The sequence below is a fragment of the Leptothrix discophora genome (assembly GCF_030705305.1).
In the GTDB taxonomy this organism is placed as follows: Bacteria; Pseudomonadota; Gammaproteobacteria; order Burkholderiales; family Burkholderiaceae_C; genus Sphaerotilus; species Sphaerotilus discophorus.
The window spans coordinates 1-226,616 of record NZ_JAUZEE010000001.1 but is presented as its reverse complement, the minus strand read 5'-3'; the positions used below and the strand labels follow the sequence as shown (position 1 = coordinate 226,616).

Genomic DNA, 226,616 nt, shown 5'->3' with positions numbered 1-226,616 from the left:
TCGACGAGGCTGCAGCAGCGGCGGCCACGCCGCGCCGCAAGGCCACGCCGGCCGATCCGAACAAGTTCCGGGTCGAGAACCGGCCCAGCGCGATCGACGGCACCGGCGCCTTCGCCGGCGAGGACATCCCGGCCTACAAGAAGATCGGCGAGATCCGCGGCGAGGCCATCAGCGTGCGCGAGGCCCGCCAGCGGGTGAAGGGCCAGGCCCGCATCATGATGGTGGAGATCAGCGACCGGCGCGCCATCGACGCGACGCATTCGAGCGACCCGCTGCGCTACACCAACCACGCCTGCCAGCCCAACACCGTGCTGCGCATCCGTGGCGGCCGGGTCGAGCTCTATGCGATGCGCGCGATCAAGGCCGGCGAGGAACTCACCGCCGACTACGGCGAGACCCACCACGAGGGCAAGCTGGTCTGCCGCTGCGGCTTGCCGAACTGCCGAGGCTCGCTCTGAGCCCTGCGGCAAGGCCGGAGACCGGCCTCACGTCATCGGCGAGAACGGCGTCGGTGCGCAGACCCAGGACGTCATGGTCGTCAGCGAGGCCGGTCCGCCCTTCGGTGGCCAGACGCCCTGCTTGACCGCCTCGGCGCGGACCTGCGAGCGCTGCTCCAGGCTCTCGTAGGCCCAGATGTTCAGGAAGCGCGGCTGCTCGCCGTCCAGTGCGGTGAAGGCGCCGACCAGCGGGGACATCGCGTGGCGGGCCGGCACGGCGTCCTGCCAGGCCCCGATCGTCTGGCCCAGCAGGCCCTGGCGCAGGCCGTAGGTGCGGAACTCGTACCAGCGGCCGTGCGCGCCGGGTTGCGGCTGCGGCAGGAAGGGGAACAGCGCGTAGCTCTCCGACCGCAGCGAGACCAGCGACTCGGCGCAGCCCAGCGGATCGGTCGACAGCAGCAGCTTCTGGCGCGCCGCGACCAGCGCGTTGGCATCGTCGAACTCGCGCAGGATCAGCACGCGGCTCAGTTCGCCGATGTCCGACGCGAAGGCACCGATCAGCCGGCCGCCGGCCTCGGGCAAGGCCTTTTCGAGCGCCGCGTAGACGGCCGCGTTGCTGAAGACCTTGATCTCGAGCGTGGTGACTTCATGGAGGGTCGACATGGGGAAGGTCCGATCAACAGGGGGAAAAGTCGAAGTTGGCGACGGCGGGTTCAGGCCGTCGCACGCGAGCGCGTCGCCCGCGAGGTCAGTGAGCCGAAGCCGTCGTCGTCGCGCAGGAAATGCGAGGCCGGCATGACCCGCAGGTCGGCCGCGATGCGCGGGGCGAAGTCCATCTGGTCGAGCACGTCGCGCTGCAGGTCGATGCCCGGCGCGATCTCGAACAGCTCGACCCCGCCGTCGACCAGCCGGAAGCTCGCGCGCTCGGTCAGGTAGAGCGCGGTCTGGCCGCGCTGCAGCGCCTGCGGGCCGCTGAAGGTGATCTGCTCGACCGCACGCACGAGCTTGCGGACCTGGCCCTGGCGGAGCACGCGCATCTGGCCGTCGCCGGTCTGCAGCTGCACGCCCTTGGCCGCGAAGGTGCCGCAGAACACGACCTTGCGGGCGTTCTGGGCGATGTCGATGAAGCCGCCCGGGCCGACCGCCAGGCCGCCGAGCTTGGACACGTTGACGTTGCCCAGCGCGTCGAATTCCCCGAAGCCCAGGAAGGCCAGTTGCAGGCCGCCGCCGCCGTAGAAGTCGAACTGCGTCGGCGCGTCGAGCATCGCGCTGGCATTGCGGGCATAGCCGAACAGCACGCCGTCGAGCAGGCTGCCGCCGTAGGTGCCGTGCTCGATCGTCTGGTGGATGCGGCCGAGTTCGCCGCGCCGCACCACCAGCTTGGCGACCGCGTCGGGCACGCCCACGCCGTAGTTGACGACCACGCCGTCGACCAGCTCGCAGGCGGCACGCCGGGCCACCGCGAGGCGTTCGCTGAAGGGCTCGTCGGGCAGCGACTCGGCCACCGCCGCCGCGCGGGCCGCGCCGGTCAGCTCGCCCGACAGGCTGGCGTCGAAGGGGATGTCGTAGCTGGTGCGCTGGTCCGGGTCGACCACGATCGCATCGACCCAGGACGCCGGGATGCGGACCTCGCGGGCCTTCAGCGCGCCACGCGGCAGGCGCTCGCGGACCTGCACGATGACGCGGCCGCCGCTGTTGCGCGCGGCCAGGGCAATGGCCTGCGCATCGAGGTTGGCGGCCTCGTGCTCGAAGCTGATGTGGCCGTCCTCGTCGGCGGCCGAAGCCCGCACGATCGCGACGTCGACGCGGTAGGGCTTGTAGCGCAGGTACTCGCGGCCATCGAGCGTGATGACCTCGGCCAGCTCGTCGCGGGCGGCCTCGTTCATGCGCCCGCCGCCGTGGCGCGGGTCGCAGACGGTGCCCAGGCCGACGTGCGTGATCAGGCCCGGCTGGCCGGCACCGATGGCCCGGAACAGCTGCGAGGACACGCCGCCCGGCAGGATGTAGGCCTCGATGCGGTTGTCGCGCGCGAGCTGCTGCAGTCGCGGTGACCAGACCCAGTGGCCGCCGATCACCTTGCGCACCAGCCCTTCATGGGCGAAGCAGTTCATGCCGCGCGTGGCCTTGTCGCCGATGCCCAGCGCATGCACCGCCGTCAGGCCGCGCGGCGCGCCGGTCGAGAGGAAGCGGCGCTCGATGGCCTGGAAGACGCAGGTCGCCTCCATCAGGCCGCCACCGCCGCCCATCAGCGCGACGGTCGCGCCGTCGGGGATCAGCGCGGCGGCGTCGTCCGCGCTCATGAACTTGTCGTGGGGACTCATCGTCTGGGTCTCAGCGGTGCACGTCGTACAGCGCCGCGCCCTTCTTGCCCAGGCTGCGCGCGATGACGGTGCGGTGGATCTCCGAGGTGCCGTCGAAGATGCGGTAGATGCGGGCGTCGCGGTAGTAGCGCTCGATGGGCAGCTCCTTGCAGAAGCCCATGCCGCCGAAGACCTGCACCGCCCGGTCGACCACCCGGCCCAGCGTCTCGGCCGCATGCACCTTGACCATCGCGATGTGGTCGCGGGCATCGAGGCCGGCGTCGATCATCCAGGCCGACTGCCAGACCATCAGGCGCGCAGCGTTGACCTCGATGACGCTGTCGGCCAGCATCTGCTGGATCATCTGGAAGTCGGCGATGCGCGTGCCGAACTGCTTGCGGTCCTGCGCGTAGGCGCTCATCTGTTCGAGCACATGCGTGGCCTTGCCGACCGCCCGGGCACCGACCTGCGCGAGCCGCACCACGTTGAGTGCGCCCATCGCCAGCTTGAAGCCCTGGCCCTCGGCGCCCAGCAGCGTCAGCGGTTCCAGCACCACGTTGTCGAAGAACAGCTCGACGTGCGGCGTGCCGCGCAGGCCCATCATCTTCTGGTCCTTGCCGACGGTGAAACCGGGCAGGCCCTTGTCGACCATGAACATGCTGATCTCGCGCTCGCCGGTGCGGGCCGAGACCAGGAAGAAGTCGCTCCACAGGCCGTCGCTGATGAAGTGCTTGCCGCCATTGAGCACCCAGTTGCCGTCGGCATCGCGGCGCGCCGTGGTCCTGATGCCCTGCGCATCGGAGCCCGCGCCCGGCTCGGTGATCGCGATGGCGCAGGTGCGGCGGCCTTCGACCGCCGGCTTCAGCCAGCGCTCGACCTGTTCACCGCGGCATTCGAGCAGCGGCTCGTAGACGTTGCCGAAGGCGCGCCGGATCAGCAGGTCGGAGGTGTGACCGAACTGCTCCTCGCAGAGGATGCGGTCCAGCGTCGACAGGCCACCGCCGCCCAGCTCGGCCGGCATGTTCAGCGCGTACAGGCCCAGGCTGCGCGACCTCTCGAACACGGCGGTCGCGGTCGCGTCGTCGAGCTCGCCGTCGGCCTCCAGGCGCTCTTCCAGCGGCTGCAGTTCTTCGCGGATGAATCGACGCACGGTGTCGATCATCATCTTCTGTTCGTCGTTGAGGGAGAAGTCCATCGCGGGTCCGGGAGTCTGTGGGTGGGGTGAGAGGTCGCCAGCGGGCCGTGCCCGGTCAGGCCAGGTAGAAGTCGACCATGCGGTCGCGCACGGCCTCGAACATGCCGATGCCGGTGAGGGTGGCGCAGCCGCGCGCGCGGGCCGCCTCGATCAGCGGCGGCAGGGCCGGCTGGGTGACGACGTCGCTGACGAAGGTCGTCACGGCCAGCTTCGAGACATCGACCGGCAGCGGGTCGGTGGGCTTCATGCCCAGCGGCGTGGCGTTGGTGACGAGGTCGTAGCCGGTCGGGTCGGCGCTGCCGATGCCCAGCGCCAGCGCCTGGGCGTGGCCGGCGGCATAGCGGCGCAGCTTGTCGGCCAGCGCCTCGCGCCGGGCCGCATCGGCATCCAACAGGTCCAGCGCGGCCACGCCGGCATCGACCAGCGCATGCGCGATCGCCGAGCCCGCCCCCCCGGCACCGACCAGCAGCGCACGCCGGCCGGCCAGCACCGCGCCGGCGGAACGCATGCCCGCCACATGGCCGTCGCCATCGCACATGTCGCCGGTCCAGCCACCGCTGGGCGCATGCCGGCGCAGGATGTTGACCGCGCCGATCGAGCGGGCGCGCGGCGTCAGCTCGTCGCACAGCGGCAGCACCGCGAACTTGTGCGGCACGGTGACGATGATCCCGTCGACGTTGCGCTGCAGCCGGATCGCCGCGCACCAGTCGGCCAGGTGTTCGGGCGCGACATGGGCCGGCACGCAGACCGCGTCCGCGCCCCGGGCCTGCATCAGCCTGGTCACGCCGGACGGCGACTTCACCTGCGCGATCGGATCGCCGACGATGTAGATCACGCGGGTGGCACCGCTGTAGCGGCTCAGGAAGGCGTCTTCGTTCATGGCCATGACAGGGGCCGTCGCAGCGGCCGTTTGTGTTCGTTCGGATCAGTATAAATGGACTTTCGTTCAAATGTGGAATAGCATTCCGGAAACAGGAGTGGTGATGATGAACCCGACGATGGAGCAGCCATGTCCGGCGTGATGCAGAGAACCCTGGCGATCCTGGAACGGCTCGCCACCGAGGTGCAGGGCGTGCCGCTGGCCACGCTGGCCGACGAGCTGGACATCCCGCGCAGCGCCGCCCATCGCCTGCTGATGGAACTCGGCGAGCTGGGCTGGGTGCGCCAGTCGCGCGAGCGCGGCGACTACATGCTGACCACCAAGCTGGTGTCGATGGGTCTGAACTACCTCAAGGCCTCCGGCGCGATCGACCTCTGCCAGCCCATCCTCGACCGGCTGGCCGAGGCCAGCGGCGAGCTGGTGCGGCTGGGCGTCGTCGACGTCGACCACATCACCTGGGTCTCGCTGTCGCAGGGCACCCGCTCGGGCCTGCGCTACGACCCAGACCAGGGCATCGACGTGAAGCTGTCGTGCACGGCCTCCGGCATCGCCTGGCTGTCGACGCTGCCGGAAGACGACGCGATCGCGCTGGTCAGCCGCCAGGGCCTGGGCCTGCCACCGGCCTACGGGCCGAACGCGCCCAGCTCGATGCAGGCGGTGCTCAAGCTGGTCCGGCAGGTCCGCAAGCAGGGCTATGCGGTGACCTGCGAGACCTACGCGCCCGGCCTGAACGCGATGTCGACCGCGCTGGTGCCCTCGGGCAAGGGCGCGGTCGGCGTGCTGGCGATGTCCGGTCCGGCCGTGCGGCTGACCGAGGCCAAGATGCAGCAATGGGCCCCCGAGCTGCTGGCCGCCGCCAGTGACCTGGCCGGCATCAGCGCGGCCTCGCCGCTGTTCAACCGGGCCTATGCGCCGGCCCAGCCCAGTCCCGTTGCCATCGATGCCGAGCCGGCCGCCCGCGCGACCGCCAGGCCCGCTGCCGCGACGCGTGCGGCGAGCCGATCGCGATGAACGTTCGCGATGAACGTTCGTACTGAACGATCGCGCTGAACGATCACGCTGAATCCTTGCCACGATGAGTCCTGCCACGCGATCCGGCCCGTCGGCGCCGACCGCCCTGCCCGACCGTTGCGACCTGCTGGTCGTCGGCTCCGGCGCCGGCGCCCTCTCCGCCGCCGTGACCGCCGCCCACCTCGGCCTGAAGGTCGTCGTGATCGAGAAGGAGCCGCTGTTCGGCGGCACCACCGCCTGGTCGGGCGGCTGGATGTGGGTGCCGCGCAACCCGCTGGCCCGCGCGGCCGGCATCCACGAGGACCCGGAAGCCCCGCGCCGCTACCTGCGCGAGATCCTGGGCGAGCGCTTCGACGCGGCCCGCATCGATGCCTTCCTGGCCCATGCGCCGGCGATGGTGCAGTTCCACCTCGACCACACCGCCCTGCGCTTCATCGACGGCAACCGCATCCCCGACTTCCATGGCCGCGTGCCGGGTGCGGCGGAGGGCGGGCGTTCGGTCTGTGCCGCGCCCTTCGATGCCGCGCGCCTGGGCCGCCCGCTGCTGGCCCGGCTGCGGCCGCCGCGCGACATCCTCAGCTGGCTGGGCATGAGCATCGGCAGCGACCTGCGCCACTTCATGCGCGCCAACCGGGCCTGGGACTCCTTCGTCTACGTCGCCGGTCGTCTGCTGCGGCATGCGATCGACCATCTCACGCATGGCCAGGGCCGCCTGCGCATGGGCGGGAACGCCCTCGCCGCCGCGCTGCTGGCCTCGGCCCGCGAGGCCGGCGTGACGCTGCTGCACGGGCATGCGGCGCTGGCCCTGACCCGCGCGGCGGACGGCCGCGTCACCGGTGCGCGCGTGCGCAGGCCCGATGGACACGAGCAGGTCGTCGAGGCGAACCGTGGCGTCGTGCTGGCCACCGGCGGCTTCCCGCACGACACGGCGCGCAAGGCCGCGCTGTTCCGGCATGCGCCGACCGGCCGCGAGCACGTCAGCGCCGCGCCGCCCTGCAACACCGGCGACGGCCTGCGCATGGCCGAGGCCGCCGGTGCCCACATCGACACCACCGTGGCCCACGCGGGAGCCTGGGCGCCGGTTTCGCTGCTGCCACGGTCGGACGGCCGGCTCGACGCCTTCGTTCACCTGGCCGAACGCGGCAAGCCCGGCCTGATCGCGGTCGATGCCCGCGGCCGACGTTTCGCCGACGAGGCCGGCAATTACCACAGCTTCATGCGCGGCCTGTTCGACCGCCTGGGCGAATCCAGCGCCCGGCCCGGCCAGCCGCTGCAGGCCTGGCTGATCTGCGACCACCGCTTCCAGCGCCGTTACGGCCTGGGTCATAGCAAGCCCTGGCCCTTCCCGCTCGCGCCCTGGCTGCGCAACGGCTACCTGCAGCGCGCCGACAGCCTGGCAGCACTGGCGCGTCGCTGCGGCATCGATCCGGCCGGCCTGGTCGACGAGGTGGCCGGCTACAACGTGCATGCCCGCGAAGGCCGGGACCCGGCCTGGGGCCGCGGCGAGATCGCCTACGACCGCCTGCAGGGCGACGCCGAACACGCCGGCCCCAACCCCTGCGTCGCGCCGATCGGGCACGGCCCCTGGTACGCGCTGCGCATCGTGCCGGGCAGCCTGGGCACCTTCGCCGGCCTCGCCGCCGACGCGCAGGCCCGCGTGCTCGATGCCGACGGCGCGGTCATCCCCGGCCTCTACACCGCCGGCAACGACATGGCCAGCCTGATGGGCGGTCACTACCCCAGCGGCGGCATCACGCTGGGTCCGGCGATGACCTTCGGCTACATCCTGGCGCACCACGCGGCCGGCCAGCCACTGCCGCCGCCCGCCACCTGAGACACGCCACCTGAGACACGCCCACCCCGCGCGGAAGCGCCGATGGCATCGGCCTCCCCGACGATCCACCGTCCGCTACAAGAGCCTTGCCATGTCCCGTCGCTACTCCCTCGCCCAGCTGATGGCCCTGCCGCTGAACCCGGCGCAGATGGTCCGCCTGGCCGCCGCCACCGGCTGCGCCGCCGCCGGCATCCGGCTGCTGCCCGCCGCACCCGGCGGCCTGCACCACCCGCTGATGGACGACCCGGCCGGCCAGCGCGAGGCGCTGGCGGCGATCCGCGACACCGGCGTGCAGGTGCTGGACCTGGAGGTGGTGCGCCTGGACGCCGACTTCGAGGCCTCCCGCTACGAGGCCTTCCTGGCCTGCGGCGCGGGCCTGGGCGCAGCCCACGTGCTGGTCGCGGGCGATGACCCGGACGAGGCCCGCCTGACCGCGTCCTACGCCGCCTTCTGCGAGGCGGCCGCCCGCCACGGCCTCAGCGCCGACCTCGAGTTCATGCCCTGGACCGCCGTGCCGACGCTGGCTGCCGCGCAGCGCATCGTCGCGGCGGTTGACCAGCCCAACGCGGCGGTGCTGTTCGATGCGCTGCACGTGGCGCGTTCGCCGAGCCGCATCGAGGACCTGGCCGGCTGGCCGCGCCAGCGCCTGAACTACGCCCAGATCTGCGACGGCCGGGTGCCCGGTCCGACCACGGTGGCCGGCCTGATCCACGACGCCCGCTGCGAGCGCCTGCTGCCGGGCGAAGGCGACATCGACCTGGTCGACCTGTTCTCGCGCCTGCCGGCCGACCTGACGATCAGCATCGAGGTGCCGAGCGAATCACGCGCCCCGGCGATGGGCTACGAGGCATGGGCCCGCCTGGCCATCGCGGCGACCGACCGGGTGCTGGCGCAGGCCGATGAACGTCGGGCCGCCAGGGTGGGCCCGCGCTGAGGGGTGCTTGGGCACGGCCTGGGTCGAGGCCCGTTCAACCCGACGTGTCCTCGCCGTCGGCCTGCACCCGCGCCACATGCGCCTTCAGCACCTCGTCCATGCGGGTCTGCCAGCCTTCGCCAGTCGACTTGAAGAAGTCGATCACCTCGGGGCTGTAGCGCACCGAGACCAGCACCTTCGGGCGGGCCAGCGGCGGACGGCCGCGCAGGGCGCTGTAGGGGACCATCGCGTCGATCTGCTCGTCGGTGAGCAGGACCGTGTCGGGATCGGCCAAGGCAGCGGCAGTGATTTCGGCATCCTCTTCCGGGGTCGGAACGCGCACCCGCTGTCCGCTCCGGGTGACGATGTATTCAGCGCCGTCCTTCTTCTTCGTCATGGCGTTTCACCTCGCGTTCGTTGGCCTTGCGCAGGCTGATGATTCGGCGGGATTCGTCCCGGTCGACGAAGACCACGACATGCAGCCGTCCCGACAGCGAGACGTGCCCCACCACGCGCGGCTCGAGATGCGCCCAGCGCGGGTCGAACCAGTAGCGTCCTCGGCCCCAGTCCAGCGCCGCCGCCTGATCTAGGCTGATGCCATGCTTGAACCGGTTGGTCTCGTCCTTGTTCGGATCGAATTCGATCTGCATCTTTATTGTAGCTACGACAATTCAGATGCCGGATCCCCTCCTTCGGATGAGGCAGACGGACCGGCCCGGCGCCGCGTCGGGGTGACGGGGCGTGCGGGCCATGGTTGACGAGCGGGCGGGAGAGCGCCCTCCCCCTGAGGAGGGCACCCGAAGGGACGGGTGAGGCGGGCGGGCCGGTGCCTGCCGGCCCGAAGGGTCACGCCGCTGCTGTGGCCCGCGCCACGGCGTCGCGGGCGGCGAGGTAGCCGAAGACCATGCCTGGGCCGATCGTGATGCCGGGACCCGGGTAGGTGCCGCCCATGATGGACTGGGCATCGTTGCCGACCGCGTAGAGGCCGGCGATGGGCGTGCCCTGGGCATCCAGCACGCGGGCGCGGTCGTCGGTCTGCAGACCGACCGCCGCGCCGATGTCGCCCGGCACGACCTGGACCGCGTAGTACGGCCCGGTCGCCAGCGCACCGAGGTTGGGGTTGCGGCCCGGCCAGGTCGCGTCGCCGATGTTGCGCTGGTAGGCCGTCGTGCCGCGCTGGAAGTCGGGGTCAAGGCCGGCCTCGGCATGGCGGTTGTGGGTGGCCACGGTGGCTTCCAGCGTGGCGGCGTCCACCCCGATGCGCACGGCGAGTTCGGCCAGCGTCGCGCCGGTGCGCAGGTAGCCATCGGCGAGGAAGGCCGCCAGCCCACCGCCGCCAGGGCGGACCATGCCCAGGCCGTGGCGCTTGAGCGCCGCCGCATCGCAGACGATCCACGACGGCAGCGCCGCACCGGCACCGAGATCGCCGCGTTCGCTGCGGCGCTGCTCGGCCTGCATCGCCAGACCGTAGCGGTGGTAGGAGGTGCTCTCGTTGAGGTAGCGCCGGCCGGCCTGGTTGATCGTCAGCATGCCGGGCTTGGCGCGGTCCATCACGAAATGTGGGAAGACGGCCGTGCTGCCGTCCGGACGCCGGCGCAGCGACACCGGTGCCCAGAAGGCCGGGCTGGCCGCACCTTCGCCGTGACGGGCGCCCAGCTGCAGGGCCAGCGCCTGGGCCTGGCCGGTGTGGCCGGGTGCGCCGGGGCACCAGTCCATCGGGATGCCGGGCAGCATGCGCGCGCGCCACTGCGGGTCGCGGTTGATGCCGCCGCTGGACAGCACGAGACCGCCCCGCACGCGCACGCGCCGGGTCGCGCTGCCGGCCTCAAGCGTGATCGCCTCGATCGCGCGAGGCCCGTGTTCATCGGCCGTCCCGCCCGCCTCGACATGGATCTCGCGCATTTGCGTGTGCAGCAGCAGCGTCACGTTCGGGCGTTGCGCCAGCGAGTGCAGCAGCCGCCCGACCAGCGCGTTGCCCATCACCAGCCGGGTGCCGCGCGGGTGGCTCAGGCGGTCGACCGCATGGCGGCCGACGATGCCGATGGCGTGCCGGAGCGAGGCCAGCGAGCGCCCCATCGCCAGCAGGTGGTTGATGTCGGTGCGGTCGACCATCATGCCGCCCAGCACGGTGAACTCGGGAATGGGTGGACGCAGCGCGCCGAACAGCGCGCCGAGTCGGCGGCCGTCGAAGGGCAGCGGCTCCAGCGCCCGGCCGCGCAAGGTTGCGCCCTCGATGTCGGACTCGTAGTCCGGATGGGTCGCGTAGGGCCGGTAGTGGACCTCGGTGTGCTGCTCGAAGCGCTCGACCGCCTCGGCGCCATGGGCCAGGAAGGCGCGCCGCAGCGCGGCATCCGCATGCAGGCCGACGACCCGGTCGAGGTAGCCCTCGGCCTGCGCGAGGCTGTCCTCGCCAGGCACCGACCGGGCATGGCGGGTGCACGGGATCCAGGTCGTGCCGGCCGACCAGGCGGTGGTGCCGCCGACGTAGCCGGTGCGCTCGACCACCAGCACCCGCGCCCCGTCGATCGCCCCATGCAGCGCGGCCGACAGGCCGGCGCCACCGGCACCGATCACGACCAGGTCGTAGGCCGCGTCCGAGGGCAGCGACGGAAGGGTTTGCAGCAGCGACATGGGGCGCGTCCGGTGCAGAACCGGAATGAAATACAATATTGGAATTGTATTCCATTTTTGTCGGACGCACCCCGTTCATGCCGTGCCGGTCACATCTTGCACAGCGGCGACGGGCCGGGCATCGAGCTGGCGGCGAAGGTCTGCTCGATCACCGGACGCAGCTGGCCGTCGACGACCTTGGCGCGGCCGACGAAGTTCGGCAGCATCAACTGGTTGTCGGCCGCACGCATCTGCACGTTGCCGTAGATCGAGTCGATCATCGCCCCGCTCAGGGCCTTGCTCACGTCGGCCGGCTTGGCGCTCTTCGCGAGCCTCACGCCCTCGAACATGACCTGTGCGCCGTTGTAGGCCTGGCCCTCGTTGTCGGTCGGCAGGCGGTTGAACCTGGCCTTCCAGGCAGCCACGAACGCCTTGTTGCGGGCGTTGTCGATGTCGGGCGTGTAGCCGGTGGTGCCGGGCGTGCCTTCGAGCGACTTGTCGGTCGCGTTGATCATGAAGTTCAGGATCAGCGAGTGACCCACCAGCCGGGTCTGCGGGATCAGGCCGAACTCCTGCGCCTGCTTGACGAAGGCGATCGCGTCGCGGCCGGTCTCGGCGACCCAGATCGCGTCGACCTTGGCCTCCTTGAGCTGGGCGATGAAGGGCGAGAAGTCCTTGGTGCCCAGCGGTGCGTAGAGCTGCAGCTTGACGTCCTTGCCCTGCGCCTTGACGGCCTTGGCGAAGGACTCGGCCGAGTCGCGGCCCCAGACGTAGTCGGCCGCCAGCGAGGCATAGGTCTTCTCCTTGAAGCCCTTGGCCCACTCGCTGATCATGGCGATGTCCATCGCGTCCGAGTGGTTGGTGCGGAAGACACGCGGCTTGCAGGTGTCGCCGGTGATCTTGTCGCTCTTGCTGGCGACGACGAAGTAGGCCGCGTCCCAGCGTTCGAGGTTCGGCGCCAGGGCCAGCGAGATCGACGACGGGATCGCGCCGATCAGCAGGTTGTAGCCGTCGCGCGCCAGCTTCTCGGCGACGCGGCGGCCGGCATCGGGCGTGCCCTCGTCGTCGGCCTCGGCGACCTCGACCTTGCGGCCGTCGACGCCGCCCTTGGCGTTCGCCTCGTCGATCGCGAACCTGACGGCGCGGATGACCTCCTCGCCCTGCTGGGCGAACACGCCCGACTTGGAGCTGACCAGGCCGACGCGGACCGGGTCCTTGGCCTGGGCCAGGACGGCCGCGGGCATGGCGAGGATGGTTGCGAACAGGGCGGCCAGGGCCACGCTGCGGCGGGTGAAGTTCGGGGTCATCGACGGTCTCCTTGGAATGCGCCCGGTCGGGCTGTGTCGGCCTGCGGCCGGGTGGGGCTGTGTCGGCCTGCGGCCGGTGGGGCTGTATCGGCCTGCGGCCGGTGGAAAAAGGGGTTTGCGCTGCCTGTGTCGGCGACGCGAGGTCCTCAGACCATCACGTGAGCGTGCAGCTCGTCGAGGCTGGTCTGCGCGACCACGCCCTGGGCGACGACCGAGCCCTTGGCCATCGCGCAATAGCGTTCGGCGACGCGCGCGACCAGGGTCATGTTCTGCTCGATGAGCAGCAGTGCGGTGCCCTGGCGCGCGACCTCGTTGAAGATCACGCCGAGCTGGTCGACGATCACCGGCGCAAGGCCCTCGGTGGGCTCGTCCAGCAGGATCAGCGACGGGTTGGCCATCAGCGCGCGACCGACCGCCAGCATCTGCTGCTGGCCACCGGACAGGGCGGTGCCGGGCGTGTGGGCGCGCTCCTGCAGGATGGGGAAGAGCTTGTAGACCTCCGGCACCGTCCAGTGGCCCGTGCGGCCGGTGGCGGCACCGAGCTTGAGGTTCTCCTCGACCGTCAGGTTGGCAACGATGCGGCGGCCCTGCGGCACGACCACGACGCCGCGCTGCGCGGCCATGTAGGTTCGCGGCCTCGGCATCGCGCGGCCGGCCAGCGCGACGCGCCCGCCGCGCAGCGCGGCCAGGCCCAGCACGGTGTTGACGACGGTGGTCTTGCCCACGCCGTTGCGGCCGATCAGCGCGACGCGCTCGCCCGCGTTCACGCGCAGGTCGAGGCCGTGGAGGATGTGCGCCGAGCCGTAGTAGGACTGGACGCCTTCGAGTTCAAGCAAGGGGGTGGACATCGTGGTGCCTCGTCGTGATCGGGTGTTCTGGCCGTCGGTGCGGTTCGGGACGCGTCAGGCCGCGCTGCCGAGGTAGGCCTCGCGCACCCGGGGGTCGGCCCGCACCTGGGCCGGGCTGCCCTGCGCGATGACGCGGCCGAGCTCGAACACGGTGACCTGGTCGGAGATGCCGAAGACCACGTCCATGTCGTGTTCGACCAGCAGCACCGAGACCTTGCGGCGGGTCGTCAGGGCCTTCAGGTGCTGGGCCAGGTCGAGCGACTCCTGCACCGACAGGCCGGCCATCGGCTCGTCCAGCAGCAACACGCTGGGACGGCCGACCAGCGCCAGCGCGAGGTCCAGCCGGCGCTGCTCGCCATAGCCGAGGTCGACCGCCAGCGTGTCGGCCATGCGGTCCAGCGACAGCTCCTGCAGCACGTCATCGGCATCGGCACCGGGATCGTCCGCGCCCATCTGGTGCGACGCCAGTTCGACCTGCTGGCGCACCCGCATTTGGCCGAACACGCTGGTGCGCTGGAAGCTGCGCGACAGGCCGCGCTGGCGGCGTTCGACCACGCCCAGCGCGCTCACGTCCTGGCCGCCGAGCGTGACCTTGCCGCGGGTCAGGCGGCGGCGGCCGGTGATGGCGTCGATGACGGTGGACTTGCCCGCGCCGTTGGGGCCGATCAGGCCGCGGATCTGGCCACGTTCAAGGGTCAGCGCGACGCCGTCGAGCGCCTTCACGCCGCCGTAGTGGATCGCGACGTCCTCGGTCTGGAGCACGTAGTCGGTCATGGGGTTCTCCTGCGGGACGCGGGGATCAGTGGGTGATTGCCGGGGCTGTCGCCGGGGTGGTCGACGGGGCGGTCGACGGCGTGGTCCGCGACGCAGCGGGCGCGACAGCCTGCGCGGAAGGGCGGCGCGTCCACAGCCGCTGCAGGTAGCCCGACAGGCCCTCGGGCGCGAACACGATCACCACGATCAGCGCGATGCCGAAGATCGCCATCCAGTGCTGCGCGTGGTCGCCCAGCACGTCCTTGGCCAGGAAGTAGACGGCCGCGCCCAGCGCCGGCCCCCACAGCACGCGGGTGCCGCCGACCACGACCATCATCAGGGCCACGCCGGACAGGCTCCAGTGCAACGACTCGGGCGAGATGAAGCCGGTGTTGAGGGCCGCCAGCACGCCGGCCAGCGCGGTGACGGCGGCCGACAGCGCGTAGACCGCCGCACGCGGCAGCAGCGTGCGGATGCCGATGAAGCGGGCCCGCTCCTCGTTGTCGCGCACCGCCTCGGTGATGGCGCCGAAGCGCGAGCGCAGCAGCAGCGCGAGCAGCAGCAGGGCCAGCACCAGCGAACCCCAGCTGACCAGCAGCAGCCCGGCCGGCTTGGTGATGAGCGAGATCGGCAGGCCGAACAGCGTCGACGGCCAGTCGATCGACATGCCGTCCGCGCCGCCGGTCAGGCCGCGTGAGCGCGAGGCGGTGAGGTAGGCCATCTGGCCGATCGCCAGCGTCAGCATGCCGAAGGCGACGCCGGGCACGCGCACGATCACCAGGCCCACCACGAAGGCCAGCACGGCCAGGCCGGCGATGGCGACCAGCACGGCCCATTCCGCCGGCATGGCCTTGAGCTGCAGCAGGATGGCGACGACATAGCCCGAGGCGCCGAAGTACAGCGCGTGGCCGAAGCTGACCATGCCGTTCTGGCGCAGCAGCAGGCCCACGCCGAGGGCGAAGATCGCGTAGATGGTCGCCTGCGTGAGCAGCGACAGCACGGTGCCGGAGGCCACGCCGAAGGCGACGGCGACACCGACGGCCATCGCGCCGGCGGCGGACAGCAGGAGTTGCACGGGGGTCATGGAAGGTCCTCGCGGGGCGGGTGGACGGGCGGCGTCGAAGGGCTCGGACGCGACTCAGGTGCGGCTGCCCGCGAAGCCGGCCGGCTTCCACAGCAGGATCGCCACCATCAGCAGGAAGGGCAGCAGCACCGACGCATCGGGCAGCCAGACGGCGCCGAGCGCCTGCACCAGGCCCAGCGCCATCGCGGCCACGAAGGCACCGGCCAGGCTGCCCAGGCCACCGATCACGACGACCACGAAGCTGTCGATGATCACGTCGCTGCTCATCGACGGCGACAGCGACAGGAAGGGCGCGGCGACCACGCCGGCCAGGCCGGCCAGCGCCGTGCCCAGGCCAACCACCATCGCGCTGAGCGCGTCGGTGTGCACGCCCTGCATCGCGGTGGTCACCGGGTCGGTGCTGGCCGCGCGCACGAACAGGCCGACCTTCGAGTAGCGCAGCCACAGCGTCAGGCCGATCGCGACGGCCGCGCCGACCACGATCACGCCCAGCCGGTAGGCCGGCACCGGCGTGCCCCACAGGTCGACCGAGAAGGCCAGCTCGGCCGGTGCGCTGACCGACAGGTTGCTCTTGCCCCAGACGGTCTGCACGAAGTCCTCGATCACCAGCAGGCCGCCGAAGGTGACCAGCACGACCGACAGCGGATCGCGGTCCTGCAGCAGACGGAAGCCCCAGCGGTCGATCACCACGCCCAGCACGGCCATGACGGCCGGCGCAACCACCAGCGCGACCCAGAAGTTGCTTTGCAGCGCGACCGAATAGCCGATGTAGGCGCCCAGCATGTAGAGCGAGCCGTGGGCGAAGTTGACGACCCGGCGCAGGCCGTAGATCAGCGCCAGGCCCGAGCACATCACGATCAGCAGCGCGCCGTAGACGAGGCCATTGAAGAGGTGGATGGTCATGTCGATGTCTCCTGTGTTCTGTGTTTTGTGTTCTGTGTTCTGGGTTCGGCCGGTCGACCTCAGCGTGTGTCGCCCTGCCCGACCACCGGCGGCACCGCCGGGATCGTTCCGCCATGGGCGGTCCAGCCGCCGTCGACCTTGAGCACCGTGCCGGTGACGTAGCTCGCCGCCGGCGAGGCCAGGAAGGCGATCGCCTCGGCGATCTCGTCAGGGCGGCCCATGCGGCCCATGGGCGTGCGGGCCTCGATGGCCTCGGTCTTCAGCGCACCCTGCACGGCCAGCCGATCGACCAGCGCGGTGCGCACGTAGCCCGGCGCGACCGCGTTGACGCGCACGCCGTGCAGGCCCCACTCGACCGCCATGGCCTGCGTCATGCCGACGATGCCGGCCTTGGCCGCGCCGTAGGCATTGCGGCCGGGGATGCCGGCGGAGGCCACGATCGAGGCCAGGTTGACGATCGCGCCGCCGCCCTGCGCCAGCATCACGCGGCCGACGTCGCGGCTCATCAGGAAGGTGCCGCGCAGGTGCACGCCCAGCACGCGGTCGAAGGCGCCGACGTCCTGGTCCACGGTGGCGCCGGCCTGGTCGCCGATGCCGGCGTTGTTGACCAGCGTGTCGATGCGGCCGAAGGCGGCCAGCACCGCTGCGACGGCCGTGGCAACCGACGCTTCCTGCGCCACGTCGCAACCCAGGCCGAGGTGCTCGGGACCCAGCCCGGCAGCCCGCGCGACCGCCGCATCGGCGCGCAGGTCGAGCACGACGACATGGGCGTGGTCGGCCGCCAGGCGCTGCGCGGTGGCCCAGCCGATGCCGTCGGCTGCGCCGGTGACGACGGCGACGCGGCCGTTCATCGCCTGCGCCGTCATGCCGACGCTCCCGGCATCCAGGCTTGCAACAGCGGCAGCTCGGCGCGGCGGATCAGGCGGGTCTCCTGGGCGGTGATCAGGTGGCCGGAGGCGGCCAGGTAGGCCGGGAAACCGGGGTGGCTGTCACGGGCGCGGCAGCGCGCCTCGTAGTCGGCCAGGCTGTCGTAGCCCCACAGGTGCACGAACTGGTTCTGCGGCCCGACCACGCTGGTCCAGAAGCCCAGCGGATGACCCAGCGTGGCCATCAGCACCGGCATGGCCAGGCGGTCGAAGACCTCGATGAACTCGCCCATGCGGCGCAAGGTGATGGTGTAGACGCGGTGGTCGACCAGCGGCTTGGCCGCCGCGGCCAGGACGGCGGGATGCAGCTCAGGCATGCGCGGCCTCCTGGGCGGGCGTTGCGGCAGGCTGGCTCGACGACTGAGCCTGTGCCGCGTCGGCCGGATGCGCCGGGTCGGGATTCGACTCGCAGGCCCGCTGCACGATCAGCCGCGCGGTCAGCCAGCCGAAGGTCATGTTCGGGCCCAGCGTGATGCCGGCGGCCGGGTAGTTGCCGCCCATCATGCTGGCCCGGTCGTTGCCCACCGCGTAGAGGCCGGGGATGACGTGGTGCTCGGCATCCAGCACCTCGCCCTGCGGCGTGGTGTCCAGGCCGTCGAAGGTGCCCAGGTCGCCCATGATGACCTTGACCGCGTAGTACGGGCCCTGCCCGATCGGCGCGACGCAGGGGTTGGGCTGGTTCTCCGGATCGGCCAGGTAGCGGTTGAAGCGGGTCGTGCCACGGCCGAACTGGCGGTCGACGCCCTCGCGCGCGCCCTCGTTGTACTCGGCCACCGTGCGCACCAGCCCGGCGGCGTCGATGCCGGCTTGCGCCGCCAGTTCTTCCAGCGTGCGGCCCCGCAGCAGGTAGCCGCGCTGGATCGGGCCGGCCAGCGGCATCGGCGCGGGCTTGACGTGGCCCAGGCCGTAGCGCGACAGCGCCTGCTGGTCGCAGACCAGCCACATCGCGGTCTCGGCCTGGCCTTCGCAGGCCTTGATCATGGCCGCGCCGACGTCGTGATACGACTCCGACTCGTTGCAGAAGCGTCGACCGTCGCGGGTCACGCCGATGATGCCGGGCTTGTAGCGGTCCAGCAGGTGTGGGAAGACGCCGTGGCTGCCGTCCGCGTAGGGCACCTTCGAGACCGGCATCCAGGCGGAGGTCGACGGGAAGCGGATCTCCAGCTTCGCCCCCACCGTCTCGGCCAGCCGGATGCCGTCGCCGGTGTTGTCCACCGGCACCGGCGACAGGTGCTCGCCGCCGCGGCGCAGGTGCGGATAGGCCTGGGCGATGCGCTCGCGGTCGTGCGGGAAGCCGCCGCAGGCCAGCACCACGCCATGTCGCGCACGCACGACCTGGTCGACGCCGTCGCGCTGCAGCACCGCGCCGACCACACGACCGTCCTCGACGATCAGGCGACGCGCCGGGCTGTCGGTCCAGATCGGGACGCCCAGGTCCAGCGCGGACTTGGCCAGCCGCGCGGCCAGCGCGTTGCCGCTGGTGACCTGCACGCCGCGCCGGTAGATCGCCAGTTCCTTGAGGTGGGTGGCCAGGCGCCTGCACACATAGAAGAAGGACGTCAGCGACTTCGTCGCGCGGAAGAAGTGCTTCAGGTCCGCATTGGACGAGTTGAACATCATGCCGATGAAGGTGATGGTCTTCAGCGGCGGGCGCAGCCGCGCCATGTCGGCGCCGAGGCCGCGGATGTCGAAGGGCGCGGCCAGGATGGAGCGGCCGACGTCGGCGCCACCGGGCACGTCCGGGTGGTAGTCCGGGTAGAGCGTCGGCACGAACTTCACCGACGTCTCGCGCTCGAACCAGTCGACCATCTCGGCGGCATGGTCGAGGAACAGCTCGCTGGCGGCCTCGTTGAACCATGCGCCGGTCTCGCGGCGCAGGTACTCCCGGGCGGCGTCCTGGCTGTCGACGATGCCCTGGGCCCGGGCATGCCGGTTGCCGGGGATCCACAGCACGCCGCCGCTGAAGGCGGTGGTGCCGCCGAAGACGGGGGCCTTCTCGGCCACGATCACGTCCAGGTCGGCCTGGCGCGCGGTCACCGCCGCGGACAGGCCGCCGGCACCGGAGCCGATCACCAGGACGTCGCAGTTGCTCGTGTTCATCGGGGTTTCCTCGTGAAGGTCAGTGGGAGGCCGGCACAGCGCTGGCGGCTTCGACCGGCGCGCAGCGCGTGTCGTTGAAGCCGGGGCGCGGCACCATGTCCATCAACATGCAGTCCAGCCCGCCGTCGACCACCAGCTCGGTGCCGTTGACGTAGGCCGCGCGCTCGCTCAGCAGGAACAACGCCGGCTCGGCGATGTCGACCGGCTCGCCGACGCGGCGGCTGGCGGTGACGGCGGCGCGACGGGCCTCGAAGCCGGGTTCCTCGTAGAAGCGGGCCGACAGCGCGGTGCGGATCATTCCGGGGCAGACCGCGTTGCTGCGCACGCCCAGCGGCCCCCACTCGGCCGCCAGCTGCTTGTTGAGCAGCAGCACGCCGGCCTTGCTGGCGCTGTAGGCGCCGCTGCGGGTCTGCGGGTGCAGCGCCGAGATGCTGGCGATGTGCACGATGCTGCCGCGACCGGCCGCTCGCATGTCGGCGCCGAACTCGCGCGAGCACAGCAGGTAGCCGGTCAGGTTGACCGCCAGCACGGTGTTCCAGTCCGCCAGCGTGACCTCGGCCAGCGGGCCGGCGCGCAGCAGGCCGGCGTTGTTGACCAGGCCCTCGACGGGGCCCAGCTCGCGGCGCACGCGCTCGGCGGCGGCGCGCACGCCGGCCTCGTCGGCGATGTCGCAGGCCAGGCCCAGCACGTCCGCACCGGCGGCGCGCAACGCATCGGCCGCGACCTGCACGCCGTCGGCGTCGCGGTCGATCAGCGCGACCTTGGCACCCGCCTCGCACAGCCCCTGCGCGATGGCCCGGCCGATGCCACTGGCCGCGCCGCTGACGACCACCACGCGGCCCGCCAGGCCGAGCCAGTGACGGGCCCGCGCGAGGTCAGGACCACCGTCCTGGATACCAGACTTTTCGGGCTTCTCAGCTGCTTGGGCGCCAGCCTGCAAGCCACGCATCGGGGAAGTCGCGTCCACCACATCTCCTTGTTGGCGTGGGGCGGATCGTAGGAACGAGGGGCGCCGGCCTCAATCGACAAACGCGGCAGAGAGTCGGACAATTCGTGCACGGACTCCTGGGAGAAACCCGCATGAACTCGCGCATCCCGAACTACGCGCTCTATGGCCACGAGGCCCAGCCGGCCTGGCTGGACATGGTCCACATCGAGCAGATCCACGAGCGTTCATCGATGCACGACTACCGCATCGATCCGCATGTGCACGACGGCATGATCCAGGTGCTCTACCTGACCCAGGGCGGCGGCGACGTGCTGATCGACGGCGAGCGCCACACGCTGCGCGCACCCGCGCTGATCGTGGTGCCGAGCCGGCACGTGCACGGCTTCGACTGGTTGCCGGAGGTCGACGGTCCGGTGGTGACGGCCGCGCAGCGTCCGCTGGAGTCGATCGCCGCGGTGGCCGCGCCGGCGCTGGTGGCGCAGATCCGCAAGCCGCTGGCGATCGGCCTGCTCGACGACGTCGGCGATGCGAGCCGCCACGCCGAGGCGCTGCTGCCGCTGTTCCAGGCGCTCGACCGCGAGACCCGCGTGCACCCCAGCGGCGTGGCCAGCGCGGGCATGGCGCTGCTGCTGGCGGTGTTCGTGCAGATCGCCCGCATCCAGGCGGTCCTGCACAGCGGCGAGGACGGCGAGGCCGGCACGCGCAACCGCAAGGCCGCGCAGGTCGAGCGCTTCCGCGCGATGGTCGATGAACGCTACCGCGAGCGGCTCTCGCTGGACGACTACGCCAGCCCGCTGGGCATCAGCGCGGGCCAGCTCTCGCGCCTGTGCCGCGAGGTGCTGGGCATGTCCGCGCTGGACGTGATCAGCGCGCGGGTGGTGCATGAGGCCGAGCGCGAGCTCGTCTACTCCATCCTCAGCGTCAAGCAGATCGCCGCGCTGCTGGGCTATGCCGACGAGGCCTACTTCGGCCGCTTCTTCAAGAAGCAGACCGGCTGCACGCCGACCGAGTTCCGCGAGCTGGCGCAGGCCCAGCTGGCACCGCCGCGACGCGCGCCGGTGGCCGCGTCCCTCGACTGACCCGTCGCCGGCCCGCACCGCCCGCAGGCCGGCCGGGCGCCCGGTGCACGCGAAACTGCGTCAACATGCTGGCTATTCGCAGCCCGCCCCTCCTTCAAGCCCGCACGCATGGCCACGACCGAACACCACCAGAGCACGCGCATCGACCTGGCCAACCGGCTCTTCTTCCGCCTCTACCAGTGCGCCAACCTGCTGCACAAGACCGGCACCCGCGCGGTCGAGGCCGAAGGGCTGACCACGCAGCAATGGGCCGTGCTGGGCGCGCTGTCGCGGCCACAGGTGGTCGACGGCATGGGCGTGGGCGAGCTGGCGCGCTACCTGATGGTCAGCCGCCAGAACCTGTCCGGCCTGATCGGCCGCATGGAACGCGACGGCCACATCGTCAGTGCGCCCGATGACCGCGACCGGCGCTCGCGCCGCGTGCGCATGACCGAGTCCGGCCATGTCGTCTGGCAGCAGCAGGCGCTGCCCAAGATCCATGCCTACTACGAGCAGGTGCTGGGCGACTTCTCGGTCAACGACATGAGCCACGCGCTGCACTACCTGCTGAAGATGCTCGACCGCATGCAGCAGATCGACCAGCAGAACGGCGGTGGCGACGCGGGGGGCGACGAGGAGGCGTGAGGCGCCGCCTCGCCGCCTCGCCCGCCTTCAGGGCGCCGTGGCAGGCGCGGCGGCGTGGGCACCGCCCAGGAACAGCCGCTCGATGTGCGGATCGTTGAGCAGCTCGTCGGCCGGCTTCTGCAGCACGCGACGGCCCGATTCGAGCGCGATCGCCTCGTCGGAGATCTTCAACGCGCTCTTCACGTTCTGCTCGACCATCAGCACGGTGGTGCCCTGGTCGGCGAGCTGGCGCAGCAGCTTGAAGACGTCCTGCACGACCAGCGGGCTCAGGCCGATCGACGGTTCATCGATCAGGATGACCTTGGGCCGCAGCAGCAGCGCACGGCCGACCTCAAGCTGCTTCTGCTCGCCGCCGGACAGCGCCGCGGCCGGGCTGTTGATGCGCTCCTTGACCCGCGGGAAGCGTTCGAGCACCTCGGGGATGCGCTCGTGCGTGGTCTTCATGCCCAGCGTGATGCCGCCCAGCTCGAGGTTCTCGTAGACGCTGAGCTGGCCGAACAGGTTGCGGCCCTGCGGCACGAAGGCGATGCCGTGCTGGACCAGCAGGTCCTTGGCGCTCGCGCCGGTGATGTCCTGGCCGTCCAGCCGGATGCTGCCGCTGCGCACCTTGAGCAGGCCGAACAGCGTCTTGAGCACCGTCGACTTGCCCGCGCCGTTCGGACCGATCAGCAGCGTGATCGCGCCGCGCTTGGCCTGGAAGGTCAGGTTGTTGAGGATCATGAAGTCGCCGTAGCCGGCGACCACATTGTTGAACTCGATTGCATGATCAGACATGTCGGGCCTCCTGCCGGGCCGCCCCAAGGGAGGCCCGAGCCCCCGCGGGGGGCAGCGAATGAAATGAGCAAGGGGACACCGTCAGCTCCCGAGGTAGGCGTCCAGCACCTGCTTGTTGCCACGGATCTCGGCCGGCGTGCCGATGGCCATGACCTCGCCCTCGACCATCACCATGATGCGGTGGCACAGGTCCATGACGAAGTCCATGTTGTGCTCGATGACCACGAAGCTGCAGGCCTTTTCCCCAACTGCGTGCTTCTGGTTGAGCTGCTTGAGCAGCGTGCTGATGCCGCCGACCAGGCTCGGGTTGACGCCCGCGCAAGGCTCGTCGAGCAGCACCAGGTCGGGCTCGCTCATGAAGGCCATCGCGATGTCGACCAGCTTCTGCTGGCCGTAGCTCAGTTCGCCCGCCTTCTTGTCGGCGACATGGCGGATGCGGAACAGGTCGATCAGCTCGTCGGCCTTGGCACCCAGGCCCGAATCGGACGGCGCGAACATGCGGCTGAACATGCTGCCGCCGTGCTCCTGCGCGGCGACGATGAGGTTGTCGCGCACGGTCATCTTGCCGAACACCTGCAGGGTCTGGAAGGTGCGGCCGACGCCGCGCCGGTTCAGCTCCAGCGGGCTCAGGTTGGTGATGTCCTGGCCCTTGAGCTCGATGCGGCCGGCATCGGGCGTGATCTGGCCAAGCACGCTGTTGAACATCGTCGTCTTGCCCGAGCCGTTCGGACCGATGACGCCGAAGATCTCGCCGGGGCGGACCTCGAACTCGACGCCGTTGACCGCGCGGATCGCGCCATAGGACTTCTTCAGGCCGCTGACCTTCAGCAGCGCCGGTCCCTGAACGGGGCTCATGACTGACCTCCTTCGGCTGCGGCGGCCGCAGCGGCGGATGCGGCGCGGGCGGCCGAGGCCTCGCGCGATTGACGGCGGGCGCGGATGCGGTCCGGGATGCTGAGCAGGCCATCGGGCAGCCACAGCATCAGCAGGATCACGGCCGAGCCGAAGACGAAGAGATACCAGGCCTGTGCGAAGCGCAGCCATTCCGGCAACAGCACGCCGACCGCCGCGCCCAGCACCGGGCCGAAGAAGTAGCCCGAGCCGCCCAGCACGACCATCAGGTACATCATGATCGACGAGCCGACCGTGAACGGCGCCGGCTCGATGAAGCCGACCAGGCTGGCGAACAGCGCACCCGCGACGCCCGCATAGACCGCACCGATCGCGAAGGCCAGCAGCGTGTAGGCCTGAACGCTCACGCCGAGGCTCTCGGCCCGGATCGGGTTGTCGCGCAGGGCGGTGAAGGCCTTGCCCCAGGGCGAGCGCAGCAGGCCGAACAGCAGCGCACCGAGGATCAGCGTCACGCCCAGCACGAAGTAGTAGTAGCTGAGGTTGCTGCCGAGGTCCAGGCCGAACAGTGCCGGCCGCGTGATGCCGTTGATGCCGAAGGTGCCGCCGGTCAGCCATTCCTCGTTGCGCATCACCAGCCAGACGGCGGTGTTGAAGCCCAGCGTCGCGAAGGCCAGGTAGATGGTCTGCACCCGCAGCGCCGGGAAGCCCACCAGCAGGCCGATGCCGAAGCAGCCGATGGCCGCCAGCGGCAGGCCGATCCAGAAGCTGATGCCGTGCTGCAGCAGGATCGCGACCGTGTAGGCGCCGATGCCGAAGAACGCGGCATGGCCGAGCGACTTCTGGCCGGCATAGCCGATGGTCAGGTTCAGGCCCATCGTCGCGATGATGAAGACGAGCCAGTAGGTGAACAGGTAGATGCCGTAGTTCTTCAGCATCGGAGGCACCGCCAGCATCACCAGGACGATGAGGAGCAGGCCGAACTTGTGGAGGGGTTTCATGGTCGTTCGCTCCTCAAACCTTGCGCATTTCCTTCTTGCCCAGGAGTCCCTGAGGCTTGAAGAGGATGACGATCATGAACAGCACCAGCGCCACCGCGTCCTTGTAGGCCGGCGAGATGTAGGCCGCCGCCAGGTTCTCGGCCACGCCGACGATGACGCCGCCCAGCAGCGCGCCACGGCTGTTGTTGAAGCCGCCGATGATGGCCGCGAAGAAGGCCTTGTTGCCCAGGCCCTCGCCCATGTCGAACTTCGCGAGGTACACCGGCGCGACCAGCAGCGCGGCGGCGCAGGCCAGCAGCGCGTTGATCGCGAAGGTGTAGAAGATCATGCGTGGGACATTGATGCCCAGCACGGTCGCGCTCTCGGTGTTCTGCGCGACGGCCTGCATCGCGCGGCCGGTGACCGTCTTCGACAGGAAGGCCTGGGTCGCCAGCACCAGCGCCAGCGCGCAGCCGAGCGTGCCGATGTCGGCCATGGTGATGGTGACACCGGCGATGTTGAAGATCTGGTCGGCGAACAGGCTCGGGAAGGGATGCGCCTCGGCGCTGTAGCCGGCCCGCACGCCGTTGCGCATCGCGATGGACAGGCCAATGGTGGCCACGACGATGGGCATCATCCCGAAGCGCAGCAGCGGGTCGGCGATGCCACGCTTGAAGGCCCAGCCCAGCACGAACACGGCCAGCAGGCAGGTCGCGACGAAGGCCGGCAGCAGCGTCAGTCCAGCGGCCTGGAAGCCCAGCATCATGAAGGCGGGCAGCATGACGAACTCGCCCTGGGCGAAGTTGATCGTGCCGCTGGCCTGCCAGAGCAGCGTGAAGCCGAGCGCGGCCAGCGCGTAGACGCTGCCGGTCGCGAGGCCGGAGAAGAAGAGCTGGAGGAAGTCGGTCATGGGGCACCGAAAGGTTGGACAGGCTCAGGCGATGAGCCTGTCCTGCCGAAAGAGGTCGGACACCGCCGGCCACGCGCAGTGGCCGGCCGGTGCTTCGCACCGACGCGTCGCCGCGACGGGCCGCACGACGGCAGCCCCGGGCGACGCGGGCATCACTTCGACGCGTTGAGCGCCGGCAGGACTTCCTTGACGACCTGGCGGCCGTCCTTGACCTCAACCAGGAAGCTCTCGCGGTCCAGGTCGCCGTTGGCGTCGATGGCGACGTCGTAGAGCACGCCGGGGTTCTTGGCGGCCTTGATGGTCAGGCCATGCAGCGCGGCGGCCACGGCCTTGCGGTCGACCTTGCCGACCTTCTCGATCGCGGCCTTGAGGATGTACACGCCGGTGTAGCCCTTGATGCCGTTGTGGTCCGAGATGGTGTTGGTCGCAGCGAAGAAGTTGCCCTTGAACTTGATCATCTGCGGGTTGGGTGCGTCCACCGTCAGGCCGACGTGGGCGGTCGCGCCATTGGCGGCATTGCCGGCCAGCTCGATGACCTTCTGGCCGGTCAGCGTGGTCTCGCCAACGATGGGCTTGTCGTAGCCCTGCTTGCGCAGTTCACGCAGCGCACGGGCCGATTCCTCTTCGTTGGTGTAGACGAACAGCGCATCGGCATTGGCCTGCTTGGCCTTGAGCACCGGGGCCGAGAAGTCGACCTGGCCGCTGTCGGTCGAGATGTCGGCGACGACCTTCACGCCGTTGGCCTCGAGCGCCTTGGTGATGGCATCGCGGCCGCCCTTGCCGAAGTCGTTGTTGACGAACAGCACGGCCACCGTCTTGGCCTTCAGGTTCTTGGCGATGTAGCGCGCGACCTTGGGCATCGCGGTCGACTGCGTGAAGCTGGTGCGGAAGATGTACGGGTTGCCCTTCTGGGTGATCGCCGCTGCCTCGCCGCCGGTGAAGTTGATGACCTCGGCACGCTGGGTCTCGGCCATGCTCACCATGATCGAGCCCGAGAACACCGGACCGAAGACCGCGAAGACGTCGTCGTCCACGGCCTTGGAGGCCAGGCCCTTGGCCACGCCGGGGTTGCTCTGGGTGTCGGCCACGTTGTGCTCGACCTTCTTGCCCAGGATGCCGCCGGCGGCGTTGATTTCCTTGACGGCCAGGTCGACGCCGTTCTTGAACATCGTGCCGGCGCTCGCGCCGGCGCCCGACAGCTCATACAGGCCGGCGATCTTGATGGTGTTCTGGGCCTGGGCCAGGCCGCTGGCGCAGAGGGCGGACAGCGCGGCGGCGGCGATCAGGTAGCGACGGTTGAAGGTCATGGTGGGTCTCCTGGGAAAGGCGTCGGGCGCCGGCGGGTTGAGGTCGGGACGGTGAAACGGAAAGGGGTCGGCAGCGGGTTCATGCCGCAGGTTCAGGCCGCGTGCGGCAGGTCGCGGCGCAGGTCGTCGCGCATCAGCGCACGGACCGGTTCGAGGTCGGCCTGGGTGGCCCGGGCCAGCGCCTCGAAGCCGAAGAAGCGCAGGTACTCCGGCACCTGCTGGATCAGCATCTCGTGGCCGGGATGGGCGGTGATGCCACGCGCCGCGCAGGCCCGCAGCAGCGGCGTGCTGGCGTCCTTCATGAGGATGTCGACCACGGCGGCGCTGCCATCGAGGCGGCGCACGTCGAAGGGCAGCGGATCGCCCTCGCGCAGGCCCAGCGGCGTGGCATTGATGACCAGGTCGTAGCCGGCCGGATCGGCCTGTGCCGGCGTGCTGACCCGCACGGTGCTGATGCTGCGCAGGCGATCGGCGGCGGCACTGGCACGCCCCGCATCGACGTCGTGGATGGACAGCTCGGCCAGGTCGCGCTGGGCCAGCGCGCAGCCGATGGCGATGCCTGCACCGCCCGCGCCCACGACCAGCACGCGTGCGCCGGTGCAGCCGATGCCGAAGTGGTCGAGCGCCTTCACGAAGCCGATGCCGTCGAACAACGCGCCCTCGATCGTGCCGTCGGCATTGCGGCGCACGGCGTTGACGGCCTCGGCGGTGCTGCCGCTCAGGTCGCAGTGGTCGAGCAGGCCCGGCAGCGCGGTCTTGTGCGGGATCGTGACCCACAGGCCGTCGACGTTGCGGGCCTGGAAGACGCCACGCACGAAGGCGTCGAGCTGGCCGGCCGGCACCTGCATGGGCACCAGCACCGCGTCGACGCCGGCCTGGGCGAACAACGGGTTGAAGACCTCGGGCGCACGCACCTGGGCGACGGGGTCGCCCAGGATCAGGAAGACGCGGGTGGTGCCGGAGATGTGCATGGTCGGTCGCTGCAAGGTGGGCGAACGATAGGCAGCGGCCCGGTCGGTCACAAGCCGGTTTCATGCGATCTGCGCGACAATCGCGCATCTGGCGCGATGATCGTGCGCTTCTCGGGTTAGTCCTGAGCGGGCCACCCGGTCCGGCACGACCCAGCGCAAACCGACGAGGGCGTCATGGATGCCGGGGGACACGACGATGGACACGCCGATCGACCGCAAGGACATCATCGACGGGCTGGGCAAGGGCCTGCGCGTGATCGAGGCCTTCGACGATGACCACCCACGCCTGACGCCCAGCGAGGCGGCCGCGCTGTCCGGCATGACCCGCACGGCGGCCCGGCGCTACCTGCTGAGCCTCGTGCACTTCGGCTATGCCGACGGCGACGGCAAGCACTTCTGGTTGCTGCCCAAGGTGCTGCGGCTGGGCCAGAGCTACCTGGGCGCGGCGCGCCTGCCCCGGCTGGTGCAGCCCTTCATCCAGCGGCTCTCGCAGGCCACCGGCGAGACCTTCAACTTCAGCGTGCTGGACGGCCACGAGATCGTCTACCTGGCGCGCAGCAACAGCCCGCGCGTCATCTCGATCGGCTTCCAGCCAGGCGCGCGGGTGCCGGCCCATGCGGTCACGCCGAGCGTGCCCATCCTGGCGACCTACACCGACGAGGCGCTGGCCGAGTGGATCGCGACCCACGAGTTCACCGCCTTCGGGCCGCAGACACAGACCGACGCGGCGCTGTTCCGCGACAACGTGCTGGGCGCGCGCCGGCTCTCGTTCTGGGTCACCGAGCAGCAGCTCGAACCCGGCCTGCGCGGCATCGCGGTGGCGATCAAGGACCGCAAGGGCGTCTGCCGCGGCGCGATCGGCTCGACCATGCCGATGCAGAACGAGAACCGCGAGGCGATGGTGGCGCGCGTCCTGCCGCTGTTGCAGGAATGCGCGCAGTCGCTGCGTCCGGTGATGTAGGGCCCCTCAACGCTTGAGGGTCATGCGCCCTGGCAGCGGCACGGAGCGGCGCAGCACCTCTTCGCCAAGCCACAGGGCCGAGCGGCGGGCGCGCTGGGCCACCAGGGGCAGCGGGAGCTGCTGGTAGTCGTCGTTGAAGACCTCGAAGCTGTAGTCGCCGCGGTAGCCGATGGCGTCCAGCCGCAGCACGAGGTCGGCAACCTGGGCGCTGTGCACGCCCTCGCCGGGGAAGACGCGGAAATGTCGCGCGGTCGCGATGCGTTCCTCGACCGAGCGGATCTCCTGCCACATGAAGTCGGCCAGCTGGACCAGGAAGATGCGGTCGGCGTCGAGCTGGTCGAGCTCGTCCAGCGAGGTGTCGGTGGCGAGGATGTGGAAGGAGTCGATGCCCAGGCCCAGGTTGGGCGCGTCGGCCCGGCAGACCACCTCCCAGGCGGTCGTGAACTCGCTGACGGTGCGGCCCCAGGACAGGCCTTCGTAGGCCACCTTGATGCCCAGCGGCACCGCCAGCATCGCCAGCTTGCGCAGGTCGCGGGCCAGGGCATCGATGTCCTGGCTGGCGTGCTGGCTGGTCGACGAACAGGCCAGCAGCACCGGCGCGCCGAGCGCGTGGGCCATCTCGAGCATGGCCTTGGCGATGTCGACCTTGTAGTCGTGCAGGTGCCCCGCCAGGCCCTCGAAGTCGCGCAGGACCTGGAAGCCGGTGACGCGCAGCCCGCTGTCCTTGACCAGCCCGACCGCCGCGTCGACCCCGCCGGGATGGCCCACGATGTCGTTGGCCTTGAGCATGACCTGGGTGAAGCCGGCCTCGCGGATGGCCTGCAGCTTGGCCTCCAGGGGGCCGGCAAGCGAGATGGTGTCCATCCCGAAGTCGTCGATGTAGCCGGTGCGCTGGGTCATGGGGAACGCTCCTGCGGGCTCAGGCCGAGGGGCCGGATTCGACGTGGTGGACCAGCTCGAACATCACGTCGCCCAGCCAGCTGCGGGTCAGCGCGCCACGCTCGTCGGCATGGACCTGGCGGCTGGCCACGAACTCGACGCCGCGCGTGCCCAGCGCGGCCACGGCGGCCTGCACGTCGGGCGTGCCCAGGCCGAGGCGCTGCAGCGACTCGCTGCCCTCGAAGTCGACGATGCCCGGCTCCGGCTCGATCAGCTGCAGGTAGAAGGTGCCACACGGGCTGCGCAGGATGCGGCCCTTCGGAAGGATGCCGAAGCGCTGCTCGTCGGGCAGCTCGGCGAAGCCGAACAGCTCGCGGTAGAACTCGCACCAGTCGGCCATGCGGTCGATGCCGATGTACTGCACCAGCCCGAACCAGTGCAGGCCCTGCAGCGCCGGCGGGTGGCGCTCGACGGTCGGGATGGGCACGAAGTCGACGTCCCAGATCGAGAACTCGCGGTAGCGGTCGATGAAGTAGATGCGGCTGGTGCCCACGCCGTGGATGGCGGGGATGTTCAGCTCCATCACCTCGACATGCGTGGGCACGGCCCAGGCACCGCGGTCGAGCGCGCGGCGGTAGGCGGCGGCGGCATCGCGCACACGCAGCGCGACCGCGGCGATGACCGGCGTCTCGGTCGGCTGCACGCCACGCGGCGTGCTGCTGGTGTGGGCGTTGATGACGATGTTCATGCCGCCCTGGCGGTACAGCAGCACCTCGCGCGAGCGGTGCCGCGCGATCGGCCGGAAGCCCATCATCTCCAGCACCTGCCCGAGCGCCTGCGGGCGGGTCGTCGCGTACTCGATGAACTCGATGCCTTCCATGCCCAGCGGGTTGGGCCAGTCACCCAGGTCTTCGCGGTCGGGGCTGTTGTGCATGTCGGGTCGCTCCTCGGTCATCTCGGCAGGGGTCTCGGGTTCGATAGGTTAGCCGCTTGCAGGGCGGTTCATCCGGCCATGACACGCACCGGGGCCGCAGGACGCGGCCGTGAAACGCGCAAGGGCCGCGCGAGGCGGCCCTTGTCGACTGCGGACCGGGCGGCCCGCAGGGGATGCGTCGATCAGCGCGCGGCGAGCGGCTTGACGTCGCGGCGGTCGGAGCCGGCGAAGAGCTGGCGCGGGCGGCCGATCTTGTACTCGGGGTCGCCGATCATCTCGTTGAGCTGGGCGATCCAGCCGACCGTGCGGGCCAGCGCGAAGATCGCGGTGAACAGGCTCACCGGGATGCCGATGGCGCGCTGCACGATGCCCGAGTAGAAGTCGACGTTCGGGTAGAGCTTGCGGGCGACGAAGTACTCGTCTTCCAGCGCGATCTTCTCGAGCGCCATGGCCAGCTTGAACAGCGGGTCGTTCTCGAGGCCCAGGGCGCCGAGGACTTCATGGCAGGTCTCGCGCATCAGCTTGGCGCGCGGGTCGTAGTTCTTGTAGACCCGGTGACCGAAGCCCATCAGCTTGACGCCGCTGTTCTTGTCCTTCACCTGGCGGATGAACTCGCCGATCTTCTCGACGCCACCCATCTGCTGGATCTCGCCGAGCATGTTCAGGCAGGCCTCGTTCGCACCGCCGTGCGACGGGCCCCACAGGCAGGCCACGCCTGCGGCAATGGCCGCGAACGGGTTGGTGCCCGACGAGCCGCACAGGCGCACGGTCGAGGTCGACGCGTTCTGCTCGTGGTCGGCATGCAGGATGAAGATGCGGTCGAGCGCACGCACCAGCACGTCGTTGGGCTCGTAGTCCTCGCAGGGCGTCGCGAACATCATGTGCATGAAGTTCGCGGTGTAGCTCAGCTTGTTCTTCGGGTACATGTAGGGCTGGCCAGCCGAATACTTGTACGCCATCGCCACCAGCGTGGGCATCTTGGCGATCAGGCGGATCGCCGCGATCTCGCGGTGCTGCGGGTTGTTGATGTCCGTGCTGTCGTGATAGAAGGCCGAGAGAGCCCCCACCAGGCCGGTCATCACCGCCATCGGGTGCGCGTCACGACGGAAGCCGCGCAGGAAGAACTGCATCTGCTCGTTGACCATCGTGTGGTTGGTCACGCGGCTGACGAAGTCGGACTTCTGCGCCACGTTGGGCAGCTCGCCGTACAGCAGCAGGTGGCAGGTCTCGAGGAAGTCGCAGTTCTCGGCCAGCTGCTCGATCGGGTAGCCGCGGTACAGCAGCTCGCCCTTGTCGCCGTCGATGTAGGTGATCGCCGAGTTGCACGACGCGGTGCTCAGGAAGCCCGGGTCGTAGGTGAACTTGCCGGTCTGGGCGTACAGCTTGCGGATGTCGATGACATCCGGGCCGATCGTGCCCTTGTAGATCGGCAGGTCCATCGCGGCACTGCCGTCGGAGAACGATAGCGTCGCCTTCACGTCGGAGGGAGTCATCATGGCTAAATCCTCAGGGGTTCAAAACTCAAGCTCGCGGGGGCATTTCTTGTCGGGACGGACATGCATTCGGCCTTGCTGCGGCGCTCACCTCTGATCGGGTGGCTCTCTCAGCTGGGCCAGGACCTCGTTCACCTCGGGCCTCGCAAGGTCACCGTCGGGGTCGCGACGGCGCAGCAGCAGGTCCAGCAGATCGTTGTCGGCCAGATCCATCAAGGCCTCCAGGCCGGCGGCTTGCCGCACGGTCAGGGTGGCCTCGTGACGCCCGAAGAACCGCTCGATGAACAGGTCGTTCTCGAGCAGACCGCGCCGGCAGCGCCAGCGCAGCTTGCTCAGGGACCGTTCGTCCAGCAGGTCGTTGGCGGGAGTGTCCATCGGGCGTCTTGCTTCGGTCTGACCGGCCTCAGACGGCACGGCGGACCATCAGCTCCTTGATCTTGCCGATGGCCTTGGTCGGGTTCAGGCCCTTCGGGCAGACGTCGACGCAGTTCATGATCGTGTGGCAACGGAACAGGCGGTACGGGTCCTCGAGGTTGTCGAGACGCTCGCCGGTGGCCTGGTCACGGCTGTCGGCGATGAAGCGGTAGGCCTGCAGCAGGCCGGCCGGGCCGACGAACTTATCCGGGTTCCACCAGAAGCTCGGGCAGCTCGTCGAGCAGCTCGCGCACAGGATGCACTCGTACAGGCCGTTGAGCTCGTCACGCTCCTCGGGCGACTGCAGGCGCTCCTTGTCGGGCGCGATGGTGTCGTTGACGAGGTAGGGCTTGATCGAGTTGTACTGCTTGAAGAACTGCGTCATGTCCACGATCAGGTCGCGGATCACCGGCAGGCCGGGCAGCGGCTTGAGGACCACGGTGCCGGGCAGGTCACGCATGTTCGTCAGGCAGGCCAGGCCGTTCTTGCCGTTGATGTTCATCGCGTCCGAACCGCACACGCCTTCGCGGCAGGAACGGCGGAAGCTCAGCGTCGGATCGACCGCCTTGAGCTTGATCAGGGCGTCGAGCAGCATGCGTTCGTTGCCGTCGAGTTCGACCTCGATGGACTGCATGTAGGGCTTGGCGTCCTTGTCGGGGTCGTAGCGGTAGATCTGGAAGGTGCGCTTCTGTGCTGCCATGTTGTTTCTCCTGCGTGACGCTTAGAAGGTGCGAACCTTCGGGGGCACCGACTCGACCGTCAGCGGCGTCAGGTTGACCGGCTTGTACGACAGGCCATTCGTGGCGCTGTCCCACAGGGTGTGCTTCATCCAGACCTTGTCGTTGCGGCCGAGCGGGAACTCGGCGTCTTCGGCACCACGCTCGTAGTCCTTGACGGTGTGCGCGCCACGGCATTCCTGGCGGGCGGCGGCCGACGTCATGGTGGCCTGCGCGGCCTCGATCAGGTTGTCGACTTCCAGCGCCTCGATGCGCGCGGTGTTGAAGACCTTGGACTTGTCCTTCAGCGTGATCGCCTTGACCCGCTCGCGGATCGCGTTGATCTTGCCCACGCCTTCGTCCATCGTCACCTGGGTGCGGAACACGCCGGCATGCTGCTGCATGGCCGCGCGGATGTCGTTGGCGACGTCCTGTGCGTATTCGCCGTTGCTGCTGCCGTCCAGGCGGGCCAGGCGGGCCAGCGAGAAGTCGGCCGCGTCCTTCGGCAGTTCCTTGTGCGACTTCGGCGCGCTCTTGATCGCGTCGACGATGTGGTTGCCAGCCGCGCGGCCGAACACCAGCAGGTCGAGCAGCGAGTTGGTGCCCAGGCGGTTGGCGCCGTGCACCGACACGCAGGAGCATTCGCCCACCGCGTACAGGCCGTTGACGATGCTCTTGTAGTCGTCACCCTTGGGGACCACCACCTGGCCGTTGATGTTGGTCGGGATGCCACCCATCTGGTAATGGATGGTCGGCACCACCGGGATCGGTTCCTTGGTGATGTCGACGTTGGCGAAGTTGTGGCCGATCTCGTAGACCGAGGGCAGGCGCTTGAGGATGGTCTCGCCGCCCAGGTGGGTCATGTCGAGCACGACGTGATCCTTGTTGGGACCGCAGCCGCGACCTTCCTTGATCTCCTGGTCCATGCAGCGCGAGACGAAGTCGCGCGGCGCCAGGTCCTTCAGCGTCGGGGCGTAGCGCTCCATGAAGCGCTCGCCGTTGCTGTTGCGCAGGATCGCGCCTTCGCCGCGGCAGCCTTCGGTCAGCAGCACGCCCGCGCCAGCCACGCCGGTCGGGTGGAACTGCCAGAACTCCATGTCCTGCAGCGGGATGTTCGCCCGCGCGGCCATGCCCAGGCCGTCGCCGGTGTTGATGAAGGCGTTGGTCGAGGCTGCGTAGATGCGGCCGGCGCCACCGGTCGCGAACAGGGTGCACTTGCCTTCGAGGATGTAGACGTCGCCGGTCTCCATCTCGAGCGCGGTCACGCCCAGCACGTCGCCTTCGCTGTCGCGGATGATGTCCAGCGCCATCCATTCGACGAAGAACTGGGTGCGCGACTTCACGTTCTGCTGGTACAGCGTGTGCAGCATCGCGTGGCCGGTGCGGTCGGCTGCGGCGCAGGCGCGCTGGACCGGCTTCTCGCCGTAGTTGGCGGTGTGGCCACCGAACGGACGCTGGTAGATCGTGCCGTCCGGGTTGCGGTCGAACGGCATGCCGAAGTGCTCAAGCTCGTAGACGACCTTGGGCGCTTCACGACACATGAACTCGATCGCATCCTGGTCGCCGAGCCAGTCGGAGCCCTTGACGGTGTCGTAGAAGTGGTAGTGCCAGTTGTCCTCGCTCATGTTGCCCAGCGAGGCGCCGATGCCGCCCTGCGCCGCGACGGTGTGCGAACGGGTCGGGAAGACCTTGGACAGCACGGCCACGTTGAGGCCCGCACGGGCCAGTTGCAGGGAGGCGCGCATGCCCGAGCCGCCCGCGCCGACGATGACCACGTCGAACTTGCGACGCGGCAGGTTGTTGACCGATGCCATCAGAGTCTCCAGAGAACTTGGATCGACCAGCCGGCACAGCCGACAAGCCACACGATCGTGAACACCTGCAGGGTCAGGCGGATGCCGACCGGCTTGATGTAATCCATCCAGATGTCGCGCACGCCGACCCAGGCGTGAACGAGCAGCGCGACGATGACCGTGAAGGTCAGGAACTTCATCCACTGCTGGGCAAAGATGCCGGCCCAGCGTTCATAGCCGAGCGGGCCGCCGAGCAGCACCTGCAGCAGCAGGACCACGGTGTAGAGGGCCATCAGCACGGCGGTGACGCGCTGAGCAAGCCAGTCGCGGAAGCCATAGTGCGCACCGACGACGATGCGCTTGGATCCATAGTTCTGGGACATGGGGGGAGTGTCCTTGTTGATGTTCTGCGAACGGGGGACGGAGGGGATCGGGAACGGAGCGGAGCCCGCGGCGGCCATCGCCGCCGGCACTCAGAACAGGCCGAACAGCTTGGCGCCGAGCGCCACGGTCAGCACCACGCTGGACGCCAGCGTGACGATCGCCGAGCTGTGACCCAGTTCCTTGGTGACGCTGTGGGTGGCGTCCATCCAGAGGTGGCGCACGCCAGCGATGAAGTGGTGCAGGTAGGCCCAGATCAGGCCCAGCACGACCAGCTTGACCAGCACGCCGGGCACGAAGCCGATGCCGGCGGTGAAGGCCGCCGTGAAGGAGCCGTAGGACACCTCCGAGCTGATGCTTGTGTCGAACAGCCAGATCACCAGCGGCATCAGCAGGAACATCACCGCGCCGCTGATGCGGTGCAGGATGGACACGATGCCGGCCGGCGGAAGCCGGTAGCTGACGATGTCCGACACGTGGATGTTGCGGTGGACCGGGCGCTTCTTGGAGGTGTCAACCATGGTGAGCCTGTTTGTCATGTCAAAGAAACCGAAGAAGTTTATTGCAATGCAGCACGACCGTGCTGTACCTCTGCGGCGCACTGTGCTGTCAGCTTCAACTCAATTCATTGCGGTAATGATGTTGCGTCGTGTTGTAGAGGCCGCGACGCAGTTCGACCGGGCGATCGCCATAGGTCAGCGACAGGCGCTCCACGCTCAAGAGCGGTGCGCCGTCCGCCACCCCGAGCAAGGCGGCCACGCTGCGGTCGGCCGCGATGGCACGGATCTTCTCCTCCGCGCGGATCATCCGCACGCCGAACTCGGATTCGAAAAGGCTGTAGAGCGGGCCGCGGTACTCGGTCAGGCGCTCGGCGGTCAGGCCCTTGAACAGGCTGCCCGGCAGCCAGATGTCGTCGAGCACGACCGGCCGTCCGGCCTGGGACAGCGTGCGGCGCAGCTGCACCACCATGTCGCCGCTGCGCAGGTCGAGCGAACGCACGATGTCGGCCGGGGCACGCAGGCGGCGGCAGTCGAGGAACTCGCGCTGCATCGGCTGCGGCGCGCCCTCTTCGGGCTGCAGGCGCAGGAAACGGTACTGGATCTTCTGTTCGTTGTGGGTCGCGACGAAGGTGCCCTTGCCCTGCCGGCGGACCAGCAGGTTCTCGGCGGCCAGTTCATCGATCGCCTTGCGCACCGTGCCCTGGCTCACCTTGAAGCGGGCGGCCAGGTCCAGCTCGCTGGGGATGGCCTCGCCCGGCTTCCATTCGCCGCCCTGCAGGCCACGCATGATCAGCGCCTTGATCTGCTGGTAGAGCGGGCTGAATGCCGGCGCCACCTCGGCAGACGCGGACGGCGTGCTGCTGGGCGACGAAGGGGGCACGGACTGGGACGCGGTCTGCGACATGCACGGGATTGCAGCACAAGCCACAAGACCGGCGCAACCAAATGTCAACAGATGTCTTATATAAGACATAAGATCATTGACGGTGCGAGGGTCAACCCCTAGACTGCGAGATACTCCACGCCCGCCGGACCCGTCAGCCCTCGTGCAGCCGCCCCTGAAGCGGTCGATGGTGACGCCCCGCCGGCTCGCGTCCGGTCCCCGTTCCATCCCCAGCCTCAGTTCCAGGAGTCCCGCCATGAGCAAGAGTCCCGTCCGTGTCGCCGTCACCGGCGCCGCCGGCCAGATCGGTTATGCCCTGCTGTTCCGCATCGCTTCGGGCGAAATGCTCGGCAAGGACCAGCCGGTCATCCTGCAGCTGCTCGAGATCCCCGACGAGAAGGCGCAGAACGCGCTCAAGGGCGTGATCATGGAACTCGAGGACTGCGCCTTCCCGCTGCTGGCCGGTGTCGAGGCCCACAGCGATCCCATGACCGCCTTCAAGGACACCGACTACGCCCTGCTGGTCGGTGCCCGTCCGCGCGGTCCCGGCATGGAGCGCGCCGACCTGCTGGCCGCCAACGCCCAGATCTTCACCGCCCAGGGCAAGGCCCTGAACGCGGTCGCCTCCCGCAACGTGCGCGTCCTGGTCGTTGGCAACCCCGCCAACACCAATGCCTACATCGCGATGAAGAGCGCGCCGGACCTGCCGCGCAAGAACTTCACCGCCATGCTGCGCCTGGACCACAACCGTGCGGCCAGCCAGATCGCCGCCAAGATGGGCGTCAAGGTCGGTGACATCGAGAAGCTGGCCGTGTGGGGCAACCACTCGCCGACGATGTATGCGGACTACCGCTTCGCCACCGTCAATGGCCAATCGGTCAAGGACGCCATCAACGACCACGACTGGAACGCCAACACCTTCCTGCCGACCGTGGGCAAGCGCGGCGCGGCCATCATCGCCGCGCGCGGCCTGTCGTCGGCCGCCTCGGCCGCCAACGCGGCCATCGACCACATGCGCGACTGGGCCCTGGGCACCAACGGCAAGTGGGTCACGATGGGCGTGCCGTCGAACGGCGAATACGGCATCCCCAAGGACGTCATGTTCGGCTACCCGGTGACCTGCGAAGGCGGCGAGTACAAGCTGGTCGAAGGCCTGCCCATCGACGCGTTCTCGCAGGAATGCATCAACAAGACCCTGGCCGAACTCCAGGGCGAGCAGGACGGCGTCAAGCACCTGCTGTGACATCAGCCCGAGCGCACCGGCAACCGGCGTCTCCCGGCTTGCCGGTGACGGACTCACAATGAAAGCCGGTCCTTGCGACCGGCTTTTTCACTTCCGGACGACACCCGCCATGACCGCTGCCCCGAGCCCCGCCCCCTCGCACCGTGTCCACCCGCGCGACGCCCTGTTCGGCGCCGGCGAGATCGCGCCCAGCCTGCCGGTGTGCGACCACTACTGCGGTGTCGAGCTGCGCATGCGCAAGAGCCTGGCGCTGCAGGGCGAGCTGGGCCCGTGCTTCGACATCACGCTCGATGCCGAGGATGGCGCGCCGGTCGGCGGCGAGCTGGATCACATCGCGCTGATCGCCGAGCTGGTGAACTCGCCCGCGAACCGCCACCGCCGCGTCGGCGCACGGGTCCAGGCGGTCGATCACCCGATGTTCGAGGCCATGGTCGACGCGCTGGTGCGCGACGCTGGCGCCCGCCTGGCCTACGTGATGCTCCCCAAGCCACGCGGCCTGGCCGACCTGCAGCGTGGTGTCGAGGCGATCGACGCGGCAGCCCTGCGCCACGGCATCACGCGCCAGATCCCCGTGCATGCGCTGGTCGAGACCCACGGCGCGCTGCGCGAGGTGCAGGCGCTGGCCGCGCACCCGCGCATCGAGTCGCTGTCCTTCGGGCTGATGGACTTCGTCTCCGAGCACCGCGGCGCGATCCCCCAGGGCGCCATGGGCGTCAAGGGCCAGTTCGAGCACCCGCTGGTGGTGCGCGCCAAGCTGGAGATCGCCGCCGCCTGCCACGGCTGGGGCAAGACGCCGTCGCACTGCGTCGTGACCGAGTTCAAGCACAAGTCGGCGCTGGAGGCTGCCGCCACGCGGGCCTGCCGCGAGCTGGGCTACACGCGCATGTGGAGCATCCACCCGGACCAGATCCGGCCGATCGTCGAGGCCTTCTCGCCGACCGTTGCCGAGGTCGACCACGCGGTCGAGATCCTGATGGCCGCCCAGGCCGCCGACTGGGCACCGATCCGTCACCTGCACGCCGGCCTGGACACGCTGCACGACCGCGCCAGCTACCGCTACTTCTGGCACGTGCTCGAACGGGCGCACCGCACCTCGGTGGCCGGCGGCGAGCAGCTGCCCGGCGAGGTCCGCCGCGCCTTCTTCGCCAGCTGAGTGGCGAGACGGGCGGGAGGCCGCGCGCCGCCCCATCCGAGCGCCAGGATGTGACCAGAAGCATCCACCGGCCGGCACGGATCGCCGGAAGTGATACTTTTCACGGCTGCATTTGGTGACGTTGGCTCGCTTCGGTTCGCCAAGAATCTCTGGCTGTCGCATCCCGATACCCGGAGTCACCAGAATGAACACCCAACGCTCGTTGCCCGCCCTGGCCCTGTCGGCCGCCCTGTCTGTCGCCCTTCTGGGCGCCGCCGTGCTGACCAGCCTGCCGGCCGCCGCAGCCGACGCCGCCGCACCGGCCCCGGCCAAGAAGAAGCCCGCCGCCAAGGCCCCTGCCCTGCCCGACCTGACGCCCGAGCAGATCGCCAACGCCGAACGCGTGCTGACCGGTCCGAGCGCCTGCGAGTTCAACCAGTCCGTCAGCGTCGATGCCGCCACCGAGAAGTCCGGCTATTTCAAGGTCGCCTTCAAGGGCAAGTCCTACCTGATGGCACCCGAGCCGACCACCACCGGCGCGGTCCGCCTCGAGGACAAGAAGAACGGCCTGGTCTGGCTGCAGATCGCCAACAAGTCGATGCTGATGAACGCCAAGGTCGGTCGCCGCATGGTCGACAACTGCGTGCATCCGAATCAGAAAACTTGAGCCCCTCGACCGACGGGTACGTCGGTCGATCCCCCAGGGGGATGCGCAGGCCGCTTGGGAGCGGCCCGGCGCTGGCCTGCGGGGGACTTGAGCCCCTTGGCCGACGGGTACGTTGATCCCTTGCTTTCGGTCGGTCGGCCCGGATCCTGCTGACACCAGCCTTGACGGCCGCCCACCGGGCGGCCGTTTGTCTTTTTGAGGCACGTCATCCCCTTCCCGGTGCAGGGAAGACTTGGCAAGTCTTATATAAGACATAAAATGTCGGGCAAACCCCAGGAGCAGGGTTCCGACGCTGTGACAAGGTCCTGCCCCGTCTCTCGCCACCCCCGCACGGAGTTCCCTTCATGCTGCAAGCCTATCGCCAACACGTTGCCGAGCGCGCCGCTCTTGGCATCCCGCCGCTGCCGCTCGACGCCAAGCAAGTGGCCGAGCTGATCGAGCTGATCAAGAACCCGCCGGCCGGCGAAGAGGCTTTCCTGCTGGACCTGCTCACCCACCGCGTGCCGCCGGGCGTGGACGACGCCGCCAAGGTCAAGGCCAGCTTCCTGGCCGCCGTCGCACACGGCGACTTCGCCGTCGCGCTGGTCTCGCGCGCCAAGGCCACCGAGCTGCTGGGCACCATGGTCGGCGGCTACAACGTCAAGCCGCTGATCGACCTGCTGGACGACGCCGACGTCGCCGGCGTCGCCGCCGAGGGCCTGAAGAAGACCCTGCTGATGTTCGACTTCTTCCACGACGTGGCCGAGAAGGCCAAGGCCGGCAACGCCAAGGCCAAGGAAGTCGTGCAGAGCTGGGCCGACGCCGAGTGGTTCACGACCCGCCCGGAAGTGCCGCGCAGCATCACCGTGACGGTCTTCAAGGTGCCCGGCGAGACCAACACCGACGACCTGTCGCCCGCGCCCGACGCGTGGAGCCGCCCGGACATCCCGCTGCACTACCTGGCCATGCTGAAGAACACCCGCGAAGGCGCGGCGTTCAAGCCCGAGGAAGACGGCAAGCGCGGCCCGATGCAGTTCATCGAGGACCTGAAGAAGAAGGGCCACCTGGTCGCCTACGTCGGCGACGTGGTGGGCACCGGTTCGAGCCGCAAGTCGGCCACCAACAGCGTGATCTGGGCCACCGGCCAGGACATCCCCTTCGTGCCGAACAAGCGCTTCGGCGGCGTCACGCTGGGCGGCAAGATCGCCCCGATCTTCTTCAACACGCAGGAAGACTCCGGCTCGCTGCCGATCGAGGTCGAGGTCGGCGCGCTGGAGATGGGCGACGTGATCGAGGTCCAGCCCTATGACGGCAAACTGGTGAAGAACGGCCAGACCGTCGCCGAGTTCAAGCTCAAGAGCGACGTGCTGTTCGACGAGGTGCGTGCCGGCGGCCGCATCAACCTGATCATCGGCCGCTCGCTGACCGGCAAGGCCCGCGAGTTCCTGGGCCTGCCCGCCTCGACGCTGTTCCGCCTGCCGCAGCCGCCCGCCGCGTCGAAGGCCGGCTTCACGCTGGCGCAGAAGATGGTCGGCCGGGCCGTCGGCCTGCCCGAGGGCCAGGGCGTGCGCCCGGGCACCTACTGCGAGCCGAAGATGACCACCGTCGGCAGCCAGGACACCACCGGCCCGATGACCCGCGACGAGCTGAAGGACCTGGCCTGCCTGGGCTTCTCGGCCGACCTGGTGATGCAGTCCTTCTGCCACACGGCCGCCTACCCGAAGCCGGTTGACGTCAAGACCCACCGCGAGCTGCCGGCCTTCATCAGCAGCCGTGGCGGCGTCGCGCTGCGTCCGGGCGACGGCGTGATCCACAGCTGGCTGAACCGCCTGCTGCTGCCCGACACCGTCGGCACCGGCGGCGACAGCCACACCCGCTTCCCGATCGGCATCAGCTTCCCGGCCGGCTCCGGCCTGGTCGCCTTCGGCGCGGCCACCGGCGTGATGCCGCTGGACATGCCCGAGTCGGTGCTGGTGCGCTTCAAGGGCCAGATGCAGCCGGGCGTCACGCTGCGCGACCTCGTGCACGCGATCCCGCTGTACGCGATCAAGGCCGGTCTGCTGACCGTCGCCAAGGCCGGCAAGAAGAACATCTTCTCGGGCCGCATCCTCGAGATCGAAGGTCTGCCGGACCTGAAGGTCGAGCAGGCCTTCGAGCTGTCGGACGCCTCGGCCGAGCGCTCGGCCGCCGGCTGCACGATCAAGCTGAACCCGGCGCCGATCAAGGAGTACCTCACCAGCAACGTCGTGCTGATGAAGAACATGATCGCCGACGGCTATGCCGATGCCCGCACGCTCGAACGCCGCATCCGCAAGGTCGAGGAATGGCTGGCCCAGCCCAGCCTGCTCGAAGCCGATGCAGACGCCGAATACGCCGCCGTCATCGAGATCGACCTGGCCGACATCAAGGAGCCGATCGTCTGCTGCCCGAACGATCCGGACGATGCCAAGTTCATGTCCGAGGTCTCCGGCACCAAGATCGACGAGGCCTTCATCGGTTCGTGCATGACCAACATCGGCCACTTCCGTGCGGCGGCCAAGCTGCTGGGCGGCCAGCGCGACATCCCCGTCAAGCTGTGGGTCGCCCCGCCGACCAAGATGGACCAGAGCGAGCTGATCAAGGAAGGCCACTACGCCGCCTTCGGCACCGCCGGTGCGCGCACCGAGATGCCGGGCTGCTCGCTGTGCATGGGCAACCAGGCGCAGGTGCGTGAAGGCGCGACGGTCATCTCGACCTCGACCCGCAACTTCCCGAACCGCCTGGGCAAGAACACCAACGTGTTCCTGGGCTCGGCCGAGCTCGCCGCGATCGCGTCCAAGCTGGGCAAGATCCCGACGGTCGAGGAATACCACGCCGCCATGGGCGTCGTGAACAAGGACGGCGCGTCGATCTACAAGTACATGAACTTCGACCAGATCGAGGAATACGCCGACACCGCCAAGGGCGTGACGGTCTGAACCTGACCGGTCCGGCCGCCTGAACGGGCGGCCGGCCTGACGCAGCGACAAGGCCCGCCGGGGCAACCCGGCGGGCCTTGTGTCATCTGGCGGCCGATGACGCTGACGGCGCAAGCGGCGGCGGGCCCGCGTCAGTCCTCGGCCAGCACCCGCCAGAAGGTCGCGAATCGCGGCAAGCCGTGGCGGGTCACGCCGCGGTGCCGGTAGCTGATGCGCTGGCCGATCGCCGGCGGCGATTCGCGCTGCGCGTCGCTCAGGCCGCTGCCGACCGCGAAGCGACGGCCTTGCGCGTCGCGCACCTGCAAGGCGCCCACGCGGCCGAGGTGCCGGCCCTTGCCGGGCAGGTGGCCGATGACGACGGCTTCGGCATCCGACAGCGGCTTGAGCTTGAGCAGGTGGCCGGCGGCATCGGTGCCCGCGCCGGCGCTGCGGCCGGGCCGGAAAGCCGCATCGGTCGCGTGCAGCACCAGCCCTTCGCCGTCCTGCGCCACGACCTCATCCAGCCACCGACGCAACGCCTCGGGGCTGGCGACGCGGCGCTGCTCGATCGCCTCGATCCGGACGTCGCCCACGGCGGGCCGGTCCGCCAGCAGCGCCTTCAGGCGCAACTGGCGCTGGGCGAAGGTGCCGGTCGCGCCGGGCAGGTCGAACACGGCATAGCGCAGGGTCGACCAGAGCGGGTCATCGGTCGCATCGAGCCGGTGCAGCAGGCCGGAGACCGCCTCGAAGCGCCCGCGTCCCAGCCACAGCTCGCCGTCCAGCGGCTCGCCCGCCGGCAGCGACGCCAGCCAGCGCGGTGGCGCGGGGATCTCGCGGCCGCTGCGGGTCAGCCAGCGGCGGCCGGTCCAGATCGCGCGCACGCCGTCGAGCTTCTCGCTGACCAGGTAGCGCGACAGGTCGACCGTAGCGACGGCCTCGGGGCCCAGGTCGCGCGCCAGCTCGATCGGGATGTCGCCCACGGCCGACGTCGCCGAACGACCGGACGGACCGGCCGCGCCCGGTTCATGCCACCAACCGGACAGCGCCAGCACGGCACTGCGGATCAGCCAGCGTCGACGCGGGGCCTGCGGGCTGGACATCTCGCTGGCATCGAGCCAGCTTGAACGCGATGGACAGGTCGGATGCTGGGGCATGGCGGTCTCGGCGGGCGTGGAAAACCGCCAAGGTAGCCAGCTGCCGCGCCGGACGGTCTCCCCCTGGAGGGGGTGGCGCCACCGAAGCCGCGCCGGGCATCCCGCCGATGGGGGATGCGGGCGAGGCGCGGACTCGATGAGGGCGCGATCAGGGCGCGATCTGCTCGGCGTAGTCGTACAACGCGCCGAGGATGTCCTGGCCGCGCTCGTCGTCGTCCGGCAGCGCTTCGCCGAGCGCGTCGATGCGCTCGAAGAATTGCGCCAGCGTCTGCACGCCGCCCGCGCCTTCGACCAGCCGCGACTGCCGCAGCGCCTCCCAGCGGTCCTGCTCGGCCGCGTCGAGGGTGGCCGGGAAGTTGCGCGCGCGCCAGCGGAACACGAGTTCGTCGAGCCGCTCATCGTGGAAGGCCGGCCGCTTGTCGGCCAGCTGCGACGGGCTGAGGCCGCGCAGCCGCGTCAGCGTGCGGCGGTCGTCGTTGGACAGGAAGCCGCCGTAGAGGTCCTCGTCGACGTCGGTCGGCGGCTGGCCAGCGTCTGCAGGCGGACGGGCATAGACGTCGGGCCAGATGCCGGCCAGGGTCGCGCCCTGCCTGGCGGCGGTCTCGGCATGGCTCAGGCACTGCGCCACGTCGATGCCCCAGCGCTGCGCCATCGCCGGGCTCAGCACCTTCAGGTTGCCGATCACCACGGGCGACTTGTTGATGTGGATGGTCTTGAGCGGCAGCCGGGTGACACCCTCGGGCAGGTCCTCGGCCCGGGTGTAGAGGCGCTGGCGGATGGTCGGTGCATCGAGGGTGAACAGCTCGGACGGGTCGTGCGACAGGTCCCAGACGATCAGCTCGTTCTTGTGGGTCGGATGCGGCGCCAGCGGCCAGACGATGGCGATGCCGCCGCGCTCGGTGCCGTACATGCCGCTGACGTGCAGGAAGGGCCGGCCGACGCCGATCTCCTGCAGCACCGCTTCCTTCTTGCGCAGCCTGAGGCAGAAGTCGAACAGCTTGGGCTGGGCGTGGCGAACCAGTCGGGCCAGCGCGAGGGTGGCGCGCACATCCGACAACGCATCGTGCGCGGCCTCGTGGCTGAGGCCGTTGGCGGCGGTCAGGTGTTCGAGCTTGAAGGACGGCTTGCCCGCCATCGGCCCGTCGCGGTGGGTCGGCCAGGTGATGCCTTCGGGGCGCAGCGCATGGCAGCAGCGCAGCACGTCCAGCAGGTCCCAGCGGCCGCACTGGTTCTGCCATTCGCGCGCATAGGGCTCGATCAGGTTGCGCCAGAACAGGAAGCGCGTGACCTCGTCGTCGAAGCGGATGCTGTTGTAGCCCACGCCGATGGTGCCGGGCCGGGCCAATTGGGCCTCGACGGCGCTGGCGAAGTCGTTTTCCGGGACGCCCTGTTCCAGACAGTGCTGCGGCAGGATGCCGGTCAGCAGGCAGCTCTCGGGATCGGGCAGGTAGTCGGCGGTGGGCTGGCAATGCAGCATCACCGGGGCATCGACCTCGTTGAGTTCGAGGTCGGTGCGGATGCCGGCGAACTGGGCCGGCCGGTCACGCCGTGGCGACTTGCCGAAGGTCTCGTAGTCGTGCCAGAAGAAGGTCGCGCCGTCGCTGGAGGTGTCGTTCATGGGCGCGCATGTTGCCCGATGCGCACCGGCCGGTCACCGCCCTTGAGGGGGAGTCGACGACCGCGCGACCTGCCGGCTCAGCGCCAGTACAGCTGGCCGCTGCACGAGACCACGGTGACGTCGTAGGCGTAGGTGATGGTGACGTTCGGGTCGCTGACGCTGCGGTCCTCGCGGCGCAGTCCGCAGCCCAGTTCGACGTTGCGCATCGGCAGGTAGCGCAGGCTCAGGTCCCAGGCCACGGTGCGGTCCGAGGCCGAGGTGGACGAGCTGCCCGCACCACTGACCAGCGCGTTGTCCAGCGTCCGACGGCTGTAGGTCGCCCCACCGCCCAGCAGCACCTTGCCGGTCAGCTCCCAGCTGGCCCGAAGGGCCAGGCTGGTGCGCAGCCGGGTGTCGCTGGTGTCGAACGAGAACAGCGCGTTGTCGAAGGCGGTGTTGCCGATGTTGCTGTCGCGGGTCAGCGAGGTCTCGAAGCTCAGCTTCGGGCTCGGCTTCCAGGTCCAGCCGGTGCTGCCGGTCCAGGCCGTGTAGGTGCGGGCGAACTGGGCGCTGTGGGTCTCGCGGGTGCGGCTCAGGCGGACGTTGAAGGTGCTGGCGCCACTGGCCTCGATGACGCTGCTCAGGTCGATGTCGTTGCGGCGCACGTCGTCGCCGGCACCGGCGTTGAAGTTCGGGTAGTCCGCGCGGGTGTGCCGAGCGCCCAGGCGCACCTGCAGGCCACTGCCCGGGCGCATCGTGACGCCGCCGTTGCCGGTCAGCTGGCGCACGTTGCGCGACGTGGAGGTGTCGTAGCGCACCTGCGTGCCGGTCAGGCCGGCATCGAAGGTGTACTGGGTCGGTCCACCCAGGCGCACGCCCAGGCCCAGCACATCGGTCTTGACCAGGTTGCGGCCGGCGACGGTGCTGGTGCTGTTGAGGTCGGACCGGTCGAGCGACTGGCGGGTCTCGGCCAGCACGTTGCCCGACCACAGGTCGGCGCTGCTCCAGTCGAGACGGCCATTGAGCAGGTAGTCGTTGTGGTCGTATTGGCCGTAGGTGTTGTAGCGGTTGCGATTGGCGTCGAAGCGACCCTGCACGCGCTGGCGCCCGATCGGCAGGTCCGCGCCCAGACGCACGCCGGTCGAGACGTAGCTGTCGCTGAGCACCGGCTGGGCCGCCACGCCAGCCTTGGCGCGGTCGAGGTTGTTGTCGTGCGTGACGCCCAGCGAGGCACCCAGGTAGTAGGGCGAACTCTGAGCCAGCGCCGACCCGCAGACCACCGCCATCGCCCCGGCACAGGCGGCCGCACGGGCCAGGGCATGGATCGGGTTCGGGTGTCGCGACGGCTTCATGCGGGTCTCTCCAGACAGATGCGTTCAGATCGCCGGCTTACGGTTGCAAACGGAAACGTTTGCCGGCACTGGGCGCATTCTCGTGGCTGGCTGGCCGTCGCGTACGGCCGCTGCCCCCCCGCGCGTGAAGGTTGTCGCGTCCCTCAGTTGCAGGTATTCACGATCCGGGCCGATGCGCGACAGGCGCCGCGCCGCGGTGCCCGCCTCAGGCCGCGCAGGTGCGGTTCTTGCCCGTGCGCTTGGCCTCGTAGAGCGCCTCGTCGGCACGCTGCAGCGCCGCTTCCAGCGCCTCGCCGCGGCGGAACAGCGTCACGCCGGCGGAGAAGGTCACGAAGGTCTGCTTGTTCTCGTGCATGAACAGCTCGGCCGACATCAGCCGCTGGACCCGCGTCAGCACGCTGCGGGCTTCCTCGACCTCGGTGGCGGGCAGCAGCACGACGAACTCCTCGCCGCCGTAGCGGGCCAGCGTGTCGGTCGGACGCAGCATCTCGCCGACCCGGCGGGCCAGGAACTTCAGCGCCTCGTCGCCGGTGTTGTGGCCCAGCGTGTCGTTCAGGCGCTTGAAGTTGTCGATGTCGAGCAGGCCCACGGCCAGCGTGATGCCCTCGCGGTCGATGCGCGACTGCTCGACCTCGAACTGCCGCAGCAGCCCGCGCCGGTTGGCGACCTGGGTCAGCTGGTCGGTGCCGACCTCCTGCGAGAGCTGGCGCAGCTCGTCCTCGAGCTGACGCACGCGTTCGGCCATCTCGGCCGCCCGGGCATGTTCGTCATGCAGCCGCTGGGTGGTCTGGCTGACGACCTGGTGGACCGCGCGCGTCTCGTCGACCATCTCGCGCACGATGCCCGCGAGGCTTTCGAGCGACTCGGCCTGACCGATCACGCTGGCGTAGCGGCCGACGCTGTCGTTGAAGCGGCCGGTCTGCACGCCCAGTTCACCGATGTCCTGCAGCATGCGGTGGATCATCTCCTTGAGCGCATCGCGGGCCTGGCGGCGCTCCAGCCGCAGCTGGGTCTGGCGCGCCCGCGTGCTGGCCAGCAGCTGGCTGACCGCGCTGACGCCGCGCGTGCTCAGGCCCATGCCGATGTGGTCGCGCATGGCGATGCACTGGCCCTCGACCCAGCTGTCGTCCTCGGCCAGCTCGCCCAGGCCGTCGGTCAGCTCGCGCACCAGGCCGCCGATCTGGTCGACCAGGTGATGACGGTGCTGGAGCACGAGCCGGACCTCGTCGCAGGCCTGGTGCAGCGCGTCAACCAGCTGGCCATCGGCGCGCACCTCGGCACGCAGCGCGCCGGCCACCTCGGCCAGCCGGCTGCCCACCTCGCCGGCACGCGGCTCGCCGGGTGGCAAGGCCGATTGCAGCGTCGCCTCCAGCACCTGAACCGCACGCGGCCAGTGCGGATCGGGCACGACCGGCGCGGGCGGCTCGACGGCGATGTCCAGCGCCGACGGGCGGATGCGCGCCCCGGCCGTCACGGTCGCCGAGTTGGGCAGCAGCTCCAGCGGCACCGGCTCGGTCGGTCGGTCCAGCGGGTGTTCGACGCCCGCGTTCGCGGCATCTGCCGCCTGCGCCTCGGACCGCTCGGCCGCAGCGGCGACGACCGCCGCCAGCTGGGCCACGGCCTGTTCGACGGGCACATCGGTCGGGAGAGTGGTCGGGAGTGCAGTCGGGACTGCGGTCGCATGTGCGGTCGCCTGTTCGGTTGGAACAGTGGTCGGCACGTCCGCGGTCGCAGCGGCCGCATCGCCCACATCACCCGCATCGCCGGCCTCCCCGTCCCAGCTCGCCAGCAGGCTGCCCAGCCGCTGCTGCAGCCGGAACGGGTCGCTGCGGCTGGCCTCCAGCACGTGGCCGAGGCTGTCGCGGCGGCGGCCCATCGGCCAGCTCTTGCTGGCGCGGGCGACGCCGCGCACGCTGCGGTCGATCAGGCCAGCCCAGGTGCGGGCCTGGTCGTCGGGCGCGGGCACGCGGGCCTCGACCAGCTTGCCGGCCTCGTCCCAGCGGCCGGCGCCCAGCGCCTTGGCCAGCGCGTCGCGGCCCTCGCCCGGCGGCATCAGCCGGCGCACGATGGCCTGGATGGCCGGGCCGGCCTCGGCCGCCGGCGCTTCGGGTTCGAGCGGACCACCTTCCTCGCGCCAGGCGCGGGCGAAGTTGCCCGGGGTGGGTTCGCGCTTGGCCAGGGCCAGGCGGCGCAGGGCCGCCTTGGCCAGCTGCGCGGGTTCGATCACGTCCTTGGAGGTCGTCGTCTGCTGCATCGCTCACCTGACTGTTCGAGGGCGCCCGCAACCGCGCCGACGCGGCGGCTCCGGTCAGAACCGCTGTCGGCGCACCCAGTCGACCAGCGCATCGGCCGGCATCGGCTGGGCATACAGGAAGCCCTGCATGGTGTGGCAGCCCAGGCGCAACAACACATCGCGCTGTGCCTCGTTTTCGACCCCCTCGGCGACCAACTTGAGGCCCAGGCCGCCGGCCAGCGCCACGATGGCGGTGACAACTGCGGAATTTCCACCGGATTGGTCGAGCCGATGCACGAAGGAGCGGTCGATCTTCAGCTCGCTGATGGGCAGCTGGGTCAGGTAGCTCAGCGACGAGTAGCCGGTGCCGAAGTCGTCGATCGACAGGCCCACGCCATGCGCGTTGAGCCGGTGCAGCATGGGCATCACCTCGTCGATGCCCTTCATCAGCCCGGTCTCGGTGATCTCCAGCACCAGCGCGTTGAGCGGCACGTCGTGTGCCGCCGCCGCGCTGTGGATCAGGTCGAGCACGTCGCCGCGCTCGAAGCTGCGGCTGGGCAGGTTGACGGCCACCGTCAGCGCCAGGCCGTCGCGGTCGCGCCAGTGCCGGATCTGGCGGGCCGCCTCGCGCATGGCCCAGTTGCTCAAGGGCACGATCAGCCCGGTCTCCTCGGCCAGCGGGATGAACTCGGCGGGCGGCACCAGCTCGCCGGCGCGCTGCCAGCGCATCAGCGCCTCCACGCCGGTCAGGCCGGTGACAACGCTGCGTCCGGCCGCGTCGCGCCCGACCTCGACCTTGGGCTGGTAGTGCAGCACCAGCTCGCCGCGTTCCAGCGCCTTGTGCAGCGCGCTCTCCAGCTCCAGCTTCTCGCGGCTGCGCCCGCCCATCTGGGCGTGGTAGATCGCCAGGTTGTTGCGCCCGCTGCCCTTGACCGCGTACATGGCCAGGTCGGCATGTCGCATCAGGTCGACCACGCTGATGCCGTCGCGCGGGAACAGCGCCAGGCCGATGCTGCCGGTGACGAAGTACTCGCGCCCACCGATCAGCACCGGCTCGCGCAGGGCCTGCAGCAGCCGGTGGCCGACCGCGCTGGCCACGTCCTCGTCGGCGACTTCGGGCAGTAGCACGACGAACTCGTCGCCGCCCAGCCGGGCCACCGATTCGAGCGTCCGGTGCGAGCGCAGCAGCGCCGCGTCCAGGCCGACGTCGCTCAGCGCGTCGTGGTGCGTGATGCAGCCGCGCAGGCGCCGCGACATGGCCACCAGCAACTCGTCGCCGGCGGCATGGCCGAGCGTGTCGTTGATGTTCTTGAAGCGGTCCAGGTCGATCAGCAGCAGCGCGCAGGCATGGCCCAGGCGGCGTGCGTGTTCGAGCGCCCGCTCGGAGCGCCAGACCAGCTGGCGGCGGTTGGGCAGGCCGGTCAGCGGGTCGTAGTTCGCCAGGTGGCGGACCTTGTCCTCGATCATGCGGCGGTCGGTCACGTCCTGGACCACGCCGGTGTAGCCGATCAGGCCGCCCTGCTCGTCGAATTCCGGCTCGGCCTCGATGTGGACCACGCGCTGGCGCCGGTCGGGCATGACGATGCGCAGGTCGACGTCGATCACCGTGCTGTGGCGCACCACCTCGCGCAGGAGGTTGCAGAAGCCGGCACGCTCCTCGCCGACCAGCGCACGCAGCAGCTGGCCGAGCCGGAAGGACTCGTGCGGGCCGCGGCCGAACACGCGCAGGGCCTCGGCCTCCAGCACCAGCCCGGTCGCGTTGCCATGCCACTCGAAGCTGCCCATGCGGGCGAGGTCCTGCGCCCGCGCCAGCTTGGCGCGGCTGCGCAGCAGCTCCAGGTGGATGCGGGCGGTGCGCAGCAGGTAACGCAGGCGGCCGGCCAGCAGGCTCCATTGCGTGCTCTTGACGAAGAAGTCGGTCGCGCCGGCCTCGTAGGCCCGCTCGATGGACGCGTCGTCGTCCAGCCCGGTCAGCATCAGCACCGGCATCATCTCGAAGCCCGGCAGGCCGCGCAGCTCGATGCAGGTGTCGAAGCCGTCGCGGCCGGGCATCAGCGCATCCAGCACGATCAGGTCGGGTGTCCAGTCGCCCAGCAGGCGCAGCGCCCGGTCGCCGCCGTTGGCCTCGGTCACCGCGAAGCCGCGCTCGCGCAGCGCCGCGGCGGTCAGCAGCAGGCTGACCTCGTCATCGTCGACCAGCAGGATGCGGGGCTGGCGCGCCTCGTCTCGGGCGGCCTGGTCGTTGTCGTCACGAAGGAACATGCGGGGATCAGGCCGGATTCGGCTCCAGGTAGGGAAGCAGGCCCTGCTGGACCCGCAGCATCTCCAGCTGCAGCTGGTTCAGGCGGGTGCCGATCTGGCCGATGTCGGCGCCCTGGCGCAGCTGCAGTTCGCAGTCCACGCACATGCGCGCCAGGGCGAGCGCGCCGACGCTGTGCGACGACGACTTGAGGGTGTGCAGCACCTGCCGCACCTGCGCGATGTCGCGGGCGGACTGGCCTTCAGCGAGCTGGGTCAGCATGCGGCCGATCGACTGGTCGAAGGCCTTCAGCACCCGCTCGACCAGCCGGTTCTGGCCGCCCGGGTCCAGCTCGCGCAGCCGCAGCAGCGCCTGCGGATCGAGCGTCGGCTCCGCGCCGTTGATGTCGTCGGCGCCAAACGCCGTCGTCGCCCGGCGCAGCTCGTCGACGGCGTCCGGGCGGGTCCGCACGAACTGCGGCTCGCCCAGCCACGGCGCCTTCTCGCCCAGGCGCGCGGCCGGCAGCAGGGCCTCGAAGCCGAGCGCATCCAGCGAGGTGTCGACCTCGCCGTTCTGCGCCACCAGCGCCGGCAGCAGGCGCTGCATCGTCGCCAGCAGCTGGCTTTGCCGATAGGGCTTGGGCAGGTAGGCGTCGAAGCCCAGGTGCAGGAAGCGTTCCTCGTCGCCATCGAGCGCGTTGGCCGTCACGGCCACCACCGGCACATCGGCCGGGGTCTCCAGCGCGAAGCGCGGCGTGCGGCCGCGGCGGATCCAGCCCAGCGCCTCGATGCCGTCCATGCCCGGCATCTGGATGTCCATCAGCACGATGTCGACCGACTGCTCGCACAGCGAGCGCAGGCCGTCCAGCGCATGGGCGGCCACGCGGACGCCGCAGCCCAGGCGGGTCAGCATCTGGGCCATGACCTCCTGGTTGACCGGGTTGTCCTCGACCACCAGCACCTGCGCCCCGAGCGGCGCGGCGCTGGTCTCGCCACCGCTCTCCAGACTCACGCCGAGCAGCGCCTGGCGCAGCTCGGCCTTGCGCACCGGCTTGTGGACGAAGCGGTCGAAGCCGGCCTGCTGCGCCACCTTGACGTCATCGGGCGCGCTGGCCGACGACAGCATGATCAGCTTCATGCGCGGGGCCAGCGCCTGCTCGCGCACCGCGCGGGCGAAGCCGATGCCGTCGAGCCGGGGCATGCGCCAGTCGACCAGCGCGACGTCGAAGGCCGGCGCATCGGCCGGCCGCTCGCGCAGCAGCGCCAGCGCGTCGTCGCCATCGGCGCTCAGCGTCACCGCCATGCCCCACGCGCTCAACAGATGGTCCAGCACGGTGCGGTTGGTCGCGTTGTCGTCGACCACCAGCACCTGCAGGCGCGGCAGCGCGGCCAGCTCGCCGGCCTGGCTCTCGCCGGCGCTGCCGGGCTCGACCGCCAGCGTGAAGCGGAACTCCGAGCCGATGCCGGCCTGGCTCGTGACCTCGATGCGCCCGCCCATCAACTCGACCAGCTGGCGCGAGATCGCCAGCCCCAGCCCCGTGCCGCCATAGCGCCGGGCCATGCCGCCGTGGGCCTGCGTGAAGGCCTGGAACAGGCGCGGCAGCAGCTCGGGCGCGATGCCGATGCCGGTGTCGCGGACGCGGAACTCCAGCATCAGCGGCGCCTCGCCCGCACCGCCGGCGCAGGCCTTGACGTCGATGGTGACCTCGCCGTGTTCGGTGAACTTGATCGCGTTGGCCACCAGGTTGGTCAGCACCTGTCGCAGCCGCAGCGGGTCGGCCACGACGCTGGTCGGCGTCGGGCCGGTCTCGCGCAGGCTCAGCTCCAGGCCCTTCTCGTGGGCGCGCGGCGCGAGCAGGTCCAGCGTGTCCTCGATCAGCGTGCGCAGGTGGAAGTCGGTCGGCGCCAGTTCGAGCCGGCCGGCCTCGATCTTCGAGAAGTCGAGCACGTCGTTGATGATCTCGAGCAGGTTCTCGCCCGAGCGGTAGACCGCCTGCGCGAAGCGCCGCTGACGGTCGTCCAGCGGCGTGCCCAGCAGCAGCTCGGTCATGCCGAGGATGCCGTTCATCGGCGTGCGGATCTCGTGGCTCATGCTGGCCATGAACTGGCTCTTGGCCTGGCTGGCGGCCTCGGCCACGTCGCGCGCCGACTGCAGCTGCAGGGCCCGCTCGCGCTCGTCGGACACGTCATCGAGCAGGCCGTAGACACGCGCCTCGCCGGCCGGCAGCGCGCGCGTGCGGGTGCGCTGGCGCAACCAGCGCAGGCCGCGCGTCGGGTGCTGGATGCGCAGCGTCACGTCGGTGGCTTCGAGCGCTTCCTCATGCTCGCGCTGCTGGTCCAGCAGCGGGGTGTCCTCGGGCAGCACCAGCGCGCGCAGGATGTCCGGATGGTCGCGCCGGTCGGCCGGGTTGAGGCCCAGCATCTCGTAGACCCGCGGGCCGATGTAGAACCACGCTTCGCGCGTCGGGTTGCTGATGAACACGCCCTCGTCGATGGTCTCGACCAGCTCGCGGTAGCGGGTCTCGGACTCGCGCAGGCGCTGCTCGTCGCGGCGCTGGCGGGTCACGTCGCGCAGCTGCGAGATGACCAGCCGGCGCGGCCCGTGGCGGCCGCGCACGGCGACGTGGCGGGCCCGGATCAGGCGCTGGCCGTCGGCGGTGTCCCAGACGAACTCGTGCTCGACCGCGCTGGGCCGCTTCATCACCTCGCGCAGCTGCGGCAGCATGAGGGTGCTCAGACCGCGTCCCATCGCCTCGCCCAGCGTCGGCCGGCCGGTCGCCGGCGAGATGCCGAACTCCAGCTGGGCATGGCGGTTGAAGGACAGCAGCTCCATCGTCGCCATGTCGACCACCAGCAGGCTGATCGGCAGGTTCTCGGTCAGCGCGCCCAGCAGCTCGCGCTGCTCGTCGACGTCGGACTCCTTGGCCTTGCGCGCGGTGATGTCGCTGCACTGGCAGACCAGCTGCAGGCGGCCGCTGGCCTCGTCGAGCACCTGGACCGCATCGACCTCCAGCCAGTAGCCCTGCCCCGGCGTGGCCGACAGAGGGCCGAGCCGGGCCGACAGCTCGTGCCGGAAGGTGCCCTGGGCGGCGAAGCGCTCGCGCAGCTGGCCCGCCTCGTCGCCGGGCGCGAGGTCGCGCGTCAGCACGGCCCACAGCGGCTGGCCCAGCACCGAGTCGGCGGCATGACCGGTCACCTCGGCGAAACCGGGGTGGACCCACTCGACCATGCCGCGTGCATCGGTGATCACGGTGGCCCGGCCGGCCCGCACCGCCAGCGTCGCGACCTGGGCGAACTGGGCATCGCGCTGGCGTGCCAGCGTGCGTTCGAGCTCGCGCGTGGCGACCGCCGCCAGCTGCAGCGCGACCAGGCCGAGCAGGCTTCGCGACGCACCGTCGAGCGTCGGCGCGTCGTGGAACTCGATCGCGGCGACGGTCGGCACCGGCGACTCGGCCGCGCCCGGCGCGCTGCCGGTGGGCAGGGTGTGCTCGGCTGCCCCGGCGATCCAGCCCGGCACCGGCAGCACCAGCACCTGGCGGACCGCGCCAACCCGCCAGCCCCAGGCCCGGGCGGCCTCGGCCGGCTCGGCCAGCCCCTGTTCGATGCGGCCACTGCGCAGGCTGCGGCCGAGCGGGCCGCTGTCGGCGCCGACCACCACCAGCTGGTCGAGGTCGATCATGTCGTCGCGCAGGTCCGGCGTGGCCCAGGGCTGGACCACGATCGAGGCCGGTTGCCACTGCAGCACCTGGAGCACACCGAGGCCCTGCGCACCGAGCACGCGGGCCAGTTTCGGCACGACGATGGCCAGCGCGTCGATCAGGCGGTCGCTGCCAGCGATCGCCTGTCCCAGGCGCAGCAGCAGATCGGCATCGAGCGTGTCCAGCGATTCTTCGACCCGACGGATCAGTCGCACGCGAGCTCCTCCCGCAACGCGGTGGCGCTGCGCACTCGGCTATCCAAGGCAATCATCCCGTCTCGACCCGATCACTCCAAACGGCCGTCCGGCAGACCGCGATGCGCGGCGCAACCGGTCCGGACCTGTGCTTCCATTCAACCCAAGCTGGCCTCAAGCATAGGTGCTGGGCATGGCCCGACCACGACCCAGATCAGGCCAAACGCGCAAATTCCACACCCTCCGCCCCGGCTTGCCGGAACGCTCCGGCGGGGTCGTTCTCGGCCTTGCGGGCCGCTCCCTACAATTGTCCCGACACCGACAGCGACACCGAGCAGGACGGTCACAACCAGCCGTCACGAAGGGACTTCGAGTTTGAGCGCCACGAACCGATCTGGTAGCGCCTGGCGCACCGCGCTGGCCGGCACCCTGGGCCTGCTGCTGACCTGCACCGCTGCCGTGCAGGTCGGCTTGTCGCTCGGCCCGTCCTGGGCCATCGCCGGGGTCTGCGGTGTGCTCGGCGGACTGGCCCTGCGGATCGCGTTCCAGCGGACGGGACCCGGGTCGGACGGGTTACAGGGCGATACGTCTGTCGCCTCGCCGTTGCCGGTCCGAACCACAGCCGGCGTCGCCGCCGAGACGGTCCCGCCAAATGCCCAAGCCCAGACCCAGGCCCTGACCCGGGCTGCCGACCATGAACGCCTGCTGCTGCGCCGACTGCCCGGTCGCACCCTCTTGCTGCAACGGGTGGTCGACGGCCCGCTGACCGACTGGCTGGTGCTGGCCATGCACGACCCGGCCGAGGCATCGCCGGCTGGCTCATCGGACGATCCCGCCGCGCCGCGCCCCGAACTCCTCAGCCACTGGCTGGTGCGCCATCCGGAGGTCCGCCCGGCCGACGTGGTGGCCTCGCTGCAGGAGGCCGTCGATGCGCACCAGCAGGCCGCCGCACCGGGCACCTGGTCGGCCTTGCCGCTGGCCGTCGACCGGCATGTGCTGTGGCAGCGGCCCGCGCTGCCCGTCGCGGCCCCGGCAAGCGCGGAGGCCGACGGCAGCGCGCACTCGGCGCAGGACCGCGAGTCGCTGGTCTACACGGTCACGCACGACCTGAAGGCGCCGATCCGCGTCATCGAGGGTTTCACTCGCATCGTGCGGGAGGACTACGGCCACCTGCTCGACCGCATCGGCAACGACCACCTCGACCGGGTGCTCGGCGCGGTCGACCGCATGAAGGGGATGATCGAGGCGCTGCTGGCGCTCTCGCGCCTGAGCAGCGCGCCGCTGGTGCGCCAGCCGGTCGACCTGTCGACGATGGCGTCCACCGTGATCGAGGAATTGCGGGCCCAGGAGCCGCAGCGCCGGGTGATCGTCGACCTGGAGCCCGGCCTGCTCGCGCGAGGCGACGCCAGCCTGTTGCGCACCGTGTTCGACAACCTGCTGGGCAATGCCTGGAAGTACAGCGGCAAGCGCGACGTTGCGCGCATCGAGTTCGGCAGCACGCGGCTGAAGGCGGTGCGGCCCGAGACCCCGGAATCCCAGGATCGCCCGGTCTACTACGTGCGCGACAACGGTGCGGGCTTCGACCTGCGGTTCGCCGAGCGCCTGTTCAAGCCCTTCCAGCGCCTGCACAGCGCCAGCGAATTCGCCGGCAGCGGCGTCGGCCTGGCCTCGGTGCGCCGCATCGTGCTGCGCCACGGCGGCGAGATCTGGGCGCAGGCGACGGTCGATCAGGGCGCGTGCTTCTTCTTCACCTTGAGTTGAGCCAGCGGACACGGTCGGCCACCGTGCGTTGAGCAAGAGCCCGTCGGACACCCCGTGTCCGACGGGCTGTTGCCGATGGGCCTCCAAACCACGATCGGGTGGAACGCGCCCGCTCCCCGTCGTGAGACTCAAAGATCGCCGGGGGCGGCCAGTTGTTCCAGCGCCTGCACCATCGCCTTCGCGCTCGCGTCGATCGGGCGGCCCTCGCGTTCGGCCAGCTTGCGCAGGCGCTGCAGGGCGGCGTCGGCGCCAAGGGAATAGCGGTGCATCAGGATGCCCACCGCCATCGGCACGTGCTGCGCCAGCGGGTCAAGCGGCGCGGCCAGCGCGGCCGGCGCAGGTGCGGATGACGCGGGCTTGCCGGCGCGTTCGCGGGCCTGGGCGAAGGCGGCCTCGACGGCGGGCACGATCTGCGCCACGTCCAGCGGCTTGACCAGGTAGGCCAGCGCGCCCAGTGCCTTGATCTGGTTGACCGTCGCCTCGTCGGAGAAGGCCGACAGGAACATGAAGGGGATGCGCAGGTGCTCGCGCAGGTAGGCCGCCACGTCGAAGCCGCTCATGCCGTCCATGCGGATGTCCAGCAGCGCCAGGTCCGGCTTGTGCTGACGCGCCAGCAGGATGGCGTCGTCGCCGTTGTCGGCGTCGATGATGTCGAAGCCCGCCTGCGCCAGACCGTGGACCAGCGTGGCCAGCACCAGGCGGTCGTCGTCAACGACCAGGATGCGGCCCTTGGCGGACGGGTCGATCGCGGACGAGGAAGTGGGCTCGGTGAAGGTCACGGGTGCCTTGAGGTGCCGGTGGTTTGGCGGCCGGAATGGTGGCCGGAGTGGTGGCCGGATGGGCGCGACAACGAAGTTTAGAGGCCCGCCGCCGGCAGGGCCGCGCCGGTCTCGGCGTCGATGCGGCTGACCACCGGGCTGGCCAGCGCGACGGTGGCGACAACGCGGTGGTCGCGCTGTTCGAGCGCGAAGGAGGCGTTGCGGCGCGGCAGCAGCGACCGCACCAGGCCCAGGCCCGAGACGGTCGACGGCCGGTGGTCGATGCGCAGGCCCTCGGGCAGTCGGCCGGCGTTGCCGATCTCGATGCGCACGCCGCCGCGCTCGCAGACCAGGCGGCAATGCACCGTGCTGCCCGAAGGGCTGTGCTTGATCGCGTTGGTCAGCAGCTCGTTGACGGTCAGCGCGATCGGGATTGACTCCGACTCCGGCAGCGACCAGTCGCTGCCCGGCAGCGCGCCGTCTTCCTCGACCTTCAGCTCGATCTCGCGCCCGAAGGTGCGCTGCACCGAGTGCGCGATCGCGCTCATCACGTTGCGCAGCCGCAGCGCGCCGAGGTTGCCGACCTGCAGGCCGTAGACATGGGCGATGGCCTGCACCTGGCCGACCACCTCGGCGATGACCGGCTGCATCTCGGGCCGCCGGATCGCGATCTGCTGCATCAGGCCGGCGACGCCCTGCAGGTTGTTCTTGATGCGGTGATGGACCTCCTGCACCAGCATCTCGCGCTGCGCGATGGCGGCCTCCAGCTCGGCCTTCTGGGCCGCGCGCTGGGCGCTGACGTCGCTGGCGACCATCAGGATCTGGTCGACCTGGACGGCCTCGCCGGGCATCGGCTGGCCGTGCGTCAGGGGCAGGAAGCGGGCATCCCAGACCTGCTCGGCCTGGGTGCCCTCGCCGCGCCGCAGCCAGCGGTATTCGCGCTGCGTGACGCGGCTCGGATCGGCCAGCGCGGCGCGCAGGTCGGCGCGCAGGCTGGCGGCGGTCTCGGGCGGGAACAGCTGCTCGGGCTGCAGGCCGATCGCCTCGTCGGCGTTGACGCGGCAGAGCTGCGCGGCGACCCGGTTGAGCTGCAGCACGGCCAGCGTGTTCGCGTCGCACAGCGTGATGGCCATGGGCGCGGCCTCGATGATGCGTTGCAGCGATGCGCGCGCCTCGGCGATGCGGGCCTCGGCCTGGCGGCGCTGCTCGATGTCCATCAGCGCGAAGGTCAGCTCGCGCTGGCCCTCCAGGCCCAGCGTGTTGACCGCGTTGCCGACGACCCAGAAGGTGCGGCCGTCACGGCCATGCACGCGGCACTCGAACATGACCGCCTCGCCGTCGCGCAGCGAGCCGGCCATCTCCAGCGTGCGGCGGAAGGGATGCAGCGTGTCGTCGGCCGCGACCGAGCCGATCGGCTGGCCGAGGAAGTCGCCCAGGTCGCCGCCGAACATGCGCCGGGCCGAGCGGTTGAGCCAGGAGATCTCGCCCTGCTCGTTGACCGTGACGATGCCCACCAGCACCGAATCCAGCACCGCCCGCGTGCGGTCGGCCTGCTGGCCCAGCACCCGCGCGAGCTGGGCGCGTTCACCGGCCAGCTGCTCCAGCTCGACCTGCTGCGCCTTCAGCCGCGTGATCTCGGAGACCACCGCGATGGCCTGCGGCGCACCGGTCGGCGTGGCCGGGCCGGTGCGGCGGATGCTCAGCGCATACCAGTGGTGGCTGCCGTCGTCGGCCTGCACCTCCAGCTCGGCCTCGTAGAGCGAACCGGCGTCGAGCTGCTCAGGCAGCGGGCTCTGGGTGTGCGCGGCCAGCAGCACGCGGATGTCGGAGCCGACCGCCGCGCCCGGCTGCAGCCGCAGCATCCGCTCGAAGCGGCGGTTGCAGTGCATCAGCGTGTAGCCGCGCATCGAGGCGATGCCCGCCGGCGAGCTTTCCAGGATGGTGGTCAGCTCGGCCAGCAGCAGCTCGGCACGCTCGCGGGCGGTCTGCTGCTCGGTGATGTCGAGCGTGACCACCGGCGTGCTGACCCGGCCCGACGCGGTGCGGCCGGGCTCCACCCGCGTGACCAGCCAGCGCAGGCCCAGTTCGGGATGCTCGATCGCGTAGCGCGCCTCGACCCGCTCGCCCCGCACCAGTGCCTGCTGCAGGCGCTCGAACTCGGGCAGGGAGGCCGGCAGCACCCAGTCGCGCCGGACGCCCTGCACGAACAGGCCGGCATCGGCTGGCACGGTGGCACGACGGACCGGGGCCGCGTCGTTTGCGGCGGCATCCGGTCCGGCGATCGGTCCGGCGATCGGTGCGTTGATGGGTGTGGTGATGGGTGCGGCCACCAGGCCCTTGATGCCGGTCAAGGCGCCCCGCAGGCCATCGCCCGGTGCGCTGGCCGGCGCCAGGCCAGCGTCGCCGCTGCCCAGCGTGGTCAGGCCGGCGCCAGCGGTGTGAACCAGCGTGCCGAGCTGCAGCCGCGCCAGGTCGCGTTCTTCCTCGGCGGTGCGGTCCTCGAGCATGCACAGGATGCGATGCGGCGCGGCGCGCGCACCCTCTCGGGCGCCGCCGGCCTCACGCGCATCCCGGGCCTCGTGCGACTCGACCCCACGCAGCAGCGCCCGCACCCAGCGCGCGCGGCCATCGGCCTGCGTCAGGCTGCCATCGCGGGCCCGCCAGCCACCGCCCTGGTCGGACGGGTCGGCGGGCGACGGCGGCGCGGGTGGCGCGGGTGGTGCATCCACGCCGCGCGGCAGTGGCCAGGTGCGCTCCCAGCGGTCGGACCAGCCGAGCAGCGCCTGGACCTCGGCGCTGGCCTCGCGCAGGTCGACCAGCGGACCGCCGACGAGTTGCTCGAACACCGCGTTGGCGCGCAGCACCAGGCCAGCCGGATCGAACAGCGCCATGCCCAGCGGCGAACGGTCGAACCACTGGTCCAGCTCGCGCGAATAGCGCTCGGCCTGGTCGCGTGCGACGTGCTCGGCGGTGGACTCCTGCATCAGCGTCAGCAGCAGCCGGCGCTGGTCCTCGGTCAGCGTGACATAGCGCGCCGCGCGCAGCCAGCGCGGCAGGCCGTGGGTGTCGACCAGCCGGTGCTCGACCAGCGCCGGCACGTCGGCATGGAAAGGGTTCTGCACCAGCCGCTCGCGGTCGGCCAGCACCTGGGCGCGGTCGGCCTCGGGTTGCAGCTCGATCGGGTCACGCCCGATCAGCTGTTCGCGCGTGGCGCCGGTCAGCTCGACGAAGGCCGGGTTGACGTCGAGGATGCGGAAGGCCTCGTCCTGCAGCATGACCGGAAACGGCGAGCCCCACAGCAGCCTGTGGACGTGGCGCAGCGGGCCGTCGGCGATCTCCAGCACCGGCACCGGCGTGGCATCGCGCAGGGACTCGCGCGCCCGCGGCGTGCCCGCCGGCAGGCAGAGCGCCCAGAGCCGGTCGGCGATGCGGTTGACCACGATGCGGCCCCTGCCCGGTCCGGCCGGGCCAGCCGGTGCCGGGCTGCCGGCCGGTGCCACGCTGGCCACCGCCGGCGCCACCTGCGAGGCCGCCAGCACCACCTGGCGCCCGCCGGCGATGGCCTGGCTGACGGCGCTCCAGACCGGTCCGTCCAGCACCTCGCGCAGGTCCGCCAGGCGCATGCCGGCCTCGACCGGCAGGGCCCGCAGGGCGGCCGGGTTGGCGTAGCGCAGCGAGGTCGCGTCATCGAACACCAGCACCGGCTCGACCAGCGCATCGAAGAGGGCCTCGGGCAGCATCAGCACGGTCCTCCGCAACGACCGACGGCCGGCCCGGAACACCGGGTCGGCCGTCGTGTGGAGATCTCAGGAACCAGGGGACGCTGCAGGCTTGGGATCATCGTCCCCGCAGTGTAGGCACAGCCTCGGGGGACCGACCGGCGTACCCGCCGGGCGAGGGGCCGACCTCTGCGGGCCGAGCGCCGGGCCGCCCCAAGCCGGACCGCCGTCCCCCTGGGGGACCGACCGGCGTACCCGCCGGGCGAGGGGTTGACGTCAGGCCAGCTGGATCGCACCGGCCAGCGCCTTGAGCAGCGCGCGGTTGACCTCGCGCATCTCCAGCATCGCCTTCTCGGCCATGTCGGTGATGTCGAGGGCGGTGCCGCCTTCAAGGCAGCGCACCAGCCCGATCGCGTACTCGTAGGGGCCCTTGCCTTCGACCAGCGCCTGGTAGACCTGGTCGGGCACCGGGATGGTCTTGAGCAGGTCGGCGAAGGGCAGCTGGAACATCCGGTCGAGCAGCGAGAAGACGCCGCAGATGAACATCTCGCTGCGGGTGTCGGCGCTGGAGCCTTCCGGCGCCAGCGCCTCCATCAGCAGGCCGCGGCGCACCGCCGCGAACATCACCGGACGCAGGTTGACGTCGTTGCCGGCCGTCACCAGCAGCAGCGCCAGCCAGCGCTTCAGGCGCTGGTAGCCCAGCAGCATGATGGCGTGGCTGAAGGACGAGATCTCCACGCTCAGGCCGAACACCGGCGAGTTGATGTAGCGCATGAGCTTGTAGGCCAGCGTCGGGTCGCGCTTGAGCGTGGCCTCCAGCTGGCCCAGCGGCACCTCCGCGTCGACCTGGTTGATCAGCTCGACGATGGCCTGCAGGTCCGGCCGGGTCGATGCCGGCGTGCGGCCCGGACGGGGCTTGGCGACGTCGTCGATCGGCCAGCCGAGCACGGCCACGGCGTTGCGCTTGAAGGCGCCGTCCATGTCGGCCAGGGTGCGCACGCCGTCCTGGAAGAAGCCGATGCTGCGGTTCACGCCGGCCGGCACGGCCATGCCTTCGAGCCGGCGCTCGTCGGCCGTGTCGACGATGGCGTACTTGAAGCAGCCCAGCAGCTCGCGCGGCAGTGGCTGGTCGGGCCGGCCCGACAGCAGCAGCACGTTGCCGTTGGCGGCCAGCGTCTGGATCGCCTCGCGGTGCAGCGGATCGCCGGCCATGAACTTCGGGATCTCGACCATCACGTTGGTGGTCGGCTGGACCGCCAGCAGGTCGGCCAGCAGCGATTCGCTGCGCACCGACAGCGCCACGCTCGGTCCGTCGGACGGCCAGACCTGCCCCACCGCTTCGAGCAGTTCGGCCACCGGCAGCGCTCGGCCGGGCCGCAGCGGCGTCACGGTCAGGCGGGTCGCCATGACGTTGCGCTGCCGGTCGATGATCGGGCAGTAGCTGAGGGCCATCTGGCCCAGGATGGAGAAGTTCATGGAGGACGTCTGAGGGTTCAGTTGCCGATGTAGTTGAAGAGCGAGAGTTTCTGGACCATCGAGTACGACTGCAAGGCCGCCTGGTAGCTGGTCTGCTTGTTGGTGAAGTCCGAGACAGCCTGGACCATGTCGAGATCTTCGGCATCCGAGCGGGTGGTCTTGGCCGAAAGAATCCGCGCATTCGTGCGATCCGTCAGCCCATCGATGCGATTGAGCGTCTCGCCGGCGGTCGAGCGGGCCGACTGGAAGTTGCTGAGCGCCTGGTCCATGTCACGCAGGCCGTTGCTGACCGCCTGGCTGACCGCGCCACGGCTGGCCAGCGGGTCCTCCAGCACCGACAGGGCGTTGTCGAGCGCGTCGAACACGCTCAGGTCGGGCGTCGCCTGCTTCATCGTGAACTGGTCGCCGGGCGCAGGCTGGCCGGTCACCTTCAGCGCCATGCCCATCACCTCGATGCTCTTGCCGCTGGCGAAGGGCAGACCGCTCATCGGCGTGCCCGAGGCGTCGTTGAGCACGCTGCCAGAGGCCGGATCGACCACGCTGTAGGTGGTCGCGCCGCTGGCATCGGTGCCGAACAGCAGCGCCACGTCGCCGGCCGGCAGCGCCGACGGGTCGGTGACCTGGCCGCCGTCGACCCAGGCCGAACCGGTGTTCCCGGTGCTGGCGGCGGTCTCGAACACGCCGTTGCCGCTGCGGGCATGCAGCCAGACCTGTTCGCCGTCGACCGACAGCGGCAGGCGCTCGCTGGTCGAGCCGTCGATCTGGCCACCGGTCGAGGCGAAGGCGACGCCTCCGACCGCATCGAGGAAGGGCGCGGTCTTCACGCCCTGCCCGCCGAACAGGTAGCCGCCGTTGCCGTCCTGCTGGTTGGCGACGTTGAGCAGCTGCATGCGGACCTCGCGCAGCTGCAGCGCCAGCGCGCGGCGCTCGGTCGGCTGGTAGGCGCCGTTGCCGGCTGCCACCAGCGTCTCGCGGGCCGACTGCAGCAGGTTGGTCGCATCACCCAGGGCCGATTCCGACAGCTGCATCGCGTTGCGGCTGGCATCGGCCACCCGCAGCGTGGTCTCGCCACGCGACTGCTCGATCAGCGCGCGTTCGGCCCGCGCGGCGGCGGTCGGGTCGTCGCTGGCCCGGTCGATGCGCTTGCCGCTGGTCATCTGGCTCTGCGAACGCGACAGCTCCTGCTGGCGGCGCTGCAGCGAATTGACCGTGGTCTCGTAGGTCTGGGCGGTCGAGATTCTCATGACGTGCTCCGTGGGTCCTGCCGCGCTCAGGCGGCGATGGACAGGATGGTGTCGAACACCTTCTGCGCCACCTGCAGCACCTTGGCCGCGGCCTGGTAGCTCTGCTGGTACTGCATCAGGCGGGCGGCTTCCTCGTCGAGGTTGACGCCGGTGCGCGCACCCAGCTCGGTGGCGGCCTGGTCGGCGGCGGCCGAGGACACGTCCGCCGCCGCCTGCGCGCCCTGCACCCGCACGCCGATGCCCGACAGGGCCTGGGCGTACTGGTTGGTGAAGGTCAGGCCCACCGCCATGGCCGCATGGGCCAGGCCTTCGAGCGCCAGCGCGTTGCCGTTGCTGGACGAGGCCTGCAGCGTCGGCTGGATCGCGAAGGTGTCGCCCGAGGCCGGCACGCCGTCGAGCTTGATCGCGATGCCGTCGTGGCGGATGGGGGTGCCGGCGCTCCAGCTGCCGCTGGCGAGCACGCCGCCGCCGCTGTCGGTCAGCGTGTAGTCGCGGCCGCCCAGCGCGTTCTGGGCGCCGAAGGTGACGTTGAAGCTGCTGTAGCTGCCGGCGGGCGGCGCCTCGATGGTCAGCGCGCTGATCGTGCCGGTGCCGGTGTTGGCCGGTGCCGCCACCGCGTTGACCGGGTTGGCGGCGGCGATGCCGCGCGGATCGGCCAGCGCCACGCCCAGGCCCTGCGCGGCCGTGCTGAAGGGTTGCAGCAGGAAGCGGTCGCCGGGCACGCCGCCGCCGGTGATGGTGTAGCCGTCGAGCGTCGCGCCATCGGCCAGGTTGGCGAAGGTCGCGCCGTCCGAGCGACGCAGCACGTCGTAGCTGCCATCCGGGTTGACGCTCAGCTCGTACTCGCTGGGCTGCAGCGCCCGGCTGTCGGTCACGGTCAGCGAGATCGCGCCGATCAGGTTGCCGGCGCCGTCGACCGCGTTGGTCTTGGCGGGGATCGCGTTGGCGTCGCCGTAGCGGAACAGCGCGTTGCCGGGCTGGCCGTCCAGGCCCAGGCCGAAGGACTGCTGCCGGTTGACCTCGCGGGCCAGCGTGCCGGCCAGCAGGCCGAGCTGGTCGCGGGCATGTGCGAGGTCCTGGTTCTGGAAGCGGACCAGGCCGGTGAGCGTGCCGCCGCCGAGCATGCCCTCGTCGAGTCGGCGCTCGATGCCGCCGATCTGGATGCCGACCCGCACACGCGACGGGTCGAAGTCGTCGGGCTGCGAGGTCAGCTGGTAGGCCGAGTTGCCGAGCACCAGGCTCTGGCCGCCGCCGATGAAGAGGTTGAGCGAGCCGTCGTCCTGCTCCAGCCGCGTGACCTGCACATGCTGGCTCAGCTCGCCGATGAGCTGGTCGCGCTGGTCGAGCAGGTCGTTGGGCGACTGGCCGTTGCCCTGCGCGCCGGCGATGTTGTCGTTGAGCTTGGCGATCTGGCGGGCCAGCCCGTTGATGGTGTCGACGGTGTTCCGGACGTCCAGCGTGGTCGATGCCTGGAGCGACTCGATCTGGTCGGCGCTGGCCCGGAAGCGCGAGGCCAGTTCCTCCGAGCGGGCCAGCACGACCTGGCGCGCACTCGGGTCGGCCGGCGAGTTGGCGACGTCGCTGAAGGCGTTGAAGACCTGCGTGGCCGCATAGCCCAGGCCGGACTCGCCGGTGCCGAAGCTGCCTTCGAGCCGGTTCAGCAGGTCCAGCCGGGTGCTGTCGGCGCTGGCCTGCGAGCGGGTCTGCGCGACCCGGTCGGTCAGGAAGCCGTCGACCGCGCGGGTGACGGTCTGCACCGTCACGCCACGGCCGAAGTAGCCCGCGCCGGTGTAGCTGCCGCTGGCGGTGGTCAGCACGGTCTCCTGGCGCGAGTAGCCCGCCACGTTGGCGTTGGAGATGTTGTGGCCCGTGGTCTGCAGCTGCGCCTGGGCCGCGAACATGGCCCGCGTGCCGACGTTCATCAGGCTGGTGGTGCTCATCTCTGTGTCCTGTTCAGGCCGACGTGTTCAGGCGCGGGCCCGGCGCGTCGGCGCGGGCCTGCTGACCGGCATCGAGCTGGCGTTGCACCCGAGCGGTGGTGTCGATGACGCGGCCGAGCTTGGCGGCGTACTGCGGGTCGGTGGCATAGCCGGCGCGCTGCAGGCCCTGCGCGAAGGCGGCCGCCGTCTGCGGCGTGGCGCTGTCGCCGGCCTTGAGGCTGTTCATGACGCCCTGGTAGCGCGGGCTGTTGCCGATCAGGCGGGCGTAGTCGCGGAAGCTGTCCTCGGCCGAGGCATAGGCCCGGAAGCGCGCCTGCACCTTCTGCGGCTGGCCGTTGACGACCTCGGTGGTGGTGGCCACCACGCTCGGGCCGGTCCAGCCCGGTCCGGCCTTGATGCCGAACAGGTTGTTCGACAGCGTGCCGTCCTGGCCGACGATCTGCTTGCGGCCCCAGCCGGTCTCGTGCGCGGCCTGGGCGAGCATGAAGTGGGCCGGGATGCCGCTGTCGGCGGCGGCCGCCTCGGCCGCATCGGCATGGGCCTGCACGAACTCGGCCGGCGTGTCGATGCGCTGGGCCGGGTCGAGCTGCGCATAGCGCGCCGCGGCCTGCGTGCCCTGGCTGAAGGAGGCCGACGCGGCTCGTGCCGCGCCAGGGCTCATCTGCGCGCCCGGCAGGTTCTGCAACGCGGCCGGACGGGCCGGCAGCGTGTAGCCCCCCGCCGGCGCCGGCGTGACAGGGCCCAGGCCGGTCTGGCGTTCGAGCTGGCGGGCGATCGCCTCGGCCAGGCCGCCGGGACGGCCGGTCATCTCGGTGGCGTACTGCTGGTCGAGCAGGCCGGTGGCCATCTCGGTGCCGTTGTTGTCGAGCATGCCGCTGCTCATCGACGAATTCGCCGAGGCGGCCCGCATGCTCTTCATCACTTCCTGCATGAACAGGGCCTCGAACTGCTTGGCGACTTCCTTGATCGCGCCCTTGGGGTCGCTCTTGGAGGCAGCCCGCAGGCCGTCGAGCTGACCGCCACCCGCCGCCAGCCGCTGGCTCGCCACCGAGGGGGTCGAGCGGCTGTTGCGCCAGTCGGGCGCGTGGCTGGGAGGCAGGGTCGGGGCGGCCACTTCAGATCACCTCGAGTTCGGCTTCCAACGCACCGGCGGCCTTGATGGCCTGCAGGATCGCCAGCAGGTCGCCCGGCGTCGCGCCGAGCGAGTTCAGGGCCTTGACCACGTCGGTCAGCTGCGTGCCGGCCGGCAGCTGGATCAGCGAGCCGGGGTCCTGGTTGATCTTGATGTCGACCTTCTCGGTGACGGTCGTCTGGCCGTTCGAGAAGGGCGCGGGCTGGCTGACCTGGGGCGTCGAGGTGATCGTCACCGACAGGTTGCCGTGTGCCACCGCGCAGGGCTTGAGCGTGACGGTCTGGTTCATCACGATCGAGCCGGTGCGGGCGTTCACGATGACCTTGGCGGCCGGCGCGGCCAGCGTCAGCGGCAGCTCTTCCAGGTCGGCCAGGAAGCCGACCCGCTCGTCCGGCGAGGCCGGCATGCGGACCTTGACCGCGCGGGCGTCGAGCGCCTGGGCGGTGCCGGTGCCGTACTTGGCGTTGATGACGCGGCTGACCTCGCGGGCCATGCTGAAGTCCGACGAGCGCAGGTCCAGCTGCAGCGAGTCGCCCTGGTTGAGCGGCGTCGGCACGGCCCGTTCGACCGTGGCGCCCTCGGGGATACGGCCGGCCGACAGGTGGTTGACCTGGACCTTGCTGCCGCCGGCCGAGGCGCCGGCACCGCCGACGATCACGTTGCCCTGGGCCAGCGCGTAGATGTTGCCGTCGGCACCGCGCAGCGGCGTGGCCACCAGCGTGCCGCCGCGCAGGCTCTTGGAGTTGCCCAGCGAGGACACCGTCACGTCGATCGCCTGGCCGGGCTGCGCGAACGGCGGCAGCGTGGCCGTCACCATCACGGCGGCGACGTTGCGCAGCTGCATGTTGACGCCGGCCGGCACGGTCACGCCGAGCTGCTGGAGCATGGCCTGCAGGCTCTGCGCGGTGAAAGGGGTCTGGGTGGTCTGGTCGCCGGTGCCGTCCAGGCCCACGATCAGGCCGTAGCCGACCAGCTGGTTGCTGCGCACGCCCTGGATGCTGGCGACTTCCTTGATGCGCTGGCCGGCCTGCGCGCTGGCGGGCCACCAGAGTGCGGCGCTCGCAGCCAGCACGGCCAGCAGCATCGCCGAGGGCATCAGGCGGCTCAGGAGGCCGGCACACAGGCGGTCGAGGCGGTCGAGTCGGCCGGTCCAGCCGCTCGGGCGGACGGCCTCGAGCGCATCGTAGGCAGCGTCCACCGCCGCTTCGTGGCGGTCGATCAGCTGGTCATCATGGGTGGCTTCGAGCCAGGCAGGCAGCGCGTTCATCCGCGGGTCCGATCCTTTTGGTGGTCGAACCCATTCTGTGGCGGACTTAAATGGGCAGAAGGTTCAAAAAGAAGCGGCTGAGCCACCCTATCTTCTGCGCATCGGCCTGGCCGCCGCGTCCGCGCTGCTCGACGCGCACGTTGGCGATCTGTGCCGAGGCGACGGAATTGCCCGGCTGGATCGAGCGCGGGTCGACCTGGCCGGAAAAGCGCAGCACGTCGGCGTTGTCGTTCACGCCGATCTGCTTCTCGCCGGCGATCAGCAGGTGGCCGTTGGGCAGCACCTCGGTCACGGTGGCGGTGATGGTGCCGGTGAACTCGTTGGTGTTCTCGGTGCCACCCTTGCCGGAGAAGGTGTTGCTGCTGCTGCCACCCGCACCGAGCTTGGCCAGCGCGCTGGACGCGCCCAGCAGCGGCAGCGCCGTCACCGAGGCATCGACCGAGCCCTTCTTCTCGACCGTGCTGGTCGACGAGGCGGTCGCGCTGACCTTCTCGACGATCTGCACCGTGATCGTGTCGCCGACCAGCCGGGCGCGGTGGTCCTCGAACAGCGGGCGGTACTGCCCGGCCTGGAAGATCGAGCCGTTGGCGATCACCGGCACCGCCAGCGGCTGCGGCCGCATCTGGGTCGGCTCGGCCACGTCGACCTTGGGCGAGCTGGGCATCGAGACGGTGCCGCAGGCCGCCAGCGCAGCGGCGGTGCAGGCGAGCGCGACAGCGCGCAGCGGGCGGGACATGAGGGGCATCCTGGCGGTCATGGCGACGGTCATCGCGACGTTCGTGGCGACGTTCGTGGCGACGTTCATGGCGGCGATCACAGCTGGCCGAGCTTCTGCAGCATCTGGTCCGAGGTCGAGATCGCCTTCGAGTTCAGCTCGTAGGCACGCTGGGTCTGGATCATCGTGACCAGTTCCTCGACCACGTTGACGTTGGAGGTCTCGACGAAGCCCTGGCTCAACTGGCCCAGGCCGCCGCTGCCCGGCACGCCGCTGCTGGGCGTGCCCGATGCGGCGGTCTCGCCGAAGAGGTTGCCGCCGAGCGCCTCGAGGCCGGCCGGGTTGATGAAGTTGGCCACCGGGATCTGGCCCAGCGTCTGCGGCGCCACCTGGCCGGGCATCGCCACGCTGACCGTGCCGTCCGGCGCGATGGTGACGGTCTGGGCCTGCGCCGGCACGGTGATGCCGGGCTGGACCGCATAGCCGGCGTTGGTCACCAGCTGGCCGGTCGCGCTGACCTGGAAGGCGCCGTCGCGGGTGTAGCCGGTGGTGCCGTCGGGCATCTGGATCTGGAAGAAGCCGTTGCCCTTGATCGCCACGTCCAGCGAGTTGCCGGTCTGCTGCAGGTTGCCCTGCGTGAACTGGCGCGAGGTCGCCACCGAGCGCACGCCCAGGCCGACCTGCAGGCCGGTGGGCAGCTGGGTCTGCTCGGAGCTGTTCGCGCCGGGCTGGCGCAGCGTCTGGTACATCAGGTCCTCGAACACCGCATGCGACTTCTTGTAGCCGTTGGTGGCGACGTTGGCGAGGTTGTTCGAGACGACATCCAGCTGGGTCTGCTGGGCTTCCATGCCGGTCTTGGAGATCCACAGGGCGCGCATCATGGCGGTGTTCCTCGGGTACGGGTGTCGGGTCGGTCGATCAGCTCAGCGACAGCAGCTGCGCGGCGGAGCGCTCGTCCTGCTCGGTGGTCTGCATCGATTTCATCTGGGCCTCGAACTGGCGCGCGGCCGAGATCATGGACACCATGGTCTCGATCGCGCTGACGTTGGAGCCTTCGAGCGCGCCGGCCTGCAGCCGCGCGTTCGGGTCGGCCGGCAGGTCGCCGCCGGCGGCACGGAACAGGCCATCGTCGCCGCGCTGGAGCTTCTCCGGCGGCGTGACCAGCTTGAGCTTGCCCACCGGCGTGCTGCCGCCGTTGGCCGCGCGGGCGGTGATCGTGCCGTCCTGGCCGACCGTCACCTCGGCGTTCGCCGGCAGGGTGATCGGGCCGCCGTCGCCCAGCACCGGCAGGCCGTTGTGGCCGACCAGCACGCCCTCGTTGCTGACCTGCAGCGAGCCGGCGCGGGTGTAGGCCTCGGTGCCGTCGAGCGCCTGCACGGCCAGCCAGCCATTGCCCTGCATCGCCACGTCGAGGTTGCGCCCGGTGGTGGTCATCGGGCCCTGCGTCGGGTTGTAGCCGGTGGTGGTTTCCAGCGCGTAGGCACGCGTGGTCGCGCCATCGCCACGCACCGGCACGGCACGGAAGGCCTGCAGCTCGGCGCGGAAGCCGACCGTGGACACGTTGGCCAGGTTGTTGGCGAGCGTTTCCTGGCGCTGCATGGTGGCCTTGGCGCCCCCCATGCTGAGGTAGATGCGACGGTCCATCTGGAATCCTTGTCAGGTCTCGGTGGCGTTCGGAGGAAGCCCCCCAGGCGCCGGGCTCAACGAAGGTTGACGAGGGTCTGCATGATCGAGTCCTCGGTCTTGATGGTCTGCGCGTTGGCCTGGTAGACCCGCTGCGCCGTCATCATGTTGACCAGCTCGGAGGTCAGGTCGACGTTGGATTCCTCCAGCGCGCCCGATTGCAGCTGGCCCATGTTGCCGCTGCCCGCGGTGCCGACGATCGGCGTGCCCGAGGCATAGGTCGAGGTCCAGGCATTGCCGCCCATGGCCTGCAGGCCCTGCGGGTTGCGGAAGCTCGCCAGCTCCAGCTGGCCGGCGGCCTTGGTCAGGCCGTTCGAGTAGCGCGCGGTGATGATCCCGTTGGACTCTATGTTCAGGCTGGTGATCTGGCCCGGCGCGTAGCCGGTCTGGGTCACGTCGGTGACGCTGAACAGCGCGCCGTACTGGGTCGACTGGGTGAAGTCCATGCTGACGCCGGTGATGGGCTCGGTGGTCGAGCCGTCGGGCAGCGTGGTGGCCGGCACGTCGAAGGTGAAGGGCGCGGCCGGCGCGGTCGGTGCGGCGCCGGTGGTCGGGAACTGCAGCGTGGTCAGCGGCGCGGCGTTGCCCGCGCCGTCATCGACCACCGAGGTGCCGTTGGCGGTGGCATAGACGTCCCAGGTGTCGGCACCGGTCTTCTGGAAGTAGTAGGTCATCGCCACCGGCTGGCCCTTGACGTCGTAGGCCGTCAGCGAGGTCGCCTTGTTGTAGGTGGCCGGGTCGTCGAAGTTGATGCCGCCCGCCGCCGGCAGCGTCGGCTGGCTGCGCGAATCGAGGTTCATCTCCATCGTGACCGCGTCGGTCGCCTGCGGGTCGATGCCGGCGGTCGGCAGGCGCAGCTCGCTGGCCGCACGGGGAATCACCACGCCCTGCGCGTCGGCCTGGTAGCCCAGCAGCTTCTGGGCGCCGTTGTTGACGATGTAGCCGTCGCTGTCGAGCTTGAACTGGCCGTTGCGGCTGTAGACCAGCGCGCCGGTGGTGTCCCTGAGCTGGAAGAAGCCGTTGCCGTTGATCGCCACGTCCAGCGGGTTCTCGGTGGCGCTGATGCTGCCCTGCGTGAACTGCTGCGAGACCGCCGCCAGGCGCACGCCGATGCCGATGTTGCTGGTGCCGGTGCTGGCGATGTTGCTCGCGTACATGTCGGCGAACTCGGCCCGCGACGCCTTGGCGCCGTAGGTGCTGGCATTGGCGACGTTGTTGCCGATCACCTCCAGGTTCTTGCTGGTGGCGTTCAAGCCGGAAAGGCCTTGCTGGAAGCTCATGGTCGTGTCCTCGCGGGAAGGGGGATCGGGGTCGGATCGGTTCGGAAGGGGCAGGATCAGCGCGGCGGCGTCATTCGGCGAAGGCCTTGACGTCGGCATAGGCCATGCGGCCGCCGCTGGCCAGGTCCAGGCTCAGGCTGCCGCCGGAGGTGCTGACGGCGACGATCTCGTCGCGCATCAGCGGGGTCGCGCTGACCTGCGTGGCACCGCTGGTGGCGACGACACGGAAGGTCAGGTTGCCCGTGTCGATCGGGGTCTGGCCCTCGGCCGGCGCCGGCGGGGTCCAGCTGAAGCTGTGGCGGCCGGTGGTCTCCGCACCCAGGTCGACGGTGCCGACGACGCGGCCCGAGGCCGACAGGACCTCGACCTTGGTGGCATCGGCCGCACCGGCCAGGTCGAAGCTCGCACGGGCGCTGCCATCGCTGCCGATGGCCAGCTTGTTGCCGTTGACCAGCACGCCCTGCCCGACCAGTTGCGCGCCCTGCATGGCCTGCAGCTGGGTGAACTGGCTGCTCATGGACTGGATGCTCTCGTTGACCTTCTCGATGCCCGAGACCGTGTTGATCTGGGCCATCTGGCTGGTCACCTGCGCGTTGTCCATCGGACTGAGCGGGTCCTGGTTCTTCATCTGCGCGACCAGCAGCGTGAGGAAGCGGTCGGCCGAGGCCTCGGTCGCGGTCTTGCCGGTCGTGCTGCCATTGAGCTGGGCGTAGACCGCCGCCGAGTTGCTCGTGGCGTGGGTGCCGGTGGTCGTGGTCATGGAGGTTCAGCCTTTCGGTGCGCAGCGGCGGCTCAGGAGCCCGAGCCCATCTGCAGGGTCTTGAGCAGCAGGGTCTTGGCCGTGTTCATGACCTCGACGTTGTTCTGGTAGGAGCGCGAGGCGGCCATCATGTTGACCATCTCCTCGACCGCGTTGACGTTGCTGTAGGTGACGTAGCCGTCGGCATCGGCCTGCGGGTGCTTCGGGTCGTGCACGCGGCGGCCGGGGGTCTGGTCCTCGATGACCTGCGAGACCTTGACGCCGGCGGCACCCTGGTCGCCCATCGCCACGGTCTGGAACATCACCTGGCGGGCCTTGAAGCTCTGGCCGTCCGGGCCGGCCACCGTGTCGGCGTTGGCCAGGTTGGTCGCCACCGTGTTGAGCCGCTGGCTCTGCGCGCTGACCGCGCTGCCGGCGACGTTGAAGATCTTCATCATGGACATGGCGGTTCAGCTCCTGGTGACCGTGGCGGGCATCGCCTTCACTGGCCCTTGATGGCCGACATCAGCGTCGACACCTGGCCGTTGACGAAGCGCAGCGAGGCCTCGTACTTCACCGCGTTGTCGGCGAAGCTGGCACGTTCGCGGTCCATGTCGACGGTGTTGTTGTCGAGGTTGCTCTGCGACTGCGTGGCGAACTGCAGCGTGCTGGCCTCGCGACCGCCGATGGCCACGGGGATGTGCGCGCCATGGGTGGTCACCAGCGGGCCGCCGGCACGGCCCGGCTGGGCGCCGCCGCCGGTGGCCTGCTGGAGGGCACTGGCGAAGTCGATGTCCTTGGCGACATAGCCCGGCGTCTCGGCGTTGGCGATGTTGCTGGCGATCAGGCGCTGACGCTCGGAACGCAGCACCAGGGCCTGGGACTGGAAGTCCAGCGTGTCGGTGAGGCGGTTGGTGATCATGCGTGCGGCTCCTGCGTCGGGCCGGCCTGATCCGGGCCCTTGAACAGATTGTTGGACGCGAGGGCCCGAAACATGAGCGGGAATAGCAGGGCCGTTTGCCCTTATCTCCGCGCCTGGGGCGGCCGGGGCGACACCTAAAGTGCGGCTCACCATGTCCTCAGATCGCCCGGTCCCGTCCCGCCCCGTCAGCCCCGTCAGCCCCACCAGCCCCGTCGCCGCCGCCTGCGCGTGCCGCAGCGTGCTGCCGCTGCGCGTGATCGGCGACTACCTCGGCGCGATGCTGGCGACGCTGGCCGCCGCGCTGCTGCTGTCCGTGCTGGGACTGCCGCAGCCGGCCCATGCGCAGGAAGCCGGCGCAGCCATCCCCTTCGACCAGGTCCTGGGCCTGGCCCGCGAGCAGGCCGGTGCACCGGCCGGCGCGCGTGTCGAGGTCGTCCCCGGCCAGCTCGACCCGCGCCTGCGCCTGGCACCGTGCGACCAGATCCAGCCCTACCTGCCGCCCGGCGCGAAGCCCTGGGGCAAGACCCGCGTCGGCCTGCGCTGCACCCGCGGGCCGGTGGCCTGGAACGTCTACCTGCCGGTGACGGTCAAGGTCTGGGCCCCGGCGCTGGTGACCGCCAGCCCGGTCGCCGCCGACACGCCGTTGAGCGCCGACCAGCTGCAGCTGGCGGTGGTCGACATCGCCGAGCAGCCCAGCCCGGTCTACACCCGCAGCGACGAGCTGGTCGGGCGTCGCCTGAGCCGGGCCCAGCCGGCCGGCACGACGCTGCGCGCCGACAGCCTGCGCGCGCGCATCTGGTTCGCCGCCGGCGACACGGTCCAGGTCGACTCGGTCGGCAGCGGCTTTCGCATCAGCGGCGAGGCCGAGGCCCTGAGCCCCGGCATCGAGGGCCAGCCGGTGCGGCTGCGCTCGACCAGCGGCAAGCTCCTGTCGGCCTGGCCGGTCGGCGATCGCCGCGCGGAGATCCGGTTGTGAAAAACCGGACACGTCCAGCCCCTGTCCACGCCCCGGCGACTTGCGGGGCGCGCTCGTTTCCCCCCGGTTCCAGGGGCTGGGACACATCCGGACGCACCGGCACCCTCAAGTCCTGCCGCTTCCTTGCCGAAACCCACTTCAGCCCCGGGAAACGACCCGATACCGACGACCGCGGACCCGCACAAGGTCCTCAAGCCCGATCGGAACGAGCCGATAAACCGGGGGCAGGCCAGATGCAACAGACTGGCCGACCGTTGGGTACGTCTCGCGACAGCGGGGCCGGCCTGTCGCCCCGTCGATGCGGGACGACCGCAACCGGGCTCACAATGACGCGTCGCGCACCGAAGCCGGCCTCCGCCACCGAGGGTGGGGTCCGGCGCCACAGGAGAACGTCATGAAGATCGGCAACAACCCTGCACCTGCGGGCATCAACCCCACCGGCGCCGCCACGACCTCGAGCCGTCCGGCCGCAGAGGGCAGCGCCGTTCAGGACACCGCATCGGCCAAGAAGGCCGATGGCGGCGCGACGGTGCAGCTGTCCAGCACCGCACGGGCCCTCATGGAAGCGGCCGACGGGAGCTTCGACGCCCAGAAGGTCGAACAGGTCCGCCAGTCGATCTCCGACGGCACCTACAAGATCAACCCCGAGGCGATCGCCGACAAGCTGATCGCCAACGCCCGCGAGGTGCTCGGCAAGGTCGGCCCGACCGGGCACTGAGCCCGCGCGGTCTTCCCGACCCTCCGTCCCTCCGCTCCAGCCGCCGCCGCGGCACAGGCCATCGCATGAATCCGCAGACCCGCTCCCCCGCCCCCGCGCTGCCCCGTCGTCCGGCCGTCGTCGCCGGCACGCCGCCGGCCGACCTGGAAGGCCTGGTCGAGCGTCTGGAGGAATCGCTGGCCGCGCTCGGGCAGTCCCTGCGGCTGCAGGACCCCGAGGCGATCGAGGGCCATGCCCAGCGCCTGCACCAGGCGCTCGAACGCGCCCTGCAAGGCTTCCAGACCGCCGCCCGCCAGGGTGGCCTGCCGGCCCCGCTGCGCCACCGCCTGATGCGGGCCAGCGGCCAGGTCGCCGCACAACGTGAATCCATGGTCCGCGCCACCGTCGCGCTGGACCGGGCGATGGACGCCCTCATGCCCCGCGAGGCGCCGTCGCTCTACGGCGCCCGGGGCTGGAACGGCGCCAGCGCCGGCAGCGGCCAGCTGCTCGGCTGAAGCGGGGCGGGATCCCCGCCGCGCTCGCGAATGTCCGATCAGGTCTTGGGCAGCGTCACGCCGCGCTGGCCCTGGTACTTGCCGCCACGATCGGCGTAGCTGGTCTCGCAGACCTCGTCGCTCTCGAAGAACAGCACCTGGGCGCAGCCCTCCCCCGCATAGATCTTGGCCGGCAGCGGCGTCGTGTTGCTGAACTCCAGCGTCACGTAGCCTTCCCATTCCGGCTCGAAGGGCGTCACGTTGACGATGATCCCGCAGCGCGCGTAGGTGCTCTTGCCCAGGCAGATGGTCAGCACGTTGCGCGGGATGCGGAAGTACTCGACCGTGCGGGCCAGCGCGAAGCTGTTGGGCGGGATGATGCAGACGTCCGACTCGATGTCCACGAAGCTGCGCTCGTCGAAGTTCTTCGGGTCCACGACCGTGCTGTAGATGTTCGTGAAGACCTTGAACTCGGGCGCGCAGCGGATGTCGTAGCCGTAGCTGCTGGTGCCGTAGCTGACGATCTTGTGGCCGTCGGCCGACTGCCGCACCTGGCCCGGCTCGAACGGCTCGATCATGCCGTGCTGTTCGGCCATGCGGCGGATCCACTTGTCGCTCTTGATGCTCATCGTCGGCCTCTCTCAGGGGATCACGATTCTAGGTTCGGGCCCGGCGTGTCAGGATCACGGCAGACCGGATGCGGATCATCTTCCCGTCCGCTGCACGACCTGCCCAGAACCTGAGGAACAACCATGACGACGACGATGAAGGCGGCCTGGCTCACCGGCCACGGCGGCAACGAGGTGGTGACGATCGGCGAGCGCGAGCGCCCGGTGCGCGCGCCCGGCGAGATCCTGGTGCGCATGAAGGCGGCCACGCTCAACCGCGTCGACCTCTACATGCGCGACAGCGGGGCCGGCATCACCCACCCTCTGCCGCTGGTGATGGGCGTGGACGGCGCCGGCGTGGTCGAGGACGTGGGTCCCGAGGAGACCCGCTGGCAGGTCGGCCAGCGCGTCGTGCTGCAGTCCATCATCAGCTGCGGCCGCTGCGAGTTCTGCGAGCGTGGCGACACGCCGCTGTGCACCAGCGCCAGCTACCTGGGCGAGCACCGCCACGGCACGCTGGCTCAGTTCGTGAGCCTGCCGGCGCGCAACGTCTTCGCGCTGCCCGACGGCCTGGACTTCGCGCAGGGCGCCGCGCTCGGCGTCAACCACCTGACCGCCTGGCGCATGCTGTTTTCCAAGGCCCGCGTCCAGCCCTGGGAGACCGTGCTGATCTTCGGCATCGGCGGCGGCGTGAGCCTGGCCGCGCTGCAGCTGGTCAAGGCCATCGGCGCGAAGGCGATCGTGACCTCGCGCGACGCGGCCAAGCTGGAGAAGGCCCGCGCGCACGGTGCCGATGAGGTCGTGCTGGGCGGCGGCGACGAGATCGCCAGGCAGGTGCTGAAGCTGACCGGCGGACGCGGCGTCGACGTGGTGATCGAGAACATCGGCACGGCGGTCTGGAGCGCGGCACTGAAGTCGCTCGTGCGTGGCGGCCGCCTGGTCACCTGCGGCGCGACGTCCGGCGACCAGCCCGGCGCCGACATCCGCCGGATGTTCATCCGCCAGCTCCAGGTCTTCGGCTCCACCGCCGGCAGCCTGACCGAGTTCCGCGACCTGCTGAACTTCGTCGCCCTGCACGACCTGAAGCCGGTGATCGACCAGCGCTACCCGCTGTCCGAGCTGCATGCCGCGCTGGACCACCTCGATTCGTCGCGGCAGTTCGGGAAGGTGGCGGTCGAGATCGCCTGAGCCTGGCCCGGCGGCCAGGTGCGCGCGGCCGATCAGCCCGCCTGCACCCGATCCGCATGGGCATAGATCGACGCCCGGTCGCCGCGCGTGAAGCCGGCCAGGACCAGGCCGGCGGCCTGGGCGGTGCGGGCGGCCAGCGCGGTCGGGGCGGAGATGGCGGCCAGCAGGCCGACGCCGGCGCTGGCGGTCTTGTAGACCATCTCGTAGCTGGCCCGGCTGGTCACCGCGATGAAGCCCTGCGCCGGATCGACGCCGTCGCGCGCCATGCGCCCGGTGAGCTTGTCCAGCGCGTTGTGGCGGCCGACATCCTCGCGCACCAGCAGCACCTGGCCGTCCAGGCTGCACCAGGCGGCGGCATGGGTCGCGCCGGTGCGCTGCTGCAGGCCCTGGCCATCGGACAGCCCGGCCATCGCGCGGCCCAGCGCCGACTGGCGGATGCGGACCTCGGCCGGCGCGCGTCGCACCGGGCGCACGGCCTCGGCCAGGCTTTCGGTGCCGCACAGGCCGCAGCCGGTGCGGCCGGCGAGCGTGCGGCGGCGTTCCTTCAGCCGCATGAAGCAGCGCAGCGTGACGCGCAGTTCGAGCGTCAGGCCGTGCGCCGCCGTGATCGTGCCGTCGGGCAGCACGCCGGGGGCGGATTCGCCGTCGGCCTGCATCACCGCCGCGCCGGACAGGTCGCTGACATGGGCCTCGCAGTCGAGCAGGTCGTCGACCTCGTCGATGATCCCCTCGCTGAGCGAGAAGCCGAGCGCGAAGTCCTCCAGGTCGGCCGGGCTGGCCAGCATCACGGCATGCGAGATGCCGTTGTAGACCAGCGCGACGGGCACTTCCTCGGCCAGCACGTCCTGCGCGGTCTGGACCGCGCCGCCACGCCAGCGCGTGACCTCGCGGATGGAGGCATCGGCCAGCGGGACGGCATCGGTGAGCAGGTCGGTCGTCATGGGCAAATTCTCCCATCGGGACTGCTCCGGCGCCCGAAGCGAGTCACGAAACCCGCCGGGCCGCCCCAAGGGTTTCGCTCCCCCCTGGGGGGACGGACGACCGGTCAGGTCGGCCTTGGGGGCCGACGTTCAGAACAGCGACCCGACGTTGAGCAAGGCCAGCACGCCCAGCACCGCGAAGATCGCCGCCGACACGCCGTGCACCAGCTTCATCGGCACCGCACGCGTGACCCGGTCGCCCAGGTACACCGCCGGCACGTTGGCCAGCATCATGCCCAGCGTCGTGCCGGCCACCACGCCGACCAGCGCGTCGTAGCGGGCGGCCAGCGCGACGGTGGCGATCTGCGTCTTGTCGCCCATCTCGGCCAGGAAGAAGGCGACCACGGTGGTGCCGAACACGCCCAGGCGCGAGACCTTGCCGTCGAGCGCCTCGTCGTCGGCCTGGTCGGGGATCAGCATCCAGGCGGCCATCGCCAGGAAGGACAGGCCCAGGCCCCAGCGCAGCAGGGTCGGGCCGACGAAGGCCGCGACCGCGTTGCCGACGGCACCGGCCATGGCGTGGTTGGCCAGCGTGGCCACCAGGATGCCCAGCACGATGGGCACGGGCTTCTTGAAGCGGGCCGCGAGCATGAAGGCCAGCAGCTGCGTCTTGTCGCCCATTTCGCCCAGGGCGACGACACCGGTGGAGATCAGGAAGGCTTCCATGAGGGATGTGGATTCCGGGGCCGATGAACGCGTGTGACCTTTAGCTCCTGCGGCCCGCGCGACAGGAGGACAAGGTCAACGGTCTGGCCAGGCGGGGGGCTGTCGGCGCCAGGATCGGTGAGCGATCCAGTGTGTTGACGCGCGACCCCTGCGGGGTTGCAGGGCGGCTACTCCCCGGTGACGGCGCGGATTCTATGGAGCGTCGCTGAATGGCTCATGGCAGCCGTCGCGTGAGCTCCGGGCAGGCGCGCTCGGCAGCCTCGCCGGGGCTCAGGTGGGCAGCGTTCGCCAGGGTCGTGTCCCTGCCGTCACGCCAGGTCACGCGTCAGTCCGGCGCTGCGCCGCCCGCTCGGCGCCAGCGCCTCAGCAGCAGCGCGTTGCTGACGACGCTGAGGCTGCTGAAGGCCATCGCCGCGCCGGCCAGCACCGGGTTGAGCAGGCCGGCCGCCGCCAGCGGGATGCCGACGACGTTGTAGGCAAAGGCCCAGAACAGGTTCTGGCGGATCTTGGCCTGGGTGCGCCGCGCGATGTCGATGGCCGCCGGCACCAGCGCCGGATCGCCGCGCATCAGCGTGATGCCGGCCGCATGCATGGCCACGTCGGTGCCGGTGGCCATGGCGATGCCGACCTGCGCGGCGGCGAGCGCCGGCGCGTCGTTGATGCCGTCGCCGACCATCGCCACGGTCGCGCCGGCCGCACGCAGCTCGCCGACGATGCGCGACTTGTCCTCGGGCAGCACCTCGGCACGCACGTCGGCGATGCCCAGCTGCGCGCCGGCCGCCTCTGCCGCACCCCGGTTGTCGCCGCTGAGCATGACGCTGCGCACGCCCATCGCCTGCAGCTCGCGCACCGCCTCGGCCGCGCCAGGCTTGAGGCGGTCGCCGAAGCTCAACAGGCCAAGCAGCGTGACACCGCCCTGCCCGGCCGGCCCGTGTTCATCGGCCTTACCGCCCGATGACACCAGCCATGACACGGTGCGACCCTGCGCCTGCTCGGCCTCGGCCCGGGCCCTCAGCGGGCTCAGGTCCGCGCCCAGTTCCTCGACCCAGCGCCGGCTGCCCAGCTGCAGGGGCCGGCCGTCGACCGTGGCCGACACGCCGCGTCCGGCCACCGCGCGCAGGTCGACCGGTGCGGTCGCGGCGGGCAGGCCGGCGTCGGCGGCGGCCTGGCTCACCGCGCGAGCCAGCGGGTGCTCGCTGCCGGCCTGCAACGCGGCAGCGGCCTGCAGCAGCGCGCGTTCGTCGCCGTCGATGGCCAGTTGCGCCAGCAGCGTCGGGCGGCCCACCGTCAGCGTGCCGGTCTTGTCGAAGGCGACCACGTCGATGCGGTGCGCCAGTTCGAGCACCTCCGCATCCTTGATCAGCACGCCGTGGCGCGCCGCCACGCCGGTGCCGGCCATGATGGCCGCCGGCGTGGCCAGGCCCAGCGCACACGGACAGGCGATCACCAGCACCGCGACCGCATGCAGGATGGCCGTGTCCCAGCGCCCCGTGCCCAGGCCCCAGCCCAGCAGCGTGAGCAGCGCGATGCCCATGACCACCGGCACGAAGACCGCGCTGATGCGGTCGACCAGCTTCTGGATCGGCGCCTTGCGGGCCTGCGCGCTCTCCACCAGCCGGACGATGCGCGCGAGCGTCGACTCCGCACCCACCTTCGTCGTGTGCAGCAGCAGCAGGCCCTCGGCATTGACCGAGCCGCCGATGACGCCGTCGCCGGCCTGCTTGGCCACTGGCAGGCTCTCGCCGGTCAGCATGGCCTCGTCGACGTGGCTGGCGCCCTCGATCACCCGGCCGTCGACGGCGATGCGTTCACCGGGCCGCACGACCACGAGGTCGCCGACCTGCACCTCGGCGATCGGCCGCTCGACCTCGCGGCCGTCGGCCAGGCGCAGCCGCGCGACCTCGGGCCGCAGGCGGTTGAGCGCACGGATCGCCTCGCTGGTCTGGCGCCGGGCGCGGGCCTCCAGCCACTTGCCCAGCAGCACCAGCGTGATGACCACCGCCGAGCCCTCGAAGTACAGCTCGGGCATGGCGGCGCCGGGCTGGCCCAGCAGCGTCCAGACGCTCAGCCCGTAGCCGGCCGAGGTGCCGATCGCGACCAGCAGGTCCATGTTGCCGCTGCCCGCGCGCAGGGCCGACCAGCCGGCCCGGTAGAAGCGCGCGCCGAGCCAGAACTGCACGGGCGTGGCCAGCGCCCATTGCAGCCAGCCCGGCAGCATCCAGTGACCGCCCCACAGCATCGCCACCATCGGCAAGGCCAGCGGCAGCGACAGGGCGGCCGCCGTCAGCACCGGCCACAGCGGCGGACCCTTGGGCTCGCCCTCGGCGGCGGCGCCCGGCGCGTCGTCCTTCACGTGCGCGTCGTAGCCGGCCTTGCGCACGGCGGCCAGCAGCCGGGCCGCGTCGACCATGGCTGGCAGCGCGGACACGGTGGCGACCTCGGTGGCGAGGTTGACCTCGGCGCTGCGCACGCCGGGCACCTGCCGCAAGGCCTTCTCGACCCGACCGACGCAGCTCGCGCAGGTCATGCCCTCGACCTGCAGCCGCCACTCGCGCGCCGGCACCGCGTAGCCGGCCCGGGTCACGGCAGCGGTGAGCGCCTCCAGCGTCACCCCGGGCGCGGCGAACACGCTGGCGGTCTCGGTGGCCAGGTTGACGCTCGCCTCGGCCACGCCGTCAACCTTCGCCAGGGCCTTCTCGACCCGTGCGACGCAGCTCGCGCAGGTCATGCCCTCGACCACGAAGGACCAGCGCAGGCCGCCCGCATCGGCAGGGCCACGGGACGACAGGACGACAGGGGCTGCAGCAGCTGTGGTGGACATGGCGAGGGCTCCGGACCGTCGCTCACCGGAAGGTCCCGGTGCCGTGCAGTCTCAACCTTGCCATCATGTCAGGGTCTGGCGGCCACGGCCTGATCCAGCACAGGCCAACGGGCCTGGGTCGGCGCGCGGGGCCTTGCCCTCATGGCAAGCTACAAGCCCTCGTCATCACGTCCAGCGAACTTGCAAGGAACACCACCATGATCGAATTCCAGCTCCCCACGATGACCTGCGGCCACTGCGTCAAGGCCGTCACCGCCGCGATCCAGTCGGTCGATGCACAGGCCAGGGTCGCCATCGACCTGCCCACCCACCAGGTGAAGGTCGAGACCGGCGCCGAGAAGTCGGCACTTGCCGAGGCGCTGAAGGAAGCGGGGTACGAGCCAGCGTGAGGAGGTCACGACCCGCGCCATGCCAGGCGCACCGGTGTGGTTCACCGTCCCGGATCTGAAAGGCAACGCCGACCCGTCCTGCGTCTGATGAGACCGGCATCGACGGCCAGCCGCCAACGGCGAGCGGCAGATCCGACCCGATGCGTCGATGCCATCGTGTCGCCCAGACAACGATGCCCGTCATGATGATGTGAGGCGTCATCCCGACTTGATCTCGACCAGGCTCGTTCCTAAACTGATATTTCGCATTTGCCGGCCGATCCATGCGGGATGTCAACTCGCCCTGGATGCTGTGGCCGGCCTTCGTGGCCAGTCGCGCAGGACCGTCGTCCGGACCATGCAGAAAACACGGAGGGGAGCGAGATGAGAAGACGCAGCAGCAGCGATCACGAGGCGCTGAGTGACCATCGCGGATTCGAGCCGCCCTTCTTGCTCAGACGCGCAACGCTTCGGTCGATCAATCTGAACGTCGGCGTCTTCCTGTTGCTGGGTTGCATCTCGCTGTGGCTGGACATCCGAGCGATCAAGTCGGGCGCACACATCGCCAATGACCGGGCGATGGTCTTTCTCATGCTGACCCCGGCGTGGATCGTTGGTGCCCACTATGCCTGCCGCATCCTGCGACGCTACAGGCCGTCACTGCGGGACGCGATCTCCTTTGCGTTGAAGGTGGCTCTCGCCTTCGCGGGGGCTGTGGCGCTCTTCAAGTTGCTCCTGGATCCGATGCATTTCGATGACGTCTTCCACAGCTTGATGACGATCGTCGTGCTGACGCTTGCCGTCATGTGCTTCATCACCGTCGGATTCGTCAATGGCTATTTCGGCATCTTGTTTTCCGTCTACAACCTGATCGCGCTCGTGGGACGTGCCCGTCATGGACAGGAGGCTGAACTGGGCATGTGGATCGATCTGTTCGGCCTGATCGACATCGACGTGGCCATCTACCAATGGTTCATGATCGGGACGACCTTCGTGCTCGCCTTGTCAGAGCGCACGTTCAGCGTGATTGACGCAGCCATCGATTCGGCATGACGCGTCCATGAACCGTCCTCGCCTCACCCCACCACCGCCCGGCAGTTCGGCGTCTTCAGGCACAGCGTGAACTGCGCGAGTTGCGCCACCAGCGGCATGTCGGTGGCCGGCCCCAGCAGCTCGATCGTGTACGGGCGGGACGGGTCCAGCGGGTAGCGCGCCGGCAGGCCGCTGGCATTGGGCACCGACGCGGTCGTGCCGGCCTCGACGGCTTGCGGCGACCGTTCGGCCACGCAGAGCAGCCGGGTCGCGCCGGACGTGAGGTGGCAGCGCCACAGCGTCGGATCGGCCTGGGCCTGGGCCTGCGCCGGAACCCCGGCCAGGCCCAGCAGCAGCGCGACCAGGCCCACGCCCATCCACACCGGCATCGACGGCAGGGAACGGGCCAGCGGTGAGGTGGTCCGGGCACGGTCGGACGTCGGGACGGGGCGATTCGGCATGGCGGCACTCCTGGGGGGATGCCGCTGTTTCGGCCCCCACCCGCCCGGCCTGAGCCCCGCCGTTCACGCCCGGCCCCGCGCCGTGACGCCTGCCCGGCGAATGCGCGCTTTTCGCGTTCGAGCGTCTCAGGCGGGCCGCAGCCGCGCGGCCAGGGCCGGCGTCGACTCGATGCGGCCGTCCGGTTGCACCCGCAGCGCCTGCGCCACGCCCAGGCGGGCGGTCACGGTCGGCCACGGCTCGGCCGGATCGGCCGCCAGCAGCGCGGTCGCCATCGCGTCGGCCCAGGTCGCGTCGCGCGCCAGCACCGTCACGCCCGCCGCCGACGACACCGGCAGCAGCGTGCGGGCGTCCAGCACGTGGCCGACCTCGCGGCCATCACTCAGGCGACGGCGCCGTTCGGACTGGGCCGAGGTGATGACCGCCTCGCGTTCGCCCAGCTCGACGGCCGCCACCACGCCGCCGGCCGGATCGGGATGCCGGATGCCGATGCGCCAGGGCCGCCCGCCCGCGCCGTCCGGCCCGCACATCGCCGCCAGGTTGCCGCCCAGGTCGACCAGCGCCGAGCCGATGCCGGCCGCCCGCAGCGTGTGCAGCGCGAGATCGGCCGCATGGCCCTTGCCGATCGCGCCGAGGTCGATCCGGACCCGGCGGTCGGTGCCGCCCAACATCCCGCCCAACCTACCGCCTTGCCAGTGCAGCGACGCCAGCGTCGGCACCGGCTCGCGCAGCCGCTGCAGCGCGGCCTCGGCCGGCGCGGCCGCGCCCTCGCGCAGCCGGTCGGCATGGAAGCCCCAGGCCGCGACGGCCGCGCCGATCGCGACGTTGCAGGCGCCCGCGCTGGCCTGCTCGATGTCGCGGGCCTGGCGCAGCAGGCGGGCCAGGTCGTCGTCCACCGACACGCGTCGACCCGCCGCCAGGGCGGTGTTGACGCGGTGCAGCGCGCCGGGCTTCCAGGCGTTCCATTCGCGGTCCAGCCGGGCCAGTTGCGCCCAGGCCTGCGCGAGCGCCCGGTCCGCTGCGGGGCTGGCCGCAGCTGAACCGGGCACGATCAGCTCGGCCCGGCCGCCGAACAGCGCGCGGCGTTCGCGCCGCAGCGTCACGGGCGCTGCGTCGGACCGGTCGCCTGCCCAGGCCCCGCCCGGCAGCGGCCCGCAGGCAAGCCCATGCAGCGGCGACAGCAACAGCGCCCCGACCAGCCGCCGTCGCGCGGGCCGGATCGACGGCCTGCCCGTCACACGCGTCATGCCCGATGCCAGCCGCTGCGCAGCGCGGCGCTGGCCGCCAGGTGCTCGATCTCCAGCGGCTCGAACAGCGCCGCCGCGCCGGCCAGCGTGCCGCTGCGCGCAAGGCGCTCGATCTCGGCGCAGAGCACCGCCATGCGGCGGGTGCCGATGTTGTCGGTGACCGACAGCAGCCGGTGCGCCAGCGCGGCCAGCTCGCGCAGGTCCCCGGCCTGCAGCGCCGCCCGCAGGCGTTCGAGGTGGACCGGCACGTCGTCCTGGAAACGGGCGACCAGCTCGGCCAGCAGCCGGGGTTCGGCCAGGTCGTCGTCCAGGCTGCGCAGCTCGGCCCAGCGGGCCATGTCGAGCACCGGCACCTCCACGCCGGGCTGGCCGGCGGCCGCGGCGTCCGCGGCATCCGCGGCGTCCGGTGGCGGGCCCTGCGGCCTGGCCGGCGGCAGGCCGTCCGGCGCGGGCATCAGCCCGGCCTGGCGCAGCGCGGCGGCCAGCGCGGCCAGCTCGATCGGCTTGGAGACGTAGGCATCCATGCCGGCGGCCAGGCAGGCCTCGCGGTCGCCGGGCATGGCGTTGGCGGTCATGGCGACCAGCCGGGGCCGCGCGCTCGGGCCGCGCCGGCGGGCGATCCAGCGGGCCGCCTGCAGGCCGTCCATCTCGGGCATCTGGATGTCCATCAGCACGACCGCGTAGTCCTGCCGCTCGACCGCGTCGATCGCCTCCAGCCCGTTGCCGACCAGGTCGGCCGCGTAGCCCAGCCGGCGCACCAGCTGCTGGGCGACGCGCTGGTTGACGTCCTGGTCCTCGGCGATCAGGACGCGGTGCAGCGGGGCTGCCGGTGCGATCGGCGCGCGGCCATCGTGCGGCTGCGCAGCGTCGCGGGCATCGCGCGGCGCGTGCGCGTCCGGGTCGACCCAGGGCCCGCGCCAGCCCAGCGGGGCCGGTCGCGACAGCGCGGCGGGCCGGCGCATGGCCGATCGCTGGCGCAGCGCGGCCTGCAGGGTCTCGAACAGCACCGCCATCTTCAGCGGCTTGGTCAACATGGCCGCGACACCGAGCCGGGCCAGGCTGCCCCCGCCCAGCGGTGCGCCAACCTGCCCCAGCGGCTGGCCCGACAGCAGCACGATCGGCGTTTCCTCCGCCGCGCCGGGCGTCAGGCCGTGCCGTCCAGGGCGACGCAGCGCCTCGGCCACCACCAGCACGTCGCGCGCATCGCGCCCCAGGTCCAGCATGGCCAGGTCGTAGCGCTCGCCGTGGCGCAGCCGGTCGAGCGCCTCCAGCGCCGACGGGAAGGTCGCCGGCACGAGGCCCCAGTGCAGCGCCCAGCGGGTCAGGATGCGGCGCTGCGTCAGGTTGCCGTCGACGATCAGCACGCGCCGGCCGACCAGGCCGGGCACGTCGGCACGCAGGCAGTCCGGCTCGGGCATGCCGGCCTCCAGCGGCGCCGCACCGCGCACGCCCAGTTCGACCTGGAAGACGCTGCCCTGGCCCGGTTCGCTGACGACGCCGATGCGCCCGCCCATCAGCTCGGCCAGGCGCTTGCAGATCGCCAGGCCCAGTCCGGTGCCGCCGTGCTTGCGGGTGGTCGACGGGTCGAGCTGCGAGAACGACTGGAACAGCTGCGGCAGGTGCTGCTCGGCGATGCCGATGCCGGTGTCGTGGACCGACAGGCGCAGCAGCCGCTCGCCATCGGGTGCCCGGTCGGGCGCACCGTCGGGCCCGTCGCCGACCGACCGGCTGCCCACCGCGACATGCACCTCGCCCTCATGGGTGAACTTGACCGCGTTGGACAGCAGGTTGACGAGGATCTGGCGGATCCGGCCGACGTCGCCGACCAGCCAGTCCGGCGTGTCGTCCTCCACCAGGTAGCCCAGGCTCAGGCCCTTCTCGCGGGCCCGCTGGGCGACCACGTCCAGCGCGCCCTCGATGCAGGCGCGCAGGCCGAAGACCTGCTGCGCCAGGTCGAGCTTGCCGGCCTCGGCCTTGGAGTAGTCCAGCACGTCGTTGACGATCGCCAGCAGCGCCTCGCCGCTGGCGCGGATGGTGGCGGCGCACTCGCGCTGCTCCTCCGACATCGGCGTGTCCATCAGCAGCGTGGTCATGCCGATGACGGCGTTCAGCGGCGTGCGGATCTCGTGGCTCATGTTGGCCAGGAACAGGCTCTTGGCGCGCGCGGCCGCCTCCGCGTCGGCCTTGGCCTGGGCCAGCAGGCGGGCCTGGGCGCGCACCTGGCTGACGTCGCGCAGGATGGCCGCGAAGTAGGGCCGGCCGTCGAGCTCGACGTGCGCGATCGAGGCCTCGGCATCGAACAGCGCCCCGTCGGCGCGGCGGCCCTGGATCTCGCGCCGCTCGGCCATGCGGCGTGCCGGCACGCCCGAACGCGCGTAGGCCGCCAGGTGGCGCGCATGCATCGGCCGGGCGCTCTCGGGCAGCAGCAGGTCCAGGCTGTGGCCCAGCACCGCGTCTGCGAGGTGGCCGAAGATGCGTTCGGCCCCTTCGTTGAAGACGACCACGCGCTGCTGCGCGTCGCAGACCACCAGCGCGTCATCGGCGATCGCCAGCAGGCGGCCCAGCAGCAGGCCGAGTTCGGCCGGGTCGAGCCGGTGCGCGGACGGGCCGTGCGGCGGGCGGGCGGTCGAGGACATGCGTGGCCTCCAGCCTAGCCGGTCTGCAACTGCAGCCGGGCGACGCCACCGTAGCTGCCGACCCAGCGGCTGCCGTCCGGCCCGGTGGCCATCGAGAAGACGGCGTTGCCGTAGAGCCCATCGTGCGTGGTCAGCACGTCGAAACGGGCGTCGCCTTCGGCCCCGCTGGCCACCATGCGCGCCAGGCCCTGGTCGGTGCCGACCCACAGCAGCCCGAACGGGTCGAGCTGCAGCATGAAGACGTGGTTGCCGGGCAGGCCGTCGGCGACCGTGTAGTGGCGCCAGCGCTGGCCGTCGTAGCGCGACAGCCCGGCGCCCCAGGTGCCGGCCCAGACCACGCCGGCGCGGTCGACCGCCAGCGAGACGACGTAGTTCGGGTTGTAGGCCTCGCGCACCTCGCTCAGGCCCATCTCGGCCTTCTGGCGGGCGTGGTGCTGCGAGAGGCTGGCCGGGTCGATGCTGGACGTCAGCGAGCCGCGCACCTGCTCGTAGGGCGCACCCAGGCCGTCGGCATGGCGCCAGTGCTGCCAGTGGTTGTCGCGCCAGGCGGCCAGGCCGCCTTCGGTGGCCAGCCAGAGCGTGCCGTCCGGGCCCTCGGCCAGGCCGTAGACCCAGTCGTTGGGCAGGCCGCCGGCGGTGCTGTCGACGGTGTGCAGGCCCCAGGCCTGGCGGTCGTCCAGCCGGCTGGCGCGGATGCGGTTGATGCCCGACCAGGTGGCGATCCACAGGTCACCGTCTCGGGTCTGCAGGAAGTCGTAGACGAAGGCATCGCCCAGGCCCTCGGGCACGTTGTAGGTGCGCCAGCGCGGCGGCTTCTCCAGCTCGTCCATCAGCAGGGCCAGGCCGCCGCCGTAGGTGCCCAGCGCGATGCGGCTGCCGCCGCTGCCCAGGTCGATGCGGCCGACGTGGAAGATGCCGTTGGACAGCAGGCCGGACGTCGTGTCGTACAGCCGCACCGAGCCGTCGCGCGGGTCATGCCGGACCGCGCCGCCGGAGGTCCCGGCCCACAGCACCTCGCCGTCGAGGAAGAGCCGCTTGACGTTCTTGTTGCCGACGCGGAAGTGGTTGAAGTGGCGCACGGCGAGCCTGGCCGGCGCGGCGATGGAAGCGGCTTGCACCGCCGCCTGCCCCACCGACATCGACGGTGCCAGGCACAGCGCACCGAGCGCACCGAGTGCGCGGCGGCGGTCGAAGGAGGCCGGCTTCGTCATGGCCCGACCCTCACGACACCGCCGCGCGTGCCGGCCCAGACGCGCTGGTCCGGCGCCACGGCGATGGCGTAGACGTGGCGGTCGGGCAGTCCGTCGGCGACGCCGAAGGTCTGCCAGGTGCCACCGCCCGGGAAGCCAGCCTGGAACCCGTCCGGACCCGGCTGCCAGCGGCACAGGCCCTGGTCGGTGCCGAACCACAGCGCGCCGTCGCCGGCCTGCGCCAGTGCGTAGACGATGTTGCCGGCCAGGCCGTCGCGGCGGCTGACCGAGCGCCAGGACTGGCCATCCCAGCGCGACGCGCCGCCGCCCCAGGTGCCGGCCCAGATCGAGCCGTCGGCGGCGGCCAGCATCGCGAAGACATAGTTCGGGTTGTAGGTCGCCTGGGTGCCGGCCGAGATCGTCAGGTCGTGCCGGCGGCGTGTGCCCAGGCCGGTGTTGTCGGAGAACGGCAGGCACTCGTCGTTGGCCGCGCCCAGGCCGTCGGCATGGGTCCAGGACCGCCAGCGCTGGCCGTCGAACATCGACACGCCGCCCTCGGTGCCGAACCAGACGCGGTCCTGCGCGTCCACGGCCAGGCCGTAGACCCATTCGTTGACGAGTTCCTTCAGGTAGGTCGTGAACGCGCCGGTCCGTCCGTCGACCCGGCTGGCGCCGGCCCAGGTGCCGATCCACAGGTCGCCGTTGCGCTGCTGGGCGAAGCAGTAGACCCAGTAGTCGGCCAGGCCGTGCATCGGGAAGAAGGTCTTCCAGCGGCCGTCGCGCCAGCGCGAGACGCCGCCGGCGTTGGTGCCGAACCACTTGTTGCCGTCGCGGGTGATGCCGATGGCGAAGACGTATTCGTTGGCCAGGCCCTCGGCGCGGGTGAAGGTCTGGCGGCGCCGGCCGTCCTTCAGGTCGACCTCGTGCACGCCCGCCGAGGTGCCGACCCAGACCGCGCCACGCGCCGGCTCGACCGCCAGCGAGCGCACGTAGACCGCAGGTCCGACCTCGAAGGTGTCCTGCACGCGCAGCTTCGGCGGCTCGGCCGCCCGTGCACTGGCCGGCCAGCCGAGCAGCGGCAGCGTGCCCAGCAGCGCGCGTCGGCTCAGGCCGGTCATCGCCGACCCCGCAGCGTGCGCAGGTGGGCGACGAGGTCGAGCATCTCGCGCTCCCGGAGCTGGCCCTGGTAGGCCGGCATCGCGCCCCGGCCGTCGCGGATCACCGCCAGCAGCGCCGGATCGGCCTTCATCAGCGCGGTCGGCGAGCTGAAGTCGGGCGCCACCGGCAGCACCGGCTGGCCGCGCATGCCGTGGCACTGGGCGCACAGGCGCTGGTAGATCGCGCCGCCGTTGGACGGGTCGGCCGCCTGCGCCGTCACCGCGCAGGCCAGCGACAGCGCCCCGGCCAGCGCGGCACGGCGGGTCATGGGGTTCAACAGGTTCGCAGGCATCCGGCGCCGACGTGCGAATCCCGTGCCAGCGGGCTGCGGGTCACGCCCGAGCCGCGCCGGGGCCTTCGTCGGCCTTGTCGAGCCGGTCGACCGGGTCGGCGCGCTGGCCCCGCTCGTCCTCCTCCAGCTTGCGGTAGAGGCTGGACAGGCCGATGCCCAGGCGCTGCGCGGCGATGCGGCGGTCGCCGCCGGCCTCGTCGATGGCGCGCCGGATCAGGCCGATCTCGAAGCGCCGCACACGTTCGCGCAAGGTCGCCTCATGCGGTGGTTCCAGCGGTGGCTCAAGCGACGGCAGCGCAGCCTCGGGACCGCGCGGCGGCGGGGCCGAGCCGATCGGTGCGGCATGGACGCCGGCCGGCATCGCGCCGCGCACCACCTCCGGCGCGAGGTCGGCCACGGTGATGCAGTCGCCGTCGGCCAGGATGGCGGCGCGGTGCAGCACGTTCTCCAGCTGGCGCAGGTTGCCCGGCCAGGCGTAGGCCAGCAGCAGGTCCTCGGCCTCCGGCTCGATGCCCAGCACCTGGGTCGCGCCGGACGGCTGGGTGCGCTGGGCCAGCAGGTGGCGCAGCAGCGCGGGCAGGTCGGCGCGCCGCTCGCGCAGCGGCGGCATCGGGATCTGGAACACCGACAGGCGGAAGAACAGGTCCTCGCGGAAGGTGCCGGCCGCCACCATCGCCGGCAGGTCGCGGTTGGTCGCCGCGACGATGCGCACGTCGACCTTGCGGCTCTGCTCGGAGCCCAGCGGGCGCACCTCCTTGGCCTCCAGCACGTGCAGCAGCTTGGTCTGCAGCGCCAGCGGCAGCTCGCCGATCTCGTCGAGGAACAGGGTGCCGTGGTCGGCCTGCACGAACAGGCCGCGGCGAGCCTTGTCGGCGCTGGTGAAGGCGCCCTTGGTGTGGCCGAACAGCTCGCTCTCGATCAGGTTGTCCGGGATGGCCGCGCAGTTGACCGGCACGAAGGGCCCGTCGCGACGGCCCGACAGCTGATGCAGCCGGCGTGCGGTGACGCCCTTGCCGGTGCCGCTCTCGCCGGTCACCAGCACGGTCGAGTCGGTCGGCGCGACGCGGCTGATCAGCCGCTCGGTGGCCAGCATCGCCGGGGCCTGGAAGGTGTAGGGCTGGCCGGCCGCACCGCCGCCCAGCACCATCGAGCGCAGCGCCCGGTTCTCCTCGCGCAGGCCACGCACGGCCTCGATCTGTTCGAGCCGGTGCACGATCTCCTCGCGCCGGACCGGCTTGGTGATGTAGTCCCAGGCACCGGCCTTGATCGCGTCGATCGCCGAGTCCACCGAGCTGAAGGCCGTCACCATGATGAAGGTCGCCGCATGGCCACGCTCGCGGGCCCGGCGCAGCAGCTCGATGCCGTCCATCACCGGCATGAAGACGTCGCTCAGCACGACGTCGTAGGGGGTCTGGTCGAGCCGCGTCAGCGCTTCCTGGGCACTGGCGGCGCTGTCGACCGCGTAGCCGGCCTTGGCGATGGCCGCAGCCATGACCTGGCGCACGGCGGGCTCGTCATCGACCACGAGCACCTGCAGCTCGGGCATGGACACACTCCTGGATCACTCAGCGGGGGCGCCTTCAGGCACGACGCCATCGACGGGAAGCCGCAGCGTAATGCACGAAACCCAGGCGTCATCTTGAGCAAACGCAAGAGTTCCACCAAGTGTTGCGGCCAGCGCCGCGCAGGTGTCGAGTGCGGGCGCCCCGGTCACGCCCGGCAGCGGCAGGCGCAGCAGGACCTGGGACGGGTCGTCGGTGGCCGGCGCGAGCGCGATCCGCAGCGGCTCGCGCACCGCCTCGGGCCGCGACGCCAGCGCCTCGCCGGCCGCCTGCAGCAGCTGCATCAGCACCTGCTGGAGCCGGGCCGCGCTCAGGTGCAGCGCCGGCAGCGCCGGGTCGGCCGTGACCTCGAAGCGCAGCTGGCGCAGCCGCCGGTCGTGGCCGGCCAGCCGCACCGCCTGGCCCATCAGCTCGGCCAGGTCGAGCCAGCGCAGGTCGCCCGGCAGCGGCGTGGCGGCCTCGGCCAGGCGCTGCGCGGCGATGGCGGCGCGGCGGGTCTGGGCGACGATCTCGCGGGCCGCGGCGGCCACGGCGGCCACGGCGGCCGGGTCGGCGACCGGCTCGTCGACCAGCTGCTCGGCCAGCCCGCCGATCACCGCCAGCGGGTTGTTGATCTCGTGCGCCATGCCGCTGGCCAGCGCGGCCAGCGCATGCATCTTGTCGTCGTGGGCGCGGCGTTCGCGGTCCAGTGCCAGCGCCTGCTCGCGCGCGGCCAGGTCGGCCGCCAGCTGGTTGACCGACGCCATCAGCGCGCCGACCTCGTCGCGCCGCGTCACCCGCAGCGGCTCGCCGCGCTGACCGCCCACGAGGCCGCGGGCATGCGATTCGAGCCGGCCGATGTCACGCGCCAGCCGGCCGGCGTAGAGCAGCATCGGCACGCCCAGCAGCAGCAGCCCGGCGGCGGCCAGCAGGCCGGTCTCGGTCGTGACCGCATCGAACTGGCGCTGGTAGACCTGGGCCTGCGCCTCGCGCTGCTCGACCAGCCGGTCATGGCGACGCGTCAGGTCGGCCTTCAGCTCGGCCAGCGCGGCGCGCAAGGCCTGCCACGCGCCTTCGGTTGGCGCCGTGCGCAGCACCTGCCAGTGCTGCTCGACCGCGCGGTAGAGCAGCGGATAGCCGGCGTCCCAGGGCTTGAGGTCCTCGAACAGGCGCTCGCAGTTCTCGATGTAGACGTCCAGGTCCGGCGGTGCGTCCCGTGCGCGGCCCTGCAGCGCGGCGGCCTCGGCCGGGCTCAAGGGATGAACCTGCGACAGGTCCTCGCTGGCATCGAGCCGGGCCGTCTCGACGGCGGCCAGCGCCAGCGCCAGCGTGCGCTCATGCCGGCTGACCGACTGCAGGCCCTGCAGCTGCGCATCCAGCTGCGAGCGCTCGACCGACACGAACAGCGCCGACCCGGCCAGGCAGGCCAGCAGCGCCAGCAAGGCCCAGGCGGCCTGGGCCCGCAGCGATTGCCCGCGCGGCCGGCCGGGTACACCGCTTGCAACGGCTGGTGACGATTCGGGGAGCCCTGTCATGACGTCTGTCGTTCGGTCCGTGGTACGCGCAACGCTTGCGGGCGTGATGTTGTCATGCCTGTTGACGACCGCCCTGCCCGTGCGGGCCGATGCGCTGGAAGACGGCCAGGCAGCCATCCGCCGCAAGGACTACGCCACCGCCGTCAAGGTGCTGGAGCCGATGGCCCGCCAAGGCCAGGCGGTCGCGCAGCTGCGGCTGGGCGAGCTGTACTACCACGGCCACGGCGTGGCCGAGAACAACGACACCGCGCTGACCTGGTTCGAGCGCGCCGCCCGCCAGGGCCTGGCCGAGGCGCAATACCACCTCGGCAACATGTACGCCTACGGCCTGGCCGATCCAGGCAACGACCGCGACCCGGCCCGGCTGGCCGCGCAGTGGTACTTCGAGGCGGCGCGCCAGGGCCATGCCAACGCGCAGTACAGCCTGGGCATCCTGTTCCTGACCGGCACCGGCGTGGTCCAGGACCCGAAGGAAGCCGAACGCTGGATCCGCAAGGCCGCCGAACAGGGCCACGCCGATGCGGGGCTCTACCTCCAGGGACGCTGAGGCTGGACGCTCCCCCACTGTCGGGAATCGGCTTCCCGGAAACGGGAACGGGGGTGGCGGGGCTTCCCAAGGCTGGGCATGCGGGCCGGCGGTTCAGGCCGGATCGATGCGCGTGCGCAGCAGCCGGGCCTGGGCCTCGCCGAAGGCGCGCAGCGGCCCGCCCAGCAGGGCGTCGTCGGCAACGGTCTGCCAGAAGGACAGCGCCCAGCGCGCCGCCTCGGCCCAGTCCTCGCGCTCGTCCGGGCGCGGCAAGGCGAGTTCGGGTGCGGCCAGCGGCGGCACCTCGCCACCGGCCAGCGGCGCCAGGCGCATCGGCAGCATGTCGTAGACCGGCGCCAGCCGCAGCCGGCCGCCCTCGGGCTGGAAAGCCAGGTTGCCGGTGTGCATGTCGCTGTTGGCGATCAGGCGGCCGTAGAGGTGCAGGCGGGTCACGCGGCGGGCATCGTCCGAGGTCAACCAGCCCAGCCGGACGAGGGCCTGGGCCAGCGCCGGCCAGTGGCTGGTCGCCAGGCCGAGCGCCTCGCTGTCCAGGCTGGCCAGGCTGACGACCGGGCTGCGGCCGCGTTCGCCGATGCGGTCAAAGCGCTCGCTTTCCAGGAAGGTCCGCCCGCCATGGACCCGCACGCGCGAGCGCGACACCGGCAGGTCGGATCGCTCGGCCAGCGTGCGCAGGGCATGGTGCTCGCAGCGCAGCAGGTCGGCCCAGCGGCGCACGGCCGGTGCGTCGTCGGCACCGGAGAACTTGACGATCACCTCCGGCGTCGCCGCCCCGGCCAGCCGGCGCCGGGCGGTGAACTTCGGGAACTCGCCGGCCGCACTCGACCCGGCGATGCCGGTGGCAACCGCGGCCTCGGCCAGGCGGGCATAGGCAGGGCCGGGCTCGTCACCGTCGATCGGTGGCGTCGACGCATCGCCCGCCGAGGCGAGCCAGCCCGACAGCGCCGCCTCGCCCAGGATCAGGTCGCCGGGCAGGTCCTGCCCGGCCTGGGCCAGCGCCCACAGGTGGTCCTCGTCGCGCCAGTCGCGCGGATCGGCCGGCAGGCCCCGCAGGACGTGGTGTCGACGCGCGAACTGCCGCCCCATGTAGCCCTGCAGCCGCAGGTCCTGGATGGGCAGCGGCAGGCCGGTCCACCAGCCGTCGCGCGCGGCGTCCGGCAGCGGCCAGACGCCGGCATCGAGCGGCCACCAGCAGCCGTCCGGCTCCAGCAGGTGCAGCGTGCCGGCCGACTGCACCTGCCCGGCTGCGTCGACCCGGTGGACGGGGATGCCGGCCACGTCGCCGCGCAAGCCACGCCGGGCGGCCACGCGCCGCCGCCGCCCGGCACCGGCGGCCAACAGCGCGCCGGCCTGTTCGTCGAGCAGGCGCAGCAGCGTGCTGCGCGGCACGTCCAACGCCTGCTGCAGCGCCACCGGGCTGCAAGGCCCCAGGCGACGCAGCGCGGCGAGCAGCCGTTCACGCGGGACGGGATCGCGCGGTCGCATGAATTATGGTGAGGTTCATCGGCCGGATGATCCAGAAAATTATCATTCTTGACAATGACTTGTGATCACATCCAGTGAATTCCGATCCGAGTTCTGGTGAGGTTGAAGGACAACCCGAAGGACTCAGATCGCCCCCTGGTGCGGGCTCGTCGACACGAAAGGCACGCCGAAGAAGGTCAGGAACGCCAGCACGAAGACGCCGACCAGGCACAGCCCGAAGCGCACCGGGGACGGACCGAAGGTGATGCGCGCATGCAGCGTCGCGGCCAGCGACAGCCAGGTCAGGAAGGCCCAGGTCTCCAGCGGATCCCAGCCCCAGTAGCGGCCCCAGGCGTCCTGGGCCCAGACCGCGCCGACGGTCAGCATCGCGCCCTCGAAGACGAAGGCGAAGGCGGCGTAGCGGTGCGCCATCGCGTCGCAGCGGCGGTCCTCGGGCAGCGCGGCGGTCCAGCGCCGGCCGGCCGCCGAGGTCCGCAGCAGCGGCACCGCCGACCAGGCCAGCGCCGTCAGCAGCAGGCCCAGGAACAGCTTGCCGACCAGCGTGTGCAGGTAGAGCAGCACGGTCTCGTAGGTCGGTGGCAGGTGGCCGGGTCGGGCATCGGCCAGCAGCATCCAGCCGGCCAGCACCGCCAGCACCGGCAGCACCGCCAGCCACAGCCGGCGCAGCACCGGGATGGCGGCGGCCGACACGCCATAGACCAGCGCCAGGCTCCAGAGGTTGCTGCTGAGGATCTCGTGCATGGTCGTGAACGGCCCATGCCCCAGCGTCGCCCAGCGCAGCCCCAGCGAGACCGTGTGCAGCGTGACGGCCAGCGCAGCCAGCAGCAGCACCGTCTTCGGCCAGGCCGACGATCTCGTCGCAGGCTCATGCGCCGAGCCACCCGCGCGACGCCTCGCCAGCACGGCCCAGAAGGCCGGCAGCGCCGAGGCGGCGTACAGCAGCAGTGCCGCATGCAGCCAGGGCTGGTCGGGCATCGTGGCGATGACGGCCTCGTTCACCGTGCCTCCATCGCAGCGGACCCGGGTGTCGAGGCCAGCGGAGCGCCAGCCGGCCTCGGCGAGGCGGCCCAGAACTGCCTCGCGTAGTGCCAGCCCAGCGATCCGGTCGCCAGCAGCGCCAGGCCCAGCAGCCAGCCCAGGCTCAGGTCGTAGCTGACGCGATAGCCCATCCAGGTGCGCAGTTCCAGGTAGTCCAGCCGGCCGCCCGGCAGGTCGACCGAGGCGCCCGGCGCGAGGGTCAGGCGCTGTTCGCCCTCGCCCTCAACCTCCCTGCCGCCCAGCCGCAGCACCAGCGTGCGGTCATCGGGCAGGCGGAAGCGGCCGGCCGCATCGGGGTCGATCAGCGCCGGGTCGACCGGCAGCTGCAGCCACAGCTTCGGGCCGCCCGGCAGCTGCCAGTCGAGCGACTGGCGCAGCGCCTGGGCCGGGAAGCTCGGCAGGTGCAGCGCGCCGACCGCCGCCTCGCCACCGGTGGGCGTCCAGCGCATCAGCGGTGCGTAGCCCTTGTTCGGGCTGGTGTAGATGCGGTAGCCGCGCAGCACCAGCGGGTGGTGGTCGCCGATCACCTCGTCCTGCGGCCGGCCGTCGGCATCGGTCCAGTGGACGCGGTTGCGGGTCGGGCCGCGCTTGAGGCCGGGCGCGTAGCGGATCTCGAAGCCGCTGTGCATGAAGCTCAGCTGCGCCAGCCGGTCCGGATGCCAACGGCCGGCCACGCCGTCCATCAGCGTGCCGTCCCAGGGCACGCCCTCGGTCAGCTCGAAGCGGCCGTCCAGCGCCGTCATGCGTCCCAGACCTGAGGCCACGACCAGCCCCAGCAGCGCGAGGTGGAAGACCAGCAGCGGCACCTGCCGCCGCAGCGCCGGATGGGCCCACAGCGCCACCAGCAGGTTCAGCGCCAGGAACAGCAGCGCACCGATCAGGCCGACGCCCAGCCACTCGCTGCGGAATCGCCCGACCAGCACCGCGACCGCCAGCAGCGCCATGCCCGCCAGCGCGGTGCGCAGAGAGCCGAAGTGGGCCAGCCAGGCGGGCGGCGGGCGAGGCGTCGTGGGGTGCGGCGTCATGGCGGGTTGCTGCAGACGTCCTTCATCCAGTCACGACCGGACAGCGCGCTGTTGCCGATGGTGCCGAAGGTGGTGGCCGATGCGGCCGAGCCGCAGTTGGTGTCGGTCCAGTTGCCGCTGGTCGCGAAGGTGCGCACCTTGAGCTTGGCATTGAGGTAGTACGGCTCCTGGTTGTAGGCCTGTGCGGGCGCGTTCTCGCGCCACTCCTCGTTGCCGGCGCGGCCGGCCTCGGGGCCGACGTCGTTGAGGTTGACCAGGAAGGCCTTGTTCTTCCAGCCGTGCGGCACCGCGGTGTGGCACCAGTTGCAGCGGATGCGGCCGATCTTGTCGGTGTGGAAGGCATGCAGGTTGCCGTCGTTGCCGTTGGAGAAACCCGTGGTGCCGCCGCCGTTGGCACTGGCATAGGTCGCCTCGTTGTGGCACTTGAAGCACAGCGCATTGGCCGCGCCGCCGCTGCCGACGTTGGTGTTCCACGCACCCTTGAGCAGGAAGGGGTTGGCCGAGCCATGCGGCCCCCAGGCCGAGCCGTTCTCGCCGCCGTTGGGCACGACGGTGGTGGCCGCCGTGCTGCTGCCGTGGCAGTCGCTGCAATACATGGTCTGCGTGCCGATGGCATTGCCCCAGGGTGCGCGAAAGGCGTTGGCGCCGACGCCGCTGCGGCCGGTGCCGTCCATCACCGGATGCCAGGACCGGTGGTTGTTGGTGGCGAAGTTGCTGCCCGCGCCGGAGTTGGCCGAGGTGGTGTCGCCCTTGTGGGTGATCGGTGCCTGGAACTCCTTGGCCTGGTTGGTGTAGACCGTCAGGTTGTTGGTGCCCGGCGAGGTTCCGCCGGTGTGGCCCAGCGCCGGCCGGCTGCCCAGCGGGTAGGCGTTGTTGTCGGGATAGCCGTGGTCCGAGTGGCACTTCAGGCAGACCTGGTATTCCCGCGTCACGTGGGCGGCGGTGGCTGCGGTGTCGATGCTGTTGCCCGGATCGCCACGCTTGACGGTGTAGCCGCTGGGCAGCTGCTGGAAGCTGGTCGAGCCATAGACGGGCTCGACGCCCCAGGCGCCGCGCAGCACGCCGGAGGCGATGTGGGTGTGGGTGTAGCCGGGCGCCTCGTCATGCCGGTGGGTGCCGGCCGCATCGGCCGGGCCGGCCAGTCCGCCCGCGCCGCCGGTGAACTGGCGCGCCTTGATGACGCGGTGCGGGTTGTGGCAGTCGGTGCATTCGGCATGGCGGCGGGCCAGCCGGGCGCGCGACTCGATGAAGTCCGCGCCACAGCGGTTGGACGGGCCGCTGCAGTCGACGCCCGGATCGGTGAAGCGCCCGCCGATGTCGTGGACCTCGTCGGGCGTGTTGCCCTGGTCGGCGCTGGTGATGGGCATGCGCACGGCCGAGGCGAAGTCGGTCTCGATGTCGGGCACCTGGAGGTTGCTGGTCAGCACCGAGCGGGCGGCGCTGGTGTGGCAGGGGTAGCAGGTTTCCTCCAGCGCCGGGTTGCCGCCCTGGCGCGCGGCCAGCGGGTTGGCGGCCGGGCGCGGCGCATCGGTGCCCTCGCGGGTCAGGCGGCGCGCGCCGGGCACCGTGTGGGTGTCGTGGCAGTTCAGGCAGCCGGCCTTCCAGACCGGCAGGCCGGCCGGGAACTCGCGCAGCGCGGCGGCGGCATCGCGGTAGGTCTCGTCGGCGACGTCCGGCCGGGCATGGGCCGAGTACGCCCAGCTGCCCGAGGCCAGGTTCTTGTCGTGGCAGCTCAGGCAGATGATGTCGGTGGCGGGGCTGTGCGCGGCCGAGGGCGCGGCCTCCTGGAAGCGCTGGGCGCGCAGGAACTTCTGGTTGCCCTTGCTGGCATCGAGCTCGCGGATGTGCGGGTCGTGGCAGGTGGCGCACTGGACCTGGCCGGCACCGTTGACGCCGGTGGCTTGCAGCGGCACCAGCGGCTTGTAGCCGGGCGCCCGCACGCCGACGACCGTGCCGCTGCCGGCCGGCCAGCGCTGCGCGGCGTCGACGCCGCGCAGCTCGCCGTCGCGCTGGGCCAGCGCGCTGTCGAAGGTCAGCGAGATCGGGTGGTCGTTGCGCAGGTCGGTGCCGAGGTTGCGGGTGAAGCCGCTGGCCGTGCCTTCGCCGACCGGCATGGTGCCGCCCGGGCCAGTGCCGGTCATCGGGATCGAGGCCCCGGCCAGGCCGTTCAGCACGTTGACGTTGCCCAGCGCCAGCGTGCCGTCGTGGCAGGACAGGCACAGCTTGCTGCTGCCACCGGGCAGGCCGCTGAAGCCGTCGACGATGGCCTGCGCGTCGAGCGATTCGGAGCCGTAGGGCGTGTAGGTCGTGCCGGCCGGCACGCGCCGGTTCCACAGCGGGGCGCGCAGCGCGGTGCCGCCCTCGTCGGTCTGGCTGGCGCCGTGCGGGGTGTGGCAGAAGACGCAGACCTGGTCGGTGCCGCCCACCGCCGCATGGGTCGTGCCGGGGCCGTCCACCGACAGGTTGTGGCGGGTGCCGCGGATGTCCGAGACGCGCTGCGCCCGGATCGGCTCGGCCCAGGCCAGCGCCAGCAGCAGCGCCACGGCCAGGCTCGCCAGCAGCGGCCAGGCGCGGCGCGAGGTCAGCACATCGAGGGCCTTCATCGGCTCGTCGCTCCGGCGTCGTCGGGCGACGCCCCGTGGCCGACCGGACGCAGCCGCGCCAGCCGGGCGTTGAACATGTCGGCGACCCACACGTCGCCGTCGGGTGCCACCCAGATGCCCGCGGGCAGCAGGAAGCGGGCCACCGGCGGCATCGAGGCCGAGGCCGGACCGATCGGCAGCAGCAACCGGCCTTGGTCGTCGTAGACCAGCACGGTGTCGTGATAGGACTCGACCACGTGGATGCGCCCGGCCCCGTCGACCGCGAGGCCCTTGGGCCGCACCAGCTGGCCCAGCACCAGGCCGCGCGAGCCGATCTGGCGCAGCGGCGCGCCGTCGGCCGCGCGCAGCACCTGCACGCGGGCGTTCAGGCTGTCGGTGACGTAGAGCAGGCCGTCGGCGAGCGCCAGGTGGGTCGGCGCGTTGAAGCGGCCCGGCGCGCTGCCCGGCCCGCCCAGCGTGCGTTCGAGCCGGCCGGCCGCATCGAAGACCTTGATGTCGTGGGCCCGCGTGTCGGCGACGTAGAGCCGGCCGCTGGCGGGGTCACGCGCCAGCCCGGTCGGGCGCTGAAGCAAGCCGCGGCCGATCTGGCCGCGCGGCTCGCCCCGCGCATCCAGGCGGACGACCCAGCCCAGCTCGGCATCGGCCACGTCCAGCGTGCCGTCCGGTCCAGGCGCCAGCCCCACCGGCGAGACCCAGTTCAGGCCCGGCCCGGCCCGCTCCCACAGCGCCAGCGTGCCGCCGGCCAGGTCGAAGACGAAGACGGCACGCCGCGCCGCGTCGCTGACGTAGATGCGGCCGTGTGCATCGCCGCTGACAGCGCTCGGCCGCTGCAACTGCAGCGGCGCCTCGTCGGCGCCGTCCAGCCCGGCGATCCAGCGGCCGACCCGCCGCCACAGGCTGGCACCGCCGGCCGGCTCGGGCCGGTGCAGCTCGGGCTCGCCGGTCAGGCGCCCGGCCCAGGCATAACGTGCCGGCTCCGGCCGGGCCGGCCAGACCAGCGCGGCGGCCTCGTCCGGACCGGGCAGGCCGTCCATGTCCGGACGCCAGGTGCCGCGCACGGGCTCGCTGGCGCAGCCGGTCAGCTGGAGCGCCAGCCAGCAGGCCAGCAGGCTGATCCAGGCGGCGCTCACCGCATGCCGTGAGCGATTCACCGCGCGCCCCCGGCGGCACGGCCTTCGCCGATGCGGAACAGCTGCACCACGCCGCCGACCCGGTCGGCCACCGCCAGCCAGCCATCGTCCATCGCCAGCGCGGCGGGCTGCTGCACCCGCAGCTCGGCCGGCAGCAGGTGCAGCGCCGGCTGGCCCGGCACGTAGAGCCGCACGCTGCGGTCCTGCGCGTCGATCACCGCGACGCGGCCACGCGCATCGGCGGCGATCGCCACCGGCTGCATCAGCTCGCCCTCGCCCAGCGTGCCGTGCGCACGGCCGTCGACCAGGTCGACGACGCGGATGCGGGCACGGCGACGCTCCAGCAGGTAGACACGGTCAGCGCTGGCCGCGATGGCATCGGCGGCGTCCCCTGTCGAGGCATCGTTCATCGGCTCGGCCAGGCTCGCGCCACGCAGCTCGGCCCAGCGGCCGGTGCTGTCGTCGGCCACGACGATGCGCAGGCCGAGGCCCGCCAGCGCGAAGCCGGATGGCGAAGCCCAGGCCGACAGCGACACGCGCCGCAACAGCTGGCCGCCCAGGCCCAGGTTGAGCAGCTGCCGGCCCGGGCCGTCGAGCGCCCACAGCGTGCGGTCCGGCCCCAGCGCCAGCACGGTGCGCGGCGAGATCGCCAGCCCGGCGATGGGCGGCAGCACGGTCCAGGTCGGCAGGTCGGGCGGGATGCGCACCAGCCGCCCCAGCCCGGCATCGGCCACCAGCAGCTCGCCCGCGCGCAGCGCCAGCGCGACCGGGCCGACCAGCCGGACCGGCGCGCCGCCCAACGGTGCGGGCGGTGCGGGCGGTGCGGGCGGTGCGGGCAGTGCGGGCAGTGCGGGCAGGCCGGGCAGGCCCGCCCCGCCCGGCAAGGTCGGCAGCCCGGCCGGACCGCCCGGCACGCCGACCTGCCCGCTGCTGACCGTGCGCCAGTGCCGCACCACGGCCGGTCCCGGCGCGGCCGGCGGCAGCGCGTCGTCGGGACGGGTCGGCGGGCCGGAACAGCCCGCCGCCGCGAGGCCGGCGGTGAGTGCGGCCAGATCGGCCAGTGCGGTCAGATCGGCCAGTGCGGCCAGTGCGGCCAGCAGGGCGCGGCGGCCGATCGGCGCGGGTCGTGCGGGGCCTTGCAGCGTCGTCATCACCATCTCCCGGGCCCCGAAGTCTGCGCGCCGCCCTGGATGCCGCTGGAAAGGCCCTTCAGGCCCGAGTGGCAGAGGTCGCAGCGGTCGGGGCCCCAGGCCACCACGTTGTTGTGGCAAGCACCGCAGAACTGGCCGTCGACGATGTCGTTCATGCGCACGCGGTTGGCACCGGCCCGCATCTCGAAGCCGAGTTCCTGGTGGCAGACCTTGCAGCGGAAGCGGATGCGGTGGAACCAGTGCGGGAAGACGACAGGACGCACGCCCTCGGCATCCGATCGCTGGTTGATGACGACGTCGCCGTACTCGGCCTGCGCGAGCGGCGCCAGGCCGGCCAGCAGCAGCGCGAGCAGGAGGACGGCAGCGCGCCTCATCGCTGGCCGCCCTCCGCCACCGGCCGCACCGGGCCGACATCGGGCCGGCCGCGCAGGCTCGCGTTGGGCACGCTGTGGCAGCGGTTGCACTCGGTCAGCGGGAAGGACACGGCACCGTGGCAGACGCCGCACTGCTCGCCGTCGAGGATGCGCTGCATGCTGAAGCGGTTGGCACCGGCCTGGTCCTTGAACAGGCCGTTGTGGCAGTTGGCGCAGTCCAGCCACAGCGTGTGCTGGCGATGCGGGAACAGCACCGCCGGCATCGAGCCGTACTTGGAAATGATGATGTCCTGGTCGCGCACCCGCACCGGCGTGGCCGCGCTCAGGTTGGCACGCGGCTGGATCACGCCCTGGTCCAGCGCCTGGACCCAGCGCACCTGGTTGCCGGCGGTGTCGCGCGGCAGGCCGGCGAGTGCCTCGCCCGGCTGCTGCAGCAGGCCGATGGCCGGGTTGCGCGGATCGTGCAGCCCGTCATCGGCCAGCGCCGTCCACGGCGACGCCGCCCGGGGCGCCGACGCCGCCACCGCCGCCGCCCGCACGGCGGGGGTCTGGGCGTGTGTCGGCAACAGCCCGAGGCACAGGGCCAAGGCCACAGCGCAGGAAAGCCACATTGGTGCCATGCGGGGGCTTATCCAGGGATATAGACGCCGCCGGCGCGGATGGCGCGCACCAGTTCGCGGGTGGCGTTCTCCAGCGTGCGGATCGCCGCCAGGTGATCGCCGGCCCTGGCCTGGGCCTCGGCCTCGGTGCGCAGCGCGGCGGCCCTGTCGACGAAGGGCTGCATGCCCGCCGGCATCGCGCCCTGGGCATCCTTGCGGTCGGCCAGCAGCACGGTGATCAGCATCCGGTGGGTGTCGTTGCGGTCGATCTCGTAGTCGTATTCCTCGCGTGGCGTGGCGAAGTTCAGCGAGCGCACCAGCGTGTCACCGCGCCGCAGCGACTCGATCGAGACCCGCGCGGTCAGGTAGGCGCGGTCCAGCAGCGGGCGGGCCTCGTCGATGCGGCCCTGGCGGGCCAGCGCCTGCGCCTCGGCCAGCCGGCGCTCGATCTCGCGGGTCGCGTCGCGGGCTTCGCGGGTGACCGGCCGGCTCGATGCGGACGGCGCGCTGGCGGCCTTCTCGTCGGTGATGCGCTGCTGCGCGGCGAGCAAGGCGCGGGTGCTGTCGAGCCGGGCCTCGAAGTCGCGCCGGGCCTTCTCGCCGGCCACCTGCTCGGGCTTGGCCAGGCGCACGCCGGCCATCATCTCGCGGGCCGCCTCGTCGAGCAGCCGGGCGGCGCGCTCGGCCTCGCCGGCGTCCAGCGCCTGCCCGGCCTCGCGGTGGATCAGCCGGGCGTTGTCGCGCCGCTCGCGCGCGGTCGCCTCGCCGCTGCGCTCGATCTGCTGGGCCGCCGACGAGCGCTCGATCAGGATGCCGATGGACTGCAGCCGGCGCGCCAGCATGGCCGGATCGAGCGGCTGGGCCGAGCGGGGCGGCGGTGGCGCGGAGGCCGGCGGCGGCGGGCTCACGGTCTGAGCCTGTGCCGGCCAGGCAAACGCAAGGATCGACGCCAGGATCGACGCCAGGACCCGCGCGAGGGTCGACAAGGCAATGGACTTCGGGGCCGTCATGGCGAACTTCCGGTGGGCGCAGGCGTGGCGAGCCCGGCGGTGGACAGGGCGCGCTGGACCTGCAGCACGGCGTTGCGCAGGTCGGCGGTGGCCTGCTCGAGGTCGCCGGCATGGTGGCGCTGCACCGCCTGGCCTTCGAGCGCCGACGCGGCGGCCGCATAACGTTCGACCAGCGCCAGCGTGGCCGGTGCGGGCTTGAGGTCGCGCACCGCCAGCGGCAGCAGGTCGGCCAGCGCGCGGTACTGGGTCAGCGCCAGCGTGTAGGCCTCGGCGGGCGTGTCGGCGCGCTGGGTGTAGTCGAGCGTGGCGTTCTGGACGCCGCGGTAATAGCCGGCCAGCAGCAGCTTCTCGGCCCGCGCCAGCGTGGCGATGGCCTCTTCATGCCGGCCCTGGGCGGCCTGCTGGCGCGAGCCGTCGAGCAGGCCGGTGGCACTGGCGAGGTCGGCGCTGTCCTGCGCGCTCAACTCGGACTGGCGACCGCGCCAGGCCTCGATCAGCCGCTCGGTGCTGGCCAGCATCTCGCCGTGGCGGCGCTGCAGCTGGGCCTGCCGTGCGGCCGGGTCGGGCACCAGCCGGCGGGCGCTGCCGAGGTGGCGCAAGGCCTCGTCGATGGCCTTGCGGGCCTGCGCCAGTTCGCCGCGTGCCAGCAGCTCGGCGGCCTGGGCCTGGTGGGCGCGGCCTTCCTCCAGGTGCGCGCGGGCCTCGGCATGGCCGCTGGCGACGATGCGCTGGGCCGCCGGCGAATCGGCGATCAGCATGCCGGCCAGGCGCAGCTTCTGCTCGACCTGGGCGCGCAGCGCGGCGTCTTCCTCGGCCCGCACCGGCAGCACGCCGGAGGCGGCCAGCAGGCAGGCTGCGGCCATGCGCTGCCAGCCCCAGCCGGCGCGGGGCCTGCGTGGCCGTGTCGGCAGGTTCAAGGCTTGCGCTCCACCGCCGCGCTGGCGGGCGCCGGCTCGGCCTTCTTCTTCGAGTGGCAGAGCCGGCATTCGGACACCGGGAAGGCGACCTTGCCGTGGCAGACGCCGCACTTCTGGCCCAGCAGGATGGCCGCCATGCTGATCTGGTTGGCGCCCTTCTGCGGCATGAAGATCGCCGGGTGGCAGTTCGAGCAGTCCAGCCACTCGGTGTGCTGCTTGTGCGGGTAGACCACGTCGGGCATGGAGCCCTTGACCTCGCGCACGATGTTCAGGTCCATCACGACCGCGTTGGCGGCCGGATCGAGCCGGTCCCAGCGCGGCGCGATGGCCTTGCCGTCGAGCGCCTTGACCCAGTCGACGTGGTTGCCCGCCGGGCTCTTGGGCAGGTCGGCGAAGGCGGTGGCCGGCGGCTGCAGCTGCAGCGTCATGTCGTTGGTCGGGTCGTGGATGCCCGACTCCACCGCCGGCCGGTTGTGCCTGGCGGCCGGCTTGAGCAGGCGGTTGAAGGCATTGACCTCGCGCGACGGCGCCGGCGTGGGCACGACCGCGCGGCTGGCCGGCGGTGCGGCGGGCGGTTCCGCTGCGGCGACCGCGACGGGTGCGGCGGCTGCTGCCGGTGCCGGGGCTGCGGCCGGTGCCGCCGCAACGGCGACCGTTGGCGCCTTCACGTCGGCCTTCACGTCAGCCTTCACGTCGGCCTTGGCCGCAGCCGTCGGCTTGGCCGGCGCTGCCGCAGCCGGTGCGGCCGCCGGCTTGGCCGCCGCCGCATCGGCCGGCTGGCTGCCGCCGCTCATCATGTAGGCGATGACGGCCTTGAGCTGCTCGGGCGACAGGTCCGGCCGACCGCCCTTGGGCGGCATGCCCTTGGCGGTGCCGGCGGTGGCGCTCCTGACCAGCCCGTCGAGACCGCCGGCCGCCTTGGCGCGCGGGGTCCAGTCGGCCGCGTGGCCGAACTTGGGCGCGCTGAGCACGCCGCTGGCATGGCAGCCGGCGCAGATGCCGTCGTAGACCTGCTTGGCGTAGGCGCGGTCCGGCGCCTGGGCCTGGGCGGGGCCGGTGAACAGGACGGACAGCGCTGCCAAGGCGAAAGCGGCCAGTCCGGCCAGGCGGGTCAGGGTGCGTGGAAGGTGGGCTTGCATCGCGGTCGACCTAGCGTTTGTTGGCGGGAGCGGCCGGCGTGGCCCCTGAGGCCGCCGCAGCGGGCGACGACGGCACGTTGACGCCAAAGCGCTGCAGCGTGCTCTCGTGTACCTGGGTCGGCGTGCCGGGCTTGCCGGCGTGGCACAGGTTGCAGTTCTCGGCCGACCAGGCGACCTCGCCGTTGTGGCAGGCGCCGCAGTACTGGCCGTCGATGATCTTGAGCATGTTGATCTGGTTGCCACCGGCCTTGAACTGGAAACCGAGGTCGGCATGGCAGACCTTGCAGCGGAAGCGCACGCGGTGGAACCAGTGCGGGAACACCACCGGCCGCATGCCGGCCGCGTCCGAGTAGTTGTTGATGACGATGTCGCCGTATTCGGCACGGGCCGGTCCGGCCAGGCCCAGCCAGAACGACAGCAGGGCCAGTGCGAGCAGGGACAGCCAGCGCGACGGGCTGTGGCGGGGTGGTTTCAAGACGGGCTCCTGCGGGGGTGGGTGAACGATGGCTGGGTCATGGGCGGCGGTCAGAAGCGCCTCAGCGCGCGTGCGCCGATCAGGCTGACGGGCCGGCCGTCGACCCGTGCCGCGCGTGCGAGCAGGCGCAGTTCAAGCTGGCCGACGGTGTAGTCCAGCCGGTTCTCGATCGACTCGGTGACGCGCTCGCGCAGCGCGTCGATGTCGCCGGCGGCGCGGCTCTCGAAGGACTGGCTGTTGACCGTCAGCGTGGCCGTGTAGCGCAGCCGCGGCACGTCGGCCACGCGCAGGTGCTCGTAGCTCAGCGAGCCGCTGTAGAAGGGCAGCCAGCCCGGACCGCCCAGGCGGACCTGGCCGGTGAAGACGTCGATCTGGGTGGTGTCGCTGCGGCTGCCCTGGGCGGTCAGGTTGCCGCTCCAGCTGCTGTGGCGCGACAGCCCGGTGCGGCGGCTGAGCTGCACGTTGACCAGCTGGAAGCGCCCGCCCGCACCGTTGCTGACACCGGCCGTGCCCGCGCCCGCGCCCGCACCCGCCAGCGTGCGCGAGTCGCTGTAGGACGCGCTGGCATAGCCGTAGGACGCCGTGCTGCCCTCGCCGCTCAGGCCGCCCTGCCAGTACAGGCCCAGCGTGTGAGCCAGGGCCCGCACGGTGCTGCGGCTCTGGCTGTCGTGCAGGGCACCCAGGCTCTGGCCGAGCTGCACCGACAGGCTGCCGCCGTCCTCGCCCAGCCAGTCGCGCCCCAGGCCGTGGTTGAACTGCGCGCCCTGGGTCAGGCGACGGCTGGACGGCGCGTTGCCCGAAGGGGTCGCCACCACGCCGCTGCTGCGGCTGGCACCCAGGCTGGCCGATGCGCCGGGCGTGTAGCGCCAGGCTCCCGCACCTGCACCCACACCCACACCCGCACCCGCGCCGTCCCCCGTCGAGCCCCCCAGCAGCACGCCCACCGGCGCCCAGCCCAGCGTGACGTTGCCGGTCTGCACGGTGCTGGACGTGTCCGGCGTGGCGAGCGTGGCGGCCGCGCCGCTGGCACTGCTGACCGCCGTCTCGATGCGGGTGCCGGACACGCCGCCCGAGAGCCGCCACGACGGCGTCAGCTCGCGCGTCAGGCCCAGTGCGACGTTGGCCGCCCGCAGGCCCGAGCGGCTGCTGCTGCCCAGGCCGGCGTTGAGGCTGCGGATGCCGGTGTCGGCCTCGACCAGGCGCAGGCTGCCGGTGACCTGGAGTGGCGACAGGCCGGTGCCGTCCTCGCCGCGCGCCAGCAGCGGCCGCCAGCTCGCGAAGCTGGCGATCTGGCGGATGTCGGTCTCGGTATCCTGCCGGTTGGCCAGCAGGCCGGCATGCAGGCGCACCTCGTTCCAGGTCGCCAGCGTGTCAACCTGCACCTCACCCAGCGGCTGCCAGGCGTGGCGGGCGCTGAGGTTGGCGTAGCGGCTGCGGTCCTCGCTGTCGCTGCGCAGGTTGCGGCTGAGCTGGCCGCTCCACTCGAAGCGGTGGACGTCGCGCTGCAGCAGGGCCTGGGCGCGCAGGCTGTCGACCCGGTCGGTGCTGCCGCTGAAGGTGCCGTCGAGCGTTTCCAGCGTGCTGTGCTCGACGTTGACGGCGTAGCTGTCGGTGCCGTTGAGCGGCCGCCAGCTCTGGTCGATGATGAGCCGGCGCAGGCGGTAATCGCTGCCGACGTGGTCGCCACGCACCCGGCTGTCGCTGACGTCGGCGCGCAGCTCGAAGGGGAAGCGGCTCTGCGGGAACACCGACACCGCGACGTTGCCGGTGCCGGCATGGCTGGTCGCGGTGGTCGAGCCGTCGGACTGGCGCGAGACGTCGCGCGCCACCAGTGCGCCAAAGCCCCCGCGCAACTGGATGAACCATGGCTCCCAGACATGCGTGGCCCATTGCAGCTCGGCGTAGCTCAGGCCCTGGGTGTTGCGGCGGCCGTCCTCCAGGCGCTGGCGGCGCAGGTCCAGCGAGACGCTGCCGCCCAGGCGCACCGGCGCGAAGCCCCAGACGATGCCGCCCGCGGCCGGCGCCTCGCTGCCGGTCCGCACGACGCCGGCTTCCAGCGCGCTGGCGGTCGAATCGTCGACCGCACCGATCACCGGGCCGGGCGAGAAGGCTGCGGCCTGCACGGGGCCGGCGCGCAGCATGAGCAGCGCGACCGCGGCGGCGGTCGGCAGCAGGCGCACGACCGCGCGACCACGCCCTCGCACCGGCGCGCTTCTGGATGGGCCCCGGTGCAACGCGGACATCCGTGACACCCTGGTCCGCCCCGATGGCCGGCGCTCAGCCGGCCCGGGCCTTCGGTTCCTGGGCCGGCAGCGGCGCATAGACGCTCTCGTCGATCTGGACCGGCGTGGCCGAGCGCAGCCGCTCGATCAGCGCGCGCCAGCGGGCCTCGCCCTCGTCGCGGGTCCACAGCTCGACCGCGCGACCACGAACCTCCGCCAGCGGCCGCTCGCGCGCCGCCCGGCGGTCTTCCAGGCGCATCAGCGCCACGCCTTCGAGCACCTGCACCGGGGCCGAGAGCTGACCCGGCTGCAGGCCGTCGACGACGCCGTGCAGCGCCTCGGGCAGCATGCCGCGGTGGATGTAGTCGAGCCTGCCGCCGTCGGCCGCGCTCGCATCGGCCGACCGCAGCCGCGCCGTCTCGGCGAAGTCGGCACCGGCCACGAGGCGGCGGTGCAGCTCGCCGGCCTCGGCATGGGCGGCGTCCCAGACGGCCTGCTTCGAGCTGGGCTCGACCTTCAGCAGGATCACGCTCAGGCGCACCTGTTCGGGCTCGATGAAGCGGTCGCGGTGGCGGGCATGCCAGGCCAGCAGCGTGGCGTCGTCCGGCGGCGCGAAGGCACGCACGCCGGCCTGCAGGCGGTTGATGAGGTCATCGCCCTCGAACTGCGAGCGCCAGGCCGCCAGCATGCGGTCGCGGTGGGTGGCGTCCAGGCCGGGCGACTGGCTCAGTCGACGAGCCTGCGGCGCGAGCTGGGCCTCGACCTTGGCCGCATCGGGCTGCAGGCCGCGCCGGCGCGCCTCGGCCAGCAGCAGCTGGCGGTCGACCAGGGCCTGGCCGATCTCGCGCTGGAAGGCGGCCACCTCGGCCTCGGGCGGCTGGGCGTGGTAGTACTTCTGGCGCATCGCCACGGCCAGCGCGCGGCGGTAGTCGCCACGCGTGACGACCTGCTCGCCGATGCGGGCGAAGGGGATGGCGTCGGCGGCGATGGCCGCGGCCGAAGGCATGGCGGGCACCGCAGGCGACGCTGGTTCTGCGGCCATGGCCGGTGCCATGACGGCGGTCTGCAGGAGCATGGCCATGGCCATGGCCACGGCCTTGACCACGGACACGGCCACTCGCCAGCCCCAGCCCCTGCCCGGAACGCACCCCATCGTTGTCCCCACCACGCCTCGCGTCATCCAGCCCGTCCTTACTTGACGTGGCAGGTCGTGCAGACCGCGCTGGAGGCGTTGGAGATGCGCAGGAAGGTCTCGCCCGCCACCTGGCCGGTGCCGGCCGGACCGGCCTGGCCGGACGAGACGTGCGGGTCGTGGCAGCTCGCGCACTCGACCAGCGGACCCAGGCCGCCGGTGGCGCGCTGGTACAGCGGCAGGTCGGTACGCTGCTTGCCGGCACCACCGGTATCGACCCAGAAGACCTGGTTGCCGTTGATGGTCTGGGTCTGCGGCTGGCGGAAGTCACCGTCGCTGCAGGTGCCCGAGACCGTCGTGCCGCTGCCCGTCAGGCCGCCGCCGCAGTACTGGATGCCGATCGGGTGGTCGTTGGACAGGTCGGTGCCCAGCAGGCCCGGCCCGCCGCTGATGCGGCCGGTCGCGCTGACGCTGCTGCCGCTCCAGGTGTAGGCCCGGCCGTCGACGCCGCCGCCGTCGGCCACCACGCCGCCCGAGCCGGGCGCGTTGATGACGTTGTCCATCGCCTGCGTGCCGTCGTGGCAGGACAGGCAGGCCATCGAGATCGATCCGACCGGCGCGACCGTGCCGTCCAGCGACGGCGTCTGCAGCGTGTCGTAGGTCGTGTAGGTGCCTCCGCCGGCCGGCGCACCCGCCGCGCCCAGGCGCTTGTTCCACAGCGGCGCGGGCGCGTTGACGTCGGCACCGTGCGGCGTGTGGCAGAACACGCAGACCTCGGCCGTGTCGGACGTGCTGTTGCGACCGGCCAGCCCCGGACCGGAGCCCAGGTTGTGGCGGGTGTCGGCGATGCCGGCCGACACGCTGTCGGCCTGCATCACGCCGGTGGCCAGCACCAGCACCGCGCCGATGCCCGCCAGCAGGCGGCGCCAGACCGGCGCGGCCAGGCGCGCTGGAGCCGGGTTCCTGTTCGTGACTGCGTTGTTCTGCATTCCATGCCTCCGCACGGCCTGTCGCGGACCTCGCCCGGTCGGGGCGATCCCAGTGCGCGACATGGGGTTCCGGTCAGCAGCTTCTGTGCCATTCGTCACGCCACCGAGCCAACCTGGCGTGCCGCCGGTGACGCACGGTGACTTGTGTTGCAGCGCGGCGAGCCTGCGCAGGGACCGGTCGTGACAAGGGCTGGATGACCCGCCGCAGGCCCCGAACGGTGACCCGAACGGGGCTCGTGCGCGGCGTGTGCAAGGGCGGGAAAGCCCGGCCCCTGGCTCCCGCAATCAGGAAGCGCGCTTCCCGAGTTCGGGAATGTCGACCGCCCTCGGGGCCGCCTCGGCGCACGCTCAGCGCGCGGTGGCGGGACCGGCCAGCAAGCCCGTGCCGGCGGCCAGGGCGGCCGGCCGGTAGACATCGACCTTGCGATACCACTGGTCGACCAGCACGACCCGGCCGTCCTCGTCGACCGCGATGCCCGAGGGCAGCATGTAGCGCGCCGGGCTGTCGCGCTCGGAGCGCTCGCCGACGAACAGCAGCAGCGCGCCGTCCGGGTCGAAGATCTGGAAGTTGCCGAAGGCGGTGTCGACCACGTAGACGTTGCCGTCGCGGTCGGTGGCGATTTCCTTGGGCCGGGCGAACTGGCCGTACTGCTTGCCGACGCTGCCGAAGTGGCGCAGGAACCGGCCCTGCGCATCGAAGACGACGATGCGGAAGTTGCCGCCGTCGACGACGTAGAGCCGGCCGTCGCGGCCGATCGCGATGTCGCGCGGCAGGTTGAACTCGCCCTCGCCGCTGCCGCGCCGTCCGATGTCCTGCAGGTGCGCGCCGCTGCGGGCGTCGAACACGCGCACGCGGTGCAGGTCGCTGCCGACGCCGCCGATGTCGACCGCGTAGACCCGCTCGCCGGCCGCGTCGACCGTCACGCTGGTCAGGCGCGAGAACCAGGCCGCGCCGCCGATGCGGCGCAGGAAGCGCCGGTCCGGGCCGTAGACCAGGACGGCGCGCGCGCCGATGTCGGCCACGTAGAGCCGGCCGGCGGCATCGACGTCCAGCCCGATCGGCTTGATCAGCTGGCCCTCGCCGTCGTCCTCGCCGATGCGGTGGTGCTGGCCGGCGGCCACGTCGAACACGCGGACGTGGCGCGCCACCGTGTCGGACACGTAGATGCGGCCACGCCAGACCGCCACCGCATAGGGCTTGGCCAGCGGCTCGCCGACCACCTGCTCGCCGGTCACGAAGCGGCGCAGCTCGCTGGCCTGGCTGCCGGGCAGGATGTCGGCGCTGGATCGGATGCTGCGCTCGAAGTAGAAGCGCGGCTCGTCCGGTGGCGGCGGGAACACCGGCAGCGACGCCAGCGCGGCGCCCGGTGCGGCCTTGGGCGGCAGCATGCAGCCGGCCAGCGGGCCGAGCCCGGCCGCCAGTCCACCCGTCACCAGGCCCGCCAGCAGCGTGCGCCGCGTCGGGGTCGACGGCCCTTCGTCCGGAGTCTTGGTCTGCGTCATCGGCCATCCGACATGCACGCCATGTGCCAATCCGGGCCGCCGTCCCGGCGTGGCAGGCAACTTGCTCGCGCTGCCGGGAGGATCCCGACCGACACCGTTGCGCCGATGAGCTTGCCGAACTGCCTTGCCCGACCGACCGCCGCCGCCCTGCTGGCCCTGGCCTGCGGTGCGGCGCTCGCCCAGGGCAACGAACGCGGCGAGCGCCAGCACAGCGGCGCCGACGGCGCGGTGCTCTACCACCACTACTGCTCGGTCTGCCACGGTGACCAGGGCAACGGCCGCAGCCGCGCGACCGCCGCGCTGTCGACGCCGCCGCGCGACTTCACCTCGGCCGCCGCGCGGCGCGACCTCCACCGCGAACGCATCATCCGGTCGGTCACCTTCGGCGTGCCCGGCACCGCGATGGTCGGCTGGCGCACCCAGCTGTCGAGCGCCGACATCGAGGCCCTGGCGGACCACCTGCACCGCACCTTCATCCAGCCCGGCCCGACCGCCACGGCACCCGCAACAGCCAAGGCACCCGCAGCAGCCACGTCACCGGCTGCGGCCACGGCCGACGCGATCTCCGGCACCCGCGCCCACGGCGGCCATGCCCTGCCCGGCCCGCTGCCGGCCGGCGCCGCGCCCCGGCCCTATCCGGATGGCCTGCAGGGCGACGCGGCACGCGGGGCGGCCTACTACCGCGTCAACTGCGTGGCCTGCCACGGCGAACGCGGCGATGGCCAGGGGCCGCGGGCCTACTTCATCCGCCCGGTGCCGCGCGATTTCCTCGCCCTGCCCGACCCGTCCGGCTGGGACCGCGCGCGGGTCTGGCAGGCCATCGCCGACGGCCGTCTCGGCACCGAGATGCCGGCCTGGCGGCAGGTGCTGGACGCGCAGCAGATCGCCGACCTGGCCGAACACGTGCTGACGCGCTACATCCAGGCCCCGCGTCGCCCCGCCACGCCGTGATGTGGCGACTCGCGCGGGTCCTGTGTGCCGCCCTGCTGGTCGGGTCCATGGCCGCGCCGGCCGGGGCGCTCGAAGCGGGGACGGCGGTCGATCCGGGCGATCACGATCAGGCCGGCGCACCGGAGGCCCGTGCCGCCGAGGCCCGCCACGAGCGCGGCCGGCGGCTCTACGACGGCCTGTGCTACTTCTGTCACGGCTATGCCGGCGATGCCCGCACGCTGGCCGCAACGCTGCTGAACCCGCCGCCACGCGACTTCACCGCCCCGCCGGAGCTGGACGCCGCGCGGGTCATCGCCGCGCTGCGCGACGGCCGGCCGGGCAGCGCGATGACCTCGTTCGGCGCGCGCCTGGACGACGAGGCCATGGCCGTGCTGGCCGACTACGTGGTGCGCGAGTTCGTGCAGCGGCGCGCCCGCCGATCCCGGTATCACAGCGTCGAGAACGGCTGGCCCGACCACGACCGCCACGCGGCGGCCTACCCCTTTGCCGACGGCCGCATCGGGCTGGACGCGCCGGTCGAGGCGCTCGACGCCGGCCAGCGTGCGGGCCGGGCGCTGTTCCTGTCGGCCTGCATCAGCTGCCACGACCGCAGCCGCCAGGACGACCCCGGCCCGGCCTGGCAACCGCGCCCGCTGTCCTACCCGCGCCCAGGCTTCGAGCCCGGCCAGCACGCGGTCACGGCCAGCGGCCAGCCGCTGGACGCGGTGTCCACGCCGAGCATCTACGCCCGCCACGACCGCGCCCCGGTCATCCCCGGACTGACCCGCCGCGAACGCGAGGGCGAGGCGCTGTTCCAGGCCAACTGCGCCTTCTGTCACGGCGCCGACGCGACCGGCCGCAACTGGATCGGCCAGTTCATGGAACCCCCGGCCCGCGACCTGACCGCCCTGAGCGCCGCCGCCAAGGCCCCGCGCCACCTGCGTCAGGTCATCCGCGACGGCCTGGTCGGCACCTCCATGCCGGCCTGGCGCGAGGTCTTCACGCGGGCGCAGGTGGAAGCGGTTGTGGCGTACCTGGGCAGGCGGTTGAATCCTGCACGGTAGGTGTCGCCCGATGGCGCCAGGTCAGCCATGCACCGGCAACCTCAGCGTGAACGTGCTGCCCTGTCCAAGCACGCTGTGGATGCCGATGCGGCCGCCGTGCAGTTCGACGATCTGCTGGACGATGCTGATGCCCAGGCCGGTGCCGGGGGTCTGGCCGGACTTGTCGGCGCGGAAGAAGCGTTCGCCGACGCGGGCCTTTTCCTCGTCGGACAGGCCGATGCCGCAGTCGCTGACCGCGAGGGCGACCCAGGGGCCGCCGCTGGCGTCGCGGTCGATCCAGGCGGTCACGCGCACCGGGCCGCCTTGCGGAGAGTACTTGTAGGCGTTCGACAGCAGGTTGCCCAGCGCCTGTTCGAGCTTGCTCGGGTCGGCACGCACCGGGAGCGTCTCGCGCAGCGGACGCTCCAGCAGGAAGGGCTCGCGGCCCGGCGGCGGGGCATGCTGGTGTCGCAGGTGCTCCAGCCAGCGGCCGATCTCGAGCGGTTCGAAGGCGAAGTCCAGGCCGCGGCCGGACTCGATGCGCGCCAGGTCCAGCAGCTCGTTGAGGATGCGCACCATCACGCCGGACTGGCGGTGGATGCGCTCGAGCATGTCGCGCTGCTTGTTCGGCGACAGCTCGCGCGTGAGCATCAGCTCGACGAAGCCGTAGATGCTGGCCATGGGCGTGCGCAGCTCGTGCGCGGCCATGGCCAGGAACTCGGACTTGAGGCGGTCGACCTGGGCCTCGGCGGTGATGTCGCGCAGCTGCAGGACCTGCGACCAGGCCGCATCGAAGCCACGGTACAGGCGCAGCCTGAGCGTGCGCTCCTGCGGACGCAGCAGGTGCAGGATGTCGCGGCCGCTGCGATCGGCCGGGCCGGCGGTGCTGATCTCGCGCAGTTCCTCCAGGCCATGCAGCATCGTCGGCGGCGCACAGCGCGCGTTCAGGCGGAACAGGAAGACGACCTCCTCCAGCCCCTGCAGCATCTCGGCGCTCAGGCCGGTGAAGGCCGTGAAGGCCGCGTTGACGCGACGCACGCGGCCGTCCTCGTCGAACAGCACGAGGCCGTCCGGACTCAGGGCGAAGACGGCCTCGAACTGGTCCAGGTTGACGCTGGCCTGCAGCGCCAGCTGCTCGACGCGGTGCAGCAGGTCGCCGGTGGGATCGGGCAAGCGCGTCGTCGGCGCACCCGTCAGCAAGGGCGCGACGATGGCCTCGACCGCGTCGCGCAGGGCGGCCGCCTCGTCCATCTCAGGCCACCTGGCGGATGGCGCCGACCGGTGCAGCGGGCGCGCCGATCATCACGTCGTCCAGGCCGCGACCGGCCATCGCGCTGGAACCGAGCTGGAAGGAGCTGAGCACGCGGGTCAGGCGCTCGGCATGTTCATGCAGCTGTTCGGCGATGTCATTGGCACGCTCGGCCACCGAGACGTTCTGGCGCGTCACCTCGTCGAGTTCCTTGACCGACTGCGTGACCGCGTCGATGCCGGCGGCGTGTTCGCTGGTGTCGGCCGACAGGCTCTCGAAGACGGTACCGACCTGGCGCACCGCGCCGACCACGTCCTTCATGGTCTGGCCGGCCGCATTGACCAGCGTGGTGCCGCTCTCGACGGTGTCGACGGTGTGACCGATCAGCTGCTTGACCTCGCGGGCCGATTCGGAGGCCCGCAGCGCGAGGTTGCGGACCTCGGCGGCGACGACGCTGAAGCCGCGGCCGTGCTCGCCGGCCCGGGCCGCCTCGACAGCGGCGTTGAGGGCGAGGATGTTGGTCTGGAAGGCGATGCCGTCGATCACCGACACGATGTCGGTGATCTGGCGCGAGGCGGTGTCGATCGCATGCATCTTGGCCACCACCTGCTCGAAGATGTCGCCGCCTTCGGTGGCCAGGTCGGACGCGCGCTGGGCCATCTGGCGGGCTTCCTTGGCGGCATCGGCGCTGCTCTGCACGATCACCGTGATCTGGTCCAGGCACATGGCCGCGTCACGCAGGCCGGCCGCGCTGGTCTCGGTGCGGCCCATCAGCTCGCGGCTGCTGTCGCCCAGCACGGCCGAGGCCTGGCTGACACCACCGGCGGCCAGGCTGACCTGGCGCATCGCCGCCGCCATGCGTTCCTGCACGTGCTTGAGGCGCGCACCCAGCGCGGACTCGGCCTTGACGACCTCCAGGCTCAGGCGGATCGGGCCTTCACGGCCCATCGCGCGGATCAGGAACTCGATGTCGAAGCGCTCGCGCTCGCGCTGCTCGTCACGGCGCGCGATCCAGGCATGGAAGCCGCCTTGGGTCGCAAGCAGGATCAGCACCGAGTAGCTGACGCCTGGATTGACGATCGGCACCAGGCCAGCCTGCATGGCGGCCGTCACGCCCACCATGGAGGCGGTCATCACCAAGGTGTAGCGCCAGCTGCGGTAGAAGGACAGCAGGCTCGCCGTCACCAGCGTGGCCATGTAGATCTCGTGATCGCCGGCGGTCAGCGACACGCCGGTCGCGTGCTGCAGCACGACGGCGCTCACCAGTCCGACGCCCAGCAGCGCGCGCGACATCACGGTGCCGCGCCATCGCCACAGCGCCAGCGCCGCGAGCGAGCCGACCAGCGCAGTCCACATCCACCAGATGTTCATCAGACCCGACAGCCGGCAGAGGTAGAGCGCGACCGCGACATGGGCCACCAGCACGCCGGTGATCAGCACGTCGACATGGCTGCGGCTGTGGAAGAAGGGGTTCGAGCTGGAGGACATCGGATTCCTGCACATGGGGCACACCGAACCATACGCACGGGAAGGCATCGCCCAAGCCCGGAAGTACGGCCGGACGACGGCCTGTTTTCGGCCTTGGGACGGCGCGCCCCACGCCTAAAGTGCAGGGCACGTCATCGTCGACGTCCCACATCCAGCCCTTGCAGGCTCGCCGCCATGAAGAAGATCCTGATCGTCGAGGACCAGCCCGACATCCGCGAACTGATCCGCATGACCCTCGAGATCGAGGACTACGACGTGCACGAGGCCGCGCGGGGCGATGCCGCGATGGACCTGATCGGCCGGGTCCAGCCCGACCTGATGCTGCTCGACGTGATGATGCCCGGCGGCATCGACGGCTACGAGGTCTGCCGCCGCGTGCGCGCCGATGCCCGCTTCAAGCGCACCAAGATCGTCATGCTGACGGCCCGCGACAGCGCGGCCGACCGGGCCACCGGCCTGCGCGCCGGCGCCACCGACTACCTGGCCAAGCCCTTCAGCCCGCGCCAGCTGCTCGAGATCGTCCACAAGGTGCTGTGACCCTGTCCCGGCTCAGGCCTTCGGCTGGAGATCGTCGCGGCGTGCCCGCACCGTCTCGATCAGCAGGGCACTGAGCCCGGCGCCCTGCGCCGCACCGTCGAGGTGGGCGTAGAGCTGGCGGCGCATGCGCGGCTCCCAGAACTTGCGGATGTGCTGGGCCACGCCGTCGATCGCTTCCTCGCGGTCGGGGTAGATCTCGAAGAACTGGCCGATGCGGTTGGCCATGCGGATCAGGTTGTCGAGCACGCCGGCCTGGAAGTCATGGCCGGCCCCGTGGCCCTGGTCGTTGGGGGCGAGGTCGGCGCGCATCACTTGCCCTCCACGACGGTCTGGCCGGCCTGCGCCAGCAATTGCTGCTGGGTGCGGTCGAAGCTCGCGTACTGCTGCTGCCAGGCGCTCAGCTGGCTGACCTTGCTGACCTGCACCGCCGTCACCTTGTACTCCGGGCAGTTGGTGGCCCAGTCGGAGCTGTCTGTCGTGATGACGTTGGCGCCCGACTCGGGGAAGTGGAAGGTCGCGTAGACCACGCCCGGCTGGACCCGCTCGGTCACGTCCGCGCGCAGCACGGTCTGGCCGGCACGGCTGCCGATGCCGACCCAGTCGCCGGCGACGATGCCGCGGTCCTGCGCATCAACCGGGTGGATCTCCAGCCGGTCCTCGTCATACCACTGGCTGTTCTCGGTGCGGCGGGTCTGGGCGCCGACGTTGTACTGGCTCAGGACCCGGCCGGTGGTCAGCAGCAGCGGGAACTTGCGGGTGACCTTCTCGTCGGTCGGCACGTACTGGGTCGGCACGAAGCGGCCCTTGCCACGCACGAAGCCGCCGATGTGCATGGTGGCCGTGCCGGCCTCGTCGGTGCGGTCGTTGCAGGGCCATTGCACGCTGCCCAGGCGGTCGATCTTGTCGTAGCTGACGCCGGCGAAGCTCGGCGTCAGCGCGGCGATCTCGGCCATGATCTCCTCGGGATGGGCATAGGCCATCGGGTAGCCCAGCGCGACGGCCAGGCGCTGCGTGACCTCCCAGTCGGCCAGGCCGGCCAGCGGCGGCATGACCTGGCGCACCCGGCTGATGCGGCGCTCGGCGTTGGTGAAGGTGCCGTCCTTTTCCAGGAAGGAGGCGCCGGGCAGGAAGACATGGGCGTACTTGGCGGTCTCGTTGAGGAAGATGTCCTGCACGACGATGCATTCCATCGCCGACAGCGCCGCCGCGACATGCTGCGTGTTCGGGTCGGACTGCACGATGTCCTCGCCCTCGCAGTACAGGCCCTTGAAGCTGCCTTCCAGCGCCGCGTCGAACATGTTCGGGATGCGCAGGCCCGGTTCGGAGGCCAGCGTCACGCCCCAGGCCGCCTCGAACTGGCTGCGCACCGTCGTGTCCGAGATGTGGCGGTAGCCCGGCAGCTCATGCGGGAAGCTGCCCATGTCGCAGCTGCCCTGCACGTTGTTCTGGCCGCGCAGCGGGTTCACGCCCACGCCCTCGCGGCCGACCATGCCGCAGGCCATGGCCAGGTTGGCGATGCCCATGACCATGGTCGAGCCCTGCGCATGCTCGGTCACGCCCAGGCCGTAGTAGATGGCGCTGTTGCCGCCGGTGGCATAGAGCCGCGCGGCCTGCCGCAGCAGCTCGGCCGGCACGCCGCAGGCGGCGCTGAGCGACTCGGGCGAGTTCTCCGGCCGGGCGACGAACTCGCGCCAGATCTCGGTGCTGTGGGCATCGCAGCGCTCGGCCACGTAGGCCTCGTCGATCAGGCCCTCGGTGACGACCACGTGCGCCAGCGCGGTGATGACCGCGACGTTGGTGCCGGGCTTGAGTTGCAGGTGGACATCGGCCCGGACATGCGGCGAGCCGACCAGGTCGATCACGCGCGGGTCGACCACGATCAGCCGGGCGCCCTGGCGCAGCCGCTTCTTCAGGCGCGAGCCGAACACCGGGTGGGCCTCGCTGGGGTTGGCGCCGATGACCATGATCACGTCGGCCTGCTCGACCGACTTGAAGGTCTGCGTGCCGGCCGAGGTGCCGTAGGTCTGGCCCAGGCCGTAGCCGGTCGGGCTGTGGCAGACGCGGGCGCAGGTGTCGACGTTGTTGTTGCCGAAGGCCGCCCGGATCAGCTTCTGGACCAGGTAGGTCTCCTCGTTGGTGCAGCGGCTGGAGGTGATGCCGCCGATCGAGTCCTTGCCGTGCGTTGCCTGGATGCGCCGGAACTCGCGGGCCGCGTGCTGGAAGGCCTCGTCCCAGGACACCTCGCGCCACGGGTCGGTGATCTTCTCGCGGATCATCGGCTGGGTGATGCGGTCCTTGTGGGTCGCGTAGCCCCAGGCGAAACGGCCCTTGATGCAGCTGTGGCCCTCGTTGGCCTTGCCGTCCTTCCAGGGCGTCATGCGCACGACCTGGTTGCCCTTCATCTCGGCCTTGAAGCTGCAACCGACGCCGCAGTAGGCGCAGGTCGTGATGACGCTGTGCTCGGGCTGGCCCAGCTCGATGACGCTGTTCTCCTGCAGCGTCGCGGTCGGGCAGGCCTGCACGCAGGCACCGCAGCTGACGCACTCGCTCTGCATGAAGGGCTCGTCCATGCCGGGCGACACGCGCGAGTCGAAGCCCCGGCCGGAGATCGTCAGCGCGAAGGTGCCCTGCACCTCCTCGCAGGCCCGCACGCAGCGGTTGCAGACGATGCACTTGCTCGGGTCGTAGGTGAAGTAGGGGTTGGATTCGTCCTTCTCGCTCTTCGTGTGGTGGCAGCCGGCGACGCCGGCCACTGCCTGGTCGCCCACGCCATAGCGGACGTTGCGCAGGCCCACGACACCGGCCATGTCCTGTAGCTCGCAGTCACCGTTGGCCGCGCAGGTCAGGCAGTCCAGCGGGTGGTCGGAGATGTAGAGCTCCATCACGCCCTTGCGCAGCTCCTGCAGCTTCGGGCTCTGCGTGCGCACGTTCATGCCGGCCTCGGCCGGCGTGGTGCAGGACGCCGGATAGCCCCGGCGGCCGTCGATCTCGACCAGGCAGAGGCGGCAGGAGCCGAAGGGCTCCAGGCTGTCGGTGGCACAGAGCTTGGGCACCTGCACGCCGGCATCGACGGCCGCGCGCATCAGCGAGGTGCCTTCGGGCACGGTGACGGACTTGCCGTCGATCTGCAGGGTGACGAGCTTGTCGGAGATGCGCTCGGGCGTGCCGTGGTCGATCTCGTGGATCTTGAAGACGGGGTAGGGATGGTTCATCGCGGTCTCCTCAGGCGGCCGTGCGGTCGTCTTGCAGCGGACTGGCGGCGAGGCCGAAGTCCGCCGGGAAATGGTTCAGCGCCGACAGCACCGGATAGGGCGTCATGCCGCCCATCGCGCACAGGCTGCCGTGGACCATGGTGTCGCAGAGATCACGCAGCAGATGCACCTGCTGCAACTTCTGCCCCAAGACGCCTGCGGCGTCGCCCCCCGAGGGGAGCCCGCCAGCTTGGGGCGGCCCGGCGCTGGCGGCACGCTGCGGATCGAGACCAAGGATGCGGTCGATGACCTCGACGCCGCGCGTGCTGCCGATCCGGCAGGGCGTGCACTTGCCGCAGCTCTCGTGGGCACAGAAGGCCATGGCGTAGCGGGCCAGCTTGGCGAGGTCGGCGGTGTCGTCGTGCACGACCAGGCCACCGTGGCCGACCACCGCGCCGACCGCGGCATAGGCCTCGTAGTCCAGCGGGATGTCCCACTGCGACTCGGGCAGGTAGGTGCCCAGCGGGCCGCCGACCTGCACCGCCTTGGCCGGACGACCGCTGGCGGTGCCGCCGCCGAAGTCCTCCAGCAGCTGGCGCAGCGTGGTGCCGAAGGCCAGCTCGACCAGACCGCCGCGGGCGATGTTGCCGGCCAGCTGGAAGGGCAAGGTGCCGGTCGAGCGGCCGCGTCCGTAGGCCTTGTAGGCCGGTGCGCCGTGGGCCAGGATCCACGGCGCCGACGCGAAGGTCAGCACGTTGTTGATGATGGTGGGCTGGTCGAACAGGCCCTTGAGCGCCGGGATCGGCGGCTTGGCGCGCACGATGCCGCGGCGGCCTTCCAGGCTCTCCAGCATCGCGGTTTCCTCGCCGCAGACGTAGCTGCCGGCGGCCAGCCGGGCTTCCAGGCGGAAGGCACGGCCGCTGCCCAGCACGCTGTCGCCGAGGAAGCCGGCCTCGGTCGCGCGGCGGATCGCCTCGCAGAACACCTCGAAGGCGACCGGGTACTCGCTGCGGATGTAGACGTAGCCCTGGGTCGCGCCGCTGCCCAGCGCGGCCAGCGTCATGCCCTCGATCAGCATGTAGGGATCGCCCTCCAGCACCATGCGGTCGGCGAAGGTGCCGGAGTCGCCCTCGTCGGCGTTGCAGACGACGTACTTCTGCGCAGCCTGCGCCTGCGCCACCGTGCGCCACTTGATGCCGGCCGGGAACGCGGCGCCGCCGCGTCCGCGCAGGCCCGAATCGAGCACGGTCTGCCAGATCGTGTCGGCCGGCATCTGCAGGGCGGCCTGCAGGCCGGCCCAGCCGCCGTGGCGGGCGTAGTCGGCCAGCGACAGCGGATCGGTCACGCCCATGCGCGCGCACAGCAGGCGCTGCTGGCGGGCCAGCCAGGGGATCTGCTCGGTCAGGCCATGGCCCAGCGCATGGTCGGCACCGCTCAGGAAGCCGGCCTCGAACAGGCCGGCCACGTCGTCGACGCCAACCGGGCCGTAGGCGACGCGGCCGGCGGGCGTCGCGACCTCGACCAGCGTCTCCAGCCACAGCAGGCCGCGCGAGCCGTTGCGGACCAGCTCGACCGAGGCACCGCGTGCGGCAGCCTGGGCGACGATGGCGTCGGCGACCTCGTCGGCACCGACGGCCAGCGCGGCGCTGTCGCGCGGCACGTAGACCTGGATCGCCTTCATGCCGACACCTCCGTGCCCTGCGCCGTCGCGGCCACGTCCAGCGCCGCCAGCTTCGCGTCCAGGCTGGCCGGGTTCATGCGGGCATGCAGGCGTTCGCCGATCTGGACCGACGGCCCCGAGGCACACAACCCGAGGCAGTAGACCGGCTCCAGCGTCCACTGGCCATCGGCCGAGGTCGGACGGTCCTCGTCGCAGCCGGTGCGGCGGCAGGCGTGGGTCCACAGGGCCTCGCTGCCACGGGCCTGGCAGGCCTCCGCGCGGCAGACCTGGATGACGTGCCGGCCGGCCGGCTCGGTGCGGAAATGGTCGTAGTAGGTCACGACGCCGTGGACCTCGGCGCGCGACAGGTTCAGCGCCCGGCCGATCACCGCCAGGCTGGCCCGCGGGATGTGGCCGAAGGCGTGCTGCACGTCATGAAGGATGGGCAGCAGCGCGCCGGGTCGGCCGGCATGGGCGGCCAGGATGCCGGCCAGCGCCTGCGCCTCGTCCGCGCTGAGCACGGGGGTGATCGGGGTTGTTGTCATGTCGGTGGTCTCCACACGTCCGACCGGGCCGGCAGCCGGCCTCGGACCGGCCGGCCCGCCTCGACGGACCATGGACAACTATCCCGCCGTGCCAGCGGCCGTGTCCAATGGGAAAACGACAGGGTGCCATTCACGGGGCGAATCGATGGCCACCTTTCCGCAGGCCACCGTGCGGAACCCGGGATGGCTCAGGAACCGGCGGGCCAGGCCACACCCACGCCGGTCCGCGCCGCCACATCCGCCAGCCAGTGGGCTTCTCCGGCCAGCGCCAGCGCCGCCGCCAATGCGGGCGTGGGCTGGACGTGCGAGGCGGTCAGCAGGCCGATGGGGGTCTCGACCAGCGGCTCGACCAGCGCCCGCGCGCGCAGGCCGGGCACGCTGCGCAGCGTGGCGACCAGCGCGCCGGGCAGGATGGCCGCGAGCGCACCGGGGCCGTCGTCCAGCAGCGGTTGCAGCAGCGCGAGCACGGTGTCGGTCTCGATCGCGGCCTCGGCCTGCACACCGGCATCGCGGAGCGCGCGGTCGACGATGGCGCGGTTGTGCATCTCCGGCGTCAGCAGGACCATCGCCCGCTGCGCCGCGTCGGACCAGCGGCAGGGCGCGGCATCGGCTGCATCGGCTGCATCGGCTGCATCGGCTGCATCGGCTGGATGGACGCTGGCAGCCTCGGCGGCACGCTCGACCGGGTCACGCTCGACCCGGTCACGTTCGACCCGGTCACGTTCGACCAGGTAGTACCGCTCGGTGTACTGCGGCAGCACGGCCAGGCGGCGCTGCGCGACCTCCTGGCGCTCGCTGTAGCCGAGCGCGAGGTCCAGCGTCAGGTTCTCCAGCCCGGCCTCGATGGCCTGCGAGCTGAGCGAGCGCACCACCGGCTGGATGCCCGCGCAACGCTCGCGCAGCCGGGCGGCCAGCCGCATCGCCACCGGCAAGGCCGTCGGCACCACGCCGATCTGCAGCCGCCCGCGTGGCTGGCCGATGAAGCTGGCGAGGTCCTGCGTCAGCCGCTCCTGCTCGTGCAGCATGCGCCGCGCGCTGGCCAGCACGCGCTCGCCCTCGGGCGTCAGGCCCTCGAACTGGCGACCACGCCGCACGATCGGCACGCCCAGGCTGGTCTCCAGCGAGCGCAGCGCGTTCGACAGCGCCGGCTGGGTGATGTGGCAGGCCTGCGCGGCACGGCCGAAGTGGCGATGCTGCTCCAGCGCCGCGAGGTAGCGCATCGCGTCCAGAAGGTTCATGGTCGGGATTGTCGGCCGGTCTGTCGCGCCAGCCCGACGGACCCCGGCGCAGGGGTTCAGGGTCCAGCGTTTATGATTTTCCTCACACTCCACCGGCCCCGGCCGGCAACCGCCATGACTCGAATCGCCATGTCGATCGCCGTGCCCTGGGCACGGTCTGCGCCAGACGCCAGCGGCCGACGCCGCCGGATGGCCCTGCGCCGCGACGTCCCCTCGTGGGTCATGCCAGTCGTGCCGGTCGTGCCGGGCGTGCCGGTCGAGCGGCGCAGCGGACGTCCGGCAGGCCGTCGCTGGCGGGCCCTGTGGCTGGCGTTGATGGTCGCGCTGGGCGGCTGGACGTCGGCCATGCCGGCCCGGGCCGACACGGTCACGCCCTCCGGCCCGCGTGCCGCGCCCGACGGCCGCGCGCGCCAGGCGGCGCTGAACCGGCCGATCAAGGTCCTGGTCAGCCGCTCGCACGCCTTCTGCCCGATGAGCGGCACCGCGCGCACGGTGCGCACCATCGATTCACGCAACGAATGGTCCGACACGCTGTCGACCGACGAGCCCGGCGGCCTGGGCCGGCGGGTGCTGTGGTCGCGCGAGAAGGTGGTCGTCTACGCCGAGGAACTCCAGCCCGCCTCGGGCCGGCAGCTGGAATCGGCCACCGACCTGCTGCGGCTGAAGTCGGGCGTGCTCTGGTGGCCGGTGCGCGATGTGGCCGGCAACTTCCTGCATGCGGGCATCCAGCCGAAGAACCGGCCCTGCGTGATCGCGGCGGTGAGCCGCGCGCAGTGGCACCGTGTGCGGGTCTTCAAGCCCGGCGCGAACGGCGACGGCCAGTGAGGCCGCCGGGCCCGCGTCGGCGCGGGCCCACGCGCCGGTGCGGCCTCAGGTCGACTTGCTGACGGTGATGGTGGGGAACTTGGACGAATAGTCCTTGGCCGCGTCGGCAATCTTGATGGCGACCTGCCGGGCCAGCGACTTGTACAGGGCGGCGATCTCCCCGTCGGGCTCGGCCACCACGGTCGGCCGGCCGTTGTCGGCCTGCTCGCGGATGCTCAGCGTCAGCGGCAGCGCACCGAGGTAGGCCAGGCCCTGCTCGGCGGCCATCTTCTTGCCGCCGTCGGCACCGAAGATGTGGGCGGTGTGGCCGCAGTTCGGGCAGCAGTAGACGGCCATGTTCTCGACCACGCCGAGGATGGGCACGCTGACCTTCTGGAACATCGACACGCCCTTCTTGGCGTCCAGCAGCGCGATGTCCTGCGGCGTGGTGACGATCACCGCGCCGGTCACCGGCACGCGCTGCGACAGCGTCAGCTGGATGTCGCCGGTGCCCGGGGGCATGTCGACGATGAGGTAGTCGAGGTCGTGCCAGTTGGTCTGGCGCAGCAGCTGTTCGAGCGCCTGCGTGGCCATCGGGCCGCGCCAGATCATGGCCTGGTCCGGATCGACCATGAAGCCGATGGACATGACCTCGATGCCGTGGCCGACCAGCGGCTCCATCGTCTTGCCGTCGTGGCTGTCGGGCTTGCCCGAGACGCCCAGCATCATCGGCTGGCTGGGGCCATAGATGTCCGCATCGAGGATGCCCACGCGCGCGCCTTCGGCGGCCAGCGCCAGCGCCAGGTTGACGGCGGTGGTGCTCTTGCCCACGCCGCCCTTGCCGGAGGCGATGGCCACGATGTTCTTGACGCCCGGCAGCAGCTGCACGCCGCGCTGCACCGCATGGGCGGTGATCTTGCTGGACACGTTGACGCTGACGTTGCCCACGCCGGGCACCGTGCGCACCGCGTCGATCAGCGCCTTGCGCAGCATCGCGTGCTGGCTGCGGGCCGGGTAGCCCAGCTCGATGTCGAAGGCGACGTCCTCGCCGTCGAGGCTGAGGTTGCGGACCTGCTTCGCGCTGATGAAGTCGCGGCCGGTGTTGGGATCGATGACGGTCTGGATCGCGGCGCGGATCGCGCTATCGGTCAGGGACATGGTGGCTGCGGTCGTCGGAAGGTGGTCGAGAGGTCGTCGGAACGTCCGGAGGGGTCGATATGAAAACGACAACCGAACAGTCTACCGGCACACCCACAGCCCGGCGCAGGGGGACAGACCCCAGCGCTCAGCGGGGCTTGAGCGTCATCGTGTCGTGGCGGGCCTCGGCGTCAACCACCAGGTCCGACCGGGCTTCGCAGACGCACGGCAGGACCCAGCCCTCGGCCAGCTCCTCGCGGCTCAGGCCCGGCCAGTCGATGCGGTGCACCGCCTCACCCGCGATGACGCGGACCCGGCAGGTCCGGCAGGTGCCGTTGCGACAGGAACGTGGCCAGCGCCAGCCGGCCGCCTGCGCCGCGCTGACGAGGTCGGTGCCCGATGGCACCTCGATGCGCGTGCCGTCCGGCAGCGCCAGGGTCCAGCGCACAGCGGGCAGGTCACTCACCTGGCGTACACCTTGGCCAGAAAGTCCAGCACGGCGCGGGTGGCCTCGTCCCGCGCGGCGCGATCGCCCTGCACGTGCGCACCGAGCGCGGCGCAGCGGCTGCGGTTGACCTCGGCCATGGCCTCGGGGCTCAGGCGTTCGCCGGTGGTGCGGTCGCTCCAGCCCAGGCTGTCGACGTCGAACTGCAGCGGGCAGTCCTCGCGGGTGCGCTGGGCGCCGCGCACGAGGATGAAACGGCTGTCGTCGCTGTCGAACTTGTGGTGGGCACCCGGCAGTGCGACGAACTCGACCGGCGTGCCGGCCTGCCCGATCAGGCCGGCGTACTCGCGGCACGCGCCGATCGGCGTGTAGTCGTCGGCCTCGCCGTGGACCCACAGCATCGGCGCCGGTCCGAACACGCCGGCGCGCACGACGTGGCGGAAGCCCCCGCTGCATCCGCCGGCATAGAGCATCACGTGGGCCGCGAAGCGCAGGCCACCGGGCAGCTTCTGGCTGGCGGTCAGGCGCGTGCCGGCCACCCGCCAGGCCGCGATGCCGCCACGCGAGGTGCCGATCACCGCGATGCGGGCCGGGTCGATGCGTGGGTGCGTGGCCAGCAGGCGCAAGGCCGCGTAGGCATCGGCCAGGTCGGCCGAGAACGGGACCTGGGACTGATCCTCCGCCGTGCTGCGCACGCCCCGGGGCCCGAACATGTCCAGCGCCAGATAGGCGATGCCGGCCCGGTTGAAGGCCTGCGGCCAGTGGCCCAGCATGGCGTCGTAGATACCGCCGGAGCCATGCACGAAGACGACCGCGCCGACCTTGCCCTGACCGGTGTCGGCCGGCAGGAACAGGTGTCCGACCGGCTGCGCCGCCTCGCCCTGCCCGCGCAGCAGTTCCGGCAGCGTCCGCGGCGTGCGGCTGGGGAAGGCGTAGACGCCGTTGGGCGGTCCGGCGGAAAAGTCGCTGACGGGCATCGTCTCGGCGCGCGCCGGCAGGCCCGTCAGCAGCAGGCCCGACACCAGCAGGCCCGTCATCAGCAGACCCGTCACCCGCAGGCCGCTGCGCAGCATCCGCCAGTTCGCCAGCCGTGTCGTGGTCTTGCGTCGTGGTGCGGTCATGACGTCCATCGTCGGTGCTCCGGCTGAGTGAGGACCCGCAGCTTACGGGCGCGCCCGGCGGGACGTCCATCCCGTCGGCAGCCCACGGTGCGGCCCCTAAAATCCGCCCCCTTCCTGCGGTCCGCGCAGTCACCGAGAACCGTCCGCCATGCCCCGCCAGCTTTTCGTCACGACCGCCCTGCCCTATGCCAACGGCAAGTTCCACATCGGCCACATCATGGAGTACATCCAGGCCGACATCTGGGTGCGGTTCCAGCGGCTGATGGGCCACCAGGTCCACTTCGTCGGTGCCGACGACGCGCACGGCGCGCCGATCATGATCGCCGCCGAGAAGGCCGGCAAGACGCCGCAGCAGTTCGTCGCCGACATCGCCGCCGGCCGCAAGGAATACCTCGACGGCTTCCGCATCGCCTTCGACAACTGGCATTCGACCGACGGCATCGAGAACCACGAGCTGGCGCAGTCGGTCTACCTCGGCCTGCGCAAGAACGAGCTGATCGAGGTCCGCCCGATCGAGCAGTTCTACGACCCCGAGAAGGGCATGTTCCTGCCCGACCGCTTCATCAAGGGCGAGTGCCCGAAGTGCGGCGCCAAGGACCAGTACGGCGACTCCTGCGAGTCCTGCGGCGCGGTCTACAGCCCGACCGAGCTGAAGAACCCGTACTCGGCGCTGTCGGGCGCGACGCCGGTGCTGCGCACCAGCGACCACTACTTCTTCAAGCTCAGCGATCCGCGCTGCGTCGAGTTCCTGCAGCAGTGGACGCAGGAGCCGGACAAGCTCCAGTCCGAGGTGATCAACAAGATCCGCGAGTGGTTCACCCAGGACGAGGACGGCAAGGGCGGCCTGGGCGACTGGGACATCAGCCGCGATGCGCCCTACTTCGGCATCGAGATCCCGGACGCGCCGGGCAAGTACTTCTACGTCTGGCTGGACGCGCCGATCGGCTACCTCGCCTCGCTCAAGAACTACTTCGACAAGGGCGGCCCGAAGGCAAGGTACGGCGAGACCCGCGGCTACGACGCGTTCATCGCCGATCCGGCGGTCGAGCAGTACCACTTCATCGGCAAGGACATCACCTACTTCCACACGCTGTTCTGGCCGGCGATGCTGCATTTCAGCGGCCGCAAGGTGCCCAACAACGTCTTCGTGCACGGCTTCATGACCGTCAACAACGGCGAGAAGATGAGCAAGAGCCGCGGCACCGGCCTGGACCCGCTGAAGTACCTGAGCCTGGGCATGGACCCGCACTGGCTGCGCTACTACATCGCCGCCAAGCTCAACGCCCGGGTCGAGGACATCGACTTCAACCCCGAGGACTTCGCCAGCCGCGTCAACTCGGACCTGGTCGGCAAGTACGTGAACATCGCCTCGCGCGCCGCCGGCTTCCTGGCCAAGCGCTTCGGCGGCCGGCTGTCGGGCGAACTGGGCGTCGAGGGCAACGTGCTGCTCGACGGCCTGCAGGCCCACAAGGACACCATCACCACGCTGTACGAGACGCGCGAGTTCGGCAAGGCGCTGCGCGAGGTCATGGCGCTGGCCGACCGCGTCAACGAATACGTCGACCGCAACAAGCCCTGGGAGCTGGCCAAGCAGGCCGGCCAGGATGCCGTGCTGCACGACGTCTGCAGCGTCTGCATCGAGGCCTTCCGGCTGCTGACCGTCTACCTCAAGCCGGTGCTGCCGGGCGTGGCCGCGCAGGTCGAGGCCTTCCTGCAGGTCGAGCCGCTGACCTTCGCCGACGCCGACCGGCGCCTGGGCGCGCAGGTCATCGGCGCCTACCAGCACCTGCTGCAGCGGGTCGACCCGAAGCTGCTGGACGCGCTGTTCGAGGCCCCGGCGCCCGAGAAGGTCGTGCCCGGCGGCGAGGACATCGCCGACGAGATCAAGATCGACGACTTCTCCAAGGTCGACCTGCGCATCGCGCGCATCGTCAAGGCCGAGACGGTCGACGGCTCCGACAAGCTGCTGCGCCTGACGCTGGACGTCGGCGAGGGTCGCACCCGCAACGTCTTCAGCGGCATCCGCAGCGCCTACAAGCCCGAGGACCTGGAAGGCAAGCTGACCGTGATGGTCGCCAACCTCGCGCCGCGCAAGATGAAGTTCGGCATCAGCGAGGGCATGGTGCTGGCCGCCAGCCATGCCGACGAGAAGGCCGCCCCCGGCCTGTTCGTGCTCGAACCCCACGGCGGCGCGGTGCCCGGCATGCGCGTGCGCTGACGCGCGAGGCCGATGCCCGGTGCCTACCTGCGCGGCCTGACCGGCCGCCACCGCACACGCGCCGCCAACCGCCGGCTCGGCGCGCTGCTGGCCTTCAACGCCGGTGCGATCAACGCCGGTGGCTTCCTGGCCGTGCAGCGCTACACCTCGCACATGACCGGCGTGGTCTCGGCCCTGGCCGACGACCTGGTGCTGGGCGCCTGGGTCGCGGCCGGCGCGGGCCTGCTGGCCTTGCTGGCCTTCGTCGCCGGGGCGATGACCACGGCGGTGCTGACGAACTGGGCCCGCCGTCGCGCCATGCACAGCGAGTACGCGCTCGCGCTGCTGCTGGAAGCGCTGCTGCTGCTGGTCTTCGGCCTGCTCGGCGGCACGCTGGAGCACTGGTCGGCCAGCCTCGGCGCGCAGGCGCTGCTGCCGGCCACCGTGCTGCTGCTGTGCTTCATCATGGGCCTGCAGAACGCGGTGGTGACCAAGATCTCGAACGCCGAGATCCGCACCACCCACCTGACGGGCGTGATCACCGACATCGGCATCGAGCTGGGCCGGGCGGTCTACTGGAACGCCCCGGCCGGACCGGGCGAACCGACGCTGCCGCCGGTGCAGGCCAACCGCGAGCGCCTGGCCGTGCTGGTGCTGATCGCCGGCCTGTTCTTCGCCGGCGGCCTGGTCGGCGCGCTGGCCTTCAAGCACTCCGGCTTCATCGCCACCGTGCCGCTGGCCCTGGCGCTGGTGCTGCTGGCGGCCCTGCCGGTGCTGGACGATCTGCGCGGCCGCGCCCATCCGACCCCCTGACGACCCGGTCCCGCGCCCTAAAATCGCGGGATTCCACCAACGACCGACGGCCTCAGCGCCGGGACCGACATGCCGCTCTTCTGGAAACACTACAAGTCCGAGACGACCCAGTTCATCGAGTCGCTCAAGCAGCAGGACCCGAAGCTCGAATCGCGCCAGCGCGAAGGCCGCGGCCTGCTGTGGGACCGCCCGATCGACCACGTGGCCGAGACCGACTTCAAGGACGCCCGCGTGCCCCAGCAGCCCTACGTCTACCAGACCAAGGCTTGAGCCCGGTCGACGAGAACGGCGCGGCGGCCCTGGCCGCCGAGGCGCAGGCGCTCGGTGACGCGCCCCAGCCGGACGAGGTCGCCACCGACGTGGTCGACCACGTCGCGGTCGCGCGGCTCTACGGCGAGCCACTGTTCTCGATGCCGCAGGACCTCTACATCCCGCCGGATGCGCTGGAGGTCTTCCTGGAGACCTTCCAGGGACCGCTGGACCTGCTGCTCTACCTGATCCGCAAGCAGAACTTCAACATCCTCGACATCCCGATGGCGGATGTCACGCGCCAGTACCTCGACTACGTCGACCAGATCCGCGAGCACAACCTCGAACTCGCCGCCGAGTACCTGCTGATGGCGGCGATGCTCATCGAGATCAAGTCGCGCATGCTGCTGCCGCCCCGGAAGGTCGAAGGCGCCGACGAGGTCCAGGACCCGCGCGCCGAGCTGGTCCGCCGGCTGCTGGAGTACGAGCGCATCAAGCTCGGCGCCGCCCGCCTCGACGGCCTGCCGGTGCTGGGCCGCGACTTCCTGCGCGCGCAGGTCACGATCGAGCAGTCCGACGAGCCGCGCTGGCCCGAGGTCGGCCTGGCCGAGCTGCGCGACGCCTGGGCCGACGTCCTCAAGCGCGCCCGCCTGACGGAGCACCACCGCATCAGCCGCGAGCAGCTGTCGGTGCGCGAACACATGAGCATCCTGCTGCGCAAGCTGCAGGGACAGCGCTTCGTCGAGTTCCAGGACCTGTTCGAGACCGGCCACGGCACCCAGGTCGTGGTCGTGACCTTCATCGCGATGCTCGAACTCGCCCGCGAGCGCCTGCTCGAGATCACCCAGGCCGAAGCCTTCGCGCCGGTCTACGTCCGGCTGGCCTACCAGGCCAGCGCCCTCGAAGAGCCCGTGCTCGACGACGAGGACGACGCGCTGCTGGTCGGCTGAGTCCCGCCCCGGCCTGCCGCGTCGCCGCTGTCGCCTGCACGTCCCGTCACCCCACGTCCCCCCCCGAACCGCCATGTTCCAGCCCGGCATCCTCGAACCCGTCCCGGCCCACGGCCGCTACCTCGGATGTGCGCTGCGGCCCGACGCCGACCTGGGCCGCCTGCGCCACCTGCTGCGCGCGCTGGCCGCCGAGGTCGACGGCCGCAGCGCCGTGCTGGGCCTGGGCGCCGGGCTGGTGACGCGGCTGGCCAGCGCCGATGCGGTGCCCGGCCTGCGCGATTTCCGCGCCCCGGTCGATGCCCGCGTCGACCTGCCGGCCACGCCCTTCGACCTGTGGCTGTGGCTGCGCGGCGACGACCCGGCTGCGCTGCTGTGGCAGGCCGAGGCGCTGGTCGAGCGCCTGACGCCGGCCTTCTCGATCACCGAGAACCTGCCCGCCTTCCGCCATGCCGAAGGCCGTGACCTGACCGGCTACGAGGACGGCACCGAGAACCCGGTCGGCGACGCCGCCCTGGCCACGGCCTTCATCGACGGCCAGGGCGCCGGCCTGGACGGCGGCAGCCTGCTGGCCGTGCAGCGCTGGCAGCACGACCTGGCGGCCTTCCGGGCCCTGGCGCCGGCGCAGCGTGACCTCGCCATCGGCCGCCGCCTGGCCGACAACGAGGAGATCGAGGACGCGCCCGAGACCGCCCACGTCAAGCGCACCGCCCAGGAAGACTTCGCGCCCGAGGCCTTCGTGCTGCGCCGCTCGATGCCGTGGCTGTCCGAAGGGCGCGGCGGCCTCTACTTCAGCGCCTTCGCCCAGCGCCTCGATGCCTTCGAGGCCCAGCTTGCGCGCATGGCCGGCGCCGAGGACGGTCAGGTCGACGCGCTGTTCGGATTCAGCCGCCCGCTGTCCGGCGCCACACTGTGGTGTCCGCCGATGCACGACGGCCGCATCGACCTGCGCGCCCTCAGGATCATCGATTGAGCCTCACCCCAAAGGCCCGATGGAATGGACCTTTTTCCCATCCAACGAGCTTGAGGCAAGGTCAACCGCGGCCGATCAAGTGCCGTGTCTTTTTGTGAAAAAACCGGCAATCCCTCCGAAGGTTGAGACGTGCCGGTTATTGCCGGGCAGTTAATCTGTGCTTCAGGCTTGAAGCCCACCGATGACCGCCCGCCGACCCTCTCCCCCTTCCGCCGAACCCACCGCCGCAGCCACTGCCGCACCCGCCGCCACCAGCCTCCGGCAAGCCTGGCCGGCACGGCTGTGGCGGATCGCCCGGCGGCCCTGGGTAATCGCCATCACGACGATGGTGCTGACCGAGCTGGCGATCGAGCCGCTGCTGTTCGTCTTCGACGACTGGGGCCTGTCCCTGTCACCCACGCCGGCCCGGGCCTGGGTCCCGGCCATCATGCTGACGCTGGGCATCGCGCTGGCGGTGCTGCTGACCCGCAACCGTGAATTGCGGCTGGCCCGTCGGGCCCTGCGGCAGGAACGCAACCGTGCCGCGGCGACGCTGCAGGCCATCACCGACGGCGTGATGACGGTCGATGCGGCCGACCGGCTGCGCTACCTCAACCCAAGTGCCGAACGGCTGTGCAACCTGGCCGCGCCGCAGCTGCTGGGCCTGTCCGTGGTGCAGGCCCTGCCCTGGCCGGCGGCCGACGCGCAAGCGCTGGCCGAGGCACTGGCGCGCTGCCGCCGCTCGCGCCGGGTGGTCGAGGTCGGCCATACGCTGCAGCTCTCAACCGACGCTGGCGAGCGTCGCGTGCAGGTGGTTGCCAGTCCGGTCTTCGAGCAGACGCCGGCCAAGGATGCGGTCACCCGCCCGGCCAGCCTGTTGCCGGCCGAGCGACAGCACGGTCGCCCGGTCGACAGCCGCCTGCCGACCGACCAGGGCGGGCGGGTCATCGCCGTGGTGCTGGCCTTGTCGGACATGACCGAACAGATCGCCAACGCCGAGCGCCTGCAGCGCGACGCGACCCACGACGCCCTGACCGGCCTGCCCAACCGCGCGCTGCTGAGCGACCGGCTGCAGCAGGCGGTGCTGGCCGCGCAGGCCGGGCATCGCCACGTCGCCGTGCTCTTCATCGACCTCGACCGCTTCAAGCGCATCAACGACAGCCTGGGCCACCGCCAGGGCGACGCGGTGCTGCGCACCGTGGCGCAGCGCCTGCAGCGCTGCCTGCGTGCCCACGACACGCTGGCGCGCTGGGGTGGCGACGAGTTCGTCGTGCTGCTGGAGGACGCCCACGACCGCGAGGTGGTGGCCGCGCGGGCCGCGCAGATGATCGACGCGGTGATCCGCGAGATCCGCATCGAGGCGGAGGACGCCGCCGCGATCGAGGTCGCCTGCGGCTGCAGCGTCGGCATCGCGATGGCCCCGCACGATGGCTGCGCCGCCGACGCCCTGCTGGCCATGGCCGACACCGCCATGTACCGCGGCAAGGCCCGTGGCGGCCGGCGCTTCGAGTTCTATGCCAGCGAGATGCCGGCCTGGACGCGCGAATGGCTGGCCCTGGAAACCCGCCTGCGCCACGCCCTGGACCAGAACAGCTTCGTGCTGCACTACCAGCCGCAGGTCGACCTGCGCAGCGGCCAGGTGGTCGGCCTGGAGGCGCTGCTGCGCTGGCGCCAGCCGGACGGCACGCTCTGGCGTCCGGCGCGCTTCCTGCCCGTCACCGAGGAGACCTCGCTGATCCTGCACATCGGCGAATGGGTCGTGCGCGAGGCCATCGGCCAGCTCGCCCGCTGGCGCTCGCAGGGCCTGCCGCTGGTGCCGGTGTCGGTCAACGTGTCGACCCGGCAATGCCTGGACCGCCGCCTGGTCAGCGTGGTGGGGCAGGCGCTGGCCGAACACCACGTCGCGCCGGGCCTGCTCAAGATCGAGGTCACCGAGTCGACCGCGATGGCCGACCTGGGCCAGCTGCGCAGCCTCCTGGCCGAGCTGCGCGAGATGGGCGTGCAGGTCTCGATGGACGATTTCGGCACCGGCTTCTCGTCGCTGTCGCACCTGAAGAACTTCCGCGTCGACCAGATCAAGATCGACCCGAGCTTCGTGCGCGACATCAGCCGCGACCCGAACGGCGCGGCCATCGTGCGCGCCACGATCGCGCTGGCTCACGGGCTGGGCCTGCCGGTGGTGGCCGAGGGCGTCGAGTCCGAGGAGCAGCGCCAGTTCCTGGCCGAGCACGACTGCGACATCGCCCAGGGCTACCTGTACGCACAGGCGCAGGACAGCACGACCATCGCGGCGCTGCTGCGCGAGCGCGTCGCCGGCGGCCTGCCGATGTCGCGCGCCCGCAGCCTGCCCGCCCCGACCGAACCGGCGCCGCTGGGCCTGCTGCCGGCCTGAGCGCCGGTCCGGGCGGGGGTCTGGGCGGGCGTCTCGGCAGGGACAGACCGCCCCCTACACTGCCGCGCTCCAACGAGGGGCACCGATGAACGCTCAACTGCTGCTGCTGGCGATCTGCCAGGGGCTGTTCCTGTCGACCAACGTCACGCTGGTCGCGGTCAATGGCCTGCTCGGCCTGCACCTGGCCCCGTCCGCCTTCCTGGCCACGCTGCCGATCGCCGCCTACGTTGCCGGCGGCGCGCTGGCCACGCCGCTGGTCGCGCGGCACCAGCGCGCCTGGGGCCGCCAGCGCACCTTCCAGCTCGGCCTGCTGGTGGGCATGGGCGCGGCCGCCCTGGCGGCCTGGGCGGCCTGGATCGGCAGCTTCTGGCTGCTCTCCACCGCCACGCTGATCAACGGCTACTTCAACGCCAATGCCTCGCTCTACCGCTTCGCGGCGGCCGAGCTGGTCGAGCCGTCCTACAAGGAAAAGGCGATTTCCTGGGTGCTGGCCGCCGGCATCATCGGCGCGGTGGTCGGCCCGAACCTGGCCAGCGCCACCCGCGAGGCGCTGGTCGTGCCCTTCGTCGGCCCCTACCTGGCGCTGATGGTGCTGGCCGCCGCCGGCATCGTGGTGATGCAGTTCATCCGCTTCCCGGTGATGGCCGCGCCGCTGGCCGCCGACGGCAGCGCCGCGCGCGGCCGTCCGCTGCGCGAGATCATCCGCCAGCCGAAGTTCATCGTGGCCATCGCGGCCTGCTCGATGGGCTACGGCGTCATGAACCTGCTGATGTCGGCCACACCGATCGCGATGTCACAGTGCGGCCACCCCTTCGCGTCGGCCGCGCTGGTGCTGGAGTGGCATGTGCTGGGCATGTTCGTGCCGAGCTTCTTCACCGGCAACCTGATCAAGCGCTTCGGCACCGTCAGGATCCTCAGCGCCGGGCTGGTGCTCAACATCGCCTGCGTGGCGGTGGCGCTGTCGGGCGTCGACCTGATGCACTTCCTGGTCGCGCTGTTCGTGCTGGGCCTGGGCTGGAACTTCCTCTACATCGGCGGCACCGCGCTGGCCACCGAGTGCTACCGGCCCGAGGAGCGCACCACCGCGCAGGCCGGGCTGGACTTCTGCGTCTACGTCGTGATGACGCTGACCGCCTTCGGCTCGGGCGCGCTGGTCGTCCAGGGCGGCTGGCAGGCGATGAACGCGGCCACGCTGGTGCCCCTGCTGTTGCTGGGCGCGGCCATCGTCTGGCTGGCCCGCATCGGGTCCCAGCGCCTGACCCTGGACAAGGGCTGAACGATTGACACCCGTCAAGCGTCAGCCATACACGGTTGGGTAAGGATGGTTCAAGAATCGATGGCAATCTGAAAGTTTCACGTCAGCCTCGAATACACAATTTGTATCTGTTCGCCATCCCCTGTTTCAGGGGCGCGTCTACAGATTCGAGGGATTCCCGATGAACTTTCTGGATGGTCTGGCCCACATCGCGGCGCGCCTGTACCTGCTGGACCCCCTGGACGTTCAAGCAAGCGACGATGACGAGCCGGCGTACCGGCGAGCCGGTCGCCCGAGCGAGATGCGCTGCGCCGACGGCATGGACTTCGGCACCGCGATGCGGGCCCACACCGCGCTGACACGCCGCCTGGAAGCCGCCCTCACCGGCCAGGACGACCCCAGGCTGGACATCGAGCGCATCCGCCGCTGCGACACCGGCCGGCTCGGCCGCTGGCTGCACGGCGACGGCTACATGCTCTACGGCAGGCTGCCGACCTACCGCCGCCTGATCGTCAGCCACCGCAACCTCCACCTCGCCGCCGGCGACGTGCTGGAACTGCAGCGTGAAGGCCAGCTGCGCCAGGCCCGCGCGATGCTGCACGTGGGCCTCTATGCCCGCTACGCCGAGCAGGTCCGCGCCCAGCTGTCGCAGTTCTTCCTGGACCGCGGCGGGCGCGTCAGCGTCAGCAGCTTCGGCTGCCTGGATGAGCTCGATGCGGCCCATCCGGCCCTGCACGCGCCGCGGTATCCGGGCGCGCACCTGATGGCCTGAGGCGGCCCACACCGCCGACTGGACCGCCGGCTGGACCGGGCTGGCACGAACGGGGCCACCGTACCCCACCGGACGCAAGCAAGGTCACCAAAGGAAACGCCGGCCCAGGGCCGGCGTTCTTCATGGGCGCAAGCAGTTCAGGGCCGGCCGATGCAGCGGTAGTCCAGCCCGAAGGTGCGGATCAGCGCCGGGTCGTACATGTTGCGGCCGTCGATCACCAGCTTGTCCTTGAGCGCGTCGCGGATGGCGTCGAAGTCCGGCGTGCGGAACTCGCGCCACTCGGTGACGATCACCAGCGCGTCGGCGCCTTCCAGCGCGGCCATGGCGCCGGTGGCGTAGTTCAGCGCCTCGCTGGCCGGCATCACGCGGCTGGCCTCGGGGATGGCCACCGGGTCATAGGCCTGGATGCGCGCACCGCGCATGGCCAGCTCCTCGATGATCACGCGGCTCGGGGCCTCGCGCATGTCGTCGGTGTTGGGCTTGAAGGCCAGGCCCCACAGCGCGAAGGTGCGCCCGCTCAGGTCGTCGCCGTAGCGGTCGACGACCTTGCGCACCAGCACCTGCTTCTGCTCGTCGTTGACGGCCTCGACGGCGGTCAGCATCTTGCTGGGCATGCCGGCGTCGGCAGCGGTACGGGCCAGCGCCTTGACGTCCTTCGGGAAGCAGCTGCCGCCGTAGCCGGCACCGGCGTACAGGAAGTGCGTGCCGATGCGCGGGTCCGAACCGATGCCCTGGCGCACCAGCTCGATGTCGGCGCCGACCTTCTCGGCCAGGCGCGACAGCTCGTTCATGAAGCTGATGCGGGTGGCCAGCATCGCGTTGGCGGCGTACTTGGTGAACTCGGCGCTCTTGACGTCCATCACCATCATCCGCTCGCGGTTGCGGATGAAGGGCGCGTAGAGCGCGCGCATCAGCAGGATCGCGCGCTCGTCCTCGGCACCGACGACGACGCGGTCGGGGCTCATGAAGTCCTTGACCGCCGCGCCTTCCTTGAGGAACTCGGGGTTGGAGCAGACCGCGAAGTCGAGCTTGACGCCGCGCTTGGCCAGCTCATCCTCGACCGCCGCCTTGACCTTGTCACCGGTGCCCACCGGCACGGTGCTCTTGTCGACGATGACCTTGAAGTCGGTCATCGTGCGGCCGATGCTGCGGGCCGCGGCCAGCACGTACTTCAGGTCGGCCGAGCCGTCCTCGTCGGGCGGCGTGCCCACGGCGATGAACTGGATGGTGCCGTGCGAGACGGCGCGCTCCACGTCGGTCGTGAACTCCAGCCGGCCGGCGGCGACGTTGCGTCGCACCACCTCTTCCAGTCCCGGCTCGTGGATGGGAATGCCGCCATCGAGCAGCGTCTGGATCTTGCTGGCGTCCAGGTCCAGGCACAGCACGTGGTTGCCCATTTCAGACAGGCAGGCGCCCGTGACCAGGCCCACATAACCGGTGCCGACGACAGTGACTTTCATGCGCGGGATTCCCTCATCAAGTTCAAGTGGCGCCAGCCTGCCCGAGGCAGTCCGGCGCGAACAGGCGAGGTTCTATCAGAACAGCCCCCGCGTGAGCCCTGATTCCGGCTGCATGCCGATGCGAAGAGCGGCTGGTGAGCAATCATGCCGTGGCATCCGTGGCAAATCGATGAAGCCGTGCACGGCCGCGACGTCCGACCCGGTTCCCAAACCCGCAAAGCCGCGCTGCAATGCGACGCTGGCCCAGGCCCGGGCCGCAGCACCGGAGACACCGATGGACGCCCCCTATTTCCCGATCATCTACGTGCGCGGCTACGCCATGAACGCCGGCGAGCGCGACGAGACCGCCGCCGACCCCTTCTGCGGCTTCAACCTCGGCTCGACCACCTACCGCGCCACGCCGGACCGGCACACGCCGCCGAAGAAGTTCATCTTCGAGTCGCCGGTGCTGCGGCTGGGCTCGGACCACGGCTACCGCGACATCTACGAGAACGGCCTGGACATCCTCGACCCCGACTGGGCCCCGCCGGTCGCGCATGACGGCACGCAGGAGCCCGGCATCGGCGCACGCTCGATCGTGGTCTACCGCTACTACGACGAAGGCTCGCGGCTGTTCGGCGACGGCCAGGCCGACACCATCGAGCAGTACGCGCGTGGCCTGTCCGACCTGATCGGCCGGGTCCGCGACCTGGTCTGCGCCCGGCCGGCCAACGCGGTCGCCCCGGCGGACTTCCGCTGCTACCTGGTCGCGCACTCGATGGGCGGCCTGGTGGTGCGGGCCTTCCTGCAGAACCCCGACCTCGGCGACAAGCCCCTGCGCAAGTCGGTCGACAAGGTCTTCACCTACGGCACGCCGCACAACGGCATCGACATGCTCGGCCTGAACGTGCCGAAGTGGATGGGCGCCAACGACATCAACAACTTCAACCGCGAACGCATGGCCGGCTACCTCGGCATCGCGGGCAGCCCCGTGTACACGCGCAGCCAGCGCGTCGACCTGCTGCCGCCGTCGACCTTCCCGGCCAGCCGCTTCTTCTGCATGGTGGGCACCAACCGGGGCGACTACGAGGTCGCGATGGGCCTGTCCCGCACCTTCTCCGGCCACGGCAGCGACGGCCTGGTGCGCATCGAGAACGCCACCGTCTGGGGCGCCAACGCCAAGGGCGACGCGGTCGAGCCGGCCGCCTGCGCCTATGCCTACCGCTCGCACTCGGGCACCTACGGCATCGTCAACAGCGAGGAGGGCTACCAGAACCTCACGCGCTTCCTGTTCGGCGACGTGCGCGTGGACATCTGGCTGGACATCGACGGCGTCACCCTGCCCGAGCCGCTGCAGGGCAAGTCCGACATCCGGGCGCTCTACCAGATCGAGTTCCTGGCCAGTCCGCGCGGCAAGCGCTGGTACCTCACGCGCCGCCTGGCCGAGGAGGACTCGCCAGCCTGCCGCACCCACCAGGAGCTGACCGACCCGGCCGCCAAGGACCGCCGCAGCATCTACCTGTCGACCGTCTTCCTGTCCAACAGCGCCCGCGTCAACCGCGAGCGGCCGTCGCTGGCCTACGCGATGACGCTCAACGTGCGCACGCCCGACTACCAGCAGGTCAAGTCCTTCTGGCCCGACCAGCACTACGAGGGCAACTTCCTGTTCCGCGACACCGCCGTGATCGAGCTGGTGCCGCCCAAGGTGGCCGGCGAGGCCTGGCAGTTCACCGCCACCTGGCAAGGCCAGCCCGTGGCCAGCGCCCGCGCCGACCTCAGCTTCAAGCAGCTCAAGCAAGGCAAGGTGCAGGTGCTGGTGCCGTTCGAGAACGCCAAGTCTCCCGGCATCAAGGGCAAGGTCAGGCTGATCGTGAGCGGGTGGAACGAGGGCTGAGGACGACAGGCCATCCCCGATTCGCGGGGGACCCCACCTGTTCGGGGATGGGCGGGGCGCCAGGCTTTCCTTAATCTGTTGTTAAGAAGTCCGTCGATGGTCATCCGACCGCAGGACGGCAGCGACACACCACACACCGAAAGGGAAGCATGACGTCCATTCATCACACCGTTCGCGCCGCAGCGCTGGCTGCAGCGACCCTGTTCATCGGCTTTGGCGCGCAGGCGCAGGCCAGCGAGAACTTCAACGGCCTGTCCGCAGCGGTGCCGACGCCCGGAGGTCTGAATCCGACCACGAACGCCTATGGCGGCACGAACGTCCTGTCCTCGTTCTCGACCAGCCTGATCAGCGGATCCTGGTTCGAGGACACCGCCGTCACGGTGGGAGGCCCCGAGGCCGACAACTTCCTCGTGCTGGGCCGCAACGACTCGTTCACGCTGAACTTCAGCCTGACCGCGCCGCTGTCGAACGTGCTGTTCCAGTTCGCCTACAACAACACCCTTGGCAACTCCACTGCCAACAACGGCGTCATCAATACCGGCTTCAACACCTGGACCATGGACACGCTGAGCGGCTCGCTGGACAACGCCGCCGTCTCCGGCAGCGGTCTTGGCAACCCCAGCTCGGCCAGCGGCCCCTTTTTCGCCACGCTGAACTTCAACGGCCTGGCCAGCGGCAACCACACCTTCACCTGGAACCGCTCGGGCCTGGCCAACAGCGGCACCCTGCGCATTGACGACTTCAGCGCCACGGTCACCGCCGTGCCCGAGCCCGAGACCTACGCCATGATGCTCGCCGGCCTCGGTGCCATCGGCTTCCTGTCGCGCCGTCGCAAGGCCGCGCAGGTCTGATCGACCCTCGATCCCGCCACACCACAGAGCGTCCTTCGGGACGCTCTTTTCGTTGGTGGCGTCGCGGTCCCACGCCAAATCGGCAAAGCCGGAACTTGAGCCCTCGACACACCCCCGATTCACGGGTTTCGTCGGCTCAGACCCACGGAACCCCCGTGTTCATGGGCCTTCCCGGCGATCGGACCGCCAGGCCCTGCCCCTACGATGACCACAGGAACGTTAAGACTGCGAGCGCAGTTCTTCACGCACCCCACCGGTCGGGACCCCAGGTCTCCGGCCATCACCTCGGCCAGGGAAAGGAAGACCTCATGTTCAAGAAACTCATCGTTGCCGCCGCCATCGCGGTGGGCAGCCTCGGTGCCCACGCGGCACCCGTCGACACCACCGTGAACGCGGAAGTCGACGGCAACGCCAACGTCAACCTGCTGATCGGCAGCTTCAGCGCCCTCGCGGCCCTGAACGACGTCGTCATCAACTTCTCGCTGTTCACGATGCCGTCGTTCGGCTTCATCACCGGCAACACGATCAGCCCGACGCTCCAGGTCTCGCTGTCCCCGACCGGCGGCAGCCAGGCGCTGGGCACCGGCACACCCGGCGGCGCCTACGCGATGCTCGGCCTGATCAACGGCAACCTGACCAACTTCAGCTCCACGTTCAGCGGCGTGGCCGGCGGCAACTACGCGGTCCGCCTGGTCGACTCGGCCAACCCGGCCAACAACCTCGTGGCGGCCACCAACTTCTCGGCCAACGTCACCGCGGTGCCGGAACCCGAGACCTACGCCATGTTGCTGGCCGGCCTCGGTGCCATCGGCTTCATGTCGCGCCGTCGCAAGGCTGGCGCGGTCTGACAGGGCGGATCGCCGGTCCGCCACGCGCGGACCGGCCCAACCTGAAGCCTCGCCCCCAACCTGCCAGACGTCGTCGCGACCGCCGATGAGGGAACTGGCCACCGGGATCGGACGGACACCGATCGACACACGCAAAGGATCCGTATGAACACCCTGCACCACACGCTGCGCACCGCAGCCCTCGCCGCGACGCTGGCCCTCGCCGGCCACGCCCAGGCCGCTGGCACCACCACCGTGCTCGGCACCTTCGACACCGACCTGTCCGGCTGGACCTCGGTCGGCGTCGACTGGACCACCTTCGGCGCGCACTTCAACAGCAGCGCCGACCGCCTGACCCGCTCCTTCGCGGTGCTGGCCGGCTACACGTACACGCTGGCCTTCGACTACGCCGCCAGCGGCAGCACGGGCAACGGCCTGCGCCTGGACTTCAACGGACTCGGCTTCAGCACGCCGACGGCCCTGACCTTCGTCCCGTCGAACGGTGCGCCCACTTCCGGCAGCTACAGCTTCGTGGCCGCGAACGACGCCAACACGGTGATCCGCTTCCTCGGCACGCAGAAGAACACCTACCTCGACAACGTGACGATCACGGCCGCCGCGCCGGTCCCGGAACCCGAGACCTACGCCATGATGCTGGCCGGCCTCGGTGCCATCGGCTACCTGTCGCGCCGTCGCAAGGCCGCACAAGCCTGACGTTCTCGACCTGCAGGACCAGCGCCCTTCGGGGCGCTTTTTTTTGCCTGCCGAACGGTGCCTCACGCGACATCCAGGCGGGAGAAGCCCGTGCCCATCGGCCCTTTTCGCGGTTTGCCGGTTCCGGTCGACCTCTAAGCTGACAGGCAGCCAGCAGTTGCGCGATGCGACCGGAGACGGTCCCGGCAGCTGCCCTGCCAACCGTCACGGAGGACACCGCATGGACCGCATCACGAACGCGAAGTCGAAAGCCCACAGGAACGCGAACACGACAGCGAACACGAGAGCGAATGCCACCTGCCGGATCACCGGCATGCTGCTGATCGCCCTGACCCTGGTCAGCACCGGCGCCACCGCCCAGTCCAGTACGACGGGTCCGACCGCCTGGGGCCCCGAGCTGGTCAGCAACGGCAGCTTCGCGGACGGTCTCGCCGGCTGGGCCCAGTTCGGCGTCGTGCTGAGCGGCGGCCAGGCCGTGTTCGACAGCCGGCAGGACGTGCTGGCGCAGACCTTCGCGGTCATCGCCAACCAGGCCTACCAGCTGAGCTTCGACTACCGCGCCAGCGGCCGCAACGGCAGCGGCCTGCAGCTGGACTTTGCCGGCCGCGGCTACGCGCAGACCCCCAACCTCAACCTCGCGGCCACGTCCGGCCAGACCCGCACCTACGTCCACGACTTCGTCGCGCAGCGCAACGGCATCACGACGCTGACCTTCACCGGCCGCAACAACCGCGAGTCCGCCATCGACCACGTCAGCCTGCGCAGCGTCAGCCCGGTGCCAGAGCCTGCCCCGGTCTCGATGCTGCTGGCCGGCCTCGGCGCCATCGGCTTCCTGAGCCAGCGCCGCCGCCCGGCCCATGCCGGCATCGATGGCGCGTGACAGGCCGCACGCAAGCCGCTTCCACGTCGATCCTTCCTGTGGCCTTTCGGGCCCACGCGCATGCGCCCGACCGGGTCGCGCCGCATGATCCTGGCTTGCACGTTTCGCGCAGATTCCGCAGTTCCTGCAGATCGGCCGCCGACGTGCCGGAGACACGGACATGCGCAGCGATCCCAGGACCCCGGCGGGCGACGCCTGTGACATCGAGACGGTGCTCGCCGCCGAACGCCAGTGGCTGGGCCTGGCGCCCGGCGCGGACGGCCGGGCCGAACCCCTGTCGGCCCTGTGCCTGTCCGGTGGCGGCATCCGCAGCGCCACCTTCAGCCTGGGCGTGCTGCAGGGCCTCGCGCGGCGCGGCGAACTGGGCCGCTTCCACTACCTCTCGACCGTCTCCGGCGGCGGCTACATCGGCAGCTGGCTGAGCAGCTGGATCCGGCACCGCTCGCTGGCCGACGTCAACGCCGCGCTGGCCGGCGCCGAACCCGGCAGCCGGGCCGAGCCCGAGCCGCTGCACCGCCTGCGTGCCTACGCCAACTACCTCAGTCCGGTGCGCGGACTGTCGACCGACTCGCTCTCGCTGGCGGCGATCTTCCTGCGCAACATCACCCTGCACTGGCTGGTCGTCCTGCCGCTGATGGCCGCCGCGCTGCTGCTGCCCCGGCTGATGATGGCCATGGTCAACGGCTACGCGGTGCCCGCCTGGCTGCAGGCCGGCACGCCCTGGGCGGGCGTCGCGCTGCTGGTCATGGCCATTGCCTACATGGTCGCGGACCTGCCCGGCGAGACGCCGCCCAAGGCCCCGCCCAACCGCGCCAACGTCTACTGCCTGGGCGCGCTGCTGGTGGCGGCCGTGCTGCTGAGCTGGTCGGCGCGCTGGCAGGTCGTCTCGCCGGATGACGGCATGGCCCGGCTGATGCTCTACAGCGTGCTCGCGCATGCGCTGGGCGTCGTCGTCGGGCTGGCCTGGCGCCACCTGCGCGGCCTGGGCATGCGCCGGCGCGGCTGGGGCATCCTGCTGCTGGACCTCGGCTTCATGGTCGCCAGCGGCGTGGCGGGCGGCATGGTGCTCTACGGCGCGGTGATCCAGGGCGCCAAGCTCACGCCGGCTTGGTACGCCACGCTGTCGGTGCCCGCGCTGCTGATGGTCTTCTGGGTCGGCATGACCTGCCACGTCGGCCTGTCGGCACGCTGTTCCAGCGAGGACGACCGCGAGTGGTGGGCCCGCGCCGGCGCCTGGTGGCTGGGTGCGGGCATGGCCTGGCTGCTGGTCGCCCTCATCGTGCTGCACCTGCCGGGCTGGCTGCTGGCGACGCCGCCGATGCGGCTCGGCCTGGGCCCGCAGACGGCCGGCGTCGGCGCCGCGCTGATCGGCCTGGTGACCACGCTGGTGGGCTTCTGGAGCAAGAACGGCGCGGATGTCCGCAGCAAGGCCCAGACGCTGGCCGAGCTAACGGGCACCCGGCTGCTCGACCTGGGCGCGCTGGTGTCGACGCTGGCCCTGGTGCTGGGCCTGAGCTATGCGCTGTCGTGTTCGCTGCGCGTGGCCGACGCGGTCGTGCGGACCGGCCAGCTCGACGCCACGGTGGCCGGCGCGCGCGCCTGGCAGGACGAGGCAGCCCTGCAGGCCGCGCTGAAGCAGGCGAAGGCTGCGGCCGCCGCCTCTGCCGCTGCATCGGCTGCAGCCGACGTTCGCCCCGAGCCGGTCCCGATGTCGCTGCGTGCGGCCCTGACCTACGAGACCGTGCTGGACGAGTCCGACGTCGACCTGCTGCTCGGCGCGATGCTCGTGCTCGCGCTGTTCGGGCTGGCGATGTCGGCGGTGGTCGGCGTCAACACCTTCTCGCTGCACAACATGTATGGCAACCGGCTGCAACGGGCCTTCCTGGGCGCGACCCGCGAGCATCGACGGCCGCACGCGTTCACCGGCTTCGACCCGCGCGACAACATCCTGCTGGCCGAACTCGCCCATCCGCCAGAAGGCCCGCGGCCACCGGAAGAACGCCGGCTGCTGCCGGTCATCAACGTGGCGCTCAACCTGGTCAAGCCCTCGGGCGGACGGCTGGAGTGGCAGCAGCGCAAGGCCGCGTCCTTCACGATGACGCCGCTGCACTGCGGCAACGACCGGCTCGGCTATGCGCCGACCTGGCAGTACGGCGGCCGCATGGGCCTGACGCTGGGGCGTGCGATGACCATCTCCGGCGCGGCGGCATCGCCCAACATGGGCTATCACACGTCCCGGCTGGTGGCCTTCCTGATGACCTTCTTCAACGCCAGGCTCGGCTGCTGGCTGCCCAACCCGCGCACCGAGAAGCGTCGCCTGTGGAAGCGCCAGGAACCCCTCCTCGGCCTGCCCAACCTGCTGCGCGAGGCAGCCGGCGCGACCAGCGAGGACCGCGACTTCGTCTTCCTGTCCGACGGCGGCCACTTCGAGAACCTGGGCCTCTACGAGATGGTGCGCCGCCAGTGCGCCCGCATCGTCGTGGTCGACGCCGGCTGCGACCCGAACTACTGCTACGACGACCTGCACGACGCGATCCGCAAGGTCCGCATCGACTTCGGCGTCGAGATCGTCTTCGACCCGGACCACCCGCTGCCCCGTCCCGAAGCCGGCAAGACCCTGGACCCCAAGGCCCACGCGATCCGCCACGCGACGATCGACTACAGCCGCGTGCCCTGCCCGCCCGGCCAGTCGCCACCACCCAATGGCCAGCTCACCTACATCAAGCCGGTGCTGACCGGCCAGGAGCCGCTCGACGTCCTGCACTACGCCCGCGTCCACGACAAGCCCGGCAAGGCCTTCCCGCACCAGTCGACGGCGGACCAGTTCTTTGACGAGGGGCAGTTCGAGAGTTACCGGCGGTTGGGCGAGTGGGTGGTGATGGGGCCCGATGGCGATCCACTCGCAAATGCGCCTGCGGCCCCGTCCGGCACATCCGCTGCGACCGCGCCCCAGACCGCTCATGCCTGAACACGGCTTGATCAGGGCCTGACCACGGCCTGATCCATGCCTGAAAGCGCGCAGGCCCCGACCGGTGAGGGTCGGGGCCTGCGCAGGGACTTGCACGCCGTCGCGATCTGGCGCGGCCAGCGCCTGTGGATCAAGTCATCAGGACATCAGGACATCAGGACATCAGGCAGACACGGCCGCCTTGGCCTGACGACGCCGCGTGACGGCACCCAGCACACCCAGGCCAGCGAGCAGCATGGCGTAGGTCTCGGGTTCGGGGACAGCGGTGACGGTGTTGGTGATCGTGAAGTTCGGGCCGTAATACGCCTGACCGCCCGCACCGGCCGACTGCTGCGCGAACGCCAGCTGGTTCGTGTAGTTGTAGAGGTGACCCGTGTAGGTGATGCGCGAATCGGTCGTCGGCACCGGCCCGAAGGTCCAGGAATTGCCGTTGGTGTAGGCGGTGACCTGGTATTGATGACCCATCTGCAGGGCCACCGGCGTGATGGCGCGGTACAGGTAGCCACCCGACAAGGTATCGGCCAGGCTCACCGTGGTCGACGCCAGCAGTTGACCTGTCGCCGTGTCGTAGAGCCCGACGCTTTCGGGCGCCGAGAAACCGGGATCGCGCCAGACGCCGAGGCTGTCGACAAAGAAGTTCGCGTTGGCGGTGAACAGGTTCGCCAGGTTCACGCGCGAACCCGGGTCATGCCCCTGGGTCAGGCTGCCCGCCGCCGGTGCCGTGAACGCGGCATCGGCAGCCTGAGCCACCGGCGCGAGCAAGGCCACGACAGCGGCGCCGATGGAAACCACGCCGGCGCGAAGCGCGCGGTGCGTGAAGCAGGTGTTGGTCGTCATCTGATTTCCCTGGAACTGGGTAGCCGCCCCATGCGGTCCGTTCAGGCCATTCTCAACGTTCAGGTCTCGAATGGCATCCCGCAGATCGGGGGCACGCCAGCGCAGCACAGCAGCAGCTGTCAGGGGATGGGAGGGGCTGGAAAGAGGTTGGCGCGCCTTGCCACACCGCATACCCGAGGGCGTTTGTGGTGAAGATGATTCAGACCTGCCACCCACGCTCACCGGTTCAAGGGAGACCACCGCAGATGCGGGATGACCGTCGCCTTGCAAACCTTTGAAATGCCTTTGGACGTCCGAGCCTGAAGGCGAATTGCCAGATTCGGGCGGCGTCCAACCCGACACACACACGCACAGGAAGCCAACCATGCAACACCCGTTCAAGACCCGCCTGCGACAGGTTCTGCTCGCCGCCGGACTGGCCTGCGCCGCTCAGGCCCAGGCGGCCACGCCGCTGCTCGGCCTCTACACCTTTGAAGGCGCCAACGGCAATTTCGGCAACGTGGTCGATGCCAGCGGCAACAACAAGAATCCGGTGTCCTACGGCGCGGTCAGCGTCACGACCGGCGGCCAGGGCTACCAGGGTGAAGCCGCACGTTTCTCGCCCGCAAGCTACTTGGCACCGACCGGCGGCTTCGAGGTCGACATCAACATCACCCAAGGCGTGAATCCCAATGGCATGACCATCGGCGGCTGGATCAACCTCGCATCCGAGCGCACGGCGCAGGGTGCGAACACCTTCTTCTCGCACGACAACGGCGGCTGGGACCGGGGCGTTTGGTACAACCGTGACACGAATACGTGGCAAAGCCGGGCCTATACCGCCCTGAGCGGCAGTTCGTCGTCGTCGGCGATGAACATCGGCCAGTGGTACTTCGTCGTCGCCACCTTCGACGGCTCGGTCGGCAACAACGTCAACATGTACCTCGATGGCCGCTACATCGGCCAGACGCCGTTCGGCGAAGACGGGAATCCGGCACCCTACCTGCGTTTTGGCGCCTATGACAACAACAGCACCACCGAGCCGTTCTCCGGCCGCATGGACAACGTCTTCGTGTTTGGCGGCGTGCTGAGCCAGAACGAGATCAACACCATCCAGCAGGGCGGCGTCGCCGGCATCCAGCAAGTGGCCGGCGTGAGCCCGGTGCCCGAACCCGAGACCTACGCGATGATGCTCGCCGGCCTGGGCGTGATCGGCTCGATCGCCCGCCGCCGCCGTCAGGCCTGATCCAGCGGAATCCGGGCCTCGGCCCTGGGCCACGGTGTCGGGAGACGCCGTGGCCCTTGAAGCACCCAAGCCTCGCAGCATGTCGAGGCTTTCTTTTTTCCGAAGCTCGATGCGGAAGAAGACACGCAGCGGTCACTTGGCGCTCATACAGGGGGAGCCCTGACGCCCCTCAGAAGCGAGGCGGCACAGACAATCCGCAGGTTCAACTTGACCCTGACCGATGCACTCGTCTGCCCCTGATCTCCACTCTCCTGGCACGCTTCCAGTCCTCGGCGTGCCGATGCATGTCGTACGCCCTGACGAGGCCGTGCAGCTGATCTCCTCCTGGGCCAACAGGCGACTCAGCAAGGTCGTCGGTATCTGCAATGCCCACTCACTGGTGACCGCAAGGCAGGAGCGCCGACATGAAGCCGCGTTGTTGGCGGCTGACCTCCGCACACCCGACGGCGCACCGGTTGCCTGGATGATGCGCAAGCTGGGCGCGCATGACCAGACACGCGTCAGCGGCCCGGACCTGATGCTTGACTACTGCGCTCATGCAGCAGCGACCGGAGAAAGCATCTTCCTGCTGGGGAGCACACCGGACACGCTCAACAAGTTGCAGGACCGCCTGCGCAGCACCTGGCCCACCCTGCATATCGCCGGCGCCGTCTCACCGCCCTTCCGCGCCCTCACGGAAGAGGAAGACGCCGAACTGACCCGCCAGATCAACGACAGCGGCGCCGGCACCGTCTGGGTCAGCTTGGGCTGCCCGAAACAAGAACGCTGGATGGCCGAACACCGCGGCAAGGTCCACGCCGTCATGGTCGGCGTCGGAGCAGCATTCGACTTTCACGCCGGCGCAATTCAGCGGGCACCGGAATGGATGAGGGATAACGGGCTGGAATGGCTGCACCGTTTGGCGAGTGAGCCAGGGAGGTTGTGGAGGAGGTATTTGGTGACGAATAGTTTGTTTGTGTGGTGGGCAATAGCAGATCTAGGAAAAACACGAAGCAATTAACCACTAAACAGAGGCCTACCTATCACATAGGGCAAAATCTTGACAGGGCACAGATATCTCAACTCACCATAGACATGCTGCTCGCACTTCTTCGCAGACTTCAAACTTTTTTACTCACATCGGGAAAATCCAGGTACCTACGTACCGGTACTGGCTTGCACGTCGGAAAGGGAACCCGGCTATGGGCACCAAACTCACTAATCATAGGCAAATGCGTTTACTTGGGAAAGCAAGTTCACATTGAAGCTGACGCGAGCATCGGAGATTATTGCCTGATCGCAAATCGAGTCGCAATCGTAGGAAGAAATGATCACGATTTCCGGAAGATTGGGCACCCAGTTAGATTCTCACCATGGATCGGCAATCAGAATCACCCATCTTTTCGCCAGGAGAGACCGGCAATCATCGAATCAGACGTATGGGTTGGTTACGGCGCCATAATAATGTCAGGCGTCACCGTTGGCAAAGGATCAATCATTGCCGCGGGAAGCATTGTTACAAAAGACATTCCTCAGTACTGCATAGCCGCAGGAAATCCTGCGAAACCAATAGGCGAGAGATTCAAGACCCAAGCGGAACGAGAAAAACACGAACGTATGATGCGAACTGGAACGTTCGCCTTCTCCGAGCGAGGTCTCGATCACTCAATCATCGTACCTGGACCAGAAGAGTTTTAATCTCAATGAAAAAAGTAGTCATCCTACAACATCGCCTACTTCATTATCGAACTGGAATGTTTGATCAACTACGTTCCGCATGCGCCAATCACGATATTGATCTTATGCTGGTCCACGGCCAAGCAACGCGCCGCGAATTAATTAAGCATGACGAAGGGCACCTACCCTGGGCGATAAAAGTTCAAAACAAAGTTTGGGAGATTGGCTCCAGAGATCTGATTTGGCAACCATTCCCCGAAGACGCAAAGAACGCAGACCTTGTCATCCTAATGCAGGAAAGCCGAATTCTTTCGAACTACCCGTTACTGCTGAGCAGATTATGGGGAGCTCGCAAAGTTGCATATTGGGGGCATGGAAAGAACTTTCAGAGCGATGCTCCCACTGGAATGAGAGAACGTTGGAAAGACATGCTCTTGACACGAGTCGACTGGTGGTTCTCCTATACTAGCGCCACCACCAAAATTCTAAAGGCAGCAGGTTTTCCGGAGAAAAAAATAACGCAACTCGAGAATGCCATAGATACAACAGAGTTCAAAAAACATCTTGACTCATGGACAATTGATGAAATAAGCCAAGAACGCGCCAATCTTGGAATCGACCCAAACGCCGCCGTAGCAATATTCTGTGGGTCGCTATATCCAGACAAACGTCTAGACTTACTAACGTCAATATCTGACAAAATCCGAAAAAAAATACCAAGTTTTCATTTAATTGTGATCGGCGATGGGCCGTCTATGCCTGAGATGCGCATTGCCGCACAAACTAGACCTTGGATTCACATACTAGGCGTTCAAAAGAACAAAAGAAAAGCACTATATTTTAATATGGCAGATATAATGATAAACCCAGGATTGGTTGGACTTCATATTGTAGATGCGTTTTGCGCAGGAATAGTTATGGTCACGACCACAAATGCAAAACATTCGCCAGAAGTCGCATATCTTGTACATAATAAAAATGGCTTAATACTCGACGACAATGATGAGATCATTGCGGCGAGAATCATTTCACTTATCGAAAACAAAGAGGAACTAAGGACGATCCAACGGAATTCTCTATCTGAGAGCCATTTATATACACAAGAAGGGATGGTAAAAAATTTCGCCACAGGAATAATCAACGCACTTCGAGAACATCACAATTCATGAGGGCCACGAAGCATTTTAGACTGAAGCAAGTTTAATGCTCCGATAACTCTGCCCTTCCAAGTGAAAGCATGCGCCCGAAGAATTGCTGATTTCGACATTACCAATCGACTCTCTTCGTTTGAGTATATTGATACCACAGACTCAGCAAGTTTTTTAGCAATGTCTTCAGAAGATAGATTCTTTACAGGAACGACAATAGAACAACTGCTATCGACCAATGTTGCAGGCCCTCCTAAATCTAGACACACAACCGGCAAGCCAAAAGACATGGCTTCGAGAACGACGTTACCGCTCGAGTCATGAAGGCTCGGAAACAGAAAACAATTACAGCGGCGATAAATTCCAAACAAATCCGCTTGAGGCAAATGTGGAATCCAGGAAATAGATTCATCAATACCCAGGGATTGAGCCCGCATTTTTAGCCACTCCCCCTCAGAGCCGTCGCCAACTATAGTGAGCCTAGCTTTTGGATAAATATCCAGTATGCGAGCGAAAGCGTCAATAACAAGATACCCACCTTTCCAACCCAGCAATCGACCGACGTACAATATATCGATAACATTAGAAGCAATCCGTTCAGACAGCTCGAATAGCCGCGCATCTACATCAAAATTAATACCAATCTCAGGGTACACCTCGGTCTTCGCTCGAGCATAGGGCGGCAAGAACAACTTTGTCTGCTGGGTTTTGGCAAGTATTAAGGTGGCACTCAACCATGAAAGGTGAAGAAACGGATTGAACCAAGACAATCTGTTGGCAATTGCACGTAGACACTCGAACAATTTGCTTGATATGGGAAGTGGCTTTTTTAACTTCCAAGGCGCGTCTTCGGCCCCACCGACTGGGCCGAAGATAAACGGGATTCCTAACAATCCCAAGAACGAGGGTGTACGAAAAACACCATACGTCGCATGAATTGCCACATCAAACGAGAACTTCAAATGAAGCGCACGCGCATAGAAAAATAATCCATACTGCCAAGCAGAATATAGAAGCTGCGCAGTCCCAGCGCGAAGCGGCACGAACCTCAAACAAATGGGGCGATAACCATGAACACGTACGCGCTCGAGACCAAGTTTTAATATTCCACGTTCAACATCAAGAACACGTGATGTATCAGTGAGAATATCAACTGAATGCCCATCCTTGGCTAATTCGACAACCCAATTCCAACCAACACCGTGCTCACTTCCGACATTAGGCCGGATAGCAAATGCCGAGACCAATATCCTCACAACATCCCCCAATTCATAGAAGAACCAGAAAAAACCAATCACCCAGCACACTCAAAGGCAACTAGGGAACGTCTGCACAACCCGCCAGCCCACAACTTTCGGTCTGACGACTTCGTCCAATGATCCACGCGACCGCGAAATCGCACGGCCATGACGCTTGTGTGCACCGACTTGCCGGCACAAGGCACTTGCATGCAGTTTTCGGGCGCACTCATGCCAGCGCTCCTGACCATTTCCCACGCACCATCCGCAGATTGGACAGCGCCATCGGCGTCACCAGCAGCGCCGTGTTCTTGGCCGGCCCGCGATAGCGTATTTTGACGTATCCAATCTGCCGTTTGATCACCCGAAACGGCTGTTCAATCTTGGGCCGGATGCCCGCCTTCAATTTCTCGATGCGTTCAGTTAGCGCGTCGATCGACAGTGTCGGATCCAGCAACTTGCGTTTACCACGCCGCATCGCGACGTGCAGGGTTACACCGGGTTTGGCATCGACGCGCTTGTGCGCCCCTTGGTAGCCGGCGTCGCCAAAGGCTTCGACTTCGTCGCCGAGCAACAGACTGTTGGCCTCAACGCCGTCGTTGACGCTGCCGGCCGTGCCACGCACGGTATGCACCAACCCTGAATCGGGGACCGCGCCTATGAAGCACTTCATCCCGAAGTACAACTGGTTTTCCTTGTTGCTCTGCTTCATCTCAAGCTCTCGCTCGCCCGAGGCGTTTTTGGTCGAACTAGGCGATGCAATCAACATTGCGTCGACCACGGTGCCGCACTTGTGCAGCAAACCCTTGGCCGTCAGCAGTTCATTGATGGCATAGAAGATCTGGTCGACAAGCTTGTACTCCTCCAGCACACAGCGAAATCGAAGGAGGGTGGATTCATCGGGCAAACTGGAGTCCCCAGCCCCAAGCCCCACGAACTCACGGAACAGTGGCACGTCATGCAACGCGCATTCCATCGCCGGATCCGACAGGTTGAACCACTGCCGTAGGAGGTGGATGCGCGGAATACCTTTGGCCGGAACCGGTGGTCGGCCTCGCGGCAGATACGGTGACTCTAGCCTCGACCAGGGCACCACTTGTTCCATCTCGCCGAGGAACTCACGGCGGTAAGGACGTTTGGTCGACAGCCCCAAGCCGAAGCATGCTTGATTCATGCAGCGAACGTCTCAAGGGCTTGCCAATCGGGCAAGCATGGCGGGGCGAGGCGGATGTTGTGTAGACCATCTTTAGCGTCGCCACCATTTATTATGCAATGGCCGAAGTGAGTCGAAAAAGGCAGTACTACACCACACGAATGGGCAAAGGCAAACAGATTACTCAAGCGCTTCAAAAGGTAAACCGGTGAAGGCTAACCGATTTCATGTCACATGACTTCGAATAAATATAAAAGAGATCTTCAACATCACTATATTTAACCTGTGGCGAGCATCGATCTCCTTTGAGATCACCCAAGAGAACCCATTCAGCATCAAGATGATCGCGCTTATAGATCCTTAAACCTCGACCGACAGCAATTTGCCGGCCTTGTTTGTCGGCAGCCAAAGAGTTGGTGCCTGCTGGAAGCGGCTGCGGCAATGACCACAATTCTTTATCAACTGACCAATAGGAAACCAATCGACTCCCACCGATCAACTCAAACACGGCAAACAACCCGCCACCAGGCAGACTCCCAAGCAATTTATAAGGCGTAAATTTTTGTTCAACACTAAAGCCGGGTAATTTATTACTCGACGACCTTGTTATTGGCTTCGCATCAGCCTTTGGGATTGGTGATTCCGATTGATCGAACACAACCACCGAATGACTTGGTGCGGACGAATCTGGACCAGGGCCTCCTTGACGCCAAGTCCAAACTACATGAAGTTTCCCCCCAACCGCATCCTCAACCAATCTAGGAAGATATGGAATATATTCCTCATCAGCAGTGAACGTAGTTATTGATTGCGTAGAAGCACCCCAATTATCTATATCTGACTTTTCCCGCAAAAAAGACCACCCAACGGGACTCCAAGTCTGGGACACCTCCGAATATACAGAAACCCCAGCGGAAAGCATTCGTTCTTTCCATGGACGGGCAGGCCGAAGAGAATGTCGATATGATATCCACAGTCGACCATTACCTGATCGGAAAAAGGCGGGATAAGTTATCTGAGTACCCGGTATCTCAGCGCGACCTGAACCAGAAAAATTTGTGACATTATCAAAAAAAACCCGCCCTAGGTCTTCATCCGTCACCACTTCACCCCTAAATATGAAATTATCTACGCTATACGGATGCATTGATCGGGAATATTGCCAAGGCATATTATGCATGCCGTAAGCAATGTGAATATAGCCACTTCGGTCAAACGCAATAGATGGCTGCGTGTGCCATGGATTCCGCATAGTTCGCGCATCAACAATCGTTTCTGCCCATCCCCAAACGCCGTTCGCACCACGCCGACCCATGCGAACTATAGTTTTAAGGAATGGCGACTTACGCTCCACAGGTTCGACTACGTTCGCTACCACTACGTACCCGTCTAGAAAGTCAAACGAAGTGGCAAACGAAGAAAGATCTCCGTCCGGCGAAACCAAAAACGGACCGCCAATCAACTCGATTTTTATATTAGCAGAAGCGAGTCCCGAATAAACGAACAACAGAAATGAAAAACTCAACCGAATAGCTGGCAACAACAAGTGCAACCTCTTCAAGACGCAACCTCACGCAAGCGAAGCAAACCAACCTTTAAATAAACACAACAAATCACAAACACAATCCAAAGAAAATGAGTTGGGCGTAGAAGGGTGGTTTCGGTGGTGTTTGTTACCAAAAATATGACGAGGTATAAAGCCGGAAATAACCAAATTGACTTATCGCAACGCCTTGAGAGCAGCCAAACTACTCTCAAATACCATGCAATCAACGCAACAAACAGGCTCATACCAACAACGCCGAGTTCATTGACGAAATCGAGGTAACCATTGTGGGCCTGCACAGGAACACCCCAAAAAATTTGATTGGTGACAGCATTCGAAGGCCCCTCACTGATACCAGTCCAAAAACCTCCATAGCCGACCCCGAAAAAAGCATGCTTCGCGATCTCTATACGCATGAGCCGCCAGAGATTGTCACGCCCAGTAAGCGAAGAATCCCGTCCAGTCGAAGAGAAAAAGGTTTCAATCGCCGCATCAATCGGAAGCACACCCATCCGTACTACGTAGACCGATAATGGCAGCGCCACAAGCAAGAAAAATAAAAACAGCGCAATAAGTGTTTTATCTGCCGAACTACCCAGACCCCTACCCAGATAAAGTACACATACAATCGACAACAAAACCAGCAAACCCACCAATGCAGTTGCACTCTTGGTTAGCAATATCGAATATATAGAGACCGCCAGCACGAGAACGCTCACTTTGACCATCTTCCGGCAAAGCACTGCCGAGACTGCCAATGTACTTGTCACCAACAGAAACAGACCCCACTGATTTTTATGTGAGGCAAGGCCTGTAAGAGCAACTCCTCCAAGCGGCCATATTTTCTGCGTCAAGTAACCAACAATGAGGCCAATAACCATCAATAATGCACACGGAATCAAGAGTCGTACATGAAGGGGAGTAGAAGATTCATATCGAATAATTGCAATACCTACAATTATAATTCCAAGGAATTGAATAAATCTCTTTATTGACGTCACCGGAATCGGCGACCAGGCAATAGTAAGAACGGCATACAAACAAAGCAATCCCAACCAAAATGGCAACTCAACCAAACCAAGTTTAACTGACTGCCTCTTGGCTCCAAAAAATATATACACCACACATATGGAGAACAACGAAGCCCACAGAATTTGCTTCGACAATCCATCCTCAGACCCAAATAAATCAAATAGCGGAGAGGCGGATGCAATGACAAGTATCCACATCATTTTAGAGAGCACTGTCCCAGTTGCGATAAAAGCAACTAGCGCAAAAGCAACCGCTATTAAAGCAATCACAATCACTAAAATCTGAGATCCAAAGATTAGCACGACGTCACGTCCTTTGCTTGGTAGCCGTACATTTCGATTTTTGTCAAAGCAAAGCACCTACCCAGGAACAACAAGCCTCTCCTGGCCAAAAGAAACCCAAAGCATCTATCGAATGGAAACAGCATGAGTGCAAGTAGGACGAGGGGAAATCCAAGCCAGAATCCAAGAGCAGCATGGGCAATACGTTTAATAACTGAGGCGTCCTTGCCAACTATTCTCCAATACATTATCGATGGTCGGAGTGATCGCTCAAGCATCCAACTCAGTTTTTGACGACTAAGGGGGACCTTTTCATAAACAACAGCCTCATCACTCCATACAAATATCCGTCCAAACTTTTTAAGCCTATAAAATAACTCAAAATCCTCACTGCCTGTAAATGCAAGTTTCTCGTCAAATACTTGATCAGTATTCAAGATTGACCGTTTCAATAGGGCATTACACGTCTTTCCATCATTGGCAGAAAGAACCTCTCCAGTCTTGTATCGTGGCCGATCGAAAAACCGAGTTCTCTTGATCCAAGTCGCAGTATTCGGAGGATACTCCGGCAGCACAGGCCCCAATACTGCATCAGCGCCGGTAGCCTTTGCGACATTCACCAGTGAAGCCAACCATCCCGGAGATGCGATCTCGTCATCATCAATAAATGCAATATACTCGCCATTGGAATTTCTTACCGCACTGTTTCTTGCATAAGAAATCCCTTGGCGACGCTCAACCAGATAATCAATATGAATATTTCGCTCGGATTGGCAAAAATCTATAACAACTTTAGCAGCCGTTTCTTCCTCATCATTGTCGATGACAACAATATTCCACAAGAAATCAACTCCAAGCTGCCCAGTCAGACTTCGAAGCAACTCTTCCAGCAATCTGGGTCGCCGAAAAGTACAAATACAGATAGTGACCAAGACCTCGCTCATTTTATGCTTCCAAAAATCATGACCTGTTTCGCCCGTATGCGAGGAACAATATAATCTGAACCACCTCTAGGCAGCACATGGAAATCACCACGCCGACCGCACCCAGCTCAAGGAAAGCCATCATCGAAAGAACCGCGCAACAAAAACCAATTAATCCAAAGTAAAATTGCAACTTTACGCCCTGCTTATCTGCAGAAAGCTCAGTAAAAATAATTACACGTATCGCCATTAATGAGAAACAAACCGCCCAGCCAAAGATAAGACTACGCAACTCAGGATATTCGTCACCCAAAACCACACTAAAAACTGGACTTAACGACCCAATCACGACGCCGTAGACAGGAATAAGAAACACAGCAATCAAAATACTCTTTTTAATGATTAGCCGAGCTTTCAAAGTGTTTCCCGAGGCACGCTCCCTTATGACACTGGGCCGAAAGTAGTTTACCCAGGCGGTGACAGCGACCCCAACTGGCATTAAAAAGAGCCTGGCAGCATTAACTTCAGCAACCACCGACAACCCAAAATTGCGTGCCGCAAAGTAATTTTGAATATTACCGCCAGCCCAATTTACACCTACACTTGGCAATGTCCAACGAGAGAATTCAATAAACTCTCTATAATCCGCAGAAGCCCGCAAGAGTGGCGTTTTTTCCCGTGAAAGAATCATCCAAGACAGGATTAGAGAAGCTCCGGAAATAGTTAATACCGCATTCGCTGACATCAAACCAAACATAGTGACGAATAGAATAAGCGTTAGCTGTATTGACGCAGCGATCAAAGTGTACTTGAGCGCCGAAAATGAAGACCCGTCGGCATAGCTTTCTGCTCGCAGTCCGTCCCGCAATGTTGCTCCAATTGAAGCAAGGCTAACTGCGAATATGACAGAGGGCGGATCGCCGTGAATAATCTTCTCATTGCCAAGCAACAGAAATCCTGCCGCCATTAGCAGGATCAATATCACCATCGAACCAATTGACCCCTTAAAGGCCGTCATTCTATATTTGTTTTTTAACTCCAAATCTGCAGTTCTTGCCAGTAACGCAATCAGTGGGGAGTACCACATCGAATTTTGTATGCCCTGCACTAGCAAAACTATCGAGAAAAGTAAAGTATATAATCCAAACTGTTCCTTTCCAGCAAATCTCGCGACCACTATTGAGGCACCAAGGCCCAGTAGACTCAGAATGATTTGATCTGCAATCGCATAGATTGATCTGTTCTTGTGGGACACAATCTTCACGAGGAGGATCCAATAATTTTAGCAGTGGGCTGCCGAATAATTTTCTTGTGTGGCGCAATATCCAGACTAGCCGAGTACTCAGATTTCGATATTCTGGTATATTTTCCTACAGCCAATACTCGATAGAGATTTTTTTGCCCAATAATCAGCCAAAGAAATGCTTTAAGAAGAAGTTTGATTTGGGCTTTTACGCTTGTGGCCTCACGATGTCGCACCATTAACTGCCTAAAGTTTCCATACGACGACGACCGCCCCCCTAACTCAAATTCGCATACCACACATGGCAGGAATACGCCCCCACACTGATCTAGAGCGCGACCGGTGAAATCACCATCTGCGCCTACAGGCTTATCTAGCTTGTATTCGTTAGATGAGTAGAACTTGACTGGATAGAACGTAGCTTGATGCGGCGGCATAGAAAAAATCTTTGCCTCTGCGCCCAACGCTGGCCTAACGTATGCGTCGTTTAGGTAGACCTCCAAGCTTCTTCCAATAACGACGTGATTGCCTCCATCTGCGAAGGCATATCTCTTAAACATATCGAAAGAAAACTTAGAGGAAAACTTATCCCCTGCATTCATAAATATAACAAATTTTCCTATTGCAGCCTTCAACCCTTTATTCATCGCATCATAGAGTCCCTTATCCGGTTCGCTCTTCCAAATCATCTTCGGAAAACCTATTGATTTCTCTACCAAAAAATCCTTGACATCTGGCGTCGAACTTCCGTCGATAACTATATGCTCTACCGCCTCACTGCCGAGCAAACTATGGACAGACTGGATAGTCCGCACTAACCCTGGCAAGTCGTTGTAAACGACAGTAATAATACTTAGGATAGTAGTGTTTTCACAATCCTCGAACTGCGAACAAGTCATAGGTGGAGTAGTCGCTTGAATTAGTGGGATCATTCAATAAGCCTACCTGCGAGCCTGATGCGCATTGTTTCGCTACTTCCTAAAATTATTCCCCGCACGAAATCATCGTGGACCGCAAATGCAGAGTTGGCATTTGCGGTCAATGGTTGACACACGAAACAGCAATCCATCCACTATGTAGCCTTGAGTTGCCCAACGCATCTCTTCATATTTCTTCTCGAAACCTGACTTGACTACCTTTTCGCCTACTAGAATCCAATATGTGACTGGTTCAATCCTCCGCTCGGTAAGTGAAGTCTGCAGGCGCTTTACAGGAACACTTCCATGACTTGTCGTTACAATATCCTCCTTTGAGTCCAACAACTGAAACCCCTGCGCCGGATAACAAATCTCCGGCTTGTGCACCTGGAATGAATCGTTCTGATTCTTCCCATACGCAATCGACAGCATCACCCGCTGCCCGCTCGAATTGACGTAGGTGCGATTGATGATCTCTGAGTACAGGCTATTCAATAACTGATTCTGCTGCGGATTGACCACGCCTCCATTTGTCGGAATGAGTTTCCAGTCACCAAATTCGTTGGGCAAAGAGGGTTCGATCTTCAGTTCGGCACGTGTGTCAGCCAGGTACTTGGTCGGTTTCAAGTTAGCGGTCGCGCCAGCGGTAACGACCATCGCGGCGGCGAGGACGATGGCGGTGGAGAACTTGCGGCGATTGGGGGGCGTCATGTTGGCGTCCTCAAGCAGGGTTGGAGGAGACGTTCTGCGGTCGCGCATCCATGTGCCGGATCACCCACCGCAACACCCCATCCACCGCAATGATCAACATCAACGCCGCCATGAACAGCACCATCCCCGCAAACCCGTGCAGAAACCCCTGCCCGGCCTCGTCGCCGAAGTGATAGGTGATGAGTGACAGCACGATCACGCGGATGACGTTGGCGGTGAAGCTGATCGGGACGATCAGGATGGCCAGCGTCACGTTGCGCGCGATGCTTTCGTGGCGGACCAGGTTCAGGTAGAGCAATCCGAGCGCCTCCAGGGTGAACAGGGTCTGCATGCCGGCGCAGGCGTCGGCCACCAGCAGCTGGTATTGGCCGACCTGCAGGATCACGCCGGTGCGGCTGATCGGGTAGTTGAAGAGGTGCATCACCGATTCGGCCATGTAGGACACGGCGAGCTTCATGGGCTGGGTCATGGCATCGACCAGTGCGCCGGGCAGCGGGACCATGAAGACCATGAAGAACAGCGCGAAGCCCAGCAGGCGGACGGCCGCGGCGCCGTGCAGCAGCAAGGTGATGGCGGCGATCAGCCAGATCAGCGCACCGACTTCAAAGATCAGGATGTCCTGCGAGCGCCCGACGAGGTAGAGCAGCAGGCCGAACACGAAGATCGGCCAACCGATGACCGGACGGGGCCGAGGTGGTGCGGCCCGGAACTCCGGCCACTTCTTCCAGAGCAGCCACAGGCTGATGCCCAGCACGATGGGGCCGTGGCCCTGCTGGTCGGTCGACCAGATGCCGTGAAACAGGTCCCAGAAGGTCGGCACGTACATGGCCAGCAGGCCGGCGCCGGCGATCAGCCAGGGGATGGCGTCGAAGGTCGAGGTGGCCTCGCCGGTCGGGGCTGGCATTCGGTCGTTCATGGGCGGTCCGGTAGAGCGGCGGTGGGGGCCAGGCCAAACATGCCGGCCCTGCTGGCAGGCAGGGCAAGGCCAGGGTTTCCGAGCATCCTTAAGCCTACCAATCTGGCCCTGCCCCTCTCCCCCCTCATTGCGGGGCTGTCAGATGAGCACGCGCACAAATCGACGTTCATCGCCACTTCGTGGCGGGCGGGTCGGGCCGGGATGCGGGAGGGAGTGGGGGCGGATGTGGCTCACCGGATGATCTCGCGCCAACGCTTCGGTTTCATGGGGGAGTTGCCAGTTCCAACCCCGGATCCTCGCGGCGACACTCGTTCCGGAGGCTGAAAAGATGAAAAAACTGAAAACCGGGGCGGGTGTCGACCGGGCCAGCGGGCAGCGGTTGGGGTCGACGTGGCGGCCCGCGTCCGTGCTGATCGTCGCCGGGCTCCTGTCGGCCTGTGCCGGGCTCGGGGCGGGTGATGCGGCGGTGCCGGACGGCCCCCGGACGGAACCCCTGGCGAATGCGGCGAATGCGGCGGTGGCGGCTCGTGACCTGCCGGCATCGGCAGCGGTGGCCGACGCGGGGCCGGCGGCGCGGGTGGCGGTGCCGCCGCCGCCCACCTGGCGGGCCTTGTCCAGCGCGCCGATGGCGCCGTGGACCGAGCGCCGCACGCCGCTCTACACCTATGTGCTCGCGGGCGACATCGGGATGTCGGCGGGCCAGGCCGCCGGCAAGACGCACGCTGGCCCGAAGTCGCGGGCGCAGAAAGCCATGGTGCGGCTGCTGGCCGAGGTGCAGGCCGAGGACGGCCCGGAGGCCGACGCGGCGCTGGCGGCGGTGCACCAGTTCCTGGTGCCGGCCTGGCCGCGCACGGCACGCCAGACGCTGTCGACGGCCGAGGCCGCCGCACGGCCGGCGCCGCTGTCGCTGGCGGAGGTCGACCTGATCAAGTCGCGCGCCCACCTGGATCTGCTGCGGGTGGTGCTGGCGGGCCAGCCTCGCATGGCGCAGCGGCTGCGCGGCCTCGGGCCCTTCCTGGCGACGACACGCCAGCCGCTGGGCGAGCTGGTGCAGCGTTCGGCCGCCGGTCGCCTGGTGGTGGCGGATCACGCGCCGGTGCTGCTGATCGACCTTGGCCAGCAGGGCGAGTCCTCGCTGCTGGCGGCCGTGAAGTCGCTGAAGGTCGTCGCGCGTGCGGCCAACGAAGGGCAGACCAGCGCGATCGGGCCGCTGCGCACGCCGCTGCTGTCGGCCCTGCGATCCACCGGTGCCGCGCCGCCGCCGGTGCTGGAAACGCCGGTGCCAGCGGTGAGGCGGCCGAAGTGAGCGGCTGGCGTGAGCGGGTGAAATGAGCGGCTGACCTGAATCCCGCTGCGACACGACCGGCTCGATCTCCGGTTGTCGGGAAGGAAACCCAGGCATAGAGTCGGCGGTGACGACCGACCCGTTCGCCGGGTCCGGACCGGCCGCCGACGTCCCTGCTTGTCACCGCCCCTGGGCGGTCGCACCCGGCAGTTCCACGGAGGAGTGCTGTCATGTTTGCCCACATCCTGCTGCCGACCGACGGTTCGAAGCTGTCCGAAGGCGCGGTGTTCAGAGGCATCGAGCTGGCGCGTCAGTGCGGCGCGCGGGTGACCGGCCTGTACGTCGCGCCGGAGTTCCACATCCTGACCTACCAGGTCGACGTGATCGAGGACACCGAGGCCACCTGGGCGGCGGATCGGCGGGCCCACGGCGATCGCTTCCTGGCCTTCATCGCCCGCACGGCGGCCGAGGCCGGGGTGACCTGCGAGACGCTGATGGAAGTCAGCGATCACCCCTATCAGAAGATCTGCGGCGTGGCCGAACAGCGCGGCTGCGACCTGATCGGCATGGCCTCGCATGGCCGCAAGGGCATGGCCGGGCTGCTGCTGGGCAGCGAGACGCAGCGGGTGCTGACGCACTCGCGCACGCCGGTGATCGTCTGGCGCTGATGGGGTGTCGCGGCGCTGGGCCGGTGGGTCCGGCCGCGTCGGGCAGGGCCCTGCCCTCGCCCGACGCCCAACCCTAGAATCCGGCCGCTTCAGCCCCGCCGCCACGCGTCCGCCCGGACGTCCGCCCCATGCACGCCCCCATGCACGCCACGCGCCCCGTCCGCAGCCAGTACGAAGACTTCATGCGCCATGTGCGCGACCACGGCGTGGCCAAGGGTGACCGCACCGGCACCGGCACGCGCAGCGTGTTCGGGCACCAGATGCGCTTCGATCTCACCGAAGGCTTTCCGCTGGTGACGACCAAGAAGGTCCACCTGAAATCGATCATCCTGGAACTGCTGTGGTTCCTGCGTGGCGAGCGCAACGTGAAGTGGCTGCAGGACCGCGACTGCACGATCTGGGACGAGTGGGCGGCCGACGATGGCGACCTGGGCCCCGTCTACGGCGTGCAGTGGCGCAGCTGGCCGACCACCGATGGCGGCTCGATCGACCAGATCGCCGAGGTCGTCCAGACCCTGCGCAGCAACCCGGACTCGCGCCGCATCATCGTCAGCGCCTGGAACGTGGCCGACCTGCCGAAGATGGCGCTGATGCCCTGCCACGCCTTCTTCCAGTTCTACGTCGCGCCGGCCACCGAGCCGGGCGGGCGCGGCCGGCTCAGCTGCCAGCTCTACCAGCGCTCGGCCGACATCTTCCTGGGCGTGCCCTTCAACATCGCCAGCTACGCGCTGCTGACCCACATGCTGGCGCAGCAGTGCGACCTGGACGTCGGCGACTTCATCTGGACCGGCGGCGATTGCCACATCTACGACAACCACGTCGAGCAGGTCGAGACCCAGCTCGCGCGCACGCCCCACCCCTATCCGACGCTGCACATCCGGCGCCGGCCCGGGTCGATCTTCGACTACGCCTTCGACGACTTCGAGGTGCGCGACTACCTGCACCACCCGGCCATCAAGGCCCCGGTGGCGGTCTGATCGGCCGAGCACCGGACCGACCGCGATGCATCGCCCCGAACTCGTGCTGATCGCCGCCGTTGCCCGCAACGGCACGATCGGCGCCGACAACCAGCTGCTCTGGCACCTGCCCGAGGACCTGGCCCATTTCCGCCGCCTGACGATGGGCCAGCCGGTGCTGATGGGCCGCAAGACCTGGGATTCGCTGCCGGCACGCTTCCGGCCGCTGCCCGGTCGCCACAACATCGTGCTGACGCGGGACCCGCACTGGCGGGCCGAGGGCGCCAGCGCCGTGACCACGCTGGACCAGGCGCTGGCGGTGGCCGGCGATGTCGAGCGGCTCTTCGTGATCGGCGGCGCGCAGCTCTATGCCGCCACGATCGACCGGGCCGACCGGCTCGAACTCACCGAGGTCGACCGCGACTTCGACGGCGACGTGCATTTCCCGCCGCGCGACGAGGCCGACTGGGTCGAGTCCTCGCGCGAGGCGCACCACGCCGGTCCGCCCAACGACTTCGGCTATGCCTTCGTGAGCCTGCGCCGGCTCAGGCACTCGCTGCGCTGAGTGGCTCGGCGGGCTGGCGGTCGGTCCGCGCGGTACACGCGGTCAGCGCGGTCCGCCCGACCAGCCAGTCCGCCAGCGCGGGTGCCGGCATCGGGCGGGCGTAGTGGTAGCCCTGCAGCTCGTCGCAGCCGGCCGCGCGCAGGGCCTGCGCCTCCAGCTCGCGTTCGACGCCCTCGGCCACCACGCGCAGGTCCAGCGTGTGGCCCAGGCCAATGATGGCCTTGACGATGGCCAGGTCGCGCGGGTCGTCGAGCATGTCGCGCACGAAGCTGCGGTCGATCTTGAGCAGGTCGATCGGGAAGCGGTTGAGGTAGTTGAGGCTCGAATAGCCGGTGCCGAAGTCGTCGATCGCCAGCCGGATGCCGAGCTGGCGGATCGCGTGCAGCGTGCGCAGGTGGACCTCGGCATGGTCCATCAGCGTCGATTCGGTGATCTCGATCTCCAGCTGGCCCGGCGGGATCGCGTGCTGGCGCAGCGCCTCGGCCAGGCGTTCGAGCAGGTCGGGCGCACTCAGCTGCACCGCCGACAGGTTGACCGACACCGTCAGCGGCTGGGCGCCTTCCCGGCCCGGCTCGGTGGCCATGCCCGGCACGCCGGCCGCGCGCCACTGGGCGATCTGGGCACAGGCCGTGTCGATCACCCAGTTGCCGATCTCCACGATCAGGCCGGTCTCCTCGGCGATGGGCACGAAGCGGTCCGGCCCGACCGGGCCGAGCACCGCGCTGTGCCAGCGCAGCAGCGCCTCCATGCCCATCACGCCGACGCCGTCGACCGCCATGCGCGGCTGGTAGTGCAGGCTCAGTTCGCCGGCCGCGACGGCGTGGCGCAGCTGGGTCTCGATCTGCAGGCGCTGCTGGGCGCGCTGGTTCAGCTCGGGCGTGTAGAAGTGCGCCCCGTCGCGGCCTTCGGCCTTGGCCTGGTACATGGCCACGTCGGCCAGGCGCATCAGCTCGTCGAGGTCGTTGCCGTCGTCCGGGAAGACCGACACGCCGACGCTGCAGGAGACGTGGAGCTCCGCGCCCTGGACCGCATGCGGGCGCCGCACCAGCGGGATCAGGCGGTGCTCGACCACATGGCCCAGTTCGTCGACGTCGGCCACGCCGTTGAGCACCACGACGAACTCGTCGCCGCCCAGCCGGCTGACGGTGTCGCCGGCGCGCACCGCCTCGGTCAGGCGCTGCGCGACCGAGCGCAGCAGGCCGTCGCCCATGTGGTGGCCGAGCGAGTCGTTGATGTTCTTGAAGCGGTCCAGGTCGATGAACAGCACGCCGACCTTCTGCCCCGTGCGGCCGGCCTGCTGGATCGCCAGGCGCAGCCGCTCGCGGCACAGCGCGCGGTTGGGCAGCTCGGTCAGCACGTCATGCTCGGCCAGGAAGCGGATGCGGCGCTCGCTTTCCTTGCGGTCGGTGATGTCGATGGTGGTGCAGACCCAGTGCGACACGTCGCCGGCCCGGTCGCGCACCGTGCTGGCCAGCAGCCAGGCCGGGAAGTCGCCGCCGCCACGCCGGCCGATGCGGACCTCGCCCTGCCAGCTGCCGCGCTGGCGCAGCACGCGGGCGACGCCTTGCCAGGTGCGGGCGGCCTGCTCGCCGCAGAACAGCTCGGCCGGGTCGCTGCCGATCAGGTCGATCAGGTCATGGCCGGTGCCGTGGGTCAGCGCCCGGTTGGCGGTCAGCAGGCGCTGGCGCTCGGCGTCGACGATGAAGATGCCCTCGCCCGAGGTCTCGAAGACCTTGGCCCACAGCTCCAGCCGCTGCTCCAGCTGCTTGAGGTGGTTGATCGGCGCGAGCGCGGTCAGCACCGCGTCGCGGCCCTGGAAGGTCATGCGGCGGGCCGACAGCACCGCCCAGGCGGTGTCGTGCGGGGCGCGCCAGTGGACCTCGAACTCGTCGACCGCATCCCTGTCGTGCAGGCCCTGGAAGAAGCGTGCGCGCACGCCGGCATCGAGGCAGCGGGCCCAGGGATCGTCGTCGCCGTCGCCGATCCAGGCCCGCGCCGGCGTGTTCGCATGCAGCACCTCGTGGCCCGGCACCGCCGTGACCAGCAGGGCCACCGGCAGGGTCTCCAGCAGGCTGCGCTGGGCTTCGGCGGCGCGCTCGCGGGCGGCCATCTCCTTCTGGCGCTCGCGCTCGCCGTCGAGCTGGCCGAGCATGTCGTGGAAGGCGTCGATCAGCCGGCCGATCTCGTCGCGGCTGTGCCACTTGACGCGCACGTCCAGGTCGCCGGTGTGCCGCACCGTGTCGGCCAGGTCGGACAGGCGGCGCAGCGGTCGGGCGATCTGGCCGGCCACGAAGCTGACCAGGCCGAAGATGCACAGCAGCAGGAACAGCGCGGTGCCCAGGTGCAGCCACATGCGGCCGAACAGCGCGTCGATGCGCCGCTGCAGCAGGCCGTCGAGCGCCGCCAGGTCGTTCTGCCAGGCCTGGTCCAGCGCGGCCAGCAGCGCGTCGCGCGAGGCCAGCATGGCCGGCCGGCCGGTGTCGGTCATGCCGGCGTCGACCCAGGCCCGGGCCTGGACCCGGAATGCCTCGATGCGTCCCTCCAGCGCCAAATGGACCGGCCGCAGCTCGCCGACCAGCTGGGCCGTGCCGGCCGCGTAGGCCTCGTCGTGATCGGTGCGCAGTCCCTTGCGGACGGCATCGAGCCGGCCTTCCAGCACCAGGTAGGTGCTCAACAGGTCCGCACCACGCCCCATCGAAGGGCGCTCGACGATGCCGTGCACCACGTCGAGCAGCTCCGGCATGCGCAGCACCACGATCGACATCGTGTAGTAGCTGTCGAGGTCCGGGTCGAGGATCAGGTTGGACTGGTTGCCCAGCCGGGTCAGCAGGTCACGCCCCAGTTCGAGCGTCTGCCCTGCGGTCGGCGGCGGCACGCCAGGCAGCAGCTCCGGCTCGGCCCGGCTGCGCAGCGCCGCACCGAACAGGCCGGCCGCATCGGTGCTGCGCATCGTCGCGTCGTGGCGGGCGGACGCCGCCTCCAGCCGAGCCAGGTGCAGGGCCAGCTGCGCCGGCGGGGCCGCGCCGGCCACGTCGACCAGCGCGTCGGCCACCACCGCGACGTAGGCGCTGCCGACCAGTTCCTTGCGCGCGAAGTCGATCGCGAGGTACTTCTCGTTGATCAGGAAGCCGGCCACGTAGAACACCGAGCTCAGGTCGAGCAGGTAGATCAGCATGAGCTTGCGACCGACCGTCAGGCGGCCGACGAGTCGGGCCAGCAGGGTCAGCATCGGCAGGCGTGTCCTGGCTTCGGGTGGGCGAGGTGCATCCGGCCAGCCGCGCAACTTCCGGACCTGCGGCGCGACATCGATCAGCCTGCGAAGGAATGCCGGCGCGCGATGGGTGCGGCGTCGCGCAGGGCCTGCCAGGCCGGCCCGTGGTCCTGCGCCTCCCCGCGGTCGGAGAAGTACGCCGTCAGCGCCGACAGGTAGAAGTCGCGGCCGGCCGATGCCGACTCGTCCAGCGCGATCATGTTCTGGCGCAGGTCACGCAGGCTGACCCTGGAACTGCCGCCGGTCGCCGCCAGCCAGGCATCGACCTGTTCCGGCCGCGAGATCGACAGCGCCAGGTTCAGCGCCACGGCCCGCGCCTGCAACTCGGCATCGACGCCCGCGCGCGTCAGCCAGCCGCCGGCCTTGATGAGCCGGAAGACGTTGACGTAGCGCAGCACCTTGCGCGGCGAGCCGCCGGTCCAGGGCAGGAAGGTTTCCAGCGCGGCGGTCTCCGCCGGGCTCAGCGTGACGTCGGCGGCGGCGACCGCCTGCACCGGGTCGGTCGGTCCGGGAACGTCGGGCTGGCCGGGTGCGACGTCGGACGCGCCCGGGCCGGGCAGGATGCTGCGCAGGTAGCGCAGGCCGGCGTCCGGCGCCATCGGCGGCAGCCAGCAAGGAATCTGGAACACCTTCTCGAGGTAGTCGGCCGGACGCGCGCCGCCGGGCCTCGGTGCGGACGCCGCGCCGGCATCGCCTGCGCCGGACGGTGCGCCCGGCCCGCCCAGCGCACCGGCGTACTGCCGCTGCAGGGCCTGTTCGACCCAGCGCACGTCGACCGCGACGAAGACCACGAACAGCCGGAAGGCCAGCAGCATGTGGACCGCCTGCAGCACCTCCACGACCTTGTCGAGCGGGCAGCGGTCCAGGTCGTCGATGTAGAGGATCACGCGCCGGAACGGCACCGCCACCGCGTCGACCGGTTGCCGCAGCACCTCGAAGGCGGCCCGGTCCTCGTCGGTCAGCACGTCGGCATGGTCGGCCAGCAGGCGCTCCAGCGCGGCGTCGTGGCGCAGGCCGCCGTCATTGCCGTCATTGCCGTCATTGCCGTCATTGCCGTCATTGCCGTCATTGCCGGTCCCCACCTCCCGCACCCCCTGCAACTCGGCCGACAGGCGCTCGAAGTCCTTGCGGATGGTGGCGATCAGGCCGAGGTGGCGGGCGTAGTCGCCATCGGTCGCGCGGGCCCGCACGAAGCGGATCAGGCGGCCGGCCGGCGTGTCGCCGCGGAAGTCGGCCACCGCGTCGGCCAGCCGCTCGGTCGACGTCGCCAGATGGGCCCGCGCCGCATCGACGCCGGCCCCGGCGCGGTCCAGATCGGCCTGGCCTTGCGCGCGCTGCTGCTCGATGCCGTGCTGCTGGCGGCGGATCGACGCATCGATGGCCGCATGGGCCTGGTCGATCTGGTCGAAGGCCGCCCGGATCGGTGCCAGCAGCCGGTTCGCCGCCGCCGCCAGCACGCCCAGGGCGGTCGTGACCGCCGTGACGCCCTCGCCCAGCGACGGCACCTTCATCCAGCGCGTGGCCTGGTCCAGCAGGACGTGGACGAGCACCGGCGCGGCCAGCACCAGCGCCAGCAGCAGCAGCACCCGCCGCGGGCTGCCCAGCTGGACCAGCAGCCCGCGCAGCAGCAGGCGGCCGCGCCGCGACTGGTCGACCAGCTCGCCGAACACCGCCGAAGACTGCCGCGCCGAACCGACCAGGTCGGCCAGGCCGGCACCCTTCGCGGCCGTCTCCAGCCGGGTCCAGGCGGCCTGCACCTCGTCGGCCGGACCGCCCTGGCCGCCGATCGCGGACCTGAAGGCCTCGGCATAGGTCGACGGGGCCGTGCCGACGCCTGGCAGCAGCGCCTGCAGGCGGGCCTCGGCGGCGGCCAGCGCGTCGCGCGCCTGGGCCTGTTCACGCCGCCGCGCGACCAGCTCGCGGGCGGCTTCGAGCGTCAGCTCGCGCGCGGTCGACAGCCGCGACAGCAAGGACGCGGCCGGCCGCCCCGGCCGCCCCGGCTGGGGCGGATCAGCGGCCGCGCCATCCAGCGTCGTGAAGATGTGGTCGACCAGGCTGGCCCACAGGTGCGTCTCGGCGTAGTGCCAGGCGTTGAATCGGATCTGGACGATCTGGCCCTGGAAGAAGCGCGCCGGATCGGCCTCCGGCGCCTCGCGCGTGGGCACGCCCCGGTCCAGCCGGGCGACGTGGTCGTGGATCAGGCGCATGAAGAAGGACTTGCCCGAGCCCCAGGCGCCGAAGATGCCGACCGCCAGCGGCGGCTCGAAGTCCCGCGCCGCCGCCAGCCGCGCGAAGGCACGGGCATCGGCCTCGACGTCGAGCTGGTCGCTCAGGGCGTCGCGCCAGGGATCGTCGTTGTGCGGGCGGACCAGGGAGATGCCGGCCGGCAGTTCCGCAGGCGGGGCCATCTCGGGCGGGGGAGGCTTCAAGGTCGAGGCACCGAAATCGACGCGGGCCTCGGCCACCGACGACAGGGGCGGCGGGGGCGACAAGGGCGACAGGGGCGACATCGGCTCGGCTGTTTCCGGTCGCTGGGCCTTCACCGCCGCCTTCTTCACTGGCCGCCTCGCTGGCGCAGGCGACGGCGGCCTCGCGGCAGGGGCCGGAGGGGCCGGAGGCGGCGGACGGGATGGCGCGTCGGACATGCGGGTCCTCTTCCGGGAGACCCTCGCACGCTAGCGCCGGTCGGGGCATCGCGGCACATGCCGGCGTCGCGACAAGGGTGGTGCGCGTGAGCTTGTGCACCGCACCGACGGGTCTGGAAAGAATCGCTTCAATGGACATGGCGACCGGTCATCGCAAGGATATGTAAAACCTATTCGACCGGGACGATCAATTCCTCAAGACTATGACCTTTCCTGTCCAGCCAACCCCGGAGCAGACCATGAGCAGTCCCGCGCAATGCCCCTTCCACGCCGCCGGCGCCCGCACGACCCATGCGGCCCGCTCGAACGCCAGCTGGTGGCCGAACCAGCTGAACCTGGCCATCCTCCACCAGCACACGCCCGCGTCCAGCCCGATGGATGCCGGCTTCGACTACGCCGCCGCCTACGCGAAGCTCGACCATGCCGCGCTCAAGCGGGACCTGGCCGCGCTGATGACCGACAGCCAGGACTGGTGGCCGGCCGACTGGGGCCACTACGGCGGCCTGTTCATCCGCATGGCCTGGCACAGCGCCGGCACCTACCGCACGGCCGACGGCCGCGGCGGCGCCGGCAGCGGCAACCAGCGCTTCGCGCCGCTCAACAGCTGGCCCGACAACGGCAACCTGGACAAGGCCCGCCGCCTGCTCTGGCCGATCAAGCAGAAGTACGGCAACGCGCTGTCCTGGGCCGACCTGATGATCCTGGCCGGCAACGTCGCGATGGAGACCATGGGCTTCAAGACCTTCGGCTTCGGCGGCGGCCGGGTCGACGTCTGGGCGCCCGAGGAAGACGTCTACTGGGGCGCCGAGCAGCAGTGGCTCGCCACCAGCGACCAGCCCGGCAGCCGCTACCGCGGCGACCGCGAGCTGGAGAACCCGCTCGCCGCCGTCCAGATGGGCCTGATCTACGTGAACCCCGAAGGCCCGGACGGCAAGCCCGACCCGGTGGCCTCCGGCCGCGACGTGCGCGAGACCTTCGCCCGCATGGCGATGGACGACGTCGAGACCGTCGCGCTGATCGCCGGCGGCCACACCTTCGGCAAGGCCCACGGCGCCGGTGACCCGAAGCGGGTCGGCCCCGAACCCGAGGCCGCGCCGGTCGAGGCCATGGGCCTGGGCTGGATCAACAGCCACGGCAGCGGCAAGGGTGCGGACACCACGACCAGCGGCATCGAGGGCGCCTGGAAGCCCAACCCGACGACCTGGGACATGGGCTACTTCAAGGTGCTGTTCAAGTACGAGTGGGAACTCGTCAAGAGCCCGGCCGGCGCGCACCAGTGGCAGGCCAGGGACGTCGCCGACGAGGACATGATCCGCGACGCCCACGACCCCAGCCGCCGCCACCGGCCGATGATGACGACCGCCGACCTGTCGCTGCGCTTCGACCCGGCCTACGAGAAGATCTCGCGCCACTTCCTGGCGAATCCGGACGCGTTCGCCGACGCCTACGCCCGCGCCTGGTTCAAGCTGACCCACCGCGACATGGGCCCGAAGGTGCGCTACCTCGGCCCCGAGGTGCCGGCCGAGGACCTGATCTGGCAGGACCCGGTACCGCCCGTCGACCACCCGCTGATCGATGCCGCCGACGCGGCCGCGCTCAAGGCCCGCGTGCTGGCCGCCGGCCTGGGCGTCGCCGAGCTGGTGTCGACCGCCTGGGCCTCGGCCTCGACCTTCCGCGGCAGCGACAAGCGCGGCGGTGCCAACGGCGCACGCATCCGGCTCGCGCCGCAGAAGGACTGGGCCGTCAACCAGCCCGAGCAGCTGGCACGCGTGCTGGCCACGCTGGACGGCATCCGCGAGACCTTCAACGCCGCGCAGACCGGCGGCAAGCAGGTGTCCCTGGCCGACCTGATCGTGCTGGCCGGCAACGCCGGCGTCGAGGCCGCCGCGAAGGCCGCCGGCCATGCGGTCGAGCTGCCGTTCCGCCCCGGCCGCACCGACGCCAGCGCCGAGCAGACCGATGCCGCGTCCTTCGCGGTGCTGGAGCCGCAGGCCGATGGCTTCCGCAACTGGCGCCGCGCGGCCTTCAGCCTCTCGCCCGAGGCCATGCTGGTCGACCGGGCCCAGCTGCTGACCCTCAGCTCGCCCGAGATGACCGTGCTGGTCGGCGGCCTGCGCGTGCTCGGCGCCAACGTGGGCGGTGCGCGCGAAGGCGTCTTCACCCGCCGGCCGGGCCAGCTGACGCCGGACTTCTTCGTCCACCTGGTCGACATGGCCACCGAATGGCAGCCCAGCGGCGACAACGCCTACATCGGCCGCGACCGCCGCACCGGCCAGCCGGTCTGGACGGCCACCCGCGTCGACCTGGCCTTCGGCTCCAACTCGCAGCTGCGCGCGATCTCCGAGGTCTACGCCCAGCGCGACAACGAAGCCAAGTTCGTGCGCGACTTCGCGGCGGCGTGGACCAAGGTGATGGAGCTGGACCGGTTTGACCTGAGGTGAACCAGGCCCGGCTCACCTCAGCCCCGCCACGACGCCCTTCGTCACCTCGTACAGGGCCTTGTACTGCGCGAACCTCGGCGTCAGCCGGGCGGTGATGGCGGGGTCCGGGACGATCTCGCGGCCGGGGCGGACCCAGCCGGCGAGGTCGGACTCGGCCAGCAGGCCGGCGGCGCGGCCGGCGAGGAAGGCGTCGCCGTAGCAGGCGCCGATCGTCACCTCGGGCAGCACCTGGGTGCGGCCGGTGATGTCGCTGACGATCTGCAGCCACAGGCCGCCATGCGACGCTCCGCCGCCGACCGCGACCACGCGGCGCACCGGCGCGCCGATGTCCTCCAGCGTCTCAAGGTTGTGGCGGATGCCGAAGGCGACGCTCTCCAGCACGGCGCGGAAGACATGCGCCCGGCTGTGGGCGAGGCTCAGGCCGGCGATGACGCCACGGGCATGCGGGTCGTTGATCGGCGTGCGCTCGCCGCTGAAGTAGGGCAGCACCAGCAGGCCGTCGGCCCCCGGTGCGATGGCGGCGGCGGCCCCGAACATGGCGGCGTAGGCGGCCTCGACATCGCCCTGCTCGCGCACGAACTCGTCGCAGAACCAGCGCGTCAGGCTGCCGGTGGTGGCCATGCCGGCGGCCAGGTTGCAGCGGCTGGGCGTCGCGCCCGAGACGGTCCAGACCCGCGCATCCGGCGTCGGGCGGTCCTGCACCAGCACGAAGAACGTGGTGCTGCCGTACATCAGCATCAGGTCGCCGGGTTCGGTGACGCCCACGCTGATGGCCTCGCTCAGCGCATCGACGGCACCCACGGCCACCGGCGTGCCGGCGCGCAGGCCGGTCCAGGCGGCGGCCTCGGGCGTGACCTCGCCGGCCCGCTCGGCGCACCAGCCGGGCCCGGGCAGGCGACGGCCCTGCAGCAGCTCGACGGCGGGGCCTTCCGTGGCCCAGCGCTCCTGCGCGGCATCCCACATCGGCATCCAGTGGCTGGCGGTGTGGCGGTCGATGCGGTGCTCGCCGGTCAGGCGCAAGACCAGGTAGCTGCTGGCGGTGGCCAGGGTGCGGGTGGCCGCCCAGACCTCGGGCTCGTGACGCTGCAGCCACAGCACCTTGGGCCCGATCGCCTGGCTGGTGAAGGCCATGCGGCTGTGCGCCAGCAGGGTCGCGTCGCCCCATCGCCGTTGCAGCTCGTCGACCTCGGCGCTGGCCCGCACGTCGACGCCGTAGAGGATGCCCGGCCGCAGCGGCCGGCCGGCCTCGTCCAGCGGCAGCAGGCAGGGCCCGATGGCGCTGACGGCGACGCCGCGGATGGCGTCGGCCTGGAACTCGCCGTCGTCCAGCATGGCGTGGCAGAGCCGGCAGAGGTCCTGCCACCAGACCGCGTCGGCGTCCTGCTCGACCTGGCCGGGCGCCGGCTGCGACAGGCCGTGCGGCACCGCGCGCGTGCGCAGGATGCGGCCGCCCGGATCGGTCAGCGTGGCCTTGCTGCTGTAGGTGCCGATGTCGATGCCGAGCAGGAGGTCGGTCATGGGGATGTCCTCGCGTCCACGGTGGAACAGCCATCGTGACATGCGATCCACGGCCGCGACATCAGGCCCTGACCCGGTTGTCCCGGTCGCGGTGGACGGCGGCATGTCGGCGGCATGTTGGCCTTGGGCGTCCCCTGGCTTGACGTCGCATCCGTCGTCCTTCAAACTCCAGTCCTCTAGAGGACCATAGGTTTAGAGGATGCGACTCGTCGACACCGAACCCGGCCAGAGCCGGTATGCCGCGCTGGCATCGGCCATGCGGGCGCGCATCGTCGCCGGCGAATGGCCGCCCGGCAGCGCGATCCCGGCCGAACAGACGCTGGCCGCCGAACATGGCGTGGCGCTCGGCACCATGCGGCGGGCGCTGGACCTGCTGGCCGAACAGGGGCTGCTCGAACGGGTCCACGGCCGCGGCACCTTTGTCCGGCAGGGTCTGAGCGGCGCGCCGATGCTGCGCTTCTTCCGCTTCGGCGCGGACGAGCGGGAGGCGCCGCGCTCGCGCATCCTGGCCCGCGACGTGCTCGCCGCGCCGGCCGAGGTGGCCCGCGCGCTGGCGTGCGGACCGGGTGAGCCCGCGCTGCGGCTGAAGCGACTGCGCTCGGTGGGCGGGCAGCCCGCCCTGCTGGAAGAGATCTGGTTGCCGCTGCCGGCCTTCCAGGCGCTGGCCGACGGCGACGCCGCCGCCTGGGGCGACCTGCTCTACCCGCTCTATGCCGAACGCTGCGGCGTCCACGTGCACCGGGCCGTCGACACGATCGGCTTCGGCAACCTGGGCGCCGCCCAGGCACGGGCGCTGCAGCTGCCGGCCGGCCACCCCTGTGCCCGCGTGCAGCGCCAGGCCTACGACCTGGCCGGTCGCTGCGTCGAATGGCGCACCACCCGAGGCGATGCCCACGCCTTCCACTACACCGTCTCGATCACCTGAGGATGCCGATGAACACGACGAACTTCCATCGCCGCCGCAGCCTGCTGGCAACGGGCGCGGCCCTGCTCGCGGCACCGGTGGGCCGGGCCCTGGCCGCCGCTGACATCGCCGGTGGCAAGCCGATCTCGCTGGTGGTCAGCTACCCGGCCGGCGGCGGGGCCGACGCGATGGCACGCCTGATCGCACCACGCCTGTCCGACGCGCTGGGCCAGCCGGTGGTGGTCGACAACAAGCCCGGCGCCAGCGGCACGGTCGCCGCCGGCCAGGTCGCCCGCGCCACGCCGGACGGCGCGACGCTGCTGCTCGATGCCTCGTCGTTCGCCGTCAACCCGGCCCTGTTCGACAAGCTGCCCTACGACACCGCGACGGCCTTCGCACCGCTGGGCGTGCTGGCGCTGTTCCCGAACGTGCTGGTGTGTACCGCCAGCTTCGAGGCCCGATCGGTCGCCGACGTGCTGCGGCTGGCCCGCGCCCGGCCTGGCACGCTGGCCTACGCCTCGTCGGGCAATGGCTCGGCCCAGCATCTGGCCGGGGCGATGTTCGAGGCCATGGCCCAGGTCGAGATGTCGCACATCCCCTACCGGGGCGGCGGCCCGGCGCTCAACGACGTGATCAGCGGACAGGTGCCGCTGTTCTTCGCCAACGTGGCCTCGTCGCTGGCGCACATCCAGTCCGGCAAGCTGCGGCCGCTCGCGGTCACCTCGCGGCTGCGCTCGCGCGTGCTGCCGGCCGTGCCCAGCCTGGACGAGACCGGCCTGAAGGGCTACGAGGTGCTCGAGTGGAACCCGGTGCTGGCGCCTGCCGGCGTGCCACCCGCCGTGCGCGCCCGGCTGGCGGCCGCGATCCGCAAGGCCATGGACGATCCCGAGGTGCTGGGCCGCATCCGCGCCCTGGGCGGCGAGGTCTTCGGCGGCGGCGAGAAGGAGGCCGAGACCTTCCTGCGCGCGCAGCAGGGCCTGTGGGCCCGCATCGTGCGCGAACGGCGCATCACGCGCGAATGAGCGCAGCCGATCCCACGCCGCGTCCGCCACCGGCAAGCCCGGCCGGTGGCTGGGACTGCCATGTCCACGTCTTCGACGCACAGGCACCGGTGCGGCCCGGCCACTACCGGCCGCAGCACCGGACGCTGGCCGAGATCGAGGCCCAGGCCGGCGCGCACGGCATCGGTCACCTGGTGCTGGTCCAGCCCAGCGTCTACGGCACCGACAACTCGGTGATGCTGGCGGCGCTGGAGGCCGAGCCGGGTCGCCACCGGGGCGTCGCGGTCATCGATCCGGAGGCGAGCGATGCCCTGCTCGATCGCCTGCACGCGGCCGGCGTGCGCGGCGTGCGCCTGAACCTCGTCTCGCCGGCAGGCCATGCGGGCGACGTGGCGTCCGAGCTGGCACGCCTGGCCCCGCGCCTGCGCGAACGTGGCTGGCACCTGCAGTGGTACGTGCGGGCCGACGACCTGCCGCGGCTGGTCGGGTGGCAGGCCGCTTGCGGGCTGCCTTTCGTGCTCGATCACCTGGCTGGCCTGCAGGCGCAGTTGCCGGCCTCGCACCCGGCCTGGGAAGCCGCCCGGTCGCTGGCCGCGCAGGGCGCCTGGGTCAAGCTCTCGGGCTGGTATCGGCTGGGCGCGACAGCACCCTATGACGCGCTGCATGCGCACCTCCAGCGCGTCGCCACGATGTTCGGGCCGCGCTGCGTGTGGGGCTCGGACTGGCCGCACACCAGCTTCCCGGCCGACCGCCTGCCCACGTATCGATCGAACCTGGCGCCCATCCACGACGTGCTGGGCGACGCCCTCTCCGACGCGATCCTGCGCCGGCATCCCCTCCACCTCTACGACCCAGGACCACCATGAACCCCCACGACATGAGCCTCAACCGCCGCGCATGGCTGGCCCGCAACGCCGGCCTCGGGGCCGGCCTGGTCTTGCCCAGCCTGGCCCCGGCGCAGGGCACGGCCTGGCCGTCCAAGGCGATCCGTTTCGTCGTGCCCTTCGCACCGGGCGGCAGCAGCGAGATCGTCGCGCGCACGACCGCCGTGGAGCTGGGCAAGGCCCTGGGCCAGTCGGTCTTCGTCGACAACAAGCCCGGCGGCGCCGGCAATGTCGCGATGCAGGAGGTCGCACGTGCCGACGACCAGCACACGCTGATCCTCGGCCACATCGGCACGCTGGCCGTGAACCCGTACATCTTCGACAAGCTGCCCTATGACCCGGTGAAGGACTTCAAGCCGATCTCGTTGCTGGCCAAGGTGCCCAGCCTCTACCTCGTCAGGCCGGACCTGCCGGTGAACAACCTGCGCGAGTTCATCGCCTACGCGAAGAAGAACCCGGGCCGTCTGAACTACGGCTCGGCCGGCAATGGCAGCGCCGGCCATCTGGCGATGGAATACCTGAAGATGGCCAGCGAGACCTTCATCCTGCACGTGCCCTACCGCGGCACCAGTCCGCAGCTGACCGATCTGCTGGCCGGCCGACTGGACGCCGCCTCGGTCGGCGCGCCGGCCGTCATGTCCTTCATCAAGGCCGGCAAGCTGCGCTGCATCGCCACCGGCACGACCACCCGCATCGCGCAACTGCCCGATGTGCCGACCGTTGCCGAGCAGGGCTACCCCGGTTTCGAGATGACCCAGTGGTATGGCCTGCTGGCACCGTCCAGCCTGCCCGCGGCCGCGATCGACAAGCTCGCCGCGGCGGCCACCTCAGCCGTCCGGCAGCCCGCCGCGACCGAGAAGCTCAGCGCCGACGCGGCCATCGCGGTCGGCGGCACCCCGGCCGAGTTCGCCCGCTTCATCGCGGCGGAGCAGACCCGCTGGAAGGCGGTGGTGGCCCGCGCCAAGATCAAGCCGGACTGACCGGGTTGCTGCCCGATCCCTGGCGGAGGCGTGCTGCGGCCGAGCGGGCCCGGACACGCGTCAGGCGGGCCCATGCCCTCACCTGAACGATGGGCGTCGGCCATCCCACATCGAGAGGACGGTGCTGCCACGGCCTGCATCTAGAGTGGAAACCCAAGGACAACTTTTCCACCGGGGAGCCGCATGCCTACGCTGTCGGTCAACTGGGCGCAGGCTGCGCTCGAAGCGGTTCGCCACATCGGCGTCGTCGGCGTCGTCGGCGTCGGGGCCGAGCGCAACAGGATCGGCCCGCAATGGGCGGGCGTGAAACCCTTCGCGCTCGCGTCGGCCGGGCAGTTCAGGCCGTCGGCGCCCTTGCCCATCACCTCGCAAGGTTTTCTGGACCAGGCCAAGCACGTGGTGGCGGTGCAGGACGGCCTGAACGTGAGGCAGAAGGTGACCGCCGAGTACTGGGCAGACGGCCCCAGCTCCGAGCTGCCGCCCGGGCACTGGGAACTGTTCGCCGCCATCGTCTCTGCGCGCGACAGCCACACGCTGGAGCAGGACGTGAAGATGTTCTTCGCCCTGGCCAACGCCATCCACGACGCGGCCATCGCGGTGTGGGAATGCAAGCGCCACGACGACCATGTGCGGCCGGTCACCGCCATCCGTCACCTGTTCCGTGGCAAGCGCATCCGTGGCTGGACCGGCACCACCGAGGCGACCATCGACGGCGAGGCGTGGCGGCCGTACCAGGTCAGCACCTTCCCGACGCCGCCGTTCCCGGAATTCGTGTCGGGTCACAGCGGCTTCTCGGCCGCCGCGGCCGAGGTGCTGCGTCGCTACACCGGCAGCGACGCCTTCGGCGGCAGCTACACCCAGCCCGGACCCCTGCGGGTGGAGCCCGGCCTGGCCAGCGCGGCAGGCACCACCCTGAGTTGGCGCACCTTCAGTGCAGCGGCGGACGAGGCCGGTGAGTCACGCCTGTATGGCGGCATCCACTTCTACGAAGGCAATGCCGCCGGGTTGGCACTGGGTCGCAAGGTGGGTGCCCTCGCCTTTGAACGCGCACAGGCGCACTGGAGTGGCCGGCCCTGAAGCGTCGTCGGTGCTGCGGCACCGACGGCACATGCCGCACCGCAGGGACCTGCGCAACGCCAGCCGCCGACCCGGCGTTCCGACGAACCACGCACGCAGGAACGGACGCGCAGCGGGCCGCCTGCGGCGCTGACGCGCCGCAGGCGGCCCGATTCAGGCCAGCGGCTTGAGCAAGCCTTGAATGCGCTTGTGGTCGGCCGTCCACTCACGCACGAATTCGCTCATCGCCTTGCCCGTGCCATCGGCCGCCAGCTTGTCGACCTGCTCCCGGAAGTCGCCACCCAGTGGCTTGCCAACCGTGAGTCGGGCCCGCATCTCGGTCGCCCATGGCAGGGTCGCACGCACGATGCCGCCGAGCACCTGGTCCTCGATCGCCGCCAGTGGCGGGCAGCTCAGGCAAGGCTCGGGCGGCGGCCAGGGGATGTCGCCCCTGGGTGGGCGCACTTCCAGGTCGAACAGTTCAAGTCGATGCCTGGGCTCCAGGAGTTGGAACCAGTCGAACAGCCACTGCGTGACCCAGCAGGGACCGTACAGGCGCACCAGGTGGCGCTTGAAGCCAGTGCCCAATTCACGCACCGTCAGCCGCGGCGAGAACTCCTGCAGCCCCAGATAACCGAGCTGCGCGATCACCAGGTCATCGAACAGGCAACGCGTCGATGTGCCGGGCGGGTTCAGCCACACCGCCAGATTGACGAAGTAGCGCCGGATCTTGGACCAGGTCTCTCCGTTGGCGACGGCCATGTTGTCGATGTTGATGTTCATCCAGTGGTGCCACGTCGAATCGACCGCGACGCGCCCACGCTGGGCGCGGTGGCCGTCGTAGACGCTGATCATGGGGAAACGCGCCCGCGCCGGCTGGTAGCCCTTCTCGAAGTTCACCGTCGCGCCGCTGAGCGTGCTGCCGTAGGCAATGACGAGCGGCCGCACCGGACTGCCGTCGGCGGCATCGGGGTATTCGGGCTGGGCCCCGCTGCCGTCGAAGTCGTAGCTGCCGCCTGCGGCGACATCGGGCGTGTCCACGCACAGGCCTTCGTGGGCATGGTCGGGCATGACGTCGATCGGGCCCAGTGTCGGGTGGCAGAGCACCGGGTGCGGTCGAGCGAGCCGCCGGAGATAGCCCAGCCGGATGGACGACCAGACCGTCCACTGGATCGGCTGCACCGTCAGGTCCTCCTGATCGACCGCGTTGCCCAGGGGTTCCGTGCCTGGGCGCAGCGTATCGATGCGGTCGGGACCGCCGATCGGTGGCACGCCGTCGGCGTTCGTCCAGCGTCGCATGGTGCGCACGCGAGGGATGCGGTGGCACATCGACGCGCCGAGGTAGTCATGGTCGCCGGTGGCGAAGACGCCGCCCTTGTGATGGTCCATCCAGTGGCTGAGCACGGCCAGCTCGGCGTCGCTGGCCGGAAAGGCGCTGGCCTGCAAGATCCGACCATCGTCGAGACCCGCGTTGTCGGGCTTGAAGCCGAAGCACCACACCTGCCGGTATTGGTGCAGCACCGGCGTGACGCCGTCGACCTGCTTCATGTCGAAGCGGAAACCCGTGTAGCGCGCACCGGTGCCGTCGGGCACCGCGACGATCCGGGAGGGCAGCGCATCACGTCGGGCGATGTCGACGTCGAAGCGCATGCAACCCACGCGGGCCGCGCGGATCTCGTCGATCACGCGCCGGATGCCGAAGCCCACGCCCGGCGTGGTGGAGACCTCCGAGTCCACCACCACGAGGATGCGCACCACGGTGCCAAACCGGATCTTCTCCAGATGGTCCTTGAGGCTGGCGCGGTGCAGATCGGGAACCGATGCCGCACGCAGGATGTCGTCGATGTCGATCATGGGGCTGCTCCTGGCTGGCGCACGGTCGACAGGACCATGCGATGACGTCGATCGTGCTCGCCGAAGGGCTGAGGTCGCATCACCAAGGTGACGGACGGTGCGACCGGAGGGCCGGGCGGGTCGCCGCACCATGCGTGGTCGCTGCGCCCTCAATGTTGCCGATGACACACCGGAGCGGTCGGCCCGACAGTGCGTTCTCCAGGACCCCGCCCGCTGGCCGGTGGCCATCCGCAACCGATGACGATGAGGACTCTTGCCTTGAACCCACGATCGGATCGGCAGCATGGGCGCATCCACCTCGGAGCTTGGTTCCTGGGGACCATGCTGGCCGCGTCGGTGGCGGCCGCCGGCGATGCGGCCTCGCCGGTCGACACGAAGGCCTGCGACTGCGTCACCGCAGCACGGCCCGTGACCCGCACCAGCAGCTCGGCTCGACCAGCAGGTTCGGCAGGTCCGGCAGTCTCTGGCCGTGCAGGTTGCGCGACGCCATCGGTCTCACCGGCGGCTTCGTCTGCACCGACCGCGCTTGCCACCGCCGTCGCGGCATCCAGCGCTGCCGCCGTCGCCGCAGCCACGCACGCTGCATCGACACCAGAGAGCATGGCAGCGAGCACGGCAGCGGGCATGCCGCCGTCCAGACGCAGCAGCCCCGGCCTTGAACTGGCGCTGCGCCAGCAGCTGGCACGGGAAGCACATGCCCAGTGGGCTCGCCAGCTGGCGCTGGTGCTGGGCGGCGGTGCCGTGGTGGCCGGCCTGGCCGCTGGCATCGAGGCCCGCCTGCGCGAGGGGCTGCGTTTCCGTCGCCATTGGGGCGGCTTCGGTGGCGCGGACAGCGGCTGGCGCGTCTCGCCCGCGCTGGCGTATCTGCTGGTTTGCGGCGTGCTCGCCGTCGTGGCGCTGATGCTGACGATGGAGGCGGCCCGGGTTACCGAAGAGCCGTACAGGGTGGCGGATGAGCCGGCCACCGAGCCGGCCACAGGATCAGGCCATGAGCCTGCCGTCAGGAAGAAGGTCTAGGTCATGCCGGTCCGCCTCAAGCGCATCGCCGAGCCGCTCAGCACGGCAGCCCGTACCGATACACCGCCGCACCCCCGCCTGCGGCCGATCGAATCCGTCATCCTGGCCCCGTCTCAAGCGGCCAGTGTGCTCAGCCACGAGATGACGCGCTACTGCGATGGCCTGGTCCGCGGGCGCTCGTTCCTGATCGCCGGTCATCGCGGTGCCGGCAAGACCACGATGGTCGACCACGTGATCCTGGATCACCAGAAGCAGGCGCTGCGCCATGAGGTGCGCTACAAACCGCTGCCGGTCTATGTACACGGCCCGCTGATCTTCGAACCCGGTGATGGGCAGGCAGGCAGTGCCGAGGGCATCCAGCAACGCGCCTTGATCCAGGTGGCGCAAGCCCTGCACCAGGCGGTCGCCAAGGAATACAGCGATCGTTTCCACCTGTTGGCCAGGCAGCGACATGAGCGGAGGGCCGCCGATGCCGATGAGTTGGCCGAGCTGGCCGCGCGGTTCCAGATCGAGCTGCCGGAGGCCCCGCCCGCCGCACGACTGGCGGACTTCTGGCGGGTCGCGGGTGCCGAACGCGACGGGGTGCTGTTCAACGCCGGGCACCTCCTGGGACCGCAGCAGGGACTGCGCGAGATGGTCGCGCTGAGCGGCGTCAGCCATGTCTACCAGCGCATTTCCGGCAAGCTTGAAGAGAGCGAGACCCAGGGCAGGAGCCAGGGCCGCAAGCGCGAGACGCAAGGCGGTGTCGACCTGCGCTGGGTCGAGCTGGTCAAGCCACTGAGCGCGCTGACCGCCGGCGGTCTTGCCGGCGGCGCCACCGTCGCGGCAGGACATCCGCTGGCCGCCCTGTGGGTCGGCATCCTGGTCGCGTTCGGGTCCGGGATGATGTTCAAGGTCAACACGACCACGTCGTTGAACCAGGAACGCAAGATCGACCGGACCTTTCTGCCCGACCTCAGCACCAAGACCCTGCATCGGGTGATGCCCGAGTTGTTCGAGCGCCTGCTCGCCGCTGGACTGGCACCGGTCTTCGTGGTCGATGAACTCGACAAGGTCGATGACCTGTACGACCACATCCACGAGTTGCTGGACACGATGAAGAAACTCTTTGCGGAAAGGGCCTTCACCTGCCTGCTGACGGACCGCGGCTTCTACGAACAGCTGCATGTGCGCGAGGAACAGGAGCGCGCCGGCGCCCTGGCGGTGCGCTGATGTCCCAGCCCGCAGCGTCGCCTCGGCGGTCGGTCTACGGCCGCAACTATTCCTACTTCTCGCACCGCATCTTCGTGGTGTACATGCCCGAGGAGATGCACAAGTACCTCGACGAGCGGCTGGAACTCGTGTCCGCCACCGCAGGCGAGTCGACCACCGAAAGCGATCGGCTCGACAGGCAACTGGTGCGCTGGGTGCTGCTGCAGCGCTCGCAGCTCAACGCCCTGGCCTTGAACCGGCTGCTGGAATCCTGGCGCGGCGCCGACGACCTGCTGGCGATTCCGCCGGGTCTGCGTTCGGATCCGCAGTACCTGATGGACATCACGCTGCAGGTGGCCCTCGAGCTCGCCTTGGCCAGCGCACAGCAAAGCCCGATGCTGCACAGCCGGCCGCGCCTGTTGATGGCCCTGATGGACGCGGCCTACTTCCTGTCGCGGCAGCGCCTGGAGGTCGACCGCCGGCCCGGATCGGACACGACGGCGGCGATCGATCTCTCCAGCAACGGGCTGGATGACTTCCGGCGCTACCTCGTGCAGCGCATGAACCTGGAGGAAGACCGCCACGAGACCCGGACCGAGCAGCAGCCCGCGACGATGCCCACCGTCCCGCTGTCCGACGAGGAGGTGAAGTGGCTGCTGGGCATCGCCGCCGGGGTCGCCAGGACCTTGACGCCGGCCTGCAGCAAGGCCGAGATCGAACGGCGCTGGCAGCGCGACGTCGCACCGCGATGGAAGAAGCTCGGGCTGGCCGACCCGGACCAGGCGCTGTTCGACGCCCTGCTGGTCGGCGACAAGGCACCGCTGAGGGAAGAGGAGCTGGCAATGGCAACGACAGCGGCAACGACCGACGCGCGCTCGGGGCCGGCGTCGGCGCACCGGGTGGGCAGCCTGCGCTTCCGTTGGCGCGAGTCGGCCTTCCCCCGATCGGCGTGGCATGCGTCGCTGGACATGATCGTCGCCACCAGCCGGCCGGCGCTGCGCTGCATCCGTGCGATCGAGGGCACCGTGCGGCGTGCCATGTCGGCCGCTGCGCGGCCCGGATCGACCACCCCCGCGATGCCCTGGCGCCCCCTGGAAGACCTCGCCGACCGCTACCGGCTGCTGCCGACAACACCATCGTGGTCGAGCGTGGCGCAGGCCATCGACAACCTGCAGCGGGCTGCCCGGGGATTGGGTTCGCTCGAAGAGGTCTACCGCGACGCCCAGATGGTGCGCAGCTACGCCGACATGATCTGCCGCGCCGAAACCGCCGAGGTGGTGCACCGCGCCCTGCATCTGGCCGCCTTCCTGGCCGGCATGCGGGCAGGTTGGGACAGCGTGCCGCCCGGGCCGCAGCCGACGCCATGGCCCGTTCCTCAGGCGGCCCGCCTGCCCTCGTTGGCCGACTGGGAACAGGCCCTGTCGGTCCTCTCCAACGGCCTGCGTTGCAACGAGGTCGACCTGCCGGAACTGACCCACCGGCTCAAGGCCCTCTGGGGCGATCTGATGGACATGCCTCCCCCCATCACGTCGCCATCCATCGGCCGCAGCGAGCCCGTGGTCGTCCGTCGGCCGACATTGGCCTCTTGGCGCCAGCCGAGGGGCCGTTCGCTGCCGGAACAGACCGGCTTGGCCAGCGGCGCGGGACGTGAGGCGGTCACGGCCATCCACGTTCAGCAGCACGCCTTCGGACGACTGGCCTGGCGCAGCGCCGTCGAACGTGCGGCGGCTGGGACCGAACCGTCAACGGTCGCACCCGCGGCTGGGGGTGCGGAGGTCATCTGCGAGTTGCTCGGGTTCGGCCCGGCCTTGTACCTGCCGTTGCGCCCCGAGCGTGCCACCCTGAGGCAATGGACGCGGGTGGCGGCACACGCCCTGCGCGAGTCCCCGCCATCGATGCAAGAAGCCTGGGACGACGAACTGCGCGAGCAACTGTTGATGCGGGCGCTGGAGCGGCTGGGCCTGCGGACGCTGGACCCGGCCTTGCAGGACGACGTGGTCAAGAAGCTGCGCAACGTCACCATCGTCCTGCGCGGCAAAGATGAACGCCTGAGCCCCATCGTCGGGATGAGCAACAACTGGCGCCTTGCCATCGTGGTCGGGCCTCGTCATGCCTCGATCACCGAGGGCTGGCCGCTGCCGCCGCGCGAGGGCCTGGTGCTGGCCGTTATGGATCACGAACTGGATCTGCTCGACCGACTGATCGATGCCCTCAAGGTCGGGCCGCTGCCGGTCCAGCCGCTGCTGGCCACCGAGCCGCTGCCCAAGGCCAGCGTGTCGCGGGTCGAGCAGTGGGTCAACCGCCGCTTGGTCGAACCGCCGCAGCGGCTGTGGCTCACCCGCTCGTCCCAGACGATCGATCAGCACCCGCAGCTGGTCGATCCGAAGTCGGCCGATGAACTTTGGGACGCCACCACGACCTCACCGCCGACCGCGCGCTGATCGTGCCGTGACGGTCGGGCGCGCGGAGCCGAGCAAGGCTGAGGCTCGGTTCAAGCCCGAGCGCCACCTTCGCGTCGACATGGCTCCAGGACCCGCCCCGGCCAGTGGCCCACTGGAAGTGGCAGACGCGGCAGATGGCGGGCAGTGCCACGTCGAGGTCGGCCAGCCTGGCGTACCAGCGCAGGCCGTCGCGCCGGACTTCCGTCGCCCCGAAGACCGACCGCGACCTCCGCATGGGATGGTTGGCGGTCATGAAGGACTCAGACCTTGCCGGCAGCGGACCGGATCACGGCACGCACGTCGTCGAGCGCGTCCACCGGCGCCAGCGCGCCGTAGTGGCCGATGACGATGCCGGCCAGCCGCTGTCCGATGCGGCAGGCCTGCGACATCGGCAGTCCCACGAGGCGGCCCGCCAGATAGCCGGCGTTGAACGAATCCCCGGCGCCGGTGGTGTCGATCACGTGGTCGATCGGTGGCGTGGGGAAAACCTCGCGCCGCCCGGACCAGGAACAGGCCACATCCCCGGCCCCGTTCTTGACCACGATCTCCTGCACGCCGGCCTGCTCCAGCCGGCTCAGCGTGGCCTGCGGGTCCGCATCGCCCCACAGCGCCGCCTCGTCGTCGAAGCTGGGCAAGGCGATGTCGACGACCGCCAGGATTTCCTGCATGGCGGTCTTCAGCTCGGCCGGATCCGGCCACAGGCGAGGCCGCACGTTCGGGTCGAAGGACACCACCGCGCCCGCACGGCGGGCCTCGCGCAGGGCCTGCAGCAGATGACGCCGACCGGTCGCGCCGATCACCGCCAGCGTGATGCCGGAGACATGGATCAGGCCGCAGTCGCGCGTCGCGGCCCGCAGGCCGTCGAGGTCGTCGGCCAGCCGGCGCGCGGCCGAGGTGTCGCGCCAGTAGCTGAAATGGCGCTCGGCCCCGGTCAGGTGGATGACGTAGAGGCCGAGGCTGCGGTCGGCCGCACGCACGATCCGGCGGGCATCGAGGTGGCTGGCCTCGATGAAGGCCAGCAGCTGGTCCGAGAACAGGTCCTGGCCGACGTGGGTGTAGTAGCCGACGCGGTCGGGTGCATCGCCGGGCTGGCTCAACAGCTGAGCCAGGTACCAGGCGGTGTTGAGGGTGTCGCCGGCAAAGCCGCGGCGGTAGGTGTCGCCGCCGGTGGACGCGAACTCGACCATCGCCTCGCCGATGCCGAGCACGTGTCGATGCGACCAGCGCCGTGTCTGGGAGTCCGGTGTCATCGCGTCACTCCTGCACGTTGGTGTCGTCGATCGGGCCGAGGCGGCGCTGCGGCACCTGGTCGCCCTCGGAGGAACGGAGGGTGCGGGTGCCCCGGCGGCCACCACCGCGGCCACCACCGCGGCCGATGCAGATGTCCAGCGCACTCAGCCAACGGGCTTCGTCCAGGGCCGATCAGCTCCTCTGGCAAGGGCTCGGGCCTTGCCTGGGAAGGACGCGACGCGATGTGCTCGGTGCAGCGCCTGCCGAAGACCTGGCCGTCGTTCCGCGCCGCACCGCCGGGGCGCGTGACCCCGTGGGTGCCGGCCGCCTCGCCCACCGCGCAGCAGCCGGCCAGGCTCTTGCGGTCCCAGATGTCCACGGCGATGTCGCCAATCATGTGCGGGTTGTTCATGGCGAAGGGCAGCGGCTCCGGGGTGATGCCGAACTTGTAGCGCTTGTCCAGCTCGATGGACAGCGGGTTCATCCGGCGCAGCCGTTCGATCGGCGTCGGCAGCAAGGCGCCTGTCTTGTGCAGGTGGGCGACGACATCGTCGTCGAGCCGCACCAGGTCGATCAGGCCGGAGCCGATGACCAGCAGGCCACCCCGCCGCACTTGTACGATCTGACGCCATGGCCCTTGTCTACAGCACCGATCTTGGACGCACCTGCCCTGCCTGCCGCCAGTCGCTGGCGGCCTGCACCTGCAAGGCCGCCATGCCCATGCCCGCGGGCGACGGCATCGTGCGCGTCAGCCGCGAGAAGACTGGCCGCGGCGGCAAGACCGTGACCGTGGTGCGAGGCCTGACGCTGGATGCCGTGGCGCTGGCCGCCACCGCCAAGCAGCTGCGTGCGGCCTGCGGCGCCGGCGGCACCACGAAGGACGGCGTGATCGAGGTGCAGGGGGACCATGTCGAACGCGTGATGACCTGGTTGACCGAGTCGGGGCACCGGGTCAAGCGCGTCGGGGGCTGAGACCTGGCTTCAAGCCGCCCGACGCACGCCGCACCCCCAAACGCAAGAAACCCCGGTCGAATCAACGAACCGGGGTTCCTGGAACCGCCACGCGGGACGTCCGGGGACGTCCCGTGATGCGTCATGCGGGCATCACATGTGGTCGATCATGACCTGGCCGAAGCCCGAGCAGGACACCTGGGTCGCGCCGTCCATCAGGCGGGCGAAGTCGTAGGTGACCTTCTTGCTGGCGATCGAGCGTTCCATCGACGCGATGATCAGGTCGGCGGCTTCGGTCCAGCCCATGTGGCGCAGCATCATCTCGGCCGAGAGGATCTCGGAGCCGGGGTTGACGTAGTCCTTGCCGGCGTACTTCGGCGCGGTGCCGTGGGTGGCCTCGAAGCAGGCGATCGAGTCCGACAGGTTGGCGCCGGGGGCGATGCCGATGCCACCGACCTGGGCGGCCAGCGCGTCGGAGATGTAGTCGCCGTTGAGGTTCAGCGTGGCGATCACGCTGTACTCGGCCGGGCGCAGCAGGATCTGCTGCAGGAAGGCGTCGGCGATCGAGTCCTTGACGGTGATCTCGCGACCCGTCTTCGGGTTCTTGAACTTGCACCACGGGCCGCCGTCGATCAGTTCGGCGCCGAACTCGCGCTGGGCCAGCGCATACGACCAGTCACGGAAGCCACCTTCGGTGAACTTCATGATGTTGCCCTTGTGCACGATGGTCACGTTGGGCTTGTCGTTGTCGATCGCGTACTGGATCGCCTTGCGCACCAGGCGCTCGGTGCCTTCGCGCGAGACGGGCTTGATGCCGATGCCCGAGGTGTCGGGGAAGCGGATCTTCTTGACGCCCATGTCCTCGATCAGGAACTTGATGACCTTCTTGGCCTTCTCGCTCTCGGCTTCCCACTCGACGCCGGCGTAGATGTCTTCCGAGTTCTCGCGGAAGATGACCATGTTGATCTTCTCGGGTTCCTTCACCGGCGAGGGCACGCCCTTGAAGTACTGCACCGGGCGCAGGCAGACGTAGAGGTCCAGTTCCTGGCGCAGCGCGACGTTCAGCGAGCGGATGCCGCCACCGACCGGGGTGGTCAGCGGGCCCTTGATCGACACGACGTAGTCCTTCAGGACCTCGAGCGATTCGGCGGGCAGCCACACGTCCGGGCCGTAGACCTTGGTAGCCTTCTCGCCGGCGTAGATCTCCATCCAGTGGATCTTGCGGGCGCCGCCGTAGGCCTTGGCGACGGCGGCGTCGACCACCTTCAGCATGACGGGCGTGATGTCGAAACCGGTGCCGTCACCCTCGATGTAGGGAATGATGGGGTTGCTGGGGACGTTGAGCGAGAAGTCCGCGTTGACGGTGATCTTCTGGCCCCCGGCGGGCACCTGGATGTGTTGGTACATGTGGCCGACTCCGTGTGATTCGGTAGGGTGGTTTCTCAGGGGAAAGCGATTCTAGGTCAGGCACTCTGTCATGGACTTGACAGGCCGTTGCCCTGCACACGATGCGCGGGCGCAGAGCGTGCAAGTCACGTGCCCGCCGTGGACGCGTGGATCAGGCCCGGGTCGAGCACGCGTCAGGCTTGTCGTGCTCAGGCACACCAGGCCTGCAGGGGTTCGAGCAGGCCGTGGCCGAGGGTCCAGCCGACGCTGGCGACGAGCATCGCGCCGGCCAGACGCAGGGCCAGCGCGCCGCCGTCGTCGAGCGACGCGACGCCACCAGCCGGTCCAGCCGGTCCGGCCGGATCGGCCATCGCGGCGTCCGCCCGACGCCTGCGCAGCCAGGGGCGCAGGCGGAACCACAAGGCCGGACCGGCGACCAGGCCGACGCTGCTGGTCAGCGCGAAGGCGGCCATGACACCCGCCCCGGCCAGCGCGCCCGAGGCCATCGAGGCCACCAGCAGCGCGCCGTGCAACAGGCCGCAGGGGATGACCGGCCAGAGCAGGCCCAGCGCACCGGCCTTCAGGCCGCCATCCAGGCGTCGCTCCAGGCGCACGGGCTGCCAGCCACCCTCGCCGACCTGATCGGGCGTGCGCGGCTGGCCGAGCGACTCGATCCAGCCCTGCACCGCCGCCGGCATGCGGCCACGCACCAGCAGCCACAGGCCAAGGAACAGCAAGGCCATCTGCAGAGCCGACCAGACCGGCCGCAGCCAGCCGACGCCCTCGCCGAGCCAGCGCAGGCCGGCCGCAGCCGAGGCCACGGCCGCGCCGGCCGCCGCATAGGCGACCAGGCGCCCGGCCAGCACTGCGGTGGTGCCCTGCCCCGGCCGCTGCGGGGTGCAGCGACCCGCCACGGCGGTGCAGGCCGCGCTGCACATGCCGGCGCAGTGCAGCGAGCCGGCCAGGCCCATCAGGGCGGCGGCGGCAGCGAGGGTGAGGCTCATGGGCGGCAGCTTAGCGGCCCGGCCGGCCCGATGGCGCGCGCCGGGTGGCTGGTGCGGACGGGGCTCAGATCACGCGCGAGAAGCGCTCGCGCGACAGGTCGGCCCGCAGGTGCTTGTCGAACACCATGGCCACCGAACGGACGAAGTACCAGCCCAGCGGCGTCAGCTCGAAGCCGTCGGCGTCGAGGCTCAGCAGGCCGTCGTCGGCGAGTTCGCGGATCGCGTCCAGCTCGGCCGCGAAATACGTCTTCACGTCGATCAGGTGGGCCAGCGAGACCGATTCGAAGCTCAGCCTGCCGTGGCACATGATGGCCATGATCACGGCCCGGCGCACCAGGTCGTCGCGGGTCAGGGCCAGGCCGCGCACGATCGGCAGCTCGTTGCGGTTGAGCGCGTCGTAGTACTCGTCCAGCGTCTTGGCGTTCTGGCTGTAGGTCGCGCCGACCCGGCCGATGGCCGACACGCCCAGCGCGATCAGGTCGCTGTCGGCCTGCGTGCTGTAGCCCTGGAAATTGCGATGCAGCCGGCCCTGGCGCTTGGCCTGCGCGAGCGAATCCTCGGGCAGCGCGAAGTGGTCCATGCCGATGTACTGGTAGCCGTGCGCGATGAAGCCGCTGATGGCCTGCGACAGCATGCCGATGCGGTCGGCGCCGCTGGGCAGCTCGTCCGGGACGATGCGGCGCTGCGGCTTGAAGCGCTGCGGCAGGTGGGCGTAGCCGTACATCGCGATGCGGTCCGGCCGCAGCGAGGCGACCTGGCGGATGGTGCGCGCGTAGCTCTCGGGCGTCTGGCGCGGCAGGCCGTAGATCAGGTCGACGTTGATGGACTGGAAGCCGAGGTCGCGGGCATCGACCATCAGGGCCTGGACCTGCTCGAAGGGCTGGACGCGGTGCACGGCCTTCTGCACATCTGCATCGAAGTCCTGCACGCCGTAGGACAGGCGGTTGAAGCCGAGGTCGGCCAGGTGCCTCAGGCGTGCGCGGGTGACGGTGCGCGGGTCGATCTCGATCGAGTACTCGCCGCGCGGCTCGATCATGAAGTGCTGGCGCAGGATGCCCATCAGGCGGTCGAGCTCGCCGTCGTCGAGGAAGGTCGGCGTGCCGCCACCGAAGTGCAGCTGGGTGACCGAGTGGCCGCGGCCCAGCACGTCGGTGACCAGCCCGGCCTCGCGGGCCAGCGCGTCGATGTAGGCGCTGGCGCGGCCGTGGTCCTTGGTGACGATCTTGTTGCAGGCGCAGTAGTAGCAGACCGACTCGCAGAACGGCACGTGCACGTAGACCGACAGCGGCCCGCCGGCGGCACCGATGGCGCCGCTGGCACGCTGTTCGAGCGCCTGGCGGTAGTGGTCGGCGGTGTAGGCCTCGACGAAGCGGTCGGCGGTCGGGTAGGAGGTGTAGCGCGGTCCCGGCCGGTCCATGCGCCGCAGCAGCTCGTCGCTCAGCGCAGGCGCCTGGGTCGTGGCGTCCGCAGCGGCGTCGAAGGCCTGGAGCGGGAGGGACGTGACGCCCTGGGGCGACACCTGACCGGAGATCATCGTGTGCATGGAGCGCCACTGTGCCGCGCCGCAGCCGTCCGGTCTTGACCTGCCTCAAGCCCAGTGCGCGGGGCCTCATCAAGAATTCCTTCATCCCGACCCGTATCAACCCAAGCGTCGCGCGCTGGGCGTGCATACTGTGGCGCGTGCGCCACCGAACAGGAACCGGACCATGATCCACGAAGCCTCCGCCACCCCGTCGTCCCAGCTCAATGCGCTGAAGGTGGCGTGCTCGGCCTGCAACCTGCGCGAGTTGTGCCTGCCCGTCGGGCTGTCCGAGGACGAGCTGACCTCGCTCGACACCCTCGTCAGCACGCGCCGCAGCGTCAAGCGCGGCGAGGCGCTGTTCCATGCCGGCGACGACTTCGCTGCCCTGTACGCCGTGCGCACCGGTTTCTTCAAGACGGTCGTCTCGGCCTCGGACGGCCGCGAGCAGGTCACCGGCTTCCAGATGGCCGGCGAGCTGATCGGCCTGGACGGCATCAGCAACGACCGCCATTCCTGCGATGCCGTGGCGCTGGAGGATTCGCAGGTCTGCATGATCCCGTACGGCCAGCTGGAGCACCTGTCGCGCGAGTTCACGCTGCTGCAGCACCAGTTCCACAAGATCATGAGCCGAGAGATCGTGCGCGACCACGGCGTGATGCTGCTGCTGGGCAGCATGCGCGCCGAGGAGCGCCTGGCCGCCTTCCTGCTCAACCTGACGCAACGCCTGCAGGCGCGCGGCTTCTCGGCCTCGGCGCTGGTCCTGCGCATGACGCGCGAGGAGATCGGCAGCTACCTGGGCCTGAAGCTGGAGACGGTCAGCCGGACCTTCTCGAAGTTCCAGGACGAGGGCATCCTCGAAGTCAAGCAGCGCGACATCCGGATCCTCGATCAGGACGCGCTCCAACGCGTCGTCAACGGCGCCGCCTGCTGATATTGCCCCCGGTCCCGGACCTACCGGGACCACCCCCCGAGGGGGTGCCAGCCGCCTTGGGGCGGCCCGGCGCCGGCTGGCGGGCGTTGACCGCGTCACAGCATCCAGAACGGCGACCCGCGGGTCGCCGTTTTCACGTCTGCATCGGACGATGCCCGCTTCAGGGGAAGCGCCGCCGGGTGGCGAGTTCGCCTTCGGCGAGGGGTTCGCGCAGCAGCAGCTGGGTGATCGCGCCGGACAGGCCCAGCACGACCCAGAACAGGAAGAAGGCGATCGAGTAGACCGCCTTGCGGTCCATGTCGACCGCTGCCCCGCCCAGCCAGTGCAGCGCCTGCGGGTCGACGAAGGCGAACACCAGCATCTCCAGCACGCCGGCCATCAGGAAGGCCGGCCACAGCACGGCCAGCGCGCGGCGGCCGAAACCCGACAAGGCCGCGCCGGTCGGGCCGGCTGCGTCCGGGACACCCAGCTCGGAGCTGTCGAAGTCGCTGTCCGCTGCGCCGTCCGGCGCGTCGGAGCCGAGCTTCGCGTTCATTTGTCGCCTGCGGGCTTGCCGCCCGTCGCCGCATGGTTGCGGGCCTGCATGGCCGGCAGGTTGCCGGCATGGGGCGCCGTGTCGACGTCGTCGGCGGCCTGGCTGGAGGCATGGGTGTCGAGCACCGGATCGGGGTGCGTGATCGCGATCGCAAGGGTCGCGAAGCCGGCGACGATCACGGCGGCGGGGCCGCCCAGCACCAGCCACATCATCGGCTCGCGCCACCAGTCACGGCCCGGTTGGGACGGATCGGCAGCGGGCGCGTTCACGGCAGGACGGGTAGCGGACATCGTGGATCTCCTGAAGATCGGCGGGACGCGCTCAGCGCGGCACCAGGAAGGTGGACTTCTCGCGCAGGCTGACGGGAGCCGTGGCATCGCCTTCGGGCAGGCGCTGGACGTCGAAGTGGATCGGGTGGCTGCCGGAGCCGGCACGCTGGGCATGCATCGCGTCGAGCCGGACCTCGACGGTGACCCAGCGGGCCTCGGCCGGGCCCACCCGCAGGTCGCCGTCGAGCGTGGCCCTGAGGCCCTCGATGCCGCCAGCCTCGATGCGGTAGGTCTGCGTCGACTCGGTCGTGTTCATGACCTGCAGCCGGTAGACGTTCTCGATCGCGCCATCGTCGACGATGCGCGCCAGCGAGGCCCGGTCGCGCACCACGTCAACCTTGAAGGGCGAGCGCAGCGCCAGGCTGGTGCCCAGCGCGGCCACGATCAGGAACAGGATGGCGGTGTAGACCAGCACACGCGGACGCAGCGCCCGCCGCCACATCTGGGCCCGGTTCCAGCCGGCGGCCAGGCCGTTCTCGGTGGTGTAGCGCACGAGGCCACGCGGATAGCCCATCTTGTCCATCACGCTGTCGCAGACGTCGACGCAGGCGGCGCAGCCGATGCATTCGTACTGCAGGCCCTTGCGGATGTCGATGCCGGTCGGGCAGACCTGCACGCACAGGTTGCAGTCGACGCAGGCACCCAGGCCGAGCGTCGTCGGATCGGCCTTCCTGCTGCGCGAGCCACGCGGCTCGCCGCGTTCGGCGTCGTAGGTGATGATGAGCGTGTCCTTGTCGAACATCGCGCTCTGGAAGCGCGCGTAGGGACACATGTACTTGCAGACCTGCTCGCGCATGTAGCCGGCATTGCCGTAGGTGGCGAAGCCGTAGAACAGGACCCAGAACCATTCCCAGGGACCGAAGCCCAGCGTCACGGCCGATGCGGCGAGTTCACGCACCGGGGTGAAGTAGCCGACGAAGGTGAAGCCGGTCCACAGCGCGAAGCCGATCCAGGCCAGTTGCTTGCCGCCCTTGCGCCGCCACTTGTCGAAGGTCCAGGGACCGGCATCGAGCTTCATGCGGGCGGCGCGGTCGCCCTCGAACTTCTTCTCGAACCAGAGAAAGATCTCGGTGTAGACGGTCTGCGGGCAGGCATAGCCGCACCACAGCCGGCCGGCCAGCGCGGTGAACAGGAACAGCGCGTAGGCCGAGACGATCAGGATGCCCGTCAGGTAGATGAAGTCCTGCGGATAGAGCACCAGGCCGAAGATGTAGAAGCGCCGTGAACCGAGGTCGAACAGCACCGCCTGGCGGTCGTTCCAGCTCAACCACGGCAGCCCGTAGAAGACGATCTGGGTCAGCCAGACCAGCGCCCAGCGCCACCTGACGAACAGGCCCGTGACGGCCTTCGGGTAGATCTTCCGGGTCTTCTCGTAGAGAGAGACCATCTTCACCGAAGGATCGGCTTTCGCCGTCGCCGGCGCAGGGCTGTCGTTCATGAGGGGTGGCGGAACTTCACAAGTGGACGGGCCCGGCCGCGTCACCGCAATCAGGCCCGAGGCCAGCTTACTGGCGGGTGGTGACCAGGTCGGCCGAGGCGGTCTTCGGGCCCTTGTGCGACAGGCTCCAGACGTAGGCGGCCAGCACGCGGATCTGCTCGGCGGTCAGGCGCGAGGCGTGCGGCGGCATGACGTTGGTCTTGCCGCCGTTGACCATCGCGATGATGGCGTCCTCGCCCCAGCCGTGCAGCCAGACCTTGTCGGTCAGGTTGGGCGCGCCCATCGCCTGGAGGCCCTTGCCATCCGCACCGTGGCAGGCCGCGCAGGCACCGAACTTCGCCTTGCCGAGCTGGGCGGCGATGTTGTTGTGCGCGCTGCCCGACAGGCTCAGCACGTAGTTGGCGACGTTCTTGACATCCTCGGGCGTGCCGACCGCCGCAGCCATCGGGGGCATCATGCCCTGGCGACCTTCGGCAATGGTCTTGGCGATGTAGTCCAGGCCACCGTCACCGCCGAGCCAGTCGCCGTCGGCCAGGTTCGGGAAGCCCTTGCTGCCGCGACCGTCGGAGCCGTGGCAGCCGGCGCAGTTGTTGACGAACAGGCGCTCGCCGATGCCCATGGCCTGCGGGTTGGCGGCCAGGGCCTCGACCGGCTGGTCGTTGAACTGCGCATAGACCTTGGCCAGTGCTTCCCTGGCCTTGTCCTGCTCCTTCTGGAGCTGGTCGACGCTGGACCACTTGAGCGTGCCGGTGGCGCTGCCCAGCCCCGGGTAGAGCGCCAGGTAGAGGCCGGCGAAGACCACCGTGATCACGAACAGGCCCATCCACCAGCGCGGCAGCGGGTTGTTCAGCTCACGCAGGTCGCCGTCCCAGACGTGACCGGTGGTGTTGTCCTCGGCCATCACCTGACGGCGGCTGGCGATGATCAGCAGGACCAGGCAGAGCAGCAGGCCCACGATGGTGAGGCCGGCCACGAACAGCGACCAGCCGCTGGAGACGAAGTCACTCATGGGTGGCTCCCTTGTTGGCTTGCAGGGCGGGCTCGTCCAGGAAAGGCAGCTGGGCCGCCTCGTCGAAGGATGAGCGATTGCGGCGCGAGTAGGCCCAGACCACGATGGCCAGGAAGCCCGCGAACGACAGCAGGGTCACGAGGCTGCGCAGGGTGTTGAGATCGGATTCCATCTCGCGCTCCTCACTTCGACGCGGCAGCGGCGGCGGCCGCAGCCGTGCCCATCACCTGCAGGTAGGCGACGACGGCATCCATCTCGGACTTGCCCTTGACCTCGTCACCGGCCTTGGCGATCTCGTCGTCGCTGTAGGGCACGCCCACCACGCGCAGCGCCTTCAGCTTCGGCGCCATGTCGGCCGGATTGACCATGGCGGTGTTGAGCCACGGATAGGCCGGCATGTTGGACTCGGGCACCAGGTCACGCGGGTTGTTCAGGTGGATGCGGTGCCAGTCGTCGCTGTACTTGCCGCCCACGCGATGCAGGTCGGGACCGGTGCGCTTGGAGCCCCACTGGAAGGGGTGGTCGTAGACGAACTCGCCGGCCTTGGAATAGTCGCCATAGCGCAGCGTCTCGGCGCGGAAGGGACGGATCATCTGCGAGTGACAGTTGTAGCAACCCTCGCGGATGTAGACGTCGCGACCGGCCAGCTGCAGCGAGGTGTAGGGCTTCAGGCCCTCGACCGGCTGGGTCGTGGAACGCTGGAAGAACAGCGGCACGATCTCGACGATGCCACCCCAGATGACGGTCAGCAGGACCAGCACGATCATCAGGAAGTTGCTGGTCTCGATCTTCTCGTGACCGCTGGCGGGCTTGTGTGTGTTTGCCATGTCTTGTGCTCCTTGCGCCTCAGGCGTGGGCCGCAGCCAGGGGAATGGGCGCGGGCTCGACACGACCGTTGCGCACGGTCATCACGGTGTTCCAGGCCATGATCAGCATGCCGCCCAGGTAGAGCAGGCCACCGGCCACGCGGATCACGTAGAAGGGGTAGGTCGCCTTGACGCTCTCGACGAAGCTGTAGACCAGCGTGCCGTCGGGGTTGGTGGCGCGCCACATCAGGCCCTGCATGACGCCGGCGATCCACATCGCGGCGATGTAGAGCACGATGCCGATGGTGGCGACCCAGAAGTGCAGCTCGATGGCACGCACGCTGTACATCTCCTTGCGGCCGAACAGGCGCGGGATCAGGTAGTACAGGGCGCCCATCGACACCAGGCCGACCCAGCCCAGCGCGCCGGAATGCACGTGGCCAACGGTCCAGTCGGTGTAGTGGGACAGCGCGTTGACCGTCTTGATCGACATCATCGGGCCCTCGAAGGTCGACATGCCGTAGAACGACAGCGACACGATGAGGAACTTCAGGATCGGGTCGTCACGCAGTTTGTGCCAGGCACCCGACAGGGTCATGATGCCGTTGATCATGCCGCCCCAGCTCGGCGCGAGCAGCACCAGCGAGAAGATCATGCCGATCGACTGGGCCCAGTCGGGCAGCGCGGTGTAGTGCAGGTGGTGAGGACCGGCCCACATGTAGGTGAAGATCAGGGCCCAGAAGTGCACGATCGACAGGCGATACGAATACACCGGGCGCTCGGCCTGCTTGGGGATGTAGTAGTACATGATCCCCAGGAAGCCGGCGGTCAGGAAGAAGCCCACTGCGTTGTGGCCGTACCACCACTGGACCATGGCGTCCTGCACGCCGGCATAGGCCGAGTAGCTCTTGGTCAGGCTGACGGGGATCGCCGCGCTGTTGACGATGTGCAGCAGGGCCACGGCGATGATGAAGGCACCGAAGAACCAGTTCGCCACGTAGATGTGGCGGACCTTGCGGATGCCGACGGTGCCGAAGAACACGATCGCGTAGGACACCCACACGACGGCGATCAGGATGTCGATCGGCCATTCGAGTTCGGCGTATTCCTTGCCGGAGGTGTAGCCCAGCGGCAGCGAGAGCGCCGCCAGCAGGATCACCAGTTGCCAGCCCCAGAAGGTGAACTGGGCCAGCGCCGGCAGGAACAGCCGGGTCTGGCAGGTGCGCTGCACCACGTGGTAGCTGGTGGCGAACAGCACGCAGCCGCCGAACGCGAAGATCACTGCATTGGTGTGCAGCGGGCGCAGGCGCCCGTAGCTGAGCCACGGGATGCCGAAGTTGAGTTCGGGCCACGCCAGCTGGGACGCGATGATCACGCCCACCAGCATGCCCACCACCCCCCACAGGATCGAGGCGAGGGCGAACTGCCGGATCACCCCGTCGCTGTAGACGGGCGATGCCGTCTGTGTTGTCACTGCCATTGATTGCTCCTTCGAAGCTCATTCATCGTCTGGTTCGGCGCGGATTCTTTGTCACTTCGCACCCGTGCCGCTTGATTCGTATCAACCCCGATGGCGCGCCCCGTCGAAGCGGACGAGGTGTCGTCGCCAAGCAACCTCAGGCCCTCACGCTCGAGGTCGTCGAACTGGCCGGACTTCAGCGCCCAGGCAAACACGACCAGGATGCCGAAGACCAGTACCACCGACAGCGGGATCAGGAGATAGAGGATGTCCATGGTTCAGGCTCCGGACGTCGCGGTCATGACGGCCGGCTGCTCCAGCGCGGCTTCGCGAACGGCACCGGCCTCCTGGGCCGGCAGGGGGTGGGCAGGCGTCGACCGCACGCGGTCACGGGCCAGGCGCAGGCCGTTGAGCACGACCAGCAGCGAGCTGAGCGCCATGCCCAGCCCGGCCAGCCACGGCGGCAGCCAGCCGACCAGCGCGAGCGGGACGCTGACGAGGTTGTAGAGCAGCGCCCAGGCCAGGTTCTGGCGCACGATGCGCACGGTGCGCACGGCGGTGTCGTGCAGCACGACCAGGTCCCCGATGCGGTCCGACAGCACGATCACGTCGGCCCGCGCCTGCGCCAGCGCGGCGGCGCTGCCCATGGCGATGGAGACATCGGCGCGGGCCAGCACCGGCGCGTCGTTGATGCCGTCGCCGACCATCGCCACCGCTTCGCCCTGTGCCTGCAGCACGGCGACGGCATCGAGCTTGTCCTGCGGCGTGCAGCGCGCCCGGTGCCCGCCCAGGCCGAGCTTGGCGGCCATGCGCGCGACCGGCGCGGGCTGGTCACCCGACAGCAGCAGGGTGCGCAGGCCCGCCGCCTGCAGGCTTGCGACGGCCGCCGCGGCATCCGCTCGCAAGGTCTCGTCGAACTCGAAGCGCACCAGCGGCTGCCACCGCTCGCCTGGACCGTGGGCGTCGCCCTCGCCCTGCATGGCCAGCCACACGGCCGGTCGTTCGACCCCGGCCTCATCGGCACCGCACCAGGCGGCCGAGCCGAGTCGCCAGGTCCGACCGTCGACACGGGCCTGCAGGCCGGCACCGGCCTGCTCGATCAGGTCGGCCAGTGCGGGAAGACCGGCCGACGCATGGGCATCCGCCGACGCTGAAAGCGCACGGGCCAGGGGATGACGCGAACGCGCGGCCAGCGCATCGGCGATGGCGCGAACGCGCGTGGCATCGAGGCGGTCCGGCTGGCTCAGCGGCTGAGCCAGTGCGAGCGCGAGACGATCCTCGGTGAGCGTGCCGGTCTTGTCGAACACGACATGGCGCACGCGGGTCAGTGCCTCCAGCGCATCGAGACGTTGCAGCAGCACGCCGCGCCGGGCCAGGTTGCCGGCGGCGGCCAGCCAGGCCACCGGCGCGCCCAGCGACAGCGCGCAGGGACAGGTCACGATCAGCACGGCCACCGCGACCTCGATCGCACGAGCGGGCTCGATCTGCAGCCAGACGACGTAGGCACCGAGCGCCAGCGCCAGCACCGCCCACAGGAAGGGTCCGGCGATGCGGTCGACGCTGACGAGGAAGGACGGCCGCTCGGTCAGCGCCCGCTCGACCAGCGCGACGATGCGCTGGAAGCGCGTCTGCGCGCCCAGCTGCGTGACCCGCAGCGTCACCGGCGACCCGAGGTTCAGGCAACCCGCCGACACCGCATCGCCGGGCCCGCGTTCGACCGGGCGCGACTCGCCGGTCAGCATGGCCTCGTCGACCTGCGTGCGACCGTCGAGCACCTCGCCGTCGGCCGCGAAGGCCTGGCCGGCATGCACGCGGATGACGTCGCCCAGCACCAGTTCGGCGGCCGGCACACGTTCGACGCGGCCATCGGCCAGCAGGCGTTCGACGGCGTCGGGCAGGCGGCGCATCACCGCGTCGAGCGACTGCGCGGCACGGGCGCGGGCGCGGCTCTCCAGCAGGCGCGCTGCGAGCAGGAAGCTGACGAACATGGTCAGCGAATCGAAGTAGACCTCGCGTCCGAACACGCTGGCGGCCTGCAGGCCGCCGAAGGTGGCGGCCGAACTGGCCACGAAGGTCACGGCGATGCCCAGGCTGACCGGCACGTCCATGCCGATGCGGCGTTCGCGCAGCGCGCGCCAGGCGCCCTGGAAGAACGGCCCGGCGGCGAACAGCACCACCGGCACGCTGAGCACCCAGCTGGCCCAGCGCAGCAGCTGGACCATGTCGACGCTGATGTCGCCAGGCTCGGCCACGTAGGCCGGCGTCGCGTACATCATCACCTGCATCATGCAGAAGGCGGCGACGAAGAGCCGCCAGATCGCCCGCCGCGACTCGCGCCGCGCCAGCGCGACGGCCTCGGCGCCGGTGTCGGGAAACGCGCCGTAGCCGGCTGCGCGCACCGCCTCGATCAGGGTGGAGACGCGGGTGCGGGCCGGGTCCCATTCGACCACCGCCCGCTCGGCGGCACCGTTGACCTCGGCCAGCCGCACGCCGTCGACGCGCAGCAACGCGCCCTCGATGACGCCGGCACAGGCGGCACAATGAATCCCGCCCAGCAGCAGCCGGGTCCGCCCGGTGCGAGCGCCTTCAGGGCCCTCCAGCCACTGCGTGCAGACCGCCAGCGAGGACGGCGCGTCCACGGCGGCAACCTGTGTCTCGGTCAACCCCACGGGCGCGCCGGAACGGGCGGGCAGCGAGGGGTCGGCAGCGGGTACGGCAGGTGCGGACATGGCTCGGAAAGGTGGCTCGGCAGGACCCGGATGGGGCCTCGTCGCGCATTCTGAAACAGTCCCGCCAGTACAACATGATCCAGATCAAGACGACTACCCCAACAGGTATCAAGATGCCCTTGCACCACACCTTCCGCGAGCGGTTGAAGCGGACCTCGATCGCCCTGCTGGCGACGCTGGCGTTGAGCCCGATCGGCCCGGCGCTGGCCCAGGTCCAGAAGCTGCCGACGATCGAACTGAGCGCGGGCATGCACCGCATCGAGGCCGAGGTCGCCGGCAACCCGCAGCAGCGCCAGATCGGCCTGATGAACCGCCCGTCGATGCCGCCCAACCACGGCATGCTGTTCGTGTTCGAGGGCCCGGACATGCATTGCTTCTGGATGCGCAACACGCTGCTGCCGCTGTCGATCGCCTTCCTGGCGGCCGACGGGCGCATCGTCAACATCGAGGACATGGCGCCGCAGACCGAGGCCTCGCACTGCCCGCGCGAACCGGTGCGCCATGCGCTGGAGATGAACCAGGGCTGGTTCGCCAAGCGCGGCTTCAAGGCCGGCGACCTGATCGCCGGCGCGCCCTTCGTCAGGAAGTGAGCGCGTCGCCGGCCTGCGGCGTCAGCGGGTCTTGGCGAGGATGCGGTTCTTCAGCTCGGCCAGCATGCCCAGCGCGATGTCGCGGCCGGCCTGGATCGAGCGCTTGCGGGCCGAGAAATCCGCGCTCGAAATGCCGGTGAGCTTCGGCCTGAGCACGATGTCGGCCTCCTTCAGCTCGAAGCTGTTGATGCTGCGGCCCATGATCGAGAAGGTCTGCAACAGCATCTTCATCGCATCGCCGGTGGCTGCGCCTTCCGGCGGCGAGGAGATGTCGACCGCGATCACCAGGTCGGCGCCCATCTGGCGCGCGTAGCGCACCGGCACCGGCGCGACCAGGCCGCCGTCGACGTACTCGCGCCCGCCGATTGAGACCGGCTGGAACACCGCCGGCACCGAACTGGAAGCCCGCACCGCGGTGCCCGCATCACCGCGACGGAACAGGATGCCGGAGCCGTCGTCGAGGTCGGTCGCGACGATGCCCAGCGGCATCTTCATCTGCTCGATCGTCCGGCTGCCGGTCTGCGTGCGCACGTAGCGGGCCAGCGCCTCGCCGCGGATCACGCCGCGCAGCGGGAAGGACCAGTCGGTGATCGTGGCCTCGTCCATGGTGTCGGCCAGTTTCGCCAGCGCCTGCCCGTTGTGGCCGGACGCATAGAGCGCGGCCACGAGGCTGCCGGCCGAGGTGCCGACCACCAGGTCCGGCCGGATGCCGTTCTCCTCCAGCACCTGGATGACGCCGATGTGGGCGAAGCCGCGGGCCGCACCGCCGCCCAGGGCCAGGCCGATGCGCGGTGGCTTGGGCGGGGTCGGCGGGACCACGACGACCGGCGGCGTCGGCTCGACGCCAACAGGCGGCGTCGGCTGTACGCCAACAGGCGACGACGCGCCGCCTTCCACCGGCGGCACCGGGCTGCCCGTGCCGCCGCCCAGGACGACCGGTGCCTGCGGGCCGCCCGGCGCGGTCGCGCAAGCGGTGATCAACAGGGTCAGCCCGAGGGCTGCGCCCGCGAACACTCGGCGGACAGCGCGGGACGGGAACGACAGGTCGGTACGGGGCTGGGTCGGCATGGCGCGAATTCTAGGGAGCCGGCCAGGGCGCCGGTCCTGGCGACATATTCCACAGACCCATAAGCATCATCTGAATAAGTAGTTTGTTTATATGAAGCCTGTCCTTAGAGTCGCGACCCTGTCCACTGGCGCCTGCTGCCGGCGGACCCGACACCTCGACTGGCATTCATGGACTGGCTTCCCCCCTTCGACTGGATGGCGATCCTCAGCGGCTTCGGCATCGGCCTGATCGTCGGCGTGACCGGCGTGGGCGGCGGCTCGCTGATGACGCCGCTGCTGATCTCGGTCTTCCACCTCGAGAAGGCGGTCGCCATCGGCACCGACCTGTGGTTCGCCGGCCTGACCAAGGTCTCGGGCTCCTGGGCCCACCACCGCCACGGCCACGTCGACTACAAGATCACCACGCTGCTGCTGGCCGGCAGCATCCCGGCCTCGATCGGCACGACCGCGTGGATGCACATGGTCGGCATCACCAAGAAGGCCGACAGCCTGCTGAGCTTCGCGCTGGGCATTGCGCTGGTGCTGACGGCGGTGACCATCATCCTGCGGCCGGTCTGGCACCGCGTCGGCCTGTGGCTGGAGCGCTGGATCACCGACCGGCGCCGGCCCTGGCTGACGCTGCTGTGCGGCGTGATCCTGGGCGTGCTGGTCTCGCTCAGCTCGATCGGCGCGGGTGCGCTCGGCGCCACGCTGATCCTGCTGCTCTACCCGCGCCTGCCCACGCCGCGCCTGGTGGGCACCGACATCGCCCACGCGGTGCCGCTGACCCTGGTGGCCGGCATCGGCCATGCCACGCTGGGCAACGTCCACTGGGCCCTGCTGATCGAGCTGCTGGCCGGCTCGGTGCCCGCGATCTGGATCGGCGCACGCCTGACCAAGCTGCTGCCAGACATCTGGACCCGCCTGGCCCTGTCCTGCGCGCTGCTACTCGCGGCGCGGAAAATCCTGCTGATCGCCTGATTCCACGGCTGCCGGCCGCACGTGCCGCCGCCCTGTCCCGCCTCCCTCGCCGACGACCGCCATGTACCAGTACACCGACTTCGACCGCCAGTTCGTGCGCGCCCGCGCCGCCCAGTTCCGCGACCAGCTCACGCGCAACCTCGCCGGCCAGCTCGGCGACGACGAGTTCCGCCCGCTGCGCCTGCAGAACGGCTGGTACATCCAGCGCCATGCGCCGATGCTGCGCGTGGCCGTGCCCTACGGCGAGCTCAACAGCCGCCAGCTGCGCACGCTGGCCCAGATCGCGCGCGAGTTCGACCGCAGCTACGCCCACTTCACGACCCGCCAGAACGTCCAGTACAACTGGATCCCGCTGCCGCAGGCCGCCGACGTGATGGAGCGCCTGGCCGCCGTCGACATGCACGGCATCCAGACCAGCGGCAACTGCATCCGCAACATCACCAGCGACGCACTGGCCGGCGTCGCGGCGGACGAGGAGATCGATCCGCGCCCCTACTGCGAGCTGCTGCGCCAGTGGAGCACGCTGCACCCCGAGTTCGCCTTCCTGCCGCGCAAGTTCAAGATCGCCGTCTCCGGCGCCCGTGAGGACCGCGCCGCCATCGGCTGGCATGACGTCGGCCTGAAGCTGGTGAAGAACGCGGCCGGCGAGATCGGCTTGCGCGTCCAGGTCGGCGGCGGCATGGGCCGCACGCCGATCGTCGGCAGCGTGATCAGCGAATTCGTGCCCTGGCAGCAGATCCTCGTCTACCTAGAAGCCATCGTGCGGGTCTACAACCGCTACGGCCGCCGCGACAACGCCTACAAGGCGCGCATCAAGATCCTGGTGAAGGCCGAGGGGCAGAAGTTCTTCGACGCGGTCGAGGCCGAGTACCGCGCCATCCTGACGCACGACACCGACGCCGACGCGCAGGTCATCCCGCAGGCCGAGTTCGACCGCATCAACGCCTGTTTCGTGCGCCCGGCCGGCGTCGCGCCGCGGGCCGAGTTCGATGCCGAAGCGGCCGCCGGGCAGTCCTCCGCGCCGCAGGCCTACCGCCGCTGGCTGCAGCGCAACGTGCATGCGCACCAGGTGCCGGGCTACCGCGCGGTGACGCTGTCGGTCAAGCGCGCCGGGCAGGCGCCGGGCGACGCCACCGACGTCCAGATGGACCTGGCCGCCGACCTCGCCGACCGCTACAGCAGCGGCGAGCTGCGCGTCACGCACGACCAGAACCTGCTGCTGCCCTGGGTCGTCGCCAGCGACCTGCCGGCCCTGTACGAGGCCGCCAAGGCCGCCGGCTACGCCACGCCCAACATCGGCCTGGTGACCGACATGATCGCCTGCCCCGGCGGCGACTTCTGCGCGCTGGCCAACGCCCGCTCGATCCCGGTCGCCGAGGAGCTGACCGCCCGCTTCGACGACCTCGACGAGGTCTTCGACATCGGCGAGATCGACCTGCACATCAGCGGCTGCATCAACTCCTGCGGCCACCACCACAGCGGCCACATCGGCATCCTTGGCGTCGACAAGGACGGCACCGAGTGGTATCAGGTCACGCTCGGCGGCTCGGACGGCTCCGACCACGCGCCGGTGGCCGTGCCGGGCAAGGTCATCGGCCCGTCCTTCGCGGCCAGCGAGATCGCCGACGCGGTCGAGGCCATCCTCGACACCTACCGCGCGCAGCGCCAGTCGGGCGAGAAGTTCATCGACGCGGTGCACCGCCTCGGCATCGACCCGTTCAAGGCCGCCGCCAACGCCCAGCGCACCTCGACGGCCCGCGCCGAAGCCTGATCGACGGCCCGCACCCGACACCGAGCACACGACCATGAAGTTCATCACCACCCACCACGACCCCGCCTGGACCACCGTCGGCGGCGAGGACGGCCCGTCGCCGCACCCGATCGCCCGCGATGGCCAGCTGCTCACGCTGGAGCAATGGCATGCCGTGCGCGAGACCTGGCCGGCCGGCCTGCGCACCGGCGTGATCCTGGCCAACACCGACGACGTCGAGAACCTCGCGGCCGACCTGCCGCGCCTGGCGCTGGTCGTGATCGAGTTCCCGAAGTGGGTCGACGGCCGGGCCTACAGCCAGGCCCGCCTGCTGCGCCGCCGCTACCGCTATGCCGGCGAGGTGCGGGCCCGTGGCGACGTGCTGGTCGACATGCTGCCGCTGCTGCAGCGCTGCGGCGTCGACGCGGTCGTGCTGCGCCACGACCAGTCGGTCGACGCGGCCGAGCGTGCGCTCGGCTTCTTCGGCGGCCACTACCAGGGCGACGTCGACGAGACCCGCCCGCTGTTCAAGCGCCCGGCCGACGAGGCCTGGAAGGCCGGCAGCGACGAGTTCGTCAACGCCGGCGCGGCCATCTGACCCGAAGGAGCCAGCACATGGGTGCCATCGACCTCTACGCCCGCCAGAAACCGGGCTACGAAGACCGGCTCGCGCAGGCCATCGAGACGCTGCGTGAAGCCAGCGCCGCCCACCCGGGCCGCATCGTCCAGGCCACCAGCCTGGGCGCCGAGGACATGGTCGTCACCGACCTGATCCAGCGCCACGGCCTGCCCATCGCCATCGGCACGCTGCAGACCGGCGCGCTGCATGCCGAGACGGTCGCGCTGATCGGCCGGCTGGAGACGCACTACGCCGCGCAAGGCCTCAAGGTCGAGGTCTACGAGCCGAAGAACGAGGCCGTGATCACCTTCGTGCGCGACCACGGCGAGAAGGCGATGTACGAGAGCATCGCGCTGCGCAAGGCCTGCTGCGGCATCCGCAAGCTCGAACCGCTGTCGCGCATGCTGGCCCAACGCGGCGGCTGGATCACCGGCCTGCGCCGCGAGCAGTCCAACAACCGCGGCGGCATGCTGCGTGTCGAGGCCGACGACGCCGGCCGCGCCAAGTACAACCCGTTGATCGAGTGGACCTGGAACGACGTGTGGCATTACATCGCCAGCCATGGCATCCCCTACAACCCGCTGCATGACCAGTTCATGCCCAGCATCGGCTGCGCGCCCTGCACCCGCGAGATCGCGGTGGGCGAGGACTTCCGCGCCGGCCGCTGGTGGTGGGAGGACGAGAACGCCAAGGAATGCGGCCTGCACGTCCACCAGACCGAAGCCCGCCAGGCCTGAGACCGCGCGACGCCAACAGAATCAAGAAGACATGAACGCCCCGACGAAGACCATGACCGAACTGCTGCACGACGTGGACCACCGCCACCTCGACGCCCTCGAAGAAGAGGCGATCTTCATCCTGCGCGAGGTCGCCGGTGCCTTCGAGCGCCCCGGCCTGCTGTTCTCCAGCGGCAAGGATTCCTGCGTGGTGCTGCACCTCGCGGAGAAGGCCTTCAAGCGCAGAGTCAGCGCTCCTGGCGAACGCCCGCGCTTCACGGGCAAGCTGCCCTTCCCGCTGGTCCACGTGGACACCGGCCACAACTTCCCCGAGGTGATCCAGTTCCGCGACGAGCGCATCGCCGAGATGGGCGAGCGGCTGATCGTCGGCCACCTGGAGGACTCGATCGCCAAGGGCACGATCCGCCTGGCCCACCCGCTGGAATCGCGCAACGGCCACCAGACCGTGACGCTGCTGGAGACCATCGAGGAGCACCGCTTCGACTGCATGATCGGCGGCGCCCGTCGCGACGAGGAGAAGGCGCGCGCCAAGGAGCGCATCTTCAGCCACCGCGACAGCTTCGGCCAATGGCAGCCCAAGGAGCAGCGCCCCGAGCTGTGGAACCTGTTCAACACCCGCATCAAGCCGGGCGAGCACTTCCGCGCCTTCCCGATCAGCAACTGGACCGAACTCGACGTGTGGCTCTACATCGCCCGCGAGAGCATCCCGCTGCCCAACATCTACTACACCCACAAGCGCGAGATCTACCGCCGCAAGGGCCTGCTGGTGCCGGTCACGGACGTGACGCCGCCGGACGCCAGCGACGTGGTCGAGACGGTCGACGTGCGCTTCCGCACCGTCGGCGACATGACCTGCACTTGCCCGGTCGAGAGCGACGCGGCCACCACCGCCGACATCGTCGCCGAGACGCTGCAGGTGACGGTCTCCGAGCGTGGCGCGACCCGCATGGACGACCGCACCTCCGAGGCCTCGATGGAGCGCCGCAAGAAGGAAGGCTATTTCTGACGGCCCCCACGCGCCCTGCCGGTCGCTGCCCCCCGAGGGGGCTCATGCAGCGGACCGGCGGAGCCGGATCCGCGCACGCGGCTTGACGAAGATGGAACAAGACATGAACCCTGCACACATCGATGCCAGCGCCGAGCTGGCCCACAAGGCCCTGCGCTTCCTGACCGCCGGCAGCGTGGACGACGGCAAGAGCACGCTGATCGGGCGGCTGCTGTTCGACAGCCGCGGCATCCTGGCCGACAAGCTCGACGCGCTGGAGAAGCGCGCGGCCGGCGCGCCGATCGACCTGTCGCTGCTGACCGACGGCCTGGAGGCCGAGCGCGAACAGGGCATCACGATCGACGTGGCCTACCAGTACTTCGCGACCAAGACGCGCAAGTTCATCATCGCCGACGCCCCCGGCCATGAGCAGTACACCCGCAACATGGTGACGGCCGCGGCCGGCTCCGACGCGGCGGTCGTGCTGGTGGACATCACCAAGCTCGACACGTCCGTGCCCGATGTCGTGCTGCTGCCGCAGACGCGCCGCCACAGCCTGCTGGCTCGCCTGCTGCGCGTGCCCAGCATCGTCTTCGCGGTCAACAAGCTCGACGCGATCGATGCCGGCAGCGAAGCGGCCTTCAAGGCTGTGTCGACGGCGCTGGAGAAGTTCGCGGCCGAGGCCGGCATCACCGTCAAGGGCATCGTGCCGGTGTCGGCCCTGCGCGGCGACAACGTCGCCACGCCGTCGGCCAACTGGGACTGGTACACCGGCCCGACCCTGCTGCAGCTGCTGGAGACGCTGCCGGTGACCGACGAGGCGCACGACGGCAACCTGCTGGTGCCGGTGCAGTACGTGGCCCGCGACGACGGCGAAGCGAATGGTCAAGTTGCCGCCGTTGGCGGCGTGGGCCACCAGCACCGCGTCATGTGGGGCCGCATCGCCCACGGCAGCGTCAGGGCCGGTGACACGGTGCAGATCTTCCCGAGCGGCGAGACCGCCATCGTCGCCGCCGTGCGCCATGCCGGGCTGGACGTGGACGCCTGCGAGGCCGGCCAGTCCGCCGGCATCGTGCTGGACCGCCAGGTCGACGTCTCGCGCGGCGACTGGATCTTCACCCCCGGCAGCAGCCGCACGGTGCAGGAGTTCCAGGCGACGCTGGCCTGGCTGGACACCGAGCCGGCCGTGCTGGGCCGCAAGTACTGGGTCCGCCACGGCAACCGCTGGGTGCAGGCCCGCATCACCGAGATCGCGCACCGCCTGGACATCCACACGCTCGACGAGGTCGATGCCCACCAGCTCGGCGTCAACGAGATCGGCCACGTGACGATCCAGACCCAGCAGGCCCTGCCGGTCGAGGCCTATGCGGCCAACCGCGTCGGCGGCGCGCTGATCGTGGTCGATCCGACCACCAACCGCACCAGCGGCGCGCTGCTGGTGCAGGCCGCCGCCTGAGGCGTCCGGCCGGGTCGATCGCCATGGGCCGCGTGGTCTTCATCGGTGCCGGACCCGGCGCCGCCGACCTGATCACCGTGCGCGGCCTGGCCCGGCTGCGCGCGGCCGATGTCGTGCTGGCCGATGCGCTGATCGACCCGGCCCTGCGTGCCGAGGCCGCACCGGACGCGCGCTGGATCGACGTCGGCAAGCGTGGCTTCAGCGCCGACAGCACCGGTCAGGCGCGCATCAACGCGCTGCTGGTCGAGAGCGCCCGCGGCGCGCGCCTGGTGGCTCGCCTCAAGGGCGGTGACCCGAGCCTGTTCGGGCGCCTGGAGGAAGAGCTCCAGGCCCTGGCCGAGGCCGGCATCGGCGCCGAGGTCGTGCCCGGCGTCAGCGCCGCGCTGGCCGCTGCCGCGATCACGCAGTGCCCGCTGACGCGGCGCGGCGTCGGCCGCAGCGTCGCCTTCAGCACCGCCATGACGCAGGCCGGTGCGCTGGAAGCCCGCCGCAGCGCCGACACCGAGGTCTTCTACATGGCCGGTCGGCAGCTCGATGCCCTGGGCGCCAAGCTGGCCGAGGTCGGCTGGCCGGCCGACACGCCCGCGCTGGTCGTCTCGCGCGCGGGCTGGCCCGATGAACGCGTCAGCCACCACCGCGTCGGCACGCTGGCCGAGGCGGTCACGCGGCACGCCGGCCGGCCGACGCTGGTGACCGTGGGCGTCGGCGCCCGCCCGGTCGATGCTGGGGTGGATGCCAGCGCAGCGACATCCGACCCGGTTCATCGCCAGGAATGACCGTCGCCACGACCGGGAGCCATCCCCGGCCCCTTAAAATCTCCCGCTTGCCCGCCGGCCGGTCCGGCAGGCCCCTCACACGCAACCAGCTCCTCTGACATGACCCACGTCGTCACCGAATCGTGCATCCGCTGCAAGTACACCGATTGCGTCGATGTCTGCCCGGTCGATTGCTTCCGCGAAGGCCCGAACTTCCTGGTCATCGACCCGGATGAATGCATCGACTGCGCGGTCTGCATCCCGGAGTGCCCGGTCAACGCCATCCTCCCGGAAGAGGACGTGCCAGCCGACCAGCAGCACTTCATCAAGATCAATGCCGAGCTGTCGCCCAAGTGGCCCAGCATCACCAAGCGCAAGTCCGCCCTGCCCGATGCCGAGCAGTGGAAGGACGTGAAGAACAAGCTCGACGAGCTCAAGCGCTGAATCGGGCTGCGGTCCCGACCGACCCGACGATGACCCCGGAAACCTCCGCGCCGTCATCGCCACCGACGCCCGGCGAGGTCGACTGCCTCGTCGTCGGCGCCGGCCCGGTCGGCCTCTACCAGGTCTTCCAGCTCGGCCTGCAGGAACTCTCCTGCGCCGTGGTCGACGCCCTGCCCTTCCTGGGCGGGCAATGCGCCGAGCTCTACCCCGACAAGCCCATCCATGACCTGCCCGGCCTGCTGGCCTGCAGCGGGGCCGAGCTGGTCGGTCGGCTGGTGCGCCAGCTCGAACCGTTCAAGCCGCGCTGCGTGCTCGGTCAGGAAATCGTCGCGCTGGCCGCCGAGCCCGATGGCCGCTGGCGACTGGGCGATGCGGCCGGCCGCGTCTGGCTGGCCCGCAGCGTGGTGCTGGCCGCCGGCGTCGGCGCCTTCGCGCCCCGGCGGCTCAAGCTCGCGGGCATCGAGGCGCTGGAAGGCCGCCAGGTCTGGCACCGCGAACCGCGTGCAGGCGATTCGATCGGCGCCGTGCCCTGGGTCCACGGCGGCGACGACCGCGCGCTGGACGCCGTCACCGCGCTGGTCGACCTCGGCGCGCCGGTGGTCCACCTGCTCTACCGCCGCGAGGTCTATCCGGCCAGCGCCGCGCGCGTCGCCCGCCTCGAAGGCCTGATCGCCGAGGGCCGCGTCGTCCGCCATGTCGGCCAGCCCGAATCGCTCCTTCTGGACGACGCCGGCCGGCTGGTCGGCATCGCCTGGATGGCGGCCGACGGCAGCGCGCCCGCCGCGCCGGCCAGCTCGCTGCACGTCAGCCTCGGCCTGAACCCGCGCCTGGGTCCGCTCGCCGACTGGGACCTGGGCCTGGCCCGCAAGCAGGTGCCCGTCGACCCGGCCACGTTCGAGACCCGGCTGCCCGGCATCCACGCGGTCGGTGACGTCTGCAGCTACCCGGGCAAGCTCAAGCTGATCGTCAGCGGCTTTCACGAGGCGACGCTGGCCGCACACGCCATCGCCCACCGCCTGCGGCCGGACGCGCCGCGCATCCTCGAATACACCACCAGCAGCGCGCGCCTGCAGCGCATCCTGGGCGTCGATGCCACCCACGCGGCCCGCGACACGCCCTAGAGTCGATGCCCATGCCCTCGCCGAGCACCGCACCCGCCCCGATCCGCCTGCAGGCCGCCTGGCGTCTTGCCGGGTCACTGCTGGCCAGCCTGTCGACCCTCCCCGCCGTTGCCGGCGAGGTCGCCGACCGCGTCAAGCAGCGCGGCGAGCTGCTGGTCTGCATCTGGCCCGACTACCAGGGCATCAGCTACCGCCACCCGAAGACCGACCACCTGATCGGCCTGGACATCGACCTGTCGATCGAGCTGGCGCACGACCTGGGTGTGGCGCTGCGCCACGTCGATTCGTCGTTCCAGTCCCTGATCCCCGACCTGCTCGGCGACCGCTGCGACGTCGCCATGTTCGCCATCGGCGTGCTGCCGCAGCGCAGCGCCTACCTGAGCTTCAGCCAGCCCTACCTGTCGAGCGACATCTACGCCGTCACCACGCGCGGCAACCGCATCGTGCGGCGCTGGGAGGACATCGACCAGCCGGGCGTGCGGGTGGCCGTCATGGCCGGCACCTTCATGCAGCCGGTGATGGCGCGCTCGCTGCAGCGGGCCACGCTGGTGGTGATCGAGCCGCCGGCCACGCGTGAGCGAGAACTCGAGTCCGGACGTGTCGACGTCTTCATGACCGACTACCCTTACAGCCGCACCGTGCAGCGACAGGAGTGGACCCACGTGATCGCGCCGCCGCAACCGTTCAACGTCGTGCCGTACGCCTATGCCGTCAAGCCGGGCGACGACGCCTGGCTGCAGCGCATCAACGCCTTCGTCGACCGCATCCGCAAGGACGGCCGGCTGGCCGTCACCGCGCGCCGTCACGGCCTGTCCGAGATCGTCGCCAAGCCATGATTCGAGCAGCCTCGCCGACCGGACCGGTGCCGGCGGACGCCTCCGGATCCTTCCGCCGCGCCTCCAGTGCCTACCTGCCCTGGATCGGCCTGACCCTGCTGGCCGTGCTGCTGGCCTTCGCCAGCGCGCTGGCCATCACGCATCGCCAGCACAGCCTGGACACCGAGCGAGCCAACGCCGAGCTGGTCGCGCGCACGCTCGAGGACCTCAGCTCGCGCCACCTCGACACCGTCAAGCTGGTGCTCGACAACATCGACCTGCGCACCCGCCAGCTGCGCAGTGTCCAGCTGTCGGAGATCGACCGCGACCTGGTCACCGCCGCGCGGACCTCACCGCTGATCCGCAGCCTGTCGATCGTCGACGACAGCGGTCGCGTGCGCGCCAGCTCGGTGGCCGAGAACCGCAACGCGCAGATCGACCTGGGCCGGTTGCAGCGGCCGCGCGGCAGCGGCCAGTACCGCATCGGGCCGTGGCTGCCCGGTCGTGACCTGGTGCCCGCGATGGTCACGCCGGCGTCGCCCGAAGCGGGCGCCTCGTCTGTGGCGAAGTCCGTGGTCGGCAGCGCCGGCGAGCAGGTCGGTCTGTCGACGCTGGTGCATGGCTCGAACAGCGCCGACGGCGAGCATCTCAACCTCGTGGCGGCCCTCAACACCGATTTCCTCGCCAACACCTACGAGCTGGCGCTGCAGCACAGCGCGATGCGGGTCGTCCTGGTCAGCGTCCAGGGCATGGTCATGGCGGTGACCGACAACGCCCATGTCTCGCCCGGCGCCACCGTGCGCTTCAGCCCGGCGATGCAGGAGCTCGTCAGCCAGGCCGAGCACGGCACCTTCGGCGGTCCCGGCCTGGACGGCACGGACGCGATCTCCGCCTACCGCAGCCTGCGTGACCATCCCTGGCTGCTGCTGGTCGAACAGCCCATGGCCGCGGTGGTCTCGCAATGGCGCGACGACGTCGGCTGGCTGCTGGCCGCCAGCCTGATGCTGGCGTTGCTGATCGCCGGGGCGACCGCGCTGGCCTGGCGTTCGCTGCGCACCCACGAGCAGCTCGAGATCGAACTCGCCAGTGCCAAGGCCGGCCTGGAGGAGAAGGAGCGTTCGCTGCGCGGCGTCATCGAGGCCGCGCCGGCGCCGATGTTCGTGCTCGACGCACTCGGCCACTACGCCATGGTCAACCATGCCTTCGAGGATTTCCTCGGCGTGCAGCGCGAACAGCTGCTCGGCACCGGCCTGCCACTGGCCGCGCACCTGCAGCAACTGGCCTACCACCCGCTGCACGACAACGCGGTCTGGAAGGGACGTGGCCGCAGCCACTACCTCGACGACCTGCCCGGTGCCGATGGCCGGCTGCGCGAGGCACTGGTCAGCAAGGTCGCCGTGTTGCGCGAGGACGGCCGGCCCAACGCGGTCATCGGCAGCATCACCGACGTCACCGAACTGCGCGAGGCCGAGCGCCACACCCGCGAGGCCATGCAGCGCGCCCAGCAGGCCAGCGAGAGCAAGAACGAGTTCATCGCCAACATGAGCCACGGCCTGCGCACCCCGCTGCAATCGGTGCTGGGCTTCGCCGAGCTGGGCAAGTGGCACAGCGGCGAACAGCCGCTGCTGCGCGAGATGTTCGATGACATCCACCGCACCGGCAAGCGCATGCTGGTCATGGTCAACGACCTGCTCGACATGTCCAAGCTCGAGAGCACCGTCGGCAACATGCACCGCGACGTCACCGACGTGGTCTCGCTGACCCGCGAGGTCCTGGCCGAGTTGCAGCCACGCGCCAGCAGCGCCAAGGTCAGCTTGCGGACCTTCGGATTGCTCGCGCCGACCGATGTGGCCAATGTGGCCAACGTGGCCGACATGGCCGATGCGACAGATGCGGCCGATGCGCCCCATTCGGGCACCAGCCGAGCGGCCGTCCACGAACACGCTGCCTGGGCCGACCGCATGCGCCTGCACCAGGCGCTGCGCAACGTGCTCGACAACGCCCTGCGCTTCGCGCCGCCCGGCAGCGCCGTCGACATCGGCCTCGACCGCGGCCCCGACGACCGCCTGCACTGGACCATCAAGGACGCCGGCCCCGGCGTGCCCGACCACGAACAGGCCTACCTGTTCGAGGCCTTCTTCCACGGCCTGCGCAACCGCGACGAGACCGGCAGCTTCGGCCTGAGCCTGGCCATCGCCAGCAAGATCATGCAGGCCCATGGCGGCAGCCTCTGGAGCGAGAACCTGCCCGAGGCCGGCGTCGCCTTCCACCTGCACCTGCCGGGCGGCATCTCCGACACGGCCTCCCCAGGCCCCGCCACCGCCCGCCAGCACCCCTTCACCGCCTGATCCAGCGTCTCCGCGAACACGTTTTTTCGACCCCCTTGCGTTCCTGGATTTTGTTGGTATAGAATTTCAGCTTCAGCGAACAGCTGATCCCCGATAGCTCAGTCGGTAGAGCGCCGGACTGTTAATCCGTAGGTCCCTGGTTCGAGCCCAGGTCGGGGAGCCAAACAAAGCAAGGCCCTGCATTTCGCGATGCAGGGCCTTTTGGCTTTCTGGGGCGGACCGGTGTTGGCCCGTGCGGACCCGTGCGGACCCGTGTTGATGGGGTGCTGGAGCTTGCCGAAGGGTGCCCGTCTGGTTGGAACCGATCAGGAACCGATCAGGTGGCGATCACATCGACGCCGCATGGCCACACCACGCGTGGTGGCGTGGCACCACCCATCGTCAGACGGCCGGACCGGGCCAGGCCGGCCTGGCGCGCCAGGCGGCGAGCCAGCCTTCGAGCTCATCGGCCGGCATCGGCCGGGCCATGCCGTAGCCCTGCGCGAAGCCGCAGCCCATGCGGTGCAGTTCGGCGGCATCGTCCAGGCTTTCGACGCCCTCGGCGGTGACCTCGCAGCCGAAAGCCGTGCCCAGCGCGATCACGGCGTTCACCAGGGCGTGGTCGTTGCAGTCGGTGCGCAGGTCGCGCACGAAGGTCTGGTCGATCTTGAGCCCGTCCACCGGCAGGTGGCGAAGCAGGGCCAGCGACGAGTAACCGGTGCCGAAGTCGTCAAGCGACACCTTGACCCCCCATGCGCGGCAGCGGCTCACGGTGGCGGCGGCCCGGCCCAGGTCGGTCACCGTGGCGGACTCCAGGATCTCCAGCTCCAGCAGACCCGCAGGCACCTGCGGGTGCGCCGCCAGCAGGGCCTGCAGGCTGGCCGCGAAATCGGGCCGCAGCAGGTGGTCCGGGCTGATGTTGACGCTGGCCACCAGGCTCAGGCCCTGCGCACGCCAGCGCTCGATCTGGCAGAGCGTCTGCTCCAGCACCCACTCGCCCAGCTGGTGATCCAGCTCGCTCTGTTGCAGGTAGGCCAGGAAGGACAGCGGTGGCTGCAGGCCCAGCTGCGGGTGCTGCCAGCGCAGCAGCGCCTCCACGCCGACCACGCAGCCGTCGGCGAGATCGATCTTGGGCTGGAAGTGCAGCCGGAACTCGTCCTGTTCCAGAGCCAGCCGCAGCCGCGCCAGTTGCTCGCGCTGGATCTGCTGGCTGCGCGCGAGCTGCACGTCAAAGCGCAACGCCCGGTTCTTGCCCTGCTCCTTGGCCAAGTACATGGCCTGGTCGGCGTGGCGCAGGAGGGTATCGGCGTCGGCGTCGTCGTTCGGGAACAGGGTCACGCCCACGCTGGCCGACAGGCTGACCGTGTGCTCGCCGATCCGCACCGGCAGCGCCGCGTGGGCCAGCACGCGGGCGAGCGCGGCATCGCAGGCGTGCGGACTGTCCAGGTCGAGCAGCAGCACGAACTCGTCGCCGCCCAGGCGCGCCAGCGTGTCTTCGGCGCGCAGCACGGTGCTGAGGTGGCCGGTGACCCCGATCAGGGCCTGGTCGCCCAGCGCGTGACCGTACTGGTCGTTGATGTCCTTGAAGCCGTCCAGATCGAGGTAGCAGACCGCCAGCGCATGCCCTTCGCGGCGGGCGCGTGCCATGGCCTGGCCCAGCCGGTCGGCGAACAGGCGGCGGTTGGGCAAGCCGGTGAGTTCGTCGTAATGGGCCATGCGGTGCAGCTCGGCCGCATGGGTGCGCAGGTGGCTGATGTCGGAGAAGGCGCCGACGCAATGCTGGATCTGGCCGGCCGGGTCGCGCACCACCGCGAGCGAGAGCATCAGCGTGTGCGGTTGGCCATCGGCCTTGAGGCCACTCACCTCACCGCGCCAGTGGCCCATCCGATGGGCCTCTTCAAGGCATGGCGCGAACGCGCTTCCGGTGACGCCCAGTGCCGCCAGACTTTCCGGGGCCCGCCCCAGCACGGCCTCGCGGGCCAGCCCGGTGATGCGGGAGAAGGCGGGGTTGAGGTCCACGATCAGGCCGCTGCGGTCGCAGACGAACAGCCCTTCGGCACTGTGCATGAACACGGCCGCAGCCAGCTGCAACTCACCCTGGGCGTCGGAGAGCGCCTCGTTCTGCAGCTCCAGCTCGATCTGGTGCACGTCCAGTTCGTGCAGCAAGGCCAGCGCATCGACGTGTGCGAGGGCCTGCCGGGGTCGCGCGACCACCTGGCGCTCGGCCCGGCTGCGCAGCACCGTGGCGCTGAACGCCTTCATGTCCTGCCCTTGACCAGATCGCCGCGCATGCCTGCGAGATCTCCGAGTGATACGTGTTGATCGAGTCTGCCAGATGCACCTGCCTTTGGCGATGCGGCCCAGCACGCACAATTGATCATGGACATCAAAGCTGCACGTCGTCACCCGAGCCTGCGGGTAGTGGGCGTGGGTGCCTCGGCGGGCGGCCTGGTCGCGCTCAAGGCCTTGCTGCAAGGCGTACCGCCCAGGTCGGGCCTGGCCTTCGTGATCGTCCAGCACCTGGACCCCAGCCACGAGGCGATGCTGGTGGAGCTGCTGCAGGCCGCCACGCCGATGCCGGTGCGCGAAGCCGTGCAGGACATGCCGGTGCAGCCCGATGGGGTCTACGTGGTGCCGCCCAACCGCGAACTGACCCTGGCCCAGGGCGTGCTCAAGCTGGCGCTGCCCAGCCAGCCGCGCGGGCTGGGCCTGGGCATCGACATCCTGCTGGCTTCGCTGGCCCGCGATCTGGGCGAGCGCGCGGCGGGCATCGTGCTGTCGGGCATGGGCAGCGACGGCACGCTGGGCCTCCAGGCCATCAAGATGCAGGGCGGCCTGACCCTGGTGCAGGAGCCGGAGTCGGCGGCCTTCGATGCCATGCCGCGCAGTGCCATCACGGCCGGAGCGGCCGACATCGTCTGCCCGCCCGAGGCGATGGGACTGCGCTTGCTGGAGCTTCAGGCAACGCCGCCCAGCGGAGAACCGGGCTTGCGCGACGCGGCCGCGCTCGACGAGGTGATCGCCCTGCTGCGCCAGCAATGCGGGCGCGACCTGAGCCAGTACAAGTTCAGCACCCTCAACCGCCGCGTGGCGCGGCGCATGGCCGTGCACGGCCTGCCCGGCCTGCCCGCCTATGCCGAGTTCGTGCGCCACAACCCGCAGGAGCTGTCGCTGCTGTTCCAGGAGATGCTGATCGGCGTGACCAGCTTCTTTCGCGACCCGGCGGTGTGGCAGGAACTTCAGGACATGGTCCTGCCGTTGCTGCTGGCCCAACCCGCCACCGCGGGCCCGATGCGCGCCTGGGTGGCGGGTTGCTCGACCGGCGAAGAGGCCTACAGCCTGGCCATGGCCTTCAGCGAAACGGCGGTCGCGCCGTCCGGCGGCCAGGCCCGGGCCCTGCAGATCTTCGCCAGCGACGTCAACGCCGAGGCCATCGCCATGGCCCGCCGGGGCCGCTACCCGGCCGCCGCCGTGGCCGAGCTGTCACCCGAGCGGCGCGCGCGCTTCTTCCGATCCGAGGGCGACGCGGTCGTCGTCGAGAAGTCCATCCGCGAGATGGTGCTGTTTGCCCAGCACGACGTGATCCTGGATCCGCCCTTCACACGGCTGGACCTGCTGAGTTGCCGCAACCTGCTGATCTACTTCGACGCCCGGCTGCAGCGCCGCCTGCTGCCCCTGTTTGCCTACAGCCTGCGCCCAGGTGGCGCGCTGCTGCTGGGCAGCTCCGAGACCGTGGGCAGCGCCCGGGGCCTGTTCGAGCCCGCCAGCGCCCGTTCGCGGCTGTTCTGGCGCAGCGCGCGGCCGGTGCCGGGATCGGCCATGGAGTTTCCGATGCCCAAGAGAACCCCATCTGACGCAGCCCACCTGACCATGCACCTGACCAACCCCGCCCTGGACACCCCCTTGCAGCCGCTCGTCAGCCAGCTGCTGATCGACGAGTTCTCGCCACCCGCCGTGCTGGTCAATGCCCAGGGCGACATCCTCTACATCAGCGGCAGCACCGGCCGCTACCTGGAGCCTGCCTCGGGCAAGGCCAACTGGAACCTGCACGTGATGGCCCGCCCGGGCCTGCGCGCCCAGCTCGCCGCCGCGCTGCGTCAGGTGTTCCTCGACGGCCTGCCGTTGACCACGCCAGCCTTGCGCCTGCGGGAGGACGACCGGGAGCTGGTGGTCCTGAACATCAAGCGCGTGAAGGATGCCTCGATCGCCCAGCCACTGGCCTTGGTGATCTTCCAGGACCAGCCCATGGCGCGCAAGCGCCGGCGCAGCACCGGCGCACAGCCCGATGACGCCGGCGCTGCCGAGCTGGCCCGCTTGCAGGACGAGGTGCGCGCGCTGCGCCAGGAGATGGTGGCCTCGGGCGAGGAACTGCAAGCCACCAACGAGGAACTGCAGGCCACCAACGAGGAGCTGCAATCGGCCAACGAGGAGTTGACCACCTCCAAGGAGGAGGCGCAGTCGATGAACGAGGAGCTGCAGACGCTCAACAGCGAGCTGCAGTCCAAGCTCGACGACCTGGCCCTGGCCCAGAGCGACATGCAGAACCTGCTCAACAGCACCGACATCGCCACGCTCTTCCTGGACGGCGCGCTCAACGTGCGCCGCTACACCGAGCAGGTCACCCGCCTCATCCACCTGCGCCCCGGCGACATCGGCCGCCCGCTGACGGACCTGGCCACCACGCTGGTCTACCCGCAGCTCGAAGACGATGCGCGCGAGGTCCTGCGCAGCCTCAACTTCGTCGAGAAGCAGGTGACCACCCAGAACGGCCAGTGGTACCAGGTGCGCATCAAGCCCTACCGCACCCTGGCCAACATGATCCAGGGCGTCGTCATCACCCTGATCGACATCACCACCGCCAAGGAGCTGGAAGCCCGGTTGCGCAGCGGCTGATCGGGTCCGGGACCGCCGCGCCACCGCCACGGCCGGCGCGAGCCTTCATCGTCAAGTCAAGGGATGAACCGCCCCGTTCGCCTCGGAACAATCGGCATCGTCGAGAACGGACGAGGGAGCCAGACCGTGAGCGAATCCAGCAAACAGCCGATCGACTGGAAGGACATCCTCGGTGGTGGCGCCGCTGGCGTCGGGACCGTGCTGGTGCTGCTGCCGGTGCTCGCCATCATCTTCGGCGTGAACTGGTTCGACGGTGCCAGGACCGTGGGCCTGCCGGTGCTGGCCATCCTCGGCATCATGATCCTGCTGGGCACACTGTCGCTGGTGGCGATGCTGTTCAAGCAGCTCGGCCTGGCCGACAACGAGCAGCCCCTGGCGCTGCCGCAAGGGTCGATGCGGGCGGCGATCGCGCTGTCGCTGATCGTGCTCTTCGCCATCATCAGCATCACGCTCTACCTCAGCCTGTCGCAGGGCGCCGGCACCTACCGGGTCGACGCCCTGACGCAGGCCCAGCGCGACACGCTGCTGGCCTCGGCCGGGGCACGCGTCGATCGTGTGGTGGACGACCTGTGCGCCCCCTCGGTGGCATCCACGGTGGCATCCACGGCGGCACCCACGGCGGCATCCTCGGCGGCATCCACAGCCGCATCAGCTGCGGCCGTACCCGCCTCGGCAGCGTCCGCCTCTGCCGCGTCCGGCTCGGTGTCGACGTCCGCTGCCGCAAGCGACTGCCCGCCGGAGCGCCGCCGCTACGTGGTCTACATCCGGTCTGCGCCATCGCCGGAATCGACCGACCTCGCCAAGCAGCTGCTCATCCTGGTGGGCACCCTGATGACCTCGGTGACGAGCTACTACTTCGCGGCCCGCGGTGGCGCCGAGTCGCCGACCGGTGGCAATGCGGCATCACGGGGCTCGCCCTCGCCCTCGCCCTCGCCCTCGCCCTCGCCCTCGCCCTCGCCCTCGCCCTCGCCAACGCCAACGCCATCACCTGCGCCCTCGCCGGCGCCCTCACCCGTGGCCTCTCCAGCCACCGCCGCCCCGTCGGCCCGCACCGCAGCGGATGCATCGCCTGACCACCGGCATGCCGACGACGTCGATGCCTGCGATGTCGAGATCCTCGAAGCCACGGCCGATGACCAGTTGCCGGCCGCTGCCGGCGGCGTGGCGACCTGGCCTGCAGGGTCGGCCACCACCGCCAACACGGCCAACACGGCCAGCACCGCCACCACCACCATGACCGCCACCACGCCATCGACCCGCGCCCACTCGGGCCAGGGTCCGGCCTGAAGGGAGTCCGACATGACGTTTGCGCTCACGTGGATGAAGGCCCGCCTGCTCGATGCCGGCCTGAAGGTGGCGGATGTGCCGGGCTGGGAGAGCCACGGCCGTGGCGAGATGGGCTTCGTGCGCGGCGTGATGGTCCACCACACGGCCGGACCCCGCGCCGGCAACATGCCCAGCCTGCACACGCTCGTCAAGGGTCGCAGCGACCTCCCCGGCCCGCTGGCGCAACTGGGCCTGGGCCGCGACGGCACCTGCTACCTCGTCGGTGCCGGCCGTGCCAACCATGCCGGCAAGGGCAGCTGGCGTGGGGTCGAGTCGGGCAATGCGAGCTTCATCGGCATCGAGGTCGAGAACACCGGCACGCCGGCCGACCTGCCCTGGCCCGCGGTGCAGCGCGACGCCCTCGTGCGAGCCGCGGCCACCCTGCTGCAGCACCTGGGACAGGGTCCGGAATGGCTGGTCGGCCACAAGGAATACGCGCTGCCCGCAGGCCGCAAGCCCGATCCGCTGATCGACATGGACCACCTCCGCGAGGACGTTGCGGCCTGCATGAACCGCCGCGATGCCGAGACGGTTGCTGCCCTCGTACCCGCCCAGGAAGGACCCGGCATCGGCCTGGGCCGCCGGACCCTGCGACGCGGCATGAAGGACGAGCCCGGCCCGAGGCAGCCCCATGCCATCAAAGACCTGCAGTCCAGGCTGGGCCTGGTCGCGGACGGCGACTTCGGCCCGCGCACCGAGGCCGCCGTGCGGCAGTGGCAGCGTGACCGTGGCCTCGTGCCGGACGGCATCGTCGGCCCGCGCAGCTGGGCCATGCTCGATGCCTCGCCGTCGCTGGCCTTGCCAGCGCGGGAGCGGGCGGGCGCTGTCGGGTGATGACTTGGCGTGATGTCTCGGCCTGATGTCTTGGCTTGATGTCTTGGCGCAAGGCTCCGGTGCCAGATCCCGGCCCAGGATCGCAGCCGCCGCCCTCCAGCCGCGCGGCCGGACCGATCAGGGCGTGATCGCCACCTTCAGCACGCCGTCGCGCTGGTGGCTGAAGAGTTCGTAGGCCTGCTCGATGTCGTCGAGCTTGTAGCGGTGGGTCACCATCGGGCCCAGGTCGACGCGGCCGGAGCGGATCACCGACATGAGCCGGCGCATGCGTTCCTTGCCGCCGGGGCACAGGCTGGTGACGATCTGGTGATCGCCAAGACCGGCTGCGAAGGCGCCCAGCGGCAGCATCAGGTCGGACGAGTAGACGCCCAGGCTCGACAAGGTTCCGCCCGGGCGCAGCACGCGCAGGCAGGCCTCGAAGGTGGCTTGCGTGCCCAGCGCCTCGATGGCGACGTCCACGCCGCGGCCGTCGGTGATGCGCATGATGTCCTCGACCGGATCGACCCGGCTGCTGTCGACGACCCAGTCGGCGCCCATGCGGCGCGCGACCTCGAGCCGGTTGGCGAGACGGTCCACGCCGATCACCGTGGTCGCGCCGCTGAGCTTGGCGCCGGCCGTCGCGCACAGCCCGATCGGGCCCTGCGCGAAGACCGCCACCGTGTCGCCGATGCGGATGTTGGCCCGCTCGGCGCCGGCCAGGCCGGTGGACATGATGTCGGGGCACATCAGCACCTGCTCGTCGCTCAGCCCGTCGGGCACCGGCGCGAGGTTGGTCATGGCGTCGGGCACGAGCACGTACTCGGCCTGGCAGCCGTCGATGGTGTTGCCGAAGCGCCAGCCGCCGAGCGGCTTCCAGCCGTGTCGCGTGCCGGCGCCGTCCTGCGAGCCGTAGCCGCACTGGCAGGCGTTGCTCCAGCCGCTGGGCGTGATGGCCCCGGCGATGACGCGCTGGCCCTCCTCGTAGCCCTGCACCGACGAGCCGAGCTTTTCGATGATGCCGACCGGCTCATGGCCGACCGTCAGGCCGCGCGCGACCGGGTACTCGCCCTTCAGGATGTGGACATCGGTCCCGCAGATCGTTGTCGTGGTCACCTTGATCAGGGCATCAAGGGGCCCGACATCCGGGATCTTCTTGTCCTCGAGCACGATGCGCCCGGGTTCGACAAAGACAGCCGCTTTCATCATCGCCATGGTCAGGCTCCTCGACGTCGTGGAAGGGAAAAACGAGTCTATGGCGGTCGACCTGGCGCTGCCATGCGCAGCGGCCGACCCTTGCGCCGGATCAACGGCGGCAGGCGCGATGGTCAGCCGGGACGACGTCGCGGTCGGTGCTCCGGCGCACGGACCGGCCGGGCGATCGACGGCGTGGCCAGCGGCTCCTGGGACCCCGTGCTGGGCAGCGTGCGCTCGCGAACCGACACCGATCGGGTCGGCCCCTAAGGTCCGCAGCACGCGCCGGACCTCCCGTCCGGTTCTTCCATCGGATCACCTCAGGACTTCCATGACCCACACCCCGAACGCCCGATCCCCGCTGCTGGCCGCAGCCCTGTCCATCCTGGCCATCACCGCAGCCCAGGCCGCGGTGATGAGCCCGGCCGACTACAAGGACGGCAAGACCCGCATCGCCAGCGAATACAAGACCGACCGCCAGCACTGCAAGGCGATGTCGGGCAATGCCGGCGACATCTGCGTCGAGCAGGCCAAGGGCCGCGAGAAGGTCGCGCTGGCCGAACTGGAGCTGGGCCGCAGCGGCAAGTCCGAAGACGACGTGCGGCTGCGCGTGGTGCGCGCCGAGACCGCCTACGCGATCTCGCGCGAGAAGTGCGACGACCTCAGCGGCAACGGCAAGGCCATCTGCGTGCAAGAGGCCAAGACCGTCGAGACCAAGGCCCTGGCCGATGCGCGCATGGTCAAGGCCGTCGGCGAGGCCCGCGAGGACTCGGCCCAGGAAGTCGGCGCGGCCAGCTACAAGCTGGCCCTCGAGAAGTGCGATGCGCTGGCCGGCGAGGCCAAGGAAACCTGCATCACCGCTGCCCGGCAACGCCACGGCAAGTGATGTCCGGCCCGGCAGGCAGCAGCCTGCCGGACCTGCGCGGGGCCGCTCAGGACGAGCGGCCCCGCGCGTTCGTGGGCATGGCATGGGACCCGTCGGTCGCCACCGCGAGCACGGCGCCCAGGTCGACGTCGATCCGTGCCAGCGGCGTGGCGCCGTCCAGCGCGGCCAGCGGCGTGACGAACCAGCGCGCCAGCGCCCAGCCGTCGAGCCGGTGCGCCGGGTCGGCGGCATCGTGGGACGCGCCCAGCGCGGCCAGCACCTGCGCGGTCGGCGCACGGGGCTGCAACAGGACCGGATCGAACTGGAACATCGGCAGCCAGAAGTCTTCCTGCCACTGGAAGCTGAAGACCTCGCGCGCGACCAGCCGGCGCGCCAGGTCGACGTAGCCGCCCGTGCCCGTCAGGCTCATGCGCTGAGCCAGGGCCTCGCCGCGGGCGATGCCGCCGCGGCTGCGGTAGGCGTCCTGCAGCGACTTGAACTCGACGTTGTGGTCGGGCACCGGCGCGGCGTGGACACGCCAGCTGTCGCCCGCTCCGGCGCGCGAGAGCCGTCGCAAATGGTCCGCATCGGCATGGGCAAGGGTGATCGGCATGGGAGACCTCCTGCAGCCACTGTGCGCCAGCGGACGCGGGGCGTCTGTGCGCCGTCGAACCTTCGTGCGGGTGGCCCCGACGTGCCGCAGCCGCCTGCATCGCGAGACGCAGGCGGCTGCAGGACCGGTCGATCGGCTCGATCCGGCCGGGGCTTCAGCGGTTCGGGACCGCCGGGCGATGCTGCGGCGTGCCGCTGGCGGCCGGCCGCTCCTGCGACGGCGACTTGTCGGCCGCCTTGTCATGCGGCTTGTCGTGCGGCTTGTCATGTGACTTGTCCGCCTCCTTGCCCGGCATCTTCACGCGGTTGCGGTCGGCCGACGAATCGGGCGCGGCCTTGCTCGGCGAGTTCGCTGGGCGTGCCGGTGTGTGGTTGTCGGTGGGGGAGTCTTCGTTCATGTCGTTTCCTTCGGCGGCCGCGAGGACCGCGTCGTGGGAGGGCCCGGCGCCAGGGGCGAAGCCGGGCAGGAACAGCGCGGCGATGCCGCGCCGGGGTGCGAGTTCAGGCAGTGGGATCACCGGCCGCCTCAGCTCGCGCGATGGGTCGTGCCGTAGAAGGCATGCACGCCGCGTGACCAGCTGGCATCGGCCATGGCCGGCCAATGCTTCTTGTCGAAGCCGGGCGCTTCCTTGAGGCGGTCCTTGGACACGTTGAGCAGGAAGCGCTGGTGGCTGCGGTCCAGCGTCAGCGCGGACCAGGGCACGGCGAAGAGCTTCTCGCCCATGCCCATCAGGCCGCCGAAGGACAGCACCGCGTAGGCGACCTGGCCGGAGGCCACGTCGATCATCAGCTCGCGGATCTCGCCCAGGGCCTCGCCCTGGGGACTGCGCACGTCGTTGCCGATCAGGGTGTCGGCGCCCATGAGCGAGTGGCTCTCGCGGTTGTCGTCGGGGGCGTACATGCCGAGCTTGTCGCGCAGGGAGGATTCGATGGACATCGTGTTCCTTTCGGTGAGGTGAAACAGGGACGTCCAAGGTAGGCCGAGTACCGCCGCGCGGCTGTAGGACGGCGCCGCCATCGCCTGTCGGCCGCCGCCGCCGGGGTGGACTTGCGTGCGGCACCGCACCGGGCCGTTGGCCTTGTATCTTTAAGCCTCGGACCGGCTCGGGCATCCCGAGCGGCCTCTGGGCCAGTTGTT

Annotated in this window: 196 protein-coding genes, 1 tRNA gene and 1 riboswitch (1 of these 198 running past the window's edge); of the genes, 73 read left to right on the top strand and 124 right to left on the bottom strand. The window is 69.7% G+C overall.

Annotation, left to right across the window (positions count from 1 at the left end):
- Positions 1-458, top strand: partial view of a thiamine phosphate synthase gene (locus Q8X39_RS00980; protein WP_305747762.1) — the 3' end only. The gene continues 1,225 nt to the left of window position 1, outside the view; only the last 458 of its 1,683 coding nucleotides appear in the window; its start codon lies beyond the left edge, outside the window; it ends in the stop codon at positions 456-458.
- A gap of 27 nt (positions 459-485) precedes the next feature.
- Here the strand turns inward: Q8X39_RS00980 and Q8X39_RS00975 are convergent, their stop codons facing one another.
- Genes Q8X39_RS00975 through Q8X39_RS00960 form a run of 4 tightly spaced genes read right to left on the bottom strand, consistent with a single transcriptional unit; the run spans position 486 to position 4,818 of the window.
- A complete protein-coding gene (locus tag Q8X39_RS00975; protein WP_305747761.1) occupies positions 486-1,100 on the bottom strand; it encodes an NIPSNAP family protein in 615 nt (204 codons plus the stop codon).
- Positions 1,101-1,150: 50 nt separating this feature from the next.
- The gene (locus Q8X39_RS00970; RefSeq protein WP_305747760.1) at positions 1,151-2,758 is read right to left on the bottom strand and encodes an acyl CoA:acetate/3-ketoacid CoA transferase; all 1,608 of its coding nucleotides are present in this window, start codon (positions 2,756-2,758) and stop codon (positions 1,151-1,153) included.
- Between the two features lie 10 nt (positions 2,759-2,768).
- Positions 2,769-3,932, bottom strand: a complete 1,164-nt coding sequence (locus Q8X39_RS00965) for an acyl-CoA dehydrogenase family protein (protein WP_305747759.1) — start codon at positions 3,930-3,932, stop codon at positions 2,769-2,771.
- Positions 3,933-3,987: 55 nt separating this feature from the next.
- Positions 3,988-4,818 (bottom strand): shikimate dehydrogenase family protein, encoded by an 831-nt coding sequence (locus Q8X39_RS00960; protein WP_305747758.1) that lies wholly within the window; start codon positions 4,816-4,818, stop codon positions 3,988-3,990.
- Positions 4,819-4,941: 123 nt separating this feature from the next.
- On the opposite strand from Q8X39_RS00960, the gene Q8X39_RS00955 reads away from it, so the two are divergent.
- From Q8X39_RS00955 to Q8X39_RS00945, 3 genes are all read left to right on the top strand, one after another.
- Complete coding sequence (locus Q8X39_RS00955) at positions 4,942-5,823, top strand: IclR family transcriptional regulator (RefSeq protein ID WP_305747757.1); 882 nt, start codon at positions 4,942-4,944, stop codon at positions 5,821-5,823.
- A gap of 64 nt (positions 5,824-5,887) precedes the next feature.
- Positions 5,888-7,657 (top strand): FAD-dependent oxidoreductase, encoded by a 1,770-nt coding sequence (locus tag Q8X39_RS00950; protein WP_305747756.1) that lies wholly within the window; start codon positions 5,888-5,890, stop codon positions 7,655-7,657.
- A 91-nt stretch (positions 7,658-7,748) separates the two neighbouring features.
- Positions 7,749-8,591, top strand: a complete 843-nt coding sequence (locus Q8X39_RS00945; RefSeq protein ID WP_305747755.1) for a sugar phosphate isomerase/epimerase family protein — start codon at positions 7,749-7,751, stop codon at positions 8,589-8,591.
- Positions 8,592-8,625: 34 nt separating this feature from the next.
- Here the strand turns inward: Q8X39_RS00945 and Q8X39_RS00940 are convergent, their stop codons facing one another.
- The 12 genes from Q8X39_RS00940 to Q8X39_RS00885 all read right to left on the bottom strand — a co-directional run bounded on the left by Q8X39_RS00940 (position 8,626) and on the right by Q8X39_RS00885 (position 20,068).
- On the bottom strand, positions 8,626-8,967 hold the full coding sequence (locus Q8X39_RS00940; RefSeq protein WP_305747754.1) for a BrnA antitoxin family protein: 342 nt from the start codon (positions 8,965-8,967) through the stop codon (positions 8,626-8,628).
- Entirely contained in the window at positions 8,942-9,220 is a 279-nt protein-coding gene (locus Q8X39_RS00935) for a BrnT family toxin (protein ID WP_305747753.1), read from the bottom strand. The genes Q8X39_RS00940 and Q8X39_RS00935 overlap by 26 nt, the downstream gene beginning before the upstream one ends.
- 196 nt (positions 9,221-9,416) lie before the next feature.
- Complete coding sequence (locus tag Q8X39_RS00930) at positions 9,417-11,201, bottom strand: FAD-dependent oxidoreductase (protein WP_305747752.1); 1,785 nt, start codon at positions 11,199-11,201, stop codon at positions 9,417-9,419.
- An 89-nt stretch (positions 11,202-11,290) separates the two neighbouring features.
- Complete coding sequence (locus tag Q8X39_RS00925) at positions 11,291-12,487, bottom strand: ABC transporter substrate-binding protein (RefSeq protein ID WP_305747751.1); 1,197 nt, start codon at positions 12,485-12,487, stop codon at positions 11,291-11,293.
- 146 nt (positions 12,488-12,633) lie between these two features.
- Entirely contained in the window at positions 12,634-13,335 is a 702-nt protein-coding gene (locus tag Q8X39_RS00920) for an ABC transporter ATP-binding protein (RefSeq protein ID WP_305747750.1), read from the bottom strand.
- Between the two features lie 54 nt (positions 13,336-13,389).
- Positions 13,390-14,109, bottom strand: coding sequence for an ABC transporter ATP-binding protein (locus tag Q8X39_RS00915; RefSeq protein ID WP_305747749.1), 720 nt, complete (start codon positions 14,107-14,109; stop codon positions 13,390-13,392).
- A 25-nt stretch (positions 14,110-14,134) separates the two neighbouring features.
- Positions 14,135-15,172, bottom strand: a complete 1,038-nt coding sequence (locus Q8X39_RS00910; protein ID WP_305747748.1) for a branched-chain amino acid ABC transporter permease — start codon at positions 15,170-15,172, stop codon at positions 14,135-14,137.
- A 54-nt stretch (positions 15,173-15,226) separates the two neighbouring features.
- Complete coding sequence (locus tag Q8X39_RS00905; RefSeq protein ID WP_305747747.1) at positions 15,227-16,075, bottom strand: branched-chain amino acid ABC transporter permease; 849 nt, start codon at positions 16,073-16,075, stop codon at positions 15,227-15,229.
- 59 nt (positions 16,076-16,134) lie between these two features.
- Positions 16,135-16,941, bottom strand: a complete 807-nt coding sequence (locus Q8X39_RS00900; RefSeq protein WP_305747746.1) for an SDR family NAD(P)-dependent oxidoreductase — start codon at positions 16,939-16,941, stop codon at positions 16,135-16,137.
- On the bottom strand, positions 16,938-17,318 hold the full coding sequence (locus Q8X39_RS00895; RefSeq protein WP_305747745.1) for an NIPSNAP family protein: 381 nt from the start codon (positions 17,316-17,318) through the stop codon (positions 16,938-16,940). Before Q8X39_RS00895 ends, Q8X39_RS00900 begins: the two co-directional genes overlap by 4 nt.
- Positions 17,311-19,101 (bottom strand): FAD-dependent oxidoreductase, encoded by a 1,791-nt coding sequence (locus Q8X39_RS00890; RefSeq protein ID WP_305747744.1) that lies wholly within the window; start codon positions 19,099-19,101, stop codon positions 17,311-17,313. Before Q8X39_RS00890 ends, Q8X39_RS00895 begins: the two co-directional genes overlap by 8 nt.
- A gap of 19 nt (positions 19,102-19,120) precedes the next feature.
- On the bottom strand, positions 19,121-20,068 hold the full coding sequence (locus Q8X39_RS00885) for an SDR family NAD(P)-dependent oxidoreductase (protein WP_305747743.1): 948 nt from the start codon (positions 20,066-20,068) through the stop codon (positions 19,121-19,123).
- Between the two features lie 113 nt (positions 20,069-20,181).
- Between Q8X39_RS00885 and Q8X39_RS00880 the strand changes: the two genes are divergently transcribed.
- Together Q8X39_RS00880 and Q8X39_RS00875 are read left to right on the top strand one after the other, a co-directional pair.
- The gene (locus Q8X39_RS00880; protein WP_305747742.1) at positions 20,182-21,129 is read left to right on the top strand and encodes a helix-turn-helix domain-containing protein; all 948 of its coding nucleotides are present in this window, start codon (positions 20,182-20,184) and stop codon (positions 21,127-21,129) included.
- 108 nt (positions 21,130-21,237) lie between these two features.
- Positions 21,238-21,753, top strand: coding sequence for a MarR family winged helix-turn-helix transcriptional regulator (locus Q8X39_RS00875; RefSeq protein ID WP_305747741.1), 516 nt, complete (start codon positions 21,238-21,240; stop codon positions 21,751-21,753).
- Between the two features lie 27 nt (positions 21,754-21,780).
- Here the strand turns inward: Q8X39_RS00875 and Q8X39_RS00870 are convergent, their stop codons facing one another.
- From Q8X39_RS00870 to Q8X39_RS00845, 6 genes are all read right to left on the bottom strand, one after another.
- A complete protein-coding gene (locus tag Q8X39_RS00870; protein ID WP_305747740.1) occupies positions 21,781-22,527 on the bottom strand; it encodes an ABC transporter ATP-binding protein in 747 nt (248 codons plus the stop codon).
- A gap of 81 nt (positions 22,528-22,608) precedes the next feature.
- Positions 22,609-23,382: an ABC transporter ATP-binding protein gene (locus Q8X39_RS00865; RefSeq protein WP_305747739.1), complete on the bottom strand. Its 774-nt coding sequence runs from the start codon at positions 23,380-23,382 to the stop codon at positions 22,609-22,611.
- Complete coding sequence (locus tag Q8X39_RS00860) at positions 23,379-24,377, bottom strand: branched-chain amino acid ABC transporter permease (RefSeq protein ID WP_305747738.1); 999 nt, start codon at positions 24,375-24,377, stop codon at positions 23,379-23,381. The genes Q8X39_RS00865 and Q8X39_RS00860 overlap by 4 nt, the downstream gene beginning before the upstream one ends.
- Positions 24,378-24,390: 13 nt before the next feature.
- The gene (locus tag Q8X39_RS00855) at positions 24,391-25,266 is read right to left on the bottom strand and encodes a branched-chain amino acid ABC transporter permease (RefSeq protein ID WP_305747737.1); all 876 of its coding nucleotides are present in this window, start codon (positions 25,264-25,266) and stop codon (positions 24,391-24,393) included.
- Positions 25,267-25,418: 152 nt separating this feature from the next.
- On the bottom strand, positions 25,419-26,573 hold the full coding sequence (locus Q8X39_RS00850) for an ABC transporter substrate-binding protein (protein WP_305747736.1): 1,155 nt from the start codon (positions 26,571-26,573) through the stop codon (positions 25,419-25,421).
- A 92-nt stretch (positions 26,574-26,665) separates the two neighbouring features.
- Positions 26,666-27,544, bottom strand: coding sequence for a shikimate dehydrogenase family protein (locus tag Q8X39_RS00845; RefSeq protein ID WP_305747735.1), 879 nt, complete (start codon positions 27,542-27,544; stop codon positions 26,666-26,668).
- Between the two features lie 196 nt (positions 27,545-27,740).
- Here Q8X39_RS00845 and Q8X39_RS00840 point away from each other — a divergent pair, with 196 nt between their 5' ends.
- Complete coding sequence (locus Q8X39_RS00840) at positions 27,741-28,505, top strand: IclR family transcriptional regulator domain-containing protein (protein ID WP_305747734.1); 765 nt, start codon at positions 27,741-27,743, stop codon at positions 28,503-28,505.
- Between the two features lie 6 nt (positions 28,506-28,511).
- Here Q8X39_RS00840 and Q8X39_RS00835 read toward each other — a convergent pair whose 3' ends face one another.
- The 9 genes from Q8X39_RS00835 to Q8X39_RS00795 all read right to left on the bottom strand — a co-directional run bounded on the left by Q8X39_RS00835 (position 28,512) and on the right by Q8X39_RS00795 (position 36,519).
- The gene (locus tag Q8X39_RS00835; protein WP_305747733.1) at positions 28,512-29,405 is read right to left on the bottom strand and encodes a sugar phosphate isomerase/epimerase family protein; all 894 of its coding nucleotides are present in this window, start codon (positions 29,403-29,405) and stop codon (positions 28,512-28,514) included.
- A 19-nt stretch (positions 29,406-29,424) separates the two neighbouring features.
- On the bottom strand, positions 29,425-30,318 hold the full coding sequence (locus tag Q8X39_RS00830) for a VOC family protein (protein ID WP_305747732.1): 894 nt from the start codon (positions 30,316-30,318) through the stop codon (positions 29,425-29,427).
- Between the two features lie 182 nt (positions 30,319-30,500).
- Complete coding sequence (gene gltA, locus Q8X39_RS00825) at positions 30,501-31,811, bottom strand: citrate synthase (RefSeq protein ID WP_305748246.1); 1,311 nt, start codon at positions 31,809-31,811, stop codon at positions 30,501-30,503.
- A gap of 87 nt (positions 31,812-31,898) precedes the next feature.
- Positions 31,899-32,186 (bottom strand): FAD assembly factor SdhE, encoded by a 288-nt coding sequence (locus tag Q8X39_RS00820; protein ID WP_305747731.1) that lies wholly within the window; start codon positions 32,184-32,186, stop codon positions 31,899-31,901.
- Positions 32,187-32,214: 28 nt separating this feature from the next.
- Positions 32,215-32,925: a succinate dehydrogenase iron-sulfur subunit gene (locus tag Q8X39_RS00815; protein ID WP_305747730.1), complete on the bottom strand. Its 711-nt coding sequence runs from the start codon at positions 32,923-32,925 to the stop codon at positions 32,215-32,217.
- 21 nt (positions 32,926-32,946) lie between these two features.
- Positions 32,947-34,755, bottom strand: coding sequence for a succinate dehydrogenase flavoprotein subunit (gene sdhA / locus Q8X39_RS00810; RefSeq protein ID WP_305747729.1), 1,809 nt, complete (start codon positions 34,753-34,755; stop codon positions 32,947-32,949).
- Entirely contained in the window at positions 34,755-35,117 is a 363-nt protein-coding gene (gene sdhD / locus Q8X39_RS00805) for a succinate dehydrogenase, hydrophobic membrane anchor protein (RefSeq protein ID WP_305747728.1), read from the bottom strand. The genes sdhA and sdhD overlap by 1 nt, the downstream gene beginning before the upstream one ends.
- Before the next feature lie 90 nt (positions 35,118-35,207).
- Positions 35,208-35,636: a succinate dehydrogenase, cytochrome b556 subunit gene (sdhC, locus tag Q8X39_RS00800; protein WP_305747727.1), complete on the bottom strand. Its 429-nt coding sequence runs from the start codon at positions 35,634-35,636 to the stop codon at positions 35,208-35,210.
- Positions 35,637-35,730: 94 nt separating this feature from the next.
- Positions 35,731-36,519, bottom strand: a complete 789-nt coding sequence (locus tag Q8X39_RS00795) for a GntR family transcriptional regulator (protein WP_305747726.1) — start codon at positions 36,517-36,519, stop codon at positions 35,731-35,733.
- A gap of 235 nt (positions 36,520-36,754) precedes the next feature.
- Here Q8X39_RS00795 and Q8X39_RS00790 point away from each other — a divergent pair, with 235 nt between their 5' ends.
- The 4 genes from Q8X39_RS00790 (at position 36,755) to acnB (ending at position 42,476) form a co-directional block, all read left to right on the top strand.
- A complete protein-coding gene (locus tag Q8X39_RS00790; RefSeq protein WP_305747725.1) occupies positions 36,755-37,741 on the top strand; it encodes a malate dehydrogenase in 987 nt (328 codons plus the stop codon).
- A gap of 109 nt (positions 37,742-37,850) precedes the next feature.
- Complete coding sequence (locus tag Q8X39_RS00785; RefSeq protein WP_305747724.1) at positions 37,851-38,894, top strand: HpcH/HpaI aldolase/citrate lyase family protein; 1,044 nt, start codon at positions 37,851-37,853, stop codon at positions 38,892-38,894.
- A 184-nt stretch (positions 38,895-39,078) separates the two neighbouring features.
- A complete protein-coding gene (locus Q8X39_RS00780) occupies positions 39,079-39,540 on the top strand; it encodes a hypothetical protein (protein ID WP_305747723.1) in 462 nt (153 codons plus the stop codon).
- Between the two features lie 344 nt (positions 39,541-39,884).
- Positions 39,885-42,476: a bifunctional aconitate hydratase 2/2-methylisocitrate dehydratase gene (acnB, locus tag Q8X39_RS00775; RefSeq protein ID WP_305747722.1), complete on the top strand. Its 2,592-nt coding sequence runs from the start codon at positions 39,885-39,887 to the stop codon at positions 42,474-42,476.
- Between the two features lie 131 nt (positions 42,477-42,607).
- Here acnB and Q8X39_RS00770 read toward each other — a convergent pair whose 3' ends face one another.
- From Q8X39_RS00770 to Q8X39_RS00745, 6 genes are all read right to left on the bottom strand, one after another.
- Positions 42,608-43,609 carry a DNA ligase gene (locus Q8X39_RS00770; protein WP_305747721.1) on the bottom strand — a complete coding sequence of 334 codons (1,002 nt, stop codon included), beginning with the start codon at positions 43,607-43,609 and terminating at the stop codon, positions 42,608-42,610.
- 148 nt (positions 43,610-43,757) lie between these two features.
- On the bottom strand, positions 43,758-45,227 hold the full coding sequence (sbcB, locus tag Q8X39_RS00765) for an exodeoxyribonuclease I (protein ID WP_305747720.1): 1,470 nt from the start codon (positions 45,225-45,227) through the stop codon (positions 43,758-43,760).
- 77 nt (positions 45,228-45,304) lie between these two features.
- Entirely contained in the window at positions 45,305-46,558 is a 1,254-nt protein-coding gene (locus tag Q8X39_RS00760) for a porin family protein (protein WP_305747719.1), read from the bottom strand.
- A 205-nt stretch (positions 46,559-46,763) separates the two neighbouring features.
- Complete coding sequence (locus Q8X39_RS00755) at positions 46,764-48,812, bottom strand: diguanylate cyclase domain-containing protein (protein WP_305747718.1); 2,049 nt, start codon at positions 48,810-48,812, stop codon at positions 46,764-46,766.
- A 54-nt stretch (positions 48,813-48,866) separates the two neighbouring features.
- A complete protein-coding gene (locus Q8X39_RS00750; RefSeq protein WP_305747717.1) occupies positions 48,867-51,053 on the bottom strand; it encodes a putative bifunctional diguanylate cyclase/phosphodiesterase in 2,187 nt (728 codons plus the stop codon).
- Between the two features lie 7 nt (positions 51,054-51,060).
- Positions 51,061-54,942 (bottom strand): PAS domain-containing hybrid sensor histidine kinase/response regulator, encoded by a 3,882-nt coding sequence (locus tag Q8X39_RS00745; protein WP_305747716.1) that lies wholly within the window; start codon positions 54,940-54,942, stop codon positions 51,061-51,063.
- 354 nt (positions 54,943-55,296) lie between these two features.
- On the opposite strand from Q8X39_RS00745, the gene Q8X39_RS00740 reads away from it, so the two are divergent.
- Positions 55,297-56,682, top strand: coding sequence for a sensor histidine kinase (locus Q8X39_RS00740; protein ID WP_305747715.1), 1,386 nt, complete (start codon positions 55,297-55,299; stop codon positions 56,680-56,682).
- A 128-nt stretch (positions 56,683-56,810) separates the two neighbouring features.
- Here the strand turns inward: Q8X39_RS00740 and Q8X39_RS00735 are convergent, their stop codons facing one another.
- The 14 genes from Q8X39_RS00735 to flgB all read right to left on the bottom strand — a co-directional run bounded on the left by Q8X39_RS00735 (position 56,811) and on the right by flgB (position 73,554).
- The gene (locus Q8X39_RS00735; RefSeq protein WP_305747714.1) at positions 56,811-57,461 is read right to left on the bottom strand and encodes an ANTAR domain-containing response regulator; all 651 of its coding nucleotides are present in this window, start codon (positions 57,459-57,461) and stop codon (positions 56,811-56,813) included.
- Positions 57,462-57,538: 77 nt separating this feature from the next.
- On the bottom strand, positions 57,539-61,180 hold the full coding sequence (locus Q8X39_RS00730) for a PAS domain-containing sensor histidine kinase (RefSeq protein ID WP_305747713.1): 3,642 nt from the start codon (positions 61,178-61,180) through the stop codon (positions 57,539-57,541).
- 255 nt (positions 61,181-61,435) lie between these two features.
- Complete coding sequence (locus Q8X39_RS00725; RefSeq protein ID WP_305747712.1) at positions 61,436-62,635, bottom strand: EAL and HDOD domain-containing protein; 1,200 nt, start codon at positions 62,633-62,635, stop codon at positions 61,436-61,438.
- Between the two features lie 17 nt (positions 62,636-62,652).
- The gene (flgL, locus tag Q8X39_RS00720) at positions 62,653-63,879 is read right to left on the bottom strand and encodes a flagellar hook-associated protein FlgL (RefSeq protein ID WP_305747711.1); all 1,227 of its coding nucleotides are present in this window, start codon (positions 63,877-63,879) and stop codon (positions 62,653-62,655) included.
- A 26-nt stretch (positions 63,880-63,905) separates the two neighbouring features.
- The gene (gene flgK, locus Q8X39_RS00715; RefSeq protein WP_305747710.1) at positions 63,906-65,819 is read right to left on the bottom strand and encodes a flagellar hook-associated protein FlgK; all 1,914 of its coding nucleotides are present in this window, start codon (positions 65,817-65,819) and stop codon (positions 63,906-63,908) included.
- Between the two features lie 13 nt (positions 65,820-65,832).
- A complete protein-coding gene (flgJ, locus tag Q8X39_RS00710; protein WP_305747709.1) occupies positions 65,833-66,933 on the bottom strand; it encodes a flagellar assembly peptidoglycan hydrolase FlgJ in 1,101 nt (366 codons plus the stop codon).
- A 1-nt stretch (position 66,934) separates the two neighbouring features.
- A complete protein-coding gene (locus Q8X39_RS00705; RefSeq protein WP_305748245.1) occupies positions 66,935-68,047 on the bottom strand; it encodes a flagellar basal body P-ring protein FlgI in 1,113 nt (370 codons plus the stop codon).
- 217 nt (positions 68,048-68,264) lie between these two features.
- Complete coding sequence (locus Q8X39_RS00700; RefSeq protein ID WP_305748244.1) at positions 68,265-68,954, bottom strand: flagellar basal body L-ring protein FlgH; 690 nt, start codon at positions 68,952-68,954, stop codon at positions 68,265-68,267.
- Positions 68,955-69,031: 77 nt separating this feature from the next.
- Positions 69,032-69,814, bottom strand: coding sequence for a flagellar basal-body rod protein FlgG (flgG, locus tag Q8X39_RS00695; protein WP_305747708.1), 783 nt, complete (start codon positions 69,812-69,814; stop codon positions 69,032-69,034).
- Between the two features lie 37 nt (positions 69,815-69,851).
- Positions 69,852-70,577, bottom strand: a complete 726-nt coding sequence (gene flgF, locus Q8X39_RS00690; protein WP_305747707.1) for a flagellar basal-body rod protein FlgF — start codon at positions 70,575-70,577, stop codon at positions 69,852-69,854.
- A 56-nt stretch (positions 70,578-70,633) separates the two neighbouring features.
- Positions 70,634-71,896 carry a flagellar hook protein FlgE gene (flgE, locus tag Q8X39_RS00685; RefSeq protein ID WP_305747706.1) on the bottom strand — a complete coding sequence of 421 codons (1,263 nt, stop codon included), beginning with the start codon at positions 71,894-71,896 and terminating at the stop codon, positions 70,634-70,636.
- Positions 71,897-71,966: 70 nt separating this feature from the next.
- Positions 71,967-72,656 (bottom strand): flagellar hook assembly protein FlgD, encoded by a 690-nt coding sequence (locus Q8X39_RS00680; RefSeq protein WP_305747705.1) that lies wholly within the window; start codon positions 72,654-72,656, stop codon positions 71,967-71,969.
- 32 nt (positions 72,657-72,688) lie between these two features.
- Positions 72,689-73,099, bottom strand: coding sequence for a flagellar basal body rod protein FlgC (gene flgC, locus Q8X39_RS00675; protein ID WP_305747704.1), 411 nt, complete (start codon positions 73,097-73,099; stop codon positions 72,689-72,691).
- 38 nt (positions 73,100-73,137) lie between these two features.
- The gene (flgB, locus tag Q8X39_RS00670) at positions 73,138-73,554 is read right to left on the bottom strand and encodes a flagellar basal body rod protein FlgB (protein WP_305748243.1); all 417 of its coding nucleotides are present in this window, start codon (positions 73,552-73,554) and stop codon (positions 73,138-73,140) included.
- Positions 73,555-73,708: 154 nt separating this feature from the next.
- On the opposite strand from flgB, the gene flgA reads away from it, so the two are divergent.
- The 3 genes from flgA (at position 73,709) to Q8X39_RS00655 (ending at position 75,745) form a co-directional block, all read left to right on the top strand.
- On the top strand, positions 73,709-74,533 hold the full coding sequence (gene flgA, locus Q8X39_RS00665; RefSeq protein ID WP_305747703.1) for a flagellar basal body P-ring formation chaperone FlgA: 825 nt from the start codon (positions 73,709-73,711) through the stop codon (positions 74,531-74,533).
- A 394-nt stretch (positions 74,534-74,927) separates the two neighbouring features.
- Complete coding sequence (gene flgM, locus Q8X39_RS00660; RefSeq protein ID WP_305747702.1) at positions 74,928-75,251, top strand: flagellar biosynthesis anti-sigma factor FlgM; 324 nt, start codon at positions 74,928-74,930, stop codon at positions 75,249-75,251.
- Between the two features lie 65 nt (positions 75,252-75,316).
- Positions 75,317-75,745 (top strand): hypothetical protein, encoded by a 429-nt coding sequence (locus Q8X39_RS00655; protein ID WP_305747701.1) that lies wholly within the window; start codon positions 75,317-75,319, stop codon positions 75,743-75,745.
- 38 nt (positions 75,746-75,783) lie between these two features.
- Here Q8X39_RS00655 and dcd read toward each other — a convergent pair whose 3' ends face one another.
- Positions 75,784-76,353: a dCTP deaminase gene (dcd, locus tag Q8X39_RS00650; RefSeq protein WP_305747700.1), complete on the bottom strand. Its 570-nt coding sequence runs from the start codon at positions 76,351-76,353 to the stop codon at positions 75,784-75,786.
- A gap of 123 nt (positions 76,354-76,476) precedes the next feature.
- Between dcd and Q8X39_RS00645 the strand changes: the two genes are divergently transcribed.
- Positions 76,477-77,520 carry a zinc-binding dehydrogenase gene (locus Q8X39_RS00645; RefSeq protein WP_305747699.1) on the top strand — a complete coding sequence of 348 codons (1,044 nt, stop codon included), beginning with the start codon at positions 76,477-76,479 and terminating at the stop codon, positions 77,518-77,520.
- Between the two features lie 32 nt (positions 77,521-77,552).
- Here Q8X39_RS00645 and fdhD read toward each other — a convergent pair whose 3' ends face one another.
- From fdhD to Q8X39_RS00630, 3 genes are all read right to left on the bottom strand, one after another.
- Positions 77,553-78,461 carry a formate dehydrogenase accessory sulfurtransferase FdhD gene (gene fdhD / locus Q8X39_RS00640; protein ID WP_305747698.1) on the bottom strand — a complete coding sequence of 303 codons (909 nt, stop codon included), beginning with the start codon at positions 78,459-78,461 and terminating at the stop codon, positions 77,553-77,555.
- 129 nt (positions 78,462-78,590) lie between these two features.
- Entirely contained in the window at positions 78,591-79,166 is a 576-nt protein-coding gene (locus Q8X39_RS00635) for a TMEM165/GDT1 family protein (protein ID WP_305747697.1), read from the bottom strand.
- Positions 79,167-79,180: 14 nt separating this feature from the next.
- Positions 79,181-79,364, bottom strand: a riboswitch (yybP-ykoY riboswitch).
- Between the two features lie 127 nt (positions 79,365-79,491).
- Complete coding sequence (locus tag Q8X39_RS00630; protein WP_305747696.1) at positions 79,492-81,987, bottom strand: heavy metal translocating P-type ATPase; 2,496 nt, start codon at positions 81,985-81,987, stop codon at positions 79,492-79,494.
- 197 nt (positions 81,988-82,184) lie between these two features.
- Here Q8X39_RS00630 and Q8X39_RS00625 point away from each other — a divergent pair, with 197 nt between their 5' ends.
- Together Q8X39_RS00625 and Q8X39_RS00620 are read left to right on the top strand one after the other, a co-directional pair.
- Positions 82,185-82,376 (top strand): heavy-metal-associated domain-containing protein, encoded by a 192-nt coding sequence (locus Q8X39_RS00625; protein WP_305747695.1) that lies wholly within the window; start codon positions 82,185-82,187, stop codon positions 82,374-82,376.
- 363 nt (positions 82,377-82,739) lie between these two features.
- Positions 82,740-83,408, top strand: a complete 669-nt coding sequence (locus Q8X39_RS00620) for a hypothetical protein (RefSeq protein WP_305747694.1) — start codon at positions 82,740-82,742, stop codon at positions 83,406-83,408.
- Positions 83,409-83,431: 23 nt separating this feature from the next.
- Here Q8X39_RS00620 and Q8X39_RS00615 read toward each other — a convergent pair whose 3' ends face one another.
- The 8 genes from Q8X39_RS00615 to Q8X39_RS00580 form a co-directional block, all read right to left on the bottom strand.
- Positions 83,432-83,848: a hypothetical protein gene (locus Q8X39_RS00615; RefSeq protein ID WP_305747693.1), complete on the bottom strand. Its 417-nt coding sequence runs from the start codon at positions 83,846-83,848 to the stop codon at positions 83,432-83,434.
- A gap of 126 nt (positions 83,849-83,974) precedes the next feature.
- Positions 83,975-84,949, bottom strand: a complete 975-nt coding sequence (locus Q8X39_RS00610) for an FAD:protein FMN transferase (RefSeq protein WP_305747692.1) — start codon at positions 84,947-84,949, stop codon at positions 83,975-83,977.
- A 140-nt stretch (positions 84,950-85,089) separates the two neighbouring features.
- Positions 85,090-87,729 carry a hybrid sensor histidine kinase/response regulator gene (locus tag Q8X39_RS00605; protein ID WP_305747691.1) on the bottom strand — a complete coding sequence of 880 codons (2,640 nt, stop codon included), beginning with the start codon at positions 87,727-87,729 and terminating at the stop codon, positions 85,090-85,092.
- 14 nt (positions 87,730-87,743) lie between these two features.
- The gene (locus Q8X39_RS00600; RefSeq protein WP_305747690.1) at positions 87,744-88,940 is read right to left on the bottom strand and encodes a ligand-binding sensor domain-containing protein; all 1,197 of its coding nucleotides are present in this window, start codon (positions 88,938-88,940) and stop codon (positions 87,744-87,746) included.
- Positions 88,937-90,037, bottom strand: a complete 1,101-nt coding sequence (locus tag Q8X39_RS00595; protein ID WP_305747689.1) for a ligand-binding sensor domain-containing protein — start codon at positions 90,035-90,037, stop codon at positions 88,937-88,939. Before Q8X39_RS00595 ends, Q8X39_RS00600 begins: the two co-directional genes overlap by 4 nt.
- Positions 90,034-90,345, bottom strand: a complete 312-nt coding sequence (locus Q8X39_RS00590; protein WP_305747688.1) for a c-type cytochrome — start codon at positions 90,343-90,345, stop codon at positions 90,034-90,036. Before Q8X39_RS00590 ends, Q8X39_RS00595 begins: the two co-directional genes overlap by 4 nt.
- 64 nt (positions 90,346-90,409) lie before the next feature.
- On the bottom strand, positions 90,410-91,915 hold the full coding sequence (locus tag Q8X39_RS00585; RefSeq protein ID WP_305747687.1) for a sigma-54-dependent transcriptional regulator: 1,506 nt from the start codon (positions 91,913-91,915) through the stop codon (positions 90,410-90,412).
- A 15-nt stretch (positions 91,916-91,930) separates the two neighbouring features.
- A complete protein-coding gene (locus Q8X39_RS00580; RefSeq protein WP_305747686.1) occupies positions 91,931-93,445 on the bottom strand; it encodes a HAMP domain-containing protein in 1,515 nt (504 codons plus the stop codon).
- Between the two features lie 61 nt (positions 93,446-93,506).
- Between Q8X39_RS00580 and Q8X39_RS00575 the strand changes: the two genes are divergently transcribed.
- Complete coding sequence (locus Q8X39_RS00575) at positions 93,507-93,992, top strand: tetratricopeptide repeat protein (protein WP_305747685.1); 486 nt, start codon at positions 93,507-93,509, stop codon at positions 93,990-93,992.
- A gap of 93 nt (positions 93,993-94,085) precedes the next feature.
- Here Q8X39_RS00575 and yjjJ read toward each other — a convergent pair whose 3' ends face one another.
- The 16 genes from yjjJ to Q8X39_RS00495 form a co-directional block, all read right to left on the bottom strand.
- The gene (gene yjjJ / locus Q8X39_RS00570; RefSeq protein WP_305747684.1) at positions 94,086-95,474 is read right to left on the bottom strand and encodes a type II toxin-antitoxin system HipA family toxin YjjJ; all 1,389 of its coding nucleotides are present in this window, start codon (positions 95,472-95,474) and stop codon (positions 94,086-94,088) included.
- A 123-nt stretch (positions 95,475-95,597) separates the two neighbouring features.
- Positions 95,598-96,473: a cytochrome c biogenesis protein gene (locus tag Q8X39_RS00565; protein ID WP_305747683.1), complete on the bottom strand. Its 876-nt coding sequence runs from the start codon at positions 96,471-96,473 to the stop codon at positions 95,598-95,600.
- Positions 96,470-97,537, bottom strand: coding sequence for a cytochrome c biogenesis protein ResB (locus Q8X39_RS00560; RefSeq protein ID WP_305747682.1), 1,068 nt, complete (start codon positions 97,535-97,537; stop codon positions 96,470-96,472). Before Q8X39_RS00560 ends, Q8X39_RS00565 begins: the two co-directional genes overlap by 4 nt.
- Positions 97,534-100,140, bottom strand: coding sequence for a cytochrome c3 family protein (locus Q8X39_RS00555; RefSeq protein ID WP_305747681.1), 2,607 nt, complete (start codon positions 100,138-100,140; stop codon positions 97,534-97,536). Before Q8X39_RS00555 ends, Q8X39_RS00560 begins: the two co-directional genes overlap by 4 nt.
- The gene (locus Q8X39_RS00550) at positions 100,137-101,270 is read right to left on the bottom strand and encodes an NHL repeat-containing protein (RefSeq protein ID WP_305747680.1); all 1,134 of its coding nucleotides are present in this window, start codon (positions 101,268-101,270) and stop codon (positions 100,137-100,139) included. The genes Q8X39_RS00555 and Q8X39_RS00550 overlap by 4 nt, the downstream gene beginning before the upstream one ends.
- A 17-nt stretch (positions 101,271-101,287) precedes the next feature.
- Positions 101,288-102,421: an NHL repeat-containing protein gene (locus Q8X39_RS00545; protein ID WP_305747679.1), complete on the bottom strand. Its 1,134-nt coding sequence runs from the start codon at positions 102,419-102,421 to the stop codon at positions 101,288-101,290.
- The gene (locus Q8X39_RS00540) at positions 102,421-102,795 is read right to left on the bottom strand and encodes a c(7)-type cytochrome triheme domain-containing protein (protein ID WP_305747678.1); all 375 of its coding nucleotides are present in this window, start codon (positions 102,793-102,795) and stop codon (positions 102,421-102,423) included. Before Q8X39_RS00540 ends, Q8X39_RS00545 begins: the two co-directional genes overlap by 1 nt.
- Positions 102,792-103,388 (bottom strand): c(7)-type cytochrome triheme domain-containing protein, encoded by a 597-nt coding sequence (locus tag Q8X39_RS00535; RefSeq protein ID WP_407067952.1) that lies wholly within the window; start codon positions 103,386-103,388, stop codon positions 102,792-102,794. Before Q8X39_RS00535 ends, Q8X39_RS00540 begins: the two co-directional genes overlap by 4 nt.
- A gap of 35 nt (positions 103,389-103,423) precedes the next feature.
- The gene (locus Q8X39_RS00530; protein ID WP_305747676.1) at positions 103,424-104,404 is read right to left on the bottom strand and encodes a coiled-coil domain-containing protein; all 981 of its coding nucleotides are present in this window, start codon (positions 104,402-104,404) and stop codon (positions 103,424-103,426) included.
- Entirely contained in the window at positions 104,401-105,321 is a 921-nt protein-coding gene (locus Q8X39_RS00525; RefSeq protein ID WP_305747675.1) for a tetratricopeptide repeat protein, read from the bottom strand. The genes Q8X39_RS00530 and Q8X39_RS00525 overlap by 4 nt, the downstream gene beginning before the upstream one ends.
- Entirely contained in the window at positions 105,318-106,460 is a 1,143-nt protein-coding gene (locus Q8X39_RS00520; RefSeq protein WP_305747674.1) for a c(7)-type cytochrome triheme domain-containing protein, read from the bottom strand. Before Q8X39_RS00520 ends, Q8X39_RS00525 begins: the two co-directional genes overlap by 4 nt.
- 10 nt (positions 106,461-106,470) lie before the next feature.
- Entirely contained in the window at positions 106,471-106,935 is a 465-nt protein-coding gene (locus Q8X39_RS00515) for a c(7)-type cytochrome triheme domain-containing protein (RefSeq protein WP_305747673.1), read from the bottom strand.
- Between the two features lie 50 nt (positions 106,936-106,985).
- Positions 106,986-109,139, bottom strand: coding sequence for a hypothetical protein (locus tag Q8X39_RS00510; RefSeq protein ID WP_305747672.1), 2,154 nt, complete (start codon positions 109,137-109,139; stop codon positions 106,986-106,988).
- Positions 109,140-109,212: 73 nt separating this feature from the next.
- Positions 109,213-110,268 carry a peptidylprolyl isomerase gene (locus Q8X39_RS00505; protein WP_305747671.1) on the bottom strand — a complete coding sequence of 352 codons (1,056 nt, stop codon included), beginning with the start codon at positions 110,266-110,268 and terminating at the stop codon, positions 109,213-109,215.
- 80 nt (positions 110,269-110,348) lie between these two features.
- Positions 110,349-111,278, bottom strand: a complete 930-nt coding sequence (locus tag Q8X39_RS00500; protein WP_305747670.1) for a hypothetical protein — start codon at positions 111,276-111,278, stop codon at positions 110,349-110,351.
- 348 nt (positions 111,279-111,626) lie between these two features.
- A complete protein-coding gene (locus Q8X39_RS00495) occupies positions 111,627-112,781 on the bottom strand; it encodes a 6-bladed beta-propeller (protein WP_305747669.1) in 1,155 nt (384 codons plus the stop codon).
- A 105-nt stretch (positions 112,782-112,886) separates the two neighbouring features.
- Here Q8X39_RS00495 and Q8X39_RS00490 point away from each other — a divergent pair, with 105 nt between their 5' ends.
- Together Q8X39_RS00490 and Q8X39_RS00485 are read left to right on the top strand one after the other, a co-directional pair.
- Positions 112,887-113,732, top strand: coding sequence for a c-type cytochrome (locus tag Q8X39_RS00490; protein ID WP_305747668.1), 846 nt, complete (start codon positions 112,887-112,889; stop codon positions 113,730-113,732).
- Positions 113,732-114,775, top strand: coding sequence for a c-type cytochrome (locus Q8X39_RS00485; protein WP_305747667.1), 1,044 nt, complete (start codon positions 113,732-113,734; stop codon positions 114,773-114,775). Before Q8X39_RS00490 ends, Q8X39_RS00485 begins: the two co-directional genes overlap by 1 nt.
- Before the next feature lie 21 nt (positions 114,776-114,796).
- On the opposite strand, the gene Q8X39_RS00480 is transcribed toward Q8X39_RS00485, so the two are convergent.
- Positions 114,797-116,005, bottom strand: a complete 1,209-nt coding sequence (locus Q8X39_RS00480) for a sensor histidine kinase (RefSeq protein ID WP_305747666.1) — start codon at positions 116,003-116,005, stop codon at positions 114,797-114,799.
- Position 116,006: 1 nt separating this feature from the next.
- Positions 116,007-117,491 (bottom strand): methyl-accepting chemotaxis protein, encoded by a 1,485-nt coding sequence (locus Q8X39_RS00475; protein WP_305747665.1) that lies wholly within the window; start codon positions 117,489-117,491, stop codon positions 116,007-116,009.
- Between the two features lie 174 nt (positions 117,492-117,665).
- Here Q8X39_RS00475 and Q8X39_RS00470 point away from each other — a divergent pair, with 174 nt between their 5' ends.
- Positions 117,666-118,028, top strand: a complete 363-nt coding sequence (locus Q8X39_RS00470) for a response regulator transcription factor (protein WP_305747664.1) — start codon at positions 117,666-117,668, stop codon at positions 118,026-118,028.
- Between the two features lie 12 nt (positions 118,029-118,040).
- Here Q8X39_RS00470 and Q8X39_RS00465 read toward each other — a convergent pair whose 3' ends face one another.
- From Q8X39_RS00465 to Q8X39_RS00445, 5 genes are all read right to left on the bottom strand, one after another.
- Positions 118,041-118,253: a formate dehydrogenase subunit delta gene (locus Q8X39_RS00465; protein WP_305748242.1), complete on the bottom strand. Its 213-nt coding sequence runs from the start codon at positions 118,251-118,253 to the stop codon at positions 118,041-118,043.
- Positions 118,254-118,336: 83 nt separating this feature from the next.
- Positions 118,337-121,240: a formate dehydrogenase subunit alpha gene (fdhF, locus tag Q8X39_RS00460; RefSeq protein ID WP_305747663.1), complete on the bottom strand. Its 2,904-nt coding sequence runs from the start codon at positions 121,238-121,240 to the stop codon at positions 118,337-118,339.
- A gap of 10 nt (positions 121,241-121,250) precedes the next feature.
- Positions 121,251-122,900, bottom strand: a complete 1,650-nt coding sequence (locus Q8X39_RS00455) for a formate dehydrogenase beta subunit (protein WP_305747662.1) — start codon at positions 122,898-122,900, stop codon at positions 121,251-121,253.
- Positions 122,897-123,424 carry a formate dehydrogenase subunit gamma gene (locus Q8X39_RS00450; protein WP_305747661.1) on the bottom strand — a complete coding sequence of 176 codons (528 nt, stop codon included), beginning with the start codon at positions 123,422-123,424 and terminating at the stop codon, positions 122,897-122,899. The genes Q8X39_RS00455 and Q8X39_RS00450 overlap by 4 nt, the downstream gene beginning before the upstream one ends.
- A gap of 188 nt (positions 123,425-123,612) precedes the next feature.
- A complete protein-coding gene (locus Q8X39_RS00445) occupies positions 123,613-124,662 on the bottom strand; it encodes a LysR family transcriptional regulator (protein ID WP_305747660.1) in 1,050 nt (349 codons plus the stop codon).
- A gap of 114 nt (positions 124,663-124,776) precedes the next feature.
- Between Q8X39_RS00445 and Q8X39_RS00440 the strand changes: the two genes are divergently transcribed.
- Positions 124,777-125,487 (top strand): hypothetical protein, encoded by a 711-nt coding sequence (locus Q8X39_RS00440; protein ID WP_305747659.1) that lies wholly within the window; start codon positions 124,777-124,779, stop codon positions 125,485-125,487.
- A gap of 45 nt (positions 125,488-125,532) precedes the next feature.
- Here the strand turns inward: Q8X39_RS00440 and apbC are convergent, their stop codons facing one another.
- From apbC to Q8X39_RS00425, 3 genes are all read right to left on the bottom strand, one after another.
- The gene (apbC, locus tag Q8X39_RS00435) at positions 125,533-126,624 is read right to left on the bottom strand and encodes an iron-sulfur cluster carrier protein ApbC (RefSeq protein WP_305747658.1); all 1,092 of its coding nucleotides are present in this window, start codon (positions 126,622-126,624) and stop codon (positions 125,533-125,535) included.
- A gap of 127 nt (positions 126,625-126,751) precedes the next feature.
- On the bottom strand, positions 126,752-127,069 hold the full coding sequence (locus Q8X39_RS00430; protein WP_369538073.1) for a 2Fe-2S iron-sulfur cluster-binding protein: 318 nt from the start codon (positions 127,067-127,069) through the stop codon (positions 126,752-126,754).
- The gene (locus Q8X39_RS00425) at positions 127,066-128,169 is read right to left on the bottom strand and encodes a dienelactone hydrolase family protein (protein WP_305747657.1); all 1,104 of its coding nucleotides are present in this window, start codon (positions 128,167-128,169) and stop codon (positions 127,066-127,068) included. The genes Q8X39_RS00430 and Q8X39_RS00425 overlap by 4 nt, the downstream gene beginning before the upstream one ends.
- 148 nt (positions 128,170-128,317) lie before the next feature.
- Between Q8X39_RS00425 and metG the strand changes: the two genes are divergently transcribed.
- The 8 genes from metG to Q8X39_RS00385 all read left to right on the top strand — a co-directional run bounded on the left by metG (position 128,318) and on the right by Q8X39_RS00385 (position 137,746).
- Complete coding sequence (gene metG / locus Q8X39_RS00420) at positions 128,318-130,387, top strand: methionine--tRNA ligase (RefSeq protein ID WP_305747656.1); 2,070 nt, start codon at positions 128,318-128,320, stop codon at positions 130,385-130,387.
- A gap of 12 nt (positions 130,388-130,399) precedes the next feature.
- Positions 130,400-131,179: a YoaK family protein gene (locus Q8X39_RS00415; RefSeq protein WP_305747655.1), complete on the top strand. Its 780-nt coding sequence runs from the start codon at positions 130,400-130,402 to the stop codon at positions 131,177-131,179.
- Positions 131,180-131,248: 69 nt separating this feature from the next.
- Positions 131,249-131,449, top strand: a complete 201-nt coding sequence (locus Q8X39_RS00410) for a DUF3460 family protein (RefSeq protein ID WP_305747654.1) — start codon at positions 131,249-131,251, stop codon at positions 131,447-131,449.
- On the top strand, positions 131,446-132,378 hold the full coding sequence (locus Q8X39_RS00405; RefSeq protein WP_407067942.1) for a segregation and condensation protein A: 933 nt from the start codon (positions 131,446-131,448) through the stop codon (positions 132,376-132,378). Before Q8X39_RS00410 ends, Q8X39_RS00405 begins: the two co-directional genes overlap by 4 nt.
- Positions 132,379-132,451: 73 nt before the next feature.
- Positions 132,452-133,348: a Dyp-type peroxidase gene (locus tag Q8X39_RS00400; protein ID WP_305747653.1), complete on the top strand. Its 897-nt coding sequence runs from the start codon at positions 132,452-132,454 to the stop codon at positions 133,346-133,348.
- Between the two features lie 181 nt (positions 133,349-133,529).
- Positions 133,530-135,719, top strand: a complete 2,190-nt coding sequence (locus Q8X39_RS00395; protein WP_305747652.1) for a putative bifunctional diguanylate cyclase/phosphodiesterase — start codon at positions 133,530-133,532, stop codon at positions 135,717-135,719.
- A gap of 85 nt (positions 135,720-135,804) precedes the next feature.
- Complete coding sequence (locus Q8X39_RS00390) at positions 135,805-136,995, top strand: MFS transporter (protein WP_305747651.1); 1,191 nt, start codon at positions 135,805-135,807, stop codon at positions 136,993-136,995.
- Positions 136,996-137,155: 160 nt separating this feature from the next.
- The gene (locus Q8X39_RS00385) at positions 137,156-137,746 is read left to right on the top strand and encodes a CZB domain-containing protein (RefSeq protein ID WP_305747650.1); all 591 of its coding nucleotides are present in this window, start codon (positions 137,156-137,158) and stop codon (positions 137,744-137,746) included.
- Positions 137,747-137,883: 137 nt separating this feature from the next.
- Here the strand turns inward: Q8X39_RS00385 and Q8X39_RS00380 are convergent, their stop codons facing one another.
- Complete coding sequence (locus Q8X39_RS00380) at positions 137,884-139,206, bottom strand: UDP-glucose dehydrogenase family protein (RefSeq protein WP_305747649.1); 1,323 nt, start codon at positions 139,204-139,206, stop codon at positions 137,884-137,886.
- Between the two features lie 274 nt (positions 139,207-139,480).
- Here Q8X39_RS00380 and Q8X39_RS00375 point away from each other — a divergent pair, with 274 nt between their 5' ends.
- The 6 genes from Q8X39_RS00375 (at position 139,481) to Q8X39_RS00350 (ending at position 147,319) form a co-directional block, all read left to right on the top strand.
- Positions 139,481-141,079: an esterase/lipase family protein gene (locus Q8X39_RS00375; RefSeq protein WP_305747648.1), complete on the top strand. Its 1,599-nt coding sequence runs from the start codon at positions 139,481-139,483 to the stop codon at positions 141,077-141,079.
- 149 nt (positions 141,080-141,228) lie between these two features.
- Positions 141,229-141,930, top strand: a complete 702-nt coding sequence (locus Q8X39_RS00370; protein ID WP_305747647.1) for a PEP-CTERM sorting domain-containing protein — start codon at positions 141,229-141,231, stop codon at positions 141,928-141,930.
- A 308-nt stretch (positions 141,931-142,238) separates the two neighbouring features.
- The gene (locus Q8X39_RS00365; RefSeq protein WP_305747646.1) at positions 142,239-142,778 is read left to right on the top strand and encodes a PEP-CTERM sorting domain-containing protein; all 540 of its coding nucleotides are present in this window, start codon (positions 142,239-142,241) and stop codon (positions 142,776-142,778) included.
- 144 nt (positions 142,779-142,922) lie between these two features.
- Positions 142,923-143,471 carry a PEPxxWA-CTERM sorting domain-containing protein gene (locus tag Q8X39_RS00360; protein ID WP_305747645.1) on the top strand — a complete coding sequence of 183 codons (549 nt, stop codon included), beginning with the start codon at positions 142,923-142,925 and terminating at the stop codon, positions 143,469-143,471.
- A 313-nt stretch (positions 143,472-143,784) separates the two neighbouring features.
- Positions 143,785-144,351 carry a PEP-CTERM sorting domain-containing protein gene (locus Q8X39_RS00355; RefSeq protein WP_305747644.1) on the top strand — a complete coding sequence of 189 codons (567 nt, stop codon included), beginning with the start codon at positions 143,785-143,787 and terminating at the stop codon, positions 144,349-144,351.
- A gap of 160 nt (positions 144,352-144,511) precedes the next feature.
- Positions 144,512-147,319 (top strand): patatin-like phospholipase family protein, encoded by a 2,808-nt coding sequence (locus Q8X39_RS00350; protein WP_305747643.1) that lies wholly within the window; start codon positions 144,512-144,514, stop codon positions 147,317-147,319.
- A gap of 162 nt (positions 147,320-147,481) precedes the next feature.
- Here the strand turns inward: Q8X39_RS00350 and Q8X39_RS00345 are convergent, their stop codons facing one another.
- On the bottom strand, positions 147,482-148,264 hold the full coding sequence (locus Q8X39_RS00345) for a PEP-CTERM sorting domain-containing protein (protein ID WP_305747642.1): 783 nt from the start codon (positions 148,262-148,264) through the stop codon (positions 147,482-147,484).
- Positions 148,265-148,520: 256 nt separating this feature from the next.
- Between Q8X39_RS00345 and Q8X39_RS00340 the strand changes: the two genes are divergently transcribed.
- The 4 genes from Q8X39_RS00340 (at position 148,521) to Q8X39_RS00330 (ending at position 152,206) form a co-directional block, all read left to right on the top strand.
- A complete protein-coding gene (locus Q8X39_RS00340; protein ID WP_305747641.1) occupies positions 148,521-149,381 on the top strand; it encodes a LamG-like jellyroll fold domain-containing protein in 861 nt (286 codons plus the stop codon).
- A gap of 307 nt (positions 149,382-149,688) precedes the next feature.
- Positions 149,689-150,381, top strand: a complete 693-nt coding sequence (locus Q8X39_RS00335) for a WecB/TagA/CpsF family glycosyltransferase (RefSeq protein WP_305747640.1) — start codon at positions 149,689-149,691, stop codon at positions 150,379-150,381.
- A 74-nt stretch (positions 150,382-150,455) separates the two neighbouring features.
- Complete coding sequence (locus Q8X39_RS20500; protein WP_369538072.1) at positions 150,456-151,058, top strand: CatB-related O-acetyltransferase; 603 nt, start codon at positions 150,456-150,458, stop codon at positions 151,056-151,058.
- Between the two features lie 56 nt (positions 151,059-151,114).
- Positions 151,115-152,206, top strand: a complete 1,092-nt coding sequence (locus Q8X39_RS00330; protein ID WP_305747639.1) for a glycosyltransferase family 4 protein — start codon at positions 151,115-151,117, stop codon at positions 152,204-152,206.
- Here Q8X39_RS00330 and Q8X39_RS00325 read toward each other — a convergent pair.
- The 9 genes from Q8X39_RS00325 to xrtB all read right to left on the bottom strand — a co-directional run bounded on the left by Q8X39_RS00325 (position 152,194) and on the right by xrtB (position 162,145).
- On the bottom strand, positions 152,194-153,483 hold the full coding sequence (locus Q8X39_RS00325; RefSeq protein WP_305747638.1) for a glycosyltransferase family 4 protein: 1,290 nt from the start codon (positions 153,481-153,483) through the stop codon (positions 152,194-152,196). The two genes, Q8X39_RS00330 and Q8X39_RS00325, sit on opposite strands and share 13 nt — an antisense overlap.
- 169 nt (positions 153,484-153,652) lie before the next feature.
- Complete coding sequence (locus Q8X39_RS00320; RefSeq protein WP_305747637.1) at positions 153,653-154,597, bottom strand: IS5 family transposase; 945 nt, start codon at positions 154,595-154,597, stop codon at positions 153,653-153,655.
- Positions 154,598-154,769: 172 nt separating this feature from the next.
- Entirely contained in the window at positions 154,770-156,122 is a 1,353-nt protein-coding gene (locus Q8X39_RS00315) for a BNR-4 repeat-containing protein (protein ID WP_305747636.1), read from the bottom strand.
- 11 nt (positions 156,123-156,133) lie between these two features.
- A complete protein-coding gene (locus Q8X39_RS00310) occupies positions 156,134-157,429 on the bottom strand; it encodes an O-antigen ligase family protein (protein WP_305747635.1) in 1,296 nt (431 codons plus the stop codon).
- Between the two features lie 20 nt (positions 157,430-157,449).
- Positions 157,450-158,379, bottom strand: a complete 930-nt coding sequence (locus tag Q8X39_RS00305) for a glycosyltransferase (protein ID WP_305747634.1) — start codon at positions 158,377-158,379, stop codon at positions 157,450-157,452.
- A gap of 16 nt (positions 158,380-158,395) precedes the next feature.
- Complete coding sequence (locus Q8X39_RS00300; protein ID WP_305747633.1) at positions 158,396-159,622, bottom strand: lipopolysaccharide biosynthesis protein; 1,227 nt, start codon at positions 159,620-159,622, stop codon at positions 158,396-158,398.
- The gene (locus Q8X39_RS00295; protein ID WP_305747632.1) at positions 159,619-160,500 is read right to left on the bottom strand and encodes a glycosyltransferase; all 882 of its coding nucleotides are present in this window, start codon (positions 160,498-160,500) and stop codon (positions 159,619-159,621) included. Before Q8X39_RS00295 ends, Q8X39_RS00300 begins: the two co-directional genes overlap by 4 nt.
- A 102-nt stretch (positions 160,501-160,602) precedes the next feature.
- On the bottom strand, positions 160,603-161,229 hold the full coding sequence (gene epsI, locus Q8X39_RS00290; protein WP_305747631.1) for an exosortase-associated protein EpsI, B-type: 627 nt from the start codon (positions 161,227-161,229) through the stop codon (positions 160,603-160,605).
- Positions 161,230-161,239: 10 nt separating this feature from the next.
- Positions 161,240-162,145, bottom strand: a complete 906-nt coding sequence (gene xrtB / locus Q8X39_RS00285) for an exosortase B (RefSeq protein WP_305747630.1) — start codon at positions 162,143-162,145, stop codon at positions 161,240-161,242.
- Between the two features lie 517 nt (positions 162,146-162,662).
- On the opposite strand from xrtB, the gene Q8X39_RS00280 reads away from it, so the two are divergent.
- The 4 genes from Q8X39_RS00280 (at position 162,663) to Q8X39_RS00265 (ending at position 165,619) form a co-directional block, all read left to right on the top strand.
- Positions 162,663-163,451 carry a hypothetical protein gene (locus Q8X39_RS00280; RefSeq protein ID WP_305747629.1) on the top strand — a complete coding sequence of 263 codons (789 nt, stop codon included), beginning with the start codon at positions 162,663-162,665 and terminating at the stop codon, positions 163,449-163,451.
- Positions 163,452-163,660: 209 nt separating this feature from the next.
- Positions 163,661-164,098 carry a universal stress protein gene (locus Q8X39_RS00275; RefSeq protein WP_305747628.1) on the top strand — a complete coding sequence of 146 codons (438 nt, stop codon included), beginning with the start codon at positions 163,661-163,663 and terminating at the stop codon, positions 164,096-164,098.
- A 140-nt stretch (positions 164,099-164,238) separates the two neighbouring features.
- A complete protein-coding gene (locus Q8X39_RS00270; protein ID WP_407067951.1) occupies positions 164,239-165,075 on the top strand; it encodes a thymidylate synthase in 837 nt (278 codons plus the stop codon).
- Between the two features lie 25 nt (positions 165,076-165,100).
- A complete protein-coding gene (locus Q8X39_RS00265) occupies positions 165,101-165,619 on the top strand; it encodes a dihydrofolate reductase (RefSeq protein ID WP_305747626.1) in 519 nt (172 codons plus the stop codon).
- Here Q8X39_RS00265 and Q8X39_RS00260 read toward each other — a convergent pair.
- The gene (locus tag Q8X39_RS00260) at positions 165,600-168,848 is read right to left on the bottom strand and encodes a bifunctional diguanylate cyclase/phosphodiesterase (protein WP_305747625.1); all 3,249 of its coding nucleotides are present in this window, start codon (positions 168,846-168,848) and stop codon (positions 165,600-165,602) included. The two genes, Q8X39_RS00265 and Q8X39_RS00260, sit on opposite strands and share 20 nt — an antisense overlap.
- Before the next feature lie 80 nt (positions 168,849-168,928).
- On the bottom strand, positions 168,929-171,298 hold the full coding sequence (locus Q8X39_RS00255; RefSeq protein ID WP_305747624.1) for a P-loop NTPase fold protein: 2,370 nt from the start codon (positions 171,296-171,298) through the stop codon (positions 168,929-168,931).
- Positions 171,299-171,774: 476 nt separating this feature from the next.
- Between Q8X39_RS00255 and katG the strand changes: the two genes are divergently transcribed.
- The gene (katG, locus tag Q8X39_RS00250) at positions 171,775-173,976 is read left to right on the top strand and encodes a catalase/peroxidase HPI (RefSeq protein ID WP_305747623.1); all 2,202 of its coding nucleotides are present in this window, start codon (positions 171,775-171,777) and stop codon (positions 173,974-173,976) included.
- Between the two features lie 12 nt (positions 173,977-173,988).
- Here katG and Q8X39_RS00245 read toward each other — a convergent pair whose 3' ends face one another.
- Positions 173,989-175,494: an FGGY-family carbohydrate kinase gene (locus tag Q8X39_RS00245; protein ID WP_305747622.1), complete on the bottom strand. Its 1,506-nt coding sequence runs from the start codon at positions 175,492-175,494 to the stop codon at positions 173,989-173,991.
- A 199-nt stretch (positions 175,495-175,693) separates the two neighbouring features.
- Here Q8X39_RS00245 and Q8X39_RS00240 point away from each other — a divergent pair, with 199 nt between their 5' ends.
- From Q8X39_RS00240 to Q8X39_RS00220, 5 genes are all read left to right on the top strand, one after another.
- Positions 175,694-176,419, top strand: a complete 726-nt coding sequence (locus tag Q8X39_RS00240; RefSeq protein WP_305747621.1) for a GntR family transcriptional regulator — start codon at positions 175,694-175,696, stop codon at positions 176,417-176,419.
- A gap of 8 nt (positions 176,420-176,427) precedes the next feature.
- The gene (locus tag Q8X39_RS00235; RefSeq protein WP_305747620.1) at positions 176,428-177,420 is read left to right on the top strand and encodes a tripartite tricarboxylate transporter substrate binding protein; all 993 of its coding nucleotides are present in this window, start codon (positions 176,428-176,430) and stop codon (positions 177,418-177,420) included.
- Entirely contained in the window at positions 177,417-178,265 is an 849-nt protein-coding gene (locus Q8X39_RS00230) for an amidohydrolase family protein (protein ID WP_305747619.1), read from the top strand. The genes Q8X39_RS00235 and Q8X39_RS00230 overlap by 4 nt, the downstream gene beginning before the upstream one ends.
- Complete coding sequence (locus tag Q8X39_RS00225; protein ID WP_407067941.1) at positions 178,262-179,263, top strand: Bug family tripartite tricarboxylate transporter substrate binding protein; 1,002 nt, start codon at positions 178,262-178,264, stop codon at positions 179,261-179,263. Before Q8X39_RS00230 ends, Q8X39_RS00225 begins: the two co-directional genes overlap by 4 nt.
- 183 nt (positions 179,264-179,446) lie before the next feature.
- Positions 179,447-180,340 carry a vanadium-dependent haloperoxidase gene (locus Q8X39_RS00220; protein WP_305747618.1) on the top strand — a complete coding sequence of 298 codons (894 nt, stop codon included), beginning with the start codon at positions 179,447-179,449 and terminating at the stop codon, positions 180,338-180,340.
- A 153-nt stretch (positions 180,341-180,493) separates the two neighbouring features.
- Here Q8X39_RS00220 and Q8X39_RS00215 read toward each other — a convergent pair whose 3' ends face one another.
- Positions 180,494-182,458 (bottom strand): hypothetical protein, encoded by a 1,965-nt coding sequence (locus Q8X39_RS00215; RefSeq protein WP_305747617.1) that lies wholly within the window; start codon positions 182,456-182,458, stop codon positions 180,494-180,496.
- Between the two features lie 315 nt (positions 182,459-182,773).
- On the opposite strand from Q8X39_RS00215, the gene Q8X39_RS00210 reads away from it, so the two are divergent.
- Genes Q8X39_RS00210 through Q8X39_RS00200 form a run of 3 tightly spaced genes read left to right on the top strand, consistent with a single transcriptional unit; the run spans position 182,774 to position 186,822 of the window.
- The gene (locus Q8X39_RS00210) at positions 182,774-183,190 is read left to right on the top strand and encodes a hypothetical protein (protein WP_305747616.1); all 417 of its coding nucleotides are present in this window, start codon (positions 182,774-182,776) and stop codon (positions 183,188-183,190) included.
- Positions 183,191-183,193: 3 nt separating this feature from the next.
- Entirely contained in the window at positions 183,194-184,402 is a 1,209-nt protein-coding gene (locus Q8X39_RS00205) for a P-loop NTPase fold protein (protein ID WP_305747615.1), read from the top strand.
- A complete protein-coding gene (locus Q8X39_RS00200) occupies positions 184,402-186,822 on the top strand; it encodes a hypothetical protein (protein WP_305747614.1) in 2,421 nt (806 codons plus the stop codon). The genes Q8X39_RS00205 and Q8X39_RS00200 overlap by 1 nt, the downstream gene beginning before the upstream one ends.
- A 260-nt stretch (positions 186,823-187,082) precedes the next feature.
- On the opposite strand, the gene Q8X39_RS00195 is transcribed toward Q8X39_RS00200, so the two are convergent.
- Complete coding sequence (locus Q8X39_RS00195; RefSeq protein WP_305747613.1) at positions 187,083-188,072, bottom strand: sugar kinase; 990 nt, start codon at positions 188,070-188,072, stop codon at positions 187,083-187,085.
- Positions 188,069-188,665: a hypothetical protein gene (locus tag Q8X39_RS00190; RefSeq protein WP_305747612.1), complete on the bottom strand. Its 597-nt coding sequence runs from the start codon at positions 188,663-188,665 to the stop codon at positions 188,069-188,071. Before Q8X39_RS00190 ends, Q8X39_RS00195 begins: the two co-directional genes overlap by 4 nt.
- A 17-nt stretch (positions 188,666-188,682) precedes the next feature.
- Between Q8X39_RS00190 and Q8X39_RS00185 the strand changes: the two genes are divergently transcribed.
- A complete protein-coding gene (locus tag Q8X39_RS00185) occupies positions 188,683-189,024 on the top strand; it encodes a translation initiation factor Sui1 (protein ID WP_305747611.1) in 342 nt (113 codons plus the stop codon).
- Positions 189,025-189,156: 132 nt separating this feature from the next.
- Here Q8X39_RS00185 and icd read toward each other — a convergent pair whose 3' ends face one another.
- The 3 genes from icd to hemN form a co-directional block, all read right to left on the bottom strand.
- The gene (gene icd, locus Q8X39_RS00180) at positions 189,157-190,410 is read right to left on the bottom strand and encodes an NADP-dependent isocitrate dehydrogenase (protein ID WP_305747610.1); all 1,254 of its coding nucleotides are present in this window, start codon (positions 190,408-190,410) and stop codon (positions 189,157-189,159) included.
- Between the two features lie 188 nt (positions 190,411-190,598).
- Positions 190,599-191,393, bottom strand: coding sequence for a sulfite exporter TauE/SafE family protein (locus Q8X39_RS00175; RefSeq protein WP_305747609.1), 795 nt, complete (start codon positions 191,391-191,393; stop codon positions 190,599-190,601).
- 64 nt (positions 191,394-191,457) lie between these two features.
- On the bottom strand, positions 191,458-192,936 hold the full coding sequence (gene hemN / locus Q8X39_RS00170) for an oxygen-independent coproporphyrinogen III oxidase (RefSeq protein WP_305747608.1): 1,479 nt from the start codon (positions 192,934-192,936) through the stop codon (positions 191,458-191,460).
- 163 nt (positions 192,937-193,099) lie between these two features.
- Here hemN and fnr point away from each other — a divergent pair, with 163 nt between their 5' ends.
- The gene (gene fnr, locus Q8X39_RS00165) at positions 193,100-193,846 is read left to right on the top strand and encodes a fumarate/nitrate reduction transcriptional regulator Fnr (protein ID WP_305747607.1); all 747 of its coding nucleotides are present in this window, start codon (positions 193,100-193,102) and stop codon (positions 193,844-193,846) included.
- 160 nt (positions 193,847-194,006) lie between these two features.
- On the opposite strand, the gene Q8X39_RS00160 is transcribed toward fnr, so the two are convergent.
- The 9 genes from Q8X39_RS00160 to Q8X39_RS00120 all read right to left on the bottom strand — a co-directional run bounded on the left by Q8X39_RS00160 (position 194,007) and on the right by Q8X39_RS00120 (position 202,151).
- Entirely contained in the window at positions 194,007-194,381 is a 375-nt protein-coding gene (locus Q8X39_RS00160) for a hypothetical protein (RefSeq protein ID WP_305747606.1), read from the bottom strand.
- A complete protein-coding gene (locus Q8X39_RS00155) occupies positions 194,378-194,671 on the bottom strand; it encodes a hypothetical protein (RefSeq protein WP_305747605.1) in 294 nt (97 codons plus the stop codon). Before Q8X39_RS00155 ends, Q8X39_RS00160 begins: the two co-directional genes overlap by 4 nt.
- Before the next feature lie 31 nt (positions 194,672-194,702).
- On the bottom strand, positions 194,703-196,148 hold the full coding sequence (gene ccoG / locus Q8X39_RS00150; protein ID WP_305747604.1) for a cytochrome c oxidase accessory protein CcoG: 1,446 nt from the start codon (positions 196,146-196,148) through the stop codon (positions 194,703-194,705).
- A gap of 67 nt (positions 196,149-196,215) precedes the next feature.
- The gene (gene ccoP, locus Q8X39_RS00145) at positions 196,216-197,157 is read right to left on the bottom strand and encodes a cytochrome-c oxidase, cbb3-type subunit III (protein ID WP_305747603.1); all 942 of its coding nucleotides are present in this window, start codon (positions 197,155-197,157) and stop codon (positions 196,216-196,218) included.
- Positions 197,150-197,329, bottom strand: a complete 180-nt coding sequence (locus Q8X39_RS00140) for a cbb3-type cytochrome oxidase subunit 3 (protein WP_305747602.1) — start codon at positions 197,327-197,329, stop codon at positions 197,150-197,152. The genes ccoP and Q8X39_RS00140 overlap by 8 nt, the downstream gene beginning before the upstream one ends.
- A gap of 10 nt (positions 197,330-197,339) precedes the next feature.
- A complete protein-coding gene (gene ccoO, locus Q8X39_RS00135) occupies positions 197,340-197,984 on the bottom strand; it encodes a cytochrome-c oxidase, cbb3-type subunit II (RefSeq protein ID WP_305747601.1) in 645 nt (214 codons plus the stop codon).
- A 19-nt stretch (positions 197,985-198,003) separates the two neighbouring features.
- Positions 198,004-199,443, bottom strand: a complete 1,440-nt coding sequence (gene ccoN / locus Q8X39_RS00130) for a cytochrome-c oxidase, cbb3-type subunit I (protein WP_305747600.1) — start codon at positions 199,441-199,443, stop codon at positions 198,004-198,006.
- Complete coding sequence (ccoS, locus tag Q8X39_RS00125; RefSeq protein ID WP_305747599.1) at positions 199,434-199,697, bottom strand: cbb3-type cytochrome oxidase assembly protein CcoS; 264 nt, start codon at positions 199,695-199,697, stop codon at positions 199,434-199,436. Before ccoS ends, ccoN begins: the two co-directional genes overlap by 10 nt.
- A 3-nt stretch (positions 199,698-199,700) precedes the next feature.
- Positions 199,701-202,151 (bottom strand): heavy metal translocating P-type ATPase, encoded by a 2,451-nt coding sequence (locus tag Q8X39_RS00120; RefSeq protein ID WP_305747598.1) that lies wholly within the window; start codon positions 202,149-202,151, stop codon positions 199,701-199,703.
- A gap of 113 nt (positions 202,152-202,264) precedes the next feature.
- Between Q8X39_RS00120 and Q8X39_RS00115 the strand changes: the two genes are divergently transcribed.
- Positions 202,265-202,741, top strand: a complete 477-nt coding sequence (locus tag Q8X39_RS00115) for a DUF192 domain-containing protein (RefSeq protein ID WP_305747597.1) — start codon at positions 202,265-202,267, stop codon at positions 202,739-202,741.
- Positions 202,742-202,762: 21 nt separating this feature from the next.
- On the opposite strand, the gene Q8X39_RS00110 is transcribed toward Q8X39_RS00115, so the two are convergent.
- Positions 202,763-203,809, bottom strand: coding sequence for a patatin-like phospholipase family protein (locus tag Q8X39_RS00110; protein ID WP_305747596.1), 1,047 nt, complete (start codon positions 203,807-203,809; stop codon positions 202,763-202,765).
- Positions 203,810-203,977: 168 nt separating this feature from the next.
- On the opposite strand from Q8X39_RS00110, the gene Q8X39_RS00105 reads away from it, so the two are divergent.
- From Q8X39_RS00105 to Q8X39_RS00050, 12 genes are all read left to right on the top strand, one after another.
- A complete protein-coding gene (locus Q8X39_RS00105) occupies positions 203,978-204,769 on the top strand; it encodes a sulfite exporter TauE/SafE family protein (protein ID WP_305747595.1) in 792 nt (263 codons plus the stop codon).
- Positions 204,770-204,830: 61 nt separating this feature from the next.
- A complete protein-coding gene (locus tag Q8X39_RS00100) occupies positions 204,831-206,540 on the top strand; it encodes a nitrite/sulfite reductase (protein ID WP_305747594.1) in 1,710 nt (569 codons plus the stop codon).
- A gap of 34 nt (positions 206,541-206,574) precedes the next feature.
- Positions 206,575-207,117 carry a DUF934 domain-containing protein gene (locus Q8X39_RS00095; RefSeq protein ID WP_305747593.1) on the top strand — a complete coding sequence of 181 codons (543 nt, stop codon included), beginning with the start codon at positions 206,575-206,577 and terminating at the stop codon, positions 207,115-207,117.
- 17 nt (positions 207,118-207,134) lie between these two features.
- Entirely contained in the window at positions 207,135-207,875 is a 741-nt protein-coding gene (locus Q8X39_RS00090) for a phosphoadenylyl-sulfate reductase (RefSeq protein ID WP_305747592.1), read from the top strand.
- A 31-nt stretch (positions 207,876-207,906) separates the two neighbouring features.
- Complete coding sequence (gene cysD / locus Q8X39_RS00085; RefSeq protein WP_305747591.1) at positions 207,907-208,881, top strand: sulfate adenylyltransferase subunit CysD; 975 nt, start codon at positions 207,907-207,909, stop codon at positions 208,879-208,881.
- 103 nt (positions 208,882-208,984) lie between these two features.
- Positions 208,985-210,316 carry a sulfate adenylyltransferase subunit 1 gene (locus Q8X39_RS00080; RefSeq protein ID WP_305747590.1) on the top strand — a complete coding sequence of 444 codons (1,332 nt, stop codon included), beginning with the start codon at positions 208,985-208,987 and terminating at the stop codon, positions 210,314-210,316.
- A 23-nt stretch (positions 210,317-210,339) separates the two neighbouring features.
- A complete protein-coding gene (gene cobA, locus Q8X39_RS00075; protein WP_305747589.1) occupies positions 210,340-211,092 on the top strand; it encodes a uroporphyrinogen-III C-methyltransferase in 753 nt (250 codons plus the stop codon).
- Between the two features lie 99 nt (positions 211,093-211,191).
- Entirely contained in the window at positions 211,192-211,515 is a 324-nt protein-coding gene (gene fdxA / locus Q8X39_RS00070; RefSeq protein WP_305747588.1) for a ferredoxin FdxA, read from the top strand.
- Between the two features lie 29 nt (positions 211,516-211,544).
- Positions 211,545-212,636, top strand: a complete 1,092-nt coding sequence (locus tag Q8X39_RS00065; RefSeq protein WP_305747587.1) for an NAD(P)/FAD-dependent oxidoreductase — start codon at positions 211,545-211,547, stop codon at positions 212,634-212,636.
- Positions 212,637-212,641: 5 nt separating this feature from the next.
- Positions 212,642-213,472, top strand: coding sequence for an ABC transporter substrate-binding protein (locus Q8X39_RS00060; RefSeq protein ID WP_407067940.1), 831 nt, complete (start codon positions 212,642-212,644; stop codon positions 213,470-213,472).
- Positions 213,469-215,799 carry a sensor histidine kinase gene (locus tag Q8X39_RS00055; RefSeq protein WP_305747586.1) on the top strand — a complete coding sequence of 777 codons (2,331 nt, stop codon included), beginning with the start codon at positions 213,469-213,471 and terminating at the stop codon, positions 215,797-215,799. The genes Q8X39_RS00060 and Q8X39_RS00055 overlap by 4 nt, the downstream gene beginning before the upstream one ends.
- 87 nt (positions 215,800-215,886) lie before the next feature.
- Positions 215,887-215,962: transfer RNA gene (locus Q8X39_RS00050), tRNA-Asn, on the top strand.
- A 218-nt stretch (positions 215,963-216,180) separates the two neighbouring features.
- Here Q8X39_RS00050 and Q8X39_RS00045 read toward each other — a convergent pair.
- Entirely contained in the window at positions 216,181-218,040 is a 1,860-nt protein-coding gene (locus Q8X39_RS00045; RefSeq protein WP_305747585.1) for a putative bifunctional diguanylate cyclase/phosphodiesterase, read from the bottom strand.
- Positions 218,041-218,157: 117 nt separating this feature from the next.
- Between Q8X39_RS00045 and Q8X39_RS00040 the strand changes: the two genes are divergently transcribed.
- The 3 genes from Q8X39_RS00040 to Q8X39_RS00030 all read left to right on the top strand — a co-directional run bounded on the left by Q8X39_RS00040 (position 218,158) and on the right by Q8X39_RS00030 (position 222,831).
- Complete coding sequence (locus tag Q8X39_RS00040) at positions 218,158-220,671, top strand: chemotaxis protein CheB (RefSeq protein WP_305747584.1); 2,514 nt, start codon at positions 218,158-218,160, stop codon at positions 220,669-220,671.
- A 126-nt stretch (positions 220,672-220,797) separates the two neighbouring features.
- Positions 220,798-221,958: a hypothetical protein gene (locus tag Q8X39_RS00035; protein WP_305747583.1), complete on the top strand. Its 1,161-nt coding sequence runs from the start codon at positions 220,798-220,800 to the stop codon at positions 221,956-221,958.
- Positions 221,959-221,970: 12 nt separating this feature from the next.
- A complete protein-coding gene (locus Q8X39_RS00030) occupies positions 221,971-222,831 on the top strand; it encodes a peptidoglycan recognition protein family protein (RefSeq protein WP_305747582.1) in 861 nt (286 codons plus the stop codon).
- A gap of 117 nt (positions 222,832-222,948) precedes the next feature.
- Here the strand turns inward: Q8X39_RS00030 and Q8X39_RS00025 are convergent, their stop codons facing one another.
- On the bottom strand, positions 222,949-224,022 hold the full coding sequence (locus Q8X39_RS00025) for an NAD(P)-dependent alcohol dehydrogenase (RefSeq protein ID WP_305747581.1): 1,074 nt from the start codon (positions 224,020-224,022) through the stop codon (positions 222,949-222,951).
- Between the two features lie 310 nt (positions 224,023-224,332).
- Between Q8X39_RS00025 and Q8X39_RS00020 the strand changes: the two genes are divergently transcribed.
- A complete protein-coding gene (locus Q8X39_RS00020) occupies positions 224,333-224,887 on the top strand; it encodes a hypothetical protein (RefSeq protein WP_305747580.1) in 555 nt (184 codons plus the stop codon).
- A 46-nt stretch (positions 224,888-224,933) separates the two neighbouring features.
- On the opposite strand, the gene Q8X39_RS00015 is transcribed toward Q8X39_RS00020, so the two are convergent.
- The 3 genes from Q8X39_RS00015 to Q8X39_RS00005 all read right to left on the bottom strand — a co-directional run bounded on the left by Q8X39_RS00015 (position 224,934) and on the right by Q8X39_RS00005 (position 226,415).
- Positions 224,934-225,479, bottom strand: a complete 546-nt coding sequence (locus tag Q8X39_RS00015; protein ID WP_305747579.1) for a hypothetical protein — start codon at positions 225,477-225,479, stop codon at positions 224,934-224,936.
- Positions 225,480-225,633: 154 nt separating this feature from the next.
- Entirely contained in the window at positions 225,634-225,876 is a 243-nt protein-coding gene (locus Q8X39_RS00010; RefSeq protein WP_305747578.1) for a hypothetical protein, read from the bottom strand.
- Positions 225,877-226,004: 128 nt separating this feature from the next.
- On the bottom strand, positions 226,005-226,415 hold the full coding sequence (locus Q8X39_RS00005) for a PRC-barrel domain-containing protein (protein WP_305747577.1): 411 nt from the start codon (positions 226,413-226,415) through the stop codon (positions 226,005-226,007).
- Positions 226,416-226,616: the final 201 nt, after the last annotated feature.

Excerpts from the sequence above, each read along its gene's own strand:
- Q8X39_RS00975 (WP_305747761.1), bottom strand. The coding sequence starts at position 1,100 with ATGTCGACCCTCCATGAAGTCACCACGCTCGAGATCAAGGTCTTCAGC.
- Q8X39_RS00970 (WP_305747760.1), bottom strand. The coding sequence starts at position 2,758 with ATGAGTCCCCACGACAAGTTCATGAGCGCGGACGACGCCGCCGCGCTG.
- Q8X39_RS00965 (WP_305747759.1), bottom strand. The coding sequence starts at position 3,932 with ATGGACTTCTCCCTCAACGACGAACAGAAGATGATGATCGACACCGTG.
- Q8X39_RS00960 (WP_305747758.1), bottom strand. The coding sequence starts at position 4,818 with ATGGCCATGAACGAAGACGCCTTCCTGAGCCGCTACAGCGGTGCCACC.
- Q8X39_RS00955 (WP_305747757.1), top strand. The coding sequence starts at position 4,942 with ATGTCCGGCGTGATGCAGAGAACCCTGGCGATCCTGGAACGGCTCGCC.
- Q8X39_RS00950 (WP_305747756.1), top strand. The coding sequence starts at position 5,888 with ATGAGTCCTGCCACGCGATCCGGCCCGTCGGCGCCGACCGCCCTGCCC.
- Q8X39_RS00945 (WP_305747755.1), top strand. The coding sequence starts at position 7,749 with ATGTCCCGTCGCTACTCCCTCGCCCAGCTGATGGCCCTGCCGCTGAAC.
- Q8X39_RS00940 (WP_305747754.1), bottom strand. The coding sequence starts at position 8,967 with ATGACGAAGAAGAAGGACGGCGCTGAATACATCGTCACCCGGAGCGGA.
- Q8X39_RS00935 (WP_305747753.1), bottom strand. The coding sequence starts at position 9,220 with ATGCAGATCGAATTCGATCCGAACAAGGACGAGACCAACCGGTTCAAG.
- Q8X39_RS00930 (WP_305747752.1), bottom strand. The coding sequence starts at position 11,201 with ATGTCGCTGCTGCAAACCCTTCCGTCGCTGCCCTCGGACGCGGCCTAC.
- Q8X39_RS00925 (WP_305747751.1), bottom strand. The coding sequence starts at position 12,487 with ATGACCCCGAACTTCACCCGCCGCAGCGTGGCCCTGGCCGCCCTGTTC.
- Q8X39_RS00920 (WP_305747750.1), bottom strand. The coding sequence starts at position 13,335 with ATGTCCACCCCCTTGCTTGAACTCGAAGGCGTCCAGTCCTACTACGGC.
- Q8X39_RS00915 (WP_305747749.1), bottom strand. The coding sequence starts at position 14,109 with ATGACCGACTACGTGCTCCAGACCGAGGACGTCGCGATCCACTACGGC.
- Q8X39_RS00910 (WP_305747748.1), bottom strand. The coding sequence starts at position 15,172 with ATGACCCCCGTGCAACTCCTGCTGTCCGCCGCCGGCGCGATGGCCGTC.
- Q8X39_RS00905 (WP_305747747.1), bottom strand. The coding sequence starts at position 16,075 with ATGACCATCCACCTCTTCAATGGCCTCGTCTACGGCGCGCTGCTGATC.
- Q8X39_RS00900 (WP_305747746.1), bottom strand. The coding sequence starts at position 16,941 with ATGACGGCGCAGGCGATGAACGGCCGCGTCGCCGTCGTCACCGGCGCA.
- Q8X39_RS00895 (WP_305747745.1), bottom strand. The coding sequence starts at position 17,318 with ATGCCTGAGCTGCATCCCGCCGTCCTGGCCGCGGCGGCCAAGCCGCTG.
- Q8X39_RS00890 (WP_305747744.1), bottom strand. The coding sequence starts at position 19,101 with ATGAACACGAGCAACTGCGACGTCCTGGTGATCGGCTCCGGTGCCGGC.
- Q8X39_RS00880 (WP_305747742.1), top strand. The coding sequence starts at position 20,182 with ATGAACTCGCGCATCCCGAACTACGCGCTCTATGGCCACGAGGCCCAG.
- Q8X39_RS00875 (WP_305747741.1), top strand. The coding sequence starts at position 21,238 with ATGGCCACGACCGAACACCACCAGAGCACGCGCATCGACCTGGCCAAC.
- Q8X39_RS00870 (WP_305747740.1), bottom strand. The coding sequence starts at position 22,527 with ATGTCTGATCATGCAATCGAGTTCAACAATGTGGTCGCCGGCTACGGC.
- Q8X39_RS00865 (WP_305747739.1), bottom strand. The coding sequence starts at position 23,382 with ATGAGCCCCGTTCAGGGACCGGCGCTGCTGAAGGTCAGCGGCCTGAAG.
- Q8X39_RS00860 (WP_305747738.1), bottom strand. The coding sequence starts at position 24,377 with ATGAAACCCCTCCACAAGTTCGGCCTGCTCCTCATCGTCCTGGTGATG.
- Q8X39_RS00855 (WP_305747737.1), bottom strand. The coding sequence starts at position 25,266 with ATGACCGACTTCCTCCAGCTCTTCTTCTCCGGCCTCGCGACCGGCAGC.
- Q8X39_RS00850 (WP_305747736.1), bottom strand. The coding sequence starts at position 26,573 with ATGACCTTCAACCGTCGCTACCTGATCGCCGCCGCCGCGCTGTCCGCC.
- Q8X39_RS00845 (WP_305747735.1), bottom strand. The coding sequence starts at position 27,544 with ATGCACATCTCCGGCACCACCCGCGTCTTCCTGATCCTGGGCGACCCC.
- Q8X39_RS00840 (WP_305747734.1), top strand. The coding sequence starts at position 27,741 with ATGGACACGCCGATCGACCGCAAGGACATCATCGACGGGCTGGGCAAG.
- Q8X39_RS00835 (WP_305747733.1), bottom strand. The coding sequence starts at position 29,405 with ATGACCCAGCGCACCGGCTACATCGACGACTTCGGGATGGACACCATC.
- Q8X39_RS00830 (WP_305747732.1), bottom strand. The coding sequence starts at position 30,318 with ATGCACAACAGCCCCGACCGCGAAGACCTGGGTGACTGGCCCAACCCG.
- gltA (WP_305748246.1), bottom strand. The coding sequence starts at position 31,811 with ATGACTCCCTCCGACGTGAAGGCGACGCTATCGTTCTCCGACGGCAGT.
- Q8X39_RS00820 (WP_305747731.1), bottom strand. The coding sequence starts at position 32,186 with ATGGACACTCCCGCCAACGACCTGCTGGACGAACGGTCCCTGAGCAAG.
- Q8X39_RS00815 (WP_305747730.1), bottom strand. The coding sequence starts at position 32,925 with ATGGCAGCACAGAAGCGCACCTTCCAGATCTACCGCTACGACCCCGAC.
- sdhA (WP_305747729.1), bottom strand. The coding sequence starts at position 34,755 with ATGGCATCGGTCAACAACCTGCCGCGTCGCAAGTTCGACGTGGTCATC.
- sdhD (WP_305747728.1), bottom strand. The coding sequence starts at position 35,117 with ATGTCCCAGAACTATGGATCCAAGCGCATCGTCGTCGGTGCGCACTAT.
- sdhC (WP_305747727.1), bottom strand. The coding sequence starts at position 35,636 with ATGGTTGACACCTCCAAGAAGCGCCCGGTCCACCGCAACATCCACGTG.
- Q8X39_RS00795 (WP_305747726.1), bottom strand. The coding sequence starts at position 36,519 with ATGTCGCAGACCGCGTCCCAGTCCGTGCCCCCTTCGTCGCCCAGCAGC.
- Q8X39_RS00790 (WP_305747725.1), top strand. The coding sequence starts at position 36,755 with ATGAGCAAGAGTCCCGTCCGTGTCGCCGTCACCGGCGCCGCCGGCCAG.
- Q8X39_RS00785 (WP_305747724.1), top strand. The coding sequence starts at position 37,851 with ATGACCGCTGCCCCGAGCCCCGCCCCCTCGCACCGTGTCCACCCGCGC.
- Q8X39_RS00780 (WP_305747723.1), top strand. The coding sequence starts at position 39,079 with ATGAACACCCAACGCTCGTTGCCCGCCCTGGCCCTGTCGGCCGCCCTG.
- acnB (WP_305747722.1), top strand. The coding sequence starts at position 39,885 with ATGCTGCAAGCCTATCGCCAACACGTTGCCGAGCGCGCCGCTCTTGGC.
- Q8X39_RS00770 (WP_305747721.1), bottom strand. The coding sequence starts at position 43,609 with ATGCCCCAGCATCCGACCTGTCCATCGCGTTCAAGCTGGCTCGATGCC.
- sbcB (WP_305747720.1), bottom strand. The coding sequence starts at position 45,227 with ATGAACGACACCTCCAGCGACGGCGCGACCTTCTTCTGGCACGACTAC.
- Q8X39_RS00760 (WP_305747719.1), bottom strand. The coding sequence starts at position 46,558 with ATGAAGCCGTCGCGACACCCGAACCCGATCCATGCCCTGGCCCGTGCG.
- Q8X39_RS00755 (WP_305747718.1), bottom strand. The coding sequence starts at position 48,812 with ATGCAGCAGACGACGACCTCCAAGGACGTGATCGAACCCGCGCAGCTG.
- Q8X39_RS00750 (WP_305747717.1), bottom strand. The coding sequence starts at position 51,053 with ATGTTCCTTCGTGACGACAACGACCAGGCCGCCCGAGACGAGGCGCGC.
- Q8X39_RS00730 (WP_305747713.1), bottom strand. The coding sequence starts at position 61,180 with ATGCTGCCCGAGGCCCTCTTCGATGCGCTGGTCGAGCCGGTGCTGGTG.
- Q8X39_RS00725 (WP_305747712.1), bottom strand. The coding sequence starts at position 62,635 with ATGAACTTCTCCATCCTGGGCCAGATGGCCCTCAGCTACTGCCCGATC.
- flgL (WP_305747711.1), bottom strand. The coding sequence starts at position 63,879 with ATGAGAATCTCGACCGCCCAGACCTACGAGACCACGGTCAATTCGCTG.
- flgK (WP_305747710.1), bottom strand. The coding sequence starts at position 65,819 with ATGAGCACCACCAGCCTGATGAACGTCGGCACGCGGGCCATGTTCGCG.
- Q8X39_RS00705 (WP_305748245.1), bottom strand. The coding sequence starts at position 68,047 with ATGCCCTCGGCGATGCTGCTGGCCGTGCTGGCTGCGAGCGCCGCACTC.
- Q8X39_RS00700 (WP_305748244.1), bottom strand. The coding sequence starts at position 68,954 with ATGTCCCGCCCGCTGCGCGCTGTCGCGCTCGCCTGCACCGCCGCTGCG.
- flgG (WP_305747708.1), bottom strand. The coding sequence starts at position 69,814 with ATGATGCGCGCCCTGTGGATCTCCAAGACCGGCATGGAAGCCCAGCAG.
- flgF (WP_305747707.1), bottom strand. The coding sequence starts at position 70,577 with ATGGACCGTCGCATCTACCTCAGCATGGGGGGCGCCAAGGCCACCATG.
- flgE (WP_305747706.1), bottom strand. The coding sequence starts at position 71,896 with ATGAGCTTCCAGCAAGGCCTTTCCGGCTTGAACGCCACCAGCAAGAAC.
- Q8X39_RS00680 (WP_305747705.1), bottom strand. The coding sequence starts at position 72,656 with ATGACCACGACCACCGGCACCCACGCCACGAGCAACTCGGCGGCGGTC.
- flgC (WP_305747704.1), bottom strand. The coding sequence starts at position 73,099 with ATGTCCATGATGAAGATCTTCAACGTCGCCGGCAGCGCGGTCAGCGCG.
- flgA (WP_305747703.1), top strand. The coding sequence starts at position 73,709 with ATGTCCTCAGATCGCCCGGTCCCGTCCCGCCCCGTCAGCCCCGTCAGC.
- flgM (WP_305747702.1), top strand. The coding sequence starts at position 74,928 with ATGAAGATCGGCAACAACCCTGCACCTGCGGGCATCAACCCCACCGGC.
- Q8X39_RS00655 (WP_305747701.1), top strand. The coding sequence starts at position 75,317 with ATGAATCCGCAGACCCGCTCCCCCGCCCCCGCGCTGCCCCGTCGTCCG.
- dcd (WP_305747700.1), bottom strand. The coding sequence starts at position 76,353 with ATGAGCATCAAGAGCGACAAGTGGATCCGCCGCATGGCCGAACAGCAC.
- Q8X39_RS00645 (WP_305747699.1), top strand. The coding sequence starts at position 76,477 with ATGACGACGACGATGAAGGCGGCCTGGCTCACCGGCCACGGCGGCAAC.
- fdhD (WP_305747698.1), bottom strand. The coding sequence starts at position 78,461 with ATGACGACCGACCTGCTCACCGATGCCGTCCCGCTGGCCGATGCCTCC.
- Q8X39_RS00635 (WP_305747697.1), bottom strand. The coding sequence starts at position 79,166 with ATGGAAGCCTTCCTGATCTCCACCGGTGTCGTCGCCCTGGGCGAAATG.
- Q8X39_RS00630 (WP_305747696.1), bottom strand. The coding sequence starts at position 81,987 with ATGTCCACCACAGCTGCTGCAGCCCCTGTCGTCCTGTCGTCCCGTGGC.
- Q8X39_RS00625 (WP_305747695.1), top strand. The coding sequence starts at position 82,185 with ATGATCGAATTCCAGCTCCCCACGATGACCTGCGGCCACTGCGTCAAG.
- Q8X39_RS00620 (WP_305747694.1), top strand. The coding sequence starts at position 82,740 with ATGAGAAGACGCAGCAGCAGCGATCACGAGGCGCTGAGTGACCATCGC.
- Q8X39_RS00615 (WP_305747693.1), bottom strand. The coding sequence starts at position 83,848 with ATGCCGAATCGCCCCGTCCCGACGTCCGACCGTGCCCGGACCACCTCA.
- Q8X39_RS00605 (WP_305747691.1), bottom strand. The coding sequence starts at position 87,729 with ATGTCCTCGACCGCCCGCCCGCCGCACGGCCCGTCCGCGCACCGGCTC.
- Q8X39_RS00600 (WP_305747690.1), bottom strand. The coding sequence starts at position 88,940 with ATGACGAAGCCGGCCTCCTTCGACCGCCGCCGCGCACTCGGTGCGCTC.
- Q8X39_RS00595 (WP_305747689.1), bottom strand. The coding sequence starts at position 90,037 with ATGACCGGCCTGAGCCGACGCGCGCTGCTGGGCACGCTGCCGCTGCTC.
- Q8X39_RS00590 (WP_305747688.1), bottom strand. The coding sequence starts at position 90,345 with ATGACCCGCCGTGCCGCGCTGGCCGGGGCGCTGTCGCTGGCCTGCGCG.
- Q8X39_RS00585 (WP_305747687.1), bottom strand. The coding sequence starts at position 91,915 with ATGCCCGAGCTGCAGGTGCTCGTGGTCGATGACGAGCCCGCCGTGCGC.
- Q8X39_RS00580 (WP_305747686.1), bottom strand. The coding sequence starts at position 93,445 with ATGACAGGGCTCCCCGAATCGTCACCAGCCGTTGCAAGCGGTGTACCC.
- yjjJ (WP_305747684.1), bottom strand. The coding sequence starts at position 95,474 with ATGCGACCGCGCGATCCCGTCCCGCGTGAACGGCTGCTCGCCGCGCTG.
- Q8X39_RS00560 (WP_305747682.1), bottom strand. The coding sequence starts at position 97,537 with ATGACGCCGCACCCCACGACGCCTCGCCCGCCGCCCGCCTGGCTGGCC.
- Q8X39_RS00555 (WP_305747681.1), bottom strand. The coding sequence starts at position 100,140 with ATGAAGGCCCTCGATGTGCTGACCTCGCGCCGCGCCTGGCCGCTGCTG.
- Q8X39_RS00545 (WP_305747679.1), bottom strand. The coding sequence starts at position 102,421 with ATGACGACGCTGCAAGGCCCCGCACGACCCGCGCCGATCGGCCGCCGC.
- Q8X39_RS00540 (WP_305747678.1), bottom strand. The coding sequence starts at position 102,795 with ATGAGGCGCGCTGCCGTCCTCCTGCTCGCGCTGCTGCTGGCCGGCCTG.
- Q8X39_RS00530 (WP_305747676.1), bottom strand. The coding sequence starts at position 104,404 with ATGACGGCCCCGAAGTCCATTGCCTTGTCGACCCTCGCGCGGGTCCTG.
- Q8X39_RS00520 (WP_305747674.1), bottom strand. The coding sequence starts at position 106,460 with ATGCAAGCCCACCTTCCACGCACCCTGACCCGCCTGGCCGGACTGGCC.
- Q8X39_RS00500 (WP_305747670.1), bottom strand. The coding sequence starts at position 111,278 with ATGCAGAACAACGCAGTCACGAACAGGAACCCGGCTCCAGCGCGCCTG.
- Q8X39_RS00495 (WP_305747669.1), bottom strand. The coding sequence starts at position 112,781 with ATGACGCAGACCAAGACTCCGGACGAAGGGCCGTCGACCCCGACGCGG.
- Q8X39_RS00490 (WP_305747668.1), top strand. The coding sequence starts at position 112,887 with ATGAGCTTGCCGAACTGCCTTGCCCGACCGACCGCCGCCGCCCTGCTG.
- Q8X39_RS00485 (WP_305747667.1), top strand. The coding sequence starts at position 113,732 with ATGTGGCGACTCGCGCGGGTCCTGTGTGCCGCCCTGCTGGTCGGGTCC.
- Q8X39_RS00480 (WP_305747666.1), bottom strand. The coding sequence starts at position 116,005 with ATGGACGAGGCGGCCGCCCTGCGCGACGCGGTCGAGGCCATCGTCGCG.
- Q8X39_RS00475 (WP_305747665.1), bottom strand. The coding sequence starts at position 117,491 with ATGTCCTCCAGCTCGAACCCCTTCTTCCACAGCCGCAGCCATGTCGAC.
- Q8X39_RS00470 (WP_305747664.1), top strand. The coding sequence starts at position 117,666 with ATGAAGAAGATCCTGATCGTCGAGGACCAGCCCGACATCCGCGAACTG.
- Q8X39_RS00465 (WP_305748242.1), bottom strand. The coding sequence starts at position 118,253 with ATGGCCAACCGCATCGGCCAGTTCTTCGAGATCTACCCCGACCGCGAG.
- fdhF (WP_305747663.1), bottom strand. The coding sequence starts at position 121,240 with ATGAACCATCCCTACCCCGTCTTCAAGATCCACGAGATCGACCACGGC.
- Q8X39_RS00455 (WP_305747662.1), bottom strand. The coding sequence starts at position 122,900 with ATGAAGGCGATCCAGGTCTACGTGCCGCGCGACAGCGCCGCGCTGGCC.
- Q8X39_RS00450 (WP_305747661.1), bottom strand. The coding sequence starts at position 123,424 with ATGACAACAACCCCGATCACCCCCGTGCTCAGCGCGGACGAGGCGCAG.
- Q8X39_RS00445 (WP_305747660.1), bottom strand. The coding sequence starts at position 124,662 with ATGAACCTTCTGGACGCGATGCGCTACCTCGCGGCGCTGGAGCAGCAT.
- Q8X39_RS00440 (WP_305747659.1), top strand. The coding sequence starts at position 124,777 with ATGACTCGAATCGCCATGTCGATCGCCGTGCCCTGGGCACGGTCTGCG.
- apbC (WP_305747658.1), bottom strand. The coding sequence starts at position 126,624 with ATGTCCCTGACCGATAGCGCGATCCGCGCCGCGATCCAGACCGTCATC.
- Q8X39_RS00425 (WP_305747657.1), bottom strand. The coding sequence starts at position 128,169 with ATGACCGCACCACGACGCAAGACCACGACACGGCTGGCGAACTGGCGG.
- metG (WP_305747656.1), top strand. The coding sequence starts at position 128,318 with ATGCCCCGCCAGCTTTTCGTCACGACCGCCCTGCCCTATGCCAACGGC.
- Q8X39_RS00415 (WP_305747655.1), top strand. The coding sequence starts at position 130,400 with ATGCCCGGTGCCTACCTGCGCGGCCTGACCGGCCGCCACCGCACACGC.
- Q8X39_RS00410 (WP_305747654.1), top strand. The coding sequence starts at position 131,249 with ATGCCGCTCTTCTGGAAACACTACAAGTCCGAGACGACCCAGTTCATC.
- Q8X39_RS00400 (WP_305747653.1), top strand. The coding sequence starts at position 132,452 with ATGTTCCAGCCCGGCATCCTCGAACCCGTCCCGGCCCACGGCCGCTAC.
- Q8X39_RS00395 (WP_305747652.1), top strand. The coding sequence starts at position 133,530 with ATGACCGCCCGCCGACCCTCTCCCCCTTCCGCCGAACCCACCGCCGCA.
- Q8X39_RS00390 (WP_305747651.1), top strand. The coding sequence starts at position 135,805 with ATGAACGCTCAACTGCTGCTGCTGGCGATCTGCCAGGGGCTGTTCCTG.
- Q8X39_RS00385 (WP_305747650.1), top strand. The coding sequence starts at position 137,156 with ATGAACTTTCTGGATGGTCTGGCCCACATCGCGGCGCGCCTGTACCTG.
- Q8X39_RS00380 (WP_305747649.1), bottom strand. The coding sequence starts at position 139,206 with ATGAAAGTCACTGTCGTCGGCACCGGTTATGTGGGCCTGGTCACGGGC.
- Q8X39_RS00375 (WP_305747648.1), top strand. The coding sequence starts at position 139,481 with ATGGACGCCCCCTATTTCCCGATCATCTACGTGCGCGGCTACGCCATG.
- Q8X39_RS00370 (WP_305747647.1), top strand. The coding sequence starts at position 141,229 with ATGACGTCCATTCATCACACCGTTCGCGCCGCAGCGCTGGCTGCAGCG.
- Q8X39_RS00365 (WP_305747646.1), top strand. The coding sequence starts at position 142,239 with ATGTTCAAGAAACTCATCGTTGCCGCCGCCATCGCGGTGGGCAGCCTC.
- Q8X39_RS00360 (WP_305747645.1), top strand. The coding sequence starts at position 142,923 with ATGAACACCCTGCACCACACGCTGCGCACCGCAGCCCTCGCCGCGACG.
- Q8X39_RS00355 (WP_305747644.1), top strand. The coding sequence starts at position 143,785 with ATGCTGCTGATCGCCCTGACCCTGGTCAGCACCGGCGCCACCGCCCAG.
- Q8X39_RS00350 (WP_305747643.1), top strand. The coding sequence starts at position 144,512 with ATGCGCAGCGATCCCAGGACCCCGGCGGGCGACGCCTGTGACATCGAG.
- Q8X39_RS00340 (WP_305747641.1), top strand. The coding sequence starts at position 148,521 with ATGCAACACCCGTTCAAGACCCGCCTGCGACAGGTTCTGCTCGCCGCC.
- Q8X39_RS20500 (WP_369538072.1), top strand. The coding sequence starts at position 150,456 with ATGCTGCTCGCACTTCTTCGCAGACTTCAAACTTTTTTACTCACATCG.
- Q8X39_RS00330 (WP_305747639.1), top strand. The coding sequence starts at position 151,115 with ATGTTTGATCAACTACGTTCCGCATGCGCCAATCACGATATTGATCTT.
- Q8X39_RS00320 (WP_305747637.1), bottom strand. The coding sequence starts at position 154,597 with ATGAATCAAGCATGCTTCGGCTTGGGGCTGTCGACCAAACGTCCTTAC.
- Q8X39_RS00305 (WP_305747634.1), bottom strand. The coding sequence starts at position 158,379 with ATGAGCGAGGTCTTGGTCACTATCTGTATTTGTACTTTTCGGCGACCC.
- Q8X39_RS00295 (WP_305747632.1), bottom strand. The coding sequence starts at position 160,500 with ATGACTTGTTCGCAGTTCGAGGATTGTGAAAACACTACTATCCTAAGT.
- epsI (WP_305747631.1), bottom strand. The coding sequence starts at position 161,229 with ATGACGCCCCCCAATCGCCGCAAGTTCTCCACCGCCATCGTCCTCGCC.
- xrtB (WP_305747630.1), bottom strand. The coding sequence starts at position 162,145 with ATGAACGACCGAATGCCAGCCCCGACCGGCGAGGCCACCTCGACCTTC.
- Q8X39_RS00275 (WP_305747628.1), top strand. The coding sequence starts at position 163,661 with ATGTTTGCCCACATCCTGCTGCCGACCGACGGTTCGAAGCTGTCCGAA.
- Q8X39_RS00270 (WP_407067951.1), top strand. The coding sequence starts at position 164,239 with ATGCACGCCACGCGCCCCGTCCGCAGCCAGTACGAAGACTTCATGCGC.
- Q8X39_RS00265 (WP_305747626.1), top strand. The coding sequence starts at position 165,101 with ATGCATCGCCCCGAACTCGTGCTGATCGCCGCCGTTGCCCGCAACGGC.
- Q8X39_RS00260 (WP_305747625.1), bottom strand. The coding sequence starts at position 168,848 with ATGCTGACCCTGCTGGCCCGACTCGTCGGCCGCCTGACGGTCGGTCGC.
- Q8X39_RS00255 (WP_305747624.1), bottom strand. The coding sequence starts at position 171,298 with ATGGCCCCGCCTGCGGAACTGCCGGCCGGCATCTCCCTGGTCCGCCCG.
- katG (WP_305747623.1), top strand. The coding sequence starts at position 171,775 with ATGAGCAGTCCCGCGCAATGCCCCTTCCACGCCGCCGGCGCCCGCACG.
- Q8X39_RS00245 (WP_305747622.1), bottom strand. The coding sequence starts at position 175,494 with ATGACCGACCTCCTGCTCGGCATCGACATCGGCACCTACAGCAGCAAG.
- Q8X39_RS00240 (WP_305747621.1), top strand. The coding sequence starts at position 175,694 with ATGCGACTCGTCGACACCGAACCCGGCCAGAGCCGGTATGCCGCGCTG.
- Q8X39_RS00235 (WP_305747620.1), top strand. The coding sequence starts at position 176,428 with ATGAACACGACGAACTTCCATCGCCGCCGCAGCCTGCTGGCAACGGGC.
- Q8X39_RS00230 (WP_305747619.1), top strand. The coding sequence starts at position 177,417 with ATGAGCGCAGCCGATCCCACGCCGCGTCCGCCACCGGCAAGCCCGGCC.
- Q8X39_RS00225 (WP_407067941.1), top strand. The coding sequence starts at position 178,262 with ATGAACCCCCACGACATGAGCCTCAACCGCCGCGCATGGCTGGCCCGC.
- Q8X39_RS00220 (WP_305747618.1), top strand. The coding sequence starts at position 179,447 with ATGCCTACGCTGTCGGTCAACTGGGCGCAGGCTGCGCTCGAAGCGGTT.
- Q8X39_RS00215 (WP_305747617.1), bottom strand. The coding sequence starts at position 182,458 with ATGCTGCCGATCCGATCGTGGGTTCAAGGCAAGAGTCCTCATCGTCAT.
- Q8X39_RS00210 (WP_305747616.1), top strand. The coding sequence starts at position 182,774 with ATGGCAGCGAGCACGGCAGCGGGCATGCCGCCGTCCAGACGCAGCAGC.
- Q8X39_RS00205 (WP_305747615.1), top strand. The coding sequence starts at position 183,194 with ATGCCGGTCCGCCTCAAGCGCATCGCCGAGCCGCTCAGCACGGCAGCC.
- Q8X39_RS00200 (WP_305747614.1), top strand. The coding sequence starts at position 184,402 with ATGTCCCAGCCCGCAGCGTCGCCTCGGCGGTCGGTCTACGGCCGCAAC.
- Q8X39_RS00195 (WP_305747613.1), bottom strand. The coding sequence starts at position 188,072 with ATGACACCGGACTCCCAGACACGGCGCTGGTCGCATCGACACGTGCTC.
- Q8X39_RS00185 (WP_305747611.1), top strand. The coding sequence starts at position 188,683 with ATGGCCCTTGTCTACAGCACCGATCTTGGACGCACCTGCCCTGCCTGC.
- icd (WP_305747610.1), bottom strand. The coding sequence starts at position 190,410 with ATGTACCAACACATCCAGGTGCCCGCCGGGGGCCAGAAGATCACCGTC.
- Q8X39_RS00175 (WP_305747609.1), bottom strand. The coding sequence starts at position 191,393 with ATGAGCCTCACCCTCGCTGCCGCCGCCGCCCTGATGGGCCTGGCCGGC.
- hemN (WP_305747608.1), bottom strand. The coding sequence starts at position 192,936 with ATGCACACGATGATCTCCGGTCAGGTGTCGCCCCAGGGCGTCACGTCC.
- fnr (WP_305747607.1), top strand. The coding sequence starts at position 193,100 with ATGATCCACGAAGCCTCCGCCACCCCGTCGTCCCAGCTCAATGCGCTG.
- Q8X39_RS00160 (WP_305747606.1), bottom strand. The coding sequence starts at position 194,381 with ATGAACGCGAAGCTCGGCTCCGACGCGCCGGACGGCGCAGCGGACAGC.
- Q8X39_RS00155 (WP_305747605.1), bottom strand. The coding sequence starts at position 194,671 with ATGTCCGCTACCCGTCCTGCCGTGAACGCGCCCGCTGCCGATCCGTCC.
- ccoG (WP_305747604.1), bottom strand. The coding sequence starts at position 196,148 with ATGAACGACAGCCCTGCGCCGGCGACGGCGAAAGCCGATCCTTCGGTG.
- ccoP (WP_305747603.1), bottom strand. The coding sequence starts at position 197,157 with ATGAGTGACTTCGTCTCCAGCGGCTGGTCGCTGTTCGTGGCCGGCCTC.
- Q8X39_RS00140 (WP_305747602.1), bottom strand. The coding sequence starts at position 197,329 with ATGGAATCCGATCTCAACACCCTGCGCAGCCTCGTGACCCTGCTGTCG.
- ccoO (WP_305747601.1), bottom strand. The coding sequence starts at position 197,984 with ATGGCAAACACACACAAGCCCGCCAGCGGTCACGAGAAGATCGAGACC.
- ccoN (WP_305747600.1), bottom strand. The coding sequence starts at position 199,443 with ATGGCAGTGACAACACAGACGGCATCGCCCGTCTACAGCGACGGGGTG.
- ccoS (WP_305747599.1), bottom strand. The coding sequence starts at position 199,697 with ATGGACATCCTCTATCTCCTGATCCCGCTGTCGGTGGTACTGGTCTTC.
- Q8X39_RS00120 (WP_305747598.1), bottom strand. The coding sequence starts at position 202,151 with ATGTCCGCACCTGCCGTACCCGCTGCCGACCCCTCGCTGCCCGCCCGT.
- Q8X39_RS00115 (WP_305747597.1), top strand. The coding sequence starts at position 202,265 with ATGCCCTTGCACCACACCTTCCGCGAGCGGTTGAAGCGGACCTCGATC.
- Q8X39_RS00110 (WP_305747596.1), bottom strand. The coding sequence starts at position 203,809 with ATGCCGACCCAGCCCCGTACCGACCTGTCGTTCCCGTCCCGCGCTGTC.
- Q8X39_RS00105 (WP_305747595.1), top strand. The coding sequence starts at position 203,978 with ATGGACTGGCTTCCCCCCTTCGACTGGATGGCGATCCTCAGCGGCTTC.
- Q8X39_RS00100 (WP_305747594.1), top strand. The coding sequence starts at position 204,831 with ATGTACCAGTACACCGACTTCGACCGCCAGTTCGTGCGCGCCCGCGCC.
- Q8X39_RS00095 (WP_305747593.1), top strand. The coding sequence starts at position 206,575 with ATGAAGTTCATCACCACCCACCACGACCCCGCCTGGACCACCGTCGGC.
- Q8X39_RS00090 (WP_305747592.1), top strand. The coding sequence starts at position 207,135 with ATGGGTGCCATCGACCTCTACGCCCGCCAGAAACCGGGCTACGAAGAC.
- cysD (WP_305747591.1), top strand. The coding sequence starts at position 207,907 with ATGAACGCCCCGACGAAGACCATGACCGAACTGCTGCACGACGTGGAC.
- Q8X39_RS00080 (WP_305747590.1), top strand. The coding sequence starts at position 208,985 with ATGAACCCTGCACACATCGATGCCAGCGCCGAGCTGGCCCACAAGGCC.
- cobA (WP_305747589.1), top strand. The coding sequence starts at position 210,340 with ATGGGCCGCGTGGTCTTCATCGGTGCCGGACCCGGCGCCGCCGACCTG.
- fdxA (WP_305747588.1), top strand. The coding sequence starts at position 211,192 with ATGACCCACGTCGTCACCGAATCGTGCATCCGCTGCAAGTACACCGAT.
- Q8X39_RS00065 (WP_305747587.1), top strand. The coding sequence starts at position 211,545 with ATGACCCCGGAAACCTCCGCGCCGTCATCGCCACCGACGCCCGGCGAG.
- Q8X39_RS00060 (WP_407067940.1), top strand. The coding sequence starts at position 212,642 with ATGCCCATGCCCTCGCCGAGCACCGCACCCGCCCCGATCCGCCTGCAG.
- Q8X39_RS00055 (WP_305747586.1), top strand. The coding sequence starts at position 213,469 with ATGATTCGAGCAGCCTCGCCGACCGGACCGGTGCCGGCGGACGCCTCC.
- Q8X39_RS00045 (WP_305747585.1), bottom strand. The coding sequence starts at position 218,040 with ATGAAGGCGTTCAGCGCCACGGTGCTGCGCAGCCGGGCCGAGCGCCAG.
- Q8X39_RS00040 (WP_305747584.1), top strand. The coding sequence starts at position 218,158 with ATGGACATCAAAGCTGCACGTCGTCACCCGAGCCTGCGGGTAGTGGGC.
- Q8X39_RS00030 (WP_305747582.1), top strand. The coding sequence starts at position 221,971 with ATGACGTTTGCGCTCACGTGGATGAAGGCCCGCCTGCTCGATGCCGGC.
- Q8X39_RS00025 (WP_305747581.1), bottom strand. The coding sequence starts at position 224,022 with ATGGCGATGATGAAAGCGGCTGTCTTTGTCGAACCCGGGCGCATCGTG.
- Q8X39_RS00020 (WP_305747580.1), top strand. The coding sequence starts at position 224,333 with ATGACCCACACCCCGAACGCCCGATCCCCGCTGCTGGCCGCAGCCCTG.
- Q8X39_RS00015 (WP_305747579.1), bottom strand. The coding sequence starts at position 225,479 with ATGCCGATCACCCTTGCCCATGCCGATGCGGACCATTTGCGACGGCTC.
- Q8X39_RS00010 (WP_305747578.1), bottom strand. The coding sequence starts at position 225,876 with ATGAACGAAGACTCCCCCACCGACAACCACACACCGGCACGCCCAGCG.
- Q8X39_RS00005 (WP_305747577.1), bottom strand. The coding sequence starts at position 226,415 with ATGTCCATCGAATCCTCCCTGCGCGACAAGCTCGGCATGTACGCCCCC.